This is a genomic window from Dokdonia sp. R78006 (assembly GCF_042466145.1).
Lineage (GTDB): Bacteria > Bacteroidota > Bacteroidia > Flavobacteriales > Flavobacteriaceae > Dokdonia.
Window position 1 is genome coordinate 1,101,716 of sequence record NZ_JAXHBU010000001.1, and the last position, 230,686, is coordinate 1,332,401.

209 protein-coding genes and 2 tRNA genes (2 of these 211 cut by a window edge) are annotated in these 230,686 nt (G+C 38.1%); 123 read left to right on the top strand and 88 right to left on the bottom strand.

What is annotated here, in order from left to right; translation table 11 throughout:
- From SJY37_RS05020 to SJY37_RS05105, 18 genes are all read left to right on the top strand, one after another.
- Positions 1–328 carry the 3' portion of a universal stress protein gene (locus tag SJY37_RS05020; protein WP_035335057.1) on the top strand. Its footprint begins 464 nt before the window's first position, so the window shows 328 of its 792 coding nt (coding positions 465–792); its start codon lies off the left edge, out of view; the stop codon is at positions 326–328.
- A 13-nt stretch (positions 329–341) separates the two neighbouring features.
- Positions 342–418: transfer RNA gene (locus tag SJY37_RS05025), tRNA-Ala, on the top strand.
- Positions 419–704: 286 nt separating this feature from the next.
- Entirely contained in the window at positions 705–1,100 is a 396-nt protein-coding gene (locus tag SJY37_RS05030; protein WP_298323331.1) for a hypothetical protein, read from the top strand.
- 108 nt (positions 1,101–1,208) lie between these two features.
- Positions 1,209–4,961 carry an efflux RND transporter permease subunit gene (locus tag SJY37_RS05035; protein WP_108877497.1) on the top strand — a complete coding sequence of 1,251 codons (3,753 nt, stop codon included), beginning with the start codon at positions 1,209–1,211 and terminating at the stop codon, positions 4,959–4,961.
- Entirely contained in the window at positions 4,958–6,178 is a 1,221-nt protein-coding gene (locus SJY37_RS05040; protein ID WP_108877498.1) for a TolC family protein, read from the top strand. Before SJY37_RS05035 ends, SJY37_RS05040 begins: the two co-directional genes overlap by 4 nt.
- 16 nt (positions 6,179–6,194) lie before the next feature.
- Positions 6,195–6,704 carry a DUF3347 domain-containing protein gene (locus SJY37_RS05045; RefSeq protein WP_298323326.1) on the top strand — a complete coding sequence of 170 codons (510 nt, stop codon included), beginning with the start codon at positions 6,195–6,197 and terminating at the stop codon, positions 6,702–6,704.
- A gap of 11 nt (positions 6,705–6,715) precedes the next feature.
- Positions 6,716–7,942 carry a permease gene (locus tag SJY37_RS05050; RefSeq protein ID WP_108877500.1) on the top strand — a complete coding sequence of 409 codons (1,227 nt, stop codon included), beginning with the start codon at positions 6,716–6,718 and terminating at the stop codon, positions 7,940–7,942.
- 4 nt (positions 7,943–7,946) lie between these two features.
- Positions 7,947–8,696, top strand: coding sequence for a heavy-metal-associated domain-containing protein (locus tag SJY37_RS05055; protein ID WP_298323323.1), 750 nt, complete (start codon positions 7,947–7,949; stop codon positions 8,694–8,696).
- A gap of 13 nt (positions 8,697–8,709) precedes the next feature.
- Positions 8,710–9,201 carry a DUF305 domain-containing protein gene (locus SJY37_RS05060; RefSeq protein WP_108877502.1) on the top strand — a complete coding sequence of 164 codons (492 nt, stop codon included), beginning with the start codon at positions 8,710–8,712 and terminating at the stop codon, positions 9,199–9,201.
- Positions 9,202–9,205: 4 nt separating this feature from the next.
- Positions 9,206–10,933, top strand: a complete 1,728-nt coding sequence (locus SJY37_RS05065) for an efflux RND transporter periplasmic adaptor subunit (RefSeq protein ID WP_108877503.1) — start codon at positions 9,206–9,208, stop codon at positions 10,931–10,933.
- Between the two features lie 51 nt (positions 10,934–10,984).
- Positions 10,985–11,380 (top strand): hypothetical protein, encoded by a 396-nt coding sequence (locus SJY37_RS05070; RefSeq protein WP_239057574.1) that lies wholly within the window; start codon positions 10,985–10,987, stop codon positions 11,378–11,380.
- Positions 11,381–11,501: 121 nt separating this feature from the next.
- A complete protein-coding gene (locus SJY37_RS05075; protein WP_379952860.1) occupies positions 11,502–15,923 on the top strand; it encodes a CusA/CzcA family heavy metal efflux RND transporter in 4,422 nt (1,473 codons plus the stop codon).
- Positions 15,924–15,927: 4 nt separating this feature from the next.
- On the top strand, positions 15,928–17,121 hold the full coding sequence (locus SJY37_RS05080) for an efflux RND transporter periplasmic adaptor subunit (protein WP_108879251.1): 1,194 nt from the start codon (positions 15,928–15,930) through the stop codon (positions 17,119–17,121).
- 5 nt (positions 17,122–17,126) lie between these two features.
- Positions 17,127–17,768, top strand: coding sequence for a cation diffusion facilitator family transporter (locus SJY37_RS05085; protein WP_108877506.1), 642 nt, complete (start codon positions 17,127–17,129; stop codon positions 17,766–17,768).
- Entirely contained in the window at positions 17,761–18,174 is a 414-nt protein-coding gene (locus SJY37_RS05090; protein ID WP_108877507.1) for a Fur family transcriptional regulator, read from the top strand. Before SJY37_RS05085 ends, SJY37_RS05090 begins: the two co-directional genes overlap by 8 nt.
- Before the next feature lie 60 nt (positions 18,175–18,234).
- Positions 18,235–18,591 carry an STAS/SEC14 domain-containing protein gene (locus SJY37_RS05095; protein WP_108877508.1) on the top strand — a complete coding sequence of 119 codons (357 nt, stop codon included), beginning with the start codon at positions 18,235–18,237 and terminating at the stop codon, positions 18,589–18,591.
- 9 nt (positions 18,592–18,600) lie between these two features.
- Complete coding sequence (locus SJY37_RS05100) at positions 18,601–18,966, top strand: DUF3703 domain-containing protein (protein ID WP_298323310.1); 366 nt, start codon at positions 18,601–18,603, stop codon at positions 18,964–18,966.
- A 5-nt stretch (positions 18,967–18,971) separates the two neighbouring features.
- A complete protein-coding gene (locus tag SJY37_RS05105) occupies positions 18,972–20,936 on the top strand; it encodes a heavy metal translocating P-type ATPase (protein WP_108877509.1) in 1,965 nt (654 codons plus the stop codon).
- 195 nt (positions 20,937–21,131) lie between these two features.
- On the opposite strand, the gene SJY37_RS05110 is transcribed toward SJY37_RS05105, so the two are convergent.
- Positions 21,132–21,335, bottom strand: coding sequence for a hypothetical protein (locus SJY37_RS05110; RefSeq protein ID WP_013750612.1), 204 nt, complete (start codon positions 21,333–21,335; stop codon positions 21,132–21,134).
- A 182-nt stretch (positions 21,336–21,517) separates the two neighbouring features.
- Between SJY37_RS05110 and SJY37_RS05115 the strand changes: the two genes are divergently transcribed.
- The 6 genes from SJY37_RS05115 to SJY37_RS05140 all read left to right on the top strand — a co-directional run bounded on the left by SJY37_RS05115 (position 21,518) and on the right by SJY37_RS05140 (position 25,617).
- Positions 21,518–21,766 carry a helix-turn-helix domain-containing protein gene (locus SJY37_RS05115; protein WP_013750611.1) on the top strand — a complete coding sequence of 83 codons (249 nt, stop codon included), beginning with the start codon at positions 21,518–21,520 and terminating at the stop codon, positions 21,764–21,766.
- An 11-nt stretch (positions 21,767–21,777) separates the two neighbouring features.
- On the top strand, positions 21,778–22,962 hold the full coding sequence (locus tag SJY37_RS05120) for a VapE domain-containing protein (RefSeq protein WP_013750610.1): 1,185 nt from the start codon (positions 21,778–21,780) through the stop codon (positions 22,960–22,962).
- A gap of 240 nt (positions 22,963–23,202) precedes the next feature.
- Positions 23,203–24,060, top strand: a complete 858-nt coding sequence (locus SJY37_RS05125) for a toprim domain-containing protein (protein WP_013750609.1) — start codon at positions 23,203–23,205, stop codon at positions 24,058–24,060.
- An 80-nt stretch (positions 24,061–24,140) separates the two neighbouring features.
- Complete coding sequence (gene mbpA, locus SJY37_RS05130) at positions 24,141–24,437, top strand: mobilization protein MbpA (protein WP_013750608.1); 297 nt, start codon at positions 24,141–24,143, stop codon at positions 24,435–24,437.
- Positions 24,434–25,303, top strand: a complete 870-nt coding sequence (locus SJY37_RS05135) for a relaxase/mobilization nuclease domain-containing protein (RefSeq protein ID WP_013750607.1) — start codon at positions 24,434–24,436, stop codon at positions 25,301–25,303. The genes mbpA and SJY37_RS05135 overlap by 4 nt, the downstream gene beginning before the upstream one ends.
- Positions 25,300–25,617, top strand: coding sequence for a DUF6730 family protein (locus tag SJY37_RS05140; protein ID WP_013750606.1), 318 nt, complete (start codon positions 25,300–25,302; stop codon positions 25,615–25,617). The genes SJY37_RS05135 and SJY37_RS05140 overlap by 4 nt, the downstream gene beginning before the upstream one ends.
- 163 nt (positions 25,618–25,780) lie before the next feature.
- On the opposite strand, the gene SJY37_RS05145 is transcribed toward SJY37_RS05140, so the two are convergent.
- The 5 genes from SJY37_RS05145 to SJY37_RS05165 form a co-directional block, all read right to left on the bottom strand.
- Positions 25,781–27,004 (bottom strand): site-specific integrase, encoded by a 1,224-nt coding sequence (locus SJY37_RS05145; RefSeq protein ID WP_013750605.1) that lies wholly within the window; start codon positions 27,002–27,004, stop codon positions 25,781–25,783.
- Positions 27,005–27,288: 284 nt separating this feature from the next.
- Positions 27,289–29,985 carry a PD-(D/E)XK nuclease family protein gene (locus SJY37_RS05150; RefSeq protein WP_298323295.1) on the bottom strand — a complete coding sequence of 899 codons (2,697 nt, stop codon included), beginning with the start codon at positions 29,983–29,985 and terminating at the stop codon, positions 27,289–27,291.
- A 63-nt stretch (positions 29,986–30,048) separates the two neighbouring features.
- Entirely contained in the window at positions 30,049–31,464 is a 1,416-nt protein-coding gene (locus tag SJY37_RS05155; protein WP_298323293.1) for an OmpA family protein, read from the bottom strand.
- 119 nt (positions 31,465–31,583) lie between these two features.
- Positions 31,584–32,777, bottom strand: coding sequence for a glycine C-acetyltransferase (kbl, locus tag SJY37_RS05160; RefSeq protein WP_298323291.1), 1,194 nt, complete (start codon positions 32,775–32,777; stop codon positions 31,584–31,586).
- A 23-nt stretch (positions 32,778–32,800) separates the two neighbouring features.
- Positions 32,801–35,941 carry an exodeoxyribonuclease V subunit beta gene (locus SJY37_RS05165; RefSeq protein WP_298323289.1) on the bottom strand — a complete coding sequence of 1,047 codons (3,141 nt, stop codon included), beginning with the start codon at positions 35,939–35,941 and terminating at the stop codon, positions 32,801–32,803.
- Positions 35,942–36,206: 265 nt separating this feature from the next.
- On the opposite strand from SJY37_RS05165, the gene SJY37_RS05170 reads away from it, so the two are divergent.
- Positions 36,207–36,815 carry a superoxide dismutase gene (locus tag SJY37_RS05170; RefSeq protein WP_108877514.1) on the top strand — a complete coding sequence of 203 codons (609 nt, stop codon included), beginning with the start codon at positions 36,207–36,209 and terminating at the stop codon, positions 36,813–36,815.
- 524 nt (positions 36,816–37,339) lie between these two features.
- Here the strand turns inward: SJY37_RS05170 and SJY37_RS05175 are convergent.
- The 5 genes from SJY37_RS05175 to SJY37_RS05195 all read right to left on the bottom strand — a co-directional run bounded on the left by SJY37_RS05175 (position 37,340) and on the right by SJY37_RS05195 (position 42,203).
- Positions 37,340–39,238: an amidophosphoribosyltransferase gene (locus tag SJY37_RS05175; protein WP_298323286.1), complete on the bottom strand. Its 1,899-nt coding sequence runs from the start codon at positions 39,236–39,238 to the stop codon at positions 37,340–37,342.
- Positions 39,239–39,280: 42 nt separating this feature from the next.
- Complete coding sequence (locus SJY37_RS05180; RefSeq protein ID WP_108877515.1) at positions 39,281–40,213, bottom strand: PfkB family carbohydrate kinase; 933 nt, start codon at positions 40,211–40,213, stop codon at positions 39,281–39,283.
- A gap of 208 nt (positions 40,214–40,421) precedes the next feature.
- Complete coding sequence (locus SJY37_RS05185) at positions 40,422–41,057, bottom strand: ribonuclease H family protein (RefSeq protein WP_298323280.1); 636 nt, start codon at positions 41,055–41,057, stop codon at positions 40,422–40,424.
- Between the two features lie 160 nt (positions 41,058–41,217).
- Entirely contained in the window at positions 41,218–41,613 is a 396-nt protein-coding gene (locus SJY37_RS05190; protein WP_298323278.1) for a hypothetical protein, read from the bottom strand.
- A complete protein-coding gene (locus SJY37_RS05195; RefSeq protein ID WP_298323276.1) occupies positions 41,610–42,203 on the bottom strand; it encodes a phosphoribosylglycinamide formyltransferase in 594 nt (197 codons plus the stop codon). The genes SJY37_RS05190 and SJY37_RS05195 overlap by 4 nt, the downstream gene beginning before the upstream one ends.
- A gap of 177 nt (positions 42,204–42,380) precedes the next feature.
- On the opposite strand from SJY37_RS05195, the gene SJY37_RS05200 reads away from it, so the two are divergent.
- The 6 genes from SJY37_RS05200 (at position 42,381) to pyk (ending at position 48,359) form a co-directional block, all read left to right on the top strand.
- The gene (locus SJY37_RS05200; protein ID WP_013750595.1) at positions 42,381–42,614 is read left to right on the top strand and encodes an acyl carrier protein; all 234 of its coding nucleotides are present in this window, start codon (positions 42,381–42,383) and stop codon (positions 42,612–42,614) included.
- 10 nt (positions 42,615–42,624) lie between these two features.
- Positions 42,625–43,878 carry a beta-ketoacyl-ACP synthase II gene (gene fabF / locus SJY37_RS05205; RefSeq protein ID WP_108877517.1) on the top strand — a complete coding sequence of 418 codons (1,254 nt, stop codon included), beginning with the start codon at positions 42,625–42,627 and terminating at the stop codon, positions 43,876–43,878.
- A gap of 6 nt (positions 43,879–43,884) precedes the next feature.
- A complete protein-coding gene (rnc, locus tag SJY37_RS05210; RefSeq protein ID WP_298323272.1) occupies positions 43,885–44,622 on the top strand; it encodes a ribonuclease III in 738 nt (245 codons plus the stop codon).
- A gap of 93 nt (positions 44,623–44,715) precedes the next feature.
- Positions 44,716–46,350, top strand: coding sequence for a sensor histidine kinase KdpD (locus SJY37_RS05215; RefSeq protein ID WP_298323270.1), 1,635 nt, complete (start codon positions 44,716–44,718; stop codon positions 46,348–46,350).
- Between the two features lie 105 nt (positions 46,351–46,455).
- Entirely contained in the window at positions 46,456–46,932 is a 477-nt protein-coding gene (locus SJY37_RS05220; protein WP_013750591.1) for an IPExxxVDY family protein, read from the top strand.
- Positions 46,932–48,359, top strand: a complete 1,428-nt coding sequence (pyk, locus tag SJY37_RS05225) for a pyruvate kinase (protein WP_298323267.1) — start codon at positions 46,932–46,934, stop codon at positions 48,357–48,359. The genes SJY37_RS05220 and pyk overlap by 1 nt, the downstream gene beginning before the upstream one ends.
- A gap of 60 nt (positions 48,360–48,419) precedes the next feature.
- Here the strand turns inward: pyk and SJY37_RS05230 are convergent, their stop codons facing one another.
- The 3 genes from SJY37_RS05230 to uvrC all read right to left on the bottom strand — a co-directional run bounded on the left by SJY37_RS05230 (position 48,420) and on the right by uvrC (position 53,347).
- Positions 48,420–49,190: a hypothetical protein gene (locus SJY37_RS05230; RefSeq protein ID WP_298323265.1), complete on the bottom strand. Its 771-nt coding sequence runs from the start codon at positions 49,188–49,190 to the stop codon at positions 48,420–48,422.
- 132 nt (positions 49,191–49,322) lie between these two features.
- Complete coding sequence (locus tag SJY37_RS05235; RefSeq protein WP_298323263.1) at positions 49,323–51,554, bottom strand: patatin-like phospholipase family protein; 2,232 nt, start codon at positions 51,552–51,554, stop codon at positions 49,323–49,325.
- Positions 51,551–53,347: an excinuclease ABC subunit UvrC gene (uvrC, locus tag SJY37_RS05240; RefSeq protein WP_298323847.1), complete on the bottom strand. Its 1,797-nt coding sequence runs from the start codon at positions 53,345–53,347 to the stop codon at positions 51,551–51,553. The genes SJY37_RS05235 and uvrC overlap by 4 nt, the downstream gene beginning before the upstream one ends.
- A 102-nt stretch (positions 53,348–53,449) precedes the next feature.
- Between uvrC and SJY37_RS05245 the strand changes: the two genes are divergently transcribed.
- Genes SJY37_RS05245 through SJY37_RS05270 form a run of 6 tightly spaced genes read left to right on the top strand, consistent with a single transcriptional unit; the run spans position 53,450 to position 57,928 of the window.
- Positions 53,450–53,896, top strand: a complete 447-nt coding sequence (locus tag SJY37_RS05245) for a RimK/LysX family protein (RefSeq protein WP_298323261.1) — start codon at positions 53,450–53,452, stop codon at positions 53,894–53,896.
- Positions 53,871–54,743 (top strand): 30S ribosomal protein S6--L-glutamate ligase, encoded by an 873-nt coding sequence (gene rimK, locus SJY37_RS05250; RefSeq protein WP_298323259.1) that lies wholly within the window; start codon positions 53,871–53,873, stop codon positions 54,741–54,743. Before SJY37_RS05245 ends, rimK begins: the two co-directional genes overlap by 26 nt.
- 6 nt (positions 54,744–54,749) lie before the next feature.
- Positions 54,750–55,748 (top strand): succinylglutamate desuccinylase/aspartoacylase family protein, encoded by a 999-nt coding sequence (locus SJY37_RS05255; RefSeq protein WP_298323257.1) that lies wholly within the window; start codon positions 54,750–54,752, stop codon positions 55,746–55,748.
- On the top strand, positions 55,729–56,292 hold the full coding sequence (locus SJY37_RS05260; RefSeq protein WP_298323844.1) for a 5-formyltetrahydrofolate cyclo-ligase: 564 nt from the start codon (positions 55,729–55,731) through the stop codon (positions 56,290–56,292). The genes SJY37_RS05255 and SJY37_RS05260 overlap by 20 nt, the downstream gene beginning before the upstream one ends.
- Before the next feature lie 47 nt (positions 56,293–56,339).
- Complete coding sequence (locus tag SJY37_RS05265) at positions 56,340–57,488, top strand: PAS domain-containing sensor histidine kinase (protein ID WP_298323255.1); 1,149 nt, start codon at positions 56,340–56,342, stop codon at positions 57,486–57,488.
- Between the two features lie 23 nt (positions 57,489–57,511).
- The gene (locus SJY37_RS05270) at positions 57,512–57,928 is read left to right on the top strand and encodes a response regulator (RefSeq protein WP_298323252.1); all 417 of its coding nucleotides are present in this window, start codon (positions 57,512–57,514) and stop codon (positions 57,926–57,928) included.
- Here the strand turns inward: SJY37_RS05270 and SJY37_RS05275 are convergent.
- The 6 genes from SJY37_RS05275 to SJY37_RS05300 form a co-directional block, all read right to left on the bottom strand.
- Positions 57,925–58,560 (bottom strand): lipoprotein signal peptidase, encoded by a 636-nt coding sequence (locus tag SJY37_RS05275; RefSeq protein WP_298323250.1) that lies wholly within the window; start codon positions 58,558–58,560, stop codon positions 57,925–57,927. The genes SJY37_RS05270 and SJY37_RS05275 overlap by 4 nt on opposite strands.
- 34 nt (positions 58,561–58,594) lie before the next feature.
- Entirely contained in the window at positions 58,595–59,221 is a 627-nt protein-coding gene (locus tag SJY37_RS05280; RefSeq protein ID WP_298323248.1) for a hypothetical protein, read from the bottom strand.
- A gap of 98 nt (positions 59,222–59,319) precedes the next feature.
- Complete coding sequence (locus SJY37_RS05285; protein ID WP_035335029.1) at positions 59,320–59,703, bottom strand: TraR/DksA C4-type zinc finger protein; 384 nt, start codon at positions 59,701–59,703, stop codon at positions 59,320–59,322.
- A gap of 2 nt (positions 59,704–59,705) precedes the next feature.
- Positions 59,706–63,113: an isoleucine--tRNA ligase gene (ileS, locus tag SJY37_RS05290; RefSeq protein ID WP_298323245.1), complete on the bottom strand. Its 3,408-nt coding sequence runs from the start codon at positions 63,111–63,113 to the stop codon at positions 59,706–59,708.
- 106 nt (positions 63,114–63,219) lie between these two features.
- Positions 63,220–63,855: a porin family protein gene (locus tag SJY37_RS05295; RefSeq protein ID WP_298323243.1), complete on the bottom strand. Its 636-nt coding sequence runs from the start codon at positions 63,853–63,855 to the stop codon at positions 63,220–63,222.
- Positions 63,856–63,883: 28 nt separating this feature from the next.
- Positions 63,884–64,474 carry a carboxymuconolactone decarboxylase family protein gene (locus SJY37_RS05300; RefSeq protein ID WP_035335022.1) on the bottom strand — a complete coding sequence of 197 codons (591 nt, stop codon included), beginning with the start codon at positions 64,472–64,474 and terminating at the stop codon, positions 63,884–63,886.
- 106 nt (positions 64,475–64,580) lie between these two features.
- On the opposite strand from SJY37_RS05300, the gene SJY37_RS05305 reads away from it, so the two are divergent.
- From SJY37_RS05305 to SJY37_RS05320, 4 genes are all read left to right on the top strand, one after another.
- On the top strand, positions 64,581–65,033 hold the full coding sequence (locus SJY37_RS05305) for an OsmC family protein (protein ID WP_035335019.1): 453 nt from the start codon (positions 64,581–64,583) through the stop codon (positions 65,031–65,033).
- Between the two features lie 4 nt (positions 65,034–65,037).
- On the top strand, positions 65,038–66,579 hold the full coding sequence (locus tag SJY37_RS05310; RefSeq protein ID WP_298323236.1) for an SPOR domain-containing protein: 1,542 nt from the start codon (positions 65,038–65,040) through the stop codon (positions 66,577–66,579).
- Positions 66,579–68,273, top strand: a complete 1,695-nt coding sequence (gene recJ, locus SJY37_RS05315) for a single-stranded-DNA-specific exonuclease RecJ (protein WP_298323233.1) — start codon at positions 66,579–66,581, stop codon at positions 68,271–68,273. Before SJY37_RS05310 ends, recJ begins: the two co-directional genes overlap by 1 nt.
- A 197-nt stretch (positions 68,274–68,470) precedes the next feature.
- Positions 68,471–68,665: a hypothetical protein gene (locus tag SJY37_RS05320; protein ID WP_298323230.1), complete on the top strand. Its 195-nt coding sequence runs from the start codon at positions 68,471–68,473 to the stop codon at positions 68,663–68,665.
- Positions 68,666–68,729: 64 nt separating this feature from the next.
- On the opposite strand, the gene SJY37_RS05325 is transcribed toward SJY37_RS05320, so the two are convergent.
- The 5 genes from SJY37_RS05325 to trpS form a co-directional block, all read right to left on the bottom strand.
- Positions 68,730–69,662: an alpha/beta fold hydrolase gene (locus tag SJY37_RS05325; RefSeq protein WP_379952864.1), complete on the bottom strand. Its 933-nt coding sequence runs from the start codon at positions 69,660–69,662 to the stop codon at positions 68,730–68,732.
- A 45-nt stretch (positions 69,663–69,707) separates the two neighbouring features.
- Positions 69,708–70,469: a UDP-2,3-diacylglucosamine diphosphatase gene (locus SJY37_RS05330; protein ID WP_298323842.1), complete on the bottom strand. Its 762-nt coding sequence runs from the start codon at positions 70,467–70,469 to the stop codon at positions 69,708–69,710.
- Between the two features lie 6 nt (positions 70,470–70,475).
- Positions 70,476–70,928 carry a 6-carboxytetrahydropterin synthase gene (locus SJY37_RS05335; RefSeq protein WP_298323224.1) on the bottom strand — a complete coding sequence of 151 codons (453 nt, stop codon included), beginning with the start codon at positions 70,926–70,928 and terminating at the stop codon, positions 70,476–70,478.
- 208 nt (positions 70,929–71,136) lie between these two features.
- Positions 71,137–71,520, bottom strand: a complete 384-nt coding sequence (locus SJY37_RS05340; protein WP_298323221.1) for a hypothetical protein — start codon at positions 71,518–71,520, stop codon at positions 71,137–71,139.
- A 16-nt stretch (positions 71,521–71,536) separates the two neighbouring features.
- On the bottom strand, positions 71,537–72,508 hold the full coding sequence (gene trpS, locus SJY37_RS05345; RefSeq protein WP_298323218.1) for a tryptophan--tRNA ligase: 972 nt from the start codon (positions 72,506–72,508) through the stop codon (positions 71,537–71,539).
- A 70-nt stretch (positions 72,509–72,578) separates the two neighbouring features.
- Here trpS and SJY37_RS05350 point away from each other — a divergent pair, with 70 nt between their 5' ends.
- Complete coding sequence (locus SJY37_RS05350; RefSeq protein WP_379952865.1) at positions 72,579–73,355, top strand: lysophospholipid acyltransferase family protein; 777 nt, start codon at positions 72,579–72,581, stop codon at positions 73,353–73,355.
- Positions 73,356–73,457: 102 nt separating this feature from the next.
- Here the strand turns inward: SJY37_RS05350 and SJY37_RS05355 are convergent, their stop codons facing one another.
- The 3 genes from SJY37_RS05355 to recA all read right to left on the bottom strand — a co-directional run bounded on the left by SJY37_RS05355 (position 73,458) and on the right by recA (position 76,695).
- On the bottom strand, positions 73,458–74,915 hold the full coding sequence (locus SJY37_RS05355; protein WP_298323212.1) for a hypothetical protein: 1,458 nt from the start codon (positions 74,913–74,915) through the stop codon (positions 73,458–73,460).
- Complete coding sequence (locus SJY37_RS05360) at positions 74,915–75,490, bottom strand: RNA polymerase sigma factor (RefSeq protein ID WP_298323209.1); 576 nt, start codon at positions 75,488–75,490, stop codon at positions 74,915–74,917. The genes SJY37_RS05355 and SJY37_RS05360 overlap by 1 nt, the downstream gene beginning before the upstream one ends.
- Positions 75,491–75,687: 197 nt before the next feature.
- The gene (gene recA, locus SJY37_RS05365) at positions 75,688–76,695 is read right to left on the bottom strand and encodes a recombinase RecA (protein WP_298323206.1); all 1,008 of its coding nucleotides are present in this window, start codon (positions 76,693–76,695) and stop codon (positions 75,688–75,690) included.
- A gap of 404 nt (positions 76,696–77,099) precedes the next feature.
- Between recA and SJY37_RS05370 the strand changes: the two genes are divergently transcribed.
- From SJY37_RS05370 to SJY37_RS05395, 6 genes are all read left to right on the top strand, one after another.
- Positions 77,100–78,131 carry a rhodanese-related sulfurtransferase gene (locus SJY37_RS05370; protein ID WP_298323203.1) on the top strand — a complete coding sequence of 344 codons (1,032 nt, stop codon included), beginning with the start codon at positions 77,100–77,102 and terminating at the stop codon, positions 78,129–78,131.
- 159 nt (positions 78,132–78,290) lie between these two features.
- Entirely contained in the window at positions 78,291–79,778 is a 1,488-nt protein-coding gene (gene ricT / locus SJY37_RS05375; protein ID WP_298323200.1) for a regulatory iron-sulfur-containing complex subunit RicT, read from the top strand.
- Positions 79,771–80,247 (top strand): gliding motility lipoprotein GldH, encoded by a 477-nt coding sequence (locus tag SJY37_RS05380; RefSeq protein ID WP_298323197.1) that lies wholly within the window; start codon positions 79,771–79,773, stop codon positions 80,245–80,247. The genes ricT and SJY37_RS05380 overlap by 8 nt, the downstream gene beginning before the upstream one ends.
- A gap of 10 nt (positions 80,248–80,257) precedes the next feature.
- A complete protein-coding gene (locus SJY37_RS05385; protein WP_298323194.1) occupies positions 80,258–82,588 on the top strand; it encodes a penicillin-binding protein 1A in 2,331 nt (776 codons plus the stop codon).
- Between the two features lie 141 nt (positions 82,589–82,729).
- On the top strand, positions 82,730–83,431 hold the full coding sequence (locus tag SJY37_RS05390; RefSeq protein ID WP_108877549.1) for a CoA transferase subunit A: 702 nt from the start codon (positions 82,730–82,732) through the stop codon (positions 83,429–83,431).
- A gap of 2 nt (positions 83,432–83,433) precedes the next feature.
- Positions 83,434–84,090, top strand: coding sequence for a CoA transferase subunit B (locus SJY37_RS05395; protein WP_298323187.1), 657 nt, complete (start codon positions 83,434–83,436; stop codon positions 84,088–84,090).
- 818 nt (positions 84,091–84,908) lie between these two features.
- Here SJY37_RS05395 and SJY37_RS05400 read toward each other — a convergent pair.
- The gene (locus tag SJY37_RS05400; RefSeq protein ID WP_298323184.1) at positions 84,909–86,597 is read right to left on the bottom strand and encodes an ABC transporter ATP-binding protein; all 1,689 of its coding nucleotides are present in this window, start codon (positions 86,595–86,597) and stop codon (positions 84,909–84,911) included.
- Positions 86,598–86,948: 351 nt separating this feature from the next.
- On the opposite strand from SJY37_RS05400, the gene SJY37_RS05405 reads away from it, so the two are divergent.
- On the top strand, positions 86,949–90,914 hold the full coding sequence (locus SJY37_RS05405) for a M36 family metallopeptidase (RefSeq protein ID WP_298323180.1): 3,966 nt from the start codon (positions 86,949–86,951) through the stop codon (positions 90,912–90,914).
- Between the two features lie 121 nt (positions 90,915–91,035).
- On the opposite strand, the gene SJY37_RS05410 is transcribed toward SJY37_RS05405, so the two are convergent.
- The 3 genes from SJY37_RS05410 to SJY37_RS05420 all read right to left on the bottom strand — a co-directional run bounded on the left by SJY37_RS05410 (position 91,036) and on the right by SJY37_RS05420 (position 92,621).
- Complete coding sequence (locus SJY37_RS05410; RefSeq protein WP_379952867.1) at positions 91,036–91,158, bottom strand: hypothetical protein; 123 nt, start codon at positions 91,156–91,158, stop codon at positions 91,036–91,038.
- A 91-nt stretch (positions 91,159–91,249) separates the two neighbouring features.
- Positions 91,250–91,966, bottom strand: a complete 717-nt coding sequence (locus tag SJY37_RS05415) for a 3'-5' exonuclease (protein WP_298323175.1) — start codon at positions 91,964–91,966, stop codon at positions 91,250–91,252.
- A 181-nt stretch (positions 91,967–92,147) separates the two neighbouring features.
- Positions 92,148–92,621, bottom strand: a complete 474-nt coding sequence (locus SJY37_RS05420; protein WP_298323172.1) for a methylated-DNA--[protein]-cysteine S-methyltransferase — start codon at positions 92,619–92,621, stop codon at positions 92,148–92,150.
- A 132-nt stretch (positions 92,622–92,753) separates the two neighbouring features.
- Here SJY37_RS05420 and SJY37_RS05425 point away from each other — a divergent pair, with 132 nt between their 5' ends.
- On the top strand, positions 92,754–94,943 hold the full coding sequence (locus SJY37_RS05425) for a response regulator (RefSeq protein ID WP_298323169.1): 2,190 nt from the start codon (positions 92,754–92,756) through the stop codon (positions 94,941–94,943).
- 2 nt (positions 94,944–94,945) lie between these two features.
- Here the strand turns inward: SJY37_RS05425 and SJY37_RS05430 are convergent, their stop codons facing one another.
- The gene (locus SJY37_RS05430) at positions 94,946–96,061 is read right to left on the bottom strand and encodes a CNNM domain-containing protein (protein ID WP_298323167.1); all 1,116 of its coding nucleotides are present in this window, start codon (positions 96,059–96,061) and stop codon (positions 94,946–94,948) included.
- 184 nt (positions 96,062–96,245) lie between these two features.
- On the opposite strand from SJY37_RS05430, the gene SJY37_RS05435 reads away from it, so the two are divergent.
- Positions 96,246–96,917 (top strand): HAD family phosphatase, encoded by a 672-nt coding sequence (locus tag SJY37_RS05435; protein WP_298323165.1) that lies wholly within the window; start codon positions 96,246–96,248, stop codon positions 96,915–96,917.
- Positions 96,918–96,943: 26 nt separating this feature from the next.
- Here SJY37_RS05435 and SJY37_RS05440 read toward each other — a convergent pair whose 3' ends face one another.
- The 3 genes from SJY37_RS05440 to hemB form a co-directional block, all read right to left on the bottom strand.
- A complete protein-coding gene (locus SJY37_RS05440; protein ID WP_298323162.1) occupies positions 96,944–97,354 on the bottom strand; it encodes a c-type cytochrome in 411 nt (136 codons plus the stop codon).
- Positions 97,354–97,806: a DUF3291 domain-containing protein gene (locus SJY37_RS05445; protein WP_298323159.1), complete on the bottom strand. Its 453-nt coding sequence runs from the start codon at positions 97,804–97,806 to the stop codon at positions 97,354–97,356. Before SJY37_RS05445 ends, SJY37_RS05440 begins: the two co-directional genes overlap by 1 nt.
- Before the next feature lie 175 nt (positions 97,807–97,981).
- Entirely contained in the window at positions 97,982–98,965 is a 984-nt protein-coding gene (gene hemB / locus SJY37_RS05450; RefSeq protein WP_298323156.1) for a porphobilinogen synthase, read from the bottom strand.
- Between the two features lie 127 nt (positions 98,966–99,092).
- Between hemB and SJY37_RS05455 the strand changes: the two genes are divergently transcribed.
- Positions 99,093–101,756, top strand: coding sequence for a DEAD/DEAH box helicase family protein (locus SJY37_RS05455; RefSeq protein ID WP_298323153.1), 2,664 nt, complete (start codon positions 99,093–99,095; stop codon positions 101,754–101,756).
- Positions 101,757–101,842: 86 nt separating this feature from the next.
- Here SJY37_RS05455 and hemF read toward each other — a convergent pair whose 3' ends face one another.
- The 8 genes from hemF to hemA all read right to left on the bottom strand — a co-directional run bounded on the left by hemF (position 101,843) and on the right by hemA (position 109,505).
- Positions 101,843–102,748 carry an oxygen-dependent coproporphyrinogen oxidase gene (gene hemF / locus SJY37_RS05460; RefSeq protein WP_298323150.1) on the bottom strand — a complete coding sequence of 302 codons (906 nt, stop codon included), beginning with the start codon at positions 102,746–102,748 and terminating at the stop codon, positions 101,843–101,845.
- Positions 102,749–102,879: 131 nt separating this feature from the next.
- Entirely contained in the window at positions 102,880–103,638 is a 759-nt protein-coding gene (locus tag SJY37_RS05465) for an EI24 domain-containing protein (protein ID WP_298323148.1), read from the bottom strand.
- Between the two features lies 1 nt (position 103,639).
- Positions 103,640–104,995 (bottom strand): TrkH family potassium uptake protein, encoded by a 1,356-nt coding sequence (locus tag SJY37_RS05470; RefSeq protein ID WP_298323145.1) that lies wholly within the window; start codon positions 104,993–104,995, stop codon positions 103,640–103,642.
- Between the two features lie 58 nt (positions 104,996–105,053).
- Positions 105,054–105,548, bottom strand: a complete 495-nt coding sequence (locus tag SJY37_RS05475; RefSeq protein ID WP_298323142.1) for a DUF6973 domain-containing protein — start codon at positions 105,546–105,548, stop codon at positions 105,054–105,056.
- Entirely contained in the window at positions 105,548–106,576 is a 1,029-nt protein-coding gene (gene hemE / locus SJY37_RS05480) for a uroporphyrinogen decarboxylase (protein ID WP_298323139.1), read from the bottom strand. The genes SJY37_RS05475 and hemE overlap by 1 nt, the downstream gene beginning before the upstream one ends.
- Before the next feature lie 100 nt (positions 106,577–106,676).
- Positions 106,677–107,351, bottom strand: coding sequence for a uroporphyrinogen-III synthase (locus SJY37_RS05485; protein ID WP_379952868.1), 675 nt, complete (start codon positions 107,349–107,351; stop codon positions 106,677–106,679).
- A gap of 2 nt (positions 107,352–107,353) precedes the next feature.
- Entirely contained in the window at positions 107,354–108,268 is a 915-nt protein-coding gene (gene hemC, locus SJY37_RS05490; protein ID WP_298323133.1) for a hydroxymethylbilane synthase, read from the bottom strand.
- Positions 108,261–109,505 carry a glutamyl-tRNA reductase gene (hemA, locus tag SJY37_RS05495; RefSeq protein WP_298323130.1) on the bottom strand — a complete coding sequence of 415 codons (1,245 nt, stop codon included), beginning with the start codon at positions 109,503–109,505 and terminating at the stop codon, positions 108,261–108,263. Before hemA ends, hemC begins: the two co-directional genes overlap by 8 nt.
- A 210-nt stretch (positions 109,506–109,715) precedes the next feature.
- On the opposite strand from hemA, the gene SJY37_RS05500 reads away from it, so the two are divergent.
- Complete coding sequence (locus SJY37_RS05500) at positions 109,716–110,606, top strand: helix-turn-helix transcriptional regulator (protein WP_108877570.1); 891 nt, start codon at positions 109,716–109,718, stop codon at positions 110,604–110,606.
- A gap of 120 nt (positions 110,607–110,726) precedes the next feature.
- The gene (gene hemH / locus SJY37_RS05505; protein ID WP_298323123.1) at positions 110,727–111,767 is read left to right on the top strand and encodes a ferrochelatase; all 1,041 of its coding nucleotides are present in this window, start codon (positions 110,727–110,729) and stop codon (positions 111,765–111,767) included.
- A gap of 56 nt (positions 111,768–111,823) precedes the next feature.
- Here hemH and SJY37_RS05510 read toward each other — a convergent pair whose 3' ends face one another.
- On the bottom strand, positions 111,824–112,159 hold the full coding sequence (locus SJY37_RS05510) for a hypothetical protein (protein WP_379952869.1): 336 nt from the start codon (positions 112,157–112,159) through the stop codon (positions 111,824–111,826).
- A gap of 234 nt (positions 112,160–112,393) precedes the next feature.
- On the opposite strand from SJY37_RS05510, the gene SJY37_RS05515 reads away from it, so the two are divergent.
- The 8 genes from SJY37_RS05515 (at position 112,394) to SJY37_RS05550 (ending at position 121,353) form a co-directional block, all read left to right on the top strand.
- Complete coding sequence (locus SJY37_RS05515; protein ID WP_298323119.1) at positions 112,394–113,776, top strand: MATE family efflux transporter; 1,383 nt, start codon at positions 112,394–112,396, stop codon at positions 113,774–113,776.
- Between the two features lie 165 nt (positions 113,777–113,941).
- The gene (locus tag SJY37_RS05520; protein ID WP_013750533.1) at positions 113,942–114,541 is read left to right on the top strand and encodes a hypothetical protein; all 600 of its coding nucleotides are present in this window, start codon (positions 113,942–113,944) and stop codon (positions 114,539–114,541) included.
- A gap of 235 nt (positions 114,542–114,776) precedes the next feature.
- A complete protein-coding gene (locus SJY37_RS05525) occupies positions 114,777–117,884 on the top strand; it encodes a glycosyl hydrolase (RefSeq protein ID WP_298323117.1) in 3,108 nt (1,035 codons plus the stop codon).
- Between the two features lie 121 nt (positions 117,885–118,005).
- Complete coding sequence (locus SJY37_RS05530; RefSeq protein ID WP_298323116.1) at positions 118,006–118,242, top strand: hypothetical protein; 237 nt, start codon at positions 118,006–118,008, stop codon at positions 118,240–118,242.
- Positions 118,227–118,520, top strand: coding sequence for a type II toxin-antitoxin system RelE/ParE family toxin (locus SJY37_RS05535; protein ID WP_379952870.1), 294 nt, complete (start codon positions 118,227–118,229; stop codon positions 118,518–118,520). Before SJY37_RS05530 ends, SJY37_RS05535 begins: the two co-directional genes overlap by 16 nt.
- Positions 118,520–119,071 (top strand): CopD family protein, encoded by a 552-nt coding sequence (locus tag SJY37_RS05540; protein WP_298323112.1) that lies wholly within the window; start codon positions 118,520–118,522, stop codon positions 119,069–119,071. Before SJY37_RS05535 ends, SJY37_RS05540 begins: the two co-directional genes overlap by 1 nt.
- The gene (locus SJY37_RS05545) at positions 119,071–120,519 is read left to right on the top strand and encodes a PAS domain-containing sensor histidine kinase (RefSeq protein WP_298323110.1); all 1,449 of its coding nucleotides are present in this window, start codon (positions 119,071–119,073) and stop codon (positions 120,517–120,519) included. Before SJY37_RS05540 ends, SJY37_RS05545 begins: the two co-directional genes overlap by 1 nt.
- 63 nt (positions 120,520–120,582) lie before the next feature.
- Positions 120,583–121,353 (top strand): enoyl-CoA hydratase/isomerase family protein, encoded by a 771-nt coding sequence (locus SJY37_RS05550; RefSeq protein WP_298323108.1) that lies wholly within the window; start codon positions 120,583–120,585, stop codon positions 121,351–121,353.
- Positions 121,354–121,665: 312 nt separating this feature from the next.
- Here the strand turns inward: SJY37_RS05550 and SJY37_RS05555 are convergent, their stop codons facing one another.
- Positions 121,666–123,078 carry a Gfo/Idh/MocA family protein gene (locus SJY37_RS05555; protein ID WP_298323105.1) on the bottom strand — a complete coding sequence of 471 codons (1,413 nt, stop codon included), beginning with the start codon at positions 123,076–123,078 and terminating at the stop codon, positions 121,666–121,668.
- Positions 123,079–123,350: 272 nt separating this feature from the next.
- Between SJY37_RS05555 and SJY37_RS05560 the strand changes: the two genes are divergently transcribed.
- The 3 genes from SJY37_RS05560 (at position 123,351) to SJY37_RS05570 (ending at position 128,215) form a co-directional block, all read left to right on the top strand.
- Positions 123,351–125,078, top strand: coding sequence for a helix-turn-helix domain-containing protein (locus tag SJY37_RS05560; protein WP_298323103.1), 1,728 nt, complete (start codon positions 123,351–123,353; stop codon positions 125,076–125,078).
- 235 nt (positions 125,079–125,313) lie between these two features.
- Positions 125,314–125,721, top strand: coding sequence for a hypothetical protein (locus SJY37_RS05565; RefSeq protein ID WP_298323101.1), 408 nt, complete (start codon positions 125,314–125,316; stop codon positions 125,719–125,721).
- A 196-nt stretch (positions 125,722–125,917) separates the two neighbouring features.
- The gene (locus tag SJY37_RS05570) at positions 125,918–128,215 is read left to right on the top strand and encodes a S9 family peptidase (RefSeq protein WP_298323099.1); all 2,298 of its coding nucleotides are present in this window, start codon (positions 125,918–125,920) and stop codon (positions 128,213–128,215) included.
- Between the two features lie 86 nt (positions 128,216–128,301).
- Here the strand turns inward: SJY37_RS05570 and SJY37_RS05575 are convergent, their stop codons facing one another.
- Both SJY37_RS05575 and SJY37_RS05580 read right to left on the bottom strand, forming a co-directional pair.
- Positions 128,302–128,961 carry an HD domain-containing protein gene (locus tag SJY37_RS05575; RefSeq protein WP_298323096.1) on the bottom strand — a complete coding sequence of 220 codons (660 nt, stop codon included), beginning with the start codon at positions 128,959–128,961 and terminating at the stop codon, positions 128,302–128,304.
- A 203-nt stretch (positions 128,962–129,164) separates the two neighbouring features.
- Complete coding sequence (locus tag SJY37_RS05580) at positions 129,165–129,578, bottom strand: BrxA/BrxB family bacilliredoxin (RefSeq protein ID WP_108877581.1); 414 nt, start codon at positions 129,576–129,578, stop codon at positions 129,165–129,167.
- 199 nt (positions 129,579–129,777) lie between these two features.
- On the opposite strand from SJY37_RS05580, the gene SJY37_RS05585 reads away from it, so the two are divergent.
- Both SJY37_RS05585 and SJY37_RS05590 read left to right on the top strand, forming a co-directional pair.
- Complete coding sequence (locus SJY37_RS05585; RefSeq protein ID WP_013750523.1) at positions 129,778–130,545, top strand: TerB family tellurite resistance protein; 768 nt, start codon at positions 129,778–129,780, stop codon at positions 130,543–130,545.
- Between the two features lie 80 nt (positions 130,546–130,625).
- Entirely contained in the window at positions 130,626–131,303 is a 678-nt protein-coding gene (locus tag SJY37_RS05590; RefSeq protein ID WP_379952873.1) for a haloacid dehalogenase type II, read from the top strand.
- Between the two features lie 4 nt (positions 131,304–131,307).
- Here SJY37_RS05590 and SJY37_RS05595 read toward each other — a convergent pair whose 3' ends face one another.
- Entirely contained in the window at positions 131,308–132,456 is a 1,149-nt protein-coding gene (locus SJY37_RS05595; RefSeq protein WP_379952874.1) for a lycopene cyclase family protein, read from the bottom strand.
- 56 nt (positions 132,457–132,512) lie between these two features.
- Between SJY37_RS05595 and pdeM the strand changes: the two genes are divergently transcribed.
- The 3 genes from pdeM to SJY37_RS05610 all read left to right on the top strand — a co-directional run bounded on the left by pdeM (position 132,513) and on the right by SJY37_RS05610 (position 135,580).
- Positions 132,513–133,145: a ligase-associated DNA damage response endonuclease PdeM gene (pdeM, locus tag SJY37_RS05600; RefSeq protein WP_298323078.1), complete on the top strand. Its 633-nt coding sequence runs from the start codon at positions 132,513–132,515 to the stop codon at positions 133,143–133,145.
- Positions 133,146–133,263: 118 nt separating this feature from the next.
- Positions 133,264–134,691, top strand: a complete 1,428-nt coding sequence (locus tag SJY37_RS05605) for an aminotransferase class V-fold PLP-dependent enzyme (RefSeq protein WP_298323074.1) — start codon at positions 133,264–133,266, stop codon at positions 134,689–134,691.
- 88 nt (positions 134,692–134,779) lie between these two features.
- Positions 134,780–135,580: a tryptophan-rich sensory protein gene (locus SJY37_RS05610; protein ID WP_298323072.1), complete on the top strand. Its 801-nt coding sequence runs from the start codon at positions 134,780–134,782 to the stop codon at positions 135,578–135,580.
- Here SJY37_RS05610 and SJY37_RS05615 read toward each other — a convergent pair.
- The 4 genes from SJY37_RS05615 to SJY37_RS05630 all read right to left on the bottom strand — a co-directional run bounded on the left by SJY37_RS05615 (position 135,577) and on the right by SJY37_RS05630 (position 138,723).
- Positions 135,577–136,926 carry an NAD(P)/FAD-dependent oxidoreductase gene (locus SJY37_RS05615; protein ID WP_298323069.1) on the bottom strand — a complete coding sequence of 450 codons (1,350 nt, stop codon included), beginning with the start codon at positions 136,924–136,926 and terminating at the stop codon, positions 135,577–135,579. The two genes, SJY37_RS05610 and SJY37_RS05615, sit on opposite strands and share 4 nt — an antisense overlap.
- Positions 136,927–137,047: 121 nt before the next feature.
- Positions 137,048–137,482 (bottom strand): DoxX family protein, encoded by a 435-nt coding sequence (locus SJY37_RS05620; RefSeq protein ID WP_298323067.1) that lies wholly within the window; start codon positions 137,480–137,482, stop codon positions 137,048–137,050.
- A 126-nt stretch (positions 137,483–137,608) separates the two neighbouring features.
- Positions 137,609–138,217: a hypothetical protein gene (locus tag SJY37_RS05625; protein WP_298323064.1), complete on the bottom strand. Its 609-nt coding sequence runs from the start codon at positions 138,215–138,217 to the stop codon at positions 137,609–137,611.
- Positions 138,218–138,222: 5 nt separating this feature from the next.
- Positions 138,223–138,723 (bottom strand): RNA polymerase sigma factor, encoded by a 501-nt coding sequence (locus SJY37_RS05630; protein ID WP_298323061.1) that lies wholly within the window; start codon positions 138,721–138,723, stop codon positions 138,223–138,225.
- A gap of 133 nt (positions 138,724–138,856) precedes the next feature.
- Here SJY37_RS05630 and mfd point away from each other — a divergent pair, with 133 nt between their 5' ends.
- Genes mfd through SJY37_RS05650 form a run of 4 tightly spaced genes read left to right on the top strand, consistent with a single transcriptional unit; the run spans position 138,857 to position 143,681 of the window.
- Positions 138,857–142,270, top strand: a complete 3,414-nt coding sequence (mfd, locus tag SJY37_RS05635; protein WP_298323058.1) for a transcription-repair coupling factor — start codon at positions 138,857–138,859, stop codon at positions 142,268–142,270.
- The gene (locus SJY37_RS05640; RefSeq protein ID WP_298323055.1) at positions 142,257–142,409 is read left to right on the top strand and encodes a hypothetical protein; all 153 of its coding nucleotides are present in this window, start codon (positions 142,257–142,259) and stop codon (positions 142,407–142,409) included. The genes mfd and SJY37_RS05640 overlap by 14 nt, the downstream gene beginning before the upstream one ends.
- Positions 142,410–142,455: 46 nt before the next feature.
- On the top strand, positions 142,456–142,998 hold the full coding sequence (locus tag SJY37_RS05645) for a hypothetical protein (protein WP_298323052.1): 543 nt from the start codon (positions 142,456–142,458) through the stop codon (positions 142,996–142,998).
- A 2-nt stretch (positions 142,999–143,000) separates the two neighbouring features.
- A complete protein-coding gene (locus SJY37_RS05650) occupies positions 143,001–143,681 on the top strand; it encodes a DUF2490 domain-containing protein (protein ID WP_298323048.1) in 681 nt (226 codons plus the stop codon).
- A 50-nt stretch (positions 143,682–143,731) separates the two neighbouring features.
- Here the strand turns inward: SJY37_RS05650 and SJY37_RS05655 are convergent, their stop codons facing one another.
- The 4 genes from SJY37_RS05655 to SJY37_RS05670 form a co-directional block, all read right to left on the bottom strand.
- Entirely contained in the window at positions 143,732–144,616 is an 885-nt protein-coding gene (locus tag SJY37_RS05655; RefSeq protein WP_298323046.1) for a YitT family protein, read from the bottom strand.
- 140 nt (positions 144,617–144,756) lie between these two features.
- On the bottom strand, positions 144,757–145,719 hold the full coding sequence (locus tag SJY37_RS05660; RefSeq protein ID WP_298323044.1) for a sodium-dependent bicarbonate transport family permease: 963 nt from the start codon (positions 145,717–145,719) through the stop codon (positions 144,757–144,759).
- Positions 145,720–145,753: 34 nt separating this feature from the next.
- Positions 145,754–146,062 carry a hypothetical protein gene (locus tag SJY37_RS05665; RefSeq protein ID WP_298323041.1) on the bottom strand — a complete coding sequence of 103 codons (309 nt, stop codon included), beginning with the start codon at positions 146,060–146,062 and terminating at the stop codon, positions 145,754–145,756.
- A 28-nt stretch (positions 146,063–146,090) separates the two neighbouring features.
- Complete coding sequence (locus SJY37_RS05670; protein ID WP_298323038.1) at positions 146,091–146,339, bottom strand: hypothetical protein; 249 nt, start codon at positions 146,337–146,339, stop codon at positions 146,091–146,093.
- An 87-nt stretch (positions 146,340–146,426) separates the two neighbouring features.
- On the opposite strand from SJY37_RS05670, the gene SJY37_RS05675 reads away from it, so the two are divergent.
- A complete protein-coding gene (locus SJY37_RS05675) occupies positions 146,427–147,350 on the top strand; it encodes a LysR family transcriptional regulator (protein ID WP_298323035.1) in 924 nt (307 codons plus the stop codon).
- Positions 147,351–147,524: 174 nt separating this feature from the next.
- On the top strand, positions 147,525–148,349 hold the full coding sequence (locus SJY37_RS05680; protein ID WP_298323032.1) for a helix-turn-helix domain-containing protein: 825 nt from the start codon (positions 147,525–147,527) through the stop codon (positions 148,347–148,349).
- A 14-nt stretch (positions 148,350–148,363) separates the two neighbouring features.
- On the opposite strand, the gene SJY37_RS05685 is transcribed toward SJY37_RS05680, so the two are convergent.
- Genes SJY37_RS05685 through SJY37_RS05695 form a run of 3 tightly spaced genes read right to left on the bottom strand, consistent with a single transcriptional unit; the run spans position 148,364 to position 150,515 of the window.
- Complete coding sequence (locus tag SJY37_RS05685; protein WP_298323030.1) at positions 148,364–148,723, bottom strand: YraN family protein; 360 nt, start codon at positions 148,721–148,723, stop codon at positions 148,364–148,366.
- Between the two features lie 15 nt (positions 148,724–148,738).
- Positions 148,739–149,623, bottom strand: coding sequence for a hypothetical protein (locus tag SJY37_RS05690; RefSeq protein ID WP_298323026.1), 885 nt, complete (start codon positions 149,621–149,623; stop codon positions 148,739–148,741).
- Positions 149,616–150,515, bottom strand: a complete 900-nt coding sequence (locus SJY37_RS05695) for an LD-carboxypeptidase (protein ID WP_298323023.1) — start codon at positions 150,513–150,515, stop codon at positions 149,616–149,618. The genes SJY37_RS05690 and SJY37_RS05695 overlap by 8 nt, the downstream gene beginning before the upstream one ends.
- Positions 150,516–150,856: 341 nt before the next feature.
- Between SJY37_RS05695 and metG the strand changes: the two genes are divergently transcribed.
- Positions 150,857–152,944, top strand: coding sequence for a methionine--tRNA ligase (metG, locus tag SJY37_RS05700; protein ID WP_298323020.1), 2,088 nt, complete (start codon positions 150,857–150,859; stop codon positions 152,942–152,944).
- Positions 152,945–152,948: 4 nt separating this feature from the next.
- The gene (locus tag SJY37_RS05705) at positions 152,949–155,072 is read left to right on the top strand and encodes a Tex family protein (RefSeq protein ID WP_298323017.1); all 2,124 of its coding nucleotides are present in this window, start codon (positions 152,949–152,951) and stop codon (positions 155,070–155,072) included.
- A gap of 324 nt (positions 155,073–155,396) precedes the next feature.
- On the opposite strand, the gene SJY37_RS05710 is transcribed toward SJY37_RS05705, so the two are convergent.
- Positions 155,397–155,696, bottom strand: a complete 300-nt coding sequence (locus SJY37_RS05710; protein WP_298323014.1) for a GIY-YIG nuclease family protein — start codon at positions 155,694–155,696, stop codon at positions 155,397–155,399.
- Positions 155,697–156,089: 393 nt separating this feature from the next.
- On the opposite strand from SJY37_RS05710, the gene SJY37_RS05715 reads away from it, so the two are divergent.
- Positions 156,090–156,992, top strand: a complete 903-nt coding sequence (locus SJY37_RS05715) for a histone deacetylase (protein WP_298323011.1) — start codon at positions 156,090–156,092, stop codon at positions 156,990–156,992.
- Positions 156,993–157,012: 20 nt separating this feature from the next.
- On the opposite strand, the gene SJY37_RS05720 is transcribed toward SJY37_RS05715, so the two are convergent.
- The 7 genes from SJY37_RS05720 to SJY37_RS05750 form a co-directional block, all read right to left on the bottom strand.
- Positions 157,013–159,484 carry a ligase-associated DNA damage response DEXH box helicase gene (locus tag SJY37_RS05720; protein WP_298323008.1) on the bottom strand — a complete coding sequence of 824 codons (2,472 nt, stop codon included), beginning with the start codon at positions 159,482–159,484 and terminating at the stop codon, positions 157,013–157,015.
- A 61-nt stretch (positions 159,485–159,545) separates the two neighbouring features.
- Positions 159,546–159,872 (bottom strand): GIY-YIG nuclease family protein, encoded by a 327-nt coding sequence (locus SJY37_RS05725; RefSeq protein WP_298323005.1) that lies wholly within the window; start codon positions 159,870–159,872, stop codon positions 159,546–159,548.
- Between the two features lie 69 nt (positions 159,873–159,941).
- A complete protein-coding gene (locus SJY37_RS05730; protein WP_298322999.1) occupies positions 159,942–161,585 on the bottom strand; it encodes an ATP-dependent DNA ligase in 1,644 nt (547 codons plus the stop codon).
- Positions 161,582–162,610, bottom strand: a complete 1,029-nt coding sequence (locus tag SJY37_RS05735; RefSeq protein ID WP_298322996.1) for a ligase-associated DNA damage response exonuclease — start codon at positions 162,608–162,610, stop codon at positions 161,582–161,584. Before SJY37_RS05735 ends, SJY37_RS05730 begins: the two co-directional genes overlap by 4 nt.
- Before the next feature lie 125 nt (positions 162,611–162,735).
- A complete protein-coding gene (locus SJY37_RS05740; RefSeq protein WP_298322992.1) occupies positions 162,736–163,047 on the bottom strand; it encodes a hypothetical protein in 312 nt (103 codons plus the stop codon).
- Between the two features lie 158 nt (positions 163,048–163,205).
- Complete coding sequence (locus SJY37_RS05745; RefSeq protein ID WP_379952876.1) at positions 163,206–165,635, bottom strand: hypothetical protein; 2,430 nt, start codon at positions 165,633–165,635, stop codon at positions 163,206–163,208.
- Between the two features lie 68 nt (positions 165,636–165,703).
- Complete coding sequence (locus SJY37_RS05750) at positions 165,704–168,124, bottom strand: hypothetical protein (protein ID WP_298322987.1); 2,421 nt, start codon at positions 168,122–168,124, stop codon at positions 165,704–165,706.
- Between the two features lie 116 nt (positions 168,125–168,240).
- Here SJY37_RS05750 and SJY37_RS05755 point away from each other — a divergent pair, with 116 nt between their 5' ends.
- Positions 168,241–168,627, top strand: a complete 387-nt coding sequence (locus SJY37_RS05755) for a DUF2721 domain-containing protein (protein ID WP_298322985.1) — start codon at positions 168,241–168,243, stop codon at positions 168,625–168,627.
- Positions 168,628–168,661: 34 nt separating this feature from the next.
- Here SJY37_RS05755 and SJY37_RS05760 read toward each other — a convergent pair.
- A tRNA-Leu gene (locus SJY37_RS05760) sits at positions 168,662–168,742 on the bottom strand.
- A gap of 147 nt (positions 168,743–168,889) precedes the next feature.
- On the opposite strand from SJY37_RS05760, the gene SJY37_RS05765 reads away from it, so the two are divergent.
- From SJY37_RS05765 to SJY37_RS05785, 5 genes are all read left to right on the top strand, one after another.
- Positions 168,890–169,831: a ribose-phosphate pyrophosphokinase gene (locus SJY37_RS05765; RefSeq protein ID WP_298322982.1), complete on the top strand. Its 942-nt coding sequence runs from the start codon at positions 168,890–168,892 to the stop codon at positions 169,829–169,831.
- Between the two features lie 26 nt (positions 169,832–169,857).
- Complete coding sequence (locus SJY37_RS05770) at positions 169,858–170,493, top strand: 50S ribosomal protein L25/general stress protein Ctc (protein ID WP_144782752.1); 636 nt, start codon at positions 169,858–169,860, stop codon at positions 170,491–170,493.
- Between the two features lie 137 nt (positions 170,494–170,630).
- Positions 170,631–171,260 (top strand): aminoacyl-tRNA hydrolase, encoded by a 630-nt coding sequence (gene pth, locus SJY37_RS05775; RefSeq protein ID WP_298323840.1) that lies wholly within the window; start codon positions 170,631–170,633, stop codon positions 171,258–171,260.
- Positions 171,261–171,262: 2 nt separating this feature from the next.
- Complete coding sequence (locus tag SJY37_RS05780; protein WP_298322971.1) at positions 171,263–172,192, top strand: bifunctional riboflavin kinase/FAD synthetase; 930 nt, start codon at positions 171,263–171,265, stop codon at positions 172,190–172,192.
- Positions 172,193–172,201: 9 nt separating this feature from the next.
- Positions 172,202–173,626 carry an HTTM domain-containing protein gene (locus tag SJY37_RS05785; protein ID WP_298322968.1) on the top strand — a complete coding sequence of 475 codons (1,425 nt, stop codon included), beginning with the start codon at positions 172,202–172,204 and terminating at the stop codon, positions 173,624–173,626.
- Positions 173,627–174,258: 632 nt separating this feature from the next.
- On the opposite strand, the gene SJY37_RS05790 is transcribed toward SJY37_RS05785, so the two are convergent.
- The 4 genes from SJY37_RS05790 to SJY37_RS05805 all read right to left on the bottom strand — a co-directional run bounded on the left by SJY37_RS05790 (position 174,259) and on the right by SJY37_RS05805 (position 176,307).
- On the bottom strand, positions 174,259–174,504 hold the full coding sequence (locus SJY37_RS05790; protein WP_298322966.1) for a hypothetical protein: 246 nt from the start codon (positions 174,502–174,504) through the stop codon (positions 174,259–174,261).
- A 91-nt stretch (positions 174,505–174,595) separates the two neighbouring features.
- Positions 174,596–175,156 carry a hypothetical protein gene (locus tag SJY37_RS05795; RefSeq protein ID WP_298322963.1) on the bottom strand — a complete coding sequence of 187 codons (561 nt, stop codon included), beginning with the start codon at positions 175,154–175,156 and terminating at the stop codon, positions 174,596–174,598.
- 125 nt (positions 175,157–175,281) lie between these two features.
- Complete coding sequence (locus tag SJY37_RS05800) at positions 175,282–175,710, bottom strand: hypothetical protein (RefSeq protein ID WP_298322960.1); 429 nt, start codon at positions 175,708–175,710, stop codon at positions 175,282–175,284.
- Positions 175,711–175,896: 186 nt separating this feature from the next.
- The gene (locus SJY37_RS05805; protein ID WP_298322957.1) at positions 175,897–176,307 is read right to left on the bottom strand and encodes a hypothetical protein; all 411 of its coding nucleotides are present in this window, start codon (positions 176,305–176,307) and stop codon (positions 175,897–175,899) included.
- Between the two features lie 361 nt (positions 176,308–176,668).
- Here SJY37_RS05805 and serS point away from each other — a divergent pair, with 361 nt between their 5' ends.
- The 17 genes from serS (at position 176,669) to SJY37_RS05890 (ending at position 190,706) form a co-directional block, all read left to right on the top strand.
- A complete protein-coding gene (serS, locus tag SJY37_RS05810) occupies positions 176,669–177,940 on the top strand; it encodes a serine--tRNA ligase (protein ID WP_298322954.1) in 1,272 nt (423 codons plus the stop codon).
- Positions 177,941–178,010: 70 nt separating this feature from the next.
- Positions 178,011–179,804: a tetratricopeptide repeat protein gene (locus SJY37_RS05815; RefSeq protein WP_298322951.1), complete on the top strand. Its 1,794-nt coding sequence runs from the start codon at positions 178,011–178,013 to the stop codon at positions 179,802–179,804.
- 12 nt (positions 179,805–179,816) lie between these two features.
- Positions 179,817–180,125: a DUF4286 family protein gene (locus SJY37_RS05820; RefSeq protein ID WP_013750480.1), complete on the top strand. Its 309-nt coding sequence runs from the start codon at positions 179,817–179,819 to the stop codon at positions 180,123–180,125.
- A complete protein-coding gene (rsmA, locus tag SJY37_RS05825) occupies positions 180,125–180,991 on the top strand; it encodes a 16S rRNA (adenine(1518)-N(6)/adenine(1519)-N(6))-dimethyltransferase RsmA (RefSeq protein WP_013750479.1) in 867 nt (288 codons plus the stop codon). Before SJY37_RS05820 ends, rsmA begins: the two co-directional genes overlap by 1 nt.
- A gap of 71 nt (positions 180,992–181,062) precedes the next feature.
- Positions 181,063–182,412, top strand: a complete 1,350-nt coding sequence (gene mgtE, locus SJY37_RS05830) for a magnesium transporter (protein ID WP_108877627.1) — start codon at positions 181,063–181,065, stop codon at positions 182,410–182,412.
- Positions 182,409–182,834: a thioesterase family protein gene (locus SJY37_RS05835; protein ID WP_298322941.1), complete on the top strand. Its 426-nt coding sequence runs from the start codon at positions 182,409–182,411 to the stop codon at positions 182,832–182,834. Before mgtE ends, SJY37_RS05835 begins: the two co-directional genes overlap by 4 nt.
- A gap of 75 nt (positions 182,835–182,909) precedes the next feature.
- Positions 182,910–183,296: a cupin domain-containing protein gene (locus SJY37_RS05840; protein WP_298322938.1), complete on the top strand. Its 387-nt coding sequence runs from the start codon at positions 182,910–182,912 to the stop codon at positions 183,294–183,296.
- A gap of 9 nt (positions 183,297–183,305) precedes the next feature.
- Positions 183,306–183,467 carry a hypothetical protein gene (locus SJY37_RS05845; RefSeq protein WP_298322935.1) on the top strand — a complete coding sequence of 54 codons (162 nt, stop codon included), beginning with the start codon at positions 183,306–183,308 and terminating at the stop codon, positions 183,465–183,467.
- A gap of 10 nt (positions 183,468–183,477) precedes the next feature.
- Positions 183,478–184,425 (top strand): 2-hydroxyacid dehydrogenase, encoded by a 948-nt coding sequence (locus tag SJY37_RS05850; protein WP_298322932.1) that lies wholly within the window; start codon positions 183,478–183,480, stop codon positions 184,423–184,425.
- Positions 184,426–184,455: 30 nt separating this feature from the next.
- Positions 184,456–184,968, top strand: coding sequence for a DUF4199 domain-containing protein (locus SJY37_RS05855; protein ID WP_298322929.1), 513 nt, complete (start codon positions 184,456–184,458; stop codon positions 184,966–184,968).
- A 21-nt stretch (positions 184,969–184,989) separates the two neighbouring features.
- Complete coding sequence (locus SJY37_RS05860; protein WP_298322927.1) at positions 184,990–185,382, top strand: VOC family protein; 393 nt, start codon at positions 184,990–184,992, stop codon at positions 185,380–185,382.
- Between the two features lie 59 nt (positions 185,383–185,441).
- Entirely contained in the window at positions 185,442–185,876 is a 435-nt protein-coding gene (locus SJY37_RS05865) for a TM2 domain-containing protein (RefSeq protein WP_298322924.1), read from the top strand.
- Positions 185,877–185,981: 105 nt separating this feature from the next.
- Positions 185,982–186,311 (top strand): helix-turn-helix transcriptional regulator, encoded by a 330-nt coding sequence (locus SJY37_RS05870; protein ID WP_013750470.1) that lies wholly within the window; start codon positions 185,982–185,984, stop codon positions 186,309–186,311.
- Positions 186,311–187,735 (top strand): aminotransferase class I/II-fold pyridoxal phosphate-dependent enzyme, encoded by a 1,425-nt coding sequence (locus SJY37_RS05875; protein WP_298322920.1) that lies wholly within the window; start codon positions 186,311–186,313, stop codon positions 187,733–187,735. Before SJY37_RS05870 ends, SJY37_RS05875 begins: the two co-directional genes overlap by 1 nt.
- 234 nt (positions 187,736–187,969) lie before the next feature.
- Positions 187,970–189,463, top strand: a complete 1,494-nt coding sequence (locus SJY37_RS05880; RefSeq protein ID WP_298322916.1) for a PAS domain S-box protein — start codon at positions 187,970–187,972, stop codon at positions 189,461–189,463.
- Entirely contained in the window at positions 189,460–189,864 is a 405-nt protein-coding gene (locus SJY37_RS05885) for a response regulator (RefSeq protein ID WP_298322913.1), read from the top strand. Before SJY37_RS05880 ends, SJY37_RS05885 begins: the two co-directional genes overlap by 4 nt.
- Before the next feature lie 128 nt (positions 189,865–189,992).
- Positions 189,993–190,706 carry a flavodoxin family protein gene (locus SJY37_RS05890; RefSeq protein WP_298322910.1) on the top strand — a complete coding sequence of 238 codons (714 nt, stop codon included), beginning with the start codon at positions 189,993–189,995 and terminating at the stop codon, positions 190,704–190,706.
- Positions 190,707–190,741: 35 nt separating this feature from the next.
- Here SJY37_RS05890 and SJY37_RS05895 read toward each other — a convergent pair whose 3' ends face one another.
- The 3 genes from SJY37_RS05895 to SJY37_RS05905 all read right to left on the bottom strand — a co-directional run bounded on the left by SJY37_RS05895 (position 190,742) and on the right by SJY37_RS05905 (position 194,515).
- Positions 190,742–192,556: a lysophospholipid acyltransferase family protein gene (locus SJY37_RS05895; RefSeq protein WP_298322907.1), complete on the bottom strand. Its 1,815-nt coding sequence runs from the start codon at positions 192,554–192,556 to the stop codon at positions 190,742–190,744.
- Between the two features lie 85 nt (positions 192,557–192,641).
- Entirely contained in the window at positions 192,642–193,892 is a 1,251-nt protein-coding gene (locus tag SJY37_RS05900; RefSeq protein ID WP_298322904.1) for an aspartate kinase, read from the bottom strand.
- A gap of 137 nt (positions 193,893–194,029) precedes the next feature.
- A complete protein-coding gene (locus SJY37_RS05905; RefSeq protein WP_108877641.1) occupies positions 194,030–194,515 on the bottom strand; it encodes a GNAT family N-acetyltransferase in 486 nt (161 codons plus the stop codon).
- 123 nt (positions 194,516–194,638) lie between these two features.
- Here SJY37_RS05905 and fbp point away from each other — a divergent pair, with 123 nt between their 5' ends.
- From fbp to SJY37_RS05930, 5 genes are all read left to right on the top strand, one after another.
- The gene (gene fbp / locus SJY37_RS05910) at positions 194,639–195,643 is read left to right on the top strand and encodes a class 1 fructose-bisphosphatase (protein WP_298322898.1); all 1,005 of its coding nucleotides are present in this window, start codon (positions 194,639–194,641) and stop codon (positions 195,641–195,643) included.
- 84 nt (positions 195,644–195,727) lie between these two features.
- Positions 195,728–196,078: a hypothetical protein gene (locus SJY37_RS05915; protein ID WP_013750461.1), complete on the top strand. Its 351-nt coding sequence runs from the start codon at positions 195,728–195,730 to the stop codon at positions 196,076–196,078.
- A 21-nt stretch (positions 196,079–196,099) separates the two neighbouring features.
- Entirely contained in the window at positions 196,100–196,900 is an 801-nt protein-coding gene (locus tag SJY37_RS05920; protein ID WP_298322895.1) for a cell envelope biogenesis protein OmpA, read from the top strand.
- Positions 196,887–197,381 carry a Rab family GTPase gene (locus tag SJY37_RS05925; RefSeq protein WP_298322892.1) on the top strand — a complete coding sequence of 165 codons (495 nt, stop codon included), beginning with the start codon at positions 196,887–196,889 and terminating at the stop codon, positions 197,379–197,381. The genes SJY37_RS05920 and SJY37_RS05925 overlap by 14 nt, the downstream gene beginning before the upstream one ends.
- Positions 197,374–198,945: an ATP-binding protein gene (locus tag SJY37_RS05930; protein ID WP_298322889.1), complete on the top strand. Its 1,572-nt coding sequence runs from the start codon at positions 197,374–197,376 to the stop codon at positions 198,943–198,945. The genes SJY37_RS05925 and SJY37_RS05930 overlap by 8 nt, the downstream gene beginning before the upstream one ends.
- Positions 198,946–199,024: 79 nt before the next feature.
- Here the strand turns inward: SJY37_RS05930 and SJY37_RS05935 are convergent, their stop codons facing one another.
- Positions 199,025–199,453 (bottom strand): fructose 1,6-bisphosphatase, encoded by a 429-nt coding sequence (locus SJY37_RS05935; protein WP_041295807.1) that lies wholly within the window; start codon positions 199,451–199,453, stop codon positions 199,025–199,027.
- 87 nt (positions 199,454–199,540) lie between these two features.
- Here SJY37_RS05935 and SJY37_RS05940 point away from each other — a divergent pair, with 87 nt between their 5' ends.
- The 4 genes from SJY37_RS05940 to SJY37_RS05955 all read left to right on the top strand — a co-directional run bounded on the left by SJY37_RS05940 (position 199,541) and on the right by SJY37_RS05955 (position 202,544).
- Positions 199,541–200,134 (top strand): HupE/UreJ family protein, encoded by a 594-nt coding sequence (locus SJY37_RS05940; RefSeq protein ID WP_298322882.1) that lies wholly within the window; start codon positions 199,541–199,543, stop codon positions 200,132–200,134.
- 94 nt (positions 200,135–200,228) lie between these two features.
- Entirely contained in the window at positions 200,229–200,657 is a 429-nt protein-coding gene (locus tag SJY37_RS05945; RefSeq protein WP_035334863.1) for a dCMP deaminase family protein, read from the top strand.
- Entirely contained in the window at positions 200,658–202,247 is a 1,590-nt protein-coding gene (locus SJY37_RS05950) for a S41 family peptidase (protein WP_298322875.1), read from the top strand.
- Positions 202,248–202,256: 9 nt separating this feature from the next.
- Positions 202,257–202,544 carry a hypothetical protein gene (locus SJY37_RS05955; protein WP_298322872.1) on the top strand — a complete coding sequence of 96 codons (288 nt, stop codon included), beginning with the start codon at positions 202,257–202,259 and terminating at the stop codon, positions 202,542–202,544.
- Between the two features lie 7 nt (positions 202,545–202,551).
- Here SJY37_RS05955 and SJY37_RS05960 read toward each other — a convergent pair whose 3' ends face one another.
- Positions 202,552–202,746, bottom strand: coding sequence for a hypothetical protein (locus SJY37_RS05960; protein WP_108877650.1), 195 nt, complete (start codon positions 202,744–202,746; stop codon positions 202,552–202,554).
- 4 nt (positions 202,747–202,750) lie between these two features.
- On the bottom strand, positions 202,751–203,335 hold the full coding sequence (locus SJY37_RS05965) for a MarC family protein (protein ID WP_108877651.1): 585 nt from the start codon (positions 203,333–203,335) through the stop codon (positions 202,751–202,753).
- 265 nt (positions 203,336–203,600) lie between these two features.
- Between SJY37_RS05965 and katG the strand changes: the two genes are divergently transcribed.
- Positions 203,601–205,817 carry a catalase/peroxidase HPI gene (katG, locus tag SJY37_RS05970; RefSeq protein WP_298322864.1) on the top strand — a complete coding sequence of 739 codons (2,217 nt, stop codon included), beginning with the start codon at positions 203,601–203,603 and terminating at the stop codon, positions 205,815–205,817.
- A gap of 143 nt (positions 205,818–205,960) precedes the next feature.
- Here the strand turns inward: katG and SJY37_RS05975 are convergent, their stop codons facing one another.
- The gene (locus SJY37_RS05975) at positions 205,961–207,460 is read right to left on the bottom strand and encodes a M20/M25/M40 family metallo-hydrolase (protein ID WP_379952883.1); all 1,500 of its coding nucleotides are present in this window, start codon (positions 207,458–207,460) and stop codon (positions 205,961–205,963) included.
- A 210-nt stretch (positions 207,461–207,670) separates the two neighbouring features.
- Between SJY37_RS05975 and SJY37_RS05980 the strand changes: the two genes are divergently transcribed.
- The 3 genes from SJY37_RS05980 to SJY37_RS05990 all read left to right on the top strand — a co-directional run bounded on the left by SJY37_RS05980 (position 207,671) and on the right by SJY37_RS05990 (position 211,376).
- Positions 207,671–209,467 carry a long-chain fatty acid--CoA ligase gene (locus SJY37_RS05980; RefSeq protein ID WP_298322858.1) on the top strand — a complete coding sequence of 599 codons (1,797 nt, stop codon included), beginning with the start codon at positions 207,671–207,673 and terminating at the stop codon, positions 209,465–209,467.
- 108 nt (positions 209,468–209,575) lie between these two features.
- On the top strand, positions 209,576–210,142 hold the full coding sequence (locus SJY37_RS05985) for a DUF3109 family protein (protein WP_013750447.1): 567 nt from the start codon (positions 209,576–209,578) through the stop codon (positions 210,140–210,142).
- A gap of 91 nt (positions 210,143–210,233) precedes the next feature.
- Positions 210,234–211,376, top strand: a complete 1,143-nt coding sequence (locus SJY37_RS05990) for a methionine aminotransferase (RefSeq protein ID WP_298322855.1) — start codon at positions 210,234–210,236, stop codon at positions 211,374–211,376.
- On the opposite strand, the gene SJY37_RS05995 is transcribed toward SJY37_RS05990, so the two are convergent.
- Complete coding sequence (locus SJY37_RS05995; protein ID WP_013750445.1) at positions 211,373–211,885, bottom strand: DUF1440 domain-containing protein; 513 nt, start codon at positions 211,883–211,885, stop codon at positions 211,373–211,375. The two genes, SJY37_RS05990 and SJY37_RS05995, sit on opposite strands and share 4 nt — an antisense overlap.
- Positions 211,886–212,103: 218 nt before the next feature.
- On the opposite strand from SJY37_RS05995, the gene SJY37_RS06000 reads away from it, so the two are divergent.
- Complete coding sequence (locus SJY37_RS06000; protein WP_298322851.1) at positions 212,104–212,574, top strand: ankyrin repeat domain-containing protein; 471 nt, start codon at positions 212,104–212,106, stop codon at positions 212,572–212,574.
- Positions 212,575–212,650: 76 nt separating this feature from the next.
- On the opposite strand, the gene SJY37_RS06005 is transcribed toward SJY37_RS06000, so the two are convergent.
- Genes SJY37_RS06005 through SJY37_RS06015 form a run of 3 tightly spaced genes read right to left on the bottom strand, consistent with a single transcriptional unit; the run spans position 212,651 to position 215,923 of the window.
- On the bottom strand, positions 212,651–213,313 hold the full coding sequence (locus SJY37_RS06005) for an HAD family hydrolase (RefSeq protein WP_298322848.1): 663 nt from the start codon (positions 213,311–213,313) through the stop codon (positions 212,651–212,653).
- Positions 213,314–214,012, bottom strand: a complete 699-nt coding sequence (locus SJY37_RS06010; protein WP_298322846.1) for a PolC-type DNA polymerase III — start codon at positions 214,010–214,012, stop codon at positions 213,314–213,316.
- Positions 214,013–215,923 carry a DUF294 nucleotidyltransferase-like domain-containing protein gene (locus SJY37_RS06015; RefSeq protein ID WP_298322844.1) on the bottom strand — a complete coding sequence of 637 codons (1,911 nt, stop codon included), beginning with the start codon at positions 215,921–215,923 and terminating at the stop codon, positions 214,013–214,015. It abuts the gene before it with no gap.
- A 67-nt stretch (positions 215,924–215,990) separates the two neighbouring features.
- On the opposite strand from SJY37_RS06015, the gene SJY37_RS06020 reads away from it, so the two are divergent.
- The gene (locus SJY37_RS06020) at positions 215,991–216,770 is read left to right on the top strand and encodes an amidohydrolase (protein ID WP_298322841.1); all 780 of its coding nucleotides are present in this window, start codon (positions 215,991–215,993) and stop codon (positions 216,768–216,770) included.
- Here the strand turns inward: SJY37_RS06020 and SJY37_RS06025 are convergent.
- Positions 216,757–218,421, bottom strand: a complete 1,665-nt coding sequence (locus SJY37_RS06025) for an Ig-like domain-containing protein (RefSeq protein WP_298322838.1) — start codon at positions 218,419–218,421, stop codon at positions 216,757–216,759. The genes SJY37_RS06020 and SJY37_RS06025 overlap by 14 nt on opposite strands.
- Positions 218,422–218,462: 41 nt before the next feature.
- Positions 218,463–219,143 (bottom strand): ComF family protein, encoded by a 681-nt coding sequence (locus SJY37_RS06030; protein WP_298322834.1) that lies wholly within the window; start codon positions 219,141–219,143, stop codon positions 218,463–218,465.
- A 37-nt stretch (positions 219,144–219,180) separates the two neighbouring features.
- Between SJY37_RS06030 and SJY37_RS06035 the strand changes: the two genes are divergently transcribed.
- The 3 genes from SJY37_RS06035 (at position 219,181) to SJY37_RS06045 (ending at position 224,833) form a co-directional block, all read left to right on the top strand.
- The gene (locus SJY37_RS06035) at positions 219,181–220,080 is read left to right on the top strand and encodes a hypothetical protein (RefSeq protein ID WP_298322829.1); all 900 of its coding nucleotides are present in this window, start codon (positions 219,181–219,183) and stop codon (positions 220,078–220,080) included.
- 166 nt (positions 220,081–220,246) lie between these two features.
- The gene (locus SJY37_RS06040; protein WP_298322825.1) at positions 220,247–221,782 is read left to right on the top strand and encodes a glycine--tRNA ligase; all 1,536 of its coding nucleotides are present in this window, start codon (positions 220,247–220,249) and stop codon (positions 221,780–221,782) included.
- A gap of 117 nt (positions 221,783–221,899) precedes the next feature.
- Entirely contained in the window at positions 221,900–224,833 is a 2,934-nt protein-coding gene (locus SJY37_RS06045) for a proprotein convertase P-domain-containing protein (protein ID WP_298322822.1), read from the top strand.
- A 78-nt stretch (positions 224,834–224,911) separates the two neighbouring features.
- Here SJY37_RS06045 and SJY37_RS06050 read toward each other — a convergent pair whose 3' ends face one another.
- Both SJY37_RS06050 and SJY37_RS06055 read right to left on the bottom strand, forming a co-directional pair.
- Complete coding sequence (locus SJY37_RS06050; RefSeq protein WP_298322819.1) at positions 224,912–225,253, bottom strand: hypothetical protein; 342 nt, start codon at positions 225,251–225,253, stop codon at positions 224,912–224,914.
- A gap of 38 nt (positions 225,254–225,291) precedes the next feature.
- Entirely contained in the window at positions 225,292–228,717 is a 3,426-nt protein-coding gene (locus SJY37_RS06055; protein WP_379952889.1) for a hypothetical protein, read from the bottom strand.
- Positions 228,718–228,835: 118 nt separating this feature from the next.
- Here SJY37_RS06055 and SJY37_RS06060 point away from each other — a divergent pair, with 118 nt between their 5' ends.
- The 3 genes in view from SJY37_RS06060 to SJY37_RS06070 are tightly spaced (at most 60 nt apart) and all read left to right on the top strand, a layout consistent with a single transcriptional unit that may run on beyond the window.
- Positions 228,836–229,600, top strand: a complete 765-nt coding sequence (locus tag SJY37_RS06060; RefSeq protein WP_379952890.1) for an exodeoxyribonuclease III — start codon at positions 228,836–228,838, stop codon at positions 229,598–229,600.
- Positions 229,601–229,613: 13 nt separating this feature from the next.
- On the top strand, positions 229,614–230,597 hold the full coding sequence (locus SJY37_RS06065) for an OmpA family protein (RefSeq protein WP_379952891.1): 984 nt from the start codon (positions 229,614–229,616) through the stop codon (positions 230,595–230,597).
- A 60-nt stretch (positions 230,598–230,657) separates the two neighbouring features.
- Positions 230,658–230,686, top strand: the 5' end (the start) of a protein-coding gene (locus SJY37_RS06070; protein WP_379952892.1) for an aldo/keto reductase. 1,006 nt of this gene lie beyond the right edge of the window; 29 of the gene's 1,035 nt are visible here — the first part of the coding sequence; it begins with the start codon at positions 230,658–230,660; its stop codon lies beyond the right edge, outside the window.

A 230,686-nucleotide genomic window follows, 5' to 3' on the forward strand; every position in this document is an offset into this window, starting at 1 on the left:
TGATAAAAAACGTCATTTAGAACCATTGAGAAAGCTTCAAAAACATTTTGGGACAGAACTTCACTTATTGCACGTGGAAACTCCAGAATCTGACGAAGCTATGAAAGAAGTATCTGATGATCTTAAAAAAATGAGCGCGTCTTATAAAAACACAACAAATGCAACTACCTATCAAGGAGTGCTAGAGCACTTCCAGTCTGTAGAGCCAGATATGTTATGTGTTGTGCGCAGAAAACGTGGTTTCTTTAAGAAACTATGGGAGAAAAATGTTGTACTAAAGAAAGAATTCTTTACGACAAAACCTCTTCTTATTTTAAGAGTACAATAATATTGATTATGATGGGGGATTAGCTCATTTGGCTAGAGCGCTTGCCTGGCAGGCAAGAGGCGACCGGTTCGAATCCGGTATTCTCCACCAGTACTCAAAGGGCTTCAAGGGTTTTCAACTCTTGAAGCTTTTTTCATTTGCACGCAATTTGCACGCAAAATGGGCTTTTAAGAATATTAATTAATATTTGATCCATTTTGGTGTAAAACAAGATCTTCACTGCTTTTTATATCTTTTCTAGATTACTTCGAAGAATATAAGCAATGTTTAGATCCCTATAATCTCTATAGTAAAACATAACCTTCCGTTAAACAATTGAAATAATTAAAAATTATACCTAGCTTTACAATAAATGAAACTATTTCTTCACAAATCAATGGCAATCTTTATGGCTTGCGTGGTGCTCGTAACCACGACGTCATTCACCGTGGATATGCACTATTGTGGGGATAACTTGGTAGATTTCAGTTTATTCTCAAAAGCTGAAGGTTGCGGAATGGAAAAAGCGCAATCCGTAAAAAGTTGTGAGAATCCTAAAATGACTGAAAAATCGTGTTGTACTGACCAGCAAATTGTCAAGGAAGGCAAGGACGACCTCAAAATTTCATTTGACACACTTTCATTCGAGCAGCAAACGTTCATCGCTGCTTTTACCTATTCATATATAAACCTTTTTGAAGGAACCGAATCTGAAGAAGTTCCTTTTGAAGATTACCCGCGACCCTTTGTCAAACGGGATGTGCAAGTGTTGCACCAGACTTTCTTAATTTGATTTGTTAGATTTTTAGAATGAAGCCCAACAGCTATGCTGTCGTGGGCTAAAACTCGTGTTTGCCATTTTTTGCAATACGCAATTCCAATTATCTAATAATCAAATGCTATGCTGAATAAGAGCATTAAATTTCTCATAGAAAACAAACTTGTTGCTGTTCTACTACTCGCCCTATTCGTGGGTTGGGGCGTGGTTAATGCGCCTTTTAATTGGGAAACTGGCTTTCTGCCTACAGAGCCAGTTGCCGTAGATGCCATACCTGATATTGGCGAGAACCAGCAGATTGTTTTTACCAAGTGGCAAGGTCGCTCGCCACAGGATATAGAAGACCAAATCACATATCCGCTTACCACTTCCCTTCTGGGTATTCCAGGCGTGAAAACCATTCGTAGTTCTTCTATGTTTGGATTTTCGAGCATCTACATCATTTTTGAAGAAGACATTGAGTTCTACTGGTCACGCAGTCGCATACTCGAAAAACTGAACTCACTTCCTGCAAACCTTTTGCCCGATGGTGTCAACCCATCATTAGGGCCAGATGCCACAGGTCTGGGACAGATATTTTGGTACACGTTGGAAGGTCGTGATAAAGACGGAAACGTGACTGGCGGTTGGGATTTACAGGAATTGCGTAGTATTCAGGATTACTATGTAAAGTTCGGGCTATCCTCTGCAAGTGGTGTTTCTGAGGTAGCTTCCATAGGTGGCTATGTTCAGGAATATCAAGTCGATATCGACCCAGAAAAAATGCGCCAGTACAATGTAAGTATGGGCGATGTGGTCAAGGCCGTAAAGCAGAGTAATCAAGATATAGGCGCACAAACGCTCGAAATCAATCAAGCAGAATATCTTGTGCGCGGATTAGGTTACGTAAAGTCTATCGCAGACATTGAAAGTGCGGTGGTTGATTCTGAAAATTTTACTTCAATCCGTATCAAAGATGTGGCTAATGTTCATTTAGGGCCAGCCACAAGACGTGGTATTCTGGATAAGGAAGGTGCCGAAGTCGTAGGTGGTGTTGTAGTCGCTCGCTATGGTGCAAATCCGTTGGAAGTTATCAATAATGTGAAGGCACAAATTGCCGAAATCAGCTCTGGTCTTCCCACAAAAACCTTGGCAGATGGTCGCACTTCACAAGTAACCATCGTTCCATTTTACGACCGTACCGAACTCATTCAAGAAACGCTGGACACGCTAAACGAAGCCCTGACTTTGGAAATCTTGATTACCATTTTGGTCATTATCATAATGGTGTTCAACCTGCGAGCATCTATACTTATTTCAGGATTATTGCCCGTAGCCGTTTTGATGGTATTTATTACGATGAAGCTCTTTAATGTAGATGCAAATATCGTTGCGCTTTCAGGTATCGCCATTGCCATCGGTACAATGGTGGACGTGGGTGTCATACTCGCTGAAAATATGATACGGCATTTGGAAGATGAAAAGTTACGCCTTAATGAAAACGGTAAGGAATACAGTACAAACGAAATCATCTACAACGCAACTGCCGAAGTTTCTGGTGCTATCCTAACCGCAGTTTTAACAACAATAATCAGTTTCTTGCCCGTATTCACGATGATTGGTGCCGAAGGAAAACTGTTTCGTCCACTTGCCTTTACTAAAACAATGGCACTCACTGCATCGCTCGTCATTGCGCTGTTTATTATTCCACCCATCGCGGCATTCCTTTTCCGCAAGACGAGTGTACGAGAACGCACCCAATATGCCATCAATGGCGTACTTGTTTTATTGGGGATTCTCGCCATCGTTTATGGCTTTTGGTTAGGACTAATTCTTATCGCCTTTGCCATCACATCATTTTTAAAGATGCGTGGTACGCTTTCGCGAAAGCGTAAAAACCTAATCGACATTATCATTTCATCGGTTGCCATCGTGTTTTTGCTCGCGACCTATTGGCGACCGTTAGGCTTTGACCGAAGCATCGTGATGAACCTGATATTTGTTTCCACTATCTGTTTTGGATTGCTCGGTGTATTCTCAATTTTCAGGATATATTACGAGCGTATTTTGCGATGGGCACTTCAGAACCGATATCTATTCTTAATCGTTCCGGCTACGGTGCTCACGCTCGGTATTCTCATAATGCGAAATACGGGCAAAGAGTTTATGCCAGCGCTCAATGAAGGTTCATTCCTTTTAATGCCTACCTCACTACCGCACGCAGGTGTCGAAGAAAACAAACGTGTTCTGCAACAGCTCGATATGGCGGTGGCAAGCATTCCTGAAATTGAAACCGTGGTAGGAAAAGCTGGAAGGACAGAAAGCGCTCTTGACCCAGCACCACTCTCAATGTACGAAAACGTCATTCAGTATAAATCTGAATATATGCGAAATAGCTCTGGCGAGCGACAACGCTATAAGGTTAATGACGATGGATTGTTTGTGCTGAAGAACAATAAATTCATCATCAACCCAAATAATGACATAGATGAAGATGTAAACTATGAAAAAGCTTCGCTCAAGACTACTGCCTCACGCAATGATTTGATTGAAGATGAAGATGGCGAATACTATCGCAACTGGCGACCAGAAATCAGCAGTCCAGATGATATTTGGAACGAGATAGTACGAGTTACGAAGTTGCCTAGCGTGACATCTGCACCTAAGTTGCAACCCATCGAAACCCGATTGGTAATGCTACAAACGGGAATGCGAGCACCTATGGGTATCAAGGTAAAAGGTCCCGATTTAAAGTCGATAGAAAACTTTGGACTGCAACTGGAAGACATTTTAAAACAAGCCGAAGGTGTTAAAGAACAAGCCGTCTTTGCAGACCGAATCGTGGGCAAACCGTACTTGCTCATCGATATTAAGCGAGACCAACTGGCACGTTACGGCATATCTATAATGGATGTGCAGGAAATCCTTCAAGTGGCGGTTGGTGGTATGCCACTCACACAAACCGTGGAAGGTCGTGAACGCTATGCCGTGCGTGTACGTTATCCACGAGAGTTACGGGCAAATCCAGACGACCTTAAAAACATCTACGTTCCCGTAGAAAAAGGCAGTCCTGTACCGCTGGGTGAATTGGTTGAAATTCGATACGAACAAGGACCACAAGTCATTAAGAGCGAAGATACTTTTCTAATTGGCTATGTGCTGTTTGATAAACTCGATGGCTTTGCCGAAGTAGATGTGGTGGAAAATGCTCAAGCCTTAATCCAAGAAAACATTGACAACGGTACGCTGGTCGTACCCCAAGGTGTTAGCTATCGCTTTACGGGAACTTATGAAAATCAGTTGCGAGCAGAAAAAACCTTATCGGTTGTCGTACCACTTTGTTTGCTCGTTATTTTCTTGATTTTGTATTTCCAGTTTAGATCGGTTTCTACATCGCTTATGGTGTTTACAGCAATCGCCGTAGCCTTTGCAGGTGGTTTCATAATGATTTGGTTGTATGGGCAAGAATGGTTTTTCAATTTCAGCTTTTTTGGCGAGAACCTACGGGACTTATTCAATATGAAAACCATCAATTTAAGTGTGGCCGTTTGGGTTGGTTTTATAGCTCTTTTCGGTATCGCAACGGATGATGGCGTGGTAATGGCCACCTATTTAGACCAATCTTTCAAAAGCAATGACCCAGATTCTCAAAAAGATATAAGGCTCGCCACTTTGGAAGCGGCTGGAAAACGTATCCGTCCGTGTTTGATGACAACCGTAACCACAGTTTTGGCACTACTACCAGTACTCACATCTACAGGAAAGGGAAGCGATATAATGATACCGATGGCGATACCCATTTTTGGCGGAATGATAATCGATGTCACGTCCTATTTCCTACTGCCAGTCCTATACAGCTGGAAAAAGGAATACCAACTTAAAAAAGCAAACAGATGAAAAAATTAAAATATATACTGGTGTTCTTGTTTGTTTCCGCTTTCGCGAAAGCGCAACAATTACAATCCTACATTCAGGAAGCCGAAGCCAACAATCCAGAAATTCAAGCCTTTGAATTGCGCTACAACATCGCCGAAGAAAAGGTAAACGAAGCCAACTGGATTCCCAATACCGAAGTAAGTGCCGGCTATTTTGTGAGCGAGCCAGAAACCAGAGTGGGCGCGCAACGAGCACGTATAGGTGTCAAGCAAATGTTGCCGTGGTTCGGTACTATCACGGCTCGTGAAAATTATGCAACCGCAATGGCAGATGCCGAATATGTAGACATCACGATTGCAAAACGCAAACTCGCACTTTCGGTCGCACAATCCTATTATCGTTTGTATTCCATACGTGCCAAGCAAGCCGTACTGGACGAAAACATACAACTACTGGAAACCTATGAGCGACTTGCACTCACATCTGTAGAAGTGGGCAAAGCGAGCGCCGTAGATGTATTACGACTTCAGATACGGCAGAACGAGTTACAGCAACAAAAAGAAGTGCTGGAAGAAGAATTTACAGCAGAACAAACAGCTTTCAACAACTTGCTTAATCGTGATTCAATGATGAATGTTGACGTAATTCCAGAAATGGAAATTCCGCAGGAAGACCCATTTTATGACAATGAAGCGCTGACGCTAAATCCGGAACTACTCAAGTACGATAAGCTCTATGAATCGGTAGCACAATCTGAATTGCTCAACCAGCGTGAGAGCTTGCCTATGATTGGTTTTGGTTTGGATTACTTGCCTGTAACTGAACGTAGCGATGTCAACTTCAGCGATAATGGGAAAGATGTATTGATGCCTATGGTTTCGGTGTCCATCCCCATTTTCAACAACCGTTATAAATCTATTTCAAGGCAAAATGAACTGCGTCAGCAAGAAATAGAAACACAACGGGAACAACGATTAAATGTGTTGGAATCCGCTTTCGCGAAAGCGCAATCGCAACGCAATCAAGCACGCATAGCATACAACACACAAGCCCGAAACCTAAAGCAAGCGCAAGATGCCGAAGAAATTCTAATAAAAAATTATGAGACAGGCACTATAGACTTTAATGATGTGCTGGATATTCAGGAATTGCAGTTAAAATTTCAAATGAATCAAATCGAGTCGGTAAAAGGGTACTATGTGCAATCGTCCATTATCAACTATTTAATAAATCAATAATCTAAATATATATCCTATGAAAAACGTAATTAAAACAACATTATTAATGCTTGCCTTAGTAAGCTTTGTTTCGTGTAAGAATGAAACTAAAAACGATAAAAACACATCAAATTCTGAAACTGCTACGATGGCAGAATTGTCTTTTGAAGATGAAAATGTAGGCAAACAATTTCAGCATTATATCCACCTTAAAACCGCATTGGTAAATTCAGATATGGACGAAGCGAAAACTGGTGCAAAAATGCTTTTGGAAAATTCAGACGATGCCACTTTAAAAGAATTGCTTTCTAAAATTTCTGCATCAAATGATATTGAAAAACAGCGCGCCTTGTTTTCTGATGTGACAGAGAAAATGACTGGCATTGTCAACGAATCAATTAATTCGGGCGAAGTGTTTCAGCAATTCTGCCCAATGGCTTTTAACAATGAAGGTGGCTACTGGTTATCGACGGAAGAAGAAATCCGTAATCCTTACTTCGGCGATAGAATGTTAAAATGTGGTAAAGTGACGGAAACTATTAAGTAAAATGAAAAGTGATGGATAAATTTTTAGAACAATGGGGCGAAGCCGCATATACGACTACCGGATTTTTCTGGATGGCATTGTGGGCATTTATTTTGGGCTATATCATCAGTAGTATGATACAGGTTTTTATAACCGAAAAACGGATGCAGAAAACAATGGGCGAAAATGAAAAGAAGAGTGTACTTCTTGGAACATTTTTCGGATTTATAAGCAGTTCGTGCAGCTTTGCCGCACTTGCTTCTACCAAGTCCATTTTTAAGAAAGGTGCCAGCTTTGTTTCATCTATCGCTTTCTTACTGGCATCTACAAATCTTGTCATCGAGCTGGGTATCATCATATCCATTTTCTTGGGATGGCAGTTTGTAGTGGGCGAATATGTGGGCGGTATTTTGCTCATTCTCATTTGCTGGATTTTAATACGCCTTATCAACCCGAAAAAACTTATCCAAAAAGCCCGCAAAAACCTTAAAAGCGAAGGCGACGATGAAGAGATGGATGATTCCACCGATTGGAAAAAACAAATACAGCAAGAATCGAGCTGGGCAAAAGTAGCCAAGAAATACAAGATGGAATGGCAGATGGTCTGGAAGGATGTTACCGTAGGTTTTACCATCGCAGGTATCGTCGCGGCTTTTGTACCTGATTCATTTTTCCAAACGCTGTTTATCAATAGTGGTAAAGGCAATACAGATTTTACGTTTCTTGAAATATTGGAACATATAGTCGTAGGTCCAATTGCCGCATTCTTAACCTTTATAGGCTCGATGGGTAACATCCCATTGGCAGCTTTGTTATTTGGTAAAGGTGTGAGTTTTGCAGGGGTTATGGCATTTATTTTTAGTGATTTGGTGGTTTTTCCGGTATTACGTATCAACGCAAAATACTATGGTTGGAAAATGTCATTTTTCATTGTATTCCTATTATTCACAGCACTAATAGGTACGGCACTTGCCCTTCATTATAGTTTTGATTTACTGAACATATTGCCAGATCCGTCACAGGTTACCATTCAGGATAAAGAACATTTTAAATTGGATTATACCTTTTACCTGAATATCGCCTTCCTTGCCATTTCAGGATATCTAATTTATCTGGGATTTTTCAAGAAAAAAGATGTGGAACACTCAATGAGTGAGATGGCACCAAAAAGCCCATTGCTTGAAACCGTTTTAAAGTATGTCGCTATCGCCTGCTATATCTGGCTGGCAGGCGGATTAATCACTAAATTTTTAATTTAATAAAATGAAACACACATTTAACATACAAGGGATGACCTGCAATGGTTGTCGCACCAGCGTTGAGAAAAAGCTTTCGCAAGTAAACGGTGTTACAAACGCATCTGTAAATCTTGAAAAGGAAGAAGCGGTCATTCAAATGGATAGCCATATCGATACGGCAACATTTCAAAATGCACTTCCAGAAAAATATACCATTTCAGAAAAGAAAACCGAGCAAAATGTTTTTGCAAATATTAATGATGGTAACGCTTTCGCGAAAGCAGAAACCGAAAAAACCAAGCTTCAACAGCTCAAATCGTTGCTCATTATTTTAGGCTACATCGCTATTGCAACGGTTTTACTGAACTATTCACGGGAAAATTGGGATGGTGCGATGCTTGACTTTATGGGTCTGTTCTTCATTGTTTTCAGCTTCTTTAAGATTTTAGATTTAAAAGGCTTTCCTGACAGTTTTAGAATGTACGACCCGCTTGCCAAAGTTGTACCTGCCTATGCTTGGGTATATCCATTTATTGAAACAGCGCTGGGATTAATGTTCTTGATGCGATTTAAAATACCTACCGCATTAATCGCCACGCTTATCATTTTGGGAATTACAACCGTGGGTGTAACTAAAATATTGCTGGATAAGAAATCGATACAATGCGCTTGTCTGGGTACTGCTCTAAAGCTACCTATGACCGAAGCCACCTTTATAGAAAACGCCATTATGATTGTAATGGCCGTTGTAATGCTAATTCAATATGTAAACTAAAAAACCAAAAATTATGAATTCAAACGAACACACAAATTCAGGAAAATCAAAAAATCATTATACACGTTTTGTAGCGATGCTGGCTTGCTCTTTTGTAGCAATGTATATCACGATGTATTTAAATACCTATGAATGGGACCACGTATGGTTTAGTCTTACGAGATTTTATATGGTCTGTTTAGGTATCTCAGCTATGGCCATCATAATGTTTGTTGCAATGCGTGGTATGTATCAAAATAAAAAGAAAAATTTAGCGATAGTCTTGGGAAGTATAGTTCTCTTTGCAGGTGCATTGGGACTTGTACGTGACCAAAAGTCAACTGTTGGCGATATACTTTGGATGAAGGCAATGATACCGCACCACTCAATAGCAATTCTAACAAGTGAGCGTGCAGATATTAAAGACCCAGAAGTTAAAAAGCTAGCTGACGATATCATTAAGGCACAGCGTAAAGAAATTGCAGAGATGAAAGCAATGATAAACCGTTTACAGAACGAAGAATAAAATTATGAATAAAAACATTTTATATATAGGAATTGCTGTCGTGGTAGGGCTATTTGCTGGATGGCTTATTTTTGGAAATGGGTCGAGTGATTCAAATAAGGATATGTCTGAAATGTCAGACCACGACCACTCTGGCGAAACCGAAGACCAAATGTGGACGTGTTCAATGCACCCACAGATAATGCAACCCGAAGCTGGTGATTGCCCTATATGTGGAATGGACTTAATCCCTGCGGAAGCTGGTGCTGAAGGTCTTGCAGCAAACGAGATTAAAATGACCGAAAACGCAATGGCGTTGGCAAATATCCAAACTACTATCGTGGGGAATACGCAAGTAAGCGATGATGATGGGATGATATCCCTTTCGGGGAAAATAGCTGCAAACGAAGAAAATAATACCGTGCAAGCCAGTTATTTTAAAGGTAGGATAGAACGACTTAATGTCAACTATGAAGGTCAGCGAGTAAAGCGTGGTCAGTTACTGGCAACCATTTACGCGCCAGACCTTGTCGCGGCGCAGCAGGAATTAATTACAGCTGCATCGCTGAAAGAATCACAACCAGCTTTATACAAAGCGGTGCGCAATAAGCTCAAAAACTGGAAACTTTCAGAAAAACAAATCAATGCAATTGAAGAAAGTGGCAGCGTACGTGACAACTTCCCTATTTATGCAACTGTTTCAGGAACGGTTTCAGAAGTAATGGCTGCGCAGGGTGATTATGTTAATCAAGGACAGCCTATTATTAAATTGAGCAACCTTAATTCAGTTTGGGCAGAATTTGATGCCTATGAAAATCAGATTGCACAATTTAAGGTTGGACAAAAAATCAACATTACGACCAATGCCTATCCCAATAAGGAATTTGAAGGAACTATCTCTTTCATCGACCCTATGCTTAACAAAGCAACACGTACGGTAACGGTGCGTGCAACCTTACAAAATCGAGACGATCTATTTAAACCAGGAATGTTTGTGACTGGAAAGGTAGAAGGTGCAACCCAAACTATGGAAAACGCTCTTTCTGTTCCAGCAAGTGCTGTATTATGGACTGGCGAGCGTTCATTAGTATATATAAAAACCAATCCTAATGAGCCTATTTTTGAAATGCGAGAAGTTACCTTGGGCAATCGCTCTGGTGAGAATTACCAAGTATCGACTGGACTGAATAATGGCGATGAAATAGTAACTAATGGGACGTTTACAGTAGATGCAGCTGCGCAACTGCAAGGTAAAAAATCAATGATGAATCAGCAGATGATGCAGGATGAATCAGCTATGATGGGCGATATGGAAATGAGTTTCAGTAATACGTTCAGTTCTGATTTCAACAAAGCATTACCATCATATCTTAAAATGAAAGATGCTCTTGTGGCAAGCGATGCTGGTCAGGTTTCCGCTTTCGCGAAAGCGACATCAAAAAAATTAAAGGAAATATCTATAACGGAATTAGGCAAAATGGAAAAGCAGCATCTTACCAAAAGTATTGAGATGTTGGATGCTATTGTTGCCAATAACAATTTGGAAAACCAGCGAGCACATTTTGTGATACTCAATGAGAATATCGTGCCTATTGCTATGAACATAGAAAACTCAACAAATTACTATGTCCAAAAATGCCCAATGGCAAACAACAATAAAGGGGCGGTTTGGTTGAGTACAGAAGAAGAAATAAAGAATCCTTATTATGGCGATGCGATGTTGACCTGTGGTAGTGTGATTGATTCGTTGTAAAATCCCTTTGCAACTCAATTGCATCATTATTCTTTTATCTTTGTATAATTAATGAAAGCATTTTATTCTATATCAATGTCAATGTTATTCCTTTTTCAAGGAATAACGGCCAATATGGAAATATGTGAACAAATAGAGAAATTCTCACATTTTATATCACATTATCAAATGCATAAAGAGTATGGTGGAGATACCTTTTATGAATATGTAGTAGAGGTAATTTTCAGTGATCAAGCAGATAATAAAGACCATCACGACGGCTCGCACGATGATAGTGCACCAGTACATTCACACCATCAATGCTGTCATCCTACAGTTTTTTTAACGCCTTCTAACGCGTTAGCCTTAAAGCCTCTTCTTTTTAAAGAAAGAGCGACATATTCACATTATTCTTATCAATTTAATTCCAGATATCTGGAATCTCTTTTCCAGCCACCACGGGCATAATTCAGTTTTAATAGGACAACTATATCCTTTTTTGAAGTTTTCCTAATAGGAATACTCAACTATGTTTTTGCTTTCGCGAAAGCGTAAACTCATTTTTTTAACTGAATTAATACATTAATCTATGATTAATAGAATCATTGATTTTTCAATCAATAACAAATTTATCATTGGTCTTTTCACGTTGACTCTTATAGGAGTTGGTATTTGGTCAATGGCAACAGTAAACCTTGGGTCTGTACCAGATATTACAAATAATCAGGTGCAGGTCATCACGCAATCGCCTAATCTGGGAACGGAAGATATCGAACAGTTCGTAACCTATCCCGTAGAGCTATCTATGGGTAATTTACCTGGTGTTACTGAAATTAGATCCATTTCAAGATTTGGGCTCTCTGTAGTAACCATCGTTTTTGAAGACGATATGGGAACCTATCTTCCTAGACAACTGGTAGGGGAAAAACTCAACGAACTTGGAGAATCTATACCTGAAAAATTTGGAAGTCCATCTATGGGTCCCATTTCCACAGGATTAGGCCAAATTTATGAATACACAATTCAACCAGAAGAAGGTTTTGAAACCAAGTATTCGCCTATGGAACTGCGCACCGCGCAAGATTGGGTTATCAAAAGACAACTCACATTATTGGAAGGCGTTGTAGAGGTCAACTCTTATGGTGGTAGCATAAAACAATATGAAGTTGCTGTCGATCCAGAGAAGTTAAACAGTATGGGTATCAGCATTTCACAAGTGTATGAGGCTCTCTCACAGAACAACGTAAATACTGGTGGCGCTTATATAGAGAAAAATAAAATGTCAAATTTTATAAGAGGTGAAGGTCTAATTCGCTCTTTGGAAGACATTAAGGATATTTCCATTATTAATGAGGGCAACATTCCTATTACTATTGGGGACGTGGCAACGCGCGTCCATTTTGGGAGTCAAGTACGCTATGGTGCTTTTACACAAGACGGTAAAGAAGCTGTGGGCGGTATGATAATGATGCTCAAGGGCTCTAATCCTAATGCAGTCATTCAAAATGTAAAGGATCGTATGGCAGAAATTGAAAAATCTCTACCAGATGGTCTGACTATCGCCCCAATAATTGATCGTAGTGAGCTTATTGCAAGAACCACCGATACAGTTAAAACCAATCTTCTGGAAGGTGCATTGATTGTGATTTTTGCACTTGTCCTATTGTTGGGTAGTTTAAGAGGTGGAATCATAACTGCTACTACGATACCATTGTCCTTACTTTTTGCCTTTATTCTTATGAAGCAGTTTAATGTATGGGCAAACTTGATGAGTCTGGGAGCAATAGATTTTGGAATCATCATAGATGGTGCTGTAATTATTATTGAAGGAACGGTGTATGAAATCCAAAAAAGAATAAGGTCTGGTAAGCTAAAATTCAATCAAGGAGTGATGGATAAAGTTGCCTATGATGCCGGAAGCACGATGATGGGTTCTGCGTTCTTTGGACAGATTATTATTCTCATTGTTTTTACACCTATACTTTTTCTTACTGGTGTAGAAGGTAAAATGTTTAAACCTATGGCATACACCTTTGGGTTTGCAATGATAGGTGCCATCATTCTATGTCTTACGTACGTTCCTATGATGGCAGCACTTTTTATGAAACCAGTACAAAACACCAAAAATTGGTTTGGCAAATTTGAGCGCAGGCTCGAAAAGATAAGTGATAAAATCATAGGTGCTATTCATAGTGCATATATGCCTTTATTAAAAGGTGCTCTTAAACTGAAGTTTATCGTTTTATCAGCTGCTACCGTACTACTTGTTATCGCTGGATTCATATTTTCTAATATGGGAGGAGAATTTGTACCACAGCTTGATGAAGGAGATTTAGCAATGCAGGCACTTATAAGACCAGGAAGTTCGCTAACAGAATCTATTGAAGTTTCCAAGAAAATAGAAACCATCCTATTAGAAAGTTTCCCTGAAATCAAGACGGTAACTGCTCGTATAGGTGTTGCAGATATTCCTACAGATCCTATGCCTATGGATATTGCAGATATGTACATTATCCTTAATAAGGATATGGACGAGTGGACAACAGTTTCTACTAAAGAAGGTTTAATAGATGCTATAAGAGATAAACTGGATGATGAACTGGTGGGTGTGAATTTAGTTTTTACCCAACCGGTTGAATTGAGATTTAACGAGCTGTTAGAAGGCGTAAGAGAGGATATTGCTGTAAAGCTGTATGGCGAGGATTTAGAGGTTTTATCAGAAAAAGTTCAGGAAATGGCGGCTATTATACAAACCGTTCCTGGCGCTGGCGATGTAAGTGCAGAACGTACTGCTGGATTACCACAGATGACCGTAAAATATAGGCGTGATAAAATGGCGCAATACGGACTGAATATTCAAAAAGTAAATGATTACGTAAGTACCGCTTTTGCTGGAGGAACCGCTGGAGTCATCTTTGAAGGCGAAAAGCGATTTGATCTTGTTGTACGATTTGATGAAAGTCATAGAAAAAGTATTGATGACCTGCGCAATATGTATATTGATCTTAAGGATGGTAGTCAGGTGCCCATTATCGAAATAGCCGAGATTGAATATGTCCCTGGACCTATGCAAATCTCACGTGACAATACGTATAGAAGAACGTATGTAGGTGTAAATGCCCGAGGCAGAGATGTAGAATCTGTCGTTAAGGATATTCAACAAAAACTGAATGAAGAATTGGACTTACCATCAGGATATTATATTACCTATGGTGGAGAGTTTGAAAACCTACAAAGCGCAAAGGATCGTTTGATAATCGTTGTGCCCATCGCCCTGTTTTTAATCTTAATACTGCTATACTTTGCGTTAAAATCCTTTTCACAATCTTTAATGATTTACATCGCGATTCCTTTGGCAGCCATAGGTGGTGTATTTGCTTTATGGCTTCGCGGTATGCCATTTAGTATCTCGGCAGGTGTAGGGTTTATTGTACTATTTGGTGTGGCAGTTCTTAACGGTTTGGTACTTATAAACCGGTTTAATTCTCTTAAAGAAGAAGGTGTTATAAGCATAAAGAATAGAATATTTCAAGGGACTAAAGAACGTATTCGCCCTATTATGCTCACGGCGACCACAGATATTTTTGGCTTTTTACCAATGGCATTTTCCACATCGGCTGGTGCAGAGGTACAACAGCCACTTGCGACGGTGGTTATAGGTGGTATGCTTACGGCAACGCTGCTTACATTAATCGTTCTTCCCGTGCTTTATACATTTATAGAAAAGAGACGTGAGCGCAAAGATCAGAACAAGATGGGTTCTTTTAATCCGCAAGCGTCAACTACGATTTTAATAGTTGGTTTTATTTTAGGTGGCACCGCTTTCGCGAAAGCGCAACAATCACAAGCACCTGTGCAAGACATTGTTGTCCAGGATAGCATCATACCCATCGCAATTTCACAAGCCATAGAAATTGCCAAAGAGAATTATCCTGTGCTGAAAGCGAGCCAACTCGAAATCGAAAGACAGAACGCACTTAAGGGCATTGCTTACGACTTCGGTAATACCCAAGTTTTTACTGGTGGCGAAGAGATTACAGACGGTCAAGGCATTTATACCGTGATAGGCATCGGGCAACAGAATATTGATCTACTGGGCATAGGAGCCAAAAAACGTTTGCAACAACGACGTATCGAGTTGGCACAAACTGCATTTAACCTTTCTGGAATTCAGATAGAATTGGAAGTCAAAAGAGCGTGGTCAGAAACATTTCAAGCAAAAAAGAAGTTCTCTTTGTACCGTGAATTGGATAGCATTTATGGTCAATTTTCAAAATCTGTAGAACTAAATTATGAAGTCGAAGCTATTTCACGGTTGGAATATGCCGCCGCGCGCAATCAGGCCTTGCAAATCAACAACAAATTTCAGCAGGCAGAAATTGATTATTTCATCGCGTTACAAAAACTCAATCTTTGGTTAACACCAGAAACGATGTATACCGTAACTAATGATTTGGAAGTTGCCGAAATTTCGATTTTGGATGCCGATGATACATTAGATGAACATCCCGATTTATTGCTTTCGCGAAAGCTTATAGATGAAGCACAAGCAAGCTACGACGCAGCTAGAGCAAACTTATTACCCAAGTTCAACCTGCAAGGTGGCTTGCAGCGTGTTAATGGCGATAGTAGTTTTTATACCTATCAAGCTGGAATTTCCATTCCGTTATTTTCTGGTCCAGACCGCAGTCGTGCAAAGACTGCAAAACTGGATACACAGATAGCAGAAACAAATGCCACTTTCAAACAACGAGAGTTGCAATCACAATTCATACAGGCACGGCAAAATTTTACAAAGTGGCGAGACACGTGGTTTTTCTATAAAATCGAAGCGCTGCCACTTGCCATAGACCAGCGCAAAGGCGCATTGCTCGCTTACAAGGAAGGAGCACTGGATTATGCCGCATTCACGCAAATCATACGCGATGCCATACAAACAGAAATGGATGCGCTGGACGCACTCGATAATTATTTAGATGCCTTGTTTGAACTACAATATTTTCAAAACTAAAAATATGAAAACGAAAAAATATATACCTATTACAGCGATGCTATTAGCATTATTATTGACCAGTTGTGGCGACTCAAAAACTGCCAAAGATGAAACTAAAGAAAGTACACAAACTGAAGAAAGCCATACAGAAGGCGAAGCTGAAGAAGTGATGCTCACGGCACAACAGTTTGAAGCCTTGCAGATGGAAATTGATACGCTCTCTCAACGCAATATGAGCGGTTATGTAGAAGCAAACGGTACGTTGGAAGTACCACCGCAAAACGAAGCAAATATTACAGCCCTTACGGGAGCAAATATTGCATCCATAGAGGTAATAGAGGGCGACGAAGTCAAAAGGAATCAAGCAGTTGCCTATCTATCTCATCCCAGTATTATACAGATACAGAGTGATTACCTAAATGCATACAGCAATAGTCGGTTTTTAAAACAAGAATATGAACGTCAAAAAAGGCTTTACGAAGCTGGCGTAGCATCTGGTATGAATTATCAAAAAGCCACGGCAGATTATCAAGCATCTACTGCAATGGTAAACGGGCTGGAAGCACAATTACGACAGTATAATATTAAGGTGAGTGGCGTCCGCAATGGTACAATTTATCAGCTTGTTGCTTTGCGCAGTCCTATTGCAGGTGTGGTAGAAAAAGTTTTCATAAAAACTGGTCAATATGTGGAGCCACAGACCAATCTAATGGAAATAGTAGATACAGACCACGTACACGCAGATTTGATGGTTTTTGAAAAGGATGTGGACAAAGTGAAGAAGGGACAAAAGGTACGGTTCAGCATTCAATCTCGACCAGGAAAAGAACTGGAAGCAAAGATTTATTCAGTCAGCCAGACTTTTGAGCAGGACCCAAAAGCGGTTCACGTTCACGCTGAGATCGAAAATAAAGAAGGTGGTCTTATCCCTGGAATGTACATTAAAGGTAAGATTGAAGTTGATAATGAGAAGACTACAGCATTTCCTGAAAGTGCTATAGTCACAGAAGCTGGTAAGAATTATGTGTTTGAAGCTCATAGGGAAGATGATGCGTGGAGTTTTATACCAATTGAAATTACTACAGGCGAGAAAGATGGCGAATGGATAGCCATACGCTTTTTTGAAACCCCAGATCCTAATGCTCGTTTTGCATACAATAATGCTTATTACCTAATGGGAGAAATGAAAAAGGGAGAAACTGAACACGAACATTAATAACTATGGATAAGACAAGAAGAAATAATCTAAAACAAGCCAGAACGCTTCAAATCTGGAATGTTATTTATGATGTGATAGAAGTAGTTGTGTCACTCATAGCAGGAATCACAGCAAATAGTTCAGCCTTAATAGGTTGGGCTTTAGATAGCGTTATAGAAGTAATAAGTGCAGCAACATTAGGATGGCGATTACACGGCGAACTCAAAGGCATCGATGAAGAAAAAGTAAAGCGAAGACAAAAAATCACGTTGAACGTGATTGCAGTTTCATTTACTCTCATCTGCATTTTCATTTCTTACGACTCGATTACCAAGCTTATCAATAAGGAAACTGCAAGCTGGAGTACGCTTGGATTGATTATACTATTGGTCTCGCTAGTCGTGAATCCTATTTTGATTTATTACAAGAGAAAGTATGGTAATAAGTTAGACAGTCCAGGCTTATTGGCAGATGCCAAGGATACCTTTATTTGTTTGTATCAGACCGTAGTTGTATTGATTGGATTGCTATTGGTCAACTGGCTGGGCTGGTGGTGGGCAGATCCCGTAGCAGCATTACTTATCGTCCCGTATGCAGCAAAAGAAGGTTGGGAAGCCTACAAGAAGGCAAAAGATATTAATTATAACATCGCACAAAATGACTGAAATAGAAAAAACATTAAATGATAACAATGTGCGTCCTACTGCTATGCGCATCTTGATTTATAAACATTTAGCACAAAAAGATGTCGCTCAAGCTTTACTGGATATAGAAACCGCTTTCGCGAAAGCGGAACGATCTACCATTTTTAGAACATTAAAGACTTTCGAAGAAAACGGTATCGTACACCAAATAGAAGATGGAACAGGAAACACGAAATATGCTCTTTGTGAACCAGGTTGCAATTGTGAGATAGACCAAGATTTACACTTGCATTTTCATTGCAGTAATTGTGATGAAACTGTTTGCTTGACAGAACATAAAATACCACACATCAACCTACCTGATGGATACATTGCAGAAGATGTAAATCTTGTTGTGACAGGTATTTGTGAAAAGTGTAGTGGTTGACTTTGCACAACAGTTGCGCAATCATTTCATTAAATTTAACAAATTAAAAAAACTGATAAAATGTTACAGATAATAAGTTCGGATAAGGAAAATGTAATTGCAGCTCGCATCACAAAAAAGGTTTCAAAAAACGATGTAGAAAAAATTCATCCACTCATCCACAATATTGTTGATAAAGGAATGAAAGCCCATTTCTATTTTGAATTGGTCGATTTTGAAGGCTATACCCTAAAGGGTTTTTGGGAAGATATAAAAGTAGATGCGGCTCATATTTCAGACTACGGGAAAATGGCTTTTGTAGGTGATAAAGATTGGCAAAAATGGGTAGCAAAAGCTACTGATTTCTTTACCAGTTCTGAAGTAAGATTTTTTGAACTAGAAAACAAAGAAGATGCACAAGAATGGATTAATCTATAAGTCGAATAAATGAAATTTAATATTGCCATTCCCACAGCATTGAAAGCGCACTATGATAAAGAGATAGAATCATATCGAGTTGCTTTAAAGGAACAAAACTGGTCAACTGCGTGGCAACACTTGGAACGCTCTCACGTAATTGGTCAATCCTATCCATTTGAGCACAGCTACTCGCATTGGTTAATGTTGAATTTTGGTTTTAAACAAAAGGACTTTAAAGAAGTTGCAGGACAATTGATACGACTACTTGTAGGTGGGTGGAAATCATTCATTAATCACGTCCCTAAAGGTAATACAGGTGGTTCAAATGTGCCGCCATTAAAGAAAATGGAAGTTCCAGCAGATTTGAAATTTATTTTAAATCAACACAATTAAATAGAATGAAAAAACAAAAACAAAATTTAAGGGATATAAATCCCAAAGAACATCAAGGCGAACACAGCCACGACGATGGACACGATCACGATCACGGAGATGGTAGTTCATTTAAAACATACATTCCTGCGATAATTAGTTTTGTAATGCTAATTGTAGGTATTGCGGTAGACTATTTTAATGCTATTCCAGCATTTGAAGGTTGGGTACGTATTGTCTGGTATACTATTGCTTATTTACCTGTAGGTTTTCCAGTTATTAAAGAAGGTTGGAAAAGTATTATGCGTGGCGATGTCTTCACAGAATTTTTCTTAATGTCTATTGCCACCTTGGGTGCATTTGCGATAGGAGAATATCCAGAAGGTGTAGCCGTAATGTTATTTTATGCCGTGGGCGAGCTGTTCCAGAACGCAGCGGTCAATCGAGCAAAGAGCAATATAAAAGCACTACTCGATGTACGACCTAATGAAGCACTTGTATATCGCACTGGAGACTACATAGCTGTAGATCCTGAAACTGTTGAGATAGGCGATAAAATTCAAGTACGTGTGGGCGAGAAAGTACCATTAGATGGAATTTTACTTTCAGAAAAAGGCTCGTTCAATACCGCAGCGCTCACAGGCGAAAGCAAACCTGATACTATTGCAAAAAACGATACTGTTTTTGCTGGAAGCATTAATCTCGACGGTGTTATCGAGGTTGAAACCACCAGAGAATTTAAGGACAGTTCCATTGCCCGAATTCTCGATATGGTGCAAAACGCCACAGCAAGAAAATCAAAAACCGAATTATTTATTAGGAAGTTTGCGCGCATCTATACGCCAATTGTAGTATTTCTCGCTATTGGCCTTACTTTTTTGCCTTACTTCTTCATTGATGATTACGTGTTTAGAGATTGGTTGTATCGTGCATTGATATTCCTTGTAATTTCTTGTCCTTGTGCTTTGGTGATCTCGATACCGCTAGGTTATTTCGGTGGTTTGGGAGCTGCATCACGCAATGGAATTTTATTCAAGGGCGCATCATTTTTGGATGCAATGACACAGGTTAATACCGTAGTGATGGATAAAACAGGTACAGTAACTAAAGCAGTATTTAAGATTAAGGAAATTGTTACTGCTTCCGCTTTCGCGAAAGCAGAATTTATGAAATACCTAATGGCAATGGAAGAGCAATCCACGCACCCAATTGCAATAGCCATTATGGAATATAAAGCTGAAGGAGCAGATTATAATGCTACAGACGTTTCTGAAATTGCAGGTAAAGGTTTGAAAGGTAGCGTAAATGGAAAAACAGTCTTAGTTGGGAACAAGGCATTAATGACAGCAAACCAGATAGAAGTTCCAGCAGAAACCGACAACATTGTTGAGTCTATGGTGATGGTAGGCATTGATGGCGCATTTGCAGGTTATGTAACAATCGCCGATGAATTGAAAGACGATGCACATCAAGCGATCAAAGAAATAAGATCAGCAGGAATCGATAAGATTATAATGTTGTCTGGAGATAAGGATTCTATTACTCAAGAAGTAGCAAAAGAATTAGGCATCGACTGGGCAAAAGGTGGAATGCTACCAGAAGACAAACTCAATGAGGTGGAAAAATTAAAACAGCAACCAGATACTAAAGTGGCTTTTATAGGTGATGGTATTAATGATGCACCTGTACTTGCTGCCAGTGATGTAGGGATTGCGATGGGTGGTCTTGGTAGCGATGTGGCGGTTGAAACCGCAGACGTTATTATACAAACAGATCAACCCAGTAAAATATCCAGAGCGATAAAGATAGGCCGTTCAACACGACGTGTTGTTTGGCAAAATATCATACTTGCCTTTGGCGTAAAAGTTATTGTTTTAATATTAGGCGCTGGTGGTCTTGCCACAATGTGGGAAGCAGTCTTTGCTGATGTAGGTGTAGCATTGCTCGCTATTCTCAATGCCGTTAGATTGCAGAAAATGAAGTGGGATTAATGTCTTTCTTTTAAAATAGTATTTCAAGCCTCTTAATTTTAGGGGGCTTTCTATTATGTGATTGATTCCGCTCCAGCCCTTCCCCTTTCATTCCGCAGAAAAAGCTCCATTCCAAGAAAAGAGCTTCACTCACAAAATCTTGAACACAATCTCAAAGTTAAAAGGATGGTGAAAATAGAAATGGCTGACTAGAGACTATAGCATATTTAACCTAGAAGGAACTTTGAGATAGCGTTCGCTAAAAAAAATCATACTAAAACCTGCGTTTATTATCCCTGATTTTTCCCCTTTTAAGCTTTTTGAAGTGTTGATAACCCAATTTTCTCCTGTTAGTAATATTTCTACCACATTTTCAAATTCTATCAAATCATCCCAAATAAAATTAATTGAAATTTTCACTCATTAATTTTGAATGATTTTATTACTCTTTGATACAACTAACTGATTTGAAGTTATCTGTGAATAACTATTGCCTTTTTTTACTGCTCCATAGGTCCGTTCTTTTACCTTTACTGCACACTTCCCACTAAGGGAAAGACAAAAGCGCTTTTGTCCATTTTGTAATCTAAAAAACAAATCAAATGGACAATTTTTTGATACTCGAACGGCTGGACCGTCTCGAAAAATTATTGATAGGAAGCAAGGAAGTACTTACCCTTGAGGAAACCTGTGATTATACCGGAATATCCAGAAGCTACCTCTACAAACTGACCGCCTCGGGCAAGATCCCACACTCCAAACCCAACGGGAAAATGATCTACTTCGAACGTAGAAAGATAGACAGATGGTTACTGCGCAATGAGCAGAAACTTCATCATACGGACGGCTAATTGCAAAGGTTATGAAAGCGATCCATTCACAGCTCTACACAGTTACAGACCCTAAGAAAAAGACCATCTATGATTATACCATAGAGTACCTTCTGGAAAAATATGACATCTACTATAATGAGATTTCCCACGATTTCCAGATTTCGATGCGAGGAAAGAAACAATGGCAGTATATCAATCTCAATTCACTTATTATCGAGCTCACCAAAGCTGGGATCGACATCAGCACCTCAAAGCTGGAAATCCTCATCAAGTCTGAACTCATCCCTAAATATAATCCGATTAGAGAGTACTTTGAATCCCTAAGTGCCTGGGATGGGTTTGACCACATCGGTAAACTAGCATCCTACGTGCCGGTGTATGACAATAAAGCGTTTGTTTATCATTTTAAGAAATGGTTGGTGCGTGCCATAAAGTGTGCCCTGGAACCCGGTTACTTTAATAAGCAGGCACTTATCATAAGCCATAGCGGGCAGAGTTCCGGTAAATCTACTTGGTGCCGTTTCCTGTGCCCGCCAGAGCTGTCAGAGTATATGGCCGAGGATATCAATAGCGATAAGGATGCACGTATCCAGTTGTGCCGGAATTTTCTCTATAACCTTGATGAGCTTGCGGTACTCTCAAAGAACGATGTGAATGCGCTAAAGGCCTTTTTCTCAAAAACGTTTATCAACGAAAGATTACCATATGACAGAAAGAACACCATCCTGCCCAGAATCTGCTCGTTTATGGGATCGACCAATATGTCCTCTTTTCTCAATGACGAAACGGGTTCCGTGAGATGGCTCTGTTTTGAGCTGATGCAACCCATCAACTTTGACTATAAAAAGGACCTAGATATCAAAAACGTTTGGACACAAGCGTACCATCTAGCGTATAGCGACAAAAGTTTCAACCCAGAACTTACCGTCCAAGATGTAAATGAGAACGAAGAGCGCAACCAGCGGTATACTAAAATGACCACCGAACAGGAACTCATCGCCAAATACTATTTGAAGTCAGATCAAGAGAAGGATTTTGTAACCGCCACGGATATTATGGTGAGTTTGAACTGTCTCAACATTAGGATCAGCCAGGTCAACTTGGGCCGTGCGCTTTCGGGGTTTGGATACCAGAGGGTCAAACATCCCAAGCGAAGAATCTATGGCTATCTGGCCAAACGGAACTTTAAGGACTCGCCCTATGAAATAGGCTGATGAAAGAAAAAAGAGCAAATCCTCTTACCATGCTACCACAAATTTTCTAAAGTCCTATAAACAGTAACACCATTTGTGGTAGGATGTTCAATAACCATCTTACCACAAACCTACCTAACCTACCACACAACTGTGGTAAGATGGGTAAGATGAAAAAACAGTCCTAAGAACCATCAACCCCTGTAAACAAAAGGCTGGGTAAGATGGTAAGATGTTTTAGCAATTTTAAACTATTCACAGATGAAAACTATAAAACTATCCTGTAAGGAAGCCCGCGATATCTCTATTGTAGAGATGTTGGCTGTTCTAGGACACTTTCCAAAACGCCAGTCGGAAAGGGAAGCCTGGTACCTGAGTCCATTTCGGTCAGAAACAGAAGCATCCTTCAAAGTTTCTCTTTCGCTCAACAGGTGGTACGATCACGGAGAAGGCATTGGCGGGAATTGTATCGATTTGGTTTGTAAGATTAAAGAGTGTTCAGTAGGAACTGCACTTTATTTTTTGAAACACTTAGATTTTCAAACAACAGCGCCCATTCTAAAGTTGAGTAGTACGCTTTCGCGAAAGCTAAAAATTACAGAGGTCAAAGAGATTGAAAATTCAAATTTGATAACGTATTTGAGTGAGCGGAAAATCCCAATAAATATCGCAAAAAGATATTGCAGAGAGGTTCATTATGTATGGTCTGGCCGATCCTATTATTCCATCGGTCTGAAAAACCGGTCAGAGGGATGGGAGCTGAGAAATGCATACTGTAAGAACGGTTCGTCCCCAAAGGATATAACCCTAATCTTGAAAAAAGGAAGTAAAAATCTGGCCGTGGTTGAGGGAATGTTCGACCTGCTTTCACTGGTCAAAGAGGAACTGAACTATTTAAAGGAGGCGTCAATATTGGTTCTTAATTCCATTTCCTTTTTGGAGAAAGCATTTCCGATCATAAGGGAATTTGAAAATGTAGCACTCTATCTAGACAGGGATGAAGCTGGCAGAAAGGCAACCTCAAAATTATTGAACAGGCATACAAATACAATAGACAGATCTGATTTATACACTGATTATCATGACCTCAATGATTGGATCGTGAACAGGGTAAAATGACACAGCGCGAAGCAAAGCAAGATGTGTGCCTGTGGCCACAAATCTTGCTTTGCTCCCGAAGGTCGCAAAGTTTTTAAGGAATGAAAAGAGCCGTTATAAAATTTAGATGTACCGTCTACGAGAAGCGATTGCTTGCAGTAAAAGCGAAGCAGGCGGGAACCACTTTGAGCGCTTTTTGTAGAGATACCCTGATGGAAAAGCAACTCACCGAGCGTATGAGCGAAGAGCATATATCCATCTATAAGATGATGGTGCAATATCATAACAACTTTAAGCGAATTGGGAATATGTACAAAAAGAATAATCCAAAGCTCTCTGACGAAGTAGTGAACCTGGCCAATGAAATTAGACTTCACCTTAAAAAGATTACGGGATGATTGCAAAGGCAACCTCCATATCGAGCACTAGGGCTTCCATTGCTTACGGCAAGGATAAAGAAAAAGGTGCGGAGACGATATACTCACATCTGCTCACCTCAGAAGATCCTACAGAAGTCACTGCGGAGTTCAAAAGTGTTCAAGCCCTCAATTGCAATTGTAAGCGCAACACGCTCAGTTTTATAATCAGCCCCACAATAGAAGATGGCCAAAAATTGGACAGGCATTCTCTCAAGGAAATCACAGCTAATTTTATGAAGCAGATGAAACTTGGAGATCGGCAGGCCATTGCATTTGTTCATTTGGACAAGGCACACAAACATATCCACCTCTATGTTAATAGGATTGACCTTAATGGAAAGGCGTACAACGATAGCTTTATAGGCAAAAGAAGCCAGCTCGCTGCAGAACGGACTGCAAAGAAACTCGGGCTGACCACAGTAAAAGAGGTGCAAATGACCAAAGCTTTGGAATCAAAAAAGATTCGACAGCAGATTCGAAATATCCATAACGATACTTTAGAAAAGGTAAAGCCTAAAAACTTGGATCAGTATATCAAAGCAATGAACAAACTAAAGGTCAAAGTGATTCCTAGCATCAACAAATCAAAACAGTTACAAGGATTTCGTTTTGAATATAAAGGTCAAAGCTTTAAAGCGAGTGAAGTTCATCGCTCGATGTCAGGAGGTAAATTGCTTTCGGCTATAGACAGTAATACTTATAAAAATGTAATCAATAAAAGTACTAATAGTATTCTACTTAAAGGAGTTTCACTTCCACTGTCAACAAATCTTATTACGGCAATAGGGAAGAAGCTGATCACAAAAGCAATCAAAAAATCAATTCAAATAGGAATGGGAATATGACACGACTGGAAACCATATCACAATTACTTGTTGAGGAACTAGAAACCTTTAAGGAACAAATAGACAGGCTTGAGAAAGTTTCTGAAAACCTGAAGGATGTTCGTGTCAAGGCAGATAGCTCTGCCATCGAGAAATTATTAAGTGAACATTTGAAAATTGTAATCGAAAGATCAAATGAGCAACAAACTCAATTAGAGAATATGCATAATAGAATAAAGTCGGCAAAACTATATCCTAACTGGTTGATTGTTTTGACGCTACTTCTTTTTCTTTCAATGGCATTTTTAATAGGCTACCTATTGCTGTTTCATTGAACACCCATAAGTGCGCCCTATGCTGTTTTTACTTCACGCTTATCAACCCGAACACTATAAAAACAGCACAGGAACCACGCGCAGGTAAGTTTTGGTAGATTTGGGGGCTATCAATTTGATTAAAGGAGAATCATAAAATTCAATAGTAAAACTTCCTTTTTTCTTAAAGTTGTATATCAACTAGATTTCTGTTGTAATTGTCTAATATTTCATTGGGTAAGGTTTTTAGATAAATTTGAGTAGTTGATAACCGATTGTGTCCTAGCATCGCTGATATAGCTTGTAATGGTACGTCCTGTAGCATTGCTTGAGTTGCAAAACTATGACGAGATACGTATGAGGATAGGCGTTGATTAATTTTGCATTTTATTGCAATTTGCTTCAAACCTTTATTATATCTCTTTCGAGCCCACAACACATCTTTATACTGAAGTTCGAATGTATCTCTTTTTATGATTGGAAAAATAAAATCCGTGCTACTCTTATCTTTTAAATAGAATGAAAGTATTTTCCCTAATTGTTCAGTTATACCTATATCATAAGGCTTAGCTGTTTTTTTTCTTTGAAATTTAATGCGATTATCAATAATATTTTCAGTTGTTAAGAATGCCAGATCCATATACGAAATACCATAGAGCATATATGAGGCTAAAAAATAATTGCGGTAATGAAAGAGATTGTCAGATTCCTCAAGATCCAGGAGCATTATGGATTTTAAACTATTGATATCAAGAGCTCTTTTTTCGGTTGGAGCTGTTCTAATTTTATAGTTTGTGAAAGGATAAGCATCTTTAGATAGGACATCAGATCTGATTGCTACATTTATAATGGCTTTTATTGTTCTCATATATGTTGAAAGACTATTCACTGAATTTCCTCTTGAATAATGCCATCTTTCAAATTTGTTTAAAAAGTCATAATTGATCTCGTTGAATTTGAGATCGTTGCCATTAGTAAATTTTTCAAGCACCTTTATAACAGCATAATAGGTGTTGGCATTTCCAAAACGGTCTGCTGCTTTCATTTCGTCCACGAGCATTTTTCCGTATACGAAAAAAGACTCATAAGACGTAATTTTTACAATCTTGCTTTTGAGTTGAACAATTGATAAATGATCAAGTTCTTCTTTTTCATTCAAAGCGTCGATGATGTCTACTGCCCGAGCCTTTTCTTTTAAAAACTGATTATTTAATTTACTAACTGAATTTGTCCCCTTGAATGCACGCTTGATTTTCTCATTTTTATCATCCCAAAACTCTTTCTGGACGGAATGACCCAAGCTTATTGAGGTTGTTTTTCGAAAGTGAGTCAATCTTAAAATAATTGGGTAGGAGGAATCTTTTTTCTGCCTCCTCGTATCCAATGATATTTTTATGTTTGTATTCATTACAAACTAAAGGTAATAAAAATTTGCACGCAATTTGCACGCATATATCTGATATTAAAAGATATCAATTGTGCACAAAATTAATTAAAATACTGATATTCAGTAAATTATGTTATGTTTTGAAACTAATTGAGATGGTTATCGTGTGCCTGGCAGGCAAGAGGCGACCAGTTCGAATCTGGTATTCTCCACCAAGGTATAAAGGCATTTACAGGGTTTCTGTAAATGCCTTTTTTATTTGCGATATTGTTGGTTTTTACGCTTTCGCGAAAGCACAACAACCCTTAGATCTCCCTTTGTGTAAAAGGAATTTCTGGATTGAGTATCTCTGCTATCAGTGATTTTAAAACTCCTTCAAACTCCAAAAGTGTATCTTCTGTGACCTGCTCATTTTTATTATATCTAAATGGAAGATACCCCGATTGTAAATTTTTGAAAGATATGATACCAACGCTTACTGGGAAATCAAGCGGTTTTTTCTTGTTAAGCATATAAGCATACATCAAGACCTGAAAAGCTTTTTCAAACTTCCCTTCTGGTAATAGTAAATCATCAAATGCAGAGAGGTTCAAATCCTTCTGCGCTACTTTTCCGGTTTTATAATCTACGATGTTGATATTGTTATTGCGTTGTTCTACTAAGTCTACTTTTCCTCTCAAAAATATATCTTCTGTAAGCTGTATGTTTCTTAGATCATCTTCTACAGACATAATCGTTACGGTATCACCCTTTTTAAGGAGTCCTTTTTCTCTTTTGAGGTAATTCTCTACATAACGGGTAACTATTGCATAGACAATCTTATTTTTGCCCTCACTGATATGATTAAGTCCATATACAAGTTTAAACTGGTTGCGAACTTCAACTTCTATCATTGTAAGTAATTCTTCAATGATAGTAACAGTTAATTGTTGTCCTACGTGTGGTTTATATAATTCTTCTAGTGTATTATGAACTATAGTACCCATGGTATTTGCCGCCACAGTTTCTTCTACTTCATTACTTGAATTGATACCGAGAACATATCGCTCATAAAACACGATAGGATCTCTCAAGTAAGTCGTGAGAGCAGAGGGCGAAATACCTTTTTTAAATAAGTTCTTAAGAGAATCAATAATTGTTGTGTCCTTAGGAATATGAGGTAATCGCTCTTCAATCTTTATTGTAGATGGAGTAACGACGTGTTTTTTTATACTGTGTATACCTTCCTCTTCTATTTGTCTTATAAACCTGCTCTTCTCGCTGCTTCCTAAACCAGTACTATGTGTGGTATATAATAAATCTACAGTGTTAGCCCTGTGTAATAAATGATAGAAGTGATATGCATAAACCGCATCCTTCTCTGAGTAGGTGGGTAAATTATAGAGCTTTTTTAAGTCATACGGGATATATGAATTCTGACTTTTGCCAGACGGTAATATTCCCTCATTTACAGAAGTTATAATGACATGTTTATAATCTAGTACTCTAGACTCTAATACACCCATAATCTGAAGACCTTGCTCAGGATCACCCCGCAAATCTATAGTTTCTGATGATAATATTTCTCTATAAAAATGAATGAACGTTGGTATATCTTTAATGTGATCTTGTGCATCCATAAGCTGCTTGAGCTTATTAAATGCTACGTAAAATCCATAAATGTATTCTAGTTGTAGTGTGTTGTTACCAGTATCAAATAATGCTCTCAGTGCTTCTATGATATGTATACAGTTTGCCACTGCATCTTTAGGGTGTTCATTCCAAGTTTTAAATAGCAAATTAAAAACAGGATCTGCGCTATCACTACTAAGTTGAGCAAGTTGTAGAACACTAATAAATATAAGATTATTAGTAATAATCTCTTGTTCTAAATGCTCTGTCTGTGACCCTAGTAGTTCAGCAGATAATGGATTGCGAAGAATATTTAAAACATCTTTAAAATAATAACCGTTTTTATGAGGGTTCTTTTTTAAGGTAATGAGCTGGTCAAAAAAGGAGGCTGTGGGTGTCTTACTCAATGGTAACCCCATAGTAATATTCACCTTTTGTATAGAGCGAGGTAAGGCATTAAGAACTGGTAATAGAAGAGATTCCTCTCCTAATACAATAGCAGTGTTAGATAACTCTTGACTTGATATTTTAGAAAGGATTGTTCCTAATGTTTTAGCCTGTAAAATATCTTGAGAGCATGCGTATGTAGCGATATTTTTTTGAGCACTATAATTATCAAAGGTCCAGTTAAAAGGATTTGAGCTATAGTAAGACCACTTAGACTTATAGTTTTTTACAAACGAGTTAGTCTCGTGAAAAGGATTATTCAAAAAAGATTTTTCGGTATCCCAGTATATTTCTGCGTTGCCTTCTGAAAGCAAAGCTTGAATGAGTTGTTGTTCAGCAGTATTTAAAGCGTTGAATCCTATAAACACATGTCTAACATTAGATGACGAATGTATATAGTGTTCTATAGTCTCTACAGCTTGTCTGTAGACATAACCTTGATGTACTGCACCTTTATCCAGTGATTTTGAACAAAAGACCGTATAGATGTCAAATAAGCTATTCCAAAAATCAATATAGTTGAGTACTAATTCATTCTTTGAGGAAGACCAGTGATCTGAGAGTTCTTTAATATCCTTTAGATGATTAAATACTTCTGACTGATTTAAGAGAAATCTGTCTATCTCGTTGAAGTCACTCAAAATGGATTGAGCCCATCCACAGAACGTCTGGAAATCGGCAAGCTTTTCCTTGGCTACGACTTCTTTATAACTCTCAAATAGGATAAATATTAAGTCAATATTACTTGCAGATTTTAAACCGGTAACATGACTAATAAATTCTTCTATTGAAAAAACCTTAGGAGCAAACGAAGTGGTGATTGCTCGTGAAGCTATTTTTTTTGTAAGTGTATTTCCTGCACGACGGCTAGGAAGGATATAAATGATATTCTCGTTTTCAGAACCTTGTTCTTTATCAAGTACTACGTCAATAAAAGTTTGCATAGTCTAAAATAAAAAATGCCTCGCAATTGCGAGGCATTTTTAAGATTATAAAAATCTTATTTTCTATTGCTCAAGAATAGAAAGCTCAACACGTCTGTTTTCTTGACGTCCTGCAGCAGTTTTATTTGAAGCAACTGGTCTAGCTTCACCAAATCCTTTAGACTCTAAACGAGACGCTGGAATTCCTTTTCCTGTTAAGTAGCTTCTTACTGAAGCTGCTCTCTGATCAGAAAGGTTTAGGTTATAAGCATCACGTCCTCTATCATCAGTGTGACCTTCGATAAGGAAACGAGTTGTTGGGTATTCCATCATTACTGATGCTACTTTATCAAGAGTTGCATAAGATTCAGATCTGATAGATGCTTTGTTGTAATCAAAAAGAACTTTTTTAGTTTCTACGTTTAGCTCGTTAAGAACTTCAACAGATACTTCAGGACATCCGTTATTTGCTACAGTTCCTGCAACATCTGGACATTCGTCATCTTTGTCAAGTACACCGTCACCATCTTTATCTTCAAAAGGACATCCGTTGTTTGAACGTGGTCCAGCTTCATTAGGACAAGCATCATCAGCATCTTTGATTCCGTCTCCATCAGCATCAGGACAACCACCTAAAGCAGCGATTCCAGCAACAGTAGGACAAGCATCCTTAGGATCAGGGATTCCGTCTCCGTCAGTATCAGGACAACCATCAAACTCAGCTAAACCAGCAACAGTAGGACAAGCATCTTTAGAATCTTCGATACCATCACCGTCAGAATCAGGACAACCGTTAAATTCAGGTAAACCTGCTACTTCTGGACAAGCGTCATCTTTGTCATATATACCATCACCATCAGTATCTTTTCCTCCGAAAACAATACCTATAGCAGCAACGTGTTGGAAGTGCTTAATACCGTCATCTTCAAAAGCATGCTTATATTTAGATTGAACACCAACGTTGATGTTTTCTCCTAACCATATTTTTACACCAGCAGCAGCATTTGCTGTACCGAAACCATCAAGATCACCATCAAGAGTACTTTCTACCCAAGTATAACCAGCACCTACAGAAATGCTAGGATCAAACCATCCACCTTCACCGTTGATAAGATCTCTTAAACTATAAGAGAAATCTCCATCAGCACCGTAATACTGTAGTTCATTTCTAGGTCTTGCATCACCTAATTTTTCAATTCTGTTAATAGAACCAGAAACGCCAAATACGAATCCATCTCCTAAGTAACGAGATACATTAATGTAAGAAACAGATGGAATAATGCTCCAGTGATCTTCTACATTATAAAATTCTTCAAAAAGATTCCCTCTTGTTTCTCCTGCGCCAGGAACTCCATCAAATGCGTCTCCTACTGGATACGTATCGATAGCGTTAGCTCCGATAGAGAAAGCCCAAGGGTTGTTTGCGTCTTGTGCATTTACTGATGATCCTATAGCAAGAATCATAAGTGCTGCAACTAAAAATCTGCTAAGATGTTTCATTGTTTAGTCTTAAATTTAAGTGTTAATTGATGTCAAAAGTAAGTTGTTAAAATTAATCAACAAAGGTAAATGTACTAAAATTTTCCTAATACCCCTTATTTACAAGGGTTGAGGTAACATTAAACAACTTTTAATGCTTTTCCAACCTTAATAAATGCATTGATAGCCGTATCTAAATGTTCTATGGTATGAGCAGCGCTTAATTGCACTCTGATCCTAGCTTTTCCCTTAGGAACAACTGGGAAGAAGAACCCTATTACATAAATTCCTTCTTCTAATAATGCATCAGCCATATTTTGAGAAAGCTGCGCGTCATAAAGCATAACAGGTACAATAGCCGATTCTCCATCTATAATATCAAATCCAGCGTCTTTCATCCCTTTTTTGAAATATGCAGTATTGTGGGCAAGCTTATCTCTAAGCGAGGTGTCTTTTTCTAGCATGTCAAAGACCTTGATAGAAGCACCTACAATTGCCGGGGCAAGGGAGTTTGAAAATAAATAAGGACGACTACGCTGGCGCAGTATCTCTATAACTTCTTTCTTTGCTGTAGTATATCCACCCATTGCACCTCCTAGTGCTTTTCCTAATGTTCCAGTGATAATATCTACTCTCCCTAACACACCTTTTTCTTCAAGAGTACCTATGCCACGATCACCTATAAATCCAGTGGCGTGACATTCATCTATCATTACTAGTGCATCATACTTATCAGCTAGATCACAAATTTTATCTAATGGGGCTACAAGTCCGTCCATAGAGAATACACCATCTGTTACAATGATTTTATGACGAGCGCCATTTTCATTTGCTTTTTTAAGTTGCTCTTCTAGATCTGCCATATCATTATTTGCATAGCGATATCTTGCGGCTTTACACAATCTAACGCCATCTATAATAGACGCGTGATTAAGCGAGTCAGAGATTATAGCATCTTCTGCTCCTAGTAGTGGCTCAAAAACTCCACCATTTGCATCAAATGCTGCAGCGTATAAAATGGTATCTTCTGTACCATAAAACTTAGCAATACGATGTTCTAGTTCTTTGTGAATATCTTGAGTACCGCAAATAAAGCGCACAGAACTCATACCAAAACCATGCGTATCCATAGTGTCTTTGGCTGCTTGTATTACCTCTGGATGTGAAGAAAGCCCTAAGTAATTATTTGCACAAAAGTTAATCACCTTTTCTCCTGTAGAAATAGTAATCACAGCATCTTGTGCAGATGTAATGATGCGTTCTTTCTTATATAGTCCTGCCTCTTTAATTTCAGCAAGTTCTTTTTGTAAATATTGTTGAATATTACCGTACATGTGTTTGATTTTTTACAAAGGTATTAAACAGATATCACATCTACAGTGGCGTCTATATATACTAGAAATTTATTAGCTACTTTAAAGCCCATTTCTTCATAAAGTGCTCCATACATAGTGATTTGTTTACTGTGTGATGGATTATGCATTCCGGTTTTATAATCTATAATGGTGGTATCACCATTAGACAATACAACAACTCTATCAGGTATGTAAAATGAGCCGTCACTAGATAAAATCATTCGCTCGTTGTAAACCGTATTTTGATCTTGATAATAATCGGTTAGTTGGTGATTGCTCGTAATGTTGTGAAGAAGATTATTAATGGTTTCATATCCTTCCTCTGGGATAATACCTTGCTTTACGGCATCTTCTAGTACATGCTGGACGTCTGTATAACTATTAATCTGAGCCATTAGCTCATGAATGAGGTTTCCATAGGTAATAGCATTTTGTTTTTGCTCATCCCATAAAAAGGTGGCTTGAGTGATGATCTGAATACCTAATTCTTCTTTTGAGGTAGAGATAATTGAAGGAACAAATGAGGTATAATCTGCCTTGTTGTCTTCTTTTTTTGCAGGTGTCTCGCGTCCAAAAGTATAGGTGCGTTGATCTTCATTCCATAGATTATTCGTTTTAAGATAATCTATAAACAAATCGCTGTAGGTATTTATTTTTTCTTTGCTTTCGCGAAAGCGTGACAACACATATAATCGTTGGGCGGCTCTTGTGAGTGCTACGTACAATACATTAATGGTGTCAAATTGCTGTTCATTATTTCTCGTCTCATATAGCGATGTGCCAGCTTCCCCAAAATCTTTAAGACCACTATTATGGGGAACCATCAACGTTTTAAATCCTCCAAATGCTGGTTCGTCTATAGGATACCATTGATGTTCTCCTCGCACTCTATATAAATCTGAACTTGCATAAGGGTAGATGACAATAGGAAACTCTAATCCTTTAGATTTATGAATGGTCATGGTCTGTACAGCGCTATCTTGCTCTGGAGCAACAATACTAGACTTCTCCTTTTTTTCTTCCCAATAGTCTATAAATCCAAGAATGCCACCACTTTTACTCTGTGAGTAACTATAAGCAAGATCAAGATAAGCCACTACGTAAGCATCAGAAATTGCAGTGAGATTAAAGGATCTAATTATTGACTCTAGATATTCATAAAGCGGCAACGTTTGCATATAGTCAATGTGCACAAAAACATCAAATTGCTGTAAATGCTCAATAAACTCTAAAAATGTGCACGAGGTATTGGTACTATAAAATGTGTGTGTGTCTTCTACATTATAATAAGTTGACAGGAAGTAGAGTACAGGCAGTCTATTTTCTATTTGACTAGGGTAGGAGAGCATTGTTGCAAATGCATGAATAAACTGTACTGTGCTAGAGTTTGAGATAAGCAAGCTCTCAGAAGACACTACTTCTACATTTGCCTCTTGAAGGGCAGTTGCTATTAATGAGCCATCTATATTATTTCTCGTAAGTATACAAATGTCACTATGCAAGTAGCCTTGGCTAGTAGCTTCATTTATAATTTCAATAATGCGCGCAGGATATATCTCATTCGCTTCTTCTTTATTTTCATATTCTAAAAACTCAAGAGATACAAAGCCCTTTGTGTTACTATTAGTTTGTTGTGAGTTGTCTTTATAATAAATTTCTCGATATAGTTCGTTATCAAAGTGAGTTGCGAGATGTGTAAAAAACTGATTATTAAAGTTTATAATTTCGGCGCTACTTCTATAGTTAGTCTCTAGACGGTCTATGGTTGCTGGAGTAGAAAAGGGGTTTGTTTGATTACTCAACGCTATAAATTGCTCTGCTTCTCCTCCTCTCCATCTATAGATTGCTTGTTTAGGATCTCCTACGAGTAATAATGAATTTGCAACAGTATCTTCTGCCTGGCTACTTATGGTGTTATCTATAAGCGGTATTAAATTGTCCCATTGCATTACCGAAGTATCTTGAAACTCGTCTATAAAGTAGTTTGTATACCGCTCGCCAAGTCTTTCATATAAAAAAGCGGCTGGTTGATCTTTAAGCGACTGAGCAATAAGTGCATTAAAATCTGAGATGAGTAACACATTTTCATCTTCCTTTATAAGTTCTAGCTCTTTCTTAATTAAATGTAATACAGAGAGCGGTATAATCTTAGATCTAAAAGATTGTAACATACTTTGCTTAGAAGCAAGTTCCCTAAGCTTCAAAAACGTTGCTATAAAATGATCTCTATGCCCATCAATAGTAGCTTTGATATGGTCTTTTTGAGTCTTTGTATAAAAGGTGTAAGACGTAATATTATCTTTATATGCCGATCCTGTATACGCAAGTCCTTGTACACCATTTGCAACTTGGAGCATGAATTTATAAAAATATCCGCTCGCAAAACTTTTTTGATCTAACCCGAGTTCATGAATCAATGCTATGAGATCTTCTCCTAGCTGTTTTTGTGCTGATACAAGTGACTTAATTTGATTATGTAAATAGCTGGTTAATGTGTCAAAATCTGCAAGAGACTTATCTTTAATTAGCTCCAGCGCTTTGAGGTCGTTTTCATTATGCAGTAAGTTTGCTATTTCTAGCAAATCACGGGCAATGTCCCAGCTCTTATCATCATCTGCTTTTTCTAAAGCAAAATTTATTAGGACTTTAGTAATCTCATCATCTATGCCCACCTTTGCAATAAGGGCATCTACTGCTTGGGCATTGAGTGTTTTTTGATCTAATGAAACCTCAAAACTGCCAGAGATATTTAGGTCTTTTGCAAAAGTGCGTATGATTCTATGGGTAAGAGTATCTATCGTTACAATGTCAAAGGCAGCATAGTTATGTAGTATGCGATTGAGTATTTCTTTAGCCTTTTTTATGACTACCTCCTCAGGCAATGCACTAGATGAAACTAAGTCGTCTAGCATGTCTGGTTTTTTAGTGCCAGGCTCATAATGACCTAAGTTTTTGAGCGTGTCTAGCACACGATTTTTCATTTCTGCTACCGCCTTATTTGTAAAAGTAATAGCAAGAAGATGTCTAAACTTATTGGCATCATTACTCTTGAGAAGCGTTGTGATATATTGCTTTACGAGGCTGTATGTTTTTCCAGATCCCGCAGAAGCATTAAGTACGATAAACGTATTAGTTTCGGTCATAGTACTAAGATAGCAAAAGCGACTTAAAAGGGATAGTATTGTCATTATCTTAGTAATATTTAATTCGCACTAAGAGACTAATAGAAAATATAGCAGAGGTGGTAAGTTTATTACCTTGTAACTGTTTCACAGTTGAAAGAGATGTTTTTTTGCTTTCGCGAAAGCAAAAGCTAACTTTTATAAGAAATCTATAACATAAAGAGTAGCTTACTTTATGTAACTTTGTTAAAATTTGAAAAGAAGTTTAACCAAAAACGAAAAAGAAATGTCATTTACGTTACCAGAATTACCATACGCTAAAGATGCACTAGAGCCTAATATTGATGCTAAAACAATGGAGATACACCACGGGAAGCATCATGCGGGTTATACTTCAAAGCTTAATGCTGCTATCGAAGGAACTGACCTTAACGGAAAAACAATAGAAAATATACTTATCAACCTAGATATGTCTAACACTGCTGTGCGTAACAACGGTGGAGGTTTTTACAACCACAGACTTTTTTGGGAAGTAATGTCACCAGATGGTGGAGGAGAACCTACGGGAGAACTTGCCGAGGCAATAAACGCTGCTTACGGAAACTTTGAGTCTTTTAAAGATAAATTTTCATCTGCAGCTGGAGGACAGTTTGGTTCAGGATGGGCTTGGCTTTGTGTACACGAAGGTGGAAAAGTTGAGGTATGCTCAACTCCTAATCAAGATAACCCACTAATGCCTAAAGTAGGGTGTGGAGGTTTTCCTATCTTAGGACTTGATGTATGGGAGCATGCATACTACCTAAACTATCAAAACAGACGTCCAGATTATGTAAACGCATTTTTTAATGTGATTAACTGGGAAAAAGTGTCTGCATTATATGCGCAGAACAAATAAGAAATAACTCTTATATTAATTCTTAAAGCCCACTTTTATTGTGGGCTTTTTTTATACAAGAAAATGTAGGTAAATTCTTTCTCTAATTTCTTGCGTAAATTCTATCTCAACTTTTTTACTTACATAAAATCGGACGTTTAAAATAAAAATATAGACTGATGTGGTTTGATTCTAAAGGTGGTTTTGAATACTATATTTGGTAATTATAGCTCATTACCAATTAGATATATTTAGTAGTCTAGAAAGGATGATTTTTCAATCAAAACTGAATTACTTTAAAGATTGTATTTGAAGTTTAATGTTGAGGTCTTAAAACTTTAAAAATTGGGCATAAAAAAAGGTGGAAAGATCCACCTTTTTTTGCCCCAAATCTACCATGAACTTAACCTACTTATGCTATGGCAATGCTAATATAAGAGGGTTTTGGTCAGTAGCAGTATGTTTTAGACCAAAGGCATAAATTTTAGACGAAATACACAAATAATTTTTAAATTGTGATATCTTTAAGACCAAATGCATATTTTTTAGTAGGCTCTTTCTTTATTTCCTTCTACATAATTAATGAATGCTTTGTTTACAACGCGGTTACCTCCAGCTGTAGGATAGTCTCCTGTAAAGTACCAATCTCCAAGATTATCAGGACACGCTTTATGCAAGTTTTCTACAGTTTGATAGATGATATCTACTTCTGTTTTTACCGAGCTATCCGTAAGTAATTCTGCAATCTTTTTAGAAACTTCTCTCTGTTCAAAAGGAGCATATATATCCTTAACATGATTCTTTACTTCCTTGTCATCTAGATCTACTTGTGCCTTACACTTCTCATATACCTCTTGTATAAGACTTTCTTTGCCATTTTCTTTGAGTAAAGCAATCGCGGCTCTAAAAGCTATAAAATCTTCTAGTCGCGCCATGTCAATACCATAGCAATCTGGGTATCGTATTTGAGGAGCACTGGACACAACAATAATTTTGGCAGGGTTTAAGCGTGCCATCATTTTGATAATGCTCTTCTTAAGCGTTGTACCGCGCACAATGCTATCGTCTATAATTACGAGTTTGTCTTCTGGCTTAATAACACCGTAGGTAACGTCATAAACGTGCGCTACTAGGTCGTCACGACTACTATCTTCTGTAATAAATGTACGAAGCTTAGCATCTTTTATGGCAATCTTTTCTGTGCGTAAACGCTGTGAGAGAATCTCTGTTAGTTCGCTTTCATTTAGATTTCCCTTGGCAGCAAGAATCTTTTGTCCTTTTTGCTTGTTAAGTTCGTCTTGTGCAGCCTCTACAAGACCGTAAAAAGAGGTCTCGGCGGTATTAGGAATAAAGGAGAACACAGAGTTCTTGGTGTCGTGATTAATGCTTTCAAGTACTCGAGGCATTAATAAACGTCCAAGCATCTTGCGCTCCTTATAGATTTCTGCATCAGAACCTCTAGAGAAGTAAATGCGCTCAAAAGAACATGCCTTACGTTCTAATGGCTCTATGATTTGCTGTATGGTAAGTGTGCCATTCTTTTTAATGATTACTGCAGCCCCTGGATCTAATTCCTTTACTTCATCAAAAGGCACGTTAAACGCTGTCTGTATCACAGGACGCTCACTAGCTACTACAGCTACTTCATCGTTTTCAAAATAATATGCAGGTCTTATTCCCGCAGGATCTCTCAAAACAAAAGCATCACCATGACCTAAAAGTCCAGCCATTGCATAACCACCATCCCAATCTTTTGAAGCTCTTCTAAGTATTTTGCCTACTTTAAGTCTTTCTGCTATTTGAGGAGAGGCTTGTTGTTTATTAAATCCTTCCTTTTTTAATTTCTTGTAAAGTTTTCCAACTTCATCATCCAGAAAATGGCCTATCTTTTCCATTACTGTAATGGTGTCTGCCTGCTCTTTTGGATGCTGCCCTAAAGAAACCAACTTGTCAAAAAGCTGATTTACATTAGTCATATTAAAGTTACCTGCAACGATAAGGTTACGGTGCATCCAGTTATTTTGACGCAAAAATGGGTGTACACTCTCAACGCTGTTTTTTCCGAAGGTTCCATAACGTACGTGACCTAGTAACAACTCTCCTATGTAAGGGACATTACTCTTCTGCCAGGCTACATCATCCTTCTTATCAGGATTTGCAGTCATAAGCTCGTTTATACGACCATTAATTTCTGCAAAAATATCTTGTATAGGTTGTTGTGCTGTAGATCGCTGTCTAGATATGTAGCGTTGTCCTGGAGCGACATCTAGTTTTATACTAGCAAAACCTGCACCATCCTGACCACGATTGTGCTGCTTTTCCATCATTAAGTACATCTTGTTTACCCCGTAAAAAGCAGTACCGTATTTCTCTTTGTAAAATTCAAGTGGTTTTTTTAGTCTTATAACTGCAATACCACATTCATGCTTGATAGCGTCACTCATAGCTTGTAAAAACAAAAGCGCTCCAAAAATGGAGCGCAGGGTTTAGTTGTTTATGTTTATGTCAAATTGCACAAGTTTTTTAAACTGATGCAGTCTCTCTTTTATTTCTTCTGGCGTCACAGATTGTAAACGCTCTGTTCCAAATTTTTCTACCGTAAAGGAGGCAAGGCAAGAGCCATAAATAAGAGCCGTCTTCATAGTTTCAAAAGAAGTGTCTCCTGCTTGAGCTATATAGCCAGCAAATCCTCCAGCAAAGGTGTCTCCAGCTCCCGTAGGATCAAAAACATCTGCAAGTGGTAATGCAGGGGCAAAAAACATATTGTCTCCCTCAAAAATAAGAGCTCCATGTTCTCCTTTCTTTATAACTACATACTTAGGTCCCATCTCGTGGATTTTCTTTGCAGCAGTTACAAGTGAGTACTCTCCACTTAACTGGCGAGCTTCTTCATCATTTATAGTGATAACATCTACTTTTTTGAGCGTAGTCTTAAGCTCATCAAGTGCGATATCCATCCAGAAATTCATCGTGTCTAGTATTACAAGCTTAGGCTTTACTTCCATTTGCTCAATAACACTAAGCTGTACTTGTGGTTGTAAGTTACCTAGCATTACAATAGGTGCTTCCTTATGTGATGCAGGAACCTTAGGAGAAAAATCTGCTAGTACATTAAGTTCTGTAGCTAGTGTATCTCTAGAGTTCATATCATTGTGATACTTACCACTCCAGAAAAATGTTTTACCACCTTTTACTACTTCTATTCCGTCTGTGTTAATTCCTCTCTCTGCAAGAAAATCAAGATATTCTTGAGGGAAGTCATCACCTACAACGGCAACAATGGCTGGATCAACATTATCAAACTGTGCCGCAGCAAGTCCTATATAAGGAGAAGCTCCTCCAATAATTTTATCTGTTTTTCCAAAAGGTGTCTCTATTGCATCAAATGCACAAGAACCAACAATAACCAATTTACTCATCTATAATTTTTGTGCAAATATACGGTTTTGAATGTTTGACAACTCAATTTTAAGGAGACCGCTTTCGCGAAAAAATGTAATTTCAACTACGTAAATAAATTAGCAATAAAACTTTTTATAGCATCCCAGTTTTTGATGACAAGCATTGTAAGGAAAGCCGAAATTGCTATTGTGTAAATTCTCTTTTTTTCTCTTTTCATACTGACACTTATTTCCTCCCAAAATCTGCTGGGATTTCGCCCCAGGCTTTGGTTTCCCACTTCACAATCGTAGTGATGTAGGTGTTTGTTTTGAGCCACTGCTCTGCGCGCGCTATCAGTTCAAATACATCTTTATTTTTTGGGCTTTGCTTGAGGTTGGTCTTGCAATGTTTCTTTTTTACCCAGCCTATTGCTATACGGGAGTCACTATATATAAGACGATCACTACCTATCTTCTTTAAATAAGCAAGCCCATGCACGAGTGCGAGAAACTCTCCTATGTTGTTAGTTCCTTGCTTAAAAGGCCCTTGGTGGAAGAGTTGTTTTACCGTTTGAGTATCTACCCCGCGATATTCCATGATGCCTGGATTACCAGAACTTGCGGCATCTACAGCAATAGAGTAGAGGTTGGGGAAGCCATATTTGGCTTTTTCTTCGGCGGTGAGTACTTTTTTCTTTTTTGAGGAGCCTTTAAAGTCGTTATAGTCTCCATTATATGCGTTTTTTGCTTTGGCAAAGGTTTCAAAACTCTTGTATTTTGCGCCGGCATAACCATCTATCATCTTCTTGCATTCCTTCCAAGACTCATAGATTCCAGGTTTTTTACCTTCCCAGACTACATAGAATTTTTTTGTTTTTGCCATAGTTTAATATCATTCCTGCGAAGGCGGGAAATTCATCCCGAAAGCGTTGTGTAGAATCAAAAGTAAACGAAATTGATGATTTGCTTTGAAATTGAAGATACTAATCCGTCTATCTGGGTCCTCGGATACCAATATAAAATCAAGGGTAAAAGTAAAATAGTTAGACGATTTTGGTTTTTTTGAGAAAATATCGTGCGGAAAGATTATAGAGAATAGGCAGAACCCAAATAATAAGATCCAAATTACGACTCCAAAATTTAGAATTTGCAAACGATTTTTGGTGTAAAACGTAAAGCAAAATAATAATCCAAAGAGCGGCAGGTATTAAAAATGCATACTGAGGTCGCTTGTCGTTGGTATAGAAAAAATTAAATGCATTGAGAAAAGCATTTAGTAATGTAAATAAGAATGCATATACTAGGGACATCAGCCCAATCCTTGCCCCAGAATACGTATCCACATCTACTAATAAAGTACGCGTATTAGTGATTACAACTACTGCGATAAAACTAAATGCAAGTTGATAAACATAAAGCTTGGCTACTTTATTCTTCATTTCAAAAATTCCGCAATCACCTCTGGAAAATGAGCGTGTTCTAGTTGGTGTATTTTTTCGGCAATTGCTTCTGGAGTGTCTTCTTGGGTTACTTCAACTTTGGCTTGAAATAAGAAATCTCCTTTGTCATATTCTGGCGTTACTTTATGTATGGTGATGCCTGTATATATTTTTTGAGAAGGGTTTTTATCGTGTTGCGCTTTCGCGAAAGCGTAAACAGCCTCATGCACATTCATGCCGTACATCCCTTTTCCTCCAAAATCTGGGAGCAATGCTGGATGTATATTTATAACCTTATCTGGAAACGCCGAAATTATTTTTTCTGGAAATAGCCATAAAAAACCTGCCAAAATGATGACATCTGGTCGTGCAGCTTTAAGAAGATGGAGTACATCATCACTTTTATAGAAAGCTTTTCTGTTAAAACTAAACGCAGCAACATCAAGGGCTGAGGCCCTTTGTAGTACTTTGGCACGAGGGTTGTTACTAAGAACTTGCACGACTTGTGCATCCGTACGATCCTGGAAAAACTCTATAATACGCTGGGCATTTGTACCGTTACCCGAGGCAAAAATCACAATTCGTTTCATTTTTCTTGTTGCTGTTGTGGGTGCGAAATAAAGAAATATTAGTAACTATTTGAAGGTTATGGAAAGGAACTTATTTTATATTTCCGTAAATTACCTTCACATTTTTGAGTTGCAAACTTGTTTAACGGTAAAGTTTGTTATTTTTGCGACTTAAATAAAAATTTAAATTAGAAAATTATGTCAGACATTGCATCAAGAGTAAAAGCGATTATCGTAGACAAATTAGGAGTAGACGAAAACGAAGTTGTAACGGAAGCGAGCTTCACAAACGACCTAGGCGCTGATTCACTAGACACAGTGGAACTCATTATGGAGTTTGAAAAAGAATTTGATATCCAAATTCCAGACGATCAAGCAGAAAATATTGCGACAGTAGGTCAAGCAGTATCTTATATAGAAGAGGCAAAATAAGTCTTTATTTATGGAGTTAAAGCGAGTAGTAGTTACCGGACTTGGTGCACTTACCCCGATAGGAAATAATATTCAGGAATACTGGGAAGGACTTTCTACAGGGAAAAGCGGGTGCGCGCCCATCACCTATTTTGATGCAGAAAAGTTTAAAACGAAGTTTGCTTGTGAACTTAAAAACTTTGACGCTCTCGACTTCTTTGATAGGAAAGAAGCTCGAAAGCTCGATAGATTTGCTCAGTATGCACTGGTAGCTTCAGATGAAGCTATCAGTGATGCGGGCATTGATCTTGACTCTGTTGATAAATTTAGGGTTGGGGTTATTTGGGGAGCCGGTATAGGTGGTCTGGAGACTTTCCAGAATGAAGTCCTCAACTTTGGTGCTGGAGATGGCACCCCTAGATTTAATCCTTTCTTTATACCTAAGATGATTGCAGATATTGCCCCTGGTAATATCTCTATCAAGCATGGCTTTATGGGACCTAACTATACGACGGTTTCTGCTTGTGCTTCTTCTGCAAATGCAATGATAGATGCCTTTAACTATTTACGTTTAGGGCAATGTGATATTATTGTTACAGGAGGATCTGAGGCTGCGGTAACGCAGGCTGGTATGGGTGGTTTTAATGCAATGCATGCGTTGTCAACTAGAAATGATGATTTTGAAACGGCTTCAAGACCCTTTGACGCAACCAGAGATGGTTTTGTATTAGGAGAAGGTAGTGGTGCATTAATCTTAGAAGAGTATGAACACGCTAAGGCACGTGGTGCCAAAATTTATGCTGAGGTTCTAGGTGGCGGTATGTCTAGTGATGCTTATCACATGACAGCACCTCATCCAGACGGTATAGGTGTAGAGCGAGTAATGCTTAACTGTTTACGTGACGCAGGTCTAACACCTGAAGATGTAGATCATATTAATACACACGGTACATCTACTCCACTAGGTGATGTAGCAGAGCTTAAGGCTATCAAAAAAGTATTTGGTGATCATGCAAAAGAAATAAATATTAATTCTACTAAGTCTATGACTGGACACCTTCTGGGTGCTGCTGGGGCTATAGAGTCTATTGCTGCTATCCTTGCGATGCAACATAGTCTTGTTCCTCCTACAATCAATCATACTACAGTAGATGAAAATATAGACCCCTCTTTTAATTTAACGCTTAATAAAGCACAAAAGAGAGAAGTAAACGTAGCAATGAGTAACACTTTCGGTTTTGGAGGTCACAATGCTTGCGTATTATTTAAAAAACTTGACGCTTAGATTATAATGAGCGCATTTAAAAAAATATTTAACTCTCGTGCTGAAAAGGACGGGAGTTTTTTTATGCGAATGCATGCCATCATAGGCTTTAAACCGAAAGAGATAAAGTACTATGAGAAAGCTTTTACCCATCGTTCTCTAGGTCTTAAAAAAGCAGATGGTAATCCTCTTAATTATGAGCGATTAGAGTTTTTAGGAGACGCAATGCTCGGGTCTGTTATTGCAGCACATCTCTTTAATGCCGTACAAGGTGGTAATGAAGGATATTTAACTAAGATGAGATCTAAGGTGGTAAGCCGCAAGCATCTCAATGAGCTAGGCAGAGATCTCAATCTTGTGAGATATGTAAGAGCAAGTATTCCCCTAGATAATTTTGGGGTTAATATTCATGGTAATCTTTTTGAAGCTTTAGTAGGCGCTATATACCTTGATCGAGGTTATAAATATTGCGAGAAGTTTATAGCTAAGCGTGTTATAGAGCCCTATGTAGATATAGAGAAGCTTGAGGGCCGTATCATTAGTTACAAGAGTGTATTAATAGAATGGTGCCAGAAGGAAAAGCGCATATTTAAATTTGAAACTTTTGAAGATACTGGTCAAGACACTGTAAAGCATTTTGGGGTAAAACTTTTTATAGATGGTAAGGTTGTTGCAAAAGCTCGTGCTACAAGTAAGAAAAAGGCAGAAGAAATAGCTTCAAAACGCACTTTTTATGCTTTTCAACGAGAAATTGAAACTCAATAACGTAAGTTTATTAATTGATTTTACTACATTAGCTTTTTAATCATCTTTTTCCCCTAGAAGATTAAAGATTAGAGTCTTAGGGCTCCACCCCTTATGTTAGTAAAATTTCCAAAGAGATATTATCTCGTTTTTGCATTTTTTGCACTCATAACAGCAATTGCTGTTTATTGGGGAACATCTCGCATAATACAACAAGAGGAAGCTGCTCGTACACTTAACTTAGAAAGAGCAAATAGAGAAGCTGCAAAGGAATTTCAAGAAGCTCTTAACAATTATGCGACTCTAATTTCTGGAGTAAAAAGTTATATTGAAATATCTAATGGGAGCTTTACAGAGAACGATATATCTTCCTTTATAGAACGGCAGCTAGGTGGACTTATCATGGAACGTCCCTTTAGTGTCTCATATATTGATACGAGCCATATTTTTATTTTTGACTTTACCATGCAGCCTGTACCTAATGCAAATTTGGTAGGAAAATCAATAGCGAAATTTATAGGAAAGGAGGGTACATTGAGAATGGACTCTTTAATGCGTAAGAGTAATTTCTATGCCTCAGACCCCACAAATTTATTAGAAGGTAGAGTAGGACTTCCATTAGGTTTTGGTGTTTTGGACAGCCTTGGTAATTCTATGGGTTATATAACTAGTATTGCAGAGTTTGCCCCTATTTTAGATAAAGCATATGTTCATACTAATAAAGATGATTTTGTCTTTAAGTTTAAGAGTAGTAACGGTAATTACTTTGATCGTAGTAGAGCCTATAATGGACAAAAAATATATTCTGTAAATGAGGATCCAGAGTTTTTTAAAAACTTTGATGTCAAAGAAGAAACCTATATCTCTAGTGTAGTCCCTTTTTACAATAAAGAATTTATATTAAGCACCGCCTATAAGAAGTCTCATGAAGGTTTCTTAGCGCTAGGCGTTACATCATGTTTGTGGTATCTCGCCATATTAGGATTTATGTTCTTTTTGATAAGTCAGTATTATTTGTATGAGCGTAAGAATAAAATTATTGCCTCACAAAAAGTCCGATTGTCAGAGTTAGTAGCTACTAAAAATAAGTTTTTTTCAATTTTAGCAAACGATCTTAGAGGCCCTCTATCATCCGTAATAAACTTTCTAGATGTGTTAAAAGTAGAACATACAAATAACAATCAAACCACAACTATAATAAACTCTCTTGAAGACTCTAGCCGAAATAGTATTTCATTACTTGACAACCTTCTAAAATGGTCAAAACTGCAAACAGAGCAAGTTGAATTTACTCCTGTTGCATTAGATATCATGTCTATTACAAAAGATCAAATTAAAATACAAAATCATGCTCTTCAAAATAAAGGGCTCAATATACGTCTAGAGTCAAGCTTTAAAGGTGAAGTAGTAGGAGATAAAAATATGGTGGCGACCATAATTAGAAATGTACTGTCTAATGCAATTAAGTTTTCACACGATAATGATATCATAGTGATTGAGCTTACAAGGCTAGATAATAAGTTTGTTTTTAGTATTGAAGATAACGGAATAGGGATTCCAGAACATGACAAGCAACGACTCTTTGACTTAACTGAAATCACAAGTCGGGTGGGCACTAGAAACGAGAAAGGTTCAGGTTTAGGACTAGTTTTAAGTAATGAGTATCTCAAGGCTCATAGGGGAGATATACTTATAGAAAGTGAAGATGGTAAAGGAACTCTCGTTACATTCACATTGCCTTTAGGTTAATTACTTTACAATTTCTAGCGAAAACGTTTACGTAACTTTAATACCTCTCGCGTATTCCTTCGGATGCTTCTTTGTATCTTTCTAACTTGCTTAAACGTTATGGGAATGTATAAAATTCTTTTGGAAGACTCCATTGGTTATGACTTTACGCTCATAGCTATACATGGTTCATTAGAGCCATATTACTTGGCATACTTACTTAATAAGAATCTTGGATTAAGACTATCTCGTTCTCGTGAAGACCTCATTATTGGCAATCGAGAAGAAGAGGCAAGCTATCCCTTTTTTGAATTTAATGATGAGCATCAGTACGTAGATTACTATGTGTTATCAAATAAGACAAAGATAGAAGTAGAAGCTAAGGCTGTTGTAGGTCTTTTTGAATCAGAGAAAACACTCAAGACTACCTACTTTATTCCTGAGATGCCACAAGTAGATTATTTTATAAAAGTGGTTGAGGATGGTAACGCTTTCGCGAAAGCTAAAGCACTAAAAATTCTCAATCAAATATCACATATTGTTACCGCTTATGAAGTAGACGTAAGCTCGTTAAAAAATAAAGAACACTTAATTTTTGAATAATGCAGAAAAGAAAAAAAACCAAGATAGTTGCAACGCTAGGGCCAGCAACTAGTAAGCGACAAGTATTGCTAGACATGATGAATGCAGGAGTAGATGTATTCCGCATTAACTTTTCACATGCAGACTATGAAGATGTTAAGGAGCGCGTAGCTATGATTCGTGAGTTAAGCGAAGAGACTGGATACAACACGTCAATACTAGCAGATTTACAAGGGCCAAAACTTCGTATAGGAAAAATGAAGGAAGAGGTAGTTGTAAATCCTGGAGATAAAATTACCTTCTCAACAGAAAGCGAATTTGAAGGAACAAAGGATCGTGTTTATATGAATTATAAGCAGTTTCCTCGTGACGTAAAAGCAGGTGAGCGCATTTTACTAGATGATGGTAAATTGATGTTTCAAGTTGATAAAACAGATGGTAAAACAGAAGTTGAGGCTACAGTAATTCAAGGAGGACCGTTACGTTCTAAAAAAGGGGTAAACTTACCTAATACAGACATATCACTTCCAGCACTTACTAAAAAAGATGTAAAAGATGCAATTTTCGCTTTAGGACTTAAGGTGGACTGGATGGCACTTTCTTTTGTAAGACATGCAGAAGACTTGCAGCAATTACAAGAGTTGATCAAGAAACACTCTGACCATAAAGTGCCAATCATTGCCAAAATTGAAAAGCCAGAGGCTGTAGCAAATATTGATAAGATTGTTGCTTATTGTGATGCTTTAATGGTGGCGCGTGGAGATCTAGGTGTAGAAATTCCAGCACATGAGGTGCCGTTAGTGCAAAAGCAATTAGTATTGCGCGCAAAAAAAGCAAGAATACCAGTAATCATTGCTACACAGATGATGGAAACAATGATTTCTAGTCTTACGCCTACACGTGCAGAGGTAAATGACGTTGCAAACTCTGTAATGGACGGAGCAGATGCAGTAATGCTTTCTGGAGAAACTTCTGTAGGTCAATACCCGGTACAGGTGATTGAAAAGATGGCTTCTATATGTCGTAATGTAGAAGATTCAGATCTCATTAAAGTTCCGCAGGCTCCACCACACATTAAGACTAAACGTTACATTACTAAGGCAATATGTTATCACGCGGCTCACATGGCAGATGAGATAGACGCAAAAGCAATTACTACTTTAACAAATAGTGGTTACACAGCTTTTCAAATCTCTGCATGGAGACCGTCATCTCATATTCTTGTATTTACATCAAACAAGCGCATACTTACACAGCTTAATCTACTATGGGGTGTAAAAGCATTGTTTTATGACAAATTTGTAAGTACAGATGAGACGGTAGAAGATATAAGACAAATGGCTTTAAATACAGAATTAGTAGATAAAGGAGATATGCTTATCAACCTAGTAGCAATGCCATTACTAGATAAAGGAATGGTTAATACACTTCGAGTTTCTGAGGCGTAATTATCCGTATACTGCATAAAAAAAGGGTAGCCAGCGGCTACCCTTTTTTGTTAATGAGATTTACAGAGATATTTCTTCCTCTATGATTACAAAGGCATTGTCAGATTTTTTAATCACGACAGTGCGTTTATAATCTCTTAGCGCATAGGAGTAAGTAATATTTGCTATATCACCCTTAGGAGTAATATTGATAGTAAGTTGATCAGTTTGTGTACGATCTCTTTTATCTCCATTTATGATAGTCACTGGTTCTTTTCTAATTGATAGTTCAGGATTTATCCCTTTAGGAAGATTAAAGAGACGCTGAGAAATTCGGTATGCTTCATTCCAGTCTTTTGCAGGAAGCTCTAGCGTTGTAGTCATTCCATAATCCTCGCCCTTTTTATTAGCTTTCTTAATTACTTTAATAGGGCGTTCTGGAGTGCTTAGTCGATTTGTGTATGCTTCTAGGCCTTCGTTTGGTTGCGGTGGAGCAAGCGACGTTAAATAGCCGTTAAAAGCAAAGCCTGTTGCACCTTGATAGTTCACTTCTATCATCTCACCAGTAATTCCATCTACGGTCATTTCTGTGTGTTCAGGATTACTCAATAGAGATACTTGTGCTCCATAGGGAAGCGTAAGTATTTTTTTTGAGGTGAGATTTGTTCCAGATCTTAGTGATAAACCAGAGGAGGAGTTCACATAAAAGTGAGTTGGAGTCGCAAGGATTTTTGGAGTTGCGATGGCAAGGGTTTCTTGAGTAGCATGTTCATTCTTATTTTCTGTTGAAGAATCACAGCTTAAAAAGATAGTGAAGCAGGTTACGGAGAGGATGATGGTGTTGATTTTCATGATGAATGAGTTTTTAGATTAAACATTTATCAATAGAAACCACGATATGTGCCAAATATTAAAGCGAAAAGGTTAAAAAAACGATAAAATCTCAACAACGTGCGCTCTATTTAATTATTGCCTGAGAATTGTTTAAAATTCGTAACCTAGACTTATAAACCACTCACTACGTTTAACTTCTGGGCTATAGGTATATTTAAGTCGCAAAGGACCAAGTAACGTTTCAGAGCCATAACCTAGAGAATAACCAGAAAATGTAGCTGGTGGCAACCAGTTATCTGGATTGTCAAAAATATCATAACCTACATTTGCAAAGTTTGCCGAGAGGTTGAGGTGGTTTTTTGGGAAAACCTCAAAGTCAATCTCAAAAAGTGCTTTTACATAGCCATCTCCAGCAATACTGAGGTAATCATACCCTAAAAACGGAACAATGTTATTTACTTTTTTTGCACCATAACCTCCTAAGAAAAAGTCGAGAGAATTATTATCTGCTCCACCTACTTTAAAGCCTCCTGCCGCCTCAACAGTAGCGGTAAATACATTACCTATACTACCAGCATATTTAATACGTGCATTTGCAACCCCAAACTCTGTAAAATCATTATTGTAATCTGATGAGGCTAGAAATAAATCAAAGTCTGCATCAAAAAGAACTCCTGAGTTAGGAAAATACTTGTTATCTAGAGAGTCATATTTTAATTGAGAGTACAATCCTCCTAGGTTACTTCGTTCAAAAATAACAGCTGTTTCTTCCTCATTAGTGGACACAACAGTTTCTGTTTCTATATCTAAAAACTTATGCTGTATACCTATGTCAAATGTAAATTGCTTCGCTAGTAGCGTTTGTATATAAATTCTGTTTGTTAAGTCTTGATAATTAAGGCTCACTCTGTTAATGCCATCTAGAGATATGTCGCGTAAATCTTCAATAAGACGAGCGCTTACGCCTTGTTCAAAGGAGGTATAAGAAGAGTTTACTCCCACACTCCAGTAAAAACCTTTATCAATGTAGTAATCAAAATCGTATCTAATATTGTCTCCTAGAATAAAGTCTAAAGAAGCAATATCATTTTTAAAAAGCACACCTTTTTTTGTGAAATTAATAAGTGCAGCAGTGCGAAAAAGGTCGTCATAATGTAGTGCTAGGCGCAATGATTGCGTGCTACTAGACTCTTTTAACTCAACGTGAAGTACAAACTCATCATTTACCTTCTGAAGTCTATGTCCTATTCTATTAAAGTTTTCGGTGGCTGTGAGGTTATTGATGCCATTATAAAAATCATCATAAGATACCGTTACAGGAGGAGTAAGCTTTAATTTTCCGAGAATGTAGGCTCTAGTATATTGCTCATTACCTGTAATACTCACGGCGGCAATCTGTAATGAATCTTGTGGAGTGGGTTTTATACGCTTTCGCGAAAGCGGTTTTTGGCTCATTGCAACTTGTTTAAGTGCATCATACTGTTCCATTGCCTTAGTGCGACCTGTGCCCATAATGACTTTACCATCATTGAAAGAAACCACAGAATAGGCATCAATAGAAGGTCTTATGTAAATATCTGTTTGTGTTTGTTTTTCCTCCATCGCTTTGGCGGTGCGATAGTTATTGATTTGCAATAATACCTCAGATGCAGATTTAAGATTGGACCTACCACGCAGTGTATCTTGTACATCTACACCAATAATAATATCCATACCCTTTGCACGCAATTCTTCTACAGGATAGTTATTTGTAACACCTCCATCTATAAGGAGTTTTCCATTTATGAGTACTGGACTAAATAATGAAGGTAATGCACCACTAGCTCCTAGCGCTTCAGGGAGATAACCTTTGTCTAAGATGACTTGCTCTCCTTTTTCTACATCTGTAGCGATGCAGAAAAAAGGAATAGGGAGTTTGCTAAAATCATTGATATTCGAAATGTGATCGAGATTTTTAGCCAGTAAATTATAGGTATTTTGACCTTTACTTAAAGAACTAGGTAGGGATAGCTTGAGATGATCAAACGGTAGTGAGATTACATATCGCTCGGCATCATCACGCTCGTAGGAGGTCTTTGCCTTACGGGGTAAATTATCTTGAATGATATTATTAAAATTTACAGAGGTAAAAATAGAATCTATCTCTGCGGCATTATATCCAGAGGCATATAGTCCTCCTACAATAGCGCCCATGCTTGTACCTGCAATATAATCTATGCGCACACCAGCTTCCTCTATAACCTTAAGAACCCCTATGTGCGCAAAGCCTTTTGCGCCACCACCACTAAGTACAAGACCTACTTTTACATCCTCTTTTTGCACTTCTTGCGCAAATGCAGAGAAGCTTAATATAAAGGCTGTAATTAGTATGAAGTACTTCATTCTTTAACGTGGTAGTGATTATATATGATAGCTGCTTTTGATGGTCCTATTACCTCTGTGAGACTCTTTTTACTTGCCACTTTTACTTTTGAAACAGAGCGGTAATGTTTTAATAAATCTACAATTGTTTTTTCACCTATACCACGTATTGTGTCTAGTTCTGTTCCTAGGGCTGCATTACTACGTTGATTACGGTGAAAGGTAATACCAAAGCGGTGTGCCTCATTACGTAACTGCTGTATGATTTTAAGGGTCTCACTCTTTTTGTCGAGATATAATGGAATACTATCACCAGGATAAAATAATTCTTCTAGTCGTTTTGCAATCCCTATGATTGCTATTTTGCCACGCAAGCCTAGATCATCAAGTGCCTTTACACCACTGGACAATTGCCCTTTACCACCATCTACAATTATGAGCTGAGGTAATGGTTGATCTTCGGCTAGGAGTCGTTTATAGCGTCTATAAACTACTTCTTCCATACTCGCAAAGTCATCTGGACCTTCTACTGTCTTGATATTAAATTTACGATAATCACTTTTACTAGCCTTTCCATTTTTAAAAACGACGCAGGCGGCTACAGGATTTGAACCTTGAATGTTTGAGTTGTCAAAACATTCTATATGCCTAGGCTCCTCACTTAGTCGTAAATCTACCTTCATTTGTGCCATGATACGGTTAGTATGGCGGTCTGGATCTACAATTTTAGTTTGTTTAAAACGCTCCATCCTGTAATACTTAGCATTACGTTCAGAGAGTTCTAGTATGCGCTTTTTGTCACCCAGTTTAGGCACCGTGATTTTGTATTGATTACCTAGCTCCACGTCAAAGGGAACATAAATTTCCTTGGAGTTGTGGTCAAAACGTTGCTGTATCTCAATAATACCAAGCTCTAGTAATTCTTTATCAGTTTCGTCTAGTTGCTTTTTGAGTTCTAGGGTATGTGATTTAATAATAGCGCCGTGCGATATCTGTAAGAAGTTTACATACCCATAACCCTCGTCACTTATAATGGAGAACACATCTACATCGCTTATCTTAGGATTTACAACCGTACTTTTAGATTGATACCCCTCGAGGATGTCAAGTTTTTCTTTAATGCGTTGTGCATCTTCAAACTCCATGGCAGCAGCGTGCTCCTTCATTTTTTCGCGAAAGCGAGCTAGAGAGTCTTTAAAATCTCCTTTTACAATCTGCCGTATATGCTCTATGTGCTCGTGATATTCTTTTTCTGATTGCTTGTCTTCACAAGGGCCTTCACAGTTACCTAAATGATATTCAAGGCATACTTTATACTTTCCAGCATCTATCTTATCTTTAGAAAGATCGTAGTTACAGGTGCGTAGCTTATAAAGGCTTTTAATTAAGTCTAGAAGCGTGCGCACAGTTTTCATGCTGGTGTATGGACCATAATACTCGCTACCATCTTTTATGAGCCTTCGCGTAGGGAAAATCCTAGGGAAGCGTTCATTTTTTATACAAATCCACGGGTAGCTTTTATCGTCCTTAAGTAAGACGTTGTAGCGGGGCTGATATTCTTTTATAAGACTGTTTTCAAGAAGAAGCGCATCTGTCTCGGTCTCGACCACGATATGCTTCATCTCGTGAATCTTTTTAACCATCGTTCTAATACGACCGTTATCTAGGGTTTTATTAAAATAGGAAAGTACTCGTTTTTTTAAGTTCTTTGCTTTTCCTACGTAAAGCAGTTTTCCGTTTTTATCGTAGTATTGATATATTCCCGGACTTGTAGGAAGTGTTTTGAGTTGAAGTTCTATTGGAGCAGCAGGCATACTCAAAGATAATATATGAGGCCGATTACGCTTTCGCGAAAGCATAAAAAATCGCATTAAAATCTTTATAAAGAAAGTACATATTTTATACCTTGCCATACTATGCCAAAACGCACTATAGGTCGCACTGACAAAGCAGATTTTCCAGTTTTAGGATTTTACGATATTGATATTAAGATCGATACGGGTGCTTACACCTCCTCGATACATTGTCACAGTATTGTTGAAAAGGAAAACAAACTAGTGTGCACATTCTTTGATGAAGAGCATCCACTCTATAATGGTCAAGAAATGATTTTTGAGGAGTATGATATTGCTGTTGTGCGCAGCAGCAATGGAGAAACTCAATATAGATATCAAGTCCAGAGTAATATTACTATCTTTAGTAAGACTTACAAGATATCATTAACGCTCTCGTCAAGAGAAGATATGAGGTTTCCTGTTCTCATAGGAAGGAAATTTCTAACAAAAAAATTCATCGTGGATACAGAGTTTACAGACGTATCCTACAATCTTAAAAACAATGAATCTAAAGATATTATCTCGTAACCCGCATTTATACAGTACATCTAGACTTGTAGAAGTAGGATTAAAGAGAGGGCATAGCGTTGAGGTGATTGATCCCCTTAAATGTGACCTTATCATAGAAAAGAAAAAACCTACGGTCTTTTACAAAGGACGCACGCTAGAAACAGCAGATGCAATTATACCTCGTATAGGTGCTTCTATTACTTTTTATGGTACTGCTGTGGTAAGACAGTTTGAGATGATGGATGCTTTTACAACTACTACATCCCAGGCACTTGTGAGAAGTAGAGATAAACTGCGTAGTTTACAAGTGTTATCTAGATCAAAACTAGGGCTGCCTAAGACTATTTTTACAAATTACTCGAGAGATGTGGAGGAGATGATTGCTCATGTAGGAGGAGCACCTCTTATTATAAAACTTCTTGAGGGAACTCAAGGGTTAGGTGTAGTACTCGCAGAAACCAAAAATGCAGCAGAATCTGTAATTGAAGCTTTTAATGGACTAGAAGCCCGAGTGATCGTACAAGAATATATCAAGGAAGCAAAAGGAGCAGACATTAGAGCATTTGTAGTAGATGGTCAGATTGTGGGGGCTATGAAGCGCCAAGGTAAAGAAGGAGAGTTTCGTTCTAACTTGCATAGAGGAGGAACTGCAGAAATTATAACCTTAACAGACGAAGAGGAAAATGCAGCTATAAAAGCAGCAAAAGCCATGGGTCTAGGAGTAGCGGGTGTAGATATGTTGCAAAGTGATCGCGGCCCACTTATTCTAGAAGTGAACTCATCTCCAGGATTAGAAGGGATCGAAAAGGCAACTGGAAAAGATATTGCCAAAACGATTATTCGCTATATTGAACGTAATATATAAGAGATTGTGCCAAAAATAGACGACAATAACATCCTCACATTACTAGGCGAGCAAGTATTACCTGGTGAGAGCGCTACTATAAATTTTAATATTGCAAAGCTTTATACGGCCACCTCTGTAGAGGTTCCCATTATTATAGAGCGAGCAAAAAAGCCGGGTCCAGTAATTTTAATTACTTCTGGAATTCACGGGGATGAAATTAACGGAGTTGAAATCGTACGCCAGCTCATCGCAAAAAAGATAAATAAGCCTAAGCGAGGAACCATCATCTGTGTACCGGTGGTAAATATCTTTGGGTTTTTAGATATGAAACGCACTTTTCCAGATGGAAGAGATCTCAATCGTGTATTCCCAGGTAATCCTAGAGGATCTCTTGCGAGTAGATTTGCCTACCAATTTGTAAAGAAAATATTACCAGTAGCAGATATATGTTTGGATTTTCACACTGGTGGAGCATCTAGATTTAATGTTGCTCAAGTACGTATAGAACCCTCAGATGAGACATCTCTAAAGTATGGATCTATCTTTAACGCACCATTTACACTTCATTCTAAAATGATACCAAAATCATATAGAGCCACTTGTGCGAGAATGGGCAAGCCAGTGATTCTTTTTGAAGGTGGGAAGTCTAAAGTAAGTGACAAGGAAATCGCACGACTAGGAGTTTTTGGAACCATGAGAATATTAGACCATCTAGAAATGCTTGGTGCTAATTTTGAAGTGCCAGAAGTTCTAAAAGAATCGGTAACGGTAGATGCTACTACGTGGCTTAGAGCACAATATTCTGGACTATTACATACTAAAGTGAGTTGTGGTGAGCGGCTATCTGTAGGCCAGCATATAGCTACAATCACAGATCCGTACGGCAAGTTTCGTCATGTTGTTAAGGCAAAAAACGAAGGATACGTAATTAATGTAAACGAGGCATCGCTAGTCTATCAAGGAGACGCAATTTTCAATATATCTATAGACCGTATACCTAATGATGACCAAGCAGGAGCTTAGAAAAAAGTATAAAGATTTAAGAGCTGCACTTACACAAGATGAGCGCGACGAGCGAAGTTTAGAAATCGCAAATCAAGCGCTCTCTATGGATATATGGAACCATGATTACTACCATATTTTCCTACCAATAGACCGCTTGCGCGAAATAGACACTCAGTATCTTCTCTCCATTCTAGGAGGGAAAGATAAGAATGTTATAATCTCAAAGTCAAATTTTCAAGAAAACACGCTATCTCATTTTTTACTCACAGACAATACTAAAATAGTAGTTAACGAGTACGGAATCCCAGAACCCGAAGATGGAATAGAAATACCTGCATCTAAACTTGACGTTGTATTTATCCCACTTCTTGCTTATGATGAGCAGGGCAATCGTATAGGGTACGGTAAAGGTTTTTATGACCGTTTTCTTGCTCAATGCAAGCCAGATGTTATAAAAATTGGTCTTAGCTATTTTGAGCCAGAAGAGCATTTAATCGACATAAACACACAAGACATCGGTATAAATCGCTGTATTTCACCGAAAAAGATATATAGTTTTTAAAAAATTATGAATATTATGGTATATTCATCACTATATAACTTATAGTGATGAATTTATCTAGATTGTCTTTAAAGGGAAAAAAGAATGCTGCCGTAGAAAATAATACAGCGAGCACTTCCGATTATTTTTCGATGGATAATTTCTACTATAGACAGATTTCTGAACTTACGGGAGCAGGAGGATGGAGTGTCGATTTTAAGAATAAAAAGAGCTTCTTTGATGAGCAAGCAAGAAATATTCTTAACGTACCTAAAGACTATAAGCCCACATTAAATACTGGTTTTAATTTTTATGCAGAGGAGCATATGGATAAAGCCACAGCACTCTTTTTTGATTGTGCTCAAGGAAAATCTTTTTCTACTCATGTAAAGATGAGAACCTATGATGGAGAAATATTCTGGGCAAAAGCAAGTGGACGTCCTCTTAGGGATAATGATAGGGAGATTATAGGCATACGTGGGGTTTTTCAAAATATTCATGAGGAGAAGCTTCGTGAAGAACAGTTAGAGCAGTCTTTTAGATTAATACAAGGACACAACTCAAGGCTATACGATTTTGCTCATATTATTTCTCATAATTTGAGATCCCAAGTTGGAAACTTACAAATGTCTGCGGCGCTATTTGACACCTCAAACCTAAGTGCAGACCAAAACGAATTACTTCAGAATTTTACAAAAATTGGGAAGAGTCTAGATATCACCTTAAAACATCTCAATAAGATAGTAAGCGTACATAGCGTAGCTAGTAAAACTAGAGATAGCGTTGTAATTGATGAGGTATACAAGCGCGTAGTCGCCGGATTATCGCAAACAATTAGAGAAAATAAGGTCGTGATGTATACAGATTTCTCAGAAGTAGAGGAGATCCCATACATAGAAGCGTATCTAGAAAGTATTTTGCAAAACTTAATAACAAACGCAATACGATATAAGCATCCAGATCGTGATCCAGAAATCTCTTTATATACCTATGAAGAAAATGGAAAAGTACACCTTCTTGTAAAAGACAACGGATTAGGAATAGACTTAGAGAAGCATGGAGAAGAGCTTTTTAAAATCTATAAAACTTTTCACGGTAATGATGATGCCTTGGGTCTAGGCTTGTTTCTCACTCGTAATGAAGTAGAGGCAATGGGTGGAGAAATCAACGTAGAAAGTAAAGTAGGTAAGGGATCAAAATTTATAGTAACGTTATAATAAACCAGCACACACCATTAACAATGGCAGAATATCCGATAGAAATAGCATGTATAATTGACGACGATGAGATGTATGTAAGTTTAATCACAAAGGTGATAGACATACGTAAACTTGCAAAAAATCTTATCGTTTTTAAAAATGGCGAGCAAGCTCTTGATTACTTCGTCAAAACATTCTTACATAAGGAGAAACAAGCTATCCCGCAAATAATCCTGCTGGATCTCAACATGCCGGTAATGGATGGTTGGAAGTTTCTAGAAGAGCTTAGCAAGTACAACTTTCCAGCACTTAAAAATAGCACGCTATATATTGTAAGCTCCTCTATAAATCCTGTTGATATAAAGCGATCTCAAGAATTTAATCTAGTAAAGGACTTCTTAGTAAAACCTATTGGTCTTGACGACCTAGCAGCGGTCTTTAAAAAGAAAGTGGCTTAAGCTACAACCTTATTATCCTTCTCGTCCTGAGGAAATACTCTTTTATTAAATACAAGCAGTATTCCTACTCCAGTGCTTATTGCCATATCTGCTATGTTGAAGATAGCATTAAAGAAAGTAAATGTTTTACCACCTAAAAATGGAACCCATTCTGGCCACATTGCATCTTGAATAAACGGGAAATACAGCATGTCTACCACTTTCCCAAAAAGCGGATCTGCATATCCACCACCATCAGGCATAAAAGTTGCAATCTGACTCGTTGTACTCTCGCTAAAAATAGATCCATAGATAAGCGAATCTATAATATTACCTACTGCTCCAGCAAAGACGAGTGATAGTGCAATCACAAGAAGCTTAGGTGCGTTATTTACTGCAGATTTGTATAGGTAGTACCCAATTACAGGTGCTATGATAAGTCTAAAAAGTGATAGGGTGATCTTACCATATTTGCCAGGCAACTCAACTCCCCATGCGGCTCCTTGATTTTCAACAAAAAAGATTTGAAACCAGTCTAAACCAAAAACTTGGATACTCTCACGTAAGTAAAAGTTAGTTTTTATATAAACCTTCAATACCTGATCTACTAATAAAATCAGGAAAACAATAAGGGCGACTTTCTTAAGAGACATAATTATTTTTTGACAAGGGACAAAAATAGGTTATTCACAACGATTTTACTATCGTGATATCACCATGTATACTTTCTAATGTTATAGGTGATCCTAGTGTGATTTCTGGGGATATAACGATAGTTCCGTTACGAGATTGTGCAGTAATACTCGCTTTATCAATATCAAGATAGATACTTCCAGAGATGGTGTTTATAGTTGCGCTTTCGCGAAAGCGGAATCCTTCTCCCTTAAAGTGTCCTCTTCCCAAATCCATGTGTACTTGCCCGAAGGTTCCTTGCGTATCTACACCTGCAAGTGTACTATACACAGATATGTCTAGTCCTACAGGAACAGTTATTTCAAGCTCAATAGCCATCACTTTATGCGCAGAGAGTTTATCATTAAAAGGCTCGTAATCTGGTGTCTTGCCCGTAGTAATTTTAAGCACGTTTTTGGCGATATCAGTGTTTAATAAGGTAGACGCAAATATTTCTCCGTCTATAATGGTATGCACGGTAATTTGATCAGTATCTGCAGCGGTAATTGTAATCTCAAAAATCTCATTACTATTAATGTATAATTCTTTTATACTCGCAGCATCATAGGTTTGCGACAGCCGCTTTTGAGCAACCATAGCAGTAGTAAATAAGGTAAGTAATAAAGCGAGAGATATTCTCATTATAAAAACTTTGTAAAAATTAAAAGCGCTCAGAGAGCGCTTTTTTATAACATCCTTTTGAGAATGGAGTACTTTGTAATTTTAATCTAAGAAAGGACTTACGCCTGCATATTCTTAGCCTCAATACTCAATGTAGCGTGTGGTACTAACTTTAATCGCTCTGGATTAATAAGTTTACCAGTCACACGACAAATTCCGTAAGTCTTATTCTGTATGCGTGTAAGTGCATTTTTAAGATCACGTATAAATTTTTCTTGACGTATAGCAAGAGCGCTGTTTGCCTCCTTACTCATCGTCGCACTACCTTCCTCAAAAGATTTAAATTGTGGAGAGGTGTCATCTGTACCATTATCTCCATCATTGAGATAAGCACTTTTGATAAGCTCAAGATCGTGTTGTGCTTTATCTATCTTTTTAAGAATGAGCTGCTTGAATTCCTCAAGTTGCGCATCATTAAACCTTTCTTGTATATCGTCTGCCATTACTAGTGTTTTGAAATGGATAAAAATGTTGTTATGTCGTCAAAAGCAATCTCCAGTCCATCACTTAATGTAGGTACTAGTTCTAGAGAATCTGCTAGTGTTTCTGCTTTAATATAGTCTGCGTTAGTCAGTACTGTCTGAGCAATTGACGGCTCTTCTTGTAGCTGTATATGGATGCGATCTGTCACTTCAAATCCAGAGTCCTTACGTAGATTCTGTATACGGTTAACCAATTCTCGTGCCACACCTTCTTTTTTGAGCTCTTCACTTATCGTAACATCTAGAGCTACTGTTACTCCAGCATTACTTGCAACTAGCCACCCTTCAATGTCTTGCGATGTTATCTCAACGTCACCAGCCTGCAAAATAGTATTTTCTCCATTAATTTCGACGGTTAATTCTCCATCTTGCTCAATTTTTGCAATATCCTCAGCTTGTAGTGAGTTTATCTTGCTAGCAATGAGCTTCATGTCCTTCCCAAAACGAGGTCCTAATACCTTGAAATTTGGCTTAATTTGCTTCACTAAGATCCCAGAATCGTCAGAAATAAGCTCAATCTCCTTAACGTTTACCTCAGATTTAATCAAATCAGCTACGGCCAGGATCTCATTCTTATCATTTTCATTAAGCACAGGAATCATAATACGCTGTAAAGGTTGGCGTACTTTAATCTTCTCTTTTGCTCTTAATGAGAGTGTTAATGAGCTTACTATTTGTGCTTTTTGCATTTTATGCTCAAGAGCAGCATCTATATAAGTTGCATCACTCACTGGGAATTCTGCGAGGTGTATGCTCTCAAAATCTTCTTTTCCAGTAGCAGCGTTGAGGTCTTTATAGAGTTTTTCCATAAAGAATGGTGCAACAGGAGCACTAAGCTTTGCTACGGTCTCAAGACACGTATATAATGTCTGGTATGCAGAGATTTTATCTGTGGCATATTCACCTTTCCAGAAACGTCTTCTACTTAATCTTACAAACCAGTTAGATAGGTTTTCTTGTACAAAGGCGTCTATCGCTCTAGTTGCTTTGGTAGGCTCATATTCTTCATAAAACTTATCTACAGTTGCGATAAGACTATGAAGTTCTGATAGTATCCATCTGTCTATTTCAGGTCGTTGAGAAAGTTCTATTTCCGCTTCCGCGAAAGAGAAATTATCAAGATTTGCATACAGCGCAAAGAAGTTATATGTGTTGTAAAGCGTCCCGAAGAACTTACGCTTCACCTCTTCTATTCCCTCTAAATCAAACTTGAGGTTATCCCAAGGGTTTGCGTTAGAAATCATATACCAGCGCGTTGCATCTGGTCCGTATTTTTCTAAGGTCTCAAAAGGATCTGTCGCATTACCAAGACGCTTAGACATCTTTTGCCCATTCTTGTCAAGTACAAGTCCGTTAGAAACTACATTTTTATAAGCAACATCATCAAAGATCATCGTTGCAATAGCGTGCAATGTATAAAACCATCCACGAGTTTGGTCTACACCTTCGGCTATAAAATCTGCTTTACGCCAAGTGTCTTCTACGAGCTCTTTATTTTCAAAAGGGTAGTGCCATTGTGCATATGGCATAGATCCAGAGTCAAACCATACATCTATAAGGTCTGCTTCACGTGTCATAGGCTGCCCACTATCTGAGACTAGCGTAATTTTATCGACAATGTTTTTATGGAGATCTACAAGCTCGTAATTTTCCTCACTCATATCGCCCACTTTAAATCCTTCAAAAGGATCTGCATCCATCACACCTTTATCAAGTGCTTTTTGGATTTCGGCTTTAAGTTCGGCTATAGAGCCTATGAGTATTTCTTCTTTTCCATCTTCGGTACGCCATATAGGAAGCGGTATTCCCCAGAAACGGCTACGTGATAAATTCCAGTCGTTTGCATTTGCAAGCCAGTTCCCAAAGCGTCCTTCTCCTGTAGACTTAGGTTTCCAGTTTACGCCAAGGTTAAGCTCGTGCATACGATCTTTAAAATCGGTCACTTTTATAAACCAAGAATCTAGCGGGTAGTAAAGTACCGGCTTATCTGTACGCCAGCAGTGTGGGTAACTGTGCACGTACTTTTCAACCTTAAAGGCTTTGTTTTCTTCTTTTAAGCGTATCGCAAGTTCCACGTCCATAGAACGTTCTGGAGCCTCACCATCTGCATAGTATTCATTCTTAATGTACTTGTTTCCAAACTCTTTGAGCTCAGGACGAAATTTCCCCTGAAGATCCACAAGCGGCACAAGGTTACCATCTTCATTTTTAATAAGAAGTGGCGGAATTTCTGGTGAAGCTAGTTTTGCAACCAAAGCATCATCTGCACCAAAAGTAGGTGCCGTGTGTACAATACCTGTTCCATCCTCTGTAGTTACAAAGTCTCCTGCAATTACTCGGAAGGCATCTTGAGGATTATCATTAGGTTGTACAAAGTCAAATAGTTGCTCGTAGCGAAGTTCAAGAAGGTCTGCTCCTTTAAATTCTCTAGCTATGTAGTATGGAATTTTTTTATCTCCAGCATTGTATGCGTCCAGTTCTTCTTTAGCGGCAGCGAAAACAAATTTCTTATCAAACTGCTTAGAGATTAAATTCTTTGCAAGGATAACTTTTACTGGCTCAAATGTGTACTGGTTAAATGTCTCAACGAGTACATAATCTATCTTCTTCCCTACGGTAAGTGCCGTGTTTGAAGGCAGTGTCCATGGTGTCGTCGTCCAGGCGATAAAGTAGGTCTGCCCATCTGCAAGTTCTTTTGCAAGTGGGTTTTCACCTTGATCTGTGATTTTAAATTGTGCAACCACCGTAGTATCCGTCACATCACGGTAACAGCCAGGCTGGTTAAGTTCGTGAGAGCTTAATCCCGTTCCCGCCTTAGGAGAATACGGCTGGATGGTGTACCCTTTGTATAGTAAATCTTTGTTATAGATTTGCTTAAGTAGCCACCATACGGTTTCCATATACTTGGCCTTGTAGGTGATGTATGGATCTTCCATATCTACCCAGTACCCCATCTTTTCTGTAAGGTCATTCCAGATGTCTGTATAACGCATTACGGCTTTTTTACAAGCTTCGTTATACTCCTCTACAGTGATTTTTGTACCGATATCCTCTTTGGTAATACCAAGTTCTTTTTCAACACCAAGTTCTACAGGAAGTCCGTGTGTATCCCATCCCGCTTTACGCTTTACCTGAAAGCCTTTCATCGTTTTATAACGAGGAAAAATATCTTTAATCGCACGTGCTAGTACGTGGTGTACACCCGGTAGTCCGTTTGCCGAAGGTGGTCCTTCAAAAAACACATACGGTTTTGCTCCTTCTCGAGAAGTAACCGACTTCTCAAAAACGTCATTTTCTTTCCAGTAGGCAAGTACCTCGCTAGCGATGTTAGGAAGGTCTAATCCTTTATATTCAGTGAACTTAGCGCTCATTTTGTAGTCTTTAAATGTTGTGCGCGAATTTACGAGATTTTTAGGCAATAAAGAAGTGCCTCAAGATGATAACATCTTGAGGCACTTCTTTGAAATCTATTAATGACTAAAGTCTGTAAGCAAGCCCCAGTTGAAATACTGAAGCCTTCACAGAATTTTGATTAGTAAGACCTCTAAAGTAGCCTAATTCAATCATCATATTCTCCGAAGCTTTATAGCCTATTCTTGCGCTTGCATCAACCCCTATTTTATCATCATCTTGAAATCGAGAAACTACTAGCTCATCACCGTTCTCTACTTCTGTTTCGAAGTTTAGTGTGTAGGTAATTTGCGGACCAAGAAATAAGCTAAAGTCACTACCAATCTTATATTGTAATAGTATAGGCAGCAGAAGCTTACTCTGTTTTACATTTACATCTTCTTCATTCTCAAAAAATGTAGGGTCGTTTTGATCAAATACTAGAACTTGACTATAATCTATGTCTAGTTTAGCTCCTTGACTGCTGTAAAGTAATTCTGGTTGTAGAGAGAACTTATCACTGAGGCTAATGTTTATAAAACCACCTGCATAAAAGCCAACTTTGGCATTAAAATCTAAAAAATCATTGTTTGAATCTTCAAATTCATAAATGAGATTAGCGTAATTGAGTCCACCTTTTATGCCATAACTTATATCATTTTGAGCATAAGAAACTGCAGCTATAAAAAGGCAAATTGTTAATGAGAAAATTATTTTTTTCATTCTTTTAAATTAAATTTCAAATATAAACTTACACGTGTTTCCCTACTTCAAAACCGTGCTTTCCGAGGTATTGATTTCCAGAATCTATGGCATCCTCTTCTAATGTAGTTCCCATAGAGTCGTTCCAGCGGTTGAGGTATCCAAAGAGTGAAATCACCCCAAGCATTTCTACAATCTCACCTTCATCCCAGTATTTGTATAATTCCTCCTTGATTTTTGCGTCTACGGCATTTGGCACTTGACTTGCTGCAAGTGAAAAATCAAGCGCAGCACGCTCTGCATCAGAAAAAGCAGCGTGATGTCTGTATTCCCAGATGTTATCTAGTTGTTCTTGCTCTGCTCCATAACGCTCTGCAGCACGTATGGCGTGCGCCTGGCAGTAACGACATCCAGTAGCATTACTAGATACCCAAGCAATCATACGTTTTAATGCAGAAGTTACTCGGCCTTGATTTGCCATTACGGCTTTGTTAAGATTTATAAATGCTCGTGAGATATCTGGACGACGCTGCATGGTAAGTACCGAATTGGGACAAAAGCCTAGTGTCTCATTAAAAAATAGCGCAAGTTCTTTGGTTGTCTCATCATGTTCGGCAGAGAGTGGTGTTACTAATGGCATCGTATATATTTTAAATTAATGTTCTTATTTACGCTTTCGCGAAAGCAATATAGGCATTTTATCTACCAATTTTGTACCTTCATATTTCAAGCAAAACACACATAAAATGGCTGGACATACAGTAACTACAATTTATAAGCAAGGAATGCAATTTGAAACAGATAGCCCTACGGGTTATAAGGTTTTAATAGATACTTCTCCAGAAAATGGAGGTAATAACGATGGAATGGGGCCTAAGGCGATGATGCTTTCTGGTCTTGCGGGATGTACTGGTTTAGACATTGTTTTTGTGCTAAATAAAATGAGGGTAGACGTACCTAAATTTAAAATGATTGTAAAAGGAGAACTTACAGAGGAGCACCCTAAAACATATCACACCGTATGGCTAGATTATCACTTTTATGGTGATGACTTAAATGAAGAAAAAATCCAAAAAGCAGTAACACTCTCTGAAGAGCAATACTGTGGAGTGATGGAAATGTTCCGAAAATTTGCCGATTTAAAAGTAGGCGTACACTTTCACGCACTTTCTGAATTAAATGAAGAGAGCGAAAACTAGAAAAATGAAAAAACTATTGAGTTTCCTGTGCATACTTCCAATAATAGCGTCTGCTCAGGATTCAAAAACTTTTACTAGAGATAAGGAATTTTACATACGTGGCAACACTGCCGTGGTGGGTAATAATATATTAAGCAAAGACTCAGAAAAACCATTTAATGATCTCGAGAAAATAAACGATGAGTTCAAAATGCGCTATGTGGATATTGATAATGATCAAAGCACATGGAGTTCAAGTAGCGCTCACTTAGCGTTGAGAGAAGGAGTAAAGGTTGTGTATGCTGGATTATACTGGTCGGGAACTTATCATGGTGAGCGCAGTGGAAAACGTCTCAAAGATGGTCAGGTTTACCACAAAAAACTAGACGATCGTGCTCATGATATAAGAGCCGTAAAATTAAAATTACCGGGCGGCACGTATGAGAATATACAAGGCTCGCTCATTTATGATGGCGAGGATGCGACACATAACTCTATAAGCTCTCGAGCGCCTTATGCATGCATGGCAGACGTTACAGCATTAGTACAAGGTGATATTAATGGCCAAGTGACTGTAGCAAATGTAAGTGCAACCCAAGGTGAAATCATAGGGGGGAGTTCTGCTGGGTGGTTGTTGTATGTGGTGTATGAAGATGAGACACAGCCCTTACAATATGTGACTACCTTTCACGGATTTGAATTTGTAAATAAAAAAGCTATCGAAGTCGATTTTGGTAATTTTCAATCTTCAGAAAAGGGAGAGTTAGAAACAGCGATTACCATTGGAGCTTTAGAAGGTGATGGCACACTAGGTCGTGATGAGATCGGTATTTTTGATCCTAAAACGAAGGTTTTTGTTACGCTAGATAATAGCGTGAGAGCATCAAGTAATTTCTTTAATAGCACCATAACTATTAATGACAAGAGAGCCACAAATAGAATTCCTAATAGTCTAAATACGTTAGGCTTTGATCTTGCAAAGATAAAGATCCCAACTGCTCAGAATACGATTATAGCAAATAGTACAGGAGGAGTAAAAATGAGATTTAAGACAAGATCAGATCGGTTTTTCTTATTCTTTACTGCATTCCAAACAACGATAAGTGAGCGTTATTATAAAGAGAAAAATAACAATGCCACTAGCGTTGCCTCTACTGAGCAAGTGGTAACGGCGCAACCACCTAAGAAGGTGATCACAAATCAGCAAGTAGCTATTGCGGTACCTCCAGCTCCAGACGAGCCTAAGCCAGCATATGTTGCGCCAGAAGTTGTAAACAAAGAACTTGCTTCGCTACTTGAAAAACCGTCGCTTAAGGTTGAAAATATAGGAGCCGGATATTACGTAGTGACTAACGTATTTTCAAACGCTACAAATGCCGAAAACTGGATGGCTATTCTTACTGATAAAGGTTTCGAACCTCAAATGTTCTTCCGTCCAGATAATAATTACTTTTATGTGTTTGTAGATGCTGGAATGAATGCAGCAGCACTCTATAAAAAACTTGAAGAAGTAAGAACAATGCCCGACTTAAAAGAATCATGGATGCTTAAAATTAATCTTGATTAATGCGTTGGACTTTAAAACCAAAACCAGAAGCACAAAAAGTTACTAATCTTGCTAAAGAACTTGGAGTAGAGGAGCCTATTTCTCGTTTACTCATACAACGTGACATAGATACCTTTGAAAAGGCAAAACAATTTTTCCGTCCGTCTCTAGATGACTTACATGATCCATTCTTAATGAAAGATATGGATGTTGCGGTGGCACGTATTGAACAGGCAATAGCTCAAGGCGAAAATATTCTCGTTTTTGGCGATTATGATGTAGATGGTACCACGAGTGTCGCGTTAATGAGCTCTTATCTCGATACCATTCATCCACAGGTGGCGACTTATATTCCGGACCGTTATGCAGAGGGTTATGGTGTTTCTTATATGGGGATTGACTTTGCTGCAGATAATGATATGACACTCATTATCGCACTAGATTGTGGTGTAAAAGCGATTGAGAAAGTGGCTTATGCAAAAGAAAAAGGAATCGACTTCATTATTTGTGATCACCACAGGCCCGGTGATCAGCTGCCAGATGCGGTTGCTATTTTAGATCCAAAAAGAGAAGATTGTTCATACCCATATGATGAGTTATGCGGTTGTGGTGTAGGTTTTAAACTTATAAGTGCAATTGCGCTTTCGCGAAAGCAAAACTTTGAAGAGCTTCTTCCTTACCTAGACCTTGTTGCTACGGCAATAGGAGCAGATATCGTACCTATTACAGGAGAAAATAGAATCCTTGCTTACCATGGATTAAATGTGATAAACCAAGCGCCTCGGGCAGGTTTTGAAGCCATTATAAAGCAAGTCAAAAAGCAAACGCTTACCATCACAGATGTAGTTTTTATCATAGGACCGCGTATAAACGCCGCGGGAAGAATGGTACACGGTAACCATGCCGTAACCTTATTAAGAGAGACAAACCTTGATGCGGCCATCAAATTTGCATCAGAAATAGAGCAATATAACTCCGACCGAAAGGAAGCAGATAAGAGTATTACCCAACAAGCCCTTGATCAAATTATAGAGAGCAAGGAAGAGGGAAATAAAACCACCGTTGTTTTTCAGGAAGACTGGCATAAAGGAGTGATAGGGATAGTAGCTTCAAGATTAATAGAAACATATTACCGTCCTACGCTAGTATTTACAAGAAGCGGAGATAAATATGCTGCCTCTGCAAGATCTGTAAAAGGTTTTGATGTGTATAACGCCTTGCATGAATGTGCTGAGCATATAGAGCAATTTGGTGGGCATAAATATGCCGCAGGACTTACACTAGCTCCAGAGCAGTATGAAGCATTTAAAGAAAAATTTGAACAGGTGGTTGCTGCTAGTTGTGATGAGCGCTTGCTGGTTCCAGAAATTGCCATTGACTCAGAGATAGACCTTGCAGATATCACGCCGAAATTTCACCGTATTTTAAAGCAGTTTGCTCCTTTTGGACCTCAGAATATGTCACCTACATTTATGACTCAAAACCTAGTAGACACAGGTTATGGTAAAAAAGTAGGAGCAGATCAAACACACCTAAAAGCTACCGTAGTACAGAATAATAGAGGGCAACGTATAGGGTGTATAGGTTTTAATCTAGGAGATAAATACGAACTAATTGAAGATAAAAAAATCTTTAAGGCTGCATACTCCCTTGATGAAAATGAATGGAACGGGAATGTGAGTTTGCAGTTGCGATTAAAAGATATTAAAGCCTAAGATCAAATTTTTCATTTGATAAGGAATAATTAATCTGCGCGCATAGTTGTTAAAATAAAAGAGCATGTATATGCCTTGTCTAGTGCAGGGGGTTTTCTTGCTTCATTTAGAGTATTATTCGAGAAATATGTTAAAAATTTGTGATATGGGTTATTTTTTCTTAAATTTATGTTAACACTTAACATAGATACACCATTATGGCAACCACAAAAAAATCAAATAATGAGATATACGAAATCATTGAAGTAGCATTAGTGACCTTTTGTTTGGCCATAGTAATGATTGTATTTTATCAATACAATGATTCAAATGCTATTGAAGATGCTCATTCTTCTTTTGCAAGCTCTATGGATACTTGGGACAAGCAAATAACGAGTACAATAAATAATTAAAAGGCTCCATATCTATTTAAAAGTAAAAACCCCTTCAATTGAAGGGGTTTTTACTTTTTAAGTTTTATTTCAAAAAATCCAAGATTAACTTGACAACCTCCTTGGGCTTTTCCTCTTGAATAAAGTGCTTTGCTTCTATAATATGGAAGTTCTCATCGTTAACTTGTAGGTTCTTTTTAAGCCCTTCTTTTTGAGGTTCTATGAGTAGAAAGGAATCATTACCACCCCATATTACTGCCGTAGGGATATCCAGTTCTTTTATCATATCGCTATAATCTGGCAAGTCATTACAAGTTTGTGTAAAGAAGTAATACATGCCTCTAGTTTTTCCTTCTCTTAGTGGTGTTTTATAACCAATAATATCTTCCTTGTTGAGGTTGTTCTCCATCATTCCAGACTTAAAAAGCTTCTTAAGCATCATGTTTGTAGTAATGCCGTTGCGATAGCTCCACATTGCGGTACGCGCCATAAAACCTTTTTTAAAACGAACAGGAGGCTCGAAGCCTTCTTCATAAATGATGGTATTGAGAAGCACGAGTCGCTTTACTTTTGATGGGTTTTCCTTTAAAAGTTCCCATGTCCATAAGCCACCTGCGTCATGCATAACATGCGTCCAGCTGTCTATGTTTAATGATTCCATAAGTGCTAGAAGACGCTCTGCGTGCTCCTCCTCAGAGTATATCTCATAACCCATAGGATTATCACTATTACCATAACCTAGCATGTCTGGCACAATCACTCGGTAACCTTGAGCTACAAGTGGGTCAATCATTTTTCTATATAACCATCCAGAAGTAGGCACACCATGTAATAAGAGTATGACTTGATTTCCTTGACCGCGATCTATATAGGTAATAGCGCCATCACTAGATGTAAATGTTTTCTGTTCCTTTCTAAAACTATCATAGGTAGTCTGTCCTTCTCTTAAAATCGTAGATTGATAAGGTTTACAAGAAAATAAAGCAAAACCACATAGGGCAATAAGAAGTAAACGCATGGATAAGTATTTGCTTAAAGATAACTAAGCAAGAAGTTTTACAGACTATTCCTTCTCAAATTCCTTGAGTTCAAATCCATTTTCATCATATACTCCATAAGTGTAATGATGTATCCAGTCTCCTAGATTATAATATGTGGAGCTCTCGCCCACTTGGATAGTCATAGGTAAGTGACGGTGTCCAAAAATAAAAAAATCAAAATGCTCCTTCTCTAGTTTGCGCTTAGCATACGTAGCCAGCCATTCCTGATCTTCGCCTAGAAAAACGTGGTCATCATCACCAGAGATGAGTTTGTTTTTTACAGACATGTATTGAGCAATTTTCATCCCAATATCTGGATGTCCCCAGCGAAAGAGCCACTGAAAAAACTTCCCTCTAAACACCTTTTTCATGCGCTTGTAACCCATGTCTCCAGGACCTAATCCATCACCGTGACCTAAAAAGAACTTTTTATCATTTATTGTAAAAACTTCCGGATCATGATAAACAGGGATACCTAGCTCATCTTGAAAATAGCCGTTCATCCAGAGATCGTGGTTACCCACGAAAAAGTAAATCTCAATACCTTCGTCACGCATCTCTGCTAGTTTACCTAGTGTGCGCACAAAGCCTTTAGGCACTACAGTCTTATACTCAAACCAAAAATCAAAGAGATCTCCCATTAAGAAAATAGCTTGTGCGTCCTTGCGTGCCATCTCTAGCCATAGCAAGAATTTACGTTCACGAGGGCGACTTTCTTCCATAGTAGGAGCGCCCAAGTGATTGTCACTTGAGAAATAGATTTTCTTTCCTTTGGGGAGTGTTATCTTCATTTAATCTTGATCTGCAGCGTGCCATTCGGCATAGCTGGTTGCCGTTTCAGAGAGGCGTAGTGAGTGTAATTTTATAGTGTCTGGTAAAAATGATTGAATTTTTGCAGCAAAGTCTATTACCATCATTTCACTTGTAGGCTGATAGTCTACTAGAAGCACATCATGACCGCGGTCAGATAGTTCCTTTGCAAGCTCTACGTGCGGTGTGTTTTTATTAAAAACGGTAGCGTGATCAAAAACGTTTACAATCTCACGATTTACAATTTTCTTTAAATCGCCAAAATCGATAACCATCCCCAGTTTAGCATTACCTGTATCAGAAATAGGCTGTCCTATCACGGTAACACTTAGTTTGTAACTATGGCCGTGCACATTTTTACACTTTCCATCATAGCCATATAAGGCATGACCAGTCTCAAAGGTAAATTGTTTTGTAATTCTAATTTTTGACATACTGTATTATTGGTTTCCGCTTTCGCGAAAATTGAAACTTAAACGACCTAACGTCTGTTTCTAAATTTGTTGTACAAAACTACGATAATCAATACAAGTCCCAAGATTAGGAACAAACCGTTACCGCTTAAAAAGCTCATGAAGTCCATAATAATCTGTATTTAAAGATTAATTTTAAATTTTATTATTGATAATTTTTAATAGAAAATTAGTTCGTTTCTATAATTTGCATTGATCGTATAGACTCTTTCAACTTATTTAAGGTTCTAGTTTTTAATCTGACTTGATTTCCTTTAATATCGATAATTTCGAATTCGAAAGTTTTCCCTAAAATTAGATCAAAAGAAGAATCATTTACTTCAACAATAGTAAGTTGATAATCACACTCGGAAGTCCAGTTAACCTTACTTTTAAACCAAAAATTTTCTGATTTTGAGCTATCAATTTGAATAGAATCTCTTCTTTTTACTATTATTTCGTTCGACCTTGAGTCTAAGTATTTGAATGTACCATTTTTAATTGTTCTACAGCTAGTATTTTGGGCTGTGACTGTGATTGATGTTAAAAATAATACAAGCATTACTAGTTTCATTAATTCTATGTTTTCATTAGTACCCCACAACTTTTCTAACTCTTTCTATCACTCCAATTGCAACCTTGGTTGCTTTTTCTGCTCCTATTTTTAATGCAGCATCAATCTCGTTGAGATTGTCCATATAATAATGGTATTTCTCACGCTGTGTCGCATATCTCTCTATAATCACTTCATAGACAGCTTGCTTTGCGTGACCGTAGCCAAAGTCTGTTCTTTTATAATTTTCGCGTAAGCGGTCTATTTGTTCTGGTGATGCTAGTAATTTATAAAGGTTAAACACATTACAGCCCTCTGTTTCCATAGGTTCTTCCATAGGAGTGCTGTCTGTTTTAATCCCCATAATTTGCTTGCGTAGCTTCTTGTCTGGCAAGAATATATCAATAATATTCCCTTTAGACTTAGACATCTTTGCGCCATCTGTACCTGGAATATACATGGTTTCTTCATTGTGACTAGCTTCTGGTAATACAAAAACCTCCTTACCTGTTGCTGCGTGAAAACGGCTAGCAACATCACGAGTCATTTCTATATGCTGCGCTTGATCTTTCCCCACGGGAACAACCTCTGCGTCATACAGCAAGATATCTGCCGCCATAAGCATAGGGTAGGAGAATAATCCAGCATTTACATCCTCTAGGCGATCTGCTTTGTCCTTAAAACTGTGAGCGAGTGTGAGTCGCTGGTATGGAAAGAAACAGCTCAAGTACCAAGTAAGCTCTGTAGTTTGAGGTACATCGCTCTGTCTATAAAATACCGTTTTATCAATATCAAGACCAAAGGCAAGCCAGGTAGCTGCCGTGCTATAGGTATTGTGACGTAGCTGTGCGCCGTCCTTTATCTGAGTAAGCGAGTGCATATCTGCAATAAAGAGAAATGCCTCGTTTGCAGGATTATTTGCCATCTCGATAGCAGGGATAATCGCTCCTAATAAATTTCCTAAGTGGGGTGTACCTGTACTTTGTACACCAGTAAGTATTCTTGACATAAAATTAAGTAAAAAGCAAAGTTAACTTTTTCTAGGCATTGGCTAGGGCGAATTACCTATTTTTGGCACCATGCATTTTTTAAGAAACATAGCGGTTGCTGTTTGGAAAGTATGGTTTTACTTTTTAATGCTTGTGGTGATACTTATTTTATCTCCACTTCTCATTATTAGTATCCTCAAAGAAACGTGGTACGGAATGTTTTTTCGTCTAGCGCAAATATGGGCTCGTACGATTATGTTACTCATGGGATTATTCCCAAAAGTAGTAAGAGAAGAGAAGTTTGAGCGAGGCAAAGGATATATGCTGGTGAGTAACCACACCTCTATGATGGATATTCTGTTAATGCTTCACCTTGCAAAAAGTCCTTTTGTATTTGTAGGTAAAGCAGAGCTAGCAAAGCTGCCACTCTTTGGTTTCTTTTATAAGCGCACTTGTATCTTAGTAGATAGAGGTAATGCGCGCAGTCGTAAGCAAGTATTTGATCAGGCACAACGACGCCTTAGTCAGGGTTTTAGTATCTGTATTTTTCCAGAAGGTGGCGTTCCTAATGATTTGTCACTAGTGCTAGATACTTTTAAGGATGGAGCTTTTAGACTAGCAATAGACCATCATCTTCCTATTGTACCTATCACCTTTTATGATAATAAGAAGCGATTTCCTTACTCATTTTTCAAAGGAATTCCAGGGGTAATGAGAGCAAAGGTGCACTATTTTATTCCTACGGTAGCGATGACGCAAGATGATAAGAGAGCCTTAAGGGAGCAAACACGTGAGGTTATCTTACATGAATTAACTAAGTATATTAGACCGCTTTCGCGAAAGCGTATACATAAAAAGGCTCCGTAACCAGCGGAGCCTTTCTTGTTATCATTGCAAGAGCAACGATTACCTAACCAACTAAAAAACTAACCTAATACCAAGTAAACTACACTTGGTATAGCTTCTTTACTAGAACTTATAGCTTACGCCAGTATATACACCTATGTAATATGGCTGAAAATCTACCACCTTATTATCAAAACTATTAAGTTGATATTTAAGTGAAGGTTCTATATTAAATATGATTTTTTTTGTGAATTTATAATCTAAGCCTACACCTAAGTTTGTGGTAAAACTCACCTCATTTACACCATTTGCTGTCCCTAAACTTGTAGTGAGCTGTGATGACTTTAAGACAACGTCATTCTCATTGAGAAATAAAGTGCTTACTCCACCTATAAGAGATAGTCCTACGCGTTTATCTGAAATTACGTAAATAGCTTCTAGCGGTACTTCTAAGTAGCTTAGTTGCTGTTGTAGGGAGCCATTTGAGGATGCGCCTATTCTTGATATAGCGTTGTCTGCAGTAAAACTATGTTGAGTAGCCGGATTGTCTAAAATGGCCAGTACTTTTGCATTGTCATTAAATGAAATCCCTCGCACACTGCGTCCTAATCCATTGGTCGAAAAGGATATCTCATTAGTATTATAACTTAAGTCTACATTGCTCACTCCAGTACGTATCTTGAATTTTGGACTTATAGCATAACTCACTTGAACCCCATAACTTAAATTCACATCGCCAGATTTATCATTATCTGCAAACTGTTTGTCTAGTCCAGAACCACCAAAATCGCCATAGTAAACAGGAGCAGCGACGGCCCCAACATCCCAGCGCTTTATTGCAGTGTTGTTATCTACTTGAGCAAGCTCGTCCTCTTGCAAGGTTTCTATTTTCTGAGCTTCGTCGATGAGGTTTTTATTGTTATTAGAACTCTCGTCAAGTGTGCTTGTTTGAGCAATCGCATTGGTAATTTTTTGTGGAGAGTCATTATTTTCAACTTCAGCTTTATTTAGATGAAGCGGGCTATCTGTGTTTCCTGTATTTGGTTGAGATGAATTTGCTTGATAAGTAATTCCCGCAGTGTTTTGCTCAGTTGTTGCGAGGTTAGCTTTGTTTGGACTGTTTTGAGATCCATTTCTAGAGTTATTGTCGTCTCTTCTAGATGCTAGAGTAGCACTTTCAGGATATCTTACTGTCGTATTGCTTTTTGTACTCGAAGTAGTTTGGGAGTTGGTAGTAGTTGTAAGTTTATTGCTTTCCTCATTACTTGTTGATACTTGAGGAGTAATTGACCTTGTTGCCGTGTTCTCTTCTAAAACTGCGTTTTCATCATTAATAATAGACGTCTCTACAACCTGAGTATTCTCTTGATTAGTAGTATCGATAAATAAGCTACCTATGCCAAAAAGCAATAGGAGCGCAGCAGCTATACCGCCCAACTTCCACCATAATGGAATGACCTTTTTATTTTCTTTTTCTTTTTGCGCTGCAAGAATATTATTCCAAACGCGGTCGCTAGGGTGCGATTCAAAATCTTTGAATTTCTCTTGGAATAATCTATCTATGTTCTTCTTCTCCTTCATTATTGTATGTGAGATTTGCTTTTGGGGTTAAACTGGCTCATCTCTATTTTTTCTTTTAATATTCCTCGGGCGCGTGCAAGGTTTGATTTTGAAGTGCCCTGAGAAATTGTAAGCAATGCTGATATTTCTTTGTGCGAGTGCCCATCTAGTACATAAAGGTTAAAAACCATTCTGTATCTGTCTGGAAGCTCTTGTATAATCTTAAGCAGGAAATCGAGAGGAACACTTTCTTCTTCTATCTCAACTTCTACTTCCTTTATATTTTCTTCATTAACTAGGTTAAAAACTCCTGGTTTTCTATAGCGCTGTAGCGCAGTATTTATAACAACTCTTTTAAGCCATCCTTCAAACGAACCTTTGTTTTTGTACTGGCTTACTTTGTCAAAAATGGTCATAAAGGCATCTTGCAGAATATCTTCTGCTTCTGCATAATTAGGAGCATACTTTAAGCATACAGAAAACAAAACGCTTGAGTAGCGATTGTATAATTCTGCTTGAGCTTTAGGTTGCTTCTTCTTACAGTTCTTTATGAGTTGGTCTTGACTCAACCGGTTGTTTGGTTTTAATGTTCTCATAACAAGATAAGAACAGATATCTATTTAAAGTGCTCATGAGCTACATTATGATATCATTTATGAACGTCTACTCGTATACTTTCTATAAAATTTTACCTGGTTAACACTACGTAGATGCTAAAAAAATAAAAAGGTTGCGTTTAAAATGCAAAAACCTCCCTTATGGGAGGTTTTTATTATCAATATGATATAATTGATTACTCGTTAGATAATTTGATAGCTTCATGAATTTTTGCTTCTAGCTCATCCATAAGGTCTGGATTATCTAGTAATAATGCTTTTACAGCATCACGACCTTGACCTAACTTAGTATCTTGATAGCTAAACCATGATCCAGCTTTCTTTACAATCTCATAGTTTACACCTATATCAATAATCTCTCCCACTTTTGAGATTCCTTCCCCATACATAATGTCAAATTCTGCCATACGGAAAGGTGGTGCAACCTTGTTCTTTACAACTTTAACTCGGGTCTTGTTACCCATTACGTTTGCGTTACTATCCTTAATCTGTGTAGAACGACGTATGTCAAGGCGTACAGAAGCATAAAACTTAAGTGCATTACCACCGGTTGTAGTTTCTGGATTTCCAAACATTACCCCTATCTTCTCACGAAGTTGGTTAATGAAAATCACTGTACAATTAGTTTTACTAATGGATCCAGTAAGTTTACGAAGTGCTTGAGACATTAAACGAGCGTGAAGTCCCATTTTTGAATCTCCCATCTCACCTTCTATCTCACTTTTAGGAGTAAGTGCAGCAACAGAATCTACTACGACAATATCAATAGCTCCAGAGCGTATAAGATTGTCTGCGATTTCAAGTGCTTGCTCTCCGTTATCTGGTTGTGATATGATTAAGTTATCAATATCCACCCCTAGTTTTTCTGCATAGAAACGATCAAAAGCATGCTCTGCATCAATAAATGCTGCAATTCCTCCAGCTTTTTGGGCCTGAGCGATGGCATGTAATGTCAAGGTGGTTTTACCCGAAGATTCTGGCCCGTAAATTTCAATTACACGACCTCTTGGATATCCTCCTACACCTAAAGCAACATCTAGCCCTAGAGAACCCGTTGGTATAGACTCTACATCTACGATAGCTTGATCTCCCATTTTCATCACGGCTCCCTTACCGTAAGTCTTGTCTAGCTTGTCTAGGGTGAGTTTAAGGGCTTTTAATTTTGCATCTTTTTCACTACTCATATCTTCAGTTTTGTATTGTAAATTTAATTGTTAAATAATGGGTAAACAAGGTGCGCTTTCGCGAAAGCGTAATATTTTTAACATAATTCTTGTCGATGAAGACGCAACCATTTAATTATTATTGCATCTTAGCAACAAGAATAAGTCTAACGCACACCAAACACATTATTCCCGACGTTTTGTCAAAGATACTAAAATTTGGAATCTTTACTAAAATTAGGAAGGCCACAGCTACAAAGTATTCAACAAATTACGACGACATTAAATAAAATGTAAACCTGAATTAGCCAAAATTCACAAAAAAATGCCCGCAGGATAGACCTCCGGGCATTTTTTGTACCCTTAATTCAAAGACTTATATTTGCCGAAGAAATAATTCTTTTAACTTAAAACGAAGGTATAGCATGCAACTGTACAACAAATTAAGCGCAAAAGAGAGAGCACAGCTTATAGAAGAGGCGGGAGAAGAACGCCTTACACTCTCTTTTTACCAGTATCATAAGATTGGAAACCCAGAACTTTTCAGAAACCACCTTTTTGTGGCTTGGGATGAGATGGAAGCCTTGGGACGTATTTATGTAGCAAATGAGGGTATAAATGCCCAGATGTCTGTTCCAGCCAAAAAATTCTCAACTTTTAAACATTTTCTTGACGGCATAAACTTTCTAGAGAATGTACGCCTCAATATTGCGAGAGAGCAAGACGATAAGTCGTTCTTAAAACTCAAAGTAAAAGTGCGTAACAAGATTGTTGCAGATGGACTGGTAGATGATACTTTTGATGTAACAAACAAAGGAGTTCACGTAGACGCTTCTACTTTTAATGAACTTATAGAAGACGAGAATACGGTGCTCGTTGATATGCGTAACCACTATGAGAGTGAGATAGGGCATTTTAAAAATGCAGTAACTCCAGATGTAGATACTTTTAGAGATAGTCTTGATATTATTGAAGAAGATCTAAAAAATCACAAGGAAGATAAAAAACTTGTGATGTACTGCACAGGTGGAATACGTTGTGAGAAAGCAAGTGCTTATTTTAAGCACAAAGGCTTTAAAAATGTTTTCCAGCTAGAAGGAGGGATCATTGAGTATGCTCGCCAGGTAGAAGCAGAGAAGCTTGATAATAAGTTTAAGGGTAAGAATTTTGTGTTTGATCACCGTCGTGGAGAGCGTATCTCAGACGATATTATCTCAAACTGTCATCAGTGTGGTACTCCTTGCGATGAGCACGTAAACTGTGCAAATGAAGCTTGTCACTTACTTTTTATACAATGTGAGGAATGTGCAAAGGCCAATGAAAAATGCTGCTCTACAGAGTGTGCAGAGATTAATGCACTGCCATACGAAGAGCAAAAGAAATTACGTTCTGGTAAAGGAAATAGTAATAAGATTTTTAAGAAAGGTAGATCAGAAAAGCTGGCTTTTAAGAAGTAAAAAGCAGAAAAAGAATCTGTTGATTTTGATTTTGGAAAAGGCGCTATAGATTACCTATCTTTATCGATAGTTCATTGTGAACATAAATATAACGCGTACACGCGGCTGTTACTCTCTTAACGATTGATATAGAGCGATGTACATTTAAATATACAAAATATGGCATGTGGCAGTTGTGGCACAGGTGAAGACGGATCTCCTAAAGGTTGTAAGAACAATGGAACCTGCGGAACCGACGGATGTAATAAACTTACAGTCTTTGACTGGCTTTCTAATATGTCCCTTCCTGATGGACAAGAAGCTTTTAACTACGTAGAAGTACGTTTTAAAAACGGACGTAAAGATTACTATAAAAACGAAGAAAAAGTTACCCTAAGCATAGGTGATATTGTAGCCACTCAAGCAGAGTCTGGTCACGATATTGGTATGGTAACTCTTACCGGTGAGCTTGTGCGCGTGCAAATGAAGCGCAAGAAAGTAAGGCAAGACACTCCAGAAACGCTTAAAATTTATCGCAAGGCATCACAAAGAGATATAGACATCTGGACTACGGCGCGTGAGAAAGAAGAAAGTATGAAGGTGCGCGCTAGACAGATAGCGATACGTCTAGATCTCCAAATGAAAATCTCAGATATTGAGTTTCAAGGAGACGGTTCTAAAGCGACATTTTATTATACAGCAGAAGATCGTGTAGATTTTCGCCAACTCATAAAAGAATTTGCTCAAGATTTTCGCACTCGTATTGAGATGAGACAGATAGGTCTGCGTCAGGAAGCGGCACGTCTGGGTGGTATAGGTTCTTGTGGTCGCGAACTTTGTTGTTCTACATGGTTAACAGATTTTAGGTCTGTAACTACGAGTGCTGCTAGATACCAGCAATTATCACTTAACCCGCAAAAGCTTGCTGGACAATGTGGGAAATTAAAGTGCTGTCTTAATTATGAGCTAGATGCTTACATGGATGCGCTCAAAAGTTTTCCAAAAAGTGAGACAAAATTATACACTCAAAAAGGAACTGCAGTCTGCCAAAAAATTGACATTTTTCAAGGACATCTATGGTATGCCTACGAGGGAGAATGGATGAACTGGCATAAGCTTACTACAGATCATGCAAATGAGATTATAGCTGCAAATAAAAAGAAAGAGCCGGTTGCAAGTCTGGAAGAATTTGCTGCCGAACTTATAGAAGAAACAGTAATAGACTTTGGTAATGTGGTAGGTCAAGATAGTCTTACTCGTTTTGACAAGCCTAAAACTACAAACAAGCGTCGCAATAGTCGTAAGAGAAAACCTGCTGGTAAAGGAAACAAGCCTCAGGGAGATAGACCAAAAGCTAAGGATAGAACTCCCAGAAAACCTAATCAAGATGGTGCAAAAGGTCCAAGACCTGCAGCAAAGAAAGGACCAAAACCTCAAGCAAAGGGACCTAGACCAGAAGGTAAAGGCCCAAAGCCTCAAGCAAAGGGACCAAGACCTGAAGGTAAGGGACCTAGGCCTAAAAGCAGAGGTCCAAAGTCGCAAGCTCAGGGAAACAAACCTAAAGATGCAACGAGCCAAAAACCAACTCAAGAAGGTCAAAAAGCTGGAGGATCAAAGCCTGCAAATAAAAATAAAAGGCGTCCTCAAAAACCAAAACCTAATGCGTAACGTATTACTATTGATACTCATTATTTTATGTGTTTCATGTGATTCAAAACAAGTGTATCATTCATACACATCGTTAGGTAGCTCATGGAATATTAATGAACCTGTGATATTAGAAGTAAACGAGCTTGATAGCGTGCCATTATATAATGCATATATCACCGTTCGCAACAATAATCAATACCCATATAGTAATCTTTTTTTGATTACAGAGATGCAGTTTCCACAAGGGCGTACGTACACAGATACCCTTGAGTACGAAATGGCAAATCCAGATGGAACATGGATGGGTACTGGTTTTGGAGATATTAAAGAAAGTAAACTGTTGTATAGGGAAGGAGTACGCTTTCGCAAAAGCGGAACCTACACCTTTACTATAGAGCATGCAGTAAGAAAAAACGGAAACATCGCCGGAGATGCCTATCTAGAAGGAATTACCGAAGTAGGATTACGTATTGAAAAGCAAGAATAAACAGATCATAATGGCAAAACAAACACCTCCAAAAAAAGCTCCAAAAAAAAGCGAAGGAGATTACAGTAAATATATTTCTTGGTTTTGGCGACTATTTGCAGGAGGAGTCACACTAGCAATACTATTGTTTTTACTAGCAAGTTGGAATGTTTTTGGAACACTCCCCACCTTTGAAGAACTTGAAAATCCAGAAAGCAACCTTGCTACAAAAATCATCTCAGTAGATGGAAAGCAACTAGGTACTTATTATAATGAAAATAGGACTCCTATTAAATATGATCAATTACCGCAAAATCTTGTTGATGCACTAGTTGCAACAGAAGATGAGCGTTATTATGAGCACTCTGGTATAGACTTTAGAGGTACAGCCAGAGCGATGGCTTATCTAGGTAAAAACGGTGGTGCAAGTACAGTGACACAACAGCTTTCTAAGTTGTTATTTTCAAACCCTCCTAGCTCTACACTGGAGCGTCTTCTTCAGAAGGCAAAAGAGTATGTAATTGCAACAAGGCTAGAACGCCAGTATACAAAGCAAGAAATCATTGCGATGTATCTCAATAAATTTGACTTTCTCTTTAATGCTATTGGTATAAGTTCTGCCGCTCGTATTTACTTTAATAAAGATGTAAAAGATCTTGATTTGCATGAAAGCGCTGTTTTTGTAGCAATGCTTAAGAATCCAAGACAGTATAATCCATACCGTGAGATATCTAAGGAGAAATCACTAAGAAGGCGCAATCAAGTCTTCAAGCAGATGGAAGTAAACGGGATGATTACTACTGCCGAAAAAGATTCCCTCACAGCATTACCTATGGAAGTAAAGTTTACTCCAGAAGGACACGCAGATGGAACGGCAACGTACTTTAGAGAAAACCTTAAGAAATTCATGGCTTCATGGATTAAAGAGAATCCTAAAGGAGAAGATGCAGAGGGTAATACTACGTATTATAACATTTACCGTGATGGCCTTACGATAACGACAACTATAGATTCTCGTATGCAGAAAATGGCAGAAGATGCTGTTGCTGCTCACATGCCAAGGTTGCAAGCCGAGTTTGATAGACAAAACGAGAAAAACAAAACAGCTCCCTTTAGAGATATCGAAGAGGAGGATGTAGAGCGCATTTTTAATAATGCTATAAAAAGTTCATCTCGCTGGCGCAAACTTAAGGCGCAAGGAAAAACCGAGGCTGCAATTAGAAAATCATTTGATGTAAAGACAGATATGACCATTTTTACATGGGCAGGAGATGTAGATACATTAATGACTCCGCGTGATTCAATACGTTATTACAAGAAATTCTTACGTACAGGGATGATGTCTATGGTGCCTCAAACTGGAGAAGTGAGAGCATGGGTAGGTGGTATTAATATGAACCACTTTCAATATGATCACGTACAGTTAGGAAAACGCCAAGTAGGATCTACCTTCAAGCCTTTCTTATATGCAACTGCTGTAGACCAACTACATTTATCTCCATGTGATACATTACCTAACACGCTTTATACAATACCTGCAGGGGCACATGGTAATACAAAGAACTGGACACCAGAAAACTCTGGAGGAGAGATGGGTGGTATGATTACTATGAAGGAAGCACTTGCTCAATCTGTAAATACAATTTCTGCGAGATTAATGGATAAGGTAGGGCCTAGACCAGTAATTGATCTAGTAAGTAAGCTAGGAGTTGATACAAAGGATATTCCAGTAGTACCTTCTATCGCGCTGGGGACAGCAGATTTAAGTGTGTACGAGATGGTATCTGCTTACGGAGCTTTTGCAAACCAAGGGGTGTATGTAAAACCACAGATTGTAAGTACCATACAAGATAAAAATGGAACTATTTTATACCAGCATGTTCCAGAAACTAGGGATGTGTTAAGTGCAGAGAGTGCTTACGTGACATTGCAATTAATGGAAGGAGTAACGCGCTCAGGTTCTGGAGCAAGATTACGTCATACATGGCGTAAAGATGCCATATATCGTAACGCAGTTACGGGTTATCCATACGGATTTGATAATGCAATAGCTGGTAAAACTGGAACTACACAAAATCAGAGTGATGGATGGTTTATGGGTATTGTACCTAACCTTGTTACTGGAGTTTGGGTAGGTGGTGATGATCGTGCAGTTCACTTCCCAGGTATTGGTTATGGTCAGGGAGCAACAATGGCATTACCTATCTGGGGAATGTATATGAAAGAAGTATATAAGAATGAAGACTTGGAGATTTCTAAAAGCGAATTTTCAAAACCAAGTAACTTAACAATCACAACTAATTGTGATGATTATAAGAGTTCTGGTGTAAGCGACGAGCTGCCAGATGAGCTAGATTTTTAATAGTTTCACACATACATAATGATAAAGAGTGCGAGCAATCGCACTCTTTTTTTTGGATTCATTTTTAGATGTTCAATTACGCTTTCGCGAAAGCGTAATTTGATACAAAATCCGTACTTTTAGTACTTATAAACTAAGAATATGATAACAAAGAAAGTGACTGGAGTAGACGCCGCACTAGAAGGTGTTGAAAGTGGAATGACAATGATGCTTGGAGGTTTTGGTCTCAGCGGTATTCCAGAAAATTCTATAGCTAAACTAGTAGCTCTTGACGTCAATAATCTCACCTGTATTTCTAATAATGCCGGAGTCGATGATTTTGGACTAGGGCTGTTGTTACAGAAAAAGCAAATAAAGAAAATGGTTTCCAGTTATGTGGGCGAAAACGCCGAGTTTGAACGCCAGATGCTTAGTGGTGAGCTTGATGTAGAGCTTATACCGCAAGGAACACTTGCAGAGCGATGTAGAGCAGCGCAAGCAGGATTTCCAGCAATATATACACCAGCAGGATACGGAACTGAAGTAGCCGAAGGAAAAGAAACGAGAGAATTTGACGGAAAGATGTATGTGCTAGAACATGCCTTTAAAGCAGATTTTGCTTTTGTAAAGGCATGGAAAGGTGACGCTGCAGGTAACTTAATATTTAAAGGGACTGCAAGAAACTTTAATCCTAATATGTGTGGGGCAGCTACTATAACTGTTGCAGAGGTGGAAGAGCTTGTGCCGGTAGGGACACTAGATCCTAATCAAATACACATTCCAGGGATTTTTGTACAACGTATTTTCCAAGGAGAAACGTATGAAAAGAGAATAGAACAACGCACCGTTAGAACAAGAGACTAATTATGGCTTTAGATAAAAATCAAATTGCACAACGCATTGCAAGAGAAGTACAAGATGGATATTATGTAAACCTAGGTATCGGTATCCCTACGCTTGTTGCAAACTATGTACGTGAAGATATTGACGTAGAGTTTCAAAGTGAGAATGGAGTGCTGGGAATGGGACCTTTTCCATATGATGGAGAAGAGGATGCAGATATTATCAATGCAGGAAAACAAACAATCACAACCTTGCCAGGAGCAAGTTTTTTTGATAGTGCTACTAGCTTTAGTATGATACGTGGTAAACATGTAGACCTTACCATTCTAGGTGCTATGGAGGTTGCAGAAAATGGTGACATCGCAAACTGGAAAATACCTGGTAAAATGGTGAAAGGTATGGGAGGAGCAATGGATCTCGTTGCAAGTGCAGAGAATATTATTGTAGCTATGATGCATACGAACCGCGCAGGAGAATCAAAACTTTTGAAAAAATGTAGCCTGCCACTTACTGGTGTAGGATGCGTAAAAAAGATAGTTAGTAATCTTGCCGTACTAGAAGTTACCGAAGCAGGTTTTAAACTACTTGAGAGAGCTCCAGGAGTATCTGTAGAAGAGATTCAAGCAGCAACCGAAGGAACATTAATTATAGATGGTGATATCCCAGAAATGAAGTTTTAATATACTTCAATTTAGTAAAACATAGTCTCCAATTATCTGATGAACCATTAAAAAAATGGTTTTTTGAGATAGTTGGAGATTTTTATTTTAAAGAAACCTTGTGGTCGTATTCTCTTCTTAAGATAACACAGGTTTTACCCTTCTCAGGTTCTATTTTTTCTTCATACACAATCCTTTGTTTTGTGTGAGAGCATATGGATGCTCTAATAATAAATATGCTTGATTTAAAACGCTTCCCTCAAGATGGTTTTAATGAGCTCTATATGACTATTTATCAGTTGTTAAAAATGTAGAGCGCTTGCTTCTTGATTTTGTCTAAATAGAGAATATTCTTACATTTTATACTGAGTTTTATCCACACAAATCAAAAGAGAGGTTTCTTAGCTTAAAATCGAGAACATCAATTAATGACGTTTAAAAACTCAATATTTCGATGAAATACACAATATTTTAACATTACAGCAAATTTTCTTAATCAAAACCCTTGCAGATGTGTAATTTTATAGTACTTTAGCAGTCCCCCAAATCAAGTAATTGATTTCGATTAAATGCTAAGTAAGTTCGTTAACGAACGTGGTAATTTAGTTTTATAGTATGACTTAAACGTATAAGAGTGTTTTAAGTTATGATTTGTTAGAAATCCGCGGGGGGAGCCCTGCGGATTTTGTTTTAAACCTCATTTGTCTTTCATCCCTACTATGGAAAAACTAACAAACTCTACTAGATCATTTGTTTCTGGTGTAAAACATGCTGCAGATTTTACCACAAATTGTGCTAGGCTAGCAAAGAAGGTATTTCTATTTATGATCTAGTAACGCTTACATTCCTTTTGGAATGGCATGAATAAGTTTTTGAGTATACTCCTTTTCTGGCTGTTCATAAATACGGTCTGCATCTCCTATCTCTTCTATTTTACCTTTATTCATAACCACTAGCTGGTCAGACATGTATTTTACCACAGCAAGATCATGCGAGATAAAAATATAGGTAAAGCCAAAATCTGTTTTAAGTTCATTAAGAAGGTTAAGCACCTGTGCTTGTACAGATATATCTAGGGCACTTACAGACTCATCACAAATAATTAATTTAGGGTTTACGGCAATCGTACGAGCAATCCCTATGCGCTGTCGCTGTCCTCCAGAAAACTCATGAGGATAACGATCATAATGCGATGCTTCTAGACCCACGAGTTCTAACAATTCTAGCACGCGCTGCTTTCTCATAGATTTAGAATCGTAAAGTTTATGGACTTCCATAGGCTCTATAATAGCCTGGCCTACAGTAAGCCTGGGATTAAGAGAGGCAAAAGGATCTTGAAAGATAATTTGTATTTCCTTTCTTAAACTTCTCAATGCTGCTCCACGCATCTCATTAATAGCCATTCCTTTGTATAGAATGGTTCCTGCAGTCGCTTTATCTAGTTGTAAGATGGCGTTTCCTAGGGTAGATTTACCACAACCAGACTCGCCTACGAGACCTAAGGTTTCTCCCTCATAAATGGAGAATGAAACATCATCCACCGCTTTAAAGGCAATATCTTCAGCGAAGATGCCGGCACTAGAAAAGTATGTTTTTTCTACATTAATAACCTCTAGTAAAGGTGGCTGTGCATAGAGTTTTCTTTGATGTTCGGTTCTTTCGGATTTTGTCTCTGCTTCAGAAAGTGGTTTTTTATCTAGGTAATCTTTTATCGTGGGTAACTTTTTCAGGCGTTCATTTAATGACGGTCTCGCACTCAACAATGCTTTTGTGTACTGATGTTGTGGATTTGAAAATAACGCTTTCGCGAAAGCGTATTCAACAATATCTCCTTTATACATCACAGCAACCCTGTCTGCAATCTCGCTCACTAAGGAAAGGTCATGAGAGATGAAAATAATACTCATCTGATTTTCTAACTGTAATTCCTTAAGCAATAATATAATCTCCTGCTGAACGGTAACATCTAAGGCAGTAGTAGGCTCATCTGCAATAAGTATTTTAGGCTTACAAGCGATAGCCATCGCAATCATTACGCGTTGTTTTTGACCTCCCGAAATCTCATGAGGATATGCGCGAAAAATCTTCTCCACCGTAGGCAGTTTTACCTTTTCAAATAAGCGCAGCGTTTCTTCCTTTGCAGATTTTCGGTTGAGCGAAGCATGTTGTAAAAGAATTTCTACCACTTGCTCACCGCAGCGCATTGACGGATTGAGACTACTCATAGGTTCTTGAAAAATCATGGAGATTTCATTACCTCGTATTTTTTGAAAATTCTTTTCACTAGTATCTAGTAATGATTGATTTTCAAAAACTATGGTGCCTTCAATAAGCGTGTTTTTCTTAGGCAAAAGCCCTAGGATAGCAAGTGATGACACACTCTTTCCAGACCCTGATTCACCCACAATCGCAAGAATTTCATTTTTATAAAGATCAAATGAAATGTTATGTATTACTTCTTGTACTTCCCCTTGCTGTTTAAAGGATATAGATAGTTGGTCTACAGTAAGGATTTTTTGTGGCTGCATACTTCAAAAATACGATTTCTTACGGTCTGTTTTTAAAAGGATACATCGCAATTTGTAACACAAAAACGAGCTTGATTTGAGACTTTTTATAGTTATCCTAATATTTCAAAACATCATTGAATGTATTCAGCTATAGAAAATGAGTAGTTCTTGTTTAGAGATTCATCCAGTTCTTCACACAAATCGTATTTCTTAAAAAAATCTTAAAAATTTTTGTGTAGTTCGTCGAAAAGATTATGATTTCTTTATTGAAATGACGTCATTTACTGGGTAAGCATATAATTTTAGCAAAATAAATGCTAAATAATATGTTTTATTAAGATTTCCCTATAATTAATTTAAAACTACAGTATGAAGAAAATCTACTCCTTTTTCCTAATGACTATTCTATTAGGAACCGCCGTTTATGCACAGACCAGTGTGGACGGAATCGTCCAAAATTATCTAAGTAGCAATGCAGAAGAAGTTGGCTTGAAGTCTACAGACGTTGCTCAATGGAAAATTACTGACATCGTACCTTCTCTCAATCCTGAAATACAGCACGTTTATGTAAAACAAATGTATCAAGGTATTCCAGTACAAAACGGAACATACAAACTCACCGTAAGAGATGGTAAAGTTACCTACGAGATAAACCAATTTGCAAAAGATGTTGCTCAAAAAGCTGCTGGAGCATCACTTTCATTGTCTCCAGAAAACGCAATTCTTAAGGTTGTAAATGCTCATAGTCTTAAGATACCAAGCAATCTAGGAGTTACAAAATCTTCTGGTAATCTTCTTGAATATGCAAATTCTGGAATAAGCTTAGAGCCTATCAAAGTAGAAAAAGCATACCTAGCAATAGGTGATAAAATGCACCTCACTTGGAATGTATCTCTTTACCAACTTGATGCGCAGCACTGGTGGAATGTAAATGTAGACGCATCTACAGGAGAAATCCTTAAAACCACAGACTGGGTGATTTCTTGTTCTTTTGAAGATCCTAATCACACAGAGCATGGTCATACAACTACAGAAGAGCCAGTAGTAAATTATGGGCCGCGCAGTGCTACTGAAGCGAGCTATACCGCAGCTGCAGTAGGAGGAGGGTCTTATAATGTTTTCCCGCTAGGGATTGAAAGTCCTAGTCACGGTAACCGTGTTGTAGTAACAGATCCAGCAAATGCTAATGCATCTCCTTATGGATGGCACGACACAAACGGATCTGCTGGTGCAGAGTTTACAACAACGCGTGGTAATAATGTACTCGCGCAAGATGATACTAATGGTAATAATGGAACAGGTACAAGTCCTAATGGAGGAAGTGCTCTTAACTTTGATTTTAGCCTTAATTTAAATAACACTCCGTCTACTTTCTTACCAGCAGCTACTACAAACTTATTTTACTGGAATAATATCATGCATGATGTATGGTACCAATATGGTTTTACAGAGGCGGCAGGTAATTTTCAAGAAAATAACTATGGTAAAGGCGGAGCAGGTAGTGATTCTGTAAATGCAGATGCTCAAGACGGCAGCGGGACTAATAATGCAAACTTTGCAACACCACCAGATGGTCAAAACCCTAGAATGCAAATGTTTTTATTCACAAATCCTACCCGTGATGGTGATTTTGACAACGTAATTATTGCACATGAGTACGGTCATGGTATTTCTACACGTCTCGTAGGAGGACCTGGTACAAACGCATTAGGAGGTTCTGAACAAATGGGTGAAGGATGGTCAGACTGGTTAGGTATGGTAATGACTATACGTCCAGGAGATACAAGAGATACTGCGAGAGGAGTGGGAACGTATGCAATAGGAGAGCCTACAACAGGGGCAGGAATACGTCCTACGAGATATGCTACAGACTTTGCTGTTAATGGAACAACTTACAGTGACGTTCCGGGATTAGTAGCACCACACGGAGTGGGATATGGTTTTGCAACTATTCTTTGGGATATGACTTGGGATCTTATTGATCAAGAAGGATATGACCCTAATCAATACAGCGGTAATGGCGGTAATAACATCGCAATGTCACTAGTAATAGAAGGACTTAAAAACACTGCAAATAATCCAGGATATGTTTCTGGCCGTAATGGAATCCTACAAGCAGACCAAGATCTTTACGGAGGTCAGTACAACTGTTTAATATGGGATGCTTTTGCTAGACGCGGAGTAGGTGTAGATGCCGTAGAAAATAGCAACGGAGGAACAAACACAAATTCAGATCAAGTAGTATCATTTACAAGTGGATGTTCTGGACCACCAGCGCCAGTATCTTGTACTAGTACCGTAGCGTCGTTCCCGTATGCTGAAGGTTTCGAAAACACAATTGGAGCATGGTCTCAAGACACATCAGATAATATTGACTGGACAGTAAACTCATCTGGTACGCCATCTTCTGGTACAGGACCAGCAGCTGCAAATGAGGGGTCATTTTACATCTATGTAGAAGCATCTGGTGACGGTGCAGGATTCCCGACTAAGACAGCAACTTTAAATTCTCCTTGTTTTGATCTAACAGGAGTAAACGGAGCAGAAGTTACATTTAGTTACCAGATGACAGGTAGTGCTGTAGGGACAGTGCGTCTTGAAGCAAGAGATGATGCAACGCAAACATGGGATGAATTATGGGTGCAATCAGGAGATAAAGGAGCAGCTTGGCTAGATGCAACCGTAAGTCTTGCATCTTATGATGGAGCTACACAATTACGTTTCCGTGCTACTACTGGAACTTCTTGGCAGGGTGATATTGCTATTGATGGCTTTGCTATTGATGGTACTGCTCCGGCAGATACCCAAGCACCTACTGCGCCTACTAATCTTGCAGTAACAGATGTTACTACAACATCTGTAGCTTTATCATGGACAGCAGCTACAGATAATGTGGCAGTAACGGCATATGATGTCTTCCAAGGAACTAATAACCTAGGAGAAGTAACTGCTACTTCGGCAAATATAACAGGTTTAGTAGAAGGAACTACCTATCAATTTACGGTTCGCGCCAAAGATGAAGCAGGTAATATCTCAGGAAATAGTAATACTGTAAGTGCGACAACTGATACTACTGCACCACCTAGTGGGTGTGTAGGTACAGCAAGTGCTCCATATAGTGAGAGTTTTGAGTCAGGATTAGGTCAGTGGTCACAAGCTACAGGAGATGATATAAACTGGACACGTGATGCTTCAGGAACGCCATCTAATAATACAGGGCCAAGTTCTGGAGCTGATGGATCTTTCTATTTATATGTAGAAGCGTCAGGTAATGGAACAGGTTTTCCTAACAAAAGAGCGATTATAAACTCACCTTGTTTTGATTTAACAGGAGAAACAGAAGCAAACTTTACCTTTGATTATCATATGTTTGGATCTACAGACGGTGGTCGTATAGATCTTGAAGCAAGTGCAGATGGAGGTACGACATGGACAAGCCTATGGAATCAAACTGGAAACCAAGGTAACCAGTGGAATGCTGTAACAATCAATCTTGATGGATACACTGGCGGAACAGTGCAATTACGTTTCAACCGTATTACTGGAAGTACATGGCAATCTGACGTTGCTATTGATAATGTAGTACTATCTGCTGGAGGTGGAGGAGGTGACACAGGAGCGCCATCTGGATACTGTGCATCAAATGGAAATAATACTAATGATGAGTATATACAACGTGTACAAATAGGAAGTATTAATAATGCAACCGGAGCATCTGCTGGCGGTTACGGAGATTTTACAAACCTTTCTACAACATTAGGAAGTAGTAATACAATAACTATTACTCCAAGATGGACGGGAACTGTATATAATGAAGGGTATGCAGTATTTGTAGACTGGAACCGTGATGGAGATTTTACAGATGCAGGAGAGACCGTATACACGAGAGCAGCAACGTCTGCTACTCCAATAACGGGAACATTTAGCGTGCCTTCTGGAGCATCTCAAGGACTAACGAGAATGAGAGTCTCTATGAAGTACAACGGGATCCCTACAGCTTGTGAGAGCTTCCAGTATGGAGAAGTAGAGGATTATATTGTAAATGTGGTAAGTAGTGCTGGATTTGGAGCAAATGATGCTCAGAGCAGCCTTACTGAAGCAGCAGGAAGTGGAGAATTCTCTATATTCCCTAATCCTGTAACTCGTGGAGAACTTTCAATTAACTTAAACGGCACAGAAGCAACCGCTGTGACTATCTATAATCTATTAGGGCAGGTAGTACACAAAGGTAATTTTGAAAACACACTTGATGTTTCAAGATTAGAGACTGGTGTTTATATTCTTGAAGTGGAAACTGCAACTACAAAAATGGTAAAACGTTTTATTAAGAAATAGTGTTCATTTCTTAGTTTAGTAGACTATAAAGAAAAGCCCGATATCAAATTGATATCGGGCTTTTTCTATGTGGATAATTACGCTTTCGCGAAAGCGTATTCAACTTAATAAAACAACATTATCACTTATTGAGAAATTTCTTAAATTCTTCTGTGGTGTATATTTTCCAGATACCTAGTATTCCTGCAATGACCTGTAAAAACGCACCGCCACTTAATAATTCTGGTGCTAATGGCCAGTGCATAACCTTAAATAGAGCACCTAATACAGTGCAAATGAGCCCTAGAATAAATATGGTTAAAATGTGTTTTACCTTCATGATGAGTAGTAACTAGTTATACAGAAATGATTTCGCTCTCTTCGAGTAGTTTCTCGTTGCGCAGTCTCAATACAATTTGAGCAACAGCAACGGTATCTTTTTCACAATATACTACAATACGTTTTATATCCTTTTCTTCGTAGTAGACTGCCCTTACTTGGCTGCCGTCTATATCGTCCTTAGGAGAAGGGATTCCAAGTATTTTTGTGAGTAGCTTTAAAGAAGTGTAGTGTTTATAATCTCCAAACTTCCACAAATCTAAGGTATCAATATGAGGTATTTCCCAAGGTTTTTTCCCAAAAAGATTGAGTTTGTGAGGTAATGTAACACCTTTAATAATCATTCTACGAGCGATGTATGGAAAGTCAAACTCCTTACCATTATGGGCACAAAGAAGATGCTGCTTGCCATTAAAATGTGTTTCTAGTAGGGTTTTAAAATCAGTGAGAAGTATAGTCTCATCATCTCCGGCAAAAGAGGTGGTTCTAAATCTTTTGCCTTCCACACTAGCGTTGAAGTAGCCTACAGAGATACATACGATTTTTCCAAATTCTGCCCAGATTCCGGCACGCTCATAAAAAGCTTCTGGTGTATGCTCGTCTTTGCGTAAATATTTTGTTTTATCTGTATAAAGTAACTTTTCAGTTTCATCTAGATTGTCATAAGAAGCATGCTGAGGTACGGTCTCAATATCAAGAAAAAGAATATGTTCTAGCTGTAACGTATCTATCATTTGTCTATTTGGTTAATTTCAAGCCTAAGGCCTTATTTAATGATGTTAAAATACAATAAAATGCTAATTGGCAGTGGTTTATGTATTTTGAAATTTGCAATTAGGTTATCCGTAAGATCATTTTCGGTAGATACATAAAAGTTTTCTTTGCTTTCGCGAAAGCGAGATTTAAAGCATTACCTCAAAACAATGAGCCTTGGGTAACGGGACTTTCATGTGCTAGTAGCCATTTTTTACGATGCAATCCGCCAGCATAACCAGTAAGAGAGCCATCACTACCTATCACGCGATGACAAGGAATTATGATAGAAATAGGATTCTTACCATTTGCACTTGCTGCTGCACGTATAACCTTAGGGTCACCCAGCTGTTTTGCCATAGCGAGATAAGAGGTTGTCTTCCCAAATGGGATCGTCTCTAGCGCTCTCCATACCCGACGTTGAAAATCTGTCCCTAGCGGACTAAGTTTAAGGGAAAAAGCAGCTCGTTTTCCAGCAAAATATTCTTGGAGTTGGGTGGCAGCATCCTCCAGTACATCTGGAATTGTAGAAGAAGGCGTTACATCTGTTTCTATAAATAATACAGAACTCAGGCCATCGCTGGAGCCTTCTAGCTGTAATAATCCTATAGGTGTAGCTATGATTACATTTTCCATTAACTCAAATATACCACTTAAGGTATTGTTTATCTTATTGCCAATCAGTACTTTTATGGATTATAATATCTACATATGCGGCTCGCGCAACACCTTACTTATCTTATTTTTAGCTTATTTTCTTTTATAATAATGGCGCAAACGCCATCTCAAAACATAGAAAATTATCAAAGCAATACTCTGGATCTTGCTGCTATCCAATTGCAGAATCAAGAATATAAAAGTGCTATCCAAACGCTCGATGAGGTTCTAAAAAGAGCGCAAAATCAAGACGATAAAAATAAGCAGTACAGTGGTTACTCCATTCTAGGTAATGTGTATTTATCACTACAAGACACCACAAAATCACGTAATGTTTTTGAGAAGGCATTAGTGATAGCTCAGGAGCTTAAAAATGATACACTACTAGCATCCTCCTACAACGATTTAGGAAAGTTATATGCATCCTCTGAGGAATATCAAGAAAAGGCAATTAACTACTTGCAAAGAAACATCGAACTCATAGAAAAGTTAGATGGCTCAGATAAGTCACTTGCAGCCCGCATAAACCTCGCAACACTGTATTTAAAACAAGAAAATTTTGAAGAAGCTTATCCTGCTTTAATGCAAGCAAAATTTGCAAGTTTGCGCGATTCTTTAGATCGTAAAAGTCGCGCACGAGTACTCACATTGTTAGGAAGATACTACACTAGCAGTAAACAAGAAACACTCGCCGAAGATGCTTTTATGGAAGCGATAGACATCAGCTTCTCAGAAGGCTTAGTAGCCGAAGAGGAGGAAGCTCAAAAGCATCTTGCAAAATATTATGAAAACAATAAAAATTTTGAGGCAGCATACTACCATTCACAACGACAATTACAGCTAGCAAACGAGGTTTTTAAAAATGAAAACCAAAAGGAGTTACAAGTAGCAAGTGCTCAGTTTTACTCTCGAGAGAATGAACGTGACCTTGAGATAGCAACAAAGGAAAAAGAACTTTTAGATAGATTGGCTGAGAGTTCGCTTAAGACCACGACAGCACTCCTTTTTGCTTCATCCATATTACTTGTGGCGCTTTTTATAATTTTCACATTGTATCGAGCACGCAAGCAAAACTTATTGCGCTTACGCGAAAAAAATAAGCAACTAGAAAAAGCAAAAAATGACGCCGAAGAGCTTTCTAAACTTAAAACCCAATTCTTCTCAACTATAAGCCACGAGTTACGTACACCGCTTTACGGTGTTATAGGGATTGCCTCAATTTTACTTGAAGATACCGAAGTAAATAAGCATAGACATGATTTGAGGTCGCTTAAATTCTCTGCAGATTATCTACTTGCACTCATTAACGATGTGCTCCTTATGAGTAAGATGGAGGCAAAAAACATTAAGCTTGAGCACACTCCATTTAAACTCAATACACTCTTACGCAGTATCACGCATTCATTTGAATTTAGTCTAGAGCAAAATAATAATAAATTACACTTAGAGATAGATAAAGACCTTCCTAATCAACTTGTGGGAGACTCAGTAAGGCTATCTCAAATTTTAATGAACCTGATAGGAAACGCCATTAAATTTAATGAAAATGGAAATATATGGGTGCGTATAAAAAAGGAGTCTATTACTGCAGATGGGCTTTATAGAACGGCATTTAGCATAGAAGATGATGGCATGGGAATTCCTGAAAATAGCCAGCAAAGTGTTTTTGAAGAATTCTCTCAAGTAGAAAATAAAAACTACAACTATCAAGGTACTGGCCTAGGATTACCTATTGTGAAAAAATTACTAGCGCTTTACGATAGCGATATAACATTAGTAAGTGAAGAAGGAAATGGTGCGACATTCTCATTTGTAATTAACCTAGAGAAAGCCACGGGAATAGCAGCTGTAGAGCAACAACAACTAGACGCTATAGAAAGTGTACATACACTGCAAGGAGCGCATCTTCTAGTAGTAGATGATAACCGCATTAACCAAAAGATCACCCAAAAGCTTCTTGAAAACAAAGGCTTTACATGTGACCTCGCTAGTGATGGTATAGAAGCAGTAACCATGGCTCAAAGGCAATCATATGACCTAATTCTTATGGATATCCATATGCCTAAAAAAGACGGTGTCGAAGCGACTAAGGATATTAGAAAATTTGACACAGATATCCCAATAGTAGCACTCACAGCTGTGGAGATTGATGAGATACGTCATAAAATCTACAAGGCAGGGATGGATGACATTCTAGTTAAGCCTTACGATGTATCTCTATTCTTAAGTGTAATACTTCGTAATATAAAAAACAAAAAGGCACAAACAATTTTACCTACTGGAGAAGAGCTTCTAAATTGATGTTATAAACCAGAAGGCTTATTTTCTGGATTGCTGTCATCATAAAGACCTAAGGTCTTTGCGCGTTTTTGCCAGTTTTTTCTAGCTAGGGTTTGCAAGTCGGCAACGCTGTCGCTTTCATCCATAATTTCTAGTCCTAGTAAAGTTTCAATAACGTCTTCCATGGTAACGAGACCACTCATAGTTCCATACTCATCCACTACTAGCGCGACATGGTTTTTAGTAGAAATAAGCTGATCAAATAGATCTGGAATAGGCAGATTGCGCTTCGTAACAAGAATAGGACGTTCTATCTCTTTTAGGGTAGTTGAATGTTTGTCTAAAGCCATCTCGCGGTACACTTCGCTTTTTAAAACAATACCTGTGATATGATCTCTTGTTCCTTCAAAAATAGGAATGCGAGAAAAACGTAATGATTGATTCTCAGCAAAAAAGTCGGCAACGGTGGTTGATGCGTCAGCCATTTTTATCACGGTGCGAGGCGTCATGATATCTTTAGTAAGCACCTCTTTAAACGTAAGAAGATTATTAAGAATTTTTGATTCACTTTCTTCAAAAACACCATCTTCACCCGCCATTTGTGCCATTGCAGTAAAGTCTTCACGGCTCAATACACTCTCGTGATGACCACCGCCACCTACCATACGCGTAAAAAGCTGTAGTAACCATAAAATACCTGTGTATTTTAAACTGGCCACCATAATTGTGAGCGTCTTAGCCGAAAAATTTGCAAGAGACTTCCAGAATTTTGCACCTATAGTTTTTGGTATAATCTCACTCGCAATTAAGATAAGTAGCGTCATTAGAGCAGATACAAAACCAAGAAAGTTGATCTCTGTAAATCCAAGGTTAATAACAAATTCTGGGTATAAATCTGCAGCGACAGTACCCACCATCATTGCACCCACAGTATGGGCAAGCGTATTTAGGGTAAGGATTGCAATAAGCGGTTTATCTACATCTTTTTTAAGCTCTTCAAGAGTTTCAGCATAGGCTTTTCCCTCGTTTTTCTTGATGTTTATAAACGTAGGTGTCACACTCAGAAGTACAGCTTCAAGTATAGAACACAAGAATGAAAAAAAGATTGATATAGTTGCCCACAACAGTAATTGACCCATAATAAAGAGATTGTTTTATGTAAATGTATGGAAAAAGCGACGATACTTTAGCGGTGTTAGACGTACTTTATATGTAGGCACGCTTTCGCGAAAGCGTAATTAATCACATCATTGCTAAATCATAACAATAATTTAAGACCAAACACTTGATTTTTGGGTAGGTTCGCATCTCTTATAATTAGATATGAAAAAGCAAGAATTAAAGGCAGTACTTTTTGATTTTGACGGAACTTTAGTAAACTCCGAATCATTGCATTTTGATGCATTTAATGAGTTGCTAGTGCCGTTTAATATCAAATATACGTGGGAAGAGTATGCAAACACCATGGCTGGAAAGCCAGCGTACTATGCATTAGAACAAATTATCAAGGAGCATAATCTTGATGTTCCCTTTGAAGAAACGCTTAAGAAAAAAGAAGCGTTGTCTTATAAAAACCTTCGTAACTCGCCAGTTACATTTATGCCTCATGCAATAGAGACGCTCAATTATTATAGAGACAAAGGAATTACACTAGCACTTGTCACAGGAAGTGATCGTGAGATGGTAGACATTATCTTTGGTAAGGAAGATCTCGCACACTTTTTTGAGATTACAGTGACTTCCTCAGATGTAAAGGATACAAAACCTAATCCAGAATCTTACCTCAAAGCACTTAGTGATCTAGGCCTCCAGCCAGAAAATTGTATCGCTATAGAAGATACTCACAGCGGTATGACTTCTGCAAAAGACGCAGGATTGCAGTGTTTAATAGTACAACATGATACTACACAACATAAGAGGTTGCAAAGAGCAGATGCACTCTACACAGATTTAAGAGAAGCACGAGCTCATATTGAATCGCGTTTTTCTTTCTAGAAACTCATTTTTTCGCGAAAGCGGAATTATTTATAAGCGGCGATAAAATCTCTCAACTGAGAAGCATTCTCTAGGGTTAGTTTTTCAAACTGAAAGCACCTTTTGCCTTCTAACGGTTTAGATTTGATCAGGTATTTGTGAAATAATGAATCAGAAGGATAGGCCTGCAATACTTTTAAAAGAGCAGGTCCAGTCATCCTTTTTTGCACTTTATGGCAGGCGGCACAATTTGCTTGATAAATAGCCTCCCCAGCAAGCTCTTGGTCTGAAAGATCTTTATTGTACGGACTCACAGTGCCGCAAAATAGCACAGGAGGTAGCGGTGTTGAGCATTCTACATAACTATCTTCATCGTAATCTATATTCCATAAAATAATCCCTAGTAAGAAAAATCCTAGAAGAGCTACGGCATATATTACAGACGTATTACTTTTCATTAAAAATGAGGCTTTTCAAAGACTTCTTTAAAAGTAAATGCATGCTCACTAGCACCATTTTCTTGGAGATAACCAAGTCTTTCGATTGCTTCTTTTTCTGTGGGAGTAGTTCCAGCTTTTATCCACCATAACGCATAATGTGCCTCACCATATTTTTGAAACCATTCCTTCTGGCGTTTCATGATGGCAGTGTGGAACGTCGTATAAGTATACGCTCTAAGCGACTCAACATCTTCCCACACGGAGAAATTTATAAGTACTTGTTCATCTGCTAGCGCATTAGGTTGTGGTGCGGCATTCTCATCAAAAACATCCCGCCACACAAAACCTTTAGATTGTTCTGCAAGCGCGTTTACCTCATCTGTATGATCTCTAAAATCCTTCATCTCAGGATCATTTATAGAGACCCCTTTCATTCGGGCGACGTTTACTTGAGCGAGGTGGTAGTTCATATAGTTACTTTCTAGACCTGCGAGGTTTTGCCAATAGGCAACCTTGTAGGTCTGGTTATTACAGCGGATTTACCAAACCAAGTTGTTATTAATTTTTGGTAATGCTTGTCGTTCAGACCTACAAGGAAGTCTTCGTTCCTCAGACTATACCTCGCAGGTCGTTGTGTTATTCTAATTAACTAATCAGCTTTACGACATCCTTTGCAAAGTAACTTGCCATCATGGTTGCTCCAGCACGTTTAATGGCAATTACTTGCTCCATCATCACGCTATCATGATCTAGCCAACCTTTTTCGGCAGCGGCTTTGAGCATTGCATACTCGCCACTCACTTGATATACAGCAATAGGTACATTTACTGCTTCTCGTAAATCACGCACAATATCTAGGTAACATAGTCCTGGTTTTACCATTACAATATCTGCTCCTTCTTCTACATCCATGAGTGTTTCTTTAATCGCCTCATCACGATTTGCAAAATCCATCTGATATGTTTTCTTATCCTTTGGAACATCTTTGAGATCAACAGGGGCGCTATCCAATGCATCACGGAAAGGGCCATAAAAAGAGCTCGCATACTTTGCGCTATAGCTCATAATGCCAGTGTTATAAAAACCTTCATCTTCAAGGAGGCTACGCATTTCAAAAATACGACCATCCATCATATCGCTTGGCGCAAGAATATCTGCACCTGCACGAGCGTGGCTTAGTCCCATTTCGGCAAGAACAGCGGCAGTGTCGTCATTTACAATCTCTCCATTACCTACAATCCCATCGTGGCCAAAAGAAGAATACGGATCTAATGCCACATCTGTCATCACAACCATTTCTGGGCATGCATTTTTTACTGTTTTAATAGCACGCTGCATGAGCCCGTCACTATTAAGAGCCTCTGTTCCAGAGTTATCTTTAAGGTTATCTGGTACTTTTACAAAAAGCAGTACAGATTTTAATCCCATTGACCACAACTCTTTTACCTCTTTGGCTATGAGCTCTAAGCTATACCTGTAATACCCAGGCATAGAGTTAATTTCTTCTTTCACACCCTTTCCTTCTACCACAAAAAGTGGAACAATAAAATCATTAGGAGTGATGTATGTCTCGCGCACTATAGAACGTATAGCTTCTGAGGTGCGTAGTCTGCGATTTCTGCGTAGCATAAAAAAGAGGTATATAGATTTATAATCGTCTCGTTAGGTGACCACAACTCTTTTACAAATAGTCGTTCGTACTTCGAATTGTGTGCCTTATATTTAAACAAATTTACCAATTAATTTTCCACTCCCTTTGCTTAAAGAAGCCTTTCATTTCATATACCCGTGGCGCACCTATCAGGAGCGCTTTTTAAAGGATTTTAATGATCACATTGCAGACGACCATTTGCATGTAGTCGCACCTCCAGGGTCTGGAAAGACAGTACTTGGCCTTGAGATGATGCGCCGTGTTAACCAGAAGACGCTTGTACTTGCACCTACAATTACAATAAGAAACCAGTGGGAGCAACGTATGTTTGAGTGCTTTGTAAGAGAGGAAGATTGTACTATTCCGCTTTCGCGAAATATAAAAGAGCCTGCACACATCACTTTTGCTACTTACCAGTCACTACATGCTTTTTCAAAAAATGAAATGGAAGGCGATATGGATCGGCTGGTAGCTTTTTTCGCGGAAGCGGGCATCAAACATATTGTATTAGACGAAGCACATCACCTTAAAAATGAGTGGTGGAAACCACTTTTTGCCCTCAAAAAACTAGAGGGAACACTCACCGCATTGACCGCCACACCACCTTATGATAGTGAGCAACGAGAAATAGCCAAATATTTCCAATTATGCGGCCCGATAGATATTGAAATAAGCGTTCCAGAATTAGTAAGAGAGGGAAATCTATGCGCACACCAAGATTACATTTATTTCTCCGAACCAGACGAAGCTCAAATTCAATACATTCTTAAATACCGAGTAAAATCAAAGGGTTTCATTGATTCATTGGTAGAAAATGATAATTTTGGAACGTTCGTTTTAGAACATACTTTGTACACATTGACAGATGGATTACTAGATCCTATTTATGAGAAACCAGATTTTTACGTTGCCATTCTCGTGTATCTTCAAGCACGTGGCCATGAGATTCCAAAAGAGAAAATAGAGGTGCTGGGAGTAGATACCGAGAAGGCACAATTGCCACTTTTTAATCAAGAATGGGCAGAGCGATTATTACAACCCATACTCGTTACAGATAGAGAGCTTTTTCTAGAAGATGAGGAGATGCTGCTGGATGTAGAAAAGCAGTTACGTAGAGTTGGTGCCTTTGATAATAACCGAGTGAATTTTAAAGGAGAGCGTCAGCTCTATAAATCACTTGCGCAAAGCCCTAATAAACTTAAAAGTATTTGTGAGATCATAGATTTTGAATCCCAAGAAATGGGAGCAGATCTTCGTGCAGTAATCCTCACTGATTATGTGCGAAAAGAATTTTTAGAAAGTGTAAACGATGACCTGGCAGATGTAAATAAACTTGGTGTTGTTCCTATTTTTTATCACTTGCGACACTCGCTTGCACAACACGAAGAACGCTGGCAAGGAATAAACAGATTAGAAAAACTAGCCGTTCTCACGGGTACACTTGTTATTGTACACAAGCGCTTAGAAAGCGAAATCATCAAAGTACTATCAAATGATGATTATACCATTACACCTCTTGATGGGACGCAGTTTATCATTGTAAAAACAAAGGAGCGTGCAAAGAGCATTATTGTGAGTGTGATTACTCAGTTATTTACAGATGGTCACATACAAATTTTGGTAGGTACAGCAGCTCTGCTAGGGGAAGGATGGGATGCTCCCGCTATTAACACACTAGTTCTCGGTTCTTACGTGAGTTCTTTTGTTATGTCTAACCAGATGCGCGGTCGTGCAATACGCGTACAATCTGGTAATCCAGAAAAAGTGGCTTCCATCTGGCATCTCGCGTGTATAGACCCTACCATTGATGGCGGTGGTGAAGATGTGGCAAAACTTGTAAAACGTTTTGACGCCTTTTGTGGCGTATCCTTAGAGGATGATCCTTTTATAGAAAATGGCGCCGACCGCTTTGCACTGCCTACAACTATTGTCAATAAAGAAGTACTTAATAATAAAATGCTGCAGCTAGCAGCAAAGAGAAGCCATATTAAAGAGCGCTGGAAAAAGGCAATAGGGACTGGAAAGTTACTCGTAAGAGAACTAAAGTTTGATTTTAGCCCCAGTAACAAGAAGAAAGAAGTCGAAACACAAAAGGTCTATTATAAAGATGCTGTAAAGTATAGTTTTATGCAGCTAGGCGCGGTCATTACTATGACTATCCCAGAGGTGATTATTAATAATGTAGGCAGCTATTTTTCTAAAGGAATGTTGTTTTTTATATACGCCACCCTCGGCTCTATTGTCCTCGCGTTAGCGCCCAAAACCTATAAGGCGATTGTCAAGTACCTTAAATTTGGTCGCATCGATAAGCAAGTGTATAAAATGGGGCAAGTGGTTTTAAAGTCACTGCGTGAGCGATTACTCATTACCACCCAACTACAACGAATGAAGCTCGGCGTAGAGTATTTACCTAACGGGGAGATTGCTTGTTTTCTCACAGGCGCCACGGCAAAGGAGGAAATACTCTTTGTAAACTGCCTGCAAGAACTTCTAGAACCCGTAGATAATGCACGCTATATGATTGAACAATCGGGTTGGTTTCAAGAGAAATTTGGACTTGCAAACTACTACAGCGTCCCGTCTATATTTACAGCCAACAAGAAAGATGCTGCCTTGTTTTTCAAGTACTGGAAGATTTTTGTGAGTGAAGAGGCAACACTCACCTTTACAAGAACCCGCGATGGAAGGAAGAAATTACTTAAAGCACGTTTTCACTATTTGAATACCGAGAATGGCCTCAAAACCAAGACGAGTGCTATATGGAGGTAAGAGGTTTTTCGCTTTCGCGAAAATGTGAAGACTCATTGGTCATAAGTCACACAGGGTAATTTATGACCAATAAGTAGTTTTGGTGTTTAAGAAACCCACTCCTTCGGTTGTTGCAGTACTTTAATTAATCGTTCTTCTTCGCTTCCAGGTGCTGGGTGATGATCATATTTCCACTGTACTACAGGCGGAAGACTCATTAAGATACTTTCAATACGGCCATTAGTTTTTAGCCCAAAGAGGGTTCCTTTATCGTGTACAAGGTTAAATTCTACGTAACGACCACGGCGTATTTCTTGCCAGTCTTTTTGTTCTTTCGCGAAAGCGGTATCCTTTCTACGCTCCACAATAGGGACATACGCCTCTAAGAAACTATCGCCCACAGTGGTGACAAAGTTGTACCAATCTTGCATAGAGCGCCCTTCGGTAGCTTTGCAATAGTCAAAAAATAAGCCTCCTATACCGCGACCTTCGTTGCGGTGTGCGTTGTAAAAGTACTCATCACAACGTGCTTTGTATTTTGGGTAAAAGTCGGCATTGTGTGCATCACATGCAGTTTTGCAAGTCTGGTGAAAGTGTGTAGCATCTTCATCAAAAAGATAGTATGGCGTGAGATCTTGACCTCCACCAAACCACTGATCTACAATGTTACCCTCGCTGTCATACATCTCAAAATAACGCCAGTTTGCGTGCACCGTAGGCACCATAGGACTGCTAGGATGAAGCACTAGTGAGAGACCGCAGGCAAAGAAATTTGCATCTTTCACACCAAAGTGTTTTTGCATTGCCTCAGGAAGTATACCATGCACTTGTGAGGTGTTTACACCTCCTTTTTCAAAAATATTTCCATTTTCAATCACACGTGTGCGACCACCACCACCTTCAGGGCGTTTCCAGTTATCTTCTTGAAATGTTGCTTTACCGTCAAGTTGCTCCAGTTTTGAAGTGATTTGATCTTGAAGATTGAGAATGTAGGCTACAAATTGTTCTTTCATTATATGCTTTTCAAACCCAAAATAAAGGGTGTATTGTTAATTTTTATGTTTTACTCAGATTACACCTCTCAGGTTAGGATATTCTGGAATTTTTGGCTTCCACTTCTCAAACTACATCTAGTAATTACGAGCTAATTTACAGGCACTATACTTTTCTTTTTATCGAGCAGTGTTACCGTCTGCACAGTTGCCGCAGTTACAGAAACAGGTAATACTAATATAATTCCCACTATGGGAATTAGTAAAAACAACATAAAGACCATCCCATTCCCAATGGCTTGTCCTTTGTTACTCTTTACAAAATCAATGCTCTCGCGATATTTAAAATGACGTTCTAGGGTGTAATCCATATTACCAAAACCTGCATAATAGGACTGTGTGAGAAAAAGTAATACGGTTGCCGCTATGCTGCCTATAATTGGAATAAGATTGAGTAATAAAATTGGGATGGTGATGAGTAATTCCAGCCCTAAGTTACGCACGTTAATACGCACACCTCGCACGAGTTGCTCTGCATTACTTGTGTCTCTGTGTGCGTGATGTTCTCCTTTTAAATGTGCCTCTATTTTTTCTGACACAGGACTCATGAATGGCGCGCTTAACGCCATGATAATGTGTTTGTACAGAATAAGACCTATGGCAATTATTAAGAGTGCGCTTAAGATTTGAGCAATGGTGTCAAAACCTTGTGCGCCCCATTCCCAAGGCCATATCTGGGCAATCCAGTGGCCTAGATTATCAGAAAATCCCCATGCAGATAATCCTATAGCTGCTGCTGTAATAAAGCTTATGGTCATAGGAATTGCAAAGTATTTCCAAAGCCCCAGCTTTGAAATTAATCCAAATGATGTTCTATAGGTTTGTAGTCCGTTGAGAATGCCTTTTATCATATTATACAGCTATATCTTCTTTAAGAATCTTGCGGTCATCTTGGGTTATTCTTTTAGACCAAATGGCTAACCCAAAGGTAAGTACTCCTAACCTCCCTATAAACATAAGAATAATGATTACAATTTTTCCTATGCTACTCAAATCTCCTGTGATACCTGTGCTTACTCCCACAGTTCCAAGAGCAGAGGCAACTTCAAACAGAATGTTTTCAAAGTCAAAACTTTCTGAGAATGTGAGAATAAACGTCCCTACAAAAATGAGCGTTGTATAAAATATAAATGATGACGTCGCAACATAAAGACGTTCATAAGGAATACGCCTACCTAAAAATGTGATATTTTTAGAACCTTTAAGCCTACTCTTCATGATGGCAAATACAGCGGTTAGTGTGGTAATTTTCATTCCTCCAGCTGTACCAGAAGGAGAGGCACCTATGTACATTAAAAATATAGTTACAAGGAGCATAGGTAAGACAAAAGAGCCAAAATCAACTGTATTAAATCCTACGGTTGTCATCGCAGTCATAGATTGGAAAAAAGCAGCGCTCACACGAGCAGATCCGCTTAAATTTGAGATTGACGGTTCTAGAAAATAGAAGAATAAGTATCCAAATACTAGTAGTATAAGCGACCCCATAGTCACAATCTTTGTAGTGAAACTTAGGGAATGTGCTCTATTTTTAATCCATAAACCAACATCTGTAATCACTATAAATCCTAAAGAGCCACAAATAGCAAGCATAGAAATTGTAAAATTGATTAGACCATTATCTACATAATCTGTAAACCCACTATTAAATAAACTAAAGCCAGCTGTGCAAAATGCGCTTATACTGTGAAAAATGGATGACCAGATCGCCTCTCCCGTATCCATGCCATCCGTTTTAAAGGCGATAAAGAAAAGAATCGCTCCTAGCACTTCCATAATTACAGTATAGAGAATAACAGATTTTAAAAAATCCTTAATTTTTATTGTCACAGGAAGCGTAAACTCTGTATTTAAAATGCTTTTATGCCAAGGCGTTATCTTATGAGTGGTAGATAATAGCATAAATGTCGTAAACGTAAGATAACCTATCCCACCTAGTTGGAATAGTGTCATAATTACAAATTGACCTCCTACATTGTAAGAATCAAAAATAGATATCGTAACAAGTCCTGTAGTGCTTACCGCAGATGTAGCAGTAAAGAGATGGTCAAGTATAGGAGCACTCGTTTTTTGTAGCCAAGGAAGGCATAAAAGAATCGTCCCGACACCAACGTATGTAAGAAATCCGTAAAATAAATTTTGTTGCGGTGTCCAACCTCTTTTTAGTGCAATGTACCGCAATTTAAGTTTATTGTAACGTGTTCTCATACTAGTAAATTAACTGCAAAACTATTATTTAAGATATTAAAGAAGTGTTTTGGTATCGTTAAATTATCTCGTCTATATGGACTAGTACATCTTTTTCTAACGAAGTATTATATGCGTCAGTAAGCTTTTGCGAAAGCGGAACCATTTTAAGTAAGTGCGCTACAAAGAAATGCTCTTCTTCAGGGTAAAACTGGGCTATTATATCACGACCTACACGGTTATTGTGCAAGTCCATCGCTCTTGCTAGGGCAGCGTTTGGTGAAAAATCTTCATGCCAGTCTGTGATTTTTTTTGCCCAAGCTAGTGATCGTTGTAAAGGCAAGCCTTTTTGAGTGCTAAAATGAACGAGAAGGACATTCCACAAGGCATGGCGAAAGGCATTCTCTGGGCCGTTGAGGTGCTGTTTGTCACCATATAACTCATCGCAAATTGTAATTGTGCGACGCGTACCTCTTATTGTGGGTAAAATAAATCTAGGATGGCGTGCACTGAGCCAAAAAAGGCTCCACAGCTGTTTAAAATCCATAGATTTGACAACAGCCCAGACGTTCATTATGCTTTGTATTCTTTTACCGCTTCAATAAATGCTCCTGCATTTTCAATAGGAATGTTAGGTAAAATACCGTGACCAAGATTTACAATGTACTTGTCTTTTCCAAATTCATTAATCATCTCGTGCACCATTCTCTTAATCTCACTAGGAGGAGAGAATAAACGAGTAGGATCAAAGTTTCCTTGTAATGTGATATTGCCACCAGTAAGATAACGGGCATTGCGTGCAGAGCACGTCCAGTCTACTCCTAGTGCAGATGCTCCAGATTTTGCCATTTTATCAAGTGCAAACCAGCACCCTTTCCCAAAAGCAATTACTGGTGCCTCATCTTTAAGCGCATCGATAATTTGCTGTATGTATTGCCACGAGAATTCTTGATAATCTACTGGAGAGAGCATTCCTCCCCAACTATCAAAAACCTGTACTGCATTTACTCCTGCGTCCACTTTTTTCTTAAGGTAAGCAATGGTAGTATCTGTAATTTTTTGAAGTAAAGCGTGAGCTGCTAGTGGTTGTGTAAAACAAAATTCCTTTGCTTTGTCAAAGTTTTTTGAGCCTTGACCTTGCACACAGTAACAAAGAATCGTCCATGGAGAACCCGCAAAACCAATTAATGGAATCTCATCATTAAGTTTCTCTTTAGTCATCTTGATGGCGTCCATCACATAGCCTAGCGTCTCATCGATATCTGGAACAATTACTTGCTCCACATCCTTAGCAGATCGTATAGGGTTAGGTAACCATGGACCTATATTAGGCTTCATTTCTACATCAATATTCATTGCTTGTGGTATCACCAGGATATCTGAAAATAAGATAGCAGCATCCATCCCATAACGACGTATAGGCTGTACGGTAATCTCACTTGCAAGCTCAGGAGTCTGGCAGCGTGTAAAGAAATCATACTTTGCTTTGATTTCCATAAATTCTGGAAGGTATCTTCCAGCCTGACGCATCATCCATACTGGTGGACGGTCTACAGTTTCTCCTTTAAGTGCTCTTAAAAATAGGTCGTTTTTTATGCTCATATCTCTAGGTCTGTTCGAGCGCAGTCGAGAACTTAATTGTACTCTTATAATAAACCTCTCGACTGCGCTCGAGGGGACGATTTTATGTTTTTCTAGACGCTTAAATTCTAGATTCTTCTTTTAATGTTTTCACCGCCTTAGCAATCGTGCTTTCTATACTTGTTGCATTAGACACAACTACCTTTTTAAAGTGTAGTCTTGCCGTTGTTGCAGTGGTCTCGCCTATGCAAAATGCTGTGCTGTCTATTGCTCGTGTGTTTTTGTTCGCTTTCGCGAAAGCGTTAACACCGCTCGGACTAAAAAAAAATATACCATCAAATGTACGGTCAAAAGACTGTGTCATTTGATGTGTTTCATAAACAATCACTTCATTGCACACTACATTATTTTCTTTGAGCAATGTAGGTAACTCATCTCTGCGCTGTCTCCCACAGAAGTAAGTGAATGGTTCGTTTTTATGGTTTTCTATTATAAAACGAGCCAATTCCTCTCCATTTAGAGCTGTTTTTGTCGTTTTTACCCCATTTTCGGCTGAAAGCGCTGTTGTTTTTTCGCCAACAGTAAAACAACTTTCTATACTTTCTAATTGTTCACTAGAAAGATTGTTAAGTAAAGCGCGTGCTCCATTTTGACTAGTGATGATCACATTTTTTAGCTTTCGCGAAAGCGTAAAAGCAACCTCTTGTGTGCGTATCGCATCATATTCCACAAATTGTAAACCTGCATTGAGAAGTAATTCTCGCTGGTTAGGTTTTAATTTTTTTGTGGATAGCACGGTCATTTTTTTAAACTACTCTTAATCTCCTTCATTAACTCTCGTCCTCCATCATCAAGAATATCAAGGGCGCAATCTGTACCAAAACCAACAGCATTTGCTTTTGAAACAACCTGCTCTACTTCAATTTTTGTGGCACCATCTAGAGAGAATAATACTCCCCTAAATCGTATGTCTTCTCCTATTTCTTCTGCAAGAGCTCCTATAGGTGCTGTACAGCCACCTTCTAATGTTTTTAAAAACTCACGTTCTATATAAGTGCACAAAGCCGTAGGCTTGTGGTTTAGTGTGGCGCATGCATCTAGACAAAACTGATCCTCTTCCATTGCGACAATGAGCATGGCTCCTTGTGCTGGTGCAGGAAGCATCCAGTCTAGTACTTCATAATTTTTTGGAAGTACCTCAATACGTTCTAATCCAGCTTTTGCAAATATGGCACCCGTCCAGTCACTATCTTCTAGTTTTTGAAGTCGTGTATTTACATTGCCACGTAAATCTGTAGTCTGATGGTTAGGGTATCTATTGAGCCATTGAGCCTGTCTTCTTAAACTTCCCGTAGCAATTGTGCATGGTTGTTTGTAGTCTGGTGCTCCTTTATGTACAAGAATATCCTCAGTTGCAGCTCTTTTGAGAACTGCAGCTTGCACAATCCCTATAGGCAATGCGGTTGGAACATCTTTCATGCTGTGTACAGCAATGTCAACGGTGCCGTTAAGCATTGCAACATCTAGCGTTTTTGTAAAAATACCTGTGATTCCTAACTCGTAGAGTGGCTTATCTAAGATAAGATCTCCAGTAGATTTTACTGGTACAAGTTCAGTCTTGTATCCGTTTGCTTCTAGTTGTGATTGCACGGTTTTAGCTTGCCAGAGTGCTAGTTCGCTATCTCGAGTACCAATTCGTATGGTTTTACTCATTGTCGTTTTCGAGTTGAAATATAGATTGTATAAGTGCTATACTTTGATCTGTAGATCCGTTTGCATTGCGTAAATGATGCGCAAACTGATTTGTAATTTTTTGAATAATCTTGTCACTCATAGCAGTTGCACTGGCCTCGCTAAAATCTGGCGTTTTCTTACGTACATTTTCAATCTCTGCAGCTTGTACTTCTTGAAGTCTTACTTTGAGAGCCTTCATGGTAGGAGCAAACTTTCTAGTTTGTAACCACACGTTAAACTCGTCTGTAATTTCTGCAATGATTGCTTCTGCTTGAGGAATATAACCCTGGCGACGTTTTAAGGTCGCGTCTGTCATTTTTGATAATTGGTCTAAGTGAAGGAGCGTGACATTCTCAAGCTCTTCTACATCATTAGACACATTTTTAGGGATAGAGAGATCTAGAATAAGTAATGGCTTTTTACTGTGTAGTAATTCTTTACTTATAGTAGGTTTTTGAGCACCTGTAGCAACTACAAGGATGTCCGTTTGTGCAATCTCACTTTGTATATCTGCATATTCCTTTACGAGTAAATTAAATTTACCTGCAATTTTTTCTGCCTTTTCTTTAGTTCTATTAATGAGCGTGATATGCTCATTTTTGGTATGCTTTACTAAATTCTCACAAGTATTGCGACCTATTTTTCCAGTTCCAAAGAGAAGGATATTCTTATCTGAAACATAAGGAACGCGAGCCATAATATATTGAACAGCTGCAAAGCTCACAGAAGTAGCTCCACTGGAAATCTCTGTCTCGTTCTTAATACGTTTACTAGCTTGGATAACAGCATTTACTAATCGCTCCATAAATGGATTGATAAGTTGTAATTTCTTAGCACGCTTAAAACCAATTTTGAGTTGGCCAATGATCTCAAAGTCACCTAGAATCTGACTATCAAGACCAGTCCCTACTTTAAAGAGATGTGCAATTGCATCGTCGCCTTTATGTAAATATGCAACGTCAAGAAATTCTTCAATGGTTCCGTGGGTATGCTCGCAGAGAATTTTAACAAGCGTCATGGCGTCTGGCGCAAAGCCGTATAACTCTGTTCTATTGCAAGTAGAAATAACAGTAAGAGCAGTTACTCCTTCATTTTTGGCACCTTCAAGAATTGCCTCTTGAGCAGTTTCAGATATTGCAAAATGACCGCGCGTAGTTGCGTCGGCTTTTTTGTAACTAATACCTATGGCGTAAAATCGTTGTCTTTTCAAAAGCAAATATTCATTTCCTCTGATACTATCAGGGACGCAAAAGTAATAGTCACTTTCTTAAAAAAATAACGCTAGCGGTATCATTTATATCGTACAAGGTGTAAAATGAACGATAGAAGACGTAATTTTACATGAAGCACAGTGTTTACAGTAAAGTAGATGCCCTTGCTATTTTGTTTATTTAGAGCGATTCTAAATAAAATAATTACTTTTGCTATGGATGTATCACAAAAAAACAACGCTGAAAGCCTAACTAATGAAACCCTCATAGAGGATGGCTTTTTTATATTGAGATTTGATAATGAATCTGCTCAAAAACAGCAAGTTGAGCGTACGGTAAATAGTAGTTACATCCAGTTTCACTTTTGCTTGAAAGGGGCAGCTATTTTTAATTTTAATGATGGCGCTTATCAGCTACCTATACAAGAAGAAAACTCATTATTACTCTACAATCCGCAGCGGGATTTACCTATGAATTTAGAGCTAGCCCCAGAAACTTGGGTCGTTACACTCTTGATGTCTATTAAAAAGTTTCACAATTTATTTTCAAACGAGGCGAGTTTCATTCACTTCTTGAGTGATGAAAATAAAGATCGTAAATACTATAAAGATGGAAGCATTTCTCCTAGTATGGCGATTGTGCTTAATCAGTTAATGAATTACAGCCTGCATCCTTCTATCCAAAAATTATATTTTAAAGGAAAGGCTTATGAGCTGCTTAGTCTATATTTTAATCGTCCTGCAGATGCAGATATTGAGCAATGTCCTTTCCTTGTAGATGAGGATAATGTGCAGAAAATAAAGCGTGCTAAGCAAATTATTATCGCGAGAATGGATGCACCACCCACATTAAGCGAACTGTCAGATGAGATAGGCTTATCACTTAATAAGCTCAAAGAAGGCTTTAAGCAGATTTATGGAGATTCGGTGTTTAGTTTTCTATTTGACTATAAGATGGAAGTTGCGCGCCAGCTGCTAGAAACAGGATCCCACAATGTGAACGAAGTGGGGCTAAAGGTAGGCTACAGCACCGCAAGTCACTTTATTACGGCATTTAAAAAGAAATTTGGCACTACGCCAAAAAAGTATTTAATGAGCTTAGGGTAAAAGTTATCACGCTTTCGCGAAAGCATAAAAAGACAATACCAGTATCATAAAGTCTTATGGATAACATGAGGATGATACGATTGATATACTGTATTTTTGTTAAGGAAAAACTGAGAATAAATGAACAAAGGAGTTTTAATGGTAAATCTGGGATCACCAGATAGTACAGACCCAAAAGACGTAAAAAAATATTTAGGCGAGTTCTTAATGGACGAACGCGTAATTGATGTTCCTTATGCAGCACGCGCATTACTAGTAAAGGGAATTATATTAAATACACGTCCTAAGAAGAGTGCAGAGGCTTACAGTAAAATATGGTGGGATGAAGGATCACCGTTAATTGTACTTACACAGCGCCTTCAGAAAAAAGTGCAAGAGCATACAAAGTTGCCTGTTGAGATTGCGATGCGTTACGGGTCTCTATCTATTAAAGAAGGACTCCAGAAATTACATGATCAAGGAGTAGATGAGGTAATGTTATTACCACTATATCCTCATTATGCAATGGCAACCACAGAAACCATTACGGTACTTGCAGAGGAGTTAAGAGCTGAGTTTTTCCCAAAGATGAAAATTACAGATGTAAAACCATTCTACAAGGATGCAGATTACATTAAAGTATTAGGAGATTCTATTGCAGAGAGTCTTGAGGGTATAGAATATGAGCACGTGTTATTTTCTTATCACGGAGTTCCTGAGCGCCACATACGTAAAAGTGATGTAACTAAGGTACACTGTAAAATTGATGGTTCATGTTGTATGTCTGAGTCTGCAGCACATGAATTTTGCTATAGGCACCAGTGTTATGAGACTACTAGAATGGTAGGAGAATATCTAGGATGGGAGCCTTTAAAGTTTTCTACTAGTTTCCAGTCTCGTTTAGGTTTTGATCCATGGTTACAACCTTATACAGATCGTACTATTGAGCGCATGGGAAAAGAAGGATTTAAGAAAATGGCAATTGCTACACCAGCTTTTGTTTCAGACTGCTTAGAGACCTTAGAAGAAATTGCGATGGAAGGTGAAGAAATCTTTCATGAAGCTGGAGGAAAGGATTTCCATACCATTCCTTGTATAAATGATCGAGATGACTGGGCTGCGCTCATCGCCAAATGGGCAAATGAGTGGGCACTTGTAGAAAGTGGTAAAGCTATAGCTTAATAAAAGCTACAAATACATTACTTGAAGTAATAGAAAGTGAATTTTGCTTGATATAATTACCTTAACGGTTCTTCTGTGAGTGGTGATTTTTCACCAAATTTCACTTTCTTTATTTCTTTTTGAGCCTCCTCGAGGGTATCAAAAACAGTGAGTTTATATTTTGAAAAATTTTGCTCAAACTGCACTATCTGCTTCGTGTTAAACTTTTGTGCAACCACAAACATTGCATTAATATCTGCATAATAAGGACACTGTATATAAACAATAGGGTCGATTGTATAATCAATGGTTCTGTCAAATATGAATCCATATTTTAAACCGTTGTAGAAGGGGCGAGATTGCTCATGAAGAGCTATTGCTTTAGGAACATCTAGAACGATACCTTCATTCATTTTACAAACCACATAGGTTTTGTAAAACTCAATTATAGCAAAATTGAGATCTTTTTTTGTAGTAAATCATCCATAGTTGCACTAGTTTGGGGGGGGGTTCAATGTCTTGAAAAACATCAGTTTAAATAGGGATAGTAGGTAATTTAAGAATTATATATTTGATTGACTGTTAACTACACACTAAATAATATTTTAATTGTACCATAGCAACTAGTATTAAAACTCAATATTAACTTGGCAAATAAAAATTCTACAGCCTTAGGCACAGAGCCCATTTCAAAACTATTGGTTAAGCAAGCCGTTCCTGCATCTATAGGAATACTTGTAATGTCGCTCAATATGATTGTAGATACCATTTTTGTAGGGAGATGGATAGGCCCTCTTGCAATTAGTGCTATTACAGTTGTTATTCCTGTAACATTTTTTATAGCAGCCATAGGGCTAGCAGTAGGTATAGGAGGTAGTTCTGTACTATCCCGCGCCTTAGGATCTGGTGATGATGATAAGGCACTTCGTGTTTTTGGTAATCAGATCACACTTACCTTTCTAGTATCTGGGCTTCTAGCAGTCTTAGGGCTCGTATTTCAAGATACGCTCATTGAGTTTTTTGGAGCAGATGACTCCTTTAAAGATATGGCGCTTACTTATTATCGTATTGTGCTTTATGGCATTGTCATGCTCGCTATGTGCATGATGGGTAATAACGTGATACGTGCAGAAGGCAAGCCTAAGTTTGCTATGTATGCTATGATTCTTCCTGCAATAGGTAATATAGGTATGGACTACGTACTCATAAATGTACTGGGTTATGGCATGGAAGGTGCTGCCTGGGCAACTTTTATTAGTTATGCTATATGCTTTGCATTTATCGTTTGGTTTTTCATATTCAAGAGCGAACTAAGAATCGTAGCCGAATGTCTCAAACTTAAAAAGAAAGTTGTCTCAGAAATCTCAGGACTTAGCGCAGTAACCCTTGCACGTCAAGGAGTGATATCTGTGCTTACTATTTTACTTAACAATGTGCTAATCAATTATGGAGACGCCCTAGACGTTGCCAGTTATGGGATTATAAGTAGGATGTTAATGTTTGCACTGTTTCCCGTGATAGGGGTTACACAAGGTTTTATGCCTATCGCCAGCTATAATTATGGCGCAAATCAATATGATAGGGTGCGAGAAACTATTAAAACATCTATCATATACGCAGGAGGATTAGCACTCGCCATTTTTATCATTATTATGGTAGTTCCAGATTTCTTTGTCTCTTGGTTTATAAGTGATAGCCACGCAGATGCTCAGGCAATTGCAGATAATAACATCCTTATGGATCGGACACCAGATGCTTTGAGATGGGTTTTTGCGGCAACACCAGTTATTGTAATTCAATTAATAGGTGCTGTCTATTTCCAAGCGATTGGTAAGGCCGTCCCTGCATTATTACTCAGTCTTACAAAACAAGGTTTTTTCTTAATTCCGCTTGTATTGATATTACCTAATTACTTAGGGGTTTTTGGCGTTTGGATTGCATTTCCTATTGCAGATGTACTATCTACAGTGGTTACGGGTTATTATCTGAGGAGAGATGTGAAGAAAAATCTAGTTGTAGTAACTAATTGATGTTACGCTTACTGCCAGAATTTCTCTGTTCGAGATGGGTGGGTCGTGAAAGTTCAATTATAACATTGCAAATCGTTGTCATAGCTAAACAAACTCTGTAAATTAGCGCAAAGGTCTTGAAATATTATAATATCTGTATTGCTTGTAAACTTACTAGATTAAATTATGAGAAATTTACTTGTTACTCTATGCTTTCTTTTTTTGCTACCACTAATAACAATTGCACAGAACCCTGGCTATGTAAACAGGGAATGGAAAGAAGGTATGTTCAAAACATTCTCCGAACTCAAATTAAATGAACCTAGTCTGCCAATTTTAGGAGAATTTAAAAGAGACACTGTAAAAGTCAAATTGGCTTTGTGGAAAACTCTAAGAATACCAGCTGCAAAATTTGTATTTAATTCAAAAAAAGAAAAGTCTCGTTTGGGTAAAAAGCATAAATCTCTTTTTGCAGTCTGCAAGAATGGTAAAGTATATATACCTCGAGAGAATTATCTTTTTTTTAATTATGTTAATTATTTTGAATTAACTTTTTTAAGTAACGAATATGCTATTTATAGAGGTTATAATATTGGGAATGGTAACACATACGAATACAATGGCATTCTAGATATGAATACTGGAAAATTAAGTATTTTAAGTAAGAAGTTTTTGAAAAAGTTAGTAAAAGACAATGCAATCCTTCTCAAAAAACTTAAAAAAACACCTAACAGAGAATTAAATGAGATAGAATTTCTCAAAGATTTTATTGAAATGAAATCATAGTTTAATTCAAAAGATTTTTCGCGCCAACTTATTCTTTTGCTTTTTAATTATCTTTTTGATATAAATATCATTTTTTTTAGTTAGAAAAATAAAATTATAGAAATTAACATGACTTTAGTATCAGGACCAAGGTCTTAGATTAATCAGTTTTTCGCGAAAGCGTTAAAAACTCATCGTTACTTCTTACTTCATAGAGAATTGTGTAATTTTCTTAGCTATAACAAACACAATCCAAATGAAGACAAAATTATGCTACCTATTACTGGCAGTGTGTTCAGTACTATCTTTTGATACGTTCGCACAAACACCAGACCCCTCTACTTACGAAGCTTTAGAGTATAGACTCATTGGCCCTTTCCGAGGTGGTCGAAGTGCTGCCGTTACTGGAGTGCCAGGTCAGCCTGACTTATTTTATATGGGAAGTACTGGTGGCGGTGTGTGGCGCACTACAGATGGTGGTAAAGAATGGGAAAATATCTCCGATGGCTATTTTGGAGGTAGTATAGGAGCTGTTGAGGTTTCAAAATCTGACCCAAACGTTATCTACGTAGGTGGTGGTGAGAAAACACTAAGAGGTAACGTATCTTCTGGATATGGTATCTGGAAGTCTGAAGATGCAGGAAAAACTTGGATACAGTCGGGTCTCAAAAACAGCCGTCACGTACCTAGAATACGTGTGCATCCTACTAATTCTGATATTGTATATGCAGGGGTTTTAGGTAACATCTATAAACCTACACAAGAGCGTGGCGTTTATAAAAGTACAGACGGTGGTAAGACGTGGAGAAAAACACTTTTCTCAAACGCAGATAGTGGTGTTGTAGACTTAATTATAGATTCAAACAACCCAAGAGTACTGTACGCTACTACGTGGAATGCTCGAAGAACGCCGTACAGTTTAAGTTCTGGTGGAGAAGGATCTGCCGTATGGAAAAGTACAGATAGTGGTGAAACGTGGAAAGAGATTTCTACAAATGATGGTTTTGCCGAAGGTATCTTGGGGATTATGGGAATTACTGTTTCACCAGCAAACAGTAACCGACTATATGCAATGGTAGAAAACCAAGAAGAAGGTGGTTTATACACATCTACAGATGCAGGAACAACATGGAAAAAAATAAACGATGAGCGCAAATTGCGCCAGCGTGCTTGGTATTACACACGTCTATATGCAGATACTAAGGATGAGAATACGGTGTATGTATTAAACGTGCGTTACCACAAATCTACAGATGGAGGTAAAACATTTAGTACACACAACGCACCACACGGAGATCACCACGATTTATGGATAGCTCCAGAAGATCCTAACCGTATGATTATAGGTGATGACGGTGGCGCGCAAGTATCTTATGATGGTGGGCGCTCTTGGAGTACATATATGAATCAGCCTACGGCTCAGTTTTACCGTGTGACCACGGATAATGCTTTTCCATATAGAATTTACGTCGCACAACAAGATAATAGTACAATACGTATCCCACACAGAACAGAAGGTGGATCTATAGGAGAAACAGACTGGGAAAGCACCGCGGGAGGAGAGTCGGCACATATTGCGGTAGATCCAGAGGATAATGAGATTGTTTATGGAGGTAGTTATGACGGATTTCTTACGCGTGTAAACCACGAGAAAAACACGGTACGAAGCGTGTCTGTATGGCCAGATAACCCAATGGGACATGGTGTGGAGGACATGAAATACCGCTTCCAGTGGAATTTTCCTATCATTTTCTCAAAACATAATTCTAACAGGTTGTACACATTCTCACAAAGCGTGCACGTGAGTGAAAATGAAGGTCAAAGCTGGGAAGTAATAAGTGGTGACCTTACCACAAATGATCCAGAAAAAATGAAATCTTCTGGAGGGCCTATCACACAAGACAATACCTCTGTAGAGTATTACTGTACCATTTTTGCAGCAGCAGAGTCTCCTATGAAGGAAGGGTTATTATATGTAGGTAGTGATGATGGTCTGGTACACGTTACTCGTAATGGAGGACAATCTTGGGAAAACGTAACTCCTAAAGGCATGCCAGCAAATATGATGATCAATAGTGTGGAGCCTTCTGCTTTTGAAGAAGGAACAGCTTATGTAGCTGGAACACGCTACAAATTAGGTGATTTTGCTCCTTATTTATATAAAACGACAGACTACGGAAAGACGTGGAAAAAGATCACCAATGGTATACCAGCAGAGCATTTTACACGTGTAGTGCGAGAGGATCCTAAGCAAAAGGGATTATTATACGCCGGTACAGAAGCGGGAATGTACATCAGTTTTGACGATGGTAAAAACTGGAAATCGTTCCAACTTAACTTGCCTATCGTTCCTATTACAGACCTTACGATTAAGGATGATAACCTCATAGTAGCAACACAAGGACGTAGTCTTTGGATTATAGATGACCTTGGGATGTTGCATCAGTCCGCTTTCGCGAAAGCGGGAACAAACAAATTATTTAAGCCAAAACCAACCTACAGAATGGGCGGAAACGGTGGAAAATCAAGCCTGACTGCTGGAACTAATCATCCAGGTGGTGTAATGACTTACTTCAACTTAAAAGATTTTGACACTAAGAGAGATACCGTAACGCTATCTTATATGACGATGGCTGGTGATACGCTCAAGTCGTTTAGCACAGGAGCTAAGAAAAAAGGTGAAAAGCTAAAAGCTAAGAAAGGTGGTAACATGTTTGCATGGAACACGCGCACAGATGGAGCCGAAAAGCTTGATAAAATGGTATTATGGTGGGCAAGTCTCGATGGACCTAAAGCAGTACCTGGAAATTATAAAGTAGCTCTTAATGTTAATGGTGAGGTGCAAACAGAAACTTTTGAGGTAGTTGCAAATCCAAATGCAGAGGCTACGGTAGCAGATATGCAAAAGCAACATGATTTTATATCTGATGTAAATAAATCCGTAGACAGAGCACACCAAAGCATAAAAAAGATTAAGAAAATTAATAATCAGCTCAAGTCGTTTACTACGCAATACAAAGACGATGAACGTACTGCAGATTTGCGTGAGAAAGCAAAAACAATGCAGGAAGAGTTTGGTAAGATTGAGAAAGAACTATACCAGACGAAGAATCGCTCAGGACAAGATCCACTTAACTTCCCTATTAAGTTAACAAACAAACTAGGGCACTTAAATAGCCTTGTGGGTATGGGAGATTTTGGACCTACAGATCAAGACGTAGCTGTAAAAAATGAACTTACGGCAGCAATCAATACACAGCTTGATGCATTTGACACAATGCTAGATGCAGAGGTAACTAAGTTTAATGACGAGTTTAATAGCTTACAGTTAGATTACCTTTTTGTGGAGGATGCAAAGGAGTAGGTAGAGTAATTTTATTATTTGAAAGGCGCAGAAGAAATTCTGCGCCTTTATTGTTTTGTGCACTATTACCTTAAAATCCTCATATCATAATTTCCTTTATCTTTGTTAGAAAGCCACTATTATGGACTTAGATGCAACTAAAATCAAACTCGTAGAACTCTTACTTAAAGTGAAAGAGGAGGGCACTTTGTATAAAATAAAGAGCATTCTTGATGAAGAGGCTCCTACAGATTGGTGGGGTAATTTAAGTAACGAAGAAAGAGCAGCTATTGAGCTTGGAAAAAAGCAAGCAGATGAGGGTTTATTGATTCCGCACGATGAGGTAATGAATGTTTTTGATAAATGGCGTATAAAGTAACGTGGACGCTTAACGCGAAAGAAGGTCTTCAAGATGTTATTTTTTATCTTGAACAAGAATGGACTTCAAAAGAAATTTTAAAATTAGATATTGCTATTTCTGCTACGGTAAAAACGATTTCCTCAAATCCATTAAGTTTTCCTCTTTCATCAACAGTAATAGAGGTTCATAAAGAGGTTGTAGATAAAAATAATTTTATAGCTTACGAGGTCTTACAACATATTAATGAAGTAAGAATATTAGCTTTTCAAAGTACTAAGAAACTCCCTAAATACTAATGGCAGAATACTACCCTTATTTTAAATCCCTACACATCATCTTCGTAGTCACTTGGTTTGCAGGTTTGTTTTACATGCCGCGTCTTTTTGTATATCAGATAGAAGCTAGTGGAAAACCGTCGCCAGTTAAAGAAATACTTGGCAAGCAACTTGGCTTAATGGCACATCGCCTTTGGAAGATAATTACAGGGCCTTCTATGGTGCTCACTGTGATTTTTGGGAGCTTGATGTTTTATGTAAACCCTGGTCTTTTTAGTGCTCCGTGGATGCATATTAAATTAGCATTCATAGTACTCCTATTTTTATATCATTGGAAAAGTTGGCGTATACACAGAAGTTTACAAGAGGGAGTTTTTAAATACTCATCCGGCCAGATGAGACTGTGGAATGAAGGCGCAACGCTTATCTTATTTGCAGTGGTTTTTCTAGCAGTCACAAAAAGTACAACCAATTGGATTTTTGGAATGCTAGGCCTCGTAGGTTTGGCAGTATTGTTGATGTTAGGCATTAAATTGTATAAGAAAATACAAGATAAAAACCCAAATGCTTAATGCTCACTTTTAATCGTACCTCACTAGGAACAAAGATCTTTACCTCCATGCTCATGCTGGTATTGATTGCCTTTTTAATGATAGCAGGGGTCACTTATTTTCAATATAAAGAGCAGATAAGAGATTATAATGAGGAGCGATTAGAGCGCAAGGAGTCTTCCATAAGAAAGACGATAGATTTTGTGTTGAATAATACGAGCTACGAACTCAAAACCGAAAAAATCCCATATATCTTTAAAGAAAAGATCTATGAGATTGCAAGTATACAAGGTGAGAACATCAGTATGTATGACCTTGAGGGAGAGCCATTGATATCATCAAAGGATCAACTATTTGATAGCCCAGAACAAAAGAAGCTTTGTCTAGAAACACTTCAAAATCTTGAAGAATCTGAAGAAAAGAGATACGTAAATCAGCTAGATGGAGAAGTATCACAGCAGCTTTCATACTCATTTATAAACGATCCCAAATATAAGCCACTTGCTATATTAGAAATCGAGTATGAAGATAGCGAGGCTTTTATCAATAAGGAGCTTCGTGAGATTTTATGGCGTCTTGTGGTTGTAAATATATTGATGGTTATCACAGCTATTCTACTAGCGTATTTTCTGGCTAGGTATATTACTAAGACCTTAAAAACGGTAGAGGATAATATCAAAGAAACTCAACTAGACAAACGTAACGAGAAAATAGATACTACAGAGCTCCCATCAGAACTTACAACATTGGTCAATGCCTATAATCGTATGATTGATGAGCTAGAAGGCAGTGCTGTGAAGCTTGCACAAAATGAACGAGAAGCCGCTTGGAGAGAGATGGCAAAGCAGGTGGCTCATGAGATTAAAAATCCACTTACGCCTATGCGACTTACGGTGCAGAGTTTTGAGCGCCGTTTTGACCCAGAAGATCCAGAGGTTCACGGCAAAATTAAGGAATACAGCAAGACACTTATTCAGCAAATTGACACGATGAGTAGTATTGCTAGTGCTTTTTCGAACTTTGCAGACATGCCAGCGCAGCAAAGCGAGATTCTTAATGTGCCTAATATTGTAAAGCTTTCCGTAGATATATTTAATGAGCGTTACATCTATTTCTCTAGTGAAAAGGAAGAGCTGTTTGCAAATTTTGACAGGACGCAACTGATTCGCGTGGTTACTAATCTCGTAAAGAATGCAGTACAAGCTACAAAAGACACAGATAATCCTAATATTATCGTAGCAGTACAAGAGCTAGATACTAAGGTCGAGATTAGTGTTATAGATAATGGAACTGGCATTACAAAAGAAAATGAAGCTAAAATATTCGAACCTAAATTCACTACCAAATCAAGTGGGATGGGACTAGGACTAGCAATGGTAAAAAATATTATGGAGACCTATAATGGAAGTATTACCTTTACTTCAGAAGAAGGAAAAGGAACCATTTTTAAGGTTGTTTTTCCAAAATAAGACGTCTCAAGGCATAGCGATTGAGGCTTTATACGAACCAACATTAAAAATCAACATAGTACTATGTACAATAATATTCTTTCAACTACAGAAAACGGTATCACTACCATCACAATCAATCGTCCATCTAAGCTTAATGCTTTAAACAAAGAGACTATTGAGGAACTTCATAACGCTTTCGCGAAAGCGGAAGAAGATGCAACCGTACGCGTTGCAATTATAACCGGTTCTGGCGAAAAAGCTTTTGTAGCAGGAGCAGATATCTCTGAGTTTGCAAATTTCTCAGAGTCTGAAGGGGCAGAACTTGCTCGCATGGGACAAGAAATGCTATTTGATTATGTAGCAGATATGGGTACACCTGTCATTGCTGCAATTAATGGTTTTGCACTAGGTGGCGGACTAGAACTTGCGATGGCGGCACATTTTAGAATAGCTAGTGATAATGCACGTATGGGACTGCCAGAAGTAGGCCTAGGAGTTATCCCTGGATATGGTGGTACACAGCGCTTACCACAACTAGTAGGTAAAGGACGTGCTATGGAGATGATTATGACTGCAGGAATGATAGACGCAAATACTGCACTTGATTACGGTCTTATCAATCATATTGTTGCACAAGAAGAATTGTTACCACTTGCAGAAAAGTTAGGAGGTAAAATCATGCGTAACTCACCTATGGCAATCGCAGCGGCAATTAATGCTGTAAATGCAGGTTATGAAGACGGTGTAGACGGGTATGATACAGAAATTGAAGAATTTGGAGGTTGTTTTGGAACCGACCAATTCATAGAAGGAACCACGGCATTTCTTGAGAAGAGAAAGGCTGAGTTTTAGAAAGAGAGAGTAATATCTCGTTATAAATTTAGAGGTTCGTCTATCTTTAGATAAAATAATCACAACGCTACGTTCTTGATAAATAGATTGGGATACTGAAATGGATGATTATTTAAAAACAACTATTTAAAATCAGGTATTATGGCAAAGAGTAAAGATTCAAAGAAGAACGTGAAGAAAGAACCTACTAAAACTGCCAAAGAGAAAAAAGCAGAAAAGAGAGAGAAAAAAGCAAAATAGGTCATTTTATTTATTTCCATAAAAAATCCGCAATCGTATGATTGCGGATTTTTTTGTTTTTAAATGAAATAATTATAACTCCCATCCCTCGCGGTAGTCACGCTTCACCCAAGCATTTGCTTCCTCATAATTAGTTACACGCATATTATCTCCGTCCCACTTAATCGTACGACGTCCAGGATAATTATACGGATCCCAGTCTCCTGATTTTTTACCTTCTTTCAATTCTTTGTGTTGGTAAGCTTTAATCGCAAGATTGCCCATGAGTACAGCTTCTGTAAGCGGCCCTCCATAAGAAAATGGTGATGATGTAATACCGCCATTAATACACGCCTCAACCCACTCTCCAGCATGACCTGTGGTTACCCTTTTTATAGTTTGCGGTATTTCCGCCATATCGTTCATACGCTCGCTAGGTAGTAGTCGCGGGTTTGCACTATAGGTATCTGTAACCATAATGCCATCGCTACCGTAAAAAATGCTACCACCACCGCCATCACCTGGCTTCTCTCCTTCTCCTAGTTCGCTAGGTAAATCCGGCATAATTCCACCATCATACCAGTTTAGGCCCACGTCACCTTGCGTAGGCGAGTTAAACTTTAATCGTACTATAGAACTTGGTGGGCAAGCCTCGCGGTAATCTGCCTCCACAAAATCACCAGACCAGATGCTCGTACAACTAGCCTCGGCTTCATAAGGAAAACCTAAGTTTAATGCTTTAAATGGAGTTTCCATAATGTGACAACCCATATCTCCCATGGCTCCTGTACCAAAATCCCAAAAACCTCTCCACTTAAATGGTAGGTAATTCTCATTATAAGCACGGTATGAAGCAGGCCCTAGCCATAAATCCCAATCTAGGTTTTCGGGCACTGGATGTCCTTCTGTTATGTATTTAAATCCTTGTGGCCACACGGGTCTGTTTGTCCAGCAATCTACGCGGGATACAGTGCCAATTACTCCGGAGTTAATCCATTCCTGCGCTATTCTAATCCCATCGCCAGAAGCTCCTTGGTTTCCCATCTGGGTTACAATGCCTTGTTGTTGTGCTACGGTTGCCATTAAGCGAGCTTCGTAAATGTTATGCGTAAGAGGCTTCTCTACATAGGCATGTTTATTCTCACGCATAAAAGGTAATGCGATGGTAGCATGCGTGTGATCTGGTGTTCCCACCATTACAGCATCTACTTCCTTAATATGATTATCGTACAACTTTCTAAAGTCTCTATAAGTTTTGGCTTTAGGATGCATGGCGTAGCTCGCAGCACCCATCTTATCATCTACGTCACACATAGCCACAAACTTCACTTTACCATAGTTTGTAAGATCATTTACCACGCCACCGCCACGACCACCCACACCTATTGCGGCGATATATAAGGTGTCGGAAGGAGGCACGTGATTTCCACCTAGCACAAAGCTAGGGACGATAGTAAAAGCAGCACTAGCTGCAGCACTTTTTTGAAGAAAGGAACGACGTTTCATAAGGGTTGCTTGTTTGAATCTCTCCTAAAGATATTAAAAATCAATTGGATATAATGTTTAATAGGGGTTGTTGCGCTTTCGCGAAAGCGGAAACTAACAAGAGATTTTTAAGTGGTTGTCAGATCTGATCTATAAGGCATGAGGTTTTTGTAAAATAGGGATGCCTTTGTGAAACAGATAAGTGGTAGTTCGGTTTGTGTAAATGGATACCCTAAGCTTTACTTATATTTGAGATGTTGTAACATTGTTAAGCCTTGTTACACTCATACCATATGACTAAGTCTTTATACCTTTTTCTTTTTTTTGTACTTATTCTCGGTGCTTCTGCGGCTATTGCACAGCAGGACACTCTTGCTACCACTAGTTATGATGAGTTGAGAGAGGTTATACTAACCGAGTTGAAGAATAAAAAGGATACTCTGCGCGCGATAGAGGTTACTAAGTACCATAAAAACCGAGCGATTATAGAAAATAATCAAGAAGAAATTAGTTTTGGGTATGGTCGATATGGTTTTCTCATTGGGATTAAGGGAGAGGTAGAAGAGAGTATTGCAGCATTAGACACAGCCATTACTATTGCAGAGGCTAATGAGCTTAACGAACTTGCACTTAGAGCTCATGTTACTAAAGCGGTTGTTTATGATTCAAACTTTCTAATTACCAAAAGCATAGATTCTTATTACAAAGCATTAGAGCTAGCGTATCAAGAAGAGGATTATGCAACAGCATTTGGTATTACTAATACTCTGGGCTGGATAAAAGGCAACATGGAAGATTATGACGGTGCCATAGAAATATTAAGAAGAGGACTACGCAGCGTATCTGACGAGAATATTAGAATAGACAAGAAGATAATTACAAGACGCGAACTCAAAATATCTTTTAATCTTAATATCGCTATGGCTCATCGTAAGGCGCGTCGCTTAGACTCGACATTGCTATATATAAATCGAGCGGAAGAAATTATATTTTTACCTGTAGATAGTTGTTACATAAGTACCGCTTTTGAACTTAAAGCAAATACGCTAGTAGATAAAAACGATTTTGATGAAGCAAGTATTTATCTCAAGAAATCAACAGAATACTGCCGTCCAAAGTCTGCCTTAGATAGTTTGAGATGGAGTAATACTAAGGGAGCGATATATCTGGGTAATAAAAAATACAAAGAAGCAATTAACGTCTTAAATAAAGGGTTGAAAACCTATAGGGTTACTCCTGCAGAGGAGAAGTTTATGGCAGACTATTATAAAACACTTGCTAAGGCTTATAAAAACGTTGGTATGGTAGATAGCGCAAACTATTTTCTTGAGAAGCACCTCAATACCACTAGCAAATCTAATGACCTGAGAAGCGGACTTTCAAACTCTTTTAGGAAACAGGAAATTAAAGAATTTCAAAAAGAGCTTATTGAACTTTCAAAGCAAAAATCTCAAAAGGAGAACCTACTTCTGTATGGAGGTATAGCTGGAGCACTTATTATTCTCGTACTTGTTTATGGTCTCTTTCGCAGCAATAAAAAGAGAAAAGAAAATGAGGACAAATTCAATATTCTTGAGGCTAAAGTTTCGGCGGCAAAGGAGTCTGAAAATATTATTGACACTAAGGATGAGGTGCTAGAAGAACAAACGACCTTAGATGTAAATCCAGAGACTACACAACTTATACTAGACGGTCTTAAAAAATTGGAAGAGCAACACTATTTCTTACACCCAGCCTGCAGCGCACCTAATGTAGCAAAGCGTATTAAAACGAATACGACATACCTATCTAAGGTGATTAATGCTCAGTTTGGTAAAAACTTTAGCACTTACATAAATGATTTGCGTATTAATTATGCTATCAAAAGATTGAAGCAAGATCCAAAATTTCGCAATTATACCATAAGTTCGATAGCTACAGAATTAGGATATAAAAGTGCAGATTCGTTTACAAAGTACTTCAAAAAAGATACAGGACTTCTTCCTTCATTCTATATTAAAAAGCTCAACGAGGCAGCTTAAAATTTCACTTTTTCTTCATGATCAAACCCTAAATTTATAAAATTGGGGTTAGATTTTTTTTGCTTTCGCGAAAGCGTGCATATATTCATTAAAGCCAGTTGTAGCAGTGATTTACGGCGATTATATACTACCCTAATTTTCCTAAAATCGGGTAGCTACTCTTTTATATAGGCTAATCTTACCACATCTTTGGTTTTAGAAATCAATCACATATCAATTCTAAAAGCCGAACATTATGACATCATTAAAAAAAGTAATTAAGTATATACTCTTACTTGTTTTGGGATTATTTGCAGGGGTATTTATCGCAGGAGCTATAAGCGGCGCTAAAGATGCTTTAAGTGCAGATAAGTCTGACGCAATTCAAGCAGTACTTCTAGATCACTGCGAGTGCGAGTCTGTGACTTCTTTTATCTACACAAAGGGGATCCACTTTAGCAAAGAAGATGGTGTATCTACCGAAACAGCCGAATATGAACTCAAAAATTGCACTTACGATAATTTGTACAAGGAAGTAGCGCGTCTCAATCTAGCACTCCTAGAAGAAGTAGAAGGTTATGAACAACTTGACCTTCTTAAACTAGAGTTTGTAGGAGCAGAAAAACATGAAACTATTACCATAAAAAATGGTGTGGTGCAGTGATAACAACTAGCGATGACGCTTAATACATACTCCTAGATAAAATCAATTAACCATCTAATCATCAAAAATCAACAATTATGAAACCAACAATAAACACAGATCGATTTGTACAAATGGGCAAACTCGCCATAGGAGTCTTAACAGGCTTTGCGATACTATTTCTTATTCATATTTCTAATTATTAATATCAATCATTATGACCACAATAATCAAGTATATCATAAGTCTCTTAATAGGCATTTGTGCGCAGCAAGCAGTCGCACAACAACTCACAGGATCTTATGCAGGGACTATAACTGCTCAAGGAGTTGAAATTGAACTTATTTATAATTTTGAAACTGTAGATGGCAATCTTACGGCAACCATGGATGTACCTATGCAAGGAGCGTCTGGAATAGCTATGGATAGCGCCACACTTGAAGAAAATAAGATTTCTATAACAAGTGCAAAACTAAAAATGAGCTATCTTGGGACTATTACAAATGATAACATCTCAGGAACCTACACTCAGCTAGGTACTGACTATCCATTACAATTAATGAAAACAGAAAAAATACTCCCAGGAAATACAACATTACCGTCATCGAGCGAGGCACTTGCAAAGCTTATTGCTCAAGAAGATGGGGATTTTAAATATAAAGTAGAAGATTACTTCCAGACGCCAGAAGCGTATGCGTTTAAACTTTCACCAGATGGAAAGTACTTGTCGTACATGAAGCGTAGAGAAGATGGAAAAAGAGATCTTTTTCTAAAAAATACGACTACTCAAACTGAAATCAAGCTCGTAGAACAGCAGGAAGATTTAATACGTAGCTACTTCTGGGCGAGCGAAGATCGCATTGTGTATTCTCAAGATAAAGGAGGTAATGAAAACTACCATCTTTTTGGAGTAAATCTAGACGGTAGCGGTAATGAAGAGTTAACACCTTTTGATGAGGTGCGCGTAGCCGTACTAGCTGTTCTTAAAGAAGACAAAGATCACGTTATCGTGCAGATGAATAAGGACAACCCAGCACAAGAGGAGCCTTATAAATTAAACATCAACACGGGTACTATTGAGAAGCTGTACACCGTACATGAGGGAGATGCACCGGTAGCAGGATACGATTTTGACAAGCATGGAAACTTACGTGCAATCTCACGAATTATCAATGGGGTAGACATGGAGTTGCTTTACAATATAGACGGTGAGTTTGTAAAAATAATGGAAGTCCCTTTTGGAGAAACTTTCGGTATCAGTCGTTTTGATTATGCTTCAGATAATCCAGATGCGGCTTATGTGGTTTCAAATCTTGAGACAGATAAAATCGAGATTCAGCGTTATGACTTGCGAGCAAATAAGGTGCTGGCAACCATGTACAAGGATGAGACGTATGATGTGAGCGGAATCACGCTTTCGCGAAAGCGTAACTACGAGATTGATTATTTTTCGCACAATGGTGAGAAAGCGGTTATCGTACCTGTAAGTGACACCTATAAAAAGGTGCAAAAGCGTTTGCAGAAAGATTTTGGCGACAAAGATTTCTATGTAGTAGGACGCACAGATGACGAAAGTAAAATGATGGTGGTGGTGACGAGCGATCGCATTATAGGCGAGTATCACCTCTATGATGTGGAAGAGGATACGGTAACGTTACTGTATAAAATTCTTCCTCAGCTTGAGGAGCAAGATATGGCTGCAATGACTCCTATCACTTTTAAGAGTCGTGATGGGATTACATTACACGGGTATCTTACCATGCCTAATGGAGTTAAAGAAGGTCAAAAAGTGCCTATGATTGTAAATCCGCATGGAGGACCGCAAGGAATACGTGATAGCTGGGGTTTCAACCCAGAAGCACAATTATTTGCAAGCCGAGGGTATGCTACGCTAGCCGTAAACTTTAGAATTTCTGGCGGATATGGTAAGGAGTTTTACACCTCTGGTTTTGGACAAATAGGTCGTAAAGCGATGGATGATGTAGAAGATGGTGTAGATTATGCAGTTTCCCTCGGACAGATTGACAAAGATAAAGTTGCCATTTATGGTGCGAGTCACGGTGGATATGCCGTACTACGCGGAATGACCAAAACACCAGAAAAATATGCTTGCGGTGTAGATTATGTAGGTGTGAGTAACTTGCATACTTTTATGGAAACTATCCCGGCATACTGGGAGAAGTACCGTGATATGTTGCATACCATCTGGTACAATCCTAACAAGCCAGATGAGAAGAAAATCATGGATGAGATTTCTCCAGCCTTACATGTAGATAAGATTGTAAAGCCACTATTTGTGGTGCAAGGAGCAAATGATCCTCGAGTAAATATAGACGAGGCAGATCAAATTGTGGAGCAGTTAAGAACTCGCGGAGTTGAGGTGCCATACATGGTGAAGTATGATGAGGGTCACGGTTTTGGTAAAGAGGAAAACACGCTAGAATTGTATAAAGCAATGATGGGCTTTTTCGCAGAGCACTTAAAACAAGAAGAAGTTGTTGCTCTTAAAAAGTAGATTATATTTTACGCTTTCGCGAAAATTTGAATAAAAAAACCCTGAATGTCAAATGACATTCAGGGTTTTTAATGAGGTCTAATCTGCTATTTTAATCCTTCCCACTCGGCATAAAATTGGGCTAGAAAGCCTTCCATATATTGGTGACGTTTCTCTGCCATTTTCTTACCGGTTTTGGTGTTCATTCGGTCTTTTAATAGTAGCAGCTTTTCATAAAAGTGATTGATGGTAGGAGCGGTGCTTTTTTTATACTCATCTACTGTCATAGCTAGCTGAGGTGCTATTGCTGGATCATAGAGTTTTCTGTTTTTGAACCCTCCGTAGTTAAAGGTGCGTGCAATCCCTATGGCTCCTAGAGCATCTAGTCTATCTGCATCTTGTACAACATCTAGTTCTAGAGATGTAAACGCTTGCGCTTTATTTCCTCCTCTAAAGGAGATGTTTTTTATAATCTGAACGACATGCTCAATCACGGTACTATCGCAGTTTTGACTTAACAGAAACTCTGTAGCCATTTTTGGAGCAATGGTCTCATCACCATTAAAAAATTTGGAATCTGCAATGTCATGTAATAATGCACCAAGAGCTACTACGAGAGGATTTACTTTTTCTCCTTCGGCAATCTTTACGGCACTTTTATAAACACGTTCTATATGAAACCAGTCGTGACCACCTTCGGCGTTTGCAAGGGTAGTTTTTACAAAGGTGATGGTGTTGTCTATGAGTTGTTGGTGTTCTTGTGTCATCTTCAGAAGGAATAGGATAGATTATAATCTCAAATGTCGGCAGTTTGATTCAGTCCTACAAGGTTACTTACGGCAAAACTATGCAGTTTGAATTGTTACTTTTTCGCGAAAGCGCACTGAAAACAACATTCATACGCATAAAAAAACCACCCTAAAAAGAGTGGCTTATTTTTTATTGCCGTCTAGCGACTAAAGTCTACGGACTACTTTACGTGCTCGTTAAAAGCATCCATAAGATTTTCTGCAATCATTTCTGCAGGTCTTCCCTCAATGTGGTGACGCTCTAACATATGTACTAACTCACCATCTTTAAAAAGCGCCATTGAAGGGCTTGATGGAGGAAATGGTACCATAAAAGAACGAGCAAGATCTGTTGCCTCGCCGTCTACTCCTGCAAACACAGTAAATAAGTTATCAGGCGTCTTCCCGTTTACTGTAGCATGTACAGCAGCTGGACGTGCATTACGAGCAGCACAACCACAAACAGAATTTACAACCATAAGGGTTGTTCCTTCTTTTTTCATTGCAGCGTGTACGTCGTCTGTTGTATGTAATTCTGTGAAGCCATTTCTGGTAAGGTCTTCACGCATAGGTTTTACTAAATCTGGTGGATACATAATCAATATATTTTGATAACAAAGGTACAAAAAGTGTTCCTCCTTTGTATGACGGAAAATATGGCAGATTCTTACAATTATTTCCTACTGCTTTTATAACAAGCTGTAACTATGGCACAAAAGCGTAACAAACAGAATTTGCTCTCGTCTAATCTTAAGAACTCGTAGATTTGCAGTTCTAAAAGATTGAAAAGTACATATGATTAAATATATAGGAGCCGTAGTAGGTTGGTTTTTGGCACGTGGGTTTTTTGGCGCTGTCATAGGCTACTTTATCGGTAGTGCGATAGACATGATGATGAGTACAAATAAGGGAGCATCTGAAGGTGGATCTCGTGGGCAACGCTTTAAAGATGTTTTTGAGCAAGCCACACAGCAGAATGTCTCGCCTGGCGATTTTGAACTTAACTTGCTTTCACTCGCATCTATCGTGATTAAGGCAGATGGAAAAATAAGCCAGACAGAGCTAGACTATGCTAGAGCCTACTTTGTGAGAGCATATGGAAAGGAGCGAGCAAATGCAACCTTTAGAACTTTTAATGATGTGATTAAAAATCGTGAGATTTCGGCATCAAACATATGTACATACCTTAATGCGAGAACGCGTTATGAGGTGCGATTACAGATTTTACACTTCTTATTTGGCATCGCAGGAGCAGATGGTCAAATAAGTCAGCCAGAGGTAAATGTGCTGGGTACTATTGCAGGATATTTTAGAATCAACCATCAGGATTTTGAGAGTATCAAAAACATGTTTGTTAAGAAAGCAGATAGTGCTTATAAAATACTCGAAATAGATAAATCTGCTAGTAATGATGAGGTGAAGAAAGCCTTTAGAACCATGGCCAAAAAATATCACCCAGATAAACTTATGGACATGGATGAAGCCTACCGTAAAGGAGCAGAAGAGAAGTTTAGAAACGTGCAAGAAGCTTACGAGCAGATTCAAAAAGAACGCGGTATTTAACGTCTTTCTTAGTATAACCTTACTATTTCTTTAAGATACATTGTGTAAAGCACTGACTAACTTTGCAGCAAAACAATGTTATGAAGACGCCTTCCGTATTATTTTTTGATGTCAACGAGACACTTTTAGAGCTTACAGCTTTAAAAAAAAGTATCACTACTGTTTTAGATGGGAGAGAGGAGCTTGTGCCATTATGGTTCAGCACGTTATTACATTACTCACTAGTTGAAAACGTAACAGGAGATTATAAAGATTTTAGCGAGATAGGTGTCGCAGCATTGCAAATGGTAGCCGCAGGCAATGATATTACCATTACAAAGGAGCAAGCTGAAGATGCGGTAATTAAGCCTTTTAAAAGTTTGATGCCTTATAAAGAGGTAAAACAAGCATTAGAGGCGCTCAGGGATCAAGGCTTCAAGCTCGTTGCGCTCACAAATTCATCAACTTCTGGACTAGCCGAGAAGTTAACATATGCTGGAATAAAAGATAATTTTGACACGTTGCTAAGTTGCGAGACTGTAGGAGCTTTTAAACCTAGCTTAGAAGTTTATAGTTGGGCACTTTCAAAATTGAATGTACAAGCAGATGATGCTATGATGATTGCTGCTCACGGTTGGGATATTACTGGTGCAAAAAAGGCAGGAATGCAAACTACGTTTATAAGCAGGCCAGGTAAACAAATGTATCCACTAGCTCAAAAGCCAGATTATACTGTGGATACACTCGATGGTCTGGTAGACATCTTCTCAAATAAATAAGCTACTACTTTTTAAATAACACCTTAAATGCTCCTTTTGTAAAAGGAATTTTAGGCGCACTTAAAATAACTTTAAGCTCGTCTTTATAGGATGATTCTTCATCTAGAAATCTAAAGATATGTGCGGCTTTTCCTTTTTTAAACATGCGTGTAAAAATCTCTGCACCACGTTCATTGTGCGCAGCAAGAACTTCAAGCAATACGCCATCATAAAAAGTCCAGCGATTTTTAAGGCTATAATTTTTTAGAGGTTTACCACTTTTTAAAAAGTCAATAAGCGCCGCCGATTTTTTCAAGGTGTGTTTAAAGGTATACCCAGTACTCGCTTTAGTCCACCCGCCTGCGGTACCTATATGTAGCACATGCTTGCTATTATGTTGAGCAAAATCATAAGTGGTCATAGGGATACTTCCTAGCTCTCGATCTGTGATTTCATAATCTGTTACTCCAAGATTATTTAAATAATCTTTTATAGCGTTTTCGTATTCTTCCTTTCGGAGTAGATCTTTAGAAAACAATGTGTACTCTACAAGTGCTTCGTGAGTCGAAGTAGGAAGTACATACATAAATCTACAATTACCATTTTGAGGTATGCTAAAATCCATGTACGTTGCTACTTTAGGGTTAAAAACAGCCTTGTCAGTTTTTACAAACCAGCCTATAAAGTGCTGTTGCAATACCACAGCTTCTTGCTGATTTTCTAATTGCTTTGGTTTGTAAATGCTATTTAAAATTGTGGTAGCATGATATTCAAGATCAACAGTTTTTGCTATTGCTCCGTTTTCTTTTTCAGTGACTTGTGTTACTTTACCTTGTATAAACGTGATATTGCTATGTTGCGATAATTCCGCTTTCGCGAAAGCGTATAATTGTTCACTCTCCACCTTTTTGTAGGTATATGGAGATATGTCTATGGTCGTACTTTGTTTATTTCCTTTAATTAGCACCGAAGGCCAAGAGTAAGAAACGACACTTTCAAATAGATCTGGAATGGTCTCCCAAAAACACCAAGTGCGATCGTTTTTTTTATGGAGATCTTGATCGATGATAGCAATAGACACATTTTTAAAAAAAGGATCTCTTGCCATACGAAGCGCTGTTGTTAGTCCAGAAAGACCAGCACCTAGAATAATATAATCGTATTGATTTTGCACATGATAAAGATACGGGGAAGTTGTAAAAGAAGTAGCGTCATTTGTAACTTTACAAAGTGACTCAAACTACAATATTTAATAATACATTTTTACTACATCCTACTGGCGCAATGTACTGGAAGGAGCAAGATGTATTACTCATCGCCGATGTGCATTTTGGGAAAGTAGCTCATTTTAGAAAACACGGTAGTGCCGTTCCTCAAGAGGCGATACAAACTAATTTTGAGCAGTTGGATAAAGCAATTGCTTATTATAACCCTAAGGAGGTTTGCTTTTTAGGAGACTTATTTCACTCTGATCTTAATATAGAATGGGCTTATTTTGAAAAATGGATAAGCGATCAAACTGTTAGGTTCACGCTGGTGATTGGAAATCATGATATCATCTCTCCATTACGATTTGAAAAGCTAGGCATAACAATTTATGACGAAAGAATCATTGATGGTTTTTTACTCACGCACCATCCCGAAGAACGAGATGGGTTATATAATTTTTGTGGTCACATTCATCCAGGAGTTCGACTGCAGGGTATGGGAAGACAAGCGCTAAAAATGCCTTGCTTTTTCAAGAAGGAAAGCCAACTTATATTACCTGCCTTTGGAACTTTTACTGGAAATTATTTATTAGAACCGGAAGAAGGTGATGAGGTATTTGTGCTAACTCCAAATGAAGTGATTTTAATTGCATAATTGATGTGTAGCATCATGAGGAAATACTAGTTCCTGCAATCTTCTTTTTAATTACTACGGCACACATTTTTAATGGTCTGAGCAATAGTCTAACTTTGCAGCCTTAATACAACAGGTGATGGATAAAGACAAATTAGAGCTTTCAAAAGAAGAAATGACTGCCTACGGATACCGTATTGTAGATGCCGTAGTAGAACATTTTGACACACAAAACAGTAAGTTTCCTTTGGCTTCTGGAACTCGTGAAGAAATGGATAAGATGTTTCTAGAAGAAGCGCCAGAAAAAGCTTCAGATCCACAAGAAGTACTTGAATTTGTGATAGAAAAAGTGATGAAGCAAAGTGCGATTTCTACGCATCCTAAGTCTTTTTCATTTGTTCCTGGACCTAGTAACTACGTAAGTGCCATGTCTGACACGCTAGCTACAGGATTTAATATATTTTCTGGAGGCTGGTCACAATCACCACCTGCAGCAGAGTTAGAGATTGTAACGATAAGTTGGTTACTTAAGATTTTTGGCTTTCCAGTAAAAAAAGGAGGAGGGATTTTTACGAGTGGAGGATCTATGGCAAACCTTACTGCCATTGTTACTGCTCGTCGTGTGATGTGCGGAGAAGATTTTGCAAATGCAGTTATTTATCTTTCAGATCAAGCACACTCATCAAATATTAAGGCGCTACGCATCGTAGGTTTTACAAAAGACCAAATACGATTAATCCCAACAGATTCAGAGTTTAAATTTTCCACTATAAAACTTCGTAGTGCTATCGCTCGTGATAGACTGGAAGGTTACAATCCGTTTTGTGTAATTGCTACCGCAGGAACTACAAATACGGGAACAGTAGATCCTCTTACTGAAATCTCAAAAATCTGTAAAGAAGAGAAACTTTGGTTCCACATAGATGGAGCATATGGAGGAGCGGCGATTCTTGCAAAAAACGGAAAGGAACTTTTAAAAGGTATTTCAAAAGCAGACTCTCTTACTGTAGATCCACACAAGTGGTTTTTCCAACCTTATGAGATGGGTTGCTTGTTAATACGCAATCACAAATACCTGAAAAGTACTTTTGTTGAGAAGCCAGAGTACTTAAGAGATATAGAAGGTAATGAATCTGAGATTAACTTTTATGATCACGGTGTCCAATTAACAAGACGTTTTAGAGCACTTAAATTCTATATGTCTTTAAAAACATTTGGACTAGAAGGATTTAGAAACGCCATCACATATAACATCAAAATAGCCGAAAAGACCGAGAAGTTACTCCGTAAAAGTAAAAAGTGGGAGATTGTATCACCTGCTACGCTTGCGATTATTAACTTTAGGTACAATCCCTTAGGAAATAAATTTACAGAGAAGCAACTAGATGAACTCAACCAGAAAATCTCTGGTATGGTAACAGCATCTCGTGAGGCTCAACTAGTAACTACGATACTCAATAAGCAAGTGGTGCTTCGTATGTGTTTAATTAATCCGCGTACAACTTTTGACGACGTACAAGATACGCTTACACTTTGCGAGAAATTTGCAGACGAGATCTTAGGATAAGCAAAGCTTCGGTTTTGTGAATATTTTAGCAGTAGCTAGGGGTGTTTGAACATAGTAGCCTATGTAACTTTACTAAAAATCAGTGATTATGAAAAAGACCTATGCGATTGTAAATTTTCTTTCTGTGTTATTGGTACTGGCTGTAAACGGACTTTCACAAGCCCAGCGCTGGAATAATACTACGATAGGTGAAGCTTCAGATAAGTATGAGAATTTGTTTACGCCAGCAGGATATGCATTTTCTATCTGGGGTGTCATTTTCTTAATGCTATTGGGGTATTCACTTTTTCAAATACGACGCGCTTTCTTCAGTAAAAAAGAATCACCGTTTATTGTGCAGACTGGTTGGTGGTTTGCTATTGCAAACTTTCTTAATGCGGCATGGGTGGTTGCCTTTACGTATGACTACATAGGATTATCTGTTCTTATTATGCTAGGAATTTTGTCTAGCTTAATACTAGTAATCTCGCGTACTAATATGGAACGATGGGATGCTCCTATTGAAGTTATAGGACTTGTGTGGTGGCCTATTTGCATCTATTCTGGATGGATTGCAGTAGCAACTATTGCAAATTTCTCTGCCTTTTTTGCAAGTATAGGTTGGACCGGAGGACCGCTTAATGAAGTAGTATGGACTATGGTGATGATCACAATTGCAGTACTTATAAACGTACTTATGGTGTGGATGCGCAATATGAGAGAGTTTGCACTAGTAGCTGTGTGGGCACTTGTGGCAATATTTATAAGACACAAAGATCTGCATGAAAGCATTGCTTATTATGCATTATTAGGAGCAGCAGTATTAGTAGTAATTACAATGTTACACGCCTTTAAGAATAAGGAAACCGCTCCTCATTTAAAATTCAAGGAACGGTTTCTTGATAATTAAACCATACTCTGCATATCACTAGCAAACGTAGGATATGCAAAAATCGTTTCTCTAAACTGTGTACACGTCATCTTTTGCTGTATTGCCATAGCAAATAGATTGATCATCTCACTCGCTTCTGGTGCAAGTATCTCAGCACCGAGGATTTCATCGTTAGGGCCTTTTATGGTCTTGTAGCAATAGTCTGGTGAGTTAAGACGCTTTATACTAAACCAGTCTGGCACATGCTCTTCTAGCACTTTGTATTCAATTCCTTTTGCCTTTGCTTGTTCTTCGGTTAAGCCAACGATAGCGAGTTGTGGCGTGGTATAAACTGCGGTAGGAATCGCAGGAAAGGTATATGCTTTGCGCTCGCCGGTTGCGAGTTGTATTCCTACATGTTTTCCTTCTAAACTAGAAAGCGGAGTTAATGGTAAAGCACCACTATCTGCCACATCACCACATGCATACACATTAGGATTAGAGACACTTTGTAAATACTTATTCACCTTGATTCCTTGCGGAGTTGCTTCTACATTGCCTTTGTCAAGAGCAAGCATGTCAATAGAAGGAACACGTCCAGAGGTATTAAAAACCATTTCGGCTTTTAGTTCATGCTCTTTTCCGTCTTGCTTGTAATAGACACGTGTGTTTTTTTGAAGCATTTCCGCCCCTATTACATCTGCTTCAAAAATGAACTTAATTCCTATATCTGAAGATGCTTTCTGGAGCTGGTCTGTGATTTGCTCGTCAAACATTTTTAGCACACGCTCGCCTCGATCTATTACAGTAACATTAACACCGCAACGAGCAGCAATATGTGCAAATTCCATGGCGATATAACCTCCACCTACAAAGATGATGCTTTTTGGAAGCTCTGGAAGCTCAAGAAAATCGTCTGATGTTTTAAAAAGCTCAGCTCCTTTAAAGTGAAGTGGTCTTGGGATAAGTCCGGTGGCAATTACCACTTTATCCGCAGTCACCTTTTTGCCTTCTACAATGAGTAATCCTTCTTCTATAAATTCTGGAGACTGGTGATACATGGTAATCCCAGCTTGTTCGAGAGAATCTTCTGTTTTTACAGGCATTGCAGAAACAAATTTTTCCTTAAATTTTTGCAGCGCTTGCCAGTTTATAGTAGCTACGTCTGTAACTCCTACCTCTGCCAAGTGCGAGGTGCGAGCTATGATTTCGCTAGCGTTTAGTAATACTTTTTTTGGATCGCAGCCTCTATTTGCACAAGTGCCGCCATACTCACGATTATCTGCAATGGCTACTTTCATTCCCGCCTTTGCGCAACGTGTTGCCACCTGTCTTCCTGCACTTCCTGTACCTATAACAAATATGTCGTAATGTTCAAATCCCATCTTTTCCTTTTTTATAAAGGTAGGGAGCACACACTTTTGTTGCTGTTATGAAAATGGTAAAATGTCAATCACGCTTTCGCGAAAGCGTATGATTAACCACGACAAACTAGTGTAGTTGTAGTTACTCTTGGCTTGTAAATCCATCTACTACCGTCTTTGATGTGCCATCTATTGCAAAGGTGTTGTGACGTAAATTTTTAATAAAGATGAAGAAGAAAATCACATAAATCATTTGTGAGCCTACTAGATCCCAGTCTTCTTTAAAAGAGGTTCCTGCCATTAATAATGTGATTAATATAAAACTTAGTGCCGCAGCAAGACGTGTTTTAAAACCTATGATGAGTAGCACTCCTAGTACAAGTTCTACAATAGGAAGTCCAAAAGCGATTGGCTCCACAAGCGCAGGAGGTAACATCGTTCCCTCAAAACCTTTTGATAGTCCGCTGGCAAAACCTTCCATTTTAGGAAGTCGCACTACACCGTGCAATAAGAAGTTAATACCTATTGTAATACGCGCGATTACAAATGCAAGCTGATGATCTGTCCAGTTTTTCATAATTTAAAATTATAGAACCTTAAGATAGCGTAGTGTTATGAAAATGGTAAAAAGTAAATAACGCTTTCGCGAAAGCATTAAAAAATCAACAGATATGATGTTGGTTTATAAAATGAATTGGATTTTCTAATTTTTTTCAAAGTTTGCAACTAAGTCGAGTGTTTCCTCACTTTCTTTGAGTTTTACATCATAAGCCTTATAGATAGCTTTGCTAGTAAATATCAAAACTAAAATCATTACCGCTATCGCAACACCGGTAGTTCCAAATTGCTCAGGATTATTGAAAATGTCAAGCCCTTTAGCCCATTTCATATAAGCAAGGCTAGCAGTAACAAGCCATATTGCAACAATAATCATATCATATATTGCAGTCTGTGCTGTATGTTTCCTGAAATTATAAATTTCCTTTTGTAACGCTACTATGCTAAGACTTGCATAATCTAATTTTTTAAGCACACTGTGTTGAAAATAAGAAAAAACCATAAGTCCAGCACCAGCACCTAACATCGCCATATACAATACTGAATCTCTTACTAAATACATCAACACCAAAGATGCTAAAGCGTATATAAGTGCCATATTTTTACCAGCAAGTGAGATTTTAAAGAGCTTATCAAAGCTACTTTGAGCTTTATCAAATTTGAGCTGATTTATTTTTTCTTCATTAATCATCACACGAGCTTCTAACTGACTCATATCATTTTTCCAAATATCTTTTATATCATCTACATTCATAATTTCTATTTTTTAGAGGATGAAAGCTCCTGCTTCCATCGGTTTTTAATACGACTTATTTTAGTCGCCACGTTTGTTTTTGTAATTCCTAAGACAGCTGCAATCACTTCATAGTCCTTATCCTCGAGGTATAAGAATATTAATGCTTTGTCAAACTCGTTGAGACCATTTAACAGCTGTCGCAATTGTTCCTGCTCATAACTGTCCTCACTAGCTTGGGGAGCGGCCATATATTCTATTAGTCCCGTGTCTAGACGTACAGTCTTTCTTTTTGCTTTAAACGTTTTACGATAGTGCGAAATCGCCACATTCATGGAGATACGATACAGCCAAGTAGTAATCGCATAATCATTATTGTAAGTTTTTAGAGATTTCCAGATCTGGATTAAAATTTCTTGCTCTAAATCTTTTTTATCATTATCATCCACACAATACATCTTGATCACTTTATATAAGATGCCCTTGTGTTTTTTAATGATGTCAATAAATGTGTCTTTTTTACTCAACTTTTTCGTTTTTGGTCTACACTCTATTATTCGCAAGAAAATTTAATAAATCACAAATTCAGAAAATTATTTTAATTTTTTTTGGCTTTCGCGAACGCGTAGTCAACCCTATCTTTGTAAAAAATCTAATTACTTGAGTAACATCCAACTCTCGCAACACTTTGCACAGTCTCTGCAACTGCAGAAACTAGGGGAATCTATTGCCTATTCTAAAGAAAATATTGCAAACATACAGGCCAAAGGTCTTGTGGGCTCTGCACTGTCATTTATGATAAGCAGCGCTTTTGAAAAAGCAGAAACGCCTTTTCTCATCATTTTAAATGATAAGGAGGAGGCTGCCTATTTTCTAAATGACTTAGAGCAATTACGTAAAGAAGAAAATGTACTTTTTTATCCAGGAAGCTATAGAAGGCCTTACCAGATAGAAGAAATAGACAACGCAAATATCCTGCTGAGGGCAGAGGTTTTAAACAGAATTAACTCTCGTCGCAAGCCAGCATTGCTAGTTACCTATCCAGATGCGCTTTTTGAAAAAGTAGTTACTCGTAAAGAACTAGATAGACAGACACTCAAAATAGCCGTGAGTGATCAACTGTCGCTGGATTTTGTAAATGAGATGCTGTTTGAATATAAATTTAAACGTGTTGATTTTGTTACAGAGCCTGGAGAATTTTCAGTACGTGGAGGGATTGTAGATGTATTTTCATTTTCTCATGATGAGCCGTATCGTATTGAATTTTTTGGTGATGAGGTAGATAGTATAAGGACGTTTGATGTGGAGAGCCAACTCTCAACTGGGCAGGTAAAAAAGATTTCGGTGATGCCTAATGTGGAGAACAAGGCATTAACAGAAGTACGCCAGAGTTTTCTAGAGTATATCTCGCCTAAAACGGTAGTTTTTATAAAAAATAGATCACTTCTTGTAGATCGTACTGATAAAAATTTCGCGAAAGCGGAAGAAGCATTTTCTAACCTTGACTCAGAGATAAAGCGCAACTCACCAGAGGAGCTTTTTATGCATGGAGCTGCATTACAGCAGCAGTTAGGTCAATTTACTACGGTAGATCTTACCCCAAAAATTGACGGCGCCACAGCAGATACAATAATCACTTTTGAGCAGCAACCACAACCTTCTTTTAATAAGCAGTTTGACTTATTAATTGCAAACTTGAATGAAAATTCGGCAAAGGGATATAAAAACTATATTGCCTGTGTGACGGAGCAAGCGGCAAAGCGTTTTCATGACATTTTTGATGATGCAGAAGCGATTGTAAAGCAATATGAAACAGTGGTACTGTCATTATATCAGGGATTTATAGATGATGAGCAGAAAATAGCGGTCTACACAGATCACCAGATTTTTGAGCGTTATCACAAGTTTAATCTTAAGAATGGGTATGCAAAAAAGCAATCCATTACGCTTAAGGAATTGAGCCATCTCTCAGTAGGTGATTATGTGACGCATATTGATCACGGGATTGGAAAATTTGGTGGATTACAGAAAATTGATGTAGAAGGAAAGCCGCAAGAAGCAATCAAATTGATTTACGGCGAGCGTGATATTTTATACCTAAGCATTCACTCGCTTCATAAAATCACAAAGTATAACGGTAAAGACGGCAAGCCGCCACAAATTTATAAACTAGGAAGCCAGGCTTGGAAAAAGCTTAAGGCAAAAACCAAGTCTAGAGTCAAGCACGTTGCGTTTAACCTCATTAAATTATATGCAAAACGTAGGTTGCAAAAAGGCTATGCCTTTGGGCCAGATACGCACATGCAGCATGAGTTAGAGGCAAGTTTTATCTATGAAGACACACCAGATCAAAGTAGCGCTACCGAAGATGTAAAGCGCGATATGGAAAGTGAGCGACCTATGGATCGCTTGGTGTGTGGTGATGTAGGTTTTGGAAAAACAGAAGTAGCCATTCGCGCCGCATTTAAAGCTGTTGATGGCGGTAAACAAGTCGCGATACTGGTTCCTACAACGATTCTAGCCTATCAGCATGCACGTACATTTAAGGAGCGTCTCAAAGATTTCCCTGTAAAAATTGATTATCTCAACCGTTTTAGAACGGCTAAAGAAAAGCGCGAAGTGCTAGCGGGGATCGAGAGCGGAGCCATCGATATAGTGATAGGCACGCACCAACTTACTAGCAAAAATGTAAACTTCAAAGACTTAGGACTTCTCGTTATAGATGAGGAGCAAAAGTTTGGCGTTGCGGTAAAAGATAAGCTCAAAACTATTTCTGAAACCGTAGATACGCTCACACTTACAGCAACTCCTATCCCGAGAACGTTGCAGTTCTCGCTCATGGCAGCAAGGGATTTAAGTACCATAAATACAGCGCCACCTAATAGATATCCTATAGAAAGTAACGTAGTGCGCTTCTCTGAGGAGGTGATACGAGATGCGGTACAATATGAAATACAACGTGGCGGTCAGGTATTCTTTATCCATAACCGTATTGAAAATATCAAGGAAGTTGCGGGTCTTATTCAGCGCCTTGTGCCAGATGCAAAAGTGGGAGTAGGTCACGGGCAAATGGAAGGAAAAACGTTAGAAACAAAGATGCTATCGTTTATGAATGGCGAGTTTGATGTACTAGTATCTACCACTATTATTGAGAGCGGACTAGATGTGCCTAATGCAAACACGATTTTTATAAATAACGCAAATAACTTCGGACTGTCAGACCTTCACCAGATGCGTGGGCGTGTGGGGCGTAGCAACAAGAAAGCGTTCTGTTACTTCATCACACCGCCATATAGTGCCATGACAGATGATGCTCGTAAGCGCATCCAAGCACTAGAGCAATTTTCTGTACTAGGAAGTGGTTTCAATATCGCGATGAAGGATCTTGAGATACGTGGTGCTGGGGATTTACTAGGAGGAGAACAGAGCGGATTTATCAATGAGATAGGTTTTGATACTTACCAGAAAATCTTAAATGAAGCCATTGAAGAGCTTAAGGAGGATGAATTTTCAGAGTTGTATAATGATGATCCCGCTTTCGCGAAAGCAGAAAAGGATTATGTAAAAGACACTGTGATTGATACTGACTTTAGTCTGCTTTTTCCAGATGACTACGTAAACAATATCACTGAACGCTTGAACTTATACACGCAGCTCAATAATGTAAAAACAGAGGAGCAACTGGATGATTTTGAACGCCAACTCGTAGATCGTTTTGGGCCATTACCAGAAGAAGCCGAAGATTTGCTAGATTCTGTTCGTATCAAGTGGGTAGCGACTAAGATAGGTCTCGAGAAAGTGGTTCTCAAAAATGGAAAACTCACTGGCTTCTTTATTGCAGACCAGCAGAGTGCCTTCTATCAAAGCCCAGCCTTTGGCCGTGTGCTTAAATTTGTACAAGAAAACGCATACCGTATTGGGATAAAAGAGAAAAAACTATCTAAGGGACTGCGATTACTCTTAAAATCTGACGATGCTAAGACGGTAAATGACGTGGTAGCATTGCTACGACCATTAATGCCAGAGAGTACAAAGAAAAAAGCAGCAGAGCTGCCTATGGATGATGGCGAGTAAATCTTGGAAACCAACGCTTGCAGTAATTGCAGCAATTATCACCATTATAGGTTTGGTAACTGGGAAGTTCCTCTTCTTTGTGATATGGCTGCCTTTAGGATGGCTATTTAATTCAAAAAAGGAAGATCGTGTGGACTAGATATTCTTTTTCCTTAATGTGTATTTGTGTCTTGCTACAGACATCAATGAGTCGTGCGCAAGTACAAGATGCTGTAAAAACGGAAAGAGAATACCGAATTAAACCCGAGCTTGTTCCACAAAAAGCAAAAGACTTTATTGCCACCTTCCATATAAATCGTTCTGTAAAGTGGCTACAAGAAGTAGGTGATGATGGCGTTAGTATTGAAGCAAAATTTAAATACAAAGGACAACGTCACAGTGTAGAGTTTACTACAGATGGAGTTCTAGAAGATGTAGAAATAGTTATTGGGTTAGGAGATTTGCCAGAAGAGACAAGACGAGAGATATCAAACTATTTTACGCAAGAATTTGATTACTTTAAGGTAGAGAAAATACAAGCACAGTATAATAACACTGCAAATGAAGTTGTAGATAGGAATGTAGAGATGCTTACGGCATCATCGTTCACGCCGCATTATGAGATAGTCGTAAAAACACGCAATTCTGGTAAAAAATCAAAGCGTTATGAAGTTCTTTTTAATGAGAAAGGAGCCTTCATAAGTAGGTCTCAGGTAAGCATACGACGTGATAATATTCTACGCTTTTGAGTATGTTTAAATTCACATTCTTTATCCTAATGTTTTCTGTAAGTACCTTGCTTTACGGGCAATCGCTGTATGAAGTTGGCATACTTCCAGAAGTAAATATTGGTAAAAAAATCAATGAGCTGTGGAACATTAATGTAGAATTTGCACCTCGTTTTGAACTAAGTGAAGGTGATTTTAAGGGTAATAATGATGCAGATGTATTTTACTCATTATTGGATGTCACCACGGTTGCCACGCGTACTGTAGGAGTAGATGCAAAAGTGGGTGCAGGATATTTAGCTCGTTTCCGCGATAAAAAACTTATACATCGCACAATACAACAGTACTCTTTTACCGTCCCTTATTTTGGTTTTCGCTTGGGACATCGCTTCCGTACAGATCAAACATTTAGTGCTAACCAGAAAGCTGAGTTTCGTGCGCGATACAGACTATCTTCAGATATATCGCTCAATGGTGAATTTATTGACCCACGAGAAGTGTATTTAAAATTAGGAAATGAGTATGTGTATTCTACCCAAGGAGATGCAACAGATCTCGAGGTCAGGATTGTTCCTACTTTAGGCTATTTCGCAAACGATGCAAATAAACTTGAAATTGGTGTGGACTACCGTATGGATTCATTTCTCGATGCTACTGCAAATCATCGATTCTGGATAAATTTGGGATATTACTTGAGTTTGTAGTGTTGCGCTTTCGCGAAAGCGTAAATAGCACAACGCACCATTAAACAACCCTAAAGACTAGCCAGCTTTTTTGAACTTTTAGGATTCAAATATCTTTTCAAAACTCCTCCCTTCACATTATTCACGTCAAACTCTACGATAAAAGCATCGGGATCGCAGGAGTCTATGAGTTTGTGTATTTTGCGCAGGTGTATACGATTTATCACGGTTTGTATCACGCGGCGTTCATTATTATGGCCTGTACTTCCATAACCAGCAGCAGCTTTATAGACGGTGATACCAGTGCCTAGTTCTTTAAGAATCTTTTGTTCTATTTCTTCAGATGACGGTGATATGATAGTAATACCGATAAAATCTTCAAATCCCTCAATAAAAAAATCGATAAACTTTGCTGTCACGATATAGGTAAGTATGGAATACAGAGCGACCTCTACACTAAGTACTAATGCAGTGATAATAAATAGCATAATATTGAAAGCCAAAATGGTCTTACCTATGCTTATTCCAAAAAGATCAAATACATAAATTCCTAGAATTTCAGACCCGTCAAGTACCGCACCGTTGCGTATACTGATGCCAATACCAGCTCCTAAAAACATACCGCCAAAAATTGCAATAAGCAGCTTATCTTCAGTAATTACTGGGAAGGACTCAACCCCGATAAGCACTGCTAGTATTAAGATGGACACCGTGCTTTTTAATAGAATATTTCGCGAAAGCTTATAAAAACCCAACACAAGAAACGGAATACTCACAATAAAGAGCAGTAAGGAGATGTCTAGATCTAACTTTTTACTTAATAAAATCGCGATACCCGTAGCTCCACCATCCAGAAAACCATTAGGCAGTAAAAAGGCTTTGAGCCCTATACTCGCGAGGGCAATACCTATAGCAATTTGTACATACTCAGAAAGTGATTTTAATATAGCAGTCATACCTTGGTGGTTTTGCGTTAAGGTAGCCATTATTTCATTTTTTAAGACTTAAAACGGCATTGAACAATCATTAGGAGCGTTCATTCTCTATGGCTTTGGTTTTAGGTACGCTTTCGCGAAAGCGCAACCTCAAAACATCATTAACTCCAGTTTATAATGCAGAGGTAAAGCGGCATCCCCAGTGTGATGTTAAAGGGAAAGGTAATGGCAAGTGCCATAGGTAAGTATAGACCTTCGTTTGCTTTAGGTGCAGCGAGTTTCATAGCGGCAGGGACTGCAATATAAGAGGCACTTGCTGCAAGTATGGCAAACAACAACCTGTTACCTACAGATTCTGTTATAAAACCACTTAGTAAACTCACGATAATACCATTTACAATAGGGACGGCGATTGCAAATACATAAGGAAAAGCGCCATACTCTTTGAGGCTTCCTATTTTTTTACCACTTGAGATTCCCATATCTAGTAAAAAGACAGCTAGAAATCCCTTAAAAATATCTGTGGTAAAAGGTGCAATGCCTTGTGCTTGTGCATCGCTTGCCATAAAACCTATGACGAGACTTCCTATAATTAATAGTACACTCCCATTAGTCACGGAGTGCTTAATAATACTACCCATAGACACTGTCTTGTCACGGTTTGCGGTAAAGACCATCATTAATAATACACCTATAATAATGGATGGTGCCTCCATGATTGCCATAACTGCGACCATATAACCACTGTAGGATATCTGCTCCATATCGAGATATGCTACAGTAGTTACAAATGTCACTGCGCTAACGGAACCGTAAGCCGCAGCGATTGCTGCGGCATTTTGAACTCCGACGCGCTTTTTGAGCGTAAAAAACGCATAGAGGGGAACTGAAAGAGCAAGGACTACTCCAAAAATTAAGGACCAGACAATCTCCATATTAAACGCTGAGTGGGCGAGCTCTTGCCCTCCTTTAAATCCAATAGAAAGTAGAAGGTATAGCGATATGAATTTTGAAGAACTAGGCGGTATGGCTAAGTCACTTTTGAGTTGTACCGCTAGTAATCCTAAAAAGAAAAACAAGAGAGCAGGATTAGTCAAGTTATCAACCAGTAGATGTAAGTCCATATATATGGGTTAGATGTTGTTTGTGGAGAGGCAATTATTTTTTTAGACTTATTTGTACGGTACTTTTTATTTCCAGTTTGCTACCATCTGCGCGCACTGAATTTAAAAAGTCTTTTAATTTTCCTTTCTCATCTATAAGTTCGATGATGCGGCCGCTATCATACTCACATGCATCGCCTATGTTGCCTTCTGTGCGGCTTAAGCGTTGTAATTTGTGAAAGTTTATTTTCTTGTCAAGCATTGCGTGTAAGATATCTCCAGCTTCGGTTGCTGTAAATACTCCATCTATAAGGTTGATTTTTTGATCTGTCATTGTGAGTAAGTCTGTTGTTTGTGTGTTCATGATAGTATGTATTTAAAATGTGAATGAATTATGACTTTCCGCCAGCAATTTTGATAAACGAGATGAGTAAGATTAAAAACGAAGCAGATGCTATTTCCTTAAAAAAGAGAAAATCACTAAGGACAGATAGCGCTACGGCCACGATGGGAATCGCTATAAGCACTACCTTTTGAATAGTTTTAAAAAGGGAAGCCCATTGTATTTCAGGTTGTGAAGTGCCTTCTTTCTGGGAGTACTCACGAGCGTTAAATGTGGTCATTTTAAGTTTGTGTAACATATCTCTGTGTTTTTGATGGTGCAAAGATGTGGGCTAGAGTTCATATATTTTTATTTATATTTATAATGAATTACATAAATAATTTTAATGCATTATACATTGCACCAGCTTCAAGTCTTCTTGAAGGTCACAGAATTTAGGAGCATCACAAAAGCTGCAGAGGAGCTACATCTCACGCAGCCAGCGGTCTCGATACAGATTAAAAACTTTCAAAATCAGTTTCCTATTCCGCTTACGGAGGTTGTGGGGAGGCAATTATTTGTAACAGATTTTGGTGAAGAAATTGCAGCTGCAGCACGTAAAATAATTGCCGAAGTAGATGCAATTAATTACAAAACGATGGCTTATCAAGGTCAGCTGTCGGGTAAATTAAAGATATCCATCGTCTCCACAGGTAAATATTTGATGCCTTATTATATCGCAGATTTTATGAATATGCATCCTGGTGTAGATCTAGAAATGGATGTGACAAACAAGACCAGAGTGGTGCGTCATCTTGAAAAAAACGAAACAGATTTTGCACTGGTATCTGTAGTTCCAGATCATATCGCGATAGATAAAGTGAGACTCATCCCTAACAAACTATTTTTAGTAGGAGGTAGGCAGCACACGTACTCAGGTAAAACCATATCAAAAAAGGATTTTGATAAACTACCTGTGGTGTATAGAGAAAAAGGATCTGCAACACGGGCAGCTATGGAAAATTATATTGCAGACAGACAACTTCCTACTCGTAAAAAAATAGAGCTTACCTCAAACGAGGCGGTAAAGCAAGCAGTGATTTCTGGAATAGGAATTTCTATACTCCCGCTAGTGGGGCTTAAAAATGCACTTACGAGCGGTGATGCTCAAATCATCCCCAGCAAAGGATTGCCTATCACCACACACTGGAATCTCATCTGGCAAAAAAGCAAGCAGCTTTCTCCCACCGCACAAGCCTTTGTGAGTTACCTCGAGGAGCATAAAACAGCGCTTAATGAGAAGCATTTTGGGTGGTTAGATACATATTAAAAGGTACGCTTTCGCGAAAGCGTAAAACGTGCAAAACGTTGTGTTTACTGAAGTGACGTGCAAATGTCGGGTTAAATACTGCTCAAAAAATGAAACAAATCATAAATGAGCCATACTATTGCAGTGTAGAACTTCTTGTACATTTGATGCGCATCATTACAAGGCAAAACATTTATGATGAAACAACCAGAATTAGGACAAAAGATTTTAGAACTGCGCCAGCAAAAGGGGTTAACGCAGGAAGAACTTGTAGCGCAATGTAATATCTCTGTGCGCACTATACAGCGCATAGAAGCTGGAGAAACAATGCCACGTGTTTATACGATTAAAACCATTCTCTCTGCGCTAGATAGAGATCTAGATGACCTGCAAGAAGACACCATTTTTGAAACCAAAGTAAAAAAGGCAATGCTTTTTGAAATAGATGAAAGTAGGGATGTGTCGTATCTCTTTACACAACTTCACGTAGGCTGGATTGCTGGAATATTAAGTATGATCGCATTTGTATTTGAACTTGTAGATGATTTTTACTTTGTAGCGGAGGGTACCTATTACTTTGGAAGAGTTTTTACCATTATACTTGGGATACTTTCTATTATTTTCTTTTCAGTATTTATGCGCACTTTCATACTTATTGGAAGTTTATTTAAGAACGCTTTTTTGAAAATAATTGCTACGCTATTTATTATCATTAATGCTATTCTTGCAGGATATGCCCTTATTGATATGAACTATGTTGTAATGCCTATGGAGGCTTATGGTGTTATGTACGTAGTGTTTTTTGGTGTAATGTCTATGTTTTTTGGGTATAGTTTATTTAAGCTTAAAGGCTTAGGGCAGTTGCCACAAGCATCCGGTATTTTACAAATGGTATTGGGTTTTATGATGCTAACTATATTTTTAGCTATTGTAGCAGGACCAGCAAGTATACTGGCACAAGCTGTAAATGTCGCACTTATTCTCAGAGTGTATGAGACAATAAAAAAGCAAGTAGGTTAATAAGAACTATCATTTTAAAAAAAGTAAAACGCATCCTCAAAATGCTCAAGGCGTTCTTGCTTTGAGTTTTTGAGTACTGCGATAATATCAAAACGTACTTCGACATCTAAGTCATTTTCTAGTACATACTCGTTTGCTACTTTGACAATTGTTTTCTGCTTTCCAGGACTTACAAAACTCTGCGGATCGCCAAAGAAATCTGAATTACGTGCTTTTACTTCTACCACAACGAGGATGCCTTCTTCTTTCTGGCAGATAATGTCGACTTCATTTTTTCCAAAAAACCAATTACGTTCAAGAATCGTGTAACCCTGCTTTATTAAATGCAGGGTTGCTAGTTCTTCACCATATTCGCCTAGTTCTTTTGGGGTCATAATTTAGTTGTATGATTAGTATCCATAATAAGCTCGTCTTAGCGCATCAACTCGTTTTTTTAACTTCCAAGGAGCAAGACCTACAGCAACACGTCTTTTGTCAATATTTTTAAAATCAAGAATGTTGGTGCTATCGACATTATCATAAATTCCATAATCAAAGGAACCACGCGAGCGCTGTCGACTGTCAATCATTTTACCTAATATGTCTGCTGGAGCTTCGCCATCTTCAATCATTTTTAGAAGTACTGGTTTAAAGTATATGGTATCGTCAAAATGAAAAAATAGTGTTTTTACGCCCACACGCTCACCTTGATCAAAATTATCTTTGCCTACAAGTTGAGCTGAAGGATAGCCATATCGATTAAAAATCTCTTTTATTCTTTTTTGGTGAATGCTATCTACACGCTCCATCTCTATAAAATCTATAGGAGGTTGTCTCACTTCTTGATCAAGACGGTTCATTGCAATTATCTCTGCTCTTAAATCTTGGTCAATATTTGCGTTAAACTCATCTTCATAGGAAGCTGCGTTACGCGCTAGATAATCCCACTCTTCATATTCCTTGAGAATATTATATATTTCATTGTTTTTAAAAGTATCAAAGCTCATTCCTTCTTTAAGCATACGCTCCATATATGGAAATGCTTTTTGCGGTTCGCCCACTTTGATTGAGAGTTTTGCCATCATTTCTGGCTCTCGTATGAGCGTTTGGTTTAATAGACCACAACGCGCCTCTACCCCTTTAAAAAGATCATGTGCTTTCTGATAGTCTTCTTCATAAAATGCCAGCTCTGCTTGATAAACATCTTGATAGTAGGAGTTTATAAAATTGCAAGAAGGTTTATCCACACAAGAAAACAAAAACATCATTATAAGTATAGAGAGAATTCTATTCATACCGTATACTTGCTTTATTTGCCGTTACTTCAAGGGTAATCTCACTCCCCAACTTCAATGCGTTATTATTATCTACGTGTCCCGCAGGGAAGTCGAAAGCTACTGGGAAGTCACATTCCTTTATAGCATCTAGCACAATCTCTTGTGCCGTTTTACCGAAAGGGATTCTGTTATCGTGCATCTTAGTCATGCCGCCCACCACCATACCTACACAGTGATCTAGCATTCCGTTGCGTTTTAGGTTGACAATCATTCTATCTATATGATAGAGGTACTCATCCAGGTCTTCTATAAATAATATTTTATCAGTCGTATCAAGATCAGAGCTGCTTCCGCAAAGGCTGTAAAGTATAGACAGGTTTCCGCCTACGAGCGTCCCTTTTGCAGTGCCTAGTCTGTTAAGCTTATTTGTGGTGTTGTAATCGAAGTTAGGTTGCTCGCCAAAAAGAGATTGTTTTAATGACGCTTTCGCGAAAGCGGTATTGTCATCAAGAGATACAGGCATGGTGGCATGTATCGTTTTAAACCCTATTTTGTGAATGTGACTATGTAAAACTGTCACATCAGAGTAGCCCACAATCCACTTGGGATACTTGACAAACTTGTAAAAATCTAGATCATCTACTATGCGCACCGTCCCGTAGCCACCACGAGCACACCAGATAGCTTTAATCTCCGTATTATCCAGCATTTGCTGAAAGTCTTGTGCTCTCTGAAAATCTGTGCCAGCATACTGATTGTCTTCTAGCCCAATGGTGCTGCCCAATACGGGAACTAAGCCCCAGCTTTTAAGCAAAGCAATGCCTTCTTCTAGCTCTCTTTTAGAAATTTTACGTGCCGTAGCAACGATTGCGACTTTGTCGCCTTGTACAAGATAAGGAGGTGTAATCATTAGTGTATTTTTCACACCTCAATATACTAACTTAACGGCAGTTTGGATTTTAAACTATCTGGTAATTTGATGAAAAGGTTAATTACTTATTATCTTAAAACAAGGTGATTTGAGAGGTGCTTATAACTCCTAAACCATGCTCCATAGCCCCGATAGCAATGAAAATCCCGCAACCTAGCGCTAGCGTGGTGAGGAATTGTAATGAATAGCGGGAAGAGGCAGCTGCTTATTACAACTACTGCAGCGCTCCTAGCATAACAATACCGAGTTAAAGCTAGAATACTTTATAGATACTCCTTGCTTGTTTTTCTTTATTTTTGTCGCTTCTTAAAGAACACAATATGTCTCAGAATCCACAACGATATACAATTACAGCGGCATTGCCGTATACTAACGGACCTATACACATAGGCCACCTTGCAGGAGTGTATGTTCCGGCAGATATTTATGCGCGTTACCAGCGTATGCAGGGAGCAGATGTTGCTTTTATATGTGGAAGTGATGAGCATGGAGTGCCTATTACAATAAAAGCAAAAAAGGAAGGGGTAACCCCGCAAGATATTGTAGATAAGTACAATGCAATTATCAAAAAATCTTTTGAAGATTTTGGGATCACTTTTGACAACTACTCGCGTACCTCTGCAAAAATTCATCACGATACGGCGTCTGAGTTTTTTAAGAACATGTACGATCAAGGAAAGTTTATAGAAGAAACAAACGAGCAGTTGTATGATGCAGAGGCAAACCAGTTTCTTGCAGACCGTTTTGTGACGGGAACTTGCCCTAAGTGTGGTTTTGAAGAGGCTTACGGAGATCAGTGTGAGAGTTGTGGTACGTCGCACAACGCAACAGATTTAATTAATCCTAAGAGTGCGATTACGGGAGCTGTACCTACACTTAAGGAAACAAAACACTGGTTTTTACCACTAGATCAATACAATGACTTCTTTAAGGAGTGGATCATAAAAGGACATAAAAAAGACTGGAAAACTAACGTATACGGACAGTGTAAATCATGGATAGATGATGGACTACGTCCTCGTGCCGTAACTCGCGATCTAGACTGGGGAATCCCTGTGCCAGTAGAAGGAGCAGAGGGCAAGGTATTGTACGTTTGGTTTGATGCGCCTATTGGCTATATCTCTTCTACAAAGGAGTGGGCAGCACGTGAGGGTAAAGATTGGGAGCCGTACTGGAAGGATGAAAACACAAAATTACTTCACTTCATTGGGAAGGATAATATCGTTTTTCACTGTTTGATTTTCCCTGCCATGCTCAAAGGTCACGGTGAGTATATTTTACCAGATAACGTACCTGCAAATGAGTTTTTAAACCTAGAAGGTCGCAAGCTTTCTACGTCAAAAAATTGGGCAGTATGGCTACATGAATATTTGGAAGAATTTCCAGATCAACAGGATGTGTTGCGTTATGTACTTACCGCAAATGCCCCAGAATCTAAGGATAATGACTTTACTTGGAAAGATTTCCAAACTAGAAATAATAGCGAACTCGTAGCGATTTTTGGTAATTTAATTAATCGCGTGACGGTGCTTACACATAAGTATTATGGAGGTGTTGTGCCTGCGCCTGAAGCTTTTAATGAGCTAGATAAAGAAGTGCTAGATGCCATAAAAGCATATCCAGCAGTGATAGGTAGCAGTATAGAAAAATACCGCTTTCGCGAAAGCCAAACAGAATTCATGAATCTCGCTCGCCTAGGAAATAAATACCTAGCAGACGAAGAGCCGTGGAAGACTATCAAAACTGACGAGGAGCGTACTAAAACAGTAATGTATGTGGCTTTACAAATTGCTACAGCACTTGCTATATTAAGTGAGCCGTTATTACCACATACAAGTGTAACGCTTAAAAATATTCTTGACCTTCCTGCTAGTGATGTTGAGAATGCATTACAGTGGAGTGACATCACTTCAAAAGAAGTGTTATTACCAGCTGGACACACAATCAATGAATCTCAATTGCTCTTCTCAAAAATAGAAGACAGTCAAATCCAGATTCAACTAGATAAACTAGAAGCAAGTAAAGCTGCAAATGAAGCAGAAGCTGCTGCCGAAAATGCGGTAGTAGAGCCACAAAAAGAGCTTATTAACTTTGACGATTTTACAAAACTCGATATGCGAGTAGGTACCATCATCGAAGCAGAAAAGATGAAGAAAACGAAGAAACTCCTCATCTTAAAAGTAGATACAGGTATAGATGTGCGTACCATCGTTTCTGGTATCGCAGAGAGCTTTACTCCAGAAGAAGTAATTGGGAAGCAAGTAACCGTACTTGTAAACCTGGCTCCTAGAGCACTACGCGGTGTAGAAAGTGAAGGAATGATTTTAATGACCGAGGATGCTAGTGGGAAATTGGTTTTTGTAAACCCTGATACGGATGGGGTGAGTAATGGGAATATTATAAGTTAAGCGTGTGGAGGTTTTACAATACGTAATCAAAAGCTCAGGCTTATCAGAAAAAGCTGTAAAGGCAACCCTAAAACTCCTATCAGAAGACTGCACACTTCCATTTATTGCTCGCTACCGAAAGGAAGCGACGGGTGGGCTAGATGAGGTGGAGATTGGAAAGATTATCGAACTCAAAGAGCAGTTTGAGACTTTAGAAAAACGTAAAAAATCAATTCTTAAATCACTAGAAGAGCAAGACGTTCTTACTAGCGAACTCAAAAATAAGATTGAAAAAACGCAAGATCTTACTACCCTAGAAGACTTGTATCTACCGTACAAGAAAAAGCATAAAACGAAGGCAGAGACAGCACGTGTAAACGGACTAGAACCACTTGCCAAAATCATTATGTCTCAAAATGCGCAAGACCCAGAAGGACTAGCGCATCGATATACTAATAAGGAGGTTCCAGATGCACAAAGTGCGCTAGAAGGAGCACGTCACATTATAGCCGAGTGGATTAATGAGCGTGCAGATATACGTAATAATATACGCGAGCAGTTAAAATGTTTTGCCACGATAGAGACCAAAGTGGTTAAGAAAATGGCAAACGATGAGAAAGCTCAGAAATTCCGTGATTATTTTGACTGGTCAGAGTCACTAAGCCGCTGTCCTTCGCATAGGCTCCTCGCTATTTTAAGAGCCGAAAATGAAGGTTACATTCGTGTGAAAGTTGTCATTGATGATGAGCGAGCGCTTGATAAAATAGAACGCAAACTCATACGCTCTCGTGGAGATAGCGCTACACAGATTGAGATAGCCCTAAAAGACGCCTACAAGCGACTATTATTTCCTGCATTGAGCAATCAGAGTCTCTCAGAAGCAAAGAAAACAGCAGATGAAACTGCTATTCAAGTTTTTGCAAAAAATTTAAAACAATTACTCCTTGGTTCGCCGCTAGGTGAGAAGCGTATTCTTGCACTAGACCCAGGTTTTAGAACAGGTTGTAAACTGGTGTGCCTTGATGCACAGGGACAGTTGTTACATAATGAAACCATCTACCCACACGCACCAAAAAATGATGATACAGGTGCTATAAAGAAAATCTCTAGTCTTACAGATGCTTATAAAATTGAAGCAATCGCCATCGGTAACGGTACGGCTTCCCGCGAGACAGAGAGGCTTGTAAAACGCATTCACTTTAAGAATGCGATGGAGGTTTTTGTAGTGAGTGAGGCAGGGGCTTCTATTTACAGTGCAAGTAAGATTGCCCGCGATGAGTTTCCTAATTATGATGTGACAGTTCGCGGCGCAGTTTCTATAGGTCGTAGGTTGCAAGACCCACTGGCAGAGCTGGTGAAGATAGATGCAAAGTCAATTGGCGTCGGGCAATATCAGCACGATGTAGATCAGACCGCACTTCAAAAATCACTAGATCAAACGGTAGAAAACTGTGTAAATGCCGTGGGTGTCAATATAAATACTGCTAGTGCACCGCTATTGAGTTATGTGTCAGGTATTGGACCAAAACTTGCTGAAGGCGTAGTACGCTTTCGCGAAAGCGAAGGACCCTTTAAAACACGTCAAGAGATAAAAAAGGTACCACGTCTGGGAGGTAAAGCATTTGTACAAGCCGCAGGTTTCTTAAGAATCACTGGCGCCGAAAATCCGCTGGATAACTCGTCTGTACATCCGGAGAGATACAAGTTGGTTGCGAGCATCGCCAAAGATCAAAAAGTCTCTGTCGCCGAAATGATAGGAAATACAAGCCTTCTTAAATCGATAGATCTTCAAAAATATGTAACCGATGAGGTAGGACTTCCTACACTCACTGATATTATAAGCGAACTAGAAAAGCCTGGCCTTGACATTAGAGAAAAGGCGAAGGTGTTTACTTTTAATCAAAATATACGCACCATAGAAGATGTACAGCCAGGTCAATTGCTACCAGGGATTGTAAATAATGTAACCGCTTTTGGAGCCTTTGTAGACATTGGCATTAAGGAAAGTGGACTCATACACATCTCAAACTTGGCAGATGGTTTTGTGAGTGATGTAAGTGCACACGTAAGTTTACAACAGCAGGTGATTGTAAAAGTACTGGAAGTAGATATTGCAAGAAAGAGGATACAATTGAAGTTGGAGAAGTAAGGGTGTTATCATCTCGAGCGTGTCGAGAGGTCACACAAGTAGCTTTTTTTAGCACTTACTCATATGCGATTTCTCGGCAAGCTCGAAATGACGAGGGATTGTCATCTCGACGTTAGGAGAGATCACACGAGTAGCTCAAGAATACAGGCTGCGGAAAACTTGATTGTTCGCGACATAGTCCTAGTCACCTCGAGCTTGTCGAGAGGTCACACGACTAGATTTTTATGCGCTTACTCCTATGAGATTTCTCGACAGGCTCGAAATGACGAGTGATTGTCATCTCGACGTTAGGAGAGATCACACGAGAAACTAAGAATTTACTCTTTAAAACACTTCATTATTTAAACTCTCCCATTTAGGATTAACAGTTTCTATAAGGTCGTTTTTCTTTTTTCTACTCCACTTCTTTAACTGTTTCTCTCTAGCAATAGCATCTTTTGCATATTGAAAACCTTCATAGTAGACGAGCTCATAACAATTGTACTTACCAGCAAATGATTTTTTCTCATTTTGAGAGTCAAAATAGTGCTGACCAATTCTTCTTTGTATATCGTTTGTTACGCCTATATATACAGTCGTTCGGTATTGGTTTGTAGTTATGTAGATGTAGAAATTGGTAAACATAATAGATTGTAAATCATAAATATAGTGTATTTGCAAGAAAGCATTCTTGTCACCTCGAGCGTGTCGAGAGGTCACACGAGTAGTTCCTCACTTTCTTTTGTTATGTTCTCACTCCTATGCGATTTCTCGGCAGGCTCGAAATGACGAGCGATTGTCATCTCGACAATAGGAGAGATCACACGAGTAGCTCCTCACTTTCTTTTTTTATGTGCTTACTCCTATGAGATTTCTCGGCAGGCTCGAAATGACGAATGGGTGTCATCTCGACAATAGGAGAGATCACACGAGTAGCTCCTCACTTTCCTTTTTTTATGTACTTACTCCTATGCGATTTCTCGGCAAGCTCGAAATGACGAGTGATTGTATATTTGTATACTCATCATAATATACTTAATGCTCAAAATCGCATTCCACCCCATTTACAAACACCCATTGCCGGAGGGGCATCGCTTCCCTATGGAGAAGTATGATTTGCTTCCTAAGCAGTTAGTATATGAAGGTACGTGTGATACAAATAATTTCTTCGAGCCTACACAAGTAGCTCACGAGCATATTTTGCGATGTCATACTACAGAATATGTAGAGAATCTCAAAGAGCTAGCTATCGATCCTAGAGCACAGCGAAAAACCGGTTTTCCGCTCTCACAAGAACTTGTAGATCGCGAATTAATCATCACTCAAGGCACCATTGATGGGTGTCACTACGCGCTAGAAAATGGTATTGCGATGAATATTGCTGGTGGTACACACCACGCTTATACAGATCACGGAGAGGCATTTTGTCTTCTCAACGACCAAGCGATTGCTGCGCGATATTTACAAGCAACTAAGCTTGCAAAGAAGATTCTCATTGTAGACCTCGATGTTCATCAAGGTAATGGAACGGCAGAGATTTTTGCGGGTGATGATTCGGTGTTTACGTTTTCTATGCACGGTAAGGCAAACTATCCTTTTAGAAAAGAAATCTCAGATCTTGATATTGCCTTAGAGACCGATACAGGCGATGCGGAGTATCTCGATATTCTAAAAAAAACATTACCAAATCTCATTAAAGAACAACAACCAGATTTCATCTTCTATCTATGCGGAGTCGATATTTTAGCGAGTGACAAACTGGGTAAATTGGGGTGTAGTATAGAAGGTTGTAAAGAGCGCGATCGGTTTGTGTTACAAATCTGTCACGATTTAAAAATTCCTGTACAATGTAGTATGGGCGGCGGCTATTCTCCAGATATAAAAGTGATAATTGACGCACACGCAAATACCTTTAGAACGGCACAAGATATTTACTTTTAGTACAATCTTTCGTAGGGCTATTATTTCTTTTTCCGCATCAACTTCGCAGTCATTTTCTTGATTCTATCGGCTAGTTTTTCGCTGCTCAATTTTTCGCGTAAGCGGTCTGTAATTATTGGAAAAGATAAAGGCGTAGGTTGCTCGCAATCCATCCAGACAATTTCTTGCGTCTCTATACGGTCAAGCGCTTGCTGCAATCGACCTTCTTCTAGCTGGTGTTCAAAAGTCTCTGTAAATGCTTGCTGAAATAATAAATTATCTGCCTCATAATCACGGAACACATCAAAAAACAGCTGACTACTACTTTGCAGGTGTTTTTGTTTGATTTGTTTATTTGGGAAACCAGTAAAAACAAGCCCAGAAATCACGGCAATATCTCTAAATTTTCGCCTGGCCATCTCCGTAGCATTGAGACTATTTTGCAAGTCGTCGTGCATATATGCCGTCGTAAATAGGTCGTTATCTAGTAGCTGCTGTATGTCTATAGGTTGGTCTGAAAGTAGCTCAAAACCGTAGTCATTAAAGGCAAGAGAGAAGGTGATAGGGTCTAGCAGGCTAAGGCGATACCCAAGTAAACTTCCCATAGCCTCGTGCACAAAACGACCTTCAAAAGGGTAAAATACGTGATGATAGCCATCGCGCGTTTTAAAAGTCTCAATAAGCAGTTGCTCATCACTCGGGATGATGCTCTCTACCTTTTGCTGTCTAAAAATGTGCTCTAGTGCATTAATCTCTAGAGACCGCTTTCGCGAAAGCGAATTCCCAGTATAAAGTTCCTCCCTTAACAGCTGCGACATCTGGCTGCTTAAGGTAAGTCGGCCGCCCATCCATGAGGGGACTTTGTTAGTTTTCTTTGAGCTGTTGCGCACGTGCACTTCCATATTTTTAATACGGATAAATTCTAGGTTGCGACCAGCAAAAGTAAACACATCACCACGCGTTAACTTACTGATGAAAAACTCCTCAATAGTGCCTATGTAACCACCTTTTTGATATTTGACTACAAGATTTGCATCGCTCACAATCGTCCCTATTTGCAGGCGATGGCGCATTGCCACCATACGAGAATTCACTTTAAATCTGCCGTCCTCAAGAATCTCCACTTTCTTATACTCATCATAAGCTTGCAGGGATTGTGCACCCATTGTCATAAAATTAAGACACCATTCCCATTGCTCTTTTGTCATTGCTTGAAAGCAAAACGTAGTCTGTATCTCTGGCCAGATATCTTCGGGTAAAAATCCGTCAGACACGGCTAGCGTCACGAGATATTGAATCAGTACGTCAAAACTATTGAGATACGGAATTCTATCTTCTACCGTGTTTTCCTTAACGGCGCGCTGCAAAGCAGAGGCTTCTACCAGCTCTATGGCGTGTGTAGGCAAAAAGTAAATCACACTCTCCTTACCAGGGCTGTGACCAGATCGCCCAGCACGTTGTAAAAAGCGAGCGACACCCTTTGGGCCGCCTATTTGGATAATGGTTTCAACAGGCGCAAAGTCTACTCCGAGATCAAGGCTAGAGGTACAAACTACCGCCTTGAGAGAGCCATTCCGAATGGCGCCCTCAACCCAAGTACGCGTCTCTTTATTGATACTCCCGTGGTGCATTGCAATCTCTCCAGCATACTCAGGATGTGCCGCAAGAATACGCTGAAACCAAATTTCACACTGACTTCGCGTGTTCGTAAACAGTAAGGTCGTCTTGCTATTGTTGATAATGGGTACGACGTATTCCAGCAAATGCAATCCCAAATGACCACGCCAAGGAAAGGTTTCCATCTCGTCTGGAATGATAGACTTGACAGTAATTTTTTTGTTGATGTTTGCTTTGATAATTACGCTTTCGCGAAAAGCGTTACTCTCATAACCCAGCAATACTTCTCGAGCTTGCTCTAGATTCCCAATCGTTGCCGAAATTCCCCAAATACGCATATCTGAAGCGACAGTTTTCAATCGGCTCAAGGCGAGTTCCATCTGTACACCTCTTTTTGTACCTAGTAATTCGTGCCACTCATCTACTATTACAGCTGAGCAATTTTTAAAAACTTTCTCATACCCTTTTGAGGCAATCAAAAGCATCAAACTTTCTGGGGTAGTAATTAGCAAGTCTGGCATAGAACGCTTTTGCTTGGCACGTTCAGATTGTGGAGTATCTCCATTGCGTATTCCCACCGTCATCTGTGTGCCGAGATCTTGTGTGATACGAGAAGCCGAAAGCTCAATCTCATTAGAAAGCGAGCGCAGCGGAGTGATCCAAATGGCCTTTAGTCCTTTTTTATGTTTGGTCTTGTAATCAGGATTTTTCTTGATGTAATTAAGAACTACCGGAAACCAAAGTGCATACGTCTTACCACTACCCGTAGGCGCATTAAGCAATCCATTTTTACCCGCCAGAAACGCCTTCCACGTTTGTTTTTGAAACGGAAAAGGTTTCCAGTCTTTCGACTGAAACCAGTTATTTGCGATATCGAATAGTTGCTTATTATTCATAATTACGAGTGTAGCGAAGTAATCTGTTGCAATCCAATAACCACCAAACCAAATACACCTTTTACCATATTTCTTTTATTAAATAATCTTCACTTCCAAGCGAAGCGTAGGAACTTGCCAAATCTAACCAGTCAGGATTTTTACTTTCGATTAATGAAATTTTCCGTTTTCTATTTCCAGATTTTAACTGCTTTTCTCTTGCGAGAGCTTCATTATGCGTTTCAAATAATTCGTAGTACATCAAGTTGTAGCAATTGTATTGCGCGCTAAAAGACTTGGGGTAATATTTAGTCTTATGTTGAACCATTCGTATTTTAAGATTGCGAGTCGCTCCTACATAAAGAACAGTTTTATTCTTATTAGTTAGTATGTAAGTGTAATATGGCATCTTAATGAAGTTGATATTGCGAATGTTCTTACTCTTATGCGGAGATTTATATGTTGCTTTCTAGCATCATTATTTTGTGGGCGGAAGAGATTCCTTCACAACTTGCCCTTCGGCCTCGTTGCTCGGAATCATCCCTTTCAAATCCTCTAGTGTATTTGCATCTTCTATCTTCTTGTCGTATCGCCAGCGTAGCATTCTTGGGAAGCGCGTGGCTATACCACTTTTATGTCTTTTGGATAACGCTATACCTTCAAAGGCAATTTCAAACACGTGATGAGGCGTTACAGATCGTACAGGTCCAAAACGCTCTAACGTGTTTTTTTTAATCCAGTTATCTACTTTTCTAAACTCGGCATCTGTGAGGCCTGAGTAGGCTTTTGCAAAAGTAACGAGCTCGGTTTTATCTTCATTCCATAAACCGAAGGTGTAATCTGTAAATAAATTACTTCGTCTACCGTGACCACGCATTGCATAGGTGAGTACTGCGTCAATAGTGAGCGGATCTACTTTCCATTTCCACCAGTCGCCTTTTTTTCTACCTACGCGATACGGACTGTTTTTACGCTTAATCATTAATCCTTCCGAGCGCATCTCTCTGCTACGGTCTCTTTCTTGTGCCATTGCTTCCCAACTATCAAACTCAATTGTTTCAGAAATCCCTATAGGCAGACCTTTATCTGTGATATTGCGATATAACGATTCGAGGATTATTCTTCTTTTCGCGAAAGCGGTATCACGCAAGTCTTTTCCTTCCCATTCTAAAATGTCATAAGCCTTGATAATTACAGGCACTTCTTTGAGCATTTTCTTGCTCACCGTCTTACGCCCAATACGCGCTTGTAAGTCGTTAAATGTGCCAATCTGCCCATCATAAAAAGGCAGTAACTCACCATCTATGACGGTTCCGTCTGGTATATATTCTTTAAGAATCTCTAGTTCTGGGTACTTATCTGTAACTAGCTCTTCACCGCGACTCCAGATAAAAATCTCCCCATTACGAAAGATGGTTTGTGAGCGTATACCATCCCACTTATGTTCGGCAAGAAAGTCAGTCACATCACCCAGCGCCGAAGGTTCATCTTCAACTGCATAAGCAAGATAAAATGGATATGGTCTTGAAAACTCTTGACTTGCATCTTCTTCGATAACCAGATCGTGAAAGGTAACCGTCTGCGGTTTCCAGTCGCCCATTAATTTATAGGCAAGCACGTCTTCTTCTATAGCTGTTGCTTGTGATAATGCACGAGTCATCAACTTCTGACTCACGCCTATTCTAAATCCTCCGGTAATAAGCTTAGTAAATACAAAACGTTCATAATAGTTGAGATTTGCCCAGTTATCAAACAGGTATTCCTTTTTCTCTTCATCCGTTTTTCGCTTAAGCGAAATCATCTCTTCCAGAAACTGAGTAAGCGACTTCTCAGAAGATGCTGTTGCTGCGGGAACAACGAGTGCAATCGTTTCTGCTAGGTCACCCACGATGTGATAACTTTCTTCAAAAAGCCATAATGGGATATTTGATAGTTCGCTCGCCCATTCCCTAAGTAAGGTTGTGTTTACAGGTCGTGGAGGGCGACGGTGCGATAAGATGGCAATCGTCCACACCTTATCTTTATCTGGCGCTTCTTTAAAATAATGCGCAAGTGCTTTAACCTTTTCGTTGGTCTTGTTTGTGGAATCGAGTGTTTTTATGAGTGCTGCAAATAGTTTCATACGCTAGTTTCCTCCTCCTCTTTTTTTGCATCTCCTTCTGCTAGTTCGCCTTCATATTGCGTTTCTTCTGTACGAGCATCATAACCCAGACCACGTAAATAGCGCGAGAAAATATCTGTATATCCGTGTGTGCAGATAATTTTTTCTGCACCTGTAGCTTCTATACTTTGTAGTAAGCTAGGCCAGTCACAGTGATCACTTAGCACAAAGCCTTTGTCAATAGCTCTGCGTCTTCGTGCTCCTCTAAAAGCCATCCAGCCGCTTGCGCTTGCAGTTACATATGGCACCATCTTGCGTATCCACGTACTGCCGTGAGTGGCTGGTGGTGCTAGAACGATACTTCCTTTAAAATCTTCCTTTTTAGTATCTCTAGTGATTAATTCTGTTGCTGGCATATCGATCATAGGTCGCAGTACCTCTGTCATTTTTTCTATAGCGCCGTGTGTAAGTATCTTACCGATGCTCGGGTCAAGATGTTTGAGCAGCCGTTGCGCTTTACCTAAGCTGTAAGCAAAAAGCACAGAGCACTTTCCTTCGGCTTTGTTTTGCGCCCACCAAGTATTTATGTCGTGCATTACTTCGGCTTGTGGAGTCCACTTGAAGGCAGGTAATCCAAAGGTACATTCGGTGATGAAAGTGTCGCATTTTACGGGTTCGTAGGGTTGAGAGATACCATCTACTTCAGTCTTATAATCTCCTGTAAACACCCACACTTCGTCCTTGTGTTCTACACGTATCTGACTAGATCCAGGAATGTGACCAGCTGGGTGAAAGGTGAATTTTACATTGTTGATGTTTACGCTTTCGCGAAAGCGTACTCCAGAAACATTAATGTCTCCTAACCTATGTGAAATAATAGGCACATTGCTCTCGTGTGTGATGTACTGTTTATGTCCCCACCGACTGTGGTCTGCGTGGCCGTGCGTGATGAGAGCTTTATCTACAGGTTTCCACGGGTCGAGATAGACCTTTGCGGGTGGGCAATAGATGCCCTTATCTGTAAATTCTAGAAGTGGTTTTTTCAAGCTATTTTCTTTTTCAACTTAAAGATACGAGTCAGAATACCTTTATATTAGGCTTTTAGGAAAACTTTAGGGCATAAAAAAGCCTCTTTATTGCAAGAGGCTTTTAGGTGTTTTAAAGTCAGTTATTATTCAATTAGTTCTAAATGAAGAATGATTCCATCACTTGAGCTGTCTTTAGATTTGTCTACGGTTTTATAGTGAACTAAATATTCTAGACCTACATTATCATTCTTTGTAAGTAGCTTACCATTAATACTTGTAGTAGCATCAATTTCTAAAATTCTAGGCTCATTGTCGCCATCAGTAAAGAAGAAATATCCTCCCTCGTAAGCGTCAAATGTAAGATGCTCTGTAAATGCTTCTTTAGAATTCTCTGTTGTCTTAAAAGGGCTCATTCCTAATAAAACAGTGCTGAATAATATAAGTATGGTCTTCATAATATCGATGGTTTAGTTAGCTTCGGTAAGCTGATATAGTCGCTTACTGAGTATAAATATAGCGCTAGTCTTAGCCTATCGATTTTTAATTAACCATTGTTTGTGAGAGAATGTTAAGGGTATGAAAAATTAACATTCTCTAATAAGGCACTACTTAATTAATTTTCTGAATTATCCAATTCTATTATTTCTGTTTTAGAAATCACAGCTCCATCTTCGCTAATCCCCTCTATAAAAAGTGTGATAGATTTAGTATTTGTATTGATTATATTAAAAGTGTTGACCCTGTTTTTACTTAAGATTACTTCTGGCTCCCAGTGAATTGTACCATAATTTATAAAGCCTTTATCGTTCAATACGGTATATACTGGATTGTAGAATTTTTTAGCAACGGAATACCCTTCACGTATAGCATAAGTGAAAATGTTGTTTTGAACTTTCTTGTTATTAGTTGTGGACGGTAAATCAATATTAAAATTACGTCTAGAATATAATCTTATAACACCTTCTCCTCCTCTTGAACCGCTTCTAGAGTCAAATTTGTTGATATAATAGCTTTCAATAAAATCTGTGCGCAATCCATATAGTATATCAAGATCTAATAACTCTACATCATCTAAATAAACTAGAGGCGCACGAGCACCAGAAAAACCTGAAATTCTACGTGATGAAATAGAAATTCTACTTGTTGAACCAAAGGAAAGCTCTTCTGTAACTACATATCCATTTTGGCGTATAACATCTGTAACAAAAGGGTACAATATGGTGTCATCCTCAGTAACGATCTTAATTTCATTTTTTAAATATGAAGGAACATTAGGATTGTCAATTATTTCTGATTTCTTTTTTTCAAATTCTAATATAACTTCGTTTAGTTCAATAAGCGATTGGTCAATCATTTGAGGCACTACTATCTTTTCCTCTTTTAGTGGTTTTCTAATAGGAATGTGCTTGGTTGTCGTTGAAGAGATATTGATAGGATTTACACGATTCGTTTCTTCATAAACGAATAGGCTAGGTCTTGATAATTGCCCTTTCTTATTAATAAGGGAAAAGGAAATTGTCTCGTTAGTTTTCGTATACAAGCCTCCCAAAGCAAACATATTATTTTCAGGAGAGATAGTCAAACCTTCGTTATGTAGTGTGGGATGAACATAAATATTATCCTTTAATCCGATATTTCTATTAAGCTTACCTACTACGGTAGTTCCTTGTTCAAAATCAAATTCTTTTTTTGGAGGACTACTATTAATGTTCTCCCAAGTATATGTGCTCCAACCTTGTGTAAGTAGCAATAGATCTAGGTTATCCTTGTTGTCATTATTACTATTAAAATATTGCTTAGGATTTTCTACAGTGCCTTGTATATATGGTTTTAAATAGAACGAACTAAGTATATTATTTTCCGGATTATAACCTTTAGTATTTGTAGGAAGAACGGAAACGCTGAGATTTTTTTTAGAAATGTTTTTTCCTAAGTTGTTTAAGGTGATTGTGATAGAGTCTGATTTTTGATTGATTAAAGAGGATGCCGCCACATCAAAATCAAGTTCATCTGCCCAATTAAAGTAGAGTCTCTCTGATAGGGGATTATCACTAGCATCAAATAAGGTAATAGTATTCATGCCAGAAAATAGGGATGATTTACTCACTACAAATGCTGAGATATTTGCTTCATGATTAAGAGGAGTTTTAATTTTTTTTGCAACTCCATTTTTGTGTATTAATACATATAATCCTTGACGGTTTATAGTATTCCTTATTTGATAGTTACTCTTAATTTTTATTGATATTTCACCCTCATTTTCTTCAAGTATCGCTAGAGATGGTGTGGTGTTTACTACGTTGGGTAGAGGTACAACGACTTCAGTATTGTTATCAAAAGTAAAGTGGGCTGTATATGTTTGTGTAGGTATGGGGATAATATTAAATTTTGCAAAACCGTAGGGTTTACTCTTTATTTGCAGAAGATCTATACCATTTTGATTTCTTATTGTTGCGCTTTTAAAAGAAGCTCCAAACCCATCCTGATCTAAAACTTTTACACCTACCGTATTAGTTGTGCTATGTATCAAGTGACCTCCCTCAGGGAGTAATTGAATGTCGTACGCTTTTTCTTTCTCTACATTGTTGCCGGATATTTTATTACTGACAACAGTTATTTTTTGCATAAAAGAGTCGTCTTCCTTAAAATTTTTCATCCATTGCGTAGAGCCTCTCAAGTAATACGTGCCACTCTGCATAGTGGAATCTATTTTAATGTTACCATGGCTTACACCATTATCGACTATAAATTTTTCTGATTTGAACAGTAATCCGTCAGGTTTAAAAATATCTATATATAAGGTTGTCTTTTCTGAGAAGGATTTTTCTAATTGTCTAGTTCGTAAGTAAGCCTTAAACCATATTTCTTCATTTTGTGTAAAATGAGTTTTATTTAAATGGATATAAGCGCTTTGTCTAGGTAATTCAAAATAAGAACTATAGTTTTCTATTAATTCGCTTTTATTGGAGTTTTGGGCGAAAAGAAAGCTTGTAAATAGAAGTAAACTAATAGTAAAGAATTTAAATAGTAGTTTTGAAAACATGTTTTTTGATGATTGAGATATCTGACGATTAAACAGATTATTAATAATTGATGAATTGAAATTTAATTTTAATTAGAAAGGTTTAGTGTTTTAATGGTTGAAATGAGCAATCCATCAAGAGTCATACCTTCTATGTGTACCATAAATTTTTTAACACCAGTGTCTTTAATTTTGAATGATGAAGACTTCTTGCCATCTAGAATGAGCTGTGGTTCCCAGTGAATAACTCCAAAATTTGTAAAAGCTTTATTGGCATAGGTTGAGTAATCAGGTTGTATGAATTTTTTCTCTTTTTCAAAACCATTTTTTATTGGGTAAGCAAAAACTTCTGACATATTAGAAATCTCTTTTTTTGAATCTGATTTTATAGGCTTATTTAAATTACGTCTTGTATATATTCTAATAACACCTCCAGTCCCGTTTACGCCTTCTGAGGCACCATTTCTTTGAAAATAAAAGCTTTCTAGGTCCTCTGTTCGTAAGCCGGTTAAGATGTCAAAATCTATTAACTTAACATCATCAAAATAAATCACAGGTTGTGGAAAAGCTCTTTCAGAACCACCACTTCCTAATCCAAAGGATTGTTGAGTCCGCACCCTTATTTGTACACGAGTTGTGCTTGCAAACTGAAGATCCTCTCTTACAGTATAACCTCTAGATCTAATAATATCTAAAAAGCTGGGTTGTTTAAAAACAAGGTCCTCTGTTACTACTGTAACTTTATTCTTGAGAAAAGAAGGAACTAATGGGTTACTAGACTCATATGAGACTTTCTTTTTACCAGTTAGTATAACCTCGTTGAGTTGTTCTATGTCATCAAAGTTTGATACTATAGGCAGTATCTTGACCTTATTAGAGAATGAATCAGTTTTATTAAACGTTTTTTCTTTTATAAAATCTTTCTCTAAAATATCTTTAGATAGAATGCTGAGTGAGGGTTTTGTTAGTTTACCTCTACCTGAAATTATTGAAAACTGTAAAGCTTGTTCTGTTTCAGGAAATATCAAAGGAAGTGTGAAATTGCCATTTTCTAATTTTAGAGTTTGGGCGGGATACGTAGTGCCCGCATGCAAGAAAAGCTGTTCGTTGCTTCTTAACTTCTTGTTTAATGTCCCCTTAATTGATACTCCTTGTGAGAAGGTGTATGTTTTCTTTGGAGGATTATTTGATATTCTCTTCCAAGAATACCTACTTTGTCCTTGTGAGATTAGTAAAGCATCAAGTTCTAGTGAGTCTATGTTATTTTTTGAAAAGTAACGTTCGTAGGAGATATTTTGTTTTTTCAAATAGGGCTTTAAATAAAATGCAGATAGTATATTTTGTGAGGGAGCATTACTTATAGTTTCAAATGGTAAGACAGATATGCTCAAATTTGAAACTGAATTTAATGTTTGTTTGGAAAGCGAGATAATAAGAGAGTCAGTTTGGGTTTTTGTTATCGTTGGTTTTTTGATTTCTTCGTATTTGATACTGTGAGTGTTAAAGTAAATACGCTCTGCGATGGGCTCTTTACTGTCATGAAATAAGGAGAAAATATTTACTCCTTGCTGTAATTGAGATTTATCAAATAAATAAGAGGCGTAGTTTACATCCTTAGGTATCCTTAGGTTTATTTTTTTCGCCATTCCATCCCTATGGATTAATAGGGATAATGTATCATTAATAATTGATGTTGTCGTTTTTTTATCTAATCTTAAGGTGATGGCAATCTTATCCTTAGAGTGGCTTGCGATAGCAAGTCCTACAGCATTCTTTTTTGGAGGAGCTATCTTCTGTAGCTGTTTACTTCCATCCTCATATTCAATTTCTAAAGAATATTCAAATGTAGCTCGAGGCGAAAATGTTACAACGGCGATATTGTTTTTGCCAGGGGTAAATGTTGTTAAGTGATATCCATATTGATCTTTAATAATTCCACTTGTAAAGGGTTTTGAATAACCGTGTTCATCAGAAACTCTTATCGCAACATTATTTGTTACATCATTTACAAGGGAGCCGCTTTCTGGGGTAAATTCTATTTTTCTAACTGATGATAGGTTGCTTAAATCCTCACTTACGCTGCCATTGTAGATGGTTATTTTTTGCTGAAAAGAATCGTCTTCATAAAAATTTTTCATCCAATTTGTAGATGCTTTAATGTAATAGCTTCCACTTTGAAATGAAGAATCTAAATCAAAGTGACCGTTCCCAAATCCGTTACCAGAAATAAACTGCTTTTTAATCACTTGATTCCCTAAGGAATCATAAATGCCAACAATTAAATTTGTGGTTTCAGAAAATGGTTTACCCGTTTGCCTATTGTATACGTACGCTTTAAAATAGATGTCTTCCCCAGTTATGTAAGTTGTTTTGTTTAGATGGAGAAATATGCTTTCTCTTGGTAGTTCAAAATATTTACTGTAAACAGTGCCTAGCTCTTGACTTTTCACTTGAAGTGAAAATGAGAGGATTATAGTAGTAACTATTAAAAGCCTTATATTTTTTAGCATTGTTTATATTGAATTTTAAAAGTAAATAACTCGCTCAAATAAAAAGCAGTCAGTACTGTTAAGTTAATTGAGGGTAAACTTATTGCTAAGCTGTAATTTTGAGAAAAAGAAAAAAGATGAACCTATCCTTAAGTATTCCCGCATTGCTATTTCCGGCAATATCACTTACGATGCTAGCTTATAATGCCCGTTATCTTGCAATTGCAGGTTTGATACGTAGTTTACATGCTTCTTATCAAGAAACGCACTCAGAAGGAGTAGGACTACAGGTTAAAAAGTTAAGAAAACGCCTTACAATAATAAAAAACATGCAAGCCGTAGCGATTGTGAGCTTTCTACTCGCGGTAATTACTATGTTCTTAATTTATATAGAAGAGGCTTTTTATGCAAAGATTGTCTTTGGGATTAGTCTATTTGCATTAATGCTGTCGCTTATGCTTTCTTTAATAGAAGTACAGCTTTCTACAAAGGCGCTTTCTATACAGCTACGAGATATGGAATAAAAAAAGCCTCAATCGTTACAGATTGAGGCTTTTGTACCTAGGATGGGAATCGAACCCACACTTCAAAGAAACTCGAGTTTGAGTCGAGCGCGTCTACCAATTCCGCCACCTAGGCATTTTGAAAGTGCAAAATTAAAGAATTAATTAAAATACAGCGTATAAAACATCATTTATTGTACTGCTCTACTCATTTTTAATTCCTATTTTTGCACCTCCTTAGAGGGAAAAGAATTGTAATTAAACCATTTAACTGTCACAACTGATGACCGCTACCGTACCGCAACCGAAGATATTTGCTTGTCAAAACAGCAAACCACTGGCCGAAAAAATTGCAAAAGCCTTTGGGCAGCCGCTGGGTAACGTCATAACATCGACATATAGTGATGGAGAATTCCAACCTTCTTTTGAAGAATCTGTACGTGGATCACGTGTATTTATTATAGGGAGTACCATGCCATCATCTGATAATATGATGGAAATGTTATTGATGCTAGATGCTGCAAAGCGCGCTAGTGCAAGACACATAACGGCAGTGATACCTTATTTTGGATGGGCGAGACAAGATCGTAAGGATAAACCTAGAGTGCCTATAGCTGCAAAGCTTATGGCAAACCTACTGGAAACAGCTGGTGCTACTCGTATTATCACGATGGATTTACACGCAGATCAAATACAAGGTTTCTTTGAGAAGCCGGTAGATCATTTATTTGCGTCTACTATATTCTTGCCTTATTTAAAAGGGTTAGGATTAGAAAATCTTACGATTGCTTCTCCAGATATGGGAGGTAGTAAGAGAGCTTATGCATATAGCAAGGCGATGGAGAGTGATGTAGTTATATGCTTCAAGCAACGTGCAAAAGCAAATGTAATCTCACACATGGAACTCATAGGTGAGGTAAAAGGGCAGCACGTAGTGCTTGTAGATGATATGGTAGATACTGCTGGAACCTTAACAAAGGCAGCAGATTTGATGATAGAAAAGGGTGCGCTTAGTGTACGAGCGATCTGTACCCACGCTATTTTAAGTGGTAACGCTTACGATAAAATAGAAAACAGTAAACTGGCAGAATTAATCGTAACAGATTCAATTCCTAAGGAACACAAAAGTGGAAAAGTAAGGGTATTGACCTGTGCGCCACTTTTTGCAGATGTAATGCACCGTGTTAATAGTAACACGAGTATTGCTTCGAAGTTTATTATGTAATATTTTTTTAACTATAATTATTTAATATGAAATCAGTTTCGATCCACGGATCTAAAAGAGAAAGCGTAGGCAAGAAAGCTACAAAGGCCTTACGTAATGCTGGACTGGTACCTTGCGTTGTATACGGAGGGGACACGCCATTGCATTTTAGCGCACCAGAACTAGCGTTCAAAGAATTGGTATACACTCCAGACGCGCACACAGTAGAAATCGAATTAGACGGTGTAACCGTAAAGGCGATTCTTCAAGATATCCAGTTCCACCCGGTAACTGATCGTATTTTACACATAGACTTCTACCAGATTTTTGAAGGTAAAGAAGTAACTATGAATATCCCAGTACACTTTACAGGTAACTCTCGTGGAGTAATGAATGGTGGTGTTTTACGTAAAACTAACCGTGTATTACGTGTGAAAGCACTTCCTAAAGATCTTCCTGATTACTTAGTTGCAGATATCACAAACCTTAAAATAGGTAACAAGTTATACATAGGAGCTTTACCACAAGAAAACCTAACACTTATGCACCCTGATAACACAGTAGTGTGTCAAGTTAGAACTTCTCGTACAGCAATCCTTGATGCTGACGATGATGATGATGAAACTGAAGCAGGAGATGTTCCTTCTACACAAACAGATGATGCCGCTGCAGTAGCAGAATAATCAATCCGTTATATTTAATACAAAAGCATCTCGTTCTTCGAGATGCTTTTTTTATTTTTATACGATAGTAATAAGCAGTGTCTTTAACGTAATTAGTAAAGCCTTGACGCAAATTACATTCTAACAAACAGCAAATGATGCGCTCTTTTTTCGGTAGACTATTTGGTAGAGTAACGGTAGAAGAGGAAGTAATAGACCCCATGAAAAAATTTCTCATCGTTGGTTTAGGAAACATAGGTCCTAAGTACACAGAAACTAGGCATAATATAGGATTTAAGGTGGTAGACGCTTTCGCGAAAGCGCAAGAAACCACTTTCGAAACTGAAAAACTAGGTGACATCGCGCGTACCAAAGTAAAAGGCAAAACCGTTATCTTATTAAAGCCTAATACCTTTATGAATTTAAGTGGTAAGGCTATACGATACTGGTTGCAGCAAGAAAAAATCCCTGTAGAAAATCTTCTTGTGATTACAGATGATTTGAATTTGGAATTTGGAACCATAAGAGTGAAAACTAAAGGTTCTGCTGGAGGACACAATGGATTAAAAGACACGCAGGCTCAACTTAATACTTCTGCATATAATAGATTTCGTTTTGGCATAAGTGATGCATTTTCAACTGGACGTCAGGTAGATTATGTGTTAGGAGAATGGACGCCAGAGGAGCAAGCAAGCCTTCCGGAGCGACTGGATATGAGTTGTGAGGTAATCACTTCTTTTGTGAGTGGAGGAATTAATAATACGATGAACGCGTACAACGGTAAATAATCTTGAAAACTCACAATAGCGCACATACATTTAACTCAGAAAAAGGAACTGTCGTTACGATAGGCACCTTTGACGGAGTACATTTAGGACATCGCCAGATTATTAATAGGCTTAACGAAAGTGCGCGAGCAAATGGCTGGGAGTCATGTGTACTTACCTTTTTTCCACATCCTAGGATGGTGTTGCAAAAAGACACTTCGCTCAAGCTTATAAACACCATAGATGAGCGAGCGCAACTATTGGAAGGTCTAGGTCTAGATCACCTCGTGATTCACCCTTTTACCTTAGATTTTTCAAGATATCATGCAGAGACATTTGTAGAAGAGATTCTTGTAAATTCTCTTAACGCAAAGAAGGTAATTATAGGTTACGATCACCGTTTTGGACGTAATCGTAATGCTAATATTGAGGATCTCAAACGTTTTGGAGAACAACTAGGTTTTGAGGTAGAAGAGATATCAAAGCAAGAACTAGAAGATGTAGCTGTAAGCTCAACTAAAGTGCGTAAATCACTAGAGGCAGGAGATGTAGCGCTAGCAAATAGCTACCTCGATCAAGCATTTATGCTTACGGGAACCGTTGTAAAAGGCAGAAGTCTAGGTAGAACTATAGGCTACCCTACTGCAAATCTCGATATAGCCGAAGATTATAAACTAATACCCGCGCAAGGCGTTTATGTAGTGCAGTCTCGTATAAATGGTGCTACTGTTTACGGAATGATGAATATAGGCACAAACCCAACAGTAGGAGGAAGTGCGCAAACTATTGAAACCTATTTCTTTGATTTTAGTAAGGACTTATATGGACAAGAGCTCGAAATACAATTACTAGACCGCATACGTGATGAGAAAACCTTTGCGAGTGTAGATGAACTCGTAAAAGCGATGAAAGAGGATGAGAAGTATGCACGCGATTATATAAATAAGCTCTAAGTAAATAAGATGTCACTTAATAAGCTCCTCTTTACTAGAATAGATAACAGCGCGCTCATTGTGTTTCGCGTTTTTTTTGGTTTTCTTATTACATGTGAGGGTTGGGGAGCGCTTGCTACCGGGTGGGTGCGACGTATTCTCGTAACACCAGAATTTACTTTTAACTTTATAGGTTTTGACTTTTTACAAACATTTCCAGGGCCTGGACCACAAATGTATCTGTGGTTTGGTTTAATGGGAGTCTTTGGGGTGATGGTAATGCTTGGTTTTAAATATCGTGTAGCGATTATTGGCTATGCAATTATGTGGAGTACCGTGTATTTCATGCAAAAAACAGCCTATAATAACCACTATTATTTATTAATGTTGTTGTTATGGATTATGGCAATACTCCCTGCAAACGCCGCGTTTTCTCTTGATGCACGCTTTCGCGAAAGCGTAAAAAACATAAGTATGCCACGCTGGGTAACCTTGTTTATCATTTTCCAACTGTGGATTGTTTATACCTACGCGTCTATTGCCAAAATATATCCCGACTGGTTAGATGCGACGGTACCAGAAATATTAATGCGTGGTAAAAAGGATTACTGGCTCGTGGGTGGTGTGCTTCAAAAGAACTGGACACACTGGATTATTTCTTATGTAGGAATCGCATTTGATGGTTTGATCATCCCATTATTGTTATGGAAACGTACACGTACATGGGCATTTTTTATCTCCATATTCTTTCATCTCTTTAACTCATTTGTGTTTCAGATTGGGATTTTTCCATACATGTCGCTGGCATTTACGGTATTCTTTTTTGAGCCGAGAACCATTCATAATTTATTTCTTAAACGCTGGAAACCTTTTTACGAGCGCAGCAAAGTGAATCCTTACAATCAAGAAATTACAACTGATTCATTTAGTGACTCACCTCAAACTTTAATCATCCCAAAATATAAAACAGCAATGCTCACTGTGTTTGCAGTGTATTTTGTAGTCCAAATAGGCTTGCCGCTGCGACAGCATTTTATACAAGACAATGTGCTGTGGTCTGAGGAAGGCCATCGTTTGAGTTGGCGTATGATGCTCCGCTCTAAAGGTGGTACAGTTTCGTTTACGGTAGAAGATAAGGCAACTGGTAAGCGAACGGTACTAGACCATAAAGAGTACCTTACAAAAAACCAACAACGCAACATCAGATCAAAACCAGATGTGATATGGCAATTTGCACAATACATAAAACAGCTCAAAAAGACAGAAGGACAAGACGTAGCGGTCTACGTAAAATGTAGAATTCGCATAAACGGCCGTAAATCACAGGAGCTCATAGATCCAGGAGTGGATCTGGCGAGTGTAGACTGGAACTGGTTCTCTCACAATCCTTGGGTCCTAGATAGCGATGGTTATCTAGATGATAAGAGGTTGTTTCCTAGTTTTGGAGATGACTAATAAAATACTCTCCTATAAAATCTAGAAACTCTCTTATAAAATTAAAGAGGAGAGTTTGAATTACTATAGCTTTATTTTAATAAAACTTTTATTTCTCTTTTATAGATTAATAATTGTAGCGCTAATAAAACTGTGGGTTGCCATATCAGATATAAAGAGTTAATCATTTTTGAGTATATGCCTAACATTCCAATGATGAATAAAATGCAAATGGTCAAAATAACAATGCAATTGAATAAAAAGTCTTTTTTAATGTCAAATAAAAATGTGTAACTAAAAACAGTTAATAACGGGGAAATTACCCCTACGCTAAGAGAAATAAAGAATTTGTTTTCTGGAAAATTACTGTATGCTTCACGACTTACAATATCAACTGCACCTGTGATCAGATAAAATGGTATTGAAGATATAAGAATAGAAAGAAAAAAAATGAGAACAGACAGTAGGATTGATATTAATAAACTTACTGAAGTTAAGTATTTCAGTTTATTTGTATTGAAAAGAATTACTATCAATGCAAAAATCAAGATAAACTGAAAGCCTCCCATGAAATCTTTTATAAGAAGTAAAAGAAAGCATATGATTATAGGAAGTATTATCCTAGATGCGAGATTAAAAATTTTCATAAAGTTCTAATTGTAATTTATCAAAAGTTTTCCCGTAAAATCTTGCCCTGAGGTACTTATAAGATCTGTAATTTTAGCTTTTTTGTCTAAAATTCCTATTGATGTAATTGGATCAAACGATGCTTTTTCAAAAAAAACGCTATCTATAAATCTTTTATCATCAACGCTACATCTATGTTTCACTTCATTAATCTGAGTAAATTTGCCTACAATTTTTCTATCTGTACTGTGTCTAATTCGGTAATAGTTCATTTTAAAAAGTTAAATCATTGAGATGATCATGAGTAGAAAATAGATAGCGAGTTTAGTACACTTTTGCGTCTCAGAAATAATATGGTCTCACCTACTTCATTACTCTATCTAGCATAATTGAATTTGGTATAACAACGTCATACTCACCTTCTTTTTTTAATAGTACGTTTTCTTTTTCTAAGGCAGGATTTAGAAGGCTTAAACTATCACCTCCATCCATAAAAATTAGATATGAAGTGTCTAATACTTCTTTGCAAAAATTATTTAGATAAAATATGTCTGTGTAAATTTTGTAAGGAGTAACCTTTAAACACACTTCATCAGTTTTATTATCTATACTATTAAATATAGTAATACCATTTTTGATATACTTAATTTCTATTATCGCAGTATCGTAGTATGCATTTTCAAAGTGACTTACTTTTTTATCATATTTTATTTTATACTTAGGTATTATTTTCAAAGTCAAAGTGTCAGATGCATTTGTCCAAAGCCATTCTCCCTTTAATCTTGTAAAGGTGGCTTTATCTTTTAGATAAAAATTCTTTTTTAAATTCATACCATAGGTGGGCGTATGAATATTTATAATTTTTAGTTTTGAGCTACAAGAAGAAAATAATAAGATGCAAAATAATAGTTTAAGTATTTTCATTTTAGTTGTTTTAAATTTCTTCTGCAATCCCTATTACCTCATAGAAAATATAGTGCTTGGCGTTTTTCTTTACAAAAAATAATGTCTTGCTTCTAATTGATTACTTATTATAATGGGATAATATTTCAAGGTCTATTTTTCTTTATCCAGTCTTCCAAATTACCAATCTTATTTTCAACAAACCATTCCCAATCTGTTGTATGAGTTAAGCCTAAATTCTTAAGTGCTTCGATATACCACTCTTGAGATCCAAAAATCACTATATCATAAAAATCATCTTGCCTTGACCTTGTGAGCCATAAACTCTCTATTTTAGACAGTATTTCTAGTTTTGATAATTTTATTTTGTTTAATTCAGAATTATTAACCCACTGGTAAACATTTAAAATTTCAATTTCGAATAAATGTTTTAAAACATCGATAGCGTCTTCTTGAACAGATTTTTTATCATATTCCTTTGAAGTATACTTAAGTTGGTTTAAAAGCATATGGATGTACTCAAAAGAATGCGGTGCAAAAAGGTTGACGTTTTTATAAATATCTTCTTTTATCATGAGAGAGTAAATTTTATTACCTGTTTTACACCTTCGAAAATACTAGGAAAATTAAGATCAATAGTCGGAGAAAATCCAGATTGAGGTTCAGTTCTAAATGAAATGAAATTTCCATTATTCATAGTGGCTTTCAATACGCCAGGTTGAACCTCTACCAAACGTAGCGCATTTCTCATATGTCACTTTTTAAATTTCTTCTAAAATCCCTGTTACCTCATAGAAAATATAGTGCTCGGCGTTTTTCTTTACGAAAAACAATGTCTTGCCTCTTAAAAATTTCCAAAATTCTAGCGTTTTTACGTATAAGTTATCCTTTTCAATTAAAAGATTATTATTATTTAAAACATCTTTAAAATCTTGAGTATCTCGACTGATACTATTCTTCTGGATTCCCTGAATTTCAAAAAAGAAATTTCCTTGAATTTCTGGTGTCGCCCTTAAATACAACCGATCCTTTTTATTTCCAAAATCGACGGATATTTCTTTCAAATAATCAGTATTATAGTCAAAATATAAAGTATCAGATATATGTGGCTCTTGAGCGCTAGTTTCTTGGAAAGAAAGAATAATTAAGAATAGTGTCATTACTTTATTCATGATATTATTAATTAGGCAATTTGTTGCTGTTACTTAGGTTCAAATATTTTTGCTTCGTAACTGTCATATGTAACTCTAAAATATAAATCACTTTGTGTATGATTAATAGTAGTAATTCTACAAAATATATCCGCGTGAATATATTCGTGCAATAGCTCTAACAACATCTAAACCAGAAATTGAAGCTGCTAGTTACGTGTTAACCTCAAAACTACATCACCTCACATTAACTATGTTACGGATTTCCTTTATTTGAGTAAAATTTTAATTTCTAGAGAAATAAAAAAATCTAAGCCCTCTGTAACTGTATACTTAAGAGCATTTCCTTAAATTTACCTTTTCCTTTAAAAACCATTCCACTATGCTAGAAGTAGCACACATTAGAGAAAACAAAGAAGCTTTCGCGAAAGCGTTATCTAAAAGAAATATAGACGCCGCAACCTTACTTGATCAAGTAGTGGCGGCAGATGATCTTCGCCGTAGTTCGCAAGCGCAACTTGATGAAGTACTTGCAGATAGTAATAAGTTTTCCAAGGAAATAGGAATGCTTTTTAAAAGTGGAGAAGCTCAAAAAGCTAATATTCTTAAAGAGAAAACTGCAGGTCTAAAAGAACAGTCTAAAACCCTTCAAGAGCAATTAAACACTGCTTCTGAGGATTTACAAAACTTGCTTTATCAAATCCCAAATATCCCACATGACAGTGTTCCTGAGGGTAACAGTGATGAGGATAATGAAGAAATCTTTCGCAAGGGAGATATTCCTGAGTTGCATGAAGCAGCACAGCCACACTGGGAGCTTGCAAAGAAATATGATATTATTGATTTTGAACTAGGAACTAAGATTGCTGGGGCTGGTTTTCCGGTGTATAAAGGCAAAGGAGCACGTTTACAACGTGCGCTTATCGCTTACTTTTTAGACAAAAATACCGAGGCTGGATATACAGAATACCAAGTGCCGCACCTTGTAAATGAGGCGTCAGGTTTTGGTACTGGCCAACTTCCAGATAAGGAAGGGCAAATGTATCATGTGACCGAAGACGATTTATATTTAATCCCTACGGCAGAGGTACCAGTGACAAATATGTTTCGCGGTGATTTACGCAATCATAATGAACTGCCTATTACATGTACTGGGTACACACCATGTTTCCGTCGTGAGGCAGGATCTTATGGTGCGCACGTGCGTGGCTTAAATCGCTTGCACCAGTTTGATAAAGTTGAGATTGTACGCATAGAACGTCCAGAAGATAGTGCAGCCGCGCTAGACGGGATGGTAGATCACGTAAAAATGATACTTGATGAGTTAGAATTACCATACAGAATCTTACGCCTTTGTGGTGGTGACCTTGGGTTTACAGCACACCTTACGTATGATTTTGAATTATTTTCTACAGCGCAAGATCGCTGGTTAGAAATTAGTTCTGTTTCCAACTTCTTAACCTTTCAAGCAAACCGTTTAAAACTTCGTTTTAAAGATGAAGATGGGCAGAACAAGCTTGCACATACACTTAATGGTAGCTCACTAGCGCTGCCACGTGTACTTGCAGGAATTCTTGAAAACTGCCAGACGCCAGAAGGAATAAAAATTCCTAAGGCACTTATCCCTTATTGCGGATTTGATATGATTAACTAATAACGCATTAACAGTGATAAGAAACGTGTCAGAGCAATTGCTATGGCACGTTTTTCGTTATCTTTAGGATATGAAGAAAAATTGGTTTTTAATACTCATCTGTGTGTTTGGTTTTTTCGCTTTCGCGAAAGCGCAAACAGAACAACTTGCTCGCAACTATGCAGATCAAGGTGAGTTTGAGAAGGCCATCATTTCTTACAAAAAAGCATTACTTAAGCAGAAGGGTAATCACGTACTCATTACCGGTCTTGTAAAAAGCTACCAGCAGTTAGAAAAGTATAAAGAAGCCGAAAGTGTGCTTAACGAAAACCTTGCCGCTACTCGCGATAAAGGTTTTTATTATGTAGAGATAGGTTATAATCATCAATTACAGCAGCGAGACTCTATCGCTCAGGATTATTATAACCAAGTAATTGCAGGTATAGAGAGTAATACTATGAGTGCTTATCGCGCTGCTCGAGCTTTTCAAGAGCATAGCTTACTTAGAAGGGCTGTTCAAGCATACGAGATTGCGATGGCAAATAATCCAAGAGCAAACTACAATGTGCAACTAGCGAGACTCTATGGGGAGCTAGGAGAGGTAGAGAAGATGTTTAATGCCTACTTAGACTTAATTAATAAGAGTGAAAACTATCTACAAGCCGCTCAACGTAATTTTGCCCTTTACGTAAATGATGACCCGCTTAATGAGGCTAATATTATTTTTAGAAAGACCTTGTTAAAGCGATTACAAACAGAACAAAATGTGCTTTATAATGAGTTGCTAAGTTGGCTTTTTATACAGCAAAAGGATTATAGAAAAGCATTTGCACAAGAAAAGGCGATTTATCGTCGTACAGAAGGAAGACATGAAGGCATCGTAAATCTAGCCGAAATAGCGATAGAAGAAAGTGCTATTGAAGATGCAACAGAGATATTAGAATTTCTAAGAGATAACGTAGTTGCTGGTAGTGTTAAGCTTTATGCAGAGCAACAATTGATACAACTAGCGGTAAAAAAAGCAGTCACGGCAGAAGATGAATCGCTTGTCAAAACACGTTTTGAAGCTTTGCTAGATCAATATATCAAGAAGGAATACACGGTGCCTTTGCAAATAGATTATGCACATTTTCTTGCGTTTAACATGGAGCAGCCAGATGAGGCTATTGCATATCTTAAAAAAGGGATTGAAATCCCTCGTGATAGATTTGACCACGCTCGTCTCAAGATGGAGCTAGCAGATATTTTGGTGCTTACAGAAAAGTTTAATCAGGCACTTATCTATTATTCTCAAATTCAGAATGAAATCCAGAATAATGTGATCTCGCAGGAAGCTCGATTTAAGGTGGCAAAGACTAGTTACTATAAAGCAGATTTTGACTGGGCAGAGTCGCAGCTCAATGTGTTAAAAGCTGGGGCAACACAGCTTATTGCAAATGATGCACTAGAGCTGTTACTCGTTATTAGAGATAACTCTATGGATGATAGTTTACAAACGGCACTTAAAAAATATGCCACTGCAGATTTACTAGCTTTCCAAAACAAGCCTGAAGAGGCTATCGCATTATACGATGATATTTTAGAGAAGCACAAGGGAGAAAAGATAGAAGACGAGGCATTGCTTTCTCAGGCTAAACTGTATGAGCGTAAAGAAGCTTTCGCGAAAGCAGAAAAAAACTACCTCACAATCATAGAATATTATAGCGATGGCGTACTAGCAGATGATGCTTATTATCGCCTAGCAAGATTATACGAAGGACCACTCAATCAACCAGAAAAGGCAAAAAATAATTACGAACGCATTATTTTTGACCTAGCAGACAGCATCTATTATGTAGAGGCACAGAAGCGCTTTAGGAATTTGAGAGGAGATGCAATTAATTAGAAAACATAGAAAATGCTTATATATAACGTTACCATAAACATAGAAGAATCTGTAGAAAAAGAATGGCTCGCCTGGATGCAACAAGTGCATATTCCAGAGGTTATTGCTACAGGTAAATTTGTAAAAGCATTAATGACTAGAGTGCGCACAGAAGAAGAAATGGGCGGAGTGACATACTCTGTTCAATATGGTTGCCCTAGCCAGCAACATCTAGATGCTTACTACGAGCAAGATGCAGATAGACTAAGACTTGCGAGTAATAAGTTTGCTGGTAAGTTTGTCGCTTTTAGAACAGAACTAGAAATAATCAGTCAGCACTAATGGCGAAGCACAGCTCAAAACGTAAGTTTGAAAAGCCACATGCACATCGTGATACACACGATCAAGGCATTAAGGCAAAGAAGCACTTAGGACAGCATTTCTTAGGAGATGAATCAGTTGCAAAAGATATTGCAGACACCCTTACTTATGTGGGATATAGTCATGTGCTAGAAATAGGTCCTGGTACAGGAGTACTTACAAAGTATCTTCTTGAAAAACCCACACATCTTAGTGTGATGGATCTCGATAGAGAATCTATTGCTTATTTACAGAGTGCTTTTACACTAGAGCATAAGCTCAATGATGAGCATTTTACGGTTCTTGAAGCAGATTTTTTACGATATGATCTCGATACGATATATCCAGGGGAGCAACTTGCAATTACTGGCAACTTCCCTTATAATATTAGTACTCAAATCGTATTTAAGACCATAGAACATAAGGAGCGCATACCAGAGTTTACGGGAATGTTTCAAAAAGAAGTGGCTGCTCGTATTTGTGCAGATCACGGTAGTAAGACCTACGGAATTATGTCTGTGCTAGTACAAGCTTTTTTTGATGCAGAATACCTATTTACGGTACCGCCTACCGTATTTATACCACCGCCAAAAGTAGATAGTGGTGTTTTACGCTTAAAGCGAAAAGAAGGATACCAAGATATAGGTTGTACACAAGAGATGCTATTTAAGGTTGTAAAAATGGCTTTCCAGCAGCGCAGGAAGACATTACGAAATAGTCTGAAAGGAATGGGGTTAAGTGATGAGTTTAGAGAGCGAGAAATCTTAACGAGGAGACCAGAACAAATATCTGTACAAGAATTTATAGCACTTACGGCAGCAATTACAGAAGATATCGCTACTTCATAAATTCTATGAGGTAACTATTCTATCTCCGTAAGCGCTTTTCCTATATTTGCCCAACTACCAAAAATTACCTTATGCAATTTGAACTCACTAGCGATCTTATCGATCAAATACAAGCATATGTAGCTGTTCAAAATGAGACCGCACTTAAAGAGTTGCTCTCTGAGCTTCACCATGCAGATATAGCCGAAGTATTAGATGAGGTAGATGCAGATGAAGCTGCTTACCTTGTTCTTTTACTAGATAGTGAGCAAACCTCAGAAGCTCTTATGGAGCTTGATGAGGATGTGCGTGAGAAATTACTGGGCAATCTTACTCCAGCAGAAATAGCAGATGAGGTTGATGAAATGGATACCGATGATGCGGTAGACATGATTGCAGAGCTTGATGATGATGTGCAGCTTGCTGTTATTAATCAAATAGAAGATGAGGAGCACAAGGCAGACATACGAGAGATGCTGCAATATGATGAGAATAGTGCTGGTGGATTAATGGCAAAGGAGCTCATAAGAGTAAAGGATTCTTGGACTGTAGGTGGTTGTGTAAGTGAGATGCGTCGTCAGGCAGAAGAAGTCACTAGAGTACACTCCATTTATGTAGTTACAAAAAGAGACGAACTTATAGGTCGCTTATCTCTCAAGGATTTACTTACCTCTGATACAAAAACTAAAATTGCCGAAATATATATTCCTAAGGTTGATTCTGTAAATATTAATGACAGTGCAGAAGATGTAGCTAAGCTCATGCAGAAGTATGACCTAGAGGCGATACCTGTGGTGAATGATAAGAATATTTTAATGGGACGTATTACCATTGACGATATTGTAGATTTTATAAAAGAAGAAGCAGAAAAAGATTACCAGATGGCTGCAGGTATCTCTCAAGATGTCGAGGCAGATGATAGTATACTTACACTCACACGAGCAAGATTGCCATGGCTGTTTTTAGGCTTAGTAGGTGGAGTAGGAGCTGCGACTATCATGGGAGGATTTGAAGATATACTAGAGAGCTATGCACTGCTCTTTTTCTATACACCACTTATTGCGGCAATGGCTGGAAATGTAGGTGTGCAATCTAGTGCGATTATTGTGCAAGGATTGGCTAATGATGACGTAAAAGGAAGTATAGGGAATCGTCTTGTAAAGGAAATGCTACTAGCAGCACTTAACGGACTCCTATTAGGACTTGCTTTGTTTGCCTTTACGGCATTGTGGTATGGAGATGTGAGAGCAGCGATTGCAATCTCTGCATCACTTTTTGTAGTAATTATCATGGCAGGAATTATAGGTACGTTTATTCCATTATTTCTTCATAAACGTGGGATTGACCCAGCGATTGCAACGGGACCATTTATCACTACAAGTAATGATATTTTCGGAATATTAATTTACTTCTGGATTGCAAAAATGGTGTTAGGTATTTGAAAAAACAACCGTTTTCATATCACCTCACCGTTCCACCATCTGCTATAGATGTATTAGGTCACGTGAATAATGTAGTATACTTAGATTGGGTGCAAGTAGCTGCATCAAAACACTGGAATGCTGCAACAGCAACTTATTTCAAGGATGAAGACCCAGAGGAAGAACGTCTAGGGATTCATAAAATGGCGTGGGTCGTTATGGATCACCATATCAAATATAAAGCTGAAGCTTTTGAGGGTGATGAGATTGTGGTCACCACTTTCGTGAAAACGTTTACTGCCGCAACCTCTGTCCGTCACACAGAAATACGTCGTAAAGGAGAAGAAAAAATTCTTGTAAGCGCAGTAACTAACTGGTGCTTACTCAAAATGCCCGAAGGCAGACCTATGCGTGTGCCTCAAGAAATACTCGAGTTATTTTAATACATAACGTGTTATCCATTATCTACATAGTGACAGTTTTATAAATCCTTATCTTTATCTTAAAGAAGTCGTTTTATGAAGCCCATCAACATTCAAGATAAGTACTTCAAGTTTGACAAACAATGGCATCCACACCAGATTGCTGCGGTAGATGATATGCAAGTCTTGCTTGCTAAGATTTCTGGATCCTTTGTATGGCATAGTCATAAGGATGAAGACGAGTTGTTTTATGTGCAAAAAGGGGTGTTAGAAATGCGCTTTCGCGAAAGCGGAAACCCAGAAAATGAGTGGTCTGAAATTGTAAATCAAGGCGAAATAATTGTCGTGCCTAAAGATGTAGAGCACTGCCCTACAACCAAAGAAGGTGAAGAAGTACACCTACTACTTTTTGAGAAAACAAGTACTGCGCATACAGGTGAAGTGAGTCATGAGAAAACACAAACTAGCTACCCTAAAATTTAAACTAGGATTATGAATAATAAAAAAATTGTAGGTGTTATTATCATGGCAATTGCGGGAGTGTTGATTTTTGGTTTTGACGATGTAACTGGAGGTATAGGTTTTGTGTCTGGAATAATGATTGCAATAGGGTTAGGTCTTTTTTTAGGCTGGATTCCTGTGAGAAAAAAATAAAAAACATTTAATGAAGATATTACACTTAGATAATAACCACCCACTTCTTATGGAGCAGCTCACGGCTGCGGGTCATGAGAATGTGGAGAATTATACAATAACAAAAAAGGAGACAGAAGCTATCATTGCGCAATACGATGGTATTGTGATAAGAAGCCGTTTTAATATTGATAAGGAGTTTATTGATGCAGCGCCTAATCTCAAATTTATCGCTCGCGTGGGTGCGGGACTGGAAAGTATTGATATTCCTTATGCAGAGAGCAAGGGAATTTATCTCATTAGTGCACCAGAGGGTAATCGAAATGCCGTAGGAGAACAAGCGCTAGGAATGTTATTGAGTCTCTTCAATAACTTAAATCGTGCAGATGCAGAAGTAAAAGCAGGTAACTGGAACCGAGAGGCAAACAGAGGTGTTGAGCTAGAAGGCAAGACGGTCGGAATCATAGGTTACGGTAACATGGGAAAGGCTTGTGCAAAGAAACTTCAGGGTTTTGATTGTGAGGTGCTCTGTTATGATATTAAAGAAAACGTGGGAGACGAGGGTGCACGCCAAGTATCATTACAAGAATTTCAAGAGCAAGTAGATGTTGTGAGTTTGCACACACCTTGGACTCCGCAAACAGATAAAATGGTAGATGCCACTTTTATAAATGCATTTACAAAACCATTTTACCTCATAAATACTGCTAGAGGGAAATCTGTAGTTACTGCAGATCTAGTATCAGCTATGAAAAGTGGTAAAGTATTAGGTGCAGGACTTGATGTGCTAGAGTATGAAAAGCTCTCTTTTGAGAATTTATTTACCACAGACGGAAGTTCAAATCTGCCAGCACCATTGGAATATCTTATTAAGCAAGACAATGTACTACTTACTCCGCACATCGCGGGCTGGACAGTAGAAAGTAAAATCAAATTATCTCAAACGATTGTAGATAAGATATTGAAACGATTTTCTTAAATTCAATCTATTAATTATACATATAATACTATGAGTTTAGTAATAAAGAAGTTTGGAATGATTGCCTTTTTTATAGGCTTGCTTGGTTTTTCACTAGCTCTATATTTAGGTAAGAGTCTTGATTATGGAACACAAGAGCTCGTAGGGTGGGGAGTTATTGGTATGACAGCGGCTATGGTATATTTTGGTGTTGCTTATCAGCGTGATACGGTGTATGCTGGAAAAATATCTTTCGGGAAAGCTTTAAAAACAGGAATTATTATTGCGGCTCTTGGAGGGTTAGGCGTAGCGCTTGCAGACATTGTCTATACCTTATTTGTAAATCCATCTTTTTTTATAGAGTATAATGACTATGCTATGGGGCTTGCTGTGGAGTCAAAGAATCCAGTTGCTATCTCTCAGCTTGAGGCTCAAAGAGAAATGTATAGTCAATATAGCGGGACAGAGGTGTCATTTATTGCTGGACTTATGATGTTTGTAATGACGTTTATACTTGGTTTTGTGGTTAGTCTTATTGCAGCATTTATTCTCAAGAAAGAGTAAGTCACTTAAATATATAACGTTATGAAAAGAGTCACTGGCATAGGAGGAATGTTTTTTAAAAGTGAAGATCCAGATGCACAAAAGGAGTGGTATAAAAATCACCTAGGCATTCCTACAGATCAATACGGCTGGACATTCTGGTGGCGTGATGAGAACGGAAAGAAGTGCTCTACACAATGGAGCCCTATGAATGATGATACTACCTATTTTTCTCCTAGTAAAAAACAATTCATGTTTAACTTTAGGGTTGATGATCTAATTGCGTTATTGGCTGTCCTCAAAGAAGAAGGTGTAACAATTGTAGGTAAGGTAGAAGAATATAGCTATGGGAAATTTGGCTGGATACTTGACCCAGAAGGAAACAAAATCGAATTGTGGGAGCCTATAGATAGTGAGTTTTTAAAGGAAGAATAGCGTAGAAGTATCTCAATCTTTTTTGTAGTTTTAGAGCTAATTAACCAACAACCAACCAGATGAGTTTAGAAGACGAAAAAATACCGGGTGATAAGCCAGGTAATGACGCAAAAAACATGGCAGACGATGCAAAGAAAGCTGCAAGTGATTTTGCAAACGAAGCAAAAGATACTGCCAATGAATTTGGCAATAGTGCAAAAGAAGAGTGGAATAAAGTAACTAACGGTACTGATAACAAAAAAATGCTCGCTGGTCTTCTAGGGATCTTTCTTGGGGCATTTGGAGTACATAAGTTTATTTTGGGATATCAAAAGGAAGGAATTATTATGCTTGTTATAAGTATTGTAGGTATTATTCTTTCTTGTGTAGGGATAGGTGTACTAGTAGTCTGGGCAACAGGATTAATTGGATTAATCGAGGGTATTATTTATCTAACGAAATCTGATGAAGAATTTTATAATACATACCAAGTAGGTAGAAAACCTTGGTTCTAGTATAATAGAAGCCCAGCTAGTCTGGGCTTTTTTGTTAAATATTGTATCGTAATATAGCGATATTACAATTTATGTATATCATTAGAGTATAAACAACGCAATATTATGGGAGTTACAAAAAGGCATATACATTCTATGAGGGCAAATCAGATTGCAGATCTGGCAAAGATTCTCTCTAACCCGGCACGTGTTGCTATCATAGAATACATAGGTGATTGTGATGGCTGCCTATGTCAAGATATTTCTGAAAAAATAAGGCTATCGCAACCTACTACTTCACAACACCTACAAGTAATTAAAAGAGCAGGAGTTTTAAAAAGTCAGTTTAAAGGCAAGGCCCAATATTACAGCATAGATGCGCGTAAATGGGAGCAATTGCAAGGATTGTTTTACGATTTCTTTGAGCATACCAAATCAAAAATGTCTGAGAAGTAATGAGTACATCCCTATTAAAAAAAGCCTACGATAGCTCACTCTTTAAAGAAGAAGGAACAGATCTCGTTAATCAAATATCTCAATATCTGTCTGAAACTACCTCTGGACAGTCTGAGAAAGTCATCACATGGACAACACCAGAAAATGAGTATCAATTTTGGAAAAAGTATATCTCAGCTGCTCATACAACCTCAGACTTTTTTAAGACTGTTATCGCGAGATCTATACACACGCACCATCCTAAGTATATAGGCCATCAGGTGGCGCCTACGGTGCCTGTATCTGCTTTAGCAACATTGTTAAGCGCACAGCTCAATAATGGGATGGCAGTCTATGAGATGGGCGCAGCATCTACCGCACTTGAGCGTTTAATAATCGAGCAGTTCGCAAAAACTATTGGTTTTGAAAATGGCGACGGATTTCTAACTTCTGGGGGGACGCTTGCAAACCTTACGGCATTACTCGCTGCTCGTAGAGTGATGGCAGAAGATGATGTTTGGAATGAAGGGCACAGTAGTAAATTTGCTATTATGGTATCTGAGGAGGCGCACTATTGCGTAGATAGAGCGGCTAGAATTATGGGTCTTGGGAGTGAAGGCATTATAAAAGTACCTGCAGATGATGGTTACAAGATGCGCACAGAGTTGCTAGATGCTTATTATGATTCGGCTGTAGCAAAAGGTTATGAAGTGATAGCCATTGTGGGTAGTGCACCTAGTACAAGTACTGGGGTTTATGACGATTTAGAAGAGATTCACGCTTTCGCGAAAGCAAAAAATCTATGGTTTCATATAGACGCAGCACATGGTGGAGCAGCTATTTTTTCACCAAAGTATAAACATCTCTTAAATGGAGCAGATAAAGCCGATTCCATAATTATAGATGGTCATAAAATGATGGGCACAAGTGCGCTGGCAACTGCAGTGGTCTTCAAAGAAAGTACGGCGAGCTATGCTACTTTTGAGCAAAAAGCACAATATCTCTGGGAAAAGAACGAAGATGCAGACTGGTTTAACCTAGCCAAAAGGACTTTTGAGTGTACAAAAAGCATGATGAGTTTGCGTTTTTATGCTATTATAAATGCATATGGACTTCAGTTTTTTGATGATTTTGTTACTACGCTTTATGATGCGGGAAGGGATTTTGGTGCGCTGGTGGAGCAGCAAGAAGATTTTGAGGTGGCGCTAGCTCCTGTCTCAAATATTGTATGTTTTAGATATAAAGCGAGCGCTGGTGATATCAATCGTATCAATCAAAACATACGAAAAGCATTGCTAGAGGATGGAGAGTTTTATATTGTGGGAACCTCTTTACGTGGAGAATTCTATTTAAGAACCACATTTATGAACCCCTTTACGACAACAAAGCACACAGAGCGTCTACTTAATGTTATTAGAGAAGTTGCCGCCACAACATCCTTGTAATAATTTGGAAATGATTTTTCTAGGGTTGAGTTAATTATTCAGGATATAATCTATTTTTTGATTGATTAGTTAGACTTTTTTATTGTGCAACAGTAGCGTTAAGTAAATGTTAATCATTCGCATTTGCCAAATTTAAAATTAATTTTAGAATGCTATGGAACCAAAAATAACTACTTTAGTCTACTAATGTAATATAACAGCTCTGTAAATCAGAATGTTATAGCAATCCTATAAATGAAAACTTCTAATTCCCCCACTTCAACATTCCCATCACTTGATGAGGATGTATCATTATTGCTACAAGAAGCAGCCTCAATTGGTATGTGGGAGTTTAATGTGGGAGGAGAAAAAGTGCACTGGAGTGCAGGTACAAAAAAGTTACACGGAGTTTCCTGTGATTTTGAGCCTACAGTGATGCAGGCTATAAAATTTTATAAAGAAGGTTTTTATCGTGATAAGGTACAGCGAGACTTTGAAAATGCTATTATTAACGCACAAAAATTTGATGGTCATTATATAATTATTACCGCGTGTGGTAAAGAGAAGTGGGTTCGATCTGTAGGAGTTCCAGTAGTTGAAAATGGAGCGTGCACCAAAATTTATGGTATTTTTCAAGATATAGATTCTCAAAAAAAAGCACAATTAGAGCTTAAACAGAAAGAGCAAAAATTTAGAAAAACCTTTCTAAATGCTCCTAATGGAGTGGCCCTCATTTCACTTAAAGGAGAGTGGATGCAATTTAATCCTCAGGTATCTAAGATTTTTGGATATACAGTAGATGAAATTAGTGCACTAAGACTTCGCGATTTGAATTACCCAGGAGATCTTGCTATTAATATAATTCTCAAGGATAAATTACTATCTGGAGATACTGAGAACTATCAAGCAGAGAGGCGTTTTGTACATAAAACGGGTAAAACTATCTGGGCGCTTATTTCTGTATCATTAGTAAGATCTGAGATGTCAAGTCCAGATTATTATATATGCCAGATTACAGATATAACATCTCTCAAAAATGCAAATCATCAAATAGAAGATTTGTTAAGTAAGACAGAAGGGCAAAATGAGAAATTATTAAATTTTAAACACATTGTCTCGCATAATTTAAGATCACATACCAGTAATTTGGATATGTTATTGACTTTTTTAAAACAGGATATTCCTAAAATAGAAGAATCCTCTGTATTTCAAATGCTAGAAAATGCATTTGGAAATCTAGAAGAAACTATTGAGAATTTAAGCGAAGTATCTTCTTTTGAAAATGTCACCTCAGATGATTTTGTAGAGATCAATGTAGTCCAGATTATAGATAAGACACTCACAAGCCTAAACACTTTATTTCATGAGGTTTGTGGTACTGTAACAGTAAGCGTGTCTCCTCAGCTCAGGGTTATGGCGATACCAGAATATCTGAGAAGTATATTCTTAAATATTCTATCTAATACTATTAAATACAGACGTGAGAATGAGCCGTTAAAAGTTGTAGTTAGTGCTACGCAAGATGATAATTATACGATCATACATTTTACAGATAATGGACTTGGAATAGACTTAGATCTACACGGAAGTAAAATTTTTGGTCTCTACAAGACTTTTCATAGAAATGAAAGTTCAAGAGGCTTAGGCTTATATATTGTAAAAAACCAGATTGAAGCATTAGGAGGATGTGTTCAAGTCGACAGTACAGTAGGTAAAGGATCTACATTTAAAATTTATTTAAAGCGATGAAGCAAATAGATATAGCCTGCATAATAGACGATGATCCAATTTTTGTTTTTGGAGCACAGCGATTAATGAAAATGAGTAACTTCTGTAAGGGGTTTTTAATTTTTCATGATGGAGAACAAGCACTCAATCACCTTGCTCCTGTATTGCGAGGTACCGTAGAGTCTGCAATCCCAGATGTGATACTGTTAGACATAAATATGCCTATTCTTGATGGGTGGCAATTTTTAGATGGTATTATTACAATAGAAGTAATTAAGAAAATTACCATCTTTATTGTAACAAGTTCCATAGATCCTAGAGATAAGGAGAAAGCCAAATCATACAGTAATGTAAAAAACTTTGTTGTCAAGCCTATTACTCAAGATAAGCTCAACGATTTGATGGCGCAAATGGAAGGTTGATTTTTACGCTTTCGCGAAAGCGTACTATACATATTATATAGAAGTCTGAAGCTATGTAAATCGAGTTTTGATATAATTTGTATTTAAAAAATGTAAGCTTTTAACAGTTTAAACGTCAAATCTTTGATATGAAAGAAAAACCTGATTTCTCAAACCTAAAAGCGCTGTATATAAATTGCACGCTCAAAAAAACACCTCACATGAGCCATACTAAAGCACTCATGGATGTCTCTATAGATATTATGCGAGCTGAAGGTGTTACTGTAGAATATTTAAGATTTGTAAATCATGATGTAGCCTTTGGGGTGTATCATGACATGACAGAGCATGGAGAAGAGACAGATGAATGGCCAGAAATTTTTAAAAAAATAGAAGAGGCAGATATTCTCGTAGTAGGAACTCCTATCTGGTTAGGTGAGAAGTCCTCTGTTGCAACAAAGCTTATAGAACGTTTATACGGAGAAAGTGGTAACAGAAATGAGAAAGGGCAATACTATTTTTATGGAAAAGCAGGTGGTTGTATCATCACCGGTAATGAGGATGGTATTAAGCACGTAGCCATGAGTACACTGTATTCATTACAACATATAGGTTATAGTATCCCGCCACAAGCAGATTGCGGATGGATAGGTGAAGCTGGTCCTGGCGCTAGTTATAATGATGAAGAAAGTGGAGCCAAAAATAATGACTTTACAAATCGCAATACGACCTTCATGACATACAACTTATTGCATCTTGCAAGTATGCTCAAAGCACAAGGGGGATATCCAGCTTATGGTAATTCTCGAGGTGACTGGGATGATGGTACTCGCTGGAACTTTGAAAATCCAGAATACAGATAATATAAGATTTATATAGAAAGAGGAGTAAATGTTTTTTACTCCTCTTCTGTATTACGCTGATTATATTTTTTTTCGAGCTCTGCTTGAAACTCTTCCATAACAGGTTTTACAGTGCTCTCTGGTAGATCTGCAATGCGGATATACATAAGACCATCAATGGCATTATTAAACAGTGGGTCTACATTAAAAGCAATAACCTTTGCATTCTGCTTAATGTATTTTTTTATAAGCACAGGAAGACGTAGCGACCCTGGTTCTACTTCTTCTATGAGTTTGTCAAACTTATTAAGGTCTGCTTTACTCTCATCAAAAACAAACTCCTTATCGGCATCTTTGAGGTTTACTTTCCATTCTTTTTTAGGACGTATAAACTGTGCGATATAAGGATCGTAATAGTGTGATTTCATAAATTCAATCATCAGTGACTTTGAGAAGTTTGAAAATTGATTTGAAATACTCACTCCACCTATGAGGTATTTATGTTCTGGAAAGCGTAATGTAGTATGTACTATACCTTTCCATAAAAGGAAAAGTGGCATAGGTTTTTGTTGGTATTTTTTTATGATAAAGGCACGACCCATTTCAATACTCTCACTCATCATTTTGTGAAGCTCTGGCTCAAAACGGAAAAGATCTTGAAGGTAAAACCCGTCAATACCGTGCTCTTTATAAATCTTAGAACCAAGACCCATTCTATAGGCTCCTGCAAGTGCATTTGCTTCATTGTCCCATAAGAACATATGGTAATAGTACCTATCAAATTTATCTAGATCTATAGCTTCATTTGTTCCCTCTCCTATCGCTCTAAAGGTGATTTCTCTAAGTCGTCCTATTTCTCTCAAAATGCTAGGCATCTCTTGAGCAGGAGCTAGATATACTTCATAGTTTTTACTAGTGAGAAGGCGACGATCATTTTCGCGCAAGCGTAAAATTTCGTCTTCTATAAGATCGCTACTCATTTCTGTAACAATCTTTTTAGGTTCCTTTGGAGTTTTTAATTTTTGAGGAATCTCTTTTAAAATACTCTTCTTCTCAAAGGAATTTGCCAGCATGTACGTTTTCTTGCGTAAAAACTCTGTAAAGTCTTCAAGAGACTCGTGTTCCTTTTGAGCTGTGACCTTTATAGGGTTTCCTATACGTACTTTTATTACTCGATTTTTTTGAGTGAGGAGTTCGCTAGGTAGCTTAGCCGTTCTTAGTGTATCACTTAAGCGTGATAATTGATAAAAGAGCCTACTATTTTTTGCGTGAAAATATATGGGTACAATAGGGACTTCTGCCTTTTTAACCAGCTTCATAGCTGCTTCTTCCCAAGGCTTGTCTATAATAAGTTTATCATCTTTATAAGTAGAGACTTCTCCTGCAGGAAAAATACCTAGAGGATGACCGTCTCTAAGGTGAGATATCGCACTTTTAAAACCTGCGATACTTGACTTTACATCCTTCTTGTTTTCAAAAGGATTTACTGGCATTACATAAGGCTTAAGCGGCTCAATGCGGTGTAGTAAAAAGTTTGCGATGATTTTAAAATCTGGACGTTGCTCAAGCATTAATTTGAGTAGTAATATGCCATCTATACCACCCAGTGGGTGATTTGATATCGTTACATAAGCACCATCCTTAGGTAACCTTTTTAAATCTTCTTCTGGGATTTCAAACTTGATATTAAATTCATCAAGCAATGCATTAAGGAATTCAAGGTCTCCTAAATGTTTATTGCGATCGTAGACTTTATTGAGAGAAGAGATTTTAAGAATCTTCATTAATGACCACCCAGCAAAGGTGCCTATAAAGCCAAATTTATCGACATTTATAGCTCGTGCAACTTCTTTGGCGGTGACTAGACCCATTATTTTTGTGGTTATTTTAAGTAGGCAAATATAACAAATAGGGTTTGCTATAGTTACATTTTATTAACCTAGAGACCGCATACTTCTAGTTTTGTGTCACAAGTTGCACTGTGTTTTGAGCAACTTGCTTGAGAAGCACGGTTTTATCTTCTTGAAATTTATCAAGAGCTTCTTGTGCAAAATGCCTTATCGTATAAAGAGAAACCCCTGTGGTAACTCTTACTTTAAATTTCCCTTTGAGCTGTTTTGTAAGCTTTTCTAGGCCATTAAATTTGTTATCTACGCATACAGAAAAGCTTATCGCAGAGTTCTGTATAAGGTCAACTTTGAGCTTGTAAGTAGAAAGCAACTGGAAAACTTCGGCAATATTATCTTCTACCATAAAGGAGAAATCTAGTGAAGATAATGATATGAGTACTTGGTTTTTCTTGACAATATAACACGGCACCATAGGTGCTAGCGTAGATACGCTACTTACCATCGTGCCAGCTGCCGTAGGGTTGAGGAAGGATTTTACATAAAGCGGTATTTCTTTACGTTGCAACGGTTGTAACGTTTTAGGATGAATAACAGAAGCTCCATAAAATGCAAGCTCAATCGCTTCTTCGTATGGGATTTCATGTAATAAAACGGTGTTGTTAAAAACTCGAGGGTCACCATTTAAAACACCAGGAACATCCTTCCAGATGGTCAGATTTTCTGCATCGAGGCAGTAAGCAAATATGCCTCCCGTATAATCAGATCCTTCTCTGCCTAATGTGGTTGTAAAGTTATTACTGTCTGATGCTATAAATCCTTGAGTGATAGTAAGAACCTTTGGGTTTACATGCTCTTTTATCGCTGCTTGCGTTGCCTTCCAGTCTACGCGTCCGTCACGATAACTGCTATCTGTTTTTATAAGACGTCTCGCATCTAGCCAGGTATTTGCAAGCCCTTGCTTGTTGAGGTATGCACTTATGATAGTTGTAGATATAAGCTCGCCATAACAGACGATTTGATCATAAACAAAATCATATTTTGGCGATTTGTTCCAAGCAAGGAAGCCTTTAAGTTCTGCAAAAAGTTCTTTTATTTTTTCAAAAACTTCATCACCTTTTTCAAAAAGATGATTAGTAATCTCTCTGTGATAAGCTACCGTGTGCTCTATATGTTCTGGAAGACTGCTTTTATCATCAAAGTAAGCTGTAACAATTGCCTCCATGGCATTAGTCGTTTTTCCCATTGCAGAGACTATAACGAGCTTTTCTCCAGCCCCCATAGTTTGCAGCACAGTTGCTACATTCTTTACGCCATCTGCATCTTTTACAGATGCTCCTCCAAATTTAAATACCTGCATATTGGTAATCTTACTTTTCTAAGTGAGTCGCTCAATTCAAGAGAGAGCTTATTAATAAACAAATGGTGATGTGTTGTTGTTTGGGTTTTAGTTACGCTTTCGCGAAAGCGTATACCTCACAACCGTACCAAGAATTGTTAAGCATTAATTTTTTTAATGTAATCTTGAAGACGTTGCTCATCCATCTGTACAAGATGCCAATCTTTTAAAAACTTTGCATTGCTTTTTTTGTAAAACTCGATAGCGCTAGTGTTCCAGTCTAGCACAACCCATTCTACACGTTTTACACCGCTCTCTGCTCCAAAAATCATAACCTGATCATAGAGCTGTTGCCCTACTCCTTTGCCACGTAAAGATTCCTTTACCACCAGATCTTCTAGGTGTAATGATTTTCCATCCCAAGTAGAAAAGCGGAAGTAGCATAATGCCATACCTACAACTTCGGTTGCTGTTTTGGCTACAAAACAAGTAAAAAGAGGATGCTCACCAAAACCGTTTTCTAAGAGCGTTTTTTCTGTAATCTTTACTGCTTCTGGCTCTTTTTCATAAACTGCTAGTTCGTTTATGAGACCCAGTACAGCGGGCATATCTTCTGGTGTTGCTTTTTGAATAGAGATGTTCATATATAGGGTTGTTTTTGTCTAAGCGACGCTAAGGTAAATAATTACATTAACTATTCTTAAACGAAAACGTTGTAGTAATTTAAGATTAAAGTTACTTTTGCACTAAATCAAAAAACACGTATCGTGTCAAGAAAAAACCAAACATTAGGAGAGTTTATTATTGAAAATCAAGCTGAGTTCCAGTATTCTTCTGGAGAGCTTTCTCGCTTGATCAACTCTATCCGCCTTGCGGCCAAAGTAGTAAACCACGAAGTAAACAAGGCAGGCCTTGTAGATATCGTGGGCGCAGCTGGCGAGACAAACATCCAAGGTGAAGATCAGCAAAAGCTGGACGTAATGGCAAATGACACCTTTATACGTACACTTACTAACAGAAACATATTATGTGGAATAGCTAGTGAAGAGAATGATGATTTTATCTCTTTAGAAGGTCAAAATGGGGATAATAATAATAAGTACATATTACTTATGGATCCTCTAGACGGCTCTTCTAATATTGATGTAAATGTCTCTGTAGGAACCATCTTTTCTATATATAGACGTGTTACTCCAGCTGGAACTCCAGTAACTATGGAGGACTTTTTACAAAAAGGGCGAGAGCAAGTAGCAGCAGGTTATATCGTTTATGGGACTTCTACTATGCTTGTTTATACTACAGGTCACGGTGTTAATGGTTTTACACTTAATCCAGCGATTGGTACTTTTTACCTTTCTCACCCTAACATGCAGTTTCCAGAAATGGGCAGTATTTATTCTGTAAATGAGGGTAATTATGTTCACTTCCCAGATGGAGTGAAGAGATATATAAAATATTGTCAAGAAGAAAAGGACGACCGTCCATATACTTCTAGATACATAGGTTCTTTAGTTTCTGATATTCACAGAAACATGATTAAAGGAGGGATTTATATGTACCCTAAAAGCTCAAAAGCAGCCAATGGTAAACTACGCTTACTGTATGAATGCAACCCTATGGCTTTTATAGCAGAGCAAGCAGGAGGTAAAGCAAGTGATGGTTTTGAAGCTATTTTAGACCTTCAACCTACAGAGCTGCATGAACGAGTTCCTTTCTTTTGTGGAAGCAAATTAATGGTCGAAAAAGCCGAAAGTTTCATGAAGGAGTCTTAATTGTTGAGTTAAGAGGGATTAAAACTCATAAGGCGGGGGATTTTTTTTATATTTGATTAAACAAATATCAAGGCTACTACTATTATGGCTAAAAAAGACCCTACACAGAATGAGCAACTACCTGATGTTGCAAATTCTAAAATTGAGGCTATCAAGAACCTCATTTTTGGTGAAAATATTCAAGAATATAATCACGAATTTGACACTCTAAAGGCAGATATCACGCAAAAGCGTGAAGAAATGCTCTCTTATGTAGATGATGCTCGTAAAGAGATCATGACGGCTATAGATAATCTAAGTACAGATGTAAATATTCGTATTTCTGATCTTGAACAGGCACTTGATGATAAAACTCAAGACCTTGATAATAGAAAGGTAAGCCGTGATAGCTTAGGTGATATGCTCATACGTCTTGGTGAGAATATAAAAGCTTAGATCAATCTCTGAAAATTTTTAATGACAACTGATGAACGTCTTGAAATTTTAAAAGAGCTTTTACTCACAGATGAGAAAAAGCCTGAGAATGATATATACAGAAAACTCAAAGACCTAGAAGAGAGACAGCAACACTTATCAGATAGAGTGGGTCCCATTCTAGATGAACGTTTGTTGAACTTTGTAAAAGAGATGCCCGAAACTCTAGGGCCAACAATAACCCAAACATTAAAATCTGAAATTAAAAATTCTCAGGATGCTGTGGTAGAAGCATTATACCCTATTATGGGTAAAATGATAAAAAGGTATGTCCAAGCAGAAATAAAAAAGCTTAACGACTCCATAAGTGAGAAAATAGATAATGCATTTTCATTTAGAAGTATGTTTAAGTCTAAGGGTAAGGAAAGACCTACTGCAGCGGCACTGCTTAAAGAAGAATATAAAGCGTATATTGAACAAATACTTGTAATCGAAAAAGGTTCTGGATTGCTTAAAGCAAGCTATTCAAAAACCAAAACGATGGACAAAGATATGATGGCGGGTATGCTCACGGCCATAAAAAGCTTTGCAGAGGACGCTTTTGAGAGAGGGGATATGGAATTAGAGAGGATAGATTATCAACTCTATACTATTCATTTACAAAATTTCTCAGAATATTATATTGCCGTAATTTTGAGCGGTATTTATGATGATGAATATAAAAATAAACTTGATGATGTGTTACTTGACTTTGCTCAGTTTGTGATAAACAAAGATGATTTAAGTGACAATCAAAAATTTACCAAAAAATTAAAAGAGTATTTTACAGATGAGCGTATCTAAAAAAATAGTATTACTAGGACATTTTGGTGTTGGTAAGTCTTCACTACTTCGCAGGTTTGTTGAGAATAACTTCTCAGATAACTATGTAGTGACTATTGGTGTGCATATAATGAAGAAGGAGGTAACTATTAACTCCGATAAAGTAACGTTAATCATATGGGACGTAGAAGGAACAGATGATTTTACAAAATATAGACCATCATACTTAATGGGAGCTTCTAGCTTTATTTATGTGTTTGATGCATCTAGAGCAGTAACATATGGTGATTTGAAATATAACTTAAGTCACTTAAAAGATAAGTATCCCCAAGTGCCTGTGCACATTATCGGAAATAAAGTAGACTTAGTCGACAAGGATGAAATCATGGCAGCTCTCAAGGCTCAAGATGTTCAACATAGCTATCTTTCCAGTGCAAAGACCGGAGAAAATGTTGAACAGCTGTTTAATGATGTAGCAGCGCAATTGCTTAAAAATGCTTGATAACCTTAGACAGGATTTTTTTAATAAAACCACACAATTACTAATTGTTAATAGAGGACTGAATGTTGTAGACTCAGATCAAAACCTATTTTCTATTAGCAAAAACTCTGATATAACAGAGTTTCACCCATTTTTCTACTCACTGATGAATGTCTTTGAGGAGACAAAAAAAGAACATACTTTCTTTTGTGTTCAAGTAGAGGTGCTAGGAAAACTTTATTTCTTAGATATAAAGACCATATTAAGAGATGATGATACGTTAGTCGTAATTTTAAACGATCTCACAGATCACTACAAAACCGTACATCAGATTAAACAGGTGCGTAATGAGTCTATCATAGGTTTTAATATCACACAAGAACTTAATCAAGAGTTAGAAATACAGCGTAGTTTTAAGAATAAGTTTCTTGCAAACGTAAGCCACGAAATCCGCACTCCGCTCAATAGTATTGTGGGTTTTCTTTCTGTGCTAGAAAATACAGATATCACAAGAGAGCAACTAGACATTCTTAATATTGTAAAAGATTCATCTAAGAATCTAGTGACTATTCTAGATGACTTGATGGATATATCTAAGATTGAAGCAGGCAAGTTAGAAATTAAAAAGAGGCGCTTTGATTTTAAAGAATTTATAGAAGTTTTAGGGAAAACCTATCAACTCAGAGCAGATGAGAAGAGACTTTCTTTTGAGTTTGAGATGGGTTCAAAGATTCCACGTTTCTTAGTGGGCGATCATCTTAGAATCAATCAAATCCTTGTAAACTTATTAGAGAATGCACTTAAATACACGCATCAAGGAAATATAAAATTCTGTGTAAAAACAGATTCTCAAAATGCGAGAAGAATCCCTGTTACTTTTGAAGTAACAGATACTGGAATAGGAATACCTAAGGAGAAGATAGATAGTATTTTTGATAGCTTTACACAGCTAGAAAAAAGAGGTCTTTTTGGAGGATCTGGATTAGGACTTAGTATCGTAAAACAACTCACACACTTGTTAGAGAGTGATCTTGAGGTAAGCAGTGTAGAGGGCAAAGGATCTACATTTAGTTTTACGGTGTATATGGGAGTTTCTCATAACCAGAAACGAGAGAAGAAAGAAAAGGCTAAGAAGACAAAGAATAAAAAAGCTGCCGGTAAAAAGCCACGTATTTTATTAGGAGAAGATGTTGAGGTGAATCAGTTGTTAATGCTTCGTCTATTTGTAGATCATGGTGCTTATAGTATAGATATTGCAAAAGATGGTGAGCGTGTTCTAGAATTTTTAGACAGAAACACTTATGATTTAGTGATACTTGATCTTACGATGCCTATAATGGATGGGCTTGATACTGCAGTGCAGATACGAAGTCATTCTAATAGTAAAATAAGTAAACTACCTATTATAGCGCTTACTGCTAGAACGGCCCAAGAAGAGCAAGATGCAGCAAAGGAAGCAGGTATGAATGCTTACTTAACAAAGCCTATAGATGCAGAGCTTCTTTTTGAAACCATAGAGAGACTCTTAACGCGTTATAAAAGAAAAAGTAAAGAAGTACTTTCTTTAGAAGAAGAGGAAGAGTAAATTCTTCTTAGGAAACAATTAAAAAGGGGAAGATCTCATGAAGATCTTCCCCTTTTTGATTTATGATAAAAGCTACAATCTAGCGGCTCATATTTTTGATTTCATCTTGAAATGTATCAAGATCAGTACCTTCTCTTACAAGAGTAAGTGCTTTATGTGCAACATAAGGTGCATTACTTGTAGCAAAACCTAAACCTATAGAAAGTCTTATTAAAAGAGGCTCTTCTTCCTCAAAATCATGATCAATGTGAATCATACGTGTAAGATCGTATAAACGCTCTAACCTTCTGTCATAAGTAGTAGGAGGGTTAATAGGGTGAGACATGTAGTCTCCTAGAATAATTTCATAATCCTCTGCAGATATAGAAAGGTTACGAGCAAGCCTGTCTAAAAAAGCTTTTTCCTTGTCTGAAATTACACCATCATCCATTGCCACTCTCACAATAGATGCAAAGTGATCTTCGTTTCTCTTGCGGAACCCGCTATCATATAAATCTGAAAAAGACATATTTCTTAATTTAAAGTAAGCATCAAAGATAGCTATTTAATCAAGATTTTTAATTTGTACATTTGATAAAACCCCTAATTTTTTTAGATGGATTCATTCTTATTTTATTTTAAAGAAGGCCTCTTCCACGTACTAGATTGGAACGCCTATGATCACATACTTTTTTTAGTAGTACTCACAGTGCCGTACTTGTTTTCTAACTGGAAGAAACTATTGACATTAGTAACCATTTTCACACTGGGTCATACCTTATCGCTGGCACTATCGGCTTACGGAGTTGTTAGAGTTAATTCATCATTAGTAGAGGTTCTTATACCTATAACAATTTTAATTACTGCTCTATATAATATTTTTACAGCTGGTAAAAAGAATCGCAATCAGAAGATAGGTATTCACCTTTTTGCAGCGCTATTTTTCGGATTAATTCACGGGCTAGGGTTTTCTACATATTTTAAAATGATGACAGCAAGCTCAGAAAGTAAGCTGCTACCATTAATAGAATATACCTTAGGTATAGAAGCAGCACAATTAATCATTGTATTTGTAGTGCTTATTATAAGTTTTGTGGGTCAGGCAATTTTTAGATTTTCACTTAGGGATTGGGTAATGGTTATTTCATCCATAGTGATTGGAGTCGCCATTCCAGTGTTTAAAACAGCACTTTCTAGCATTAATTTTTAATAATTGTTTTGCATGCTTTTAGTAGTGTGTAAATAAGTTATATATTATATTTTTTTTACGCTTTCGCGAAAGCGTACATACATCACAACAGCTAATGGCTTCAAAACAACATAAATATGACATCGCTTACTTGAGAATGGCTCGAGAGTGGGGAAAACTGTCGTACTGCAACCGTAAGCAAGTGGGAGCAATCATCGTAAAGGACAAGATGATTATCTCTGATGGATATAATGGTACACCTACTGGTTTTGAAAATATTTGTGAAGACGATGAAAATAATACGAAGTGGTATGTATTACATGCTGAGGCAAACGCAATTTTAAAGGTTGCTAGCTCTACACAATCGTGCCATGGAGCTACGTTATACATCACACTAAGTCCTTGTAAGGACTGCAGTAAATTAGTACATCAAGCAGGTATTAAGCGTGTTGTATATCATAATGCTTATAAAGATCTAACGGGTGTGAAATTTTTAGAAAAAGCAGGCGTTGAGATAGTACATCTTCAAGATATCGATTCATAAATGAAAATACAACGCAAATATATTCCCCTACTCTTTGGCTTGGGCATTGCTTTAGGCATTTTGCTAGGAAGCTTACTAGATTTTGGATATAATGATACCGCGTTGTTTACTTCAAATGCAAAAAAGGATAAGCTTAATAAGCTTATCGATTACATAGATTATGAGTATGTAGATGTCATTAATACAGATAGCATTGTAGATGTTACTGTAAATGGTATTTTAGACAATCTAGACCCACATTCTACTTACATACCACCAGACGAGTATAGCGCTATGGAGGAGAATATGAAAGGCGATTTTGTAGGGATAGGAGTGAGTTTTTATCCTTATAATGATTCGCTAGCGGTAATACAAGCTATTAAAGGAGGGCCTAGTGCTCGTGCCGGAATCAAAGGTGGAGATCGCATTGTTTATGCAGATGGCATCAATTTATCTACCAAAGAAATTACAGATGACTCTCTATCTAGTATTTTAAAGGGTAAAGCAAGAACACCTATTGAAATCAAAATTAAAAGACCTGGAGTTAAAGACCTTTTGACATTTAATTTTAAACGTGATCATGTGCCTATTTTTAGTGTGGTAGGCAGTTATATGCTTACTAATAATCTTGGGTACATCAAGATTAACCGTTTTGCAGAGTCTACTCATGAAGAGTTCAAGAAAGCGCTCATAGATCTTAAAAATAATGGAGCGACTAAAATTGCACTAGATTTAAGGGATAACCCAGGAGGTTATATCTCTAGTGCAGAGGGAGTGGTAGATGAATTCTTAGAAGAAGACAAGCTCATACTTTTTACAAAAAATAAAACAGGAAACATATCAAATAGCTACACCGATGACGGTGGTATTTTTGAAGAAGGAGAAGTGTTTATACTTATCAATGAGAACTCTGCAAGTGCTAGTGAGATTGTTGCGGGAGCATTACAAGATAATGACAAGGGAGTAATAGTGGGTAGAAGATCCTTTGGTAAAGGACTTGTGCAGAGAGAAATGGATTTAGGTGATGGCAGTGCTGTAAGATTAACTATTGCTCGTTATTACACTCCTACTGGACGTTCTATACAGAAGCCTTATGAGCTAGGAGATAAAGATTATTTTGAAGATTATCTCAATAGATATGAAAACGGCGAGCTACGTAGTGTGGATAGTATCAAAGTGGCAGACTCTCTTAAATTTAGAACTCCTAAAGGTAAAATTGTATATGGTGGTGGAGGTATTATACCAGACATTTTTGTTCCTAAAAATACAGACTATGAGGTTGAGCATCTCAACTATGTACTACGTTCTGGATACATGCGCTTATTTATCTTTGAGCAATTAGAAAAAGATAGAACGTACTACAACAGCTTGAGTATGGAGCAATTTCAAGAAGAGGTTGTTATATCAGATCAAGTAGTAGAAGATTTTATATCTTTCGCACAGTTTAGACAGATTAATTTGAAAGCAAGTAAGTATAAAGACTTGTATAAGAAATACCTCAAAGCTACAATGGCTAGACAGCTTTTTGATAACAATGCTTTTGAGATGATGGTAAATAAAGAAGACGCCGTAATTCAAAAAGTAATAGAACTTACCCTTGAAAAAGAATAACCTATGTTAATGGTAGTAGCTATATATGTTTATATTATCGCAATCATCTTTAGATTGCTAGATAATAGTGCTGCACTACTTATACGTCACGGTATATCTGTAAGTCCTTTTTATCTAAAGCCGCCTATTATTCTGGCTCAAATAGAAGATCTAGATGATGAGAAACTCATCTGGAAGTTGCGACGTAATCTGTGGTATCAAAAATTGCACATTGCTTTTACAGCACTAGCAATACTCACTTTAATTGTTGGAATTGTTTACGAGATATATAACCCATACATTATATACCTAATGTAGCTGTATGCTATTTATGTTTCTCTGCAATCTTCCGAGAGGTACGTAAAATAAGTAATAACAATATCGCACACGCACACGCAATAACTCCTATTAAAGCAATGCTGCTTTCACCTTCAAGGAGATTAGAAAAGTCTAGTAACGTTACATTATAAATAAGAAGGCCTAGCGCCAGTAAGATTCCAATAGGGATTATAAACTTCATAGTATTACTTAAAGAGTTCTTGAATGTTTGCGGTAAAAAGCTTTACAGCGATTGCTAACAAAATTACACCAAAAACTTTATGTATTACAGCAATACCGTTCTTTCCTAAGAAGCGTTCTATGTGTTTAGAAGTTTTTAACACGATATAGACTAGCAAGATGTTGAGTATGATAGCAATTATAATATTGCTAAGGTCATATTCTGCGCGTAATGCAAGAAGCGAGGTAAGAGTACCTGGTCCTGCTACTAATGGAAAGGCGAGTGGGAACACAGACACGGTCTTTGCACTAATACCATCATCATCTTTAAAAATACTAACTCCTAGAATCATTTCTAGGGCTATAAAGAATAGAATAAAAGAACCTGCTACTGCAAATTCATATACATTAACACCTATGAGTCCTAGTATGCTCTCCCCTACAAATACAAATAGAATCATTACAATAAGTGCTACTAAGGCAGCCTTCTCACTCTGTATATGTCCTGCCTTTTTTCGCAGTTTTAATATAATAGGAATACTCCCTATTATATCAATTACAGCAAAAAGTACCATTGCGGCAGTAAGTATTTCTTTAAGATCTATTTTCATTGCATATTCATTTTAAAATGCGCGCAAAGGTAGCCTTAATTAAAGGATACATAATGCATTAGTGAGGAGAATTATAAATACAATACGTAACTTAATGCACTATTAATAAGTTGGTAACATTTTATTTAAAACACATGTAATGTTCTATATAAATTACCGTCATAGTTTTTGACTATTAAACTTTAATTTATTCTAATGATAAACTATAGTTGGCTAGATAGATAATAAATATTTTTACCATATCAACCTTGTAAAACCTATTGGAATGAAAAATACAGAAACATTTGATCTTAACGATGAATCTCAAGCGGCAAAGTGTCCTTTTATGGGAGGAGCACATAAAGAAACATCTGGTGGCGGTACAACTAATCGCGACTGGTGGCCTAATGAACTTCGTTTAAATATACTTAGACAAAATGCTACAAAATCAGATCCATTAGGAGGAGACTTTGATTATGCTGCGGCATTTAACAGTCTTGATTTTAATGCTCTTAAGCAAGACGTACTTGATTTAATGACAGATTCACAAGACTGGTGGCCTGCAGATTATGGTCACTATGGAGGATTTATGATCCGTCTTGCATGGCACAGTGCGGGAACTTACCGTATAGGTGATGGACGTGGAGGAGCAAGCTCTGGAACACAACGTTTTGCACCACTTAATAGTTGGCCAGATAACGGAAACCTTGATAAGGCTCGTTTATTATTATGGCCTATCAAGAAAAAATATGGAAATAAAATTTCTTGGGCAGATTTAATGGTGCTTGCAGGTAACTGTGCATTAGAATCTATGGGGTTCCCAACTTTTGGTTATGCTGGAGGACGTGAGGACGTATGGGAGCCAGAACAAGATATTTACTGGGGAAGCGAGACAGAGTGGGGAGCAAATGATGAGCGTTATGCAGAGGGTGAGTTAGAGGCGCCACTAGGAGCAGTAATGATGGGTTGGATATATGTAAATCCAGAAGGACCTAACGGAGTTCCAGATCCTATGGGTTCTGCAGCAAATGTAAGAGAGACTTTTGGTCGTATGGCAATGAATGATGAGGAGACTGTAGCGCTAGTCGCTGGAGGTCATACCTTTGGAAAAGCACACGGTGCGGCAGATCCAGACAAGTATGTAGGAGCAGAGCCTCATGGAGCTAATATTGAAGAAATGAGTACTGGGTGGAAAAATAGCTTTGGTACAGGAGTACTTGATGATACAATTACTTCTGGTATAGAAGGAGCTTGGACACCTAACCCTACGCAATGGGATGCAGACTATTTTGATGTACTATTAAATTACGACTGGGAGCTTACAAAAAGTCCAGCAGGTGCACACCAGTGGACGCCTACAGAAGTATCAAATGCTAAGATGGCACCTATGGCTGGAGATGCTTCAAAGAGACAGCGCCTTATGATGACTACGGCAGATATTGCTCTAAAAGTAGATCCAGCATATTTAAAAATCTCACAGAGATTTCATGAAGATCACAAAGCCTTTGAGGATGCATTTGCAAGAGCATGGTATAAGTTAACACATCGTGATATGGGACCTGTAGAGAGATACTTAGGACCAGAAGTACCTAGTGAAGAGTTATTATGGCAAGATCCAGTACCAAGTAATGATGGATATTCATTAAGTGATGATCAGATTGCTACTTTAAAAGTAAAAATAGCAGCATCAGGACTTACGGTTTCAGAAATGGTTTCTACAGCGTGGGCATCTGCCTCTACGTTCAGAAATTCTGATAAGCGTGGTGGGGCAAATGGAGCACGCATCCGTCTTGCACCGCAAAACAGATGGGAAGTAAACAACCCAGAGCAGTTATATAAAGTGCTTAATGTTTACGGTACTATCCAAAGTGATTTTGATGGTGATGTATCTATGGCAGACCTTATCGTTCTTGCAGGATCTGTAGGAGTTGAGAAAGCTGCAAAAGATGCTGGACATAACGTTACGGTGCCGTTTACACCTGGTCGTACAGATGCTACACAAGAGCAAACAGATGTAGATAGCTTCGGTTATCTTGAGCCTAAAGCAGATGGTTTTAGAAACTATGTGAGTCATACACAAAAAGCAACAGCTGCCGAAGCAATGCTTATTGATCGCGCACAATTATTAGGACTTTCTATTCCAGAAATGACAGTACTTGTAGGAGGTTTACGTGTATTAGGTACAAACTATAATGGTACTAAAGTAGGAGTTTTTACAGATAGACCAGGACAGTTAACTAATGACTTCTTTACAAACTTATTAGACTTCTCTTACACATGGAAAGAACTTTCATCTGATGAGACATTATTCTCAGGAAGTGACCGTCGCACCGGTGAGATGAAGTTTACAGGATCTCGTGCAGATTTGATTTTTGGATCAAACACAGAGCTTAGAGCAATTGCTGAGGTTTATGGAGCAAATGATGGAGAGCAACGTTTTGTAGCAGATTTTATCAAGGCGTTTACTAAGGTGATGAACGCAGATCGTTTTGATATTAAGTAAATAAATAACGCTTTCGCGAAAGCGTAAGTACACAATAAAAACGTCCAACTTATTATAAGTTGGACGTTTTGCTTTTTATGCAATGCTTCTCACCAGTGCGTGTTAGTTCGCTTTCGCGAAAGCGTAACAGCATAAAAACCTCCTTAAAAAGCTGTCTCAAGTAACGCTAGACACACTTTAATACCTTGTCTAATATTCCCTATGCGTATATTCTCATTAGGGTTATGCTGATTGTTATCCATATTAACCAGCGGTAGTATGACTGTAGGAACATCTAGCGCCTTAATCACGGGAACAATAGGCACAGTGCCGCCCATCATTCTAATAGTAATTGGGTCTTCACCAAAAGATTGTGATAGTGCTCCCCTCATCTTTTTACCAAAAGCATCATCTGGATTTGTTCTAAACGCGTTTACGGAGGTCTTGCCTGTAAAAGTGGCTATCTTAGGGTAGGTAAGCCTTTCCTCATCTGTGGGTGCTCGGTCTATAAGATGATAACCTTGTTTAATGATATGATTTTTAATCTTTGCTAGTTGTGCGTCACCATCTGTCTCTGGAACAAGGCGTATATCTAGATGTGCAATCGCATACTCTGGAACTACCGTTTTTAAACCTTCGCCAGTCCAAGAGGTGCCTATCTGTCTAATGTTAAGAGAAGGAAATTGCAGCGCTTCTTGGTATGAACTTCCTACTTTTTCGGCGGTGTGAACACCAAGTTTTTTATTAAATTCAGTTACCTCAAAAGGTACAGAAGAGAGTACTTGAGCTGTTTCTGGAGTGATGGTAATTCCGTCATAATAATTTTCAATGAGCACCTTGCCATCATCATCTTTCATCGTTGTAAGTAAGTTTGCAAGTCTAAAGACAGGGTTAGGCGCATAGTTGCCATAATGACCGCTATGTTGAGGTAGGCGTGCACCGTAAGTGGTAATTGCAGCAGTAGCAATTCCTCTACATCCAAAGGTGAGTGTAGGCTTGTTAGAATCATGAGCAGGACCATCCATTACCACAAAATAATCTGCGGCATATCTATTTTTATAAGTGTCTAGGGTAGAAAGCAACGCCGTCGAGTTGTATTCTTCTTCTGGGTCAAAAATCACCTTGATATTAAAAGCAGGTTCTTTCTGTTGTTCTTGTAAAAGTTGTAGCGCAGTAATAAACATCATGATAGGTGCCTTATCATCTACAGCGGCACGGCCATAAATGCGCCAGTCATCATCAATTTTAGTATCTAGTTGATCCCAAGAAATAGCTTTGTAGTCTCCAGAGCTATTTTTCTCCTTGAGTACAGGTGTAAATGGATCTTCTTGATCCCAGGTTGCGGGGTTTACTGCCTGTCCATCTATATGAACATAAAAGAGCACCGTTTTATAATTGGGGTCATATACCTTCTCTACAAGAAGAATAGGGAGCGTGCTAGTTTCTAATAAGCTGGTTGTAAAATCTAGCGCCTTGTAGCGCTTTTCTACAAAAGCAATATTTTCTAGCATCAAAGCTGGGTTTGAAGGCAAGTTAGGAATGCTCACAAAGGCTTTATGTTCAATAAGAGTTTTCTTGAGATTTTGGTCTATGAGTTCATCCGCAGGAGTTTGAGCAGTACCTATAAAAGCAGTAAAAAAGAGACAGAGAGGCCAGAATTTCATAGAAGATAATTTTAAGAATTGTTGCTGTGTTAAGTACAACTGTATGTTAGATAAATATAAGGTTTTCTACAGGGATGCTTCATTTCTATTAACAGAGGTTAATAAAAGCGTGTTAATACACGCTACTGCGGCTAATAAAAGAAGAAACGGGCTATTAATGTTTAATTTTGGAAAACCTCAATGATTAAATATCGTAATTAATTACAGTTTATGGATTACAAACACCTAGTAGTAAATGTCAAGGAAAATGCGCTACGCTTTGAAAATAAGAATGCGCTTTACGTAAAGAATGAGACACTTAATACTTGGGAAGGTATAAGCTGGAAGAAAATGTATGAGCAAGTAGAAAACCTTGCTAAGGGCTTGCTAAAATTTGGGATTGAAACACAGCATAACGTAGCCATCTTTGCCGAAAATATGCCTAACTGGATTATTGCAGATCTTGCGATAATGAGCATAAGAGCAGTAACGGTACCTATCTATGCAACATGCTCTACAAAGGAAGTAGACTACGTAATTAATGATGCTGAGGTAAGTTTGCTTTTTGTGGGTAATCAGCATGAATACGATCAGGCTTATGGGCTTCTAGAAAGTTCATCCTATTTAAAGCTTATAGTAGCTCTTACAGATACCATAAAGTTAAAGTCATCTGTTTCTTCTATGTATTTAGAAGATTTTGTTGCCGCTAGCCCTACTCAAGAAATTGAAGAGATCTATTTAAAAAGACAGCAAAATCTTGATGTAAAGGATCTAGCGAGTATCATCTATACCTCTGGAACTACAGGAGAACCTAAAGGTGTGATGATAGACCATACTAATATAGGAGCTTCCCTCGCAGCGCATAAATATGAATTAGATATATCTGACCAAGATGTGTCGTTAAGCTTTTTACCACTCAGTCATATCTTTGAACGTAGTTGGGTGTTTTTCTGTTTGCACATGGGGATTGAAGTTTATTTTAACCAAGATCCAAAGAAAATTGCAGAGGTGCTTAAGGAAGTACGACCAACAGTTATGTGTACGGTGCCTCGTATTTTTGAAAAAATTTATGCTGCTATACAAGCTAAAACAAAAGAAGCTTCCCCTACAAAGCAGAAACTCGCGAGCTGGGCGCTAGGTGTGGGTAATGACTACTACAATAAGCACAAAAGACTAGAGAAAAATGTGCCACTAGCACTAAGTCTCAAATATAAGCTTGCAGATAAGCTTGTGTTAAGCAAACTGCGTGCACTCTTTGGAGGGCGTATTAAATTTATGCCTTGTGGTGGAGCACCTCTTGCGGCAGAGATGGTTTCATTTTTTCACTCCTTTGGTCTTGATGTAAAATGTGGTTATGGTCTTACAGAAACTACCGCAACAGTTTCTTTATTTGGATACACAAATTTTGAATTCAACTCTGCTGGAAAAAGCATAGAAGGTACTGAGATTAAAATAGGAGATAATGATGAAATCCTTGTAAAAGGTCCTGGAGTCATGCAAGGTTATTATAAAAAGCCAGAAGCTACAGCTCAGGTTTTTAAGGACGGATGGTTTTGCACAGGAGATGCAGGAAGACTAGATGAGCATGGAAATCTATACATCACAGATAGAATCAAGGATTTAATGAAAACATCTGGAGGTAAATACATAGCTCCTCAAAAATTAGAAACAGCGCTTATCAGTGATGCTCTCATTGAACAAATTGCAGTAATAGGTGATCAGCAGAAATATGTAACTGCACTCGCGGTTCCTAACTTTGAGAATTTAAAGAAATATGCAAATGAGCAGAGTATCTCATTTGAGAGCATGGAGGAGCTAATAAAGAATAATAAGGTCGTAGCACTTTTTGAAAAACGATTTGAGGATCTTCAGCAAGAATTTTCAACATTTGAAAAGATAAAGAAGTTCACATTGCTTCCTCGTGAGTTCAGCATAGAAGCTGGTGAAATCACGGCTACACTAAAAATAAAACGCAAAGTAGTTCAGCAAAAATATAAAGAACTCATTGATAAGATGTACGCAGAGTAGTTAGTTTGAGGTGTTACGCTTTCGCGAAAGCGTAATTTTATACAACCATAAATAATCTCGCTACTCACACATTCTTACTTCATACTTTCCAAGTATCTTTGCCCAACTATGTTCCAACTCAAAAAAACCATCGTTTCTGAAGACATTATCGAAAAAGATTTTGTCTGTAATCTTAATGCTTGTAAAGGGGAGTGCTGCATCGCAGGTGAAGCTGGCGCGCCACTTGAAGAAGATGAGGTCACTATCATGGCAGATATTTACGATAAGGTAAAACCTTTTTTGCGTCCAGAAGGAATTGCGGCAATTGAGGAGCAAGGAACGAGTATTGTGCGTGACGGTGAGCTAGAAACACCACTAGTAAATGGAGCCGAGTGTGCTTATGTGACCTTCAATGATAAAGGATGGGCAAGCTGCGGTATAGAGGATGCTTACAATGCTGGTGAAGTGTCGTGGCGCAAACCTATTTCTTGTCATTTGTACCCTATTCGCGTGCAAAAATACAGCTCATTTTCGGCAGTAAATTATCATCGCTGGCCTATCTGTAGTGATGCTTGTTCTCTTGGGAAAGAACTATCTGTGCCTGTATATAAATTTACTAAAGATGCATTGATACGTAAATTTGGAGAAGAGTGGTATACAGAGCTAGAGAAGACCGCTCAAGAAATGGGTAAATAATGTAGTGCCTTGTGCGGACTTAAGAGCCCTATACTACAAAGTTTGCATGTAATCTTTTGAGATGCCTTATCTTTAATCACAAAGACAATACATGCACTTCCATTCAAAACTTCCTGACGTTAGTACTACCATTTTTACGGTGATGAGTAAGATGGCACATGAACATCAAGCCATTAATCTTGCACAAGGATTTCCGGGCTTTGATAGTGATCCAAAATTGCAACAGCTAGTTACGAAGGCAATGAGTGATGGGTATAATCAGTATGCTCCTATGCAAGGTGTTTACAGCTTGCGAGAACAAATCACTCAAAAGCTCAATACCTTATATGGAAGTGATTATCATCCTGATACAGAAGTTACAGTAACTGCTGGAGCTACCCAAGCTATCTACACAATCGTATCTGCTTTTATACGTCCAGATGATGAAGTAATTATATTGAAACCAGCTTATGACTGTTATGAGCCTGCAGTGATTGTAAATGGCGGTAAAGTGATTCCTATCCAACTCAAAGCGCCAGATTATAAGGTGAACTGGAAAGCTGTGGAAGATGCTATCACGCCTAAGACTAAAATGTTATTTATTAATACCCCACACAATCCTACGGGAACTATTCTTCATAAGGAAGATATGCTGGAGCTAGAGCGCATTCTTGAAGGTACAGATATAATATTACTAAGTGATGAGGTGTATGAGCACATCGTCTTTGATGACAAGCGTCATGAGAGTGTGGCTCGTTACCCAGCATTAAGAGCACGCAGTTTTATTACGGCATCCTTTGGGAAGACTTTTCATAACACAGGATGGAAAATGGGATATACAGTTGCTCCAAAAGAGTTGATGGCAGAGTTTCAAAAAGTACATCAGTTTAATGTGTTTTCTGTACACCATCCTTCACAAAGAGCCTTTGCTCAGTATCTCAAGGAGCCTGATCATTATCTAGAACTCAACGATTTTTATCAGCAGAAAAGAGATTTATTTTTAAACCTAATTGAAGGTTCGCGATTTACAGCAAAGCCTGCCGCAGGCACCTACTTTCAGATGCTAGATTATTCTGCAATTACGAACGAGAGTGATACCGCTTTCGCGAAAGCGTTAACCATAGACCATAAACTAGCGTCCATACCAACGTCGGTATTTAATGTGGATCAAGAAGATTTTAAAATGCTACGATTTTGTGTCGCCAAAGATGACGAAACACTAAAAAAAGCTGCCGAAATTTTAACTAGTATCTAGTCGTCTAGTTTACGCGCCACCCATCCACGTATAAGCTCTGCTGTAACCCCAAAGGCCACATGTGCAAGAAATTCATTTGCTTGTAATTTTACTGGTATATCTTTAGGCTCGTCTTCTAGACCCATTAATGGGAGTGAGGTTTCATGCGTTGCTAGATATGCTGTCGTACCAAAGAGCGCTCCCTCTACAAGGTTGGTTTCTGGTCTATCACGCTTTGCATAGCCTAAACTAGCTCCTAATGTAAGGCCAATAGGGATATTCACTAATTGTTCTGCAAGATCACGATTTGATGTGCTCACAGGTTCGCCAGTGAGCTTCTCAGAGATATTATCTACTAGCTTAAGTTGTGCACTTTCAGTATTGGGTTGTCTTACTGGTAATACTCGTTCTATAGCGCTCTTAACAATGGTACCTGCTAGACCTCCTAGTACTCCAGCAATCACTCCGCGAGTAGCGGTAGATGCTATATTATCTTTTTCAAGCCAGTTAGAAAGTGCAGTATTACTCATAGTTAGTGTGCGTTTTATAACTCTAAAGTACTTTTTAAGATGTTGTAGAGCTCTTAAGGTAATTATAATTAACAATTAATTAAATAACTGCAGTAAAATAATAAGCATCAATTCTCGCAAGAGACGTTAATTTAAATGGAGTATATCATTTTTGTTTTTATCTTTATGTTTTCGGAGTAATCACAAAAAGCAACTCCATGTAGTATAGACTGTAAGTTATGAATGACAAATTATTTGATGCAATACGCAACGGAGATCTAGAGATGGTACATGCAATTATTACTGCGCATCCAGAACTTGTAAATATTAAAGATCAACGTGGTTCTACACCTTTATTACTTGCCACTTACTACGGAAACCAAGACATAAGCGAGGCTATTTTAAAGCATAACCCAGATCTAAACGCTAAAGATAGCTCTGGAAATACAGCGCTTATGGGTGTTTGTTTTAAAGGATATCCAGTAATTGCAAAACTTCTTATCGAGAGCGGGGCAGATGTAAATGCTGTAAATCTTAACCAGGCGACAGCGCTTATTTATGCAGCCACTTTTGCCCAGTCAGAAATTGCGCAAATGCTTATCGAAAATGGAGCCAACTTGTCTCATAAAGATGAGAAAGGTAACACCGCTTTTGATCACGCAAAAATGCAAGGATCTACAAACCTTATGGAAATTTTAGAAGAGAAATAAGTTAGTATGAGTGATTTCGCTTTCGCGAAAATGTGACTCATTAAAAATAGTTCGTAGCTTGACCCATATGCGCTTCTTACTTTAGTGAGTTCAAGTCAAATTTTCTATAATCTTCTATCCAGTTTTTACAGCCATTATCCAGCATTGCTTCACGATTTTTTGTTCCTATTCCTAAAAACGAAATTTCAAGTTCTTGCGCGGCTTTTAAATCCCAAAGTCCGTCACCTACAGCAATGATATTATCAAAGGACGTTCTATTGTAATATTCTTTAGACTTCTCGATGGCTTCTTTTACAAATCCCACTCGAGAAATATTATGTAACGAAGTTGCAAGTACCTCTGGAATAAAAGGAACTTGAGAACCCTCCATTTTTATAGCAGTAGCTTTTGGGAAAGCACCCGTTCCATAAGCAAATGGAATTTGCATTTCTTGTAACTTTAATAACAATGAGCGCGCGCCTGGAATTTCGGTCACAGGACTACATTTAGATAATTCTTCACCCAGTAAGTGGTCTAGCTCATATCTTAAGTTGGCTGGAGCTTTCTTGTTAAAAGTACGCTTGTAATTATACTCTAGCGCATACAGATCTGTGTGGTGTAGATAGTTGTCATAATCGGTGTCTATATCTTGAAGTCCTATATCTGCTAGAACTTTGGTAATAACAGGAAGATACGTTGGAATACTATCTGTAAGTGTCCCATCTATGTCAAAAACGAAAAGTGTGTCTTTTGTAATCATCTAGTTTTTTCTGAATAATTGTTTTACTGTAAGTGAGCCATCGCTGTTCAACCGCTTCACAATTTTTATAAAAGCTATGGCTGTAATAAGCGCATCTCCTGCAGAAGTATGTCTATCGTGTAAAGGAATTTTGAGCGCTTCGGCAAGTTCATCTAGCGTGTATCTTTTTTCTTGCAATGGTCTGTTTATAGGATGTACAAGTCTTTTGTACAACGTTTCTGTATCGAGTACTCTGTTTTTTAATTTTCCCAGCTGAGCACGTTTGAGGGCTGCATTAATTACTGCAACGTCAAAACCTATGTGGTGCCCTATGAGAATATCTGTTCCTATAAACTCTAAGCATCTTTCTATAGCCTCTTGTTCATTTACTTGCTCATAACTTCCATTGCGGAGGATGCCATGTATTTTTGCACTTTCAGGCTTATATATATCTTGCTTGAGATATAGTTCTAGACTCTGTGCTATAGAAATCTCATTATTAATAACGGTGACCGCTCCTATAGATAGAATACGATCTTCTTTATAATGTAAACCCGTAGTTTCGGTGTCAAATACTACAAAACGAGTGGTGTGAAGCTTTTTTCCATCTAGAGTACTACCTAAAAAGCCTGCCTGACTTTTTTCCTGAGCAAAAGCAGCAAGATACTGTGTCCAGAAGGAAGGATAATCTCTTTGAGGTGATGTAGTAAATAATCCCATCTAGCTCAAATTTTGAGTTTGAAAACGTACACGTAACACTTCTTGTAAATCGCGTAGTGGTTTAAAGCATCGTTTTAGTTTGAGGCGTTCCTCCTTTGATAAATCGGCTAGTTTAATGAAGCGGCCGCTATCATCGTTGCGCAACCCTTGTTTGACTCTAAATTTAAGAAGTGCTTTAAAAGCGTAAGCGCAGCTCTCAAAAAGCTCCTTATTTTGTGGCTCTAGCTCGGCAAGTTTTTCAAAACGTTCTGAGGTGTGATTTATGTTACGTAAATTATGGTAAAGTGAAAGCACTCTGGCGCCACTTATAAGAGGAGCCATAGCTCGATTTTTTATATCAAATTCATCTTTATGTGCTCCATCTGACTCCACTAAGAAGTTGCGAAAGAAACTCACCGGCGGAGGATTTTTAAGTGCATCCTTTGCCATAAATCTAAAAAAGACAGAAGATGTAGATAGTTGGTCATAAATAGAAGCAGTAAGTTCTCCTACTAATTCTTGAGTTCCATAGACCATTCTATAGTCAAAGAATATTCCCGATAGCAACATGCTTTCTGGAGACGGATCTTTAATCCATGTAGAAAACTGCGCTTTCCACTCAGAAAGTGATAAACAGTATAGCGGATTACTTCCCATCATATCTGCAGGGCAGTAATCATAACCTATTTTATGTAGGCGCTTATTCATCCTATTTGCTAGATGCAGAAAGTAATTTTTTGTCGCCTCATTGTTTTCTGGAGACACATCCTCATAAATAAGAGCGTTATCTTGATCTGTATAAAGTAATTGCTCCTCTCGCCCTTGACTACCTAATGCAAGCCATGTAAATGGTACTGGAGGATTATGTGTCATTTTACTTAATGAGAGCTCCATGGTACGTTGCATGAGAGCGTCTTTAAGCTCAGAAAAAATATTAAGTATATGTGATATAGGTAAGTTTTGGTCTAGGTAGCGCTCAAGAAGAAGGGTTGCTTTTTCCCAAGTAAACCGCAGCATTTTAGTCTTTTTTGCTCTTTTTATTTCTTTAACGAGTTCGGCGGGGCTGTTACCGTAAGCGACCACGATGTCATGCTTGCTTAGCACACCTACTACTTTTGTGCTAGCTGTACCATCTTCGGTAATTATGAGGTGGCTTATTCCATTTTTAAGCAGTATAAGTTGCGCTTGGGCGACGGTAACTTTTGTAACGGCACAGACAACCTGAGTAATCATAGCGTCGCCTACTACGTGATCACTAGAGATAATATTATTTGCAATAGCATTGCGCAATTCTCGATTTGTGAGAACACCTACTGGAATTGCATTGACTGTAATTACTAAACATCCTATACGATGTTGTTGCATCAATCTTGCTGCTTCTTGTATGGAAGTTTCTGGAGAGCAAGTGATGATAGATGTGCTATATCGTGCTTGTTCTAACCCTAATAAATGTGCACTACGTTCGGGCTCATAGGTGTTCAGTAAAGAGCCACTTTGCTGTAAGGTATATGGATCTTTTATGTTTGATGCAAAGCTAGCGATGAGGTAGTTTGAAATGGCTTTGTTCGCTTTCGCGAAAGCGGAAAACTCCTCCATAGGTAACGTATAGAGTATCGTCTCCTCGTTTGCCGTAGCAGTCGTTCTATAAGTATCTGTAGAGGTCACTTTGAGGCCAAAAAGGTCTCCTTCATCACAAATGTCTACTACCTTAATGACATCCTTGGATGGTCTCGTAAGCTTTATAGCCCCTTGCTGAACGATATAAAAACGATCACCATAGGCTTGATCACGTTTAAAAATGACTTCATCCTTATCTAGGTAAAGCACAGAAGCTTGGCTACAAATATCCAGCAAATCACTCTCTGCCATAAATTGAAACGGCGGAAACTGTTTTAAAAAGTCATAGATTCTTTGAGCAATTGTGTTTTGCATAGCGTGTACGTATTCATTGTAAAGATAGTACAGATGGAAAGTTCTACCATAAATGTATCTTTATACTATGAAATCAGAAACATTACAAGTAAGTCTTATACAAACTTCGCTTTTTTGGGAAGACGCAAATCGCAATAGAGCGCATCAAGAAACATTGATAGCAAAGATTCCCAGAGATAGTGATCTTATCGTACTTCCAGAGATGTTTACTACTGGATTTTCTATGAGTCCGCAATCTCTAGCCGAAACTATGGATGGAGAAACTGTAAAGTGGATGAAGCAACAGGCTCTTAAGTCACAAGCAGCCATCTGCGGAAGTTTAATAATAAGTGAAGGAGGTCTCTATTACAATCGGTTTTTATTCATTACTCCAGAAGGTGAAATAACGAGCTATAATAAACGCCATACATTTAATATGGCGGGCGAAGGGGAACAGTATAAGGCAGGTAATGAACAGGTACTTATACATTATAAAGGCTGGAAGATTTTTCCGCAGATTTGTTATGACTTGCGTTTTCCGGTGTATGCGCGTAATACATCTGATTATGATCTCATTATCTACGTTGCAAACTGGCCAAAAACTAGAATAGCGGCTTGGGATACGCTCCTTAAAGCTAGAGCTATAGAAAACATGTCTTATTGTGTAGGAGTAAACCGCGTGGGAGTAGATGGTAATAACCTTGAGTACATAGGACACTCTGCTGTGTATGATGTGCTAGGAGGCGAGATGGTCACAGCACACACTCAAGAAGGCGTAGTGACCACTACGTTAACCAAAGCGCATGTAAATGACACCAGAAGTAAGTTGCCTTTTCTACAAGACAAAGACAGATTTACTCTTGAATAGTGTCCTTAACCTTTGTCTTTTTAGGAAGTAGTTCAAAAGTTTCTTTAGCAAACCAACTAGGTCGTACATCAATTTCTCCAGGGAAATTGATAATCACCTCTGGTTGTTTTTTCTGTAAATAATTTCCAGAGTCAAAAAGACGGTTATTATTGGCATCCTCTATAAGGCGTATTTTATACGAGCCTGGTTTGAGGAGCTTAAAGTTAAAAACAGTCTCTTGAAGGGAGTATTGTGTTTCTATGATCTCATCACTTTTATTCATTAACTGGATGATGTACGGGAAGTTCTTTGCGTTTTTGAGGGTGAGTTCTATATCTCCATAATCTGAGAACTCCTTAGTATTTGCTTTATAGAAAAGAGTATCATTCTGTTGGCCAAAAAAGTCTGTAATCGCATTAGGTAGCGCTTTGATACGATAACTAGCTTTTTCCTCTTTCTCAAAATCAATATCTAGAGAAGTCCCGTTATCTTGTAAAGAATAGGTAAAAGGAATCTCGACAGAGTCTTTTACAACGCTTATTAAAGACTTATTAATGGTGTCTATTGGAATATTGCTGAGTATGCGATAAGGTTTGTCTAACAACACAGCATTGCGGTATTTTGAAGAAAATGCTAGAGAGTCTAGTTTTGGCTTACGTATTCTAGCTTGCAGGGTGTCACTATAACTCGGTGCAGTAACATTAAAGACGAGCGAGTCAAGTGATACTCGTGGCTTGTACCAGTAATATAAAGTATCCTCTCCTTTTTTTGTGATGGTGGTTTCGTGATTATTTCCCACATCCGTTAAGAGTTTTATAGCGATGCTATCTGTATAACCACTAATACCAAAGGCTATTTTACCCTCGGCAGCATGTTTAGGGCGAGAGGCTTTATAAGCGGGTGTTTCTGAAAATAACTTGAGTGTATAAGACGAGTCAGTTGGGACAGTTACAAAATCTTCTATAAAAGCAACCTTATCTTTTTTAGGTTGAAAAGTATAATTTGCGTCTTCATCTTTTAAAGCTACAAGCGCATACGTTCCAGGTTTTAGATAGTCTAGTTCAAACGTGTTGAGGCTATCTAAAGTGTTTGTAACATATAATGGAGGCTTATTATAAATAGTAGAATCTGTATACGTACTATCTGCTTCATAAAGCATCACGGTTACAAAATTATCAGGCTTGTCTAAGATTGCATCTACAATTGTACCAGATACAGTAAGGCTATCTATATAGTCTCCTGTAGACATCACATACTTAAACGAAGGAAAAGGATTTCCTTCATTATTATCCACAATACTGAGCCCAAAATTGAAAACATAGGTCGTATTAGGAGCAAGTGTATCTTGGATTTTAATTTCTATGTATTTTGATGCAGACCCCTGTGGAGAGATTACTCTATTGATAATAGGAGGCGAGATAATAAGTTGTTTTCTAAGATCTTTGAGTTTTACATACTCATCAAAATAAATACGTATTTCGTCTCCTTCAAAGTTTGTAGTAAAGTTAGGAGGTGTAGACTTCACAAAAGCTGGAGGCAAACTATCCATAGGTCCTCCGGTAGGAGATCCGCGTTTTGCACAGTTTACGAGAGTAAGTGCCATACTCACCATAACTACTATAAATGTAGCTACGCGTCTTCTATTAAAATGATACCAAGGATTATCTGTCATGCGACTACAAAGAAACAATTATTTTAACCAAAACGAAATACCTATTGTGCTATTGCCATCACGGCAATACTTAATTTAAGATTAGGTATTTTAAGAAGCTGTAACGCACATGATTCTAAAGTTGCTCCAGTCGTTAAGATATCATCACATAGTAAGATATGTTTACCTTCAAGATTGTTATTCACTACAATTGAAAAAGCATCAAGTACTTCATCACTACGTGTAAAACGCCCTTTAAATACTTGCGTTTTTGTATTTTTTGCTTTGACAAGCATGTCATCTACATAATGAGCATCTAATGCTTTGGCTAGTGATTTACCAAAGCCTTCCACTTGATTGTACCCTCTTTTTCTTTTCTTCTTTGGGTGTATAGGTACTGGAACTACTGCATCTATACGACTATATTCTTCAAGAATTTTAAGATCTTCACCTAGCCATGCTCCTAGAAAGCCGCTTATCTCATGCTGTCCTCTGTATTTAAGATTATGCATGAGTTCTTGCACAGGACCTTTCTTTTCAAAATAAAATAATGCTGTTGCATTTTCTATATTGAGACGTCCATAAAATACTTTTTTAATTGCAGGGTCGTTGTACCTATGAAAATCTGTGAGAGGTAATGTATGCCTACAATGTGTACATATCATATTTTCGGCAGCGATGAGTTCGCTGTCACAAGATTTACAGGTTTCTGGAAAAAATAGAGAACGGAGCGATTGTAGCAATGGCTTATACTTTTTTTTTCTAAATTAACCCCTTTATGTGAATAATAGAACATCTATGCGTACTAAAAGTACCAATAACACCTTATTACTCCTTGTAATCTTACTCTGCTTAGTTGTAGCGGGGCTAGGATTTCACACCTATAATTTTCAAAATGAAGTGCAGCAACGTGAGGCACAGCTAGTGAATGATAAAGAAAGAGTTACAGCACAGCTGGATGAAGAGTTGTCAAAATACAGCACCCTTATAAAAGAGAGAGATGCATTAAAAGGAGCGCTTAAACAAGCGCAATCAAGACTCCTACAACTCAAGGAAACACTAAGAGACGACGACTTGAGTAGATCAAAAATGCAGCAGTTTCAAATGGAAATAAAAAGACTGCGTCGAGAGCGAGAATTTTTTATAAGTGCAAATGATAGTTTACAATTAGAAACAAAACGTCTTGTTGCATTGCAACAAGAAACACAAAAAGCGCTAGACCTAGCGACAAAATCTCAAGACAGCATACAGAAATCTAATAGAGATCTAGCAGAGAGACTTACACAAGGAGCACGTCTTACAGTAAGTAATCTTGCGGCAAGAGGAGTAATCCAGCGCAATAGCGGTAAGTTTTTTATGACTTCTAGAGCGAGTCGCGTTGAGATGATGCAGGTGTGTTTTACCGTAAACGATAATCAACTTGCAGATGCAGAAAATAAATCTTTTTACGTACAAGTACTTAATGGGCGAGGTCGCATGATAGGTGTAGAACGTAATGAAAAGTTTGAAGACGGCTCTGTGGTGCGCTACAATACAAAAACTACGATTGCATTTAATAAAACCGCATATACCATCTGTGAGCTTGTTCTGCCTGTACAGCAGATGGAAGGTGGTGATTACACTATAAATGTCTATCACGAAGGCTCCATGCTACTCTCTACCATACTTTCTTTAAAATAGGGCAATCGCAATTTCCGTTATTTCGGAGGGATTGCTATTTTTACAGCTTGTTACAAACGGAAACAAATAACTTTATTTTATTGGTTTGAGAGGTTTTTACGCTTTCGCGAAAGCGTGACTTCATACCTCATCAATATTAATAGATTGCATAATTAATCTACAGACTATGGCTCAACAAGACGATCATTTTAAAAAAGTAATATCTCACGCAAAAGAATACGGCTACATCTTTGGTAGTAGTGAGATTTATGATGGCCTAAGTGCTGTGTATGACTACGGTCAAAACGGTGTTGAGCTTAAGAAAAATATACGCGAGTACTGGTGGAAGAGTATGGTGCAAATGAATCAAAATATTGTAGGTCTAGATGCCGCAATATTTATGCACCCTACAACATGGAAAGCTTCTGGTCACGTAGACGCATTTTCTGATCCACTTATTGATAACAAGGATTCAAAGAAGCGCTACCGTGCAGATGTACTCGTTGAAGATTATGCAGAAAAGCTCAATCAAAAAGCAGAGAAAGAAATTGCTAAGGCTGCAAAGCGTTTTGGAGAAAGCTTTGATAGAGTGCAATATGAAGCGACAAATCCCAGAGTTATGGGGTATCGCGAGAAGCAAAAAAGTGCAACCGCAAGACTTGCACAATATCTAGATGCGGAAGATCTACCAGCAGTAAAAGCACTTATAGAAGAACTAGAAATAGGATGTCCAGAGTCTGGATCAAAAAACTGGACAGATGTACGCCAGTTTAACTTGATGTTTGGCACAAAACTAGGAGCATCTGCAGAGACAGCAACAGATTTATACTTACGTCCAGAAACGGCTCAAGGTATTTTTGTAAACTTTTTAAACGTCCAAAAAACAGGACGTATGAAAATTCCTTTCGGAATTGCTCAAACAGGAAAAGCATTTAGAAACGAGATTGTAGCGCGTCAGTTTATCTTTCGTATGCGAGAATTTGAACAAATGGAAATGCAGTTTTTTGTGCGTCCAGGAGAAGAGATGAAGTGGTACGAGCACTGGAAAGAGACACGTTTAAAATGGCATAAATCTTTAGGCCTTGGAGAAGAGAATTATCGTTTTCATGATCATGAGAAACTTGCGCATTATGCAAATGCAGCAACAGATATAGAATTCAACTTTCCATTTGGGTTTAAAGAGCTTGAAGGAATACACTCTAGAACAGACTTTGATCTTAAAGCACATGAAGAGCATTCTGGAAAGAAATTACAATTTTTTGATCCAGAGCTCAATGAGAGTTATGTGCCTTATGTGGTAGAAACATCAATAGGGCTTGATAGAATGTTTCTAGCAGTTTTCTCTGCTTCACTTCAAGATGAAGAGTTAGAAAACGGCACTTCAAGAGTAGTATTAAAACTACCAGCAATCTTAGCTCCTGTAAAGGCTGCAATTTTGCCTCTAGTAAAGAAAGATGGACTACCAGAAGTAGCACAAAAAATTATAGATGATTTAAAATATGACTACCGTGTTGTTTATGACGAGAAAGATGCAGTAGGTCGTCGTTACAGACGTCAAGATGCGGCTGGAACACCCCTTTGTATCACTGTTGATCATGATACGCTAGAAGACAATATGGTGACAGTAAGAGATAGAGATACAATGGAGCAACAACGTGTTTTAATCACAGATTTACCAGATATTCTCAATAAGAAAGTGAATTTTAGACATTGGATAGCTTAAATCCAATTACTTATAATTTTAAAAAACACTCATTTCATGGGTGTTTTTTTATGCTTTAGATTCAGATTTTTGTATTTTTAATAACTTTTTAACAAACAAACCACTAAAAACTACATTATGAAACAAATCTACTCACTGCTGGTCGCAGCTCTCTTAGCCTTTAGTTTCGGGGTGTCTGCTCAGCAAACAAAGCCTGTTGGTCCATTTTCTGTAACAACAGCAGCTACTGTAACTCAGATGCCATCAATACAATCCCGCACTACTCTGATACCATCTGTAGATAAAAAAATAAAGATGCAAGATGGTCGTGCTACTAAGAATCAAATACTTATCGGTAAAGGAAGCAAAGGAGTAGACGCGTTATCACAAAGTCAACATAGATCTCAAGGAACTGTTCCAGGTAGAATGCCGAGCCTTGTTGTAGAAACGGCACTATCTAACTCACAACCTACTGATCCTTCTGGCGCTGTAGGGCCTGATCATTATTTTGCAGTATTCAATACTGGATTTAGAATTTTTGACAAAGAAGGTAACCCATTAACTACGCAACTAGGGACTGAAAATATCTTTCCAGCTTCGGGATGTTGTGACCTTACCGTTTCATATGATAATCTTGCAGATCGGTGGGTAGTATCATTTCTTGGAGGAGGAGTGCAGATTGCTATTTCTAATGGCCCAGATCCAGTAACTTCAACTTGGACTGTGTATAACTTCCCAAGTATATCAGACTATAATAAGCTGTCTGTATGGAGAGATGGTTATTATGTAACTGAAAATACTGGCGGATCAACAAAATTATGGGTTCTAGAAAGAGCATTTCAAGATGATGGGACTCCAGATCCTGCCGCGCAAATGGCGGGATTTGAGTTGCCAGGTATCGTTACTAATGGTTTTCACAGTCCACAAGCGTTAAATATTACTAATGACAATCACCCAACTACTGGTGGATGTCCAATAGTATACCTACAAGATGATGCTTGGGCTGGTGTAGCTACAGATCATATAAAGTTATGGGAAGCAACTATGGATTGGGATGACACTTCAAATTCAGTGGTTTCTGCACCTTTAGAAATTGCTGTAACAGAATTTACTTCTGTATTTGACGGTGGTTCTTTTGTGAATTTAGAACAACCTAATGGGGGAACTTCTATCGATGCTTTACAAGCAACGATAATGAATCAAGCTCAATTTAGAAAATTTGGAAGTCATAATAGTGGAGTGTTTAATTTTGTTGTCGACGTTGATGATTCAGGACAAGAACTTGCAGGAATCCGCTGGATGGAGTTACGTCAATCTGAAGATGGTGGAGCATGGTCACTTTTTCAAGAAGGTACCTACACTGCCCCAGATGGTAAACATGCATGGCATGCTTCAATGGCCATGGACCAAAATGGTAATATAGGAATGGGATATTCTGGTATGGCAGGTTCAACTACTCCAACAGATGGGAGTGTAGATGTTGTCTTGAGTTCTTATTATACGGGTCGTTATGCTGCAGACCCACCAGGCACAATGTCTGTAGAAGAAACGTTATTAGCTAAAGGATCTGGAAATATACCAGGAACACGTTATGGAGATTATGGTAAAATGGATGTTGATCCTAGTAATGATAAAGGCTTTTGGTTCTTAAACGAATATGTTGGAACAAGTGGTCGTGCAAATGTGTTAGGAGTATTCCAACTTGCTCCAAACCTTCCTAACGATGTAGGTGTTACTAGTATAGATACTCCACTAGATGGAAATCTTACTGCTACAGAGCAAGTAACAGTTACAATTTTCAATTTTGGTGAGAATGAAGCTTCAGATATTGAAGTTAATTATCAAATTGATGGAGGTACTTTAGTCACAGAAACTTTTGCTGGCCCAATAGCATCATCTACATCTGCACAATATACTTTTACAGGAACAGGTGATTTTTCAGTAGAAGGTCAAACATACAGTATTACTGCATCAACAAATTATAGTATAGATGAAGATAATATCAATGATTCGACTACGAGAGAAGTAACAAATATTTCTCCAACAGATTTAGGTGTTATTGCTGTGACAGCTCCTACAACTGGAGAAAACTTAACAGTAGAAACAGTTACAATTACGATAGAAAATTTTGGATCGGTAGCTCAAAGTGGATTTGATGTTACTTATTCAGTAGATGGAGGTGGATTAGTTACAGAAAACGTTGGAACTGCAAGTGTAGCACCTGGGGAAACTCTTTCTTATACTTTTGCGACAGGTGCAGATCTAAGCACTATAGCAACATATATTATTGAAGGGGCTACGGCATTAACAGGTGATTTTGATAGCACTAATGATGCTGCGTCTACAATGGTTACAAATTTATCTTGTCTCTCAACAGATAATACAGAATCTCAAGCAGTAGGTCCGGATGCTAATACTGTTACTGAGTCTATCATAGTTATAGGAAATGATTTTATCATTACAGATGTAAACCTTACCATAGATGTATCCCATACTTGGGATGCTGATTTATTAATAGAGCTTGTTGCGCCAGACAATACTATCGTGGAACTTGCTCCTAGAGTAGGATCTAGTGGTGATAATTTCACTAATACAACTTTTGATAGTCAGGCAACAGTGAGCATAGTAGATGGAACTGCACCATTTACAGGAGTATTTGCACCTAGTGGATCTCTTGATGTTTTAAATGGATTAACTTCTGCGGGAGATTGGACACTTAGAATTACGGATAACGCAGGAGGCGACGGCGGAACTTTAAATAACTGGAGTTTGCAATTATGTGCTGCAGAAGCTCTTTCTGTGCCTGAGCCTTTCTTAGTAGGGACTGATTTAAATGTTATAAACAGAGGAAATAATCAATTTGATATTTCGCTGAATACAACTGAGATTAATGATCGCCTAGACCTTAATGTTTACAATATGCTTGGTCAACGCTTACTTAATCATAGATTGTTTAATGGTGGTAATGGATATCAGTTTGACTTAGATATGTCTTATGCAGCAAAGGGTGTATACATAGTAAAAGTTGGAACAGGTGACGTTGGAAAAGTACAGCGCATCATTGTTCAATAAGAATAAATTACGTTTTTAAAAAAAACCCATTGCTAATGCAATGGGTTTTTTTATTCATAAAAATTAAGAAGTCTCTTTTTACTTCTCCATCTTCATTTCCGTAATACCTACAGGACTTGCCTTATCGCATCTATTCATGCGTCGTTGTGGAGTATACTTAAACCAAACGCTTGCTCCATCCTGCATGAAATCTTTATCTATGGTCATAGGGTCAAGATGACGTCCATCTTCAAGCTTAATTGTCCACTCACAATCGCCTTCTGCTTTAGAATGTACAATAGTTCCAGATGTATATCCAGTCGTGTCAAAATCCATAAGTGTTGTTTTAGTGTCTTCTGTAGCAACCGCTTTTTGCCCACAGCAAGAAAAGGCCATGATTGCAACAAGTGACATACCTGTAATGTATAATCTTGTTCTCATAATTAGGTAGTTTTCGTTTCCTTAAAGGTCGTCAAAATTTAGAAGAAAGCCTTAATCTGAATATTACCTGTATGGATAGTTCGTGTTTCTTCACTTTTACGCCCAAAATAAGAGATGTTCAAATCTAGAAATTTGGTAATTCTTTTTTGTGCGATAGCATTCCAAGTAAAATTTGTTCCTGGTTGTAATCCTTCTAAAATCTGATATGCTACTGGACTAAATGCGCTTCCGCGAAAATCGTTATTGATATACGTAAACTCCCCAATTAATGATACCTTTTCTAAATCTGCTAATGCAAAGGAAATACCAAGATTTTGTTGATCAAGTTGTTCTTGGTCACCCGTCGTGTTATTCTTATTTTGGTATTCGTAAAAGAGTGAGACCCTCGATTGTTTGCCAAAAAGATATGAGAGCTTAGGGTTAACACCGTAGTTGTCTATACTGAAATTACGAGTTGTAAAATTCTCTGCACTACTTTCTGTCGAACCTAAATCTCCTTTGGTATTAAAGAGCCAGCTCTCCTTTACTTTGTGTAGGAAGTTGAGTTGATGACTTTGTACTACACTTTCTTGTAATCCCGTAGAGAGAAGAATTTTTGATGTATTTGATAGAAATGAATAGGAGGTTGTGTAGCGTTGCTTTCCTCTATTAAAAAACAATGTATTTCTAAAGTTAAGCGTAGCGCCTATTTCATTTTCATCCTCATTAAATGGGTTCAAGCTAAAATCATTATCAGTGCGCAATACTCGTTTATCTAAGATATAGCTAGACTGATTGTAGAAGTGGGAAAGAAACTTTTTTATTCCTTTAAGTCCAGACCACTGTCCAGGCTGTAATGTGAGTTGCTGGCTTAGTTTGTTTTGATGTGTTCTTACAAATACTTGATTTGGGAGTAGTATTCTCACATAATCTGCTTGATCTTGAAACTGCGCTATCTCAAACTCTTCTAGCTCTTGGATACCGTCTCCATTATAATCATTCCATGTGTGGGTTCCTTGACCTTCATCTACTTGAATAAAAGTAAATTCTTGTTGAGGTTGAGTTCCGCTATTGGTTTCAAAAACCGTGTTAAGTCGGATGATGTCATTTGCAAATCGCTGATTATAAAGTAGTCTTGAGTTGAGCGAATTTTCATCTTCTCGTTGATCTTCATAACTAAGATTACGGTAATTTAGAAAGAGTGAGACGTTCGTTTTCTCATTTTTTATCAATTGGGATTTTAAGTAATACGTATTGGAAGTATTTACACGTGCGATGCGATTAAGTCGTACACTATCATTTACACGATATTTATATCCAGCTTCCATATAGACGTTTGTGCTGTCTCCCACGCCAGAAAAAGCTTTGTAAGCACTAAATCGCTGACTGTTTGGAGTTATAGAATCATTCCTCTTTGTGACCCTAACATTGTCCTCCATATTAAATGAAGCGCCTATCCATGATTTTTTAAACCCGTAAATGGCATTTACGTCTGCTCGTGTAAAGTCTGTATTGAGTTGTACATCATCTGTACTAAGCGTACTTGCATTAATCGCAGTTCTCAAATTACCAAGGTGCCAGTTGGCATTTAAGCTGTGTCTGTAACCATTGTAAGCATCTTGAAAATTTAGATGTTGAAATTGATAGGTAATTGTTCCTTGCTCTGTACGAGCATAATTGAGTCCTACCGTAGTAAATTGTTGAGTTCCTAATAAGGTTCCGCCGGCTTGCGCAAGTGAGTTCTCTACATTCCAATCTCGGTTAAATTCTATATTGTAAAGTCCTTCAATACTTCTAAAATCTTCTTGTATATAATCCCATTTTCCAAAAGTGCGCAGTGTAGAGGTGCTATCTTTCTTATAAAGGAGCTGGTTGATATCTACATGTGCTGCATAACCATTATTATCACCGTCATCTAGTGTAGAAAAAGTATTGGTGTCGTTATTACTTCCTGCAGCTTCAAAGTTTATAGTAGTTTTTTCTGAGGGCGTATAGCTTCCATTTACTACGGCTAGTTGCAACACGGTAGGTGCAAAAAGTTGAATCTGTGGCACAAATGATCCTTGAGAAATCCCATTAATGGGAGCCACATATTGAAAAGTGCGTTGTAACGTGTTTGTAGTGCTTAAAATGTAATCTCCTTGGTTTTCTCCTACATTAGTAAAACGTACTTGAAACAAATCTTCTTCAGGATCAGCGCTAAATTCAAAAACCTCGACGCCATTTATAATAATCTGCCTGTAGAGAATCTTATTTTCATCAAAGGTGTCTGAGATTGCGCTAGGAGCAATCATTTCTTGCATATCATCACCAGCTTCCTGTAAAATAGCAACCTGTTCGGAGGTGAGATTTTGTTGTAGTGGTTGATTCTTAGCATCACTTTCTGAGTATACGTGAGCAGATATTTTGAGTTTATCGCTTTCGCGAAAGCTTCCTCCTCCATACGCCAGAAAGCGAGTGTAACGGCGTTCAGAAAATTGATAGGCAACATTAATGCGCATTTCACTAGTGATGGGATAAGTCGCATTAAATCGAATCTCTCCAGCATTATAATCGATAATATAGTCTTCGCTTTCTCCACGTGTGAGCGGTATGCCATTTACATAAACAGTCTCACTACCCGAAACAACTAGAACGAACAACTCACCATTAGGGCCAGTGAGTTTATAAGGACCTTGATTGCCTTCTTGCCCTGTAAAAGTACTTTGTGTAAAAACACCTCGCACTAAAGCTCCAGAAGCATGTAAGTCTGTCTGTTTATCATCTGAGTGATTCAAGGTTCCACCTAAGGATAAGCCTTGAATTTTCTTTGTAAACCTACCAAAATAGGTGTCCTTGTTTTCTAGATTAATATCACCAGCTCTTATATTCCAATTATCAGAAAATAGCTCGATAAAAACCTGGTCAAACTCATCTAGATTTTGAGAGTATCCGCCTTGCTGGCTGGGTATATTTGCATCTTGTATAGAAGCGCGTAAGGTAACGCGGTCACTTAGCTTTCCACTTATTTGTAAGTCAAGCTCTGAGTTTAAGGTGCTGTTTTGACTATTGCCTACAGCGACTCCTCTCAGTATACTTCCGCTCACGTTAAGGCCAGAAAATGGAGTGACAGTATTTGTTCTCCTGTCCTCACCTAGGCTTATCACCTTATTAAGGCTCCCAGTACTCGTCACAATCTGGCTAGGGTCATACTGAGAGTAAGCACGCGTGAGAAAATCAGGATAAACTTTATATGTTACAATGAGAGAATCTGGAAGTGCTCCATTTTTCGCGCTAAGCGTAATGATACTTTTTCCATAATCAACACTATAAGCTGTACTGTCTATTGTTGTGCCTTGTAGCGTGGTAATTTTAAATAAGGATGGATTTATACTTACAGAGTCTAAAAGTACAGAGTCTCTTACTGCAATTCTTTTGGTACGCGTTTGTTGTGCTAGAACAGCACTGGTGCATAATAGTAAAAGAACTGTGTAAAATACGCGCATCAATAGTAAAACTCTAGGCTGAGGTAAATATTACAATGACTCAAAGGTAAACTTTATAAGTTTTTTACGAGGTGTGGAAAAACCTAATTTATAACTTAGCAGTCCAATACAGCATACTATGAAAATTATCTCTTATAACGTAAACGGTATCCGTGCAGCTTTGCGCAAAGATTTTGCCACCTGGTTGCAACATACAGATCCAGATGTGGTGCTGTTGCAAGAGACAAAAGCAACGCCAGACCAAGTAGATACTGCAGTTTTTGAAAGTCTAGGATATGAGCATTACTGGTTTAGCGCACAAAAAAAAGGATACAGTGGTGTGGCTATTCTCACAAAGAAAACACCTAAAAATGTAGTTTATGGAACGGGAATCGAATCCATGGATTTTGAAGGTAGAAATATAAGAGTTGACTTTGACGATGTTTCTGTGATGAGCATGTACTTGCCATCAGGAACAAATATTGCCCGTTTAGAGCATAAACTAGAATACATGTCGTTATTACAAGATTATGTAAACGAGATTAAGCAGGATGTTCCAAAACTTGTGATAGGTGGAGATTACAATATTTGTCACGAAGCTATAGATATTCACGATCCCGTACGTAATAAAAATGTGAGCGGATTTTTACCTGTAGAGCGTGAGTGGATAAGTAATTTTATGGATAGTGGTTTTATAGACTCTTTCCGTCATCTTAACAAAGAGCCAGATAACTACACATGGTGGAGTTATCGTGCTAATGCGCGAGCAAATAACAAAGGATGGCGCATTGATTATAACATGGTAAGCGAGCCTCTTAAAAATAATATTGAACGTGCTGTGATTCTCTCTGATGCTGTGCACAGTGACCACTGTCCGCACATGGTAGAATTAAAATTATCTTAAAAAAATGAATACAATGTTTAAAAAATCCCTTCTTATAATACTTGCGATAAGCGCACTTACTTCTTGTGTTCCTGCAAAAAAGTTTAAAGATCTTGAAGCAAGCTATAGCAGGTTGCGCAAGGATAATCGTAGCCTTGAGGATAATGTAAAGGACTTAAAAGCTGAGCTTAAAAAGACGAACGCAGTGTATGATAAAGTCTCAAAAGATTTAGGCTCAAGTATAATTAGAGTAGAGGAGTTAGAAGGGGAGTACGCTTCCGCGAAAGCTAATCTGGAACAACTACAAGCAAGTTATGACGCTCTAGAATCTAATAGTAGTGCGACTATAGCCGAAAATTCTCAGAAAAACAGACAACTTCTAGCCGAACTAGAGACAAAACAAAATGATCTTGCCGAAAAAACTGCTGCTCTTGAAGCAGAACGTACTCGTCTTGAAAAGTTACAAAAGGATCTAGCAGAACGCTCTGCGAGAGTAGATGAGTTAGAAGGTGTAATTGCAGCAAAAGATGCTACAATGAGAGCACTTAAAGAATCTATCTCAAAGGCACTTACAGACTTTGAAGGAAAAGGGCTTACCGTAGAGCAACGCGATGGTAAAGTTTATGTATCACTAGAGAATAAGCTTTTATTTGATTCTGGTAGCTGGACAGTAGGCGCAAACGGAACAAAGGCGGTAAAGCAATTAGGTAGCGTGCTAGCAGATAATCCAGACATCGCAGTGCTTATCGAGGGACACACAGATAATGTGCCTTACGGAGGCAGCGGAAATCTAGCTGGAAACTGGGACCTCTCTGCAAAAAGAGCTACAGCTATTGTTGAAATTTTACGCACAAATAGGAATATAGATCCTAAGAATCTAACAGCAGCTGGCCGTGGAGAATATGCTCCCGTAGCCGAAAATGATAATGCAGAGAACAAAGCAAAAAATAGGCGTATAGAAGTAATCTTGACACCTAAACTTGATGAGGTGAATGCATTGCTTAATGATATTGATTAGATAAAACGAGAGCTGTATAGTTGCACAAAGACGCAATGATTTGCGTCAAATCCAATTCTTATGAAATACACAACAATACCAAATACAGA

What these genes read in the sequence shown, in the direction of transcription:
- SJY37_RS05030 (WP_298323331.1), top strand. Translation starts at nt 705, where the DNA reads ATGGCAATCTTTATGGCTTGCGTGGTGCTCGTAACCACGACGTCATTC.
- SJY37_RS05035 (WP_108877497.1), top strand. Translation starts at nt 1,209, where the DNA reads ATGCTGAATAAGAGCATTAAATTTCTCATAGAAAACAAACTTGTTGCT.
- SJY37_RS05040 (WP_108877498.1), top strand. Translation starts at nt 4,958, where the DNA reads ATGAAAAAATTAAAATATATACTGGTGTTCTTGTTTGTTTCCGCTTTC.
- SJY37_RS05045 (WP_298323326.1), top strand. Translation starts at nt 6,195, where the DNA reads ATGAAAAACGTAATTAAAACAACATTATTAATGCTTGCCTTAGTAAGC.
- SJY37_RS05050 (WP_108877500.1), top strand. Translation starts at nt 6,716, where the DNA reads ATGGATAAATTTTTAGAACAATGGGGCGAAGCCGCATATACGACTACC.
- SJY37_RS05055 (WP_298323323.1), top strand. Translation starts at nt 7,947, where the DNA reads ATGAAACACACATTTAACATACAAGGGATGACCTGCAATGGTTGTCGC.
- SJY37_RS05060 (WP_108877502.1), top strand. Translation starts at nt 8,710, where the DNA reads ATGAATTCAAACGAACACACAAATTCAGGAAAATCAAAAAATCATTAT.
- SJY37_RS05065 (WP_108877503.1), top strand. Translation starts at nt 9,206, where the DNA reads ATGAATAAAAACATTTTATATATAGGAATTGCTGTCGTGGTAGGGCTA.
- SJY37_RS05070 (WP_239057574.1), top strand. Translation starts at nt 10,985, where the DNA reads ATGAAAGCATTTTATTCTATATCAATGTCAATGTTATTCCTTTTTCAA.
- SJY37_RS05075 (WP_379952860.1), top strand. Translation starts at nt 11,502, where the DNA reads ATGATTAATAGAATCATTGATTTTTCAATCAATAACAAATTTATCATT.
- SJY37_RS05080 (WP_108879251.1), top strand. Translation starts at nt 15,928, where the DNA reads ATGAAAACGAAAAAATATATACCTATTACAGCGATGCTATTAGCATTA.
- SJY37_RS05085 (WP_108877506.1), top strand. Translation starts at nt 17,127, where the DNA reads ATGGATAAGACAAGAAGAAATAATCTAAAACAAGCCAGAACGCTTCAA.
- SJY37_RS05090 (WP_108877507.1), top strand. Translation starts at nt 17,761, where the DNA reads ATGACTGAAATAGAAAAAACATTAAATGATAACAATGTGCGTCCTACT.
- SJY37_RS05095 (WP_108877508.1), top strand. Translation starts at nt 18,235, where the DNA reads ATGTTACAGATAATAAGTTCGGATAAGGAAAATGTAATTGCAGCTCGC.
- SJY37_RS05100 (WP_298323310.1), top strand. Translation starts at nt 18,601, where the DNA reads ATGAAATTTAATATTGCCATTCCCACAGCATTGAAAGCGCACTATGAT.
- SJY37_RS05105 (WP_108877509.1), top strand. Translation starts at nt 18,972, where the DNA reads ATGAAAAAACAAAAACAAAATTTAAGGGATATAAATCCCAAAGAACAT.
- SJY37_RS05115 (WP_013750611.1), top strand. Translation starts at nt 21,518, where the DNA reads ATGGACAATTTTTTGATACTCGAACGGCTGGACCGTCTCGAAAAATTA.
- SJY37_RS05120 (WP_013750610.1), top strand. Translation starts at nt 21,778, where the DNA reads ATGAAAGCGATCCATTCACAGCTCTACACAGTTACAGACCCTAAGAAA.
- SJY37_RS05125 (WP_013750609.1), top strand. Translation starts at nt 23,203, where the DNA reads ATGAAAACTATAAAACTATCCTGTAAGGAAGCCCGCGATATCTCTATT.
- mbpA (WP_013750608.1), top strand. Translation starts at nt 24,141, where the DNA reads ATGAAAAGAGCCGTTATAAAATTTAGATGTACCGTCTACGAGAAGCGA.
- SJY37_RS05135 (WP_013750607.1), top strand. Translation starts at nt 24,434, where the DNA reads ATGATTGCAAAGGCAACCTCCATATCGAGCACTAGGGCTTCCATTGCT.
- SJY37_RS05140 (WP_013750606.1), top strand. Translation starts at nt 25,300, where the DNA reads ATGACACGACTGGAAACCATATCACAATTACTTGTTGAGGAACTAGAA.
- SJY37_RS05145 (WP_013750605.1), bottom strand. Translation starts at nt 27,004, where the DNA reads ATGAATACAAACATAAAAATATCATTGGATACGAGGAGGCAGAAAAAA.
- SJY37_RS05150 (WP_298323295.1), bottom strand. Translation starts at nt 29,985, where the DNA reads ATGCAAACTTTTATTGACGTAGTACTTGATAAAGAACAAGGTTCTGAA.
- SJY37_RS05155 (WP_298323293.1), bottom strand. Translation starts at nt 31,464, where the DNA reads ATGAAACATCTTAGCAGATTTTTAGTTGCAGCACTTATGATTCTTGCT.
- kbl (WP_298323291.1), bottom strand. Translation starts at nt 32,777, where the DNA reads ATGTACGGTAATATTCAACAATATTTACAAAAAGAACTTGCTGAAATT.
- SJY37_RS05165 (WP_298323289.1), bottom strand. Translation starts at nt 35,941, where the DNA reads ATGACCGAAACTAATACGTTTATCGTACTTAATGCTTCTGCGGGATCT.
- SJY37_RS05170 (WP_108877514.1), top strand. Translation starts at nt 36,207, where the DNA reads ATGTCATTTACGTTACCAGAATTACCATACGCTAAAGATGCACTAGAG.
- SJY37_RS05175 (WP_298323286.1), bottom strand. Translation starts at nt 39,238, where the DNA reads ATGAGTGACGCTATCAAGCATGAATGTGGTATTGCAGTTATAAGACTA.
- SJY37_RS05180 (WP_108877515.1), bottom strand. Translation starts at nt 40,213, where the DNA reads ATGAGTAAATTGGTTATTGTTGGTTCTTGTGCATTTGATGCAATAGAG.
- SJY37_RS05185 (WP_298323280.1), bottom strand. Translation starts at nt 41,057, where the DNA reads ATGGCAAAAACAAAAAAATTCTATGTAGTCTGGGAAGGTAAAAAACCT.
- SJY37_RS05190 (WP_298323278.1), bottom strand. Translation starts at nt 41,613, where the DNA reads ATGAAGAATAAAGTAGCCAAGCTTTATGTTTATCAACTTGCATTTAGT.
- SJY37_RS05195 (WP_298323276.1), bottom strand. Translation starts at nt 42,203, where the DNA reads ATGAAACGAATTGTGATTTTTGCCTCGGGTAACGGTACAAATGCCCAG.
- SJY37_RS05200 (WP_013750595.1), top strand. Translation starts at nt 42,381, where the DNA reads ATGTCAGACATTGCATCAAGAGTAAAAGCGATTATCGTAGACAAATTA.
- fabF (WP_108877517.1), top strand. Translation starts at nt 42,625, where the DNA reads ATGGAGTTAAAGCGAGTAGTAGTTACCGGACTTGGTGCACTTACCCCG.
- rnc (WP_298323272.1), top strand. Translation starts at nt 43,885, where the DNA reads ATGAGCGCATTTAAAAAAATATTTAACTCTCGTGCTGAAAAGGACGGG.
- SJY37_RS05215 (WP_298323270.1), top strand. Translation starts at nt 44,716, where the DNA reads ATGTTAGTAAAATTTCCAAAGAGATATTATCTCGTTTTTGCATTTTTT.
- SJY37_RS05220 (WP_013750591.1), top strand. Translation starts at nt 46,456, where the DNA reads ATGTATAAAATTCTTTTGGAAGACTCCATTGGTTATGACTTTACGCTC.
- pyk (WP_298323267.1), top strand. Translation starts at nt 46,932, where the DNA reads ATGCAGAAAAGAAAAAAAACCAAGATAGTTGCAACGCTAGGGCCAGCA.
- SJY37_RS05230 (WP_298323265.1), bottom strand. Translation starts at nt 49,190, where the DNA reads ATGAAAATCAACACCATCATCCTCTCCGTAACCTGCTTCACTATCTTT.
- SJY37_RS05235 (WP_298323263.1), bottom strand. Translation starts at nt 51,554, where the DNA reads ATGAAGTACTTCATACTAATTACAGCCTTTATATTAAGCTTCTCTGCA.
- uvrC (WP_298323847.1), bottom strand. Translation starts at nt 53,347, where the DNA reads ATGCCTGCTGCTCCAATAGAACTTCAACTCAAAACACTTCCTACAAGT.
- SJY37_RS05245 (WP_298323261.1), top strand. Translation starts at nt 53,450, where the DNA reads ATGCCAAAACGCACTATAGGTCGCACTGACAAAGCAGATTTTCCAGTT.
- rimK (WP_298323259.1), top strand. Translation starts at nt 53,871, where the DNA reads ATGAATCTAAAGATATTATCTCGTAACCCGCATTTATACAGTACATCT.
- SJY37_RS05260 (WP_298323844.1), top strand. Translation starts at nt 55,729, where the DNA reads ATGACCAAGCAGGAGCTTAGAAAAAAGTATAAAGATTTAAGAGCTGCA.
- SJY37_RS05265 (WP_298323255.1), top strand. Translation starts at nt 56,340, where the DNA reads ATGAATTTATCTAGATTGTCTTTAAAGGGAAAAAAGAATGCTGCCGTA.
- SJY37_RS05270 (WP_298323252.1), top strand. Translation starts at nt 57,512, where the DNA reads ATGGCAGAATATCCGATAGAAATAGCATGTATAATTGACGACGATGAG.
- SJY37_RS05275 (WP_298323250.1), bottom strand. Translation starts at nt 58,560, where the DNA reads ATGTCTCTTAAGAAAGTCGCCCTTATTGTTTTCCTGATTTTATTAGTA.
- SJY37_RS05280 (WP_298323248.1), bottom strand. Translation starts at nt 59,221, where the DNA reads ATGAGAATATCTCTCGCTTTATTACTTACCTTATTTACTACTGCTATG.
- SJY37_RS05285 (WP_035335029.1), bottom strand. Translation starts at nt 59,703, where the DNA reads ATGGCAGACGATATACAAGAAAGGTTTAATGATGCGCAACTTGAGGAA.
- ileS (WP_298323245.1), bottom strand. Translation starts at nt 63,113, where the DNA reads ATGAGCGCTAAGTTCACTGAATATAAAGGATTAGACCTTCCTAACATC.
- SJY37_RS05295 (WP_298323243.1), bottom strand. Translation starts at nt 63,855, where the DNA reads ATGAAAAAAATAATTTTCTCATTAACAATTTGCCTTTTTATAGCTGCA.
- SJY37_RS05300 (WP_035335022.1), bottom strand. Translation starts at nt 64,474, where the DNA reads ATGCCATTAGTAACACCACTCTCTGCCGAACATGATGAGACAACCAAA.
- SJY37_RS05305 (WP_035335019.1), top strand. Translation starts at nt 64,581, where the DNA reads ATGGCTGGACATACAGTAACTACAATTTATAAGCAAGGAATGCAATTT.
- SJY37_RS05310 (WP_298323236.1), top strand. Translation starts at nt 65,038, where the DNA reads ATGAAAAAACTATTGAGTTTCCTGTGCATACTTCCAATAATAGCGTCT.
- recJ (WP_298323233.1), top strand. Translation starts at nt 66,579, where the DNA reads ATGCGTTGGACTTTAAAACCAAAACCAGAAGCACAAAAAGTTACTAAT.
- SJY37_RS05320 (WP_298323230.1), top strand. Translation starts at nt 68,471, where the DNA reads ATGGCAACCACAAAAAAATCAAATAATGAGATATACGAAATCATTGAA.
- SJY37_RS05325 (WP_379952864.1), bottom strand. Translation starts at nt 69,662, where the DNA reads ATGCGTTTACTTCTTATTGCCCTATGTGGTTTTGCTTTATTTTCTTGT.
- SJY37_RS05335 (WP_298323224.1), bottom strand. Translation starts at nt 70,928, where the DNA reads ATGTCAAAAATTAGAATTACAAAACAATTTACCTTTGAGACTGGTCAT.
- SJY37_RS05340 (WP_298323221.1), bottom strand. Translation starts at nt 71,520, where the DNA reads ATGAAACTAGTAATGCTTGTATTATTTTTAACATCAATCACAGTCACA.
- trpS (WP_298323218.1), bottom strand. Translation starts at nt 72,508, where the DNA reads ATGTCAAGAATACTTACTGGTGTACAAAGTACAGGTACACCCCACTTA.
- SJY37_RS05350 (WP_379952865.1), top strand. Translation starts at nt 72,579, where the DNA reads ATGCATTTTTTAAGAAACATAGCGGTTGCTGTTTGGAAAGTATGGTTT.
- SJY37_RS05355 (WP_298323212.1), bottom strand. Translation starts at nt 74,915, where the DNA reads ATGAAGGAGAAGAAGAACATAGATAGATTATTCCAAGAGAAATTCAAA.
- SJY37_RS05360 (WP_298323209.1), bottom strand. Translation starts at nt 75,490, where the DNA reads ATGAGAACATTAAAACCAAACAACCGGTTGAGTCAAGACCAACTCATA.
- recA (WP_298323206.1), bottom strand. Translation starts at nt 76,695, where the DNA reads ATGAGTAGTGAAAAAGATGCAAAATTAAAAGCCCTTAAACTCACCCTA.
- SJY37_RS05370 (WP_298323203.1), top strand. Translation starts at nt 77,100, where the DNA reads ATGCAACTGTACAACAAATTAAGCGCAAAAGAGAGAGCACAGCTTATA.
- ricT (WP_298323200.1), top strand. Translation starts at nt 78,291, where the DNA reads ATGGCATGTGGCAGTTGTGGCACAGGTGAAGACGGATCTCCTAAAGGT.
- SJY37_RS05380 (WP_298323197.1), top strand. Translation starts at nt 79,771, where the DNA reads ATGCGTAACGTATTACTATTGATACTCATTATTTTATGTGTTTCATGT.
- SJY37_RS05385 (WP_298323194.1), top strand. Translation starts at nt 80,258, where the DNA reads ATGGCAAAACAAACACCTCCAAAAAAAGCTCCAAAAAAAAGCGAAGGA.
- SJY37_RS05390 (WP_108877549.1), top strand. Translation starts at nt 82,730, where the DNA reads ATGATAACAAAGAAAGTGACTGGAGTAGACGCCGCACTAGAAGGTGTT.
- SJY37_RS05395 (WP_298323187.1), top strand. Translation starts at nt 83,434, where the DNA reads ATGGCTTTAGATAAAAATCAAATTGCACAACGCATTGCAAGAGAAGTA.
- SJY37_RS05400 (WP_298323184.1), bottom strand. Translation starts at nt 86,597, where the DNA reads ATGCAGCCACAAAAAATCCTTACTGTAGACCAACTATCTATATCCTTT.
- SJY37_RS05405 (WP_298323180.1), top strand. Translation starts at nt 86,949, where the DNA reads ATGAAGAAAATCTACTCCTTTTTCCTAATGACTATTCTATTAGGAACC.
- SJY37_RS05410 (WP_379952867.1), bottom strand. Translation starts at nt 91,158, where the DNA reads ATGCACTGGCCATTAGCACCAGAATTATTAAGTGGCGGTGCGTTTTTA.
- SJY37_RS05415 (WP_298323175.1), bottom strand. Translation starts at nt 91,966, where the DNA reads ATGATAGATACGTTACAGCTAGAACATATTCTTTTTCTTGATATTGAG.
- SJY37_RS05420 (WP_298323172.1), bottom strand. Translation starts at nt 92,621, where the DNA reads ATGGAAAATGTAATCATAGCTACACCTATAGGATTATTACAGCTAGAA.
- SJY37_RS05425 (WP_298323169.1), top strand. Translation starts at nt 92,754, where the DNA reads ATGGCGCAAACGCCATCTCAAAACATAGAAAATTATCAAAGCAATACT.
- SJY37_RS05430 (WP_298323167.1), bottom strand. Translation starts at nt 96,061, where the DNA reads ATGGGTCAATTACTGTTGTGGGCAACTATATCAATCTTTTTTTCATTC.
- SJY37_RS05435 (WP_298323165.1), top strand. Translation starts at nt 96,246, where the DNA reads ATGAAAAAGCAAGAATTAAAGGCAGTACTTTTTGATTTTGACGGAACT.
- SJY37_RS05440 (WP_298323162.1), bottom strand. Translation starts at nt 97,354, where the DNA reads ATGAAAAGTAATACGTCTGTAATATATGCCGTAGCTCTTCTAGGATTT.
- SJY37_RS05445 (WP_298323159.1), bottom strand. Translation starts at nt 97,806, where the DNA reads ATGAACTACCACCTCGCTCAAGTAAACGTCGCCCGAATGAAAGGGGTC.
- hemB (WP_298323156.1), bottom strand. Translation starts at nt 98,965, where the DNA reads ATGCTACGCAGAAATCGCAGACTACGCACCTCAGAAGCTATACGTTCT.
- hemF (WP_298323150.1), bottom strand. Translation starts at nt 102,748, where the DNA reads ATGAAAGAACAATTTGTAGCCTACATTCTCAATCTTCAAGATCAAATC.
- SJY37_RS05465 (WP_298323148.1), bottom strand. Translation starts at nt 103,638, where the DNA reads ATGATAAAAGGCATTCTCAACGGACTACAAACCTATAGAACATCATTT.
- SJY37_RS05470 (WP_298323145.1), bottom strand. Translation starts at nt 104,995, where the DNA reads ATGAGAACACGTTACAATAAACTTAAATTGCGGTACATTGCACTAAAA.
- SJY37_RS05475 (WP_298323142.1), bottom strand. Translation starts at nt 105,548, where the DNA reads ATGAACGTCTGGGCTGTTGTCAAATCTATGGATTTTAAACAGCTGTGG.
- hemE (WP_298323139.1), bottom strand. Translation starts at nt 106,576, where the DNA reads ATGAGCATAAAAAACGACCTATTTTTAAGAGCACTTAAAGGAGAAACT.
- hemC (WP_298323133.1), bottom strand. Translation starts at nt 108,268, where the DNA reads ATGAGTAAAACCATACGAATTGGTACTCGAGATAGCGAACTAGCACTC.
- SJY37_RS05500 (WP_108877570.1), top strand. Translation starts at nt 109,716, where the DNA reads ATGGATGTATCACAAAAAAACAACGCTGAAAGCCTAACTAATGAAACC.
- hemH (WP_298323123.1), top strand. Translation starts at nt 110,727, where the DNA reads ATGAACAAAGGAGTTTTAATGGTAAATCTGGGATCACCAGATAGTACA.
- SJY37_RS05510 (WP_379952869.1), bottom strand. Translation starts at nt 112,159, where the DNA reads ATGAATGAAGGTATCGTTCTAGATGTTCCTAAAGCAATAGCTCTTCAT.
- SJY37_RS05520 (WP_013750533.1), top strand. Translation starts at nt 113,942, where the DNA reads ATGAGAAATTTACTTGTTACTCTATGCTTTCTTTTTTTGCTACCACTA.
- SJY37_RS05525 (WP_298323117.1), top strand. Translation starts at nt 114,777, where the DNA reads ATGAAGACAAAATTATGCTACCTATTACTGGCAGTGTGTTCAGTACTA.
- SJY37_RS05530 (WP_298323116.1), top strand. Translation starts at nt 118,006, where the DNA reads ATGGACTTAGATGCAACTAAAATCAAACTCGTAGAACTCTTACTTAAA.
- SJY37_RS05535 (WP_379952870.1), top strand. Translation starts at nt 118,227, where the DNA reads ATGGCGTATAAAGTAACGTGGACGCTTAACGCGAAAGAAGGTCTTCAA.
- SJY37_RS05540 (WP_298323112.1), top strand. Translation starts at nt 118,520, where the DNA reads ATGGCAGAATACTACCCTTATTTTAAATCCCTACACATCATCTTCGTA.
- SJY37_RS05545 (WP_298323110.1), top strand. Translation starts at nt 119,071, where the DNA reads ATGCTCACTTTTAATCGTACCTCACTAGGAACAAAGATCTTTACCTCC.
- SJY37_RS05550 (WP_298323108.1), top strand. Translation starts at nt 120,583, where the DNA reads ATGTACAATAATATTCTTTCAACTACAGAAAACGGTATCACTACCATC.
- SJY37_RS05555 (WP_298323105.1), bottom strand. Translation starts at nt 123,078, where the DNA reads ATGAAACGTCGTTCCTTTCTTCAAAAAAGTGCTGCAGCTAGTGCTGCT.
- SJY37_RS05560 (WP_298323103.1), top strand. Translation starts at nt 123,351, where the DNA reads ATGACTAAGTCTTTATACCTTTTTCTTTTTTTTGTACTTATTCTCGGT.
- SJY37_RS05565 (WP_298323101.1), top strand. Translation starts at nt 125,314, where the DNA reads ATGACATCATTAAAAAAAGTAATTAAGTATATACTCTTACTTGTTTTG.
- SJY37_RS05570 (WP_298323099.1), top strand. Translation starts at nt 125,918, where the DNA reads ATGACCACAATAATCAAGTATATCATAAGTCTCTTAATAGGCATTTGT.
- SJY37_RS05575 (WP_298323096.1), bottom strand. Translation starts at nt 128,961, where the DNA reads ATGACACAAGAACACCAACAACTCATAGACAACACCATCACCTTTGTA.
- SJY37_RS05580 (WP_108877581.1), bottom strand. Translation starts at nt 129,578, where the DNA reads ATGTATCCACCAGATTTAGTAAAACCTATGCGTGAAGACCTTACCAGA.
- SJY37_RS05585 (WP_013750523.1), top strand. Translation starts at nt 129,778, where the DNA reads ATGATTAAATATATAGGAGCCGTAGTAGGTTGGTTTTTGGCACGTGGG.
- SJY37_RS05590 (WP_379952873.1), top strand. Translation starts at nt 130,626, where the DNA reads ATGAAGACGCCTTCCGTATTATTTTTTGATGTCAACGAGACACTTTTA.
- SJY37_RS05605 (WP_298323074.1), top strand. Translation starts at nt 133,264, where the DNA reads ATGGATAAAGACAAATTAGAGCTTTCAAAAGAAGAAATGACTGCCTAC.
- SJY37_RS05610 (WP_298323072.1), top strand. Translation starts at nt 134,780, where the DNA reads ATGAAAAAGACCTATGCGATTGTAAATTTTCTTTCTGTGTTATTGGTA.
- SJY37_RS05615 (WP_298323069.1), bottom strand. Translation starts at nt 136,926, where the DNA reads ATGGGATTTGAACATTACGACATATTTGTTATAGGTACAGGAAGTGCA.
- SJY37_RS05620 (WP_298323067.1), bottom strand. Translation starts at nt 137,482, where the DNA reads ATGAAAAACTGGACAGATCATCAGCTTGCATTTGTAATCGCGCGTATT.
- SJY37_RS05625 (WP_298323064.1), bottom strand. Translation starts at nt 138,217, where the DNA reads ATGAATGTAGATGATATAAAAGATATTTGGAAAAATGATATGAGTCAG.
- SJY37_RS05640 (WP_298323055.1), top strand. Translation starts at nt 142,257, where the DNA reads ATGATGGCGAGTAAATCTTGGAAACCAACGCTTGCAGTAATTGCAGCA.
- SJY37_RS05645 (WP_298323052.1), top strand. Translation starts at nt 142,456, where the DNA reads ATGAGTCGTGCGCAAGTACAAGATGCTGTAAAAACGGAAAGAGAATAC.
- SJY37_RS05650 (WP_298323048.1), top strand. Translation starts at nt 143,001, where the DNA reads ATGTTTAAATTCACATTCTTTATCCTAATGTTTTCTGTAAGTACCTTG.
- SJY37_RS05655 (WP_298323046.1), bottom strand. Translation starts at nt 144,616, where the DNA reads ATGACTGCTATATTAAAATCACTTTCTGAGTATGTACAAATTGCTATA.
- SJY37_RS05660 (WP_298323044.1), bottom strand. Translation starts at nt 145,719, where the DNA reads ATGGACTTACATCTACTGGTTGATAACTTGACTAATCCTGCTCTCTTG.
- SJY37_RS05665 (WP_298323041.1), bottom strand. Translation starts at nt 146,062, where the DNA reads ATGAACACACAAACAACAGACTTACTCACAATGACAGATCAAAAAATC.
- SJY37_RS05670 (WP_298323038.1), bottom strand. Translation starts at nt 146,339, where the DNA reads ATGTTACACAAACTTAAAATGACCACATTTAACGCTCGTGAGTACTCC.
- SJY37_RS05675 (WP_298323035.1), top strand. Translation starts at nt 146,427, where the DNA reads ATGCATTATACATTGCACCAGCTTCAAGTCTTCTTGAAGGTCACAGAA.
- SJY37_RS05680 (WP_298323032.1), top strand. Translation starts at nt 147,525, where the DNA reads ATGATGAAACAACCAGAATTAGGACAAAAGATTTTAGAACTGCGCCAG.
- SJY37_RS05685 (WP_298323030.1), bottom strand. Translation starts at nt 148,723, where the DNA reads ATGACCCCAAAAGAACTAGGCGAATATGGTGAAGAACTAGCAACCCTG.
- SJY37_RS05690 (WP_298323026.1), bottom strand. Translation starts at nt 149,623, where the DNA reads ATGAATAGAATTCTCTCTATACTTATAATGATGTTTTTGTTTTCTTGT.
- SJY37_RS05695 (WP_298323023.1), bottom strand. Translation starts at nt 150,515, where the DNA reads ATGATTACACCTCCTTATCTTGTACAAGGCGACAAAGTCGCAATCGTT.
- metG (WP_298323020.1), top strand. Translation starts at nt 150,857, where the DNA reads ATGTCTCAGAATCCACAACGATATACAATTACAGCGGCATTGCCGTAT.
- SJY37_RS05710 (WP_298323014.1), bottom strand. Translation starts at nt 155,696, where the DNA reads ATGTTTACCAATTTCTACATCTACATAACTACAAACCAATACCGAACG.
- SJY37_RS05715 (WP_298323011.1), top strand. Translation starts at nt 156,090, where the DNA reads ATGCTCAAAATCGCATTCCACCCCATTTACAAACACCCATTGCCGGAG.
- SJY37_RS05720 (WP_298323008.1), bottom strand. Translation starts at nt 159,484, where the DNA reads ATGAATAATAAGCAACTATTCGATATCGCAAATAACTGGTTTCAGTCG.
- SJY37_RS05725 (WP_298323005.1), bottom strand. Translation starts at nt 159,872, where the DNA reads ATGCCATATTACACTTACATACTAACTAATAAGAATAAAACTGTTCTT.
- SJY37_RS05730 (WP_298322999.1), bottom strand. Translation starts at nt 161,585, where the DNA reads ATGAAACTATTTGCAGCACTCATAAAAACACTCGATTCCACAAACAAG.
- SJY37_RS05740 (WP_298322992.1), bottom strand. Translation starts at nt 163,047, where the DNA reads ATGAAGACCATACTTATATTATTCAGCACTGTTTTATTAGGAATGAGC.
- SJY37_RS05745 (WP_379952876.1), bottom strand. Translation starts at nt 165,635, where the DNA reads ATGTTTTCAAAACTACTATTTAAATTCTTTACTATTAGTTTACTTCTA.
- SJY37_RS05750 (WP_298322987.1), bottom strand. Translation starts at nt 168,124, where the DNA reads ATGCTAAAAAATATAAGGCTTTTAATAGTTACTACTATAATCCTCTCA.
- SJY37_RS05755 (WP_298322985.1), top strand. Translation starts at nt 168,241, where the DNA reads ATGAACCTATCCTTAAGTATTCCCGCATTGCTATTTCCGGCAATATCA.
- SJY37_RS05765 (WP_298322982.1), top strand. Translation starts at nt 168,890, where the DNA reads ATGACCGCTACCGTACCGCAACCGAAGATATTTGCTTGTCAAAACAGC.
- SJY37_RS05770 (WP_144782752.1), top strand. Translation starts at nt 169,858, where the DNA reads ATGAAATCAGTTTCGATCCACGGATCTAAAAGAGAAAGCGTAGGCAAG.
- pth (WP_298323840.1), top strand. Translation starts at nt 170,631, where the DNA reads ATGCGCTCTTTTTTCGGTAGACTATTTGGTAGAGTAACGGTAGAAGAG.
- SJY37_RS05785 (WP_298322968.1), top strand. Translation starts at nt 172,202, where the DNA reads ATGTCACTTAATAAGCTCCTCTTTACTAGAATAGATAACAGCGCGCTC.
- SJY37_RS05790 (WP_298322966.1), bottom strand. Translation starts at nt 174,504, where the DNA reads ATGAACTATTACCGAATTAGACACAGTACAGATAGAAAAATTGTAGGC.
- SJY37_RS05795 (WP_298322963.1), bottom strand. Translation starts at nt 175,156, where the DNA reads ATGAAAATACTTAAACTATTATTTTGCATCTTATTATTTTCTTCTTGT.
- SJY37_RS05800 (WP_298322960.1), bottom strand. Translation starts at nt 175,710, where the DNA reads ATGATAAAAGAAGATATTTATAAAAACGTCAACCTTTTTGCACCGCAT.
- SJY37_RS05805 (WP_298322957.1), bottom strand. Translation starts at nt 176,307, where the DNA reads ATGAATAAAGTAATGACACTATTCTTAATTATTCTTTCTTTCCAAGAA.
- serS (WP_298322954.1), top strand. Translation starts at nt 176,669, where the DNA reads ATGCTAGAAGTAGCACACATTAGAGAAAACAAAGAAGCTTTCGCGAAA.
- SJY37_RS05815 (WP_298322951.1), top strand. Translation starts at nt 178,011, where the DNA reads ATGAAGAAAAATTGGTTTTTAATACTCATCTGTGTGTTTGGTTTTTTC.
- SJY37_RS05820 (WP_013750480.1), top strand. Translation starts at nt 179,817, where the DNA reads ATGCTTATATATAACGTTACCATAAACATAGAAGAATCTGTAGAAAAA.
- rsmA (WP_013750479.1), top strand. Translation starts at nt 180,125, where the DNA reads ATGGCGAAGCACAGCTCAAAACGTAAGTTTGAAAAGCCACATGCACAT.
- mgtE (WP_108877627.1), top strand. Translation starts at nt 181,063, where the DNA reads ATGCAATTTGAACTCACTAGCGATCTTATCGATCAAATACAAGCATAT.
- SJY37_RS05840 (WP_298322938.1), top strand. Translation starts at nt 182,910, where the DNA reads ATGAAGCCCATCAACATTCAAGATAAGTACTTCAAGTTTGACAAACAA.
- SJY37_RS05845 (WP_298322935.1), top strand. Translation starts at nt 183,306, where the DNA reads ATGAATAATAAAAAAATTGTAGGTGTTATTATCATGGCAATTGCGGGA.
- SJY37_RS05850 (WP_298322932.1), top strand. Translation starts at nt 183,478, where the DNA reads ATGAAGATATTACACTTAGATAATAACCACCCACTTCTTATGGAGCAG.
- SJY37_RS05855 (WP_298322929.1), top strand. Translation starts at nt 184,456, where the DNA reads ATGAGTTTAGTAATAAAGAAGTTTGGAATGATTGCCTTTTTTATAGGC.
- SJY37_RS05860 (WP_298322927.1), top strand. Translation starts at nt 184,990, where the DNA reads ATGAAAAGAGTCACTGGCATAGGAGGAATGTTTTTTAAAAGTGAAGAT.
- SJY37_RS05865 (WP_298322924.1), top strand. Translation starts at nt 185,442, where the DNA reads ATGAGTTTAGAAGACGAAAAAATACCGGGTGATAAGCCAGGTAATGAC.
- SJY37_RS05870 (WP_013750470.1), top strand. Translation starts at nt 185,982, where the DNA reads ATGGGAGTTACAAAAAGGCATATACATTCTATGAGGGCAAATCAGATT.
- SJY37_RS05875 (WP_298322920.1), top strand. Translation starts at nt 186,311, where the DNA reads ATGAGTACATCCCTATTAAAAAAAGCCTACGATAGCTCACTCTTTAAA.
- SJY37_RS05880 (WP_298322916.1), top strand. Translation starts at nt 187,970, where the DNA reads ATGAAAACTTCTAATTCCCCCACTTCAACATTCCCATCACTTGATGAG.
- SJY37_RS05885 (WP_298322913.1), top strand. Translation starts at nt 189,460, where the DNA reads ATGAAGCAAATAGATATAGCCTGCATAATAGACGATGATCCAATTTTT.
- SJY37_RS05890 (WP_298322910.1), top strand. Translation starts at nt 189,993, where the DNA reads ATGAAAGAAAAACCTGATTTCTCAAACCTAAAAGCGCTGTATATAAAT.
- SJY37_RS05895 (WP_298322907.1), bottom strand. Translation starts at nt 192,556, where the DNA reads ATGGGTCTAGTCACCGCCAAAGAAGTTGCACGAGCTATAAATGTCGAT.
- SJY37_RS05900 (WP_298322904.1), bottom strand. Translation starts at nt 193,892, where the DNA reads ATGCAGGTATTTAAATTTGGAGGAGCATCTGTAAAAGATGCAGATGGC.
- SJY37_RS05905 (WP_108877641.1), bottom strand. Translation starts at nt 194,515, where the DNA reads ATGAACATCTCTATTCAAAAAGCAACACCAGAAGATATGCCCGCTGTA.
- SJY37_RS05915 (WP_013750461.1), top strand. Translation starts at nt 195,728, where the DNA reads ATGGCTAAAAAAGACCCTACACAGAATGAGCAACTACCTGATGTTGCA.
- SJY37_RS05920 (WP_298322895.1), top strand. Translation starts at nt 196,100, where the DNA reads ATGACAACTGATGAACGTCTTGAAATTTTAAAAGAGCTTTTACTCACA.
- SJY37_RS05925 (WP_298322892.1), top strand. Translation starts at nt 196,887, where the DNA reads ATGAGCGTATCTAAAAAAATAGTATTACTAGGACATTTTGGTGTTGGT.
- SJY37_RS05930 (WP_298322889.1), top strand. Translation starts at nt 197,374, where the DNA reads ATGCTTGATAACCTTAGACAGGATTTTTTTAATAAAACCACACAATTA.
- SJY37_RS05935 (WP_041295807.1), bottom strand. Translation starts at nt 199,453, where the DNA reads ATGTCTTTTTCAGATTTATATGATAGCGGGTTCCGCAAGAGAAACGAA.
- SJY37_RS05940 (WP_298322882.1), top strand. Translation starts at nt 199,541, where the DNA reads ATGGATTCATTCTTATTTTATTTTAAAGAAGGCCTCTTCCACGTACTA.
- SJY37_RS05945 (WP_035334863.1), top strand. Translation starts at nt 200,229, where the DNA reads ATGGCTTCAAAACAACATAAATATGACATCGCTTACTTGAGAATGGCT.
- SJY37_RS05950 (WP_298322875.1), top strand. Translation starts at nt 200,658, where the DNA reads ATGAAAATACAACGCAAATATATTCCCCTACTCTTTGGCTTGGGCATT.
- SJY37_RS05955 (WP_298322872.1), top strand. Translation starts at nt 202,257, where the DNA reads ATGGTAGTAGCTATATATGTTTATATTATCGCAATCATCTTTAGATTG.
- SJY37_RS05960 (WP_108877650.1), bottom strand. Translation starts at nt 202,746, where the DNA reads ATGAAGTTTATAATCCCTATTGGAATCTTACTGGCGCTAGGCCTTCTT.
- SJY37_RS05965 (WP_108877651.1), bottom strand. Translation starts at nt 203,335, where the DNA reads ATGAAAATAGATCTTAAAGAAATACTTACTGCCGCAATGGTACTTTTT.
- katG (WP_298322864.1), top strand. Translation starts at nt 203,601, where the DNA reads ATGAAAAATACAGAAACATTTGATCTTAACGATGAATCTCAAGCGGCA.
- SJY37_RS05975 (WP_379952883.1), bottom strand. Translation starts at nt 207,460, where the DNA reads ATGAAATTCTGGCCTCTCTGTCTCTTTTTTACTGCTTTTATAGGTACT.
- SJY37_RS05980 (WP_298322858.1), top strand. Translation starts at nt 207,671, where the DNA reads ATGGATTACAAACACCTAGTAGTAAATGTCAAGGAAAATGCGCTACGC.
- SJY37_RS05985 (WP_013750447.1), top strand. Translation starts at nt 209,576, where the DNA reads ATGTTCCAACTCAAAAAAACCATCGTTTCTGAAGACATTATCGAAAAA.
- SJY37_RS05990 (WP_298322855.1), top strand. Translation starts at nt 210,234, where the DNA reads ATGCACTTCCATTCAAAACTTCCTGACGTTAGTACTACCATTTTTACG.
- SJY37_RS05995 (WP_013750445.1), bottom strand. Translation starts at nt 211,885, where the DNA reads ATGAGTAATACTGCACTTTCTAACTGGCTTGAAAAAGATAATATAGCA.
- SJY37_RS06000 (WP_298322851.1), top strand. Translation starts at nt 212,104, where the DNA reads ATGAATGACAAATTATTTGATGCAATACGCAACGGAGATCTAGAGATG.
- SJY37_RS06005 (WP_298322848.1), bottom strand. Translation starts at nt 213,313, where the DNA reads ATGATTACAAAAGACACACTTTTCGTTTTTGACATAGATGGGACACTT.
- SJY37_RS06010 (WP_298322846.1), bottom strand. Translation starts at nt 214,012, where the DNA reads ATGGGATTATTTACTACATCACCTCAAAGAGATTATCCTTCCTTCTGG.
- SJY37_RS06015 (WP_298322844.1), bottom strand. Translation starts at nt 215,923, where the DNA reads ATGCAAAACACAATTGCTCAAAGAATCTATGACTTTTTAAAACAGTTT.
- SJY37_RS06020 (WP_298322841.1), top strand. Translation starts at nt 215,991, where the DNA reads ATGAAATCAGAAACATTACAAGTAAGTCTTATACAAACTTCGCTTTTT.
- SJY37_RS06025 (WP_298322838.1), bottom strand. Translation starts at nt 218,421, where the DNA reads ATGACAGATAATCCTTGGTATCATTTTAATAGAAGACGCGTAGCTACA.
- SJY37_RS06040 (WP_298322825.1), top strand. Translation starts at nt 220,247, where the DNA reads ATGGCTCAACAAGACGATCATTTTAAAAAAGTAATATCTCACGCAAAA.
- SJY37_RS06045 (WP_298322822.1), top strand. Translation starts at nt 221,900, where the DNA reads ATGAAACAAATCTACTCACTGCTGGTCGCAGCTCTCTTAGCCTTTAGT.
- SJY37_RS06050 (WP_298322819.1), bottom strand. Translation starts at nt 225,253, where the DNA reads ATGAGAACAAGATTATACATTACAGGTATGTCACTTGTTGCAATCATG.
- SJY37_RS06055 (WP_379952889.1), bottom strand. Translation starts at nt 228,717, where the DNA reads ATGCGCGTATTTTACACAGTTCTTTTACTATTATGCACCAGTGCTGTT.
- SJY37_RS06060 (WP_379952890.1), top strand. Translation starts at nt 228,836, where the DNA reads ATGAAAATTATCTCTTATAACGTAAACGGTATCCGTGCAGCTTTGCGC.
- SJY37_RS06065 (WP_379952891.1), top strand. Translation starts at nt 229,614, where the DNA reads ATGTTTAAAAAATCCCTTCTTATAATACTTGCGATAAGCGCACTTACT.